The organism is Streptomyces fuscichromogenes, from assembly GCF_014645815.1.
Lineage (GTDB): Bacteria > Actinomycetota > Actinomycetes > Streptomycetales > Streptomycetaceae > Streptomyces > Streptomyces fuscichromogenes.
This window is the reverse complement of the sequence record NZ_BMML01000004.1, coordinates 230687-461372: the sequence shown is the minus strand read 5'-3', so window position 1 is coordinate 461372 and position 230686 is coordinate 230687. Positions and strand designations below refer to the sequence as shown.

188 protein-coding genes and 3 pseudogenes (3 of these 191 running past the window's edge) are annotated in these 230686 nt (G+C 72.1%); 89 read left to right on the top strand and 102 right to left on the bottom strand.

Going from position 1 to position 230686, the window contains the following annotated elements; translation table 11 throughout:
* Nucleotides 1–3, bottom strand: partial view of a non-ribosomal peptide synthetase gene (locus IEZ11_RS11445; RefSeq protein WP_189262557.1) — the start only. 4911 nt of this gene lie to the left of the window's left edge; 3 of the gene's 4914 nt are visible here — the first part of the coding sequence; it begins with the start codon at nt 1–3; its stop codon lies off the left edge, out of view.
* On the bottom strand, nt 1–5048 hold the 5' portion of the coding sequence (locus tag IEZ11_RS11440) for a non-ribosomal peptide synthetase (protein WP_189262556.1). Its footprint begins 1 nt before the window's first position; the window shows 5048 of its 5049 coding nt (coding positions 1–5048); its start codon is at nt 5046–5048; only part of the stop codon is in view: it crosses the left edge, with 2 bases visible at nt 1–2. The genes IEZ11_RS11445 and IEZ11_RS11440 overlap by 4 nt, the downstream gene beginning before the upstream one ends.
* A complete protein-coding gene (locus IEZ11_RS11435) occupies nt 5039–6049 on the bottom strand; it encodes a TauD/TfdA family dioxygenase (RefSeq protein WP_189262555.1) in 1011 nt (336 codons plus the stop codon). The genes IEZ11_RS11440 and IEZ11_RS11435 overlap by 10 nt, the downstream gene beginning before the upstream one ends.
* Nucleotides 6046–7059, bottom strand: a complete 1014-nt coding sequence (locus IEZ11_RS11430) for a TauD/TfdA family dioxygenase (protein ID WP_189262554.1) — start codon at nt 7057–7059, stop codon at nt 6046–6048. Before IEZ11_RS11430 ends, IEZ11_RS11435 begins: the two co-directional genes overlap by 4 nt.
* 1 nt (nt 7060) lies before the next feature.
* Nucleotides 7061–7867 carry a hypothetical protein gene (locus IEZ11_RS11425; RefSeq protein WP_189262553.1) on the bottom strand — a complete coding sequence of 269 codons (807 nt, stop codon included), beginning with the start codon at nt 7865–7867 and terminating at the stop codon, nt 7061–7063.
* Nucleotides 7860–10301: a condensation domain-containing protein gene (locus IEZ11_RS11420; protein WP_189262552.1), complete on the bottom strand. Its 2442-nt coding sequence runs from the start codon at nt 10299–10301 to the stop codon at nt 7860–7862. The genes IEZ11_RS11425 and IEZ11_RS11420 overlap by 8 nt, the downstream gene beginning before the upstream one ends.
* Nucleotides 10298–10567, bottom strand: coding sequence for an MbtH family protein (locus IEZ11_RS11415; protein ID WP_189262551.1), 270 nt, complete (start codon nt 10565–10567; stop codon nt 10298–10300). The genes IEZ11_RS11420 and IEZ11_RS11415 overlap by 4 nt, the downstream gene beginning before the upstream one ends.
* Before the next feature lie 650 nt (nt 10568–11217).
* Between IEZ11_RS11415 and IEZ11_RS11410 the strand changes: the two genes are divergently transcribed.
* The 7 genes from IEZ11_RS11410 (at nt 11218) to IEZ11_RS11380 (ending at nt 20930) form a co-directional block, all read left to right on the top strand.
* On the top strand, nt 11218–12477 hold the full coding sequence (locus tag IEZ11_RS11410) for an ATP-grasp domain-containing protein (RefSeq protein ID WP_189262550.1): 1260 nt from the start codon (nt 11218–11220) through the stop codon (nt 12475–12477).
* A complete protein-coding gene (locus IEZ11_RS11405) occupies nt 12474–13706 on the top strand; it encodes an MFS transporter (protein WP_189262549.1) in 1233 nt (410 codons plus the stop codon). The genes IEZ11_RS11410 and IEZ11_RS11405 overlap by 4 nt, the downstream gene beginning before the upstream one ends.
* A 5-nt stretch (nt 13707–13711) precedes the next feature.
* Nucleotides 13712–14896 carry an ATP-grasp domain-containing protein gene (locus tag IEZ11_RS11400; protein WP_189262548.1) on the top strand — a complete coding sequence of 395 codons (1185 nt, stop codon included), beginning with the start codon at nt 13712–13714 and terminating at the stop codon, nt 14894–14896.
* A 70-nt stretch (nt 14897–14966) separates the two neighbouring features.
* A complete protein-coding gene (locus IEZ11_RS11395) occupies nt 14967–16265 on the top strand; it encodes a lysine N(6)-hydroxylase/L-ornithine N(5)-oxygenase family protein (protein ID WP_189262547.1) in 1299 nt (432 codons plus the stop codon).
* 13 nt (nt 16266–16278) lie between these two features.
* Nucleotides 16279–17901, top strand: a complete 1623-nt coding sequence (locus IEZ11_RS11390; RefSeq protein WP_229712955.1) for a phosphotransferase — start codon at nt 16279–16281, stop codon at nt 17899–17901.
* The gene (locus tag IEZ11_RS11385; RefSeq protein WP_189262545.1) at nt 17898–19121 is read left to right on the top strand and encodes an ATP-binding protein; all 1224 of its coding nucleotides are present in this window, start codon (nt 17898–17900) and stop codon (nt 19119–19121) included. Before IEZ11_RS11390 ends, IEZ11_RS11385 begins: the two co-directional genes overlap by 4 nt.
* A gap of 240 nt (nt 19122–19361) precedes the next feature.
* A complete protein-coding gene (locus IEZ11_RS11380; protein WP_189262544.1) occupies nt 19362–20930 on the top strand; it encodes an amino acid adenylation domain-containing protein in 1569 nt (522 codons plus the stop codon).
* A gap of 126 nt (nt 20931–21056) precedes the next feature.
* Here IEZ11_RS11380 and msrB read toward each other — a convergent pair whose 3' ends face one another.
* The 4 genes from msrB to IEZ11_RS11360 all read right to left on the bottom strand — a co-directional run bounded on the left by msrB (nt 21057) and on the right by IEZ11_RS11360 (nt 24434).
* Nucleotides 21057–21464: a peptide-methionine (R)-S-oxide reductase MsrB gene (gene msrB, locus IEZ11_RS11375; protein WP_189262543.1), complete on the bottom strand. Its 408-nt coding sequence runs from the start codon at nt 21462–21464 to the stop codon at nt 21057–21059.
* Between the two features lie 13 nt (nt 21465–21477).
* Nucleotides 21478–22866 (bottom strand): UDP-N-acetylmuramate--L-alanine ligase, encoded by a 1389-nt coding sequence (murC, locus tag IEZ11_RS11370; protein WP_189262542.1) that lies wholly within the window; start codon nt 22864–22866, stop codon nt 21478–21480.
* 148 nt (nt 22867–23014) lie between these two features.
* Nucleotides 23015–23470 (bottom strand): indole-3-glycerol phosphate synthase, encoded by a 456-nt coding sequence (locus IEZ11_RS11365; protein WP_189262660.1) that lies wholly within the window; start codon nt 23468–23470, stop codon nt 23015–23017.
* A 172-nt stretch (nt 23471–23642) separates the two neighbouring features.
* Complete coding sequence (locus tag IEZ11_RS11360; protein WP_189262659.1) at nt 23643–24434, bottom strand: pyrimidine reductase family protein; 792 nt, start codon at nt 24432–24434, stop codon at nt 23643–23645.
* A gap of 322 nt (nt 24435–24756) precedes the next feature.
* On the opposite strand from IEZ11_RS11360, the gene zapE reads away from it, so the two are divergent.
* The 7 genes from zapE to IEZ11_RS11325 all read left to right on the top strand — a co-directional run bounded on the left by zapE (nt 24757) and on the right by IEZ11_RS11325 (nt 30787).
* On the top strand, nt 24757–25863 hold the full coding sequence (gene zapE, locus IEZ11_RS11355) for a cell division protein ZapE (protein ID WP_189262541.1): 1107 nt from the start codon (nt 24757–24759) through the stop codon (nt 25861–25863).
* Nucleotides 25864–26069: 206 nt separating this feature from the next.
* Nucleotides 26070–26474, top strand: coding sequence for a hypothetical protein (locus tag IEZ11_RS11350; RefSeq protein WP_189262540.1), 405 nt, complete (start codon nt 26070–26072; stop codon nt 26472–26474).
* Nucleotides 26475–26587: 113 nt separating this feature from the next.
* Complete coding sequence (locus tag IEZ11_RS11345) at nt 26588–27166, top strand: carbonic anhydrase (RefSeq protein ID WP_189262539.1); 579 nt, start codon at nt 26588–26590, stop codon at nt 27164–27166.
* Nucleotides 27167–27174: 8 nt separating this feature from the next.
* Nucleotides 27175–28629, top strand: coding sequence for a SulP family inorganic anion transporter (locus IEZ11_RS11340; protein WP_189262538.1), 1455 nt, complete (start codon nt 27175–27177; stop codon nt 28627–28629).
* A gap of 198 nt (nt 28630–28827) precedes the next feature.
* The gene (locus tag IEZ11_RS11335; RefSeq protein ID WP_189262537.1) at nt 28828–29664 is read left to right on the top strand and encodes a slipin family protein; all 837 of its coding nucleotides are present in this window, start codon (nt 28828–28830) and stop codon (nt 29662–29664) included.
* A 64-nt stretch (nt 29665–29728) separates the two neighbouring features.
* A complete protein-coding gene (locus tag IEZ11_RS11330) occupies nt 29729–30583 on the top strand; it encodes a polysaccharide deacetylase family protein (protein WP_189262536.1) in 855 nt (284 codons plus the stop codon).
* 18 nt (nt 30584–30601) lie between these two features.
* Complete coding sequence (locus tag IEZ11_RS11325) at nt 30602–30787, top strand: hypothetical protein (protein ID WP_189262535.1); 186 nt, start codon at nt 30602–30604, stop codon at nt 30785–30787.
* On the opposite strand, the gene IEZ11_RS50705 is transcribed toward IEZ11_RS11325, so the two are convergent.
* Nucleotides 30779–31450 carry an ABC transporter gene (locus tag IEZ11_RS50705; RefSeq protein WP_229712954.1) on the bottom strand — a complete coding sequence of 224 codons (672 nt, stop codon included), beginning with the start codon at nt 31448–31450 and terminating at the stop codon, nt 30779–30781. The genes IEZ11_RS11325 and IEZ11_RS50705 overlap by 9 nt on opposite strands.
* The gene (locus tag IEZ11_RS50700) at nt 31447–32319 is read right to left on the bottom strand and encodes an ABC transporter ATP-binding protein (RefSeq protein WP_229712953.1); all 873 of its coding nucleotides are present in this window, start codon (nt 32317–32319) and stop codon (nt 31447–31449) included. Before IEZ11_RS50700 ends, IEZ11_RS50705 begins: the two co-directional genes overlap by 4 nt.
* Before the next feature lie 108 nt (nt 32320–32427).
* Between IEZ11_RS50700 and IEZ11_RS11315 the strand changes: the two genes are divergently transcribed.
* The 6 genes from IEZ11_RS11315 (at nt 32428) to IEZ11_RS11290 (ending at nt 39170) form a co-directional block, all read left to right on the top strand.
* Nucleotides 32428–33123 (top strand): peptidyl-tRNA hydrolase, encoded by a 696-nt coding sequence (locus IEZ11_RS11315; RefSeq protein ID WP_229712952.1) that lies wholly within the window; start codon nt 32428–32430, stop codon nt 33121–33123.
* Between the two features lie 114 nt (nt 33124–33237).
* Nucleotides 33238–34029: a DUF4142 domain-containing protein gene (locus IEZ11_RS11310; RefSeq protein WP_189262534.1), complete on the top strand. Its 792-nt coding sequence runs from the start codon at nt 33238–33240 to the stop codon at nt 34027–34029.
* Between the two features lie 123 nt (nt 34030–34152).
* The gene (locus IEZ11_RS11305) at nt 34153–35448 is read left to right on the top strand and encodes an MbnB/TglH/ChrH family RiPP precursor modification enzyme (protein WP_189262533.1); all 1296 of its coding nucleotides are present in this window, start codon (nt 34153–34155) and stop codon (nt 35446–35448) included.
* Between the two features lie 259 nt (nt 35449–35707).
* The gene (locus IEZ11_RS11300) at nt 35708–36499 is read left to right on the top strand and encodes a DUF4142 domain-containing protein (RefSeq protein ID WP_189262532.1); all 792 of its coding nucleotides are present in this window, start codon (nt 35708–35710) and stop codon (nt 36497–36499) included.
* Nucleotides 36500–36595: 96 nt separating this feature from the next.
* Nucleotides 36596–37375 carry a TIGR04222 domain-containing membrane protein gene (locus tag IEZ11_RS11295; RefSeq protein ID WP_189262531.1) on the top strand — a complete coding sequence of 260 codons (780 nt, stop codon included), beginning with the start codon at nt 36596–36598 and terminating at the stop codon, nt 37373–37375.
* Nucleotides 37376–37529: 154 nt separating this feature from the next.
* Nucleotides 37530–39170: an alpha/beta hydrolase gene (locus tag IEZ11_RS11290; RefSeq protein ID WP_189262530.1), complete on the top strand. Its 1641-nt coding sequence runs from the start codon at nt 37530–37532 to the stop codon at nt 39168–39170.
* Nucleotides 39171–39177: 7 nt separating this feature from the next.
* Here the strand turns inward: IEZ11_RS11290 and hemQ are convergent, their stop codons facing one another.
* Complete coding sequence (gene hemQ, locus IEZ11_RS11285) at nt 39178–39909, bottom strand: hydrogen peroxide-dependent heme synthase (protein WP_189262529.1); 732 nt, start codon at nt 39907–39909, stop codon at nt 39178–39180.
* Nucleotides 39910–39914: 5 nt separating this feature from the next.
* The gene (hemG, locus tag IEZ11_RS11280) at nt 39915–41477 is read right to left on the bottom strand and encodes a protoporphyrinogen oxidase (RefSeq protein ID WP_189262528.1); all 1563 of its coding nucleotides are present in this window, start codon (nt 41475–41477) and stop codon (nt 39915–39917) included.
* A 155-nt stretch (nt 41478–41632) separates the two neighbouring features.
* On the opposite strand from hemG, the gene IEZ11_RS11275 reads away from it, so the two are divergent.
* Both IEZ11_RS11275 and IEZ11_RS11270 read left to right on the top strand, forming a co-directional pair.
* Nucleotides 41633–42526 carry a DUF4349 domain-containing protein gene (locus IEZ11_RS11275; protein WP_189262527.1) on the top strand — a complete coding sequence of 298 codons (894 nt, stop codon included), beginning with the start codon at nt 41633–41635 and terminating at the stop codon, nt 42524–42526.
* A gap of 37 nt (nt 42527–42563) precedes the next feature.
* A complete protein-coding gene (locus IEZ11_RS11270; protein ID WP_189262526.1) occupies nt 42564–43949 on the top strand; it encodes an FAD-dependent oxidoreductase in 1386 nt (461 codons plus the stop codon).
* 103 nt (nt 43950–44052) lie between these two features.
* On the opposite strand, the gene IEZ11_RS11265 is transcribed toward IEZ11_RS11270, so the two are convergent.
* The gene (locus IEZ11_RS11265) at nt 44053–44355 is read right to left on the bottom strand and encodes a hypothetical protein (RefSeq protein WP_189262525.1); all 303 of its coding nucleotides are present in this window, start codon (nt 44353–44355) and stop codon (nt 44053–44055) included.
* A 118-nt stretch (nt 44356–44473) separates the two neighbouring features.
* On the opposite strand from IEZ11_RS11265, the gene IEZ11_RS11260 reads away from it, so the two are divergent.
* A complete protein-coding gene (locus IEZ11_RS11260) occupies nt 44474–45298 on the top strand; it encodes a rhomboid family intramembrane serine protease (protein ID WP_189262524.1) in 825 nt (274 codons plus the stop codon).
* Between the two features lie 51 nt (nt 45299–45349).
* Here the strand turns inward: IEZ11_RS11260 and IEZ11_RS11255 are convergent, their stop codons facing one another.
* From IEZ11_RS11255 to hemE, 4 genes are all read right to left on the bottom strand, one after another.
* A complete protein-coding gene (locus tag IEZ11_RS11255; RefSeq protein WP_189262523.1) occupies nt 45350–46639 on the bottom strand; it encodes a KAP family P-loop NTPase fold protein in 1290 nt (429 codons plus the stop codon).
* Between the two features lie 38 nt (nt 46640–46677).
* A complete protein-coding gene (fxsT, locus tag IEZ11_RS51900) occupies nt 46678–49074 on the bottom strand; it encodes an FxSxx-COOH system tetratricopeptide repeat protein (RefSeq protein ID WP_189262522.1) in 2397 nt (798 codons plus the stop codon).
* Between the two features lie 5 nt (nt 49075–49079).
* Nucleotides 49080–51023, bottom strand: coding sequence for a VMAP-C domain-containing protein (locus tag IEZ11_RS11245; RefSeq protein ID WP_189262521.1), 1944 nt, complete (start codon nt 51021–51023; stop codon nt 49080–49082).
* Between the two features lie 148 nt (nt 51024–51171).
* Nucleotides 51172–52239 carry a uroporphyrinogen decarboxylase gene (gene hemE, locus IEZ11_RS11240; protein WP_189262520.1) on the bottom strand — a complete coding sequence of 356 codons (1068 nt, stop codon included), beginning with the start codon at nt 52237–52239 and terminating at the stop codon, nt 51172–51174.
* 108 nt (nt 52240–52347) lie between these two features.
* On the opposite strand from hemE, the gene IEZ11_RS11235 reads away from it, so the two are divergent.
* The 3 genes from IEZ11_RS11235 (at nt 52348) to IEZ11_RS11225 (ending at nt 55592) form a co-directional block, all read left to right on the top strand.
* Nucleotides 52348–53034 carry a DUF3000 domain-containing protein gene (locus tag IEZ11_RS11235; protein ID WP_189262519.1) on the top strand — a complete coding sequence of 229 codons (687 nt, stop codon included), beginning with the start codon at nt 52348–52350 and terminating at the stop codon, nt 53032–53034.
* Between the two features lie 308 nt (nt 53035–53342).
* Nucleotides 53343–54002 carry a helix-turn-helix transcriptional regulator gene (locus IEZ11_RS11230; RefSeq protein WP_093498522.1) on the top strand — a complete coding sequence of 220 codons (660 nt, stop codon included), beginning with the start codon at nt 53343–53345 and terminating at the stop codon, nt 54000–54002.
* 309 nt (nt 54003–54311) lie between these two features.
* The gene (locus IEZ11_RS11225) at nt 54312–55592 is read left to right on the top strand and encodes a ribonuclease D (RefSeq protein ID WP_189262518.1); all 1281 of its coding nucleotides are present in this window, start codon (nt 54312–54314) and stop codon (nt 55590–55592) included.
* Between the two features lie 75 nt (nt 55593–55667).
* Here IEZ11_RS11225 and IEZ11_RS11220 read toward each other — a convergent pair whose 3' ends face one another.
* The gene (locus IEZ11_RS11220) at nt 55668–56426 is read right to left on the bottom strand and encodes a TetR family transcriptional regulator (protein WP_189262517.1); all 759 of its coding nucleotides are present in this window, start codon (nt 56424–56426) and stop codon (nt 55668–55670) included.
* Between the two features lie 736 nt (nt 56427–57162).
* Between IEZ11_RS11220 and IEZ11_RS11215 the strand changes: the two genes are divergently transcribed.
* Both IEZ11_RS11215 and IEZ11_RS11210 read left to right on the top strand, forming a co-directional pair.
* Complete coding sequence (locus IEZ11_RS11215; RefSeq protein WP_189262667.1) at nt 57163–58155, top strand: hypothetical protein; 993 nt, start codon at nt 57163–57165, stop codon at nt 58153–58155.
* A 50-nt stretch (nt 58156–58205) separates the two neighbouring features.
* Nucleotides 58206–58403: a hypothetical protein gene (locus IEZ11_RS11210; protein ID WP_189262516.1), complete on the top strand. Its 198-nt coding sequence runs from the start codon at nt 58206–58208 to the stop codon at nt 58401–58403.
* Here IEZ11_RS11210 and IEZ11_RS11205 read toward each other — a convergent pair.
* The 3 genes from IEZ11_RS11205 to IEZ11_RS11195 are packed head-to-tail and all read right to left on the bottom strand — an operon-like array spanning nt 58370 to nt 61376.
* A complete protein-coding gene (locus IEZ11_RS11205) occupies nt 58370–59200 on the bottom strand; it encodes a carbohydrate ABC transporter permease (RefSeq protein WP_189262515.1) in 831 nt (276 codons plus the stop codon). The two genes, IEZ11_RS11210 and IEZ11_RS11205, sit on opposite strands and share 34 nt — an antisense overlap.
* Nucleotides 59197–60063 carry a carbohydrate ABC transporter permease gene (locus tag IEZ11_RS11200; protein ID WP_189262514.1) on the bottom strand — a complete coding sequence of 289 codons (867 nt, stop codon included), beginning with the start codon at nt 60061–60063 and terminating at the stop codon, nt 59197–59199. The genes IEZ11_RS11205 and IEZ11_RS11200 overlap by 4 nt, the downstream gene beginning before the upstream one ends.
* A complete protein-coding gene (locus tag IEZ11_RS11195) occupies nt 60060–61376 on the bottom strand; it encodes an ABC transporter substrate-binding protein (RefSeq protein ID WP_189262513.1) in 1317 nt (438 codons plus the stop codon). The genes IEZ11_RS11200 and IEZ11_RS11195 overlap by 4 nt, the downstream gene beginning before the upstream one ends.
* Nucleotides 61377–61531: 155 nt before the next feature.
* Between IEZ11_RS11195 and IEZ11_RS11190 the strand changes: the two genes are divergently transcribed.
* From IEZ11_RS11190 to IEZ11_RS11175, 4 genes are all read left to right on the top strand, one after another.
* On the top strand, nt 61532–63901 hold the full coding sequence (locus IEZ11_RS11190) for a glycoside hydrolase family 2 protein (RefSeq protein WP_189262512.1): 2370 nt from the start codon (nt 61532–61534) through the stop codon (nt 63899–63901).
* Nucleotides 63898–64908 (top strand): LacI family DNA-binding transcriptional regulator, encoded by a 1011-nt coding sequence (locus tag IEZ11_RS11185; RefSeq protein WP_189262511.1) that lies wholly within the window; start codon nt 63898–63900, stop codon nt 64906–64908. The genes IEZ11_RS11190 and IEZ11_RS11185 overlap by 4 nt, the downstream gene beginning before the upstream one ends.
* Nucleotides 64909–65145: 237 nt before the next feature.
* A complete protein-coding gene (locus tag IEZ11_RS11180) occupies nt 65146–66363 on the top strand; it encodes a thiolase family protein (protein ID WP_189262510.1) in 1218 nt (405 codons plus the stop codon).
* Nucleotides 66360–68489: a 3-hydroxyacyl-CoA dehydrogenase NAD-binding domain-containing protein gene (locus IEZ11_RS11175; protein WP_189262509.1), complete on the top strand. Its 2130-nt coding sequence runs from the start codon at nt 66360–66362 to the stop codon at nt 68487–68489. The genes IEZ11_RS11180 and IEZ11_RS11175 overlap by 4 nt, the downstream gene beginning before the upstream one ends.
* Before the next feature lie 75 nt (nt 68490–68564).
* Here IEZ11_RS11175 and IEZ11_RS11170 read toward each other — a convergent pair whose 3' ends face one another.
* The gene (locus IEZ11_RS11170) at nt 68565–68951 is read right to left on the bottom strand and encodes a hypothetical protein (RefSeq protein ID WP_229712951.1); all 387 of its coding nucleotides are present in this window, start codon (nt 68949–68951) and stop codon (nt 68565–68567) included.
* A 41-nt stretch (nt 68952–68992) separates the two neighbouring features.
* Complete coding sequence (locus IEZ11_RS11165) at nt 68993–70009, bottom strand: DUF8189 domain-containing protein (RefSeq protein ID WP_189262507.1); 1017 nt, start codon at nt 70007–70009, stop codon at nt 68993–68995.
* Between the two features lie 64 nt (nt 70010–70073).
* Here IEZ11_RS11165 and IEZ11_RS11160 point away from each other — a divergent pair, with 64 nt between their 5' ends.
* Nucleotides 70074–70442: a PIN domain-containing protein gene (locus tag IEZ11_RS11160; protein ID WP_189262506.1), complete on the top strand. Its 369-nt coding sequence runs from the start codon at nt 70074–70076 to the stop codon at nt 70440–70442.
* A 69-nt stretch (nt 70443–70511) separates the two neighbouring features.
* On the opposite strand, the gene IEZ11_RS11155 is transcribed toward IEZ11_RS11160, so the two are convergent.
* The 10 genes from IEZ11_RS11155 to ngcE form a co-directional block, all read right to left on the bottom strand.
* Nucleotides 70512–71963, bottom strand: coding sequence for an ArnT family glycosyltransferase (locus tag IEZ11_RS11155; protein ID WP_189262505.1), 1452 nt, complete (start codon nt 71961–71963; stop codon nt 70512–70514).
* A 72-nt stretch (nt 71964–72035) separates the two neighbouring features.
* A complete protein-coding gene (locus IEZ11_RS11150; protein WP_189262504.1) occupies nt 72036–73532 on the bottom strand; it encodes an amino acid permease in 1497 nt (498 codons plus the stop codon).
* Between the two features lie 171 nt (nt 73533–73703).
* A complete protein-coding gene (gene dxs / locus IEZ11_RS11145; RefSeq protein WP_189262503.1) occupies nt 73704–75617 on the bottom strand; it encodes a 1-deoxy-D-xylulose-5-phosphate synthase in 1914 nt (637 codons plus the stop codon).
* A 292-nt stretch (nt 75618–75909) separates the two neighbouring features.
* Nucleotides 75910–77265, bottom strand: coding sequence for a sugar ABC transporter permease (locus tag IEZ11_RS11140; RefSeq protein WP_189262502.1), 1356 nt, complete (start codon nt 77263–77265; stop codon nt 75910–75912).
* Nucleotides 77262–78053, bottom strand: a complete 792-nt coding sequence (locus IEZ11_RS11135; protein WP_189262501.1) for an ATP-binding cassette domain-containing protein — start codon at nt 78051–78053, stop codon at nt 77262–77264. Before IEZ11_RS11135 ends, IEZ11_RS11140 begins: the two co-directional genes overlap by 4 nt.
* 326 nt (nt 78054–78379) lie before the next feature.
* The gene (locus tag IEZ11_RS11130) at nt 78380–79471 is read right to left on the bottom strand and encodes a sugar ABC transporter substrate-binding protein (RefSeq protein WP_189262500.1); all 1092 of its coding nucleotides are present in this window, start codon (nt 79469–79471) and stop codon (nt 78380–78382) included.
* A gap of 133 nt (nt 79472–79604) precedes the next feature.
* Nucleotides 79605–80804 carry an ROK family transcriptional regulator gene (locus tag IEZ11_RS11125; RefSeq protein ID WP_189262499.1) on the bottom strand — a complete coding sequence of 400 codons (1200 nt, stop codon included), beginning with the start codon at nt 80802–80804 and terminating at the stop codon, nt 79605–79607.
* A 348-nt stretch (nt 80805–81152) separates the two neighbouring features.
* Nucleotides 81153–82052 (bottom strand): carbohydrate ABC transporter permease, encoded by a 900-nt coding sequence (locus IEZ11_RS11120; RefSeq protein WP_189262498.1) that lies wholly within the window; start codon nt 82050–82052, stop codon nt 81153–81155.
* Between the two features lie 4 nt (nt 82053–82056).
* Nucleotides 82057–82983 (bottom strand): carbohydrate ABC transporter permease, encoded by a 927-nt coding sequence (locus tag IEZ11_RS11115; protein ID WP_189262497.1) that lies wholly within the window; start codon nt 82981–82983, stop codon nt 82057–82059.
* A 29-nt stretch (nt 82984–83012) separates the two neighbouring features.
* The gene (ngcE, locus tag IEZ11_RS11110) at nt 83013–84464 is read right to left on the bottom strand and encodes an N-acetylglucosamine/diacetylchitobiose ABC transporter substrate-binding protein (RefSeq protein WP_189262496.1); all 1452 of its coding nucleotides are present in this window, start codon (nt 84462–84464) and stop codon (nt 83013–83015) included.
* Nucleotides 84465–84887: 423 nt separating this feature from the next.
* On the opposite strand from ngcE, the gene IEZ11_RS11105 reads away from it, so the two are divergent.
* The gene (locus IEZ11_RS11105; protein ID WP_229712966.1) at nt 84888–88631 is read left to right on the top strand and encodes a GH92 family glycosyl hydrolase; all 3744 of its coding nucleotides are present in this window, start codon (nt 84888–84890) and stop codon (nt 88629–88631) included.
* Nucleotides 88632–88973: 342 nt separating this feature from the next.
* Nucleotides 88974–89852, top strand: a pseudogene (locus IEZ11_RS11100) (IS200/IS605 family accessory protein TnpB-related protein); the annotation flags it as partial.
* Here the strand turns inward: IEZ11_RS11100 and IEZ11_RS11095 are convergent.
* Nucleotides 89846–90448, bottom strand: a pseudogene (locus IEZ11_RS11095) (glycoside hydrolase family 92 protein); the annotation flags it as partial. The pseudogenes IEZ11_RS11100 and IEZ11_RS11095 overlap by 7 nt on opposite strands.
* A gap of 362 nt (nt 90449–90810) precedes the next feature.
* Nucleotides 90811–91902 (bottom strand): lytic polysaccharide monooxygenase, encoded by a 1092-nt coding sequence (locus IEZ11_RS11090; protein ID WP_373294893.1) that lies wholly within the window; start codon nt 91900–91902, stop codon nt 90811–90813.
* Nucleotides 91903–92153: 251 nt separating this feature from the next.
* Here IEZ11_RS11090 and IEZ11_RS11085 point away from each other — a divergent pair, with 251 nt between their 5' ends.
* A complete protein-coding gene (locus IEZ11_RS11085; protein WP_229712950.1) occupies nt 92154–92768 on the top strand; it encodes a Uma2 family endonuclease in 615 nt (204 codons plus the stop codon).
* Nucleotides 92769–92837: 69 nt separating this feature from the next.
* Here the strand turns inward: IEZ11_RS11085 and IEZ11_RS11080 are convergent, their stop codons facing one another.
* Together IEZ11_RS11080 and IEZ11_RS11075 are read right to left on the bottom strand one after the other, a co-directional pair.
* Nucleotides 92838–94349, bottom strand: coding sequence for a HAMP domain-containing sensor histidine kinase (locus IEZ11_RS11080; RefSeq protein WP_189262494.1), 1512 nt, complete (start codon nt 94347–94349; stop codon nt 92838–92840).
* On the bottom strand, nt 94346–95071 hold the full coding sequence (locus IEZ11_RS11075) for a response regulator transcription factor (RefSeq protein ID WP_189262493.1): 726 nt from the start codon (nt 95069–95071) through the stop codon (nt 94346–94348). Before IEZ11_RS11075 ends, IEZ11_RS11080 begins: the two co-directional genes overlap by 4 nt.
* 278 nt (nt 95072–95349) lie before the next feature.
* Here IEZ11_RS11075 and IEZ11_RS11070 point away from each other — a divergent pair, with 278 nt between their 5' ends.
* Nucleotides 95350–99033 carry a S8 family peptidase gene (locus tag IEZ11_RS11070; protein WP_189262492.1) on the top strand — a complete coding sequence of 1228 codons (3684 nt, stop codon included), beginning with the start codon at nt 95350–95352 and terminating at the stop codon, nt 99031–99033.
* Between the two features lie 57 nt (nt 99034–99090).
* On the top strand, nt 99091–100092 hold the full coding sequence (locus IEZ11_RS11065; RefSeq protein ID WP_189262491.1) for a response regulator transcription factor: 1002 nt from the start codon (nt 99091–99093) through the stop codon (nt 100090–100092).
* Between the two features lie 64 nt (nt 100093–100156).
* Here IEZ11_RS11065 and IEZ11_RS11060 read toward each other — a convergent pair whose 3' ends face one another.
* Together IEZ11_RS11060 and IEZ11_RS11055 are read right to left on the bottom strand one after the other, a co-directional pair.
* A complete protein-coding gene (locus tag IEZ11_RS11060) occupies nt 100157–100522 on the bottom strand; it encodes a hypothetical protein (protein WP_189262490.1) in 366 nt (121 codons plus the stop codon).
* Between the two features lie 120 nt (nt 100523–100642).
* Nucleotides 100643–101581 carry a branched-chain amino acid ABC transporter permease gene (locus IEZ11_RS11055; protein WP_189262489.1) on the bottom strand — a complete coding sequence of 313 codons (939 nt, stop codon included), beginning with the start codon at nt 101579–101581 and terminating at the stop codon, nt 100643–100645.
* 158 nt (nt 101582–101739) lie between these two features.
* Between IEZ11_RS11055 and IEZ11_RS11050 the strand changes: the two genes are divergently transcribed.
* Nucleotides 101740–102486: a CocE/NonD family hydrolase gene (locus IEZ11_RS11050; RefSeq protein ID WP_189262488.1), complete on the top strand. Its 747-nt coding sequence runs from the start codon at nt 101740–101742 to the stop codon at nt 102484–102486.
* Between the two features lie 38 nt (nt 102487–102524).
* On the opposite strand, the gene IEZ11_RS11045 is transcribed toward IEZ11_RS11050, so the two are convergent.
* The 4 genes from IEZ11_RS11045 to IEZ11_RS11030 all read right to left on the bottom strand — a co-directional run bounded on the left by IEZ11_RS11045 (nt 102525) and on the right by IEZ11_RS11030 (nt 106405).
* On the bottom strand, nt 102525–103223 hold the full coding sequence (locus tag IEZ11_RS11045) for a response regulator (RefSeq protein WP_189262487.1): 699 nt from the start codon (nt 103221–103223) through the stop codon (nt 102525–102527).
* Between the two features lie 72 nt (nt 103224–103295).
* Entirely contained in the window at nt 103296–105311 is a 2016-nt protein-coding gene (locus IEZ11_RS11040) for an ABC transporter permease (RefSeq protein ID WP_189262486.1), read from the bottom strand.
* Between the two features lie 19 nt (nt 105312–105330).
* Nucleotides 105331–106014: an ABC transporter ATP-binding protein gene (locus tag IEZ11_RS11035; protein WP_189262485.1), complete on the bottom strand. Its 684-nt coding sequence runs from the start codon at nt 106012–106014 to the stop codon at nt 105331–105333.
* Between the two features lie 19 nt (nt 106015–106033).
* Nucleotides 106034–106405 carry a DUF4333 domain-containing protein gene (locus IEZ11_RS11030; RefSeq protein ID WP_189262484.1) on the bottom strand — a complete coding sequence of 124 codons (372 nt, stop codon included), beginning with the start codon at nt 106403–106405 and terminating at the stop codon, nt 106034–106036.
* 159 nt (nt 106406–106564) lie between these two features.
* On the opposite strand from IEZ11_RS11030, the gene IEZ11_RS11025 reads away from it, so the two are divergent.
* Entirely contained in the window at nt 106565–107773 is a 1209-nt protein-coding gene (locus IEZ11_RS11025) for a sensor histidine kinase (RefSeq protein WP_189262483.1), read from the top strand.
* A gap of 109 nt (nt 107774–107882) precedes the next feature.
* Nucleotides 107883–108479: an alpha/beta hydrolase gene (locus IEZ11_RS11020; RefSeq protein WP_229712949.1), complete on the top strand. Its 597-nt coding sequence runs from the start codon at nt 107883–107885 to the stop codon at nt 108477–108479.
* Here the strand turns inward: IEZ11_RS11020 and IEZ11_RS11015 are convergent.
* The 6 genes from IEZ11_RS11015 to IEZ11_RS10990 all read right to left on the bottom strand — a co-directional run bounded on the left by IEZ11_RS11015 (nt 108463) and on the right by IEZ11_RS10990 (nt 115310).
* Complete coding sequence (locus IEZ11_RS11015) at nt 108463–109884, bottom strand: HupE/UreJ family protein (protein WP_189262482.1); 1422 nt, start codon at nt 109882–109884, stop codon at nt 108463–108465. The two genes, IEZ11_RS11020 and IEZ11_RS11015, sit on opposite strands and share 17 nt — an antisense overlap.
* Nucleotides 109881–110975, bottom strand: a complete 1095-nt coding sequence (locus tag IEZ11_RS11010; RefSeq protein WP_189262481.1) for a DUF3500 domain-containing protein — start codon at nt 110973–110975, stop codon at nt 109881–109883. Before IEZ11_RS11010 ends, IEZ11_RS11015 begins: the two co-directional genes overlap by 4 nt.
* Before the next feature lie 403 nt (nt 110976–111378).
* Nucleotides 111379–112614 carry an MFS transporter gene (locus tag IEZ11_RS11005; protein WP_229712948.1) on the bottom strand — a complete coding sequence of 412 codons (1236 nt, stop codon included), beginning with the start codon at nt 112612–112614 and terminating at the stop codon, nt 111379–111381.
* A 20-nt stretch (nt 112615–112634) separates the two neighbouring features.
* Entirely contained in the window at nt 112635–113165 is a 531-nt protein-coding gene (locus IEZ11_RS11000; protein ID WP_189262480.1) for a DinB family protein, read from the bottom strand.
* A complete protein-coding gene (locus IEZ11_RS10995) occupies nt 113153–114241 on the bottom strand; it encodes a flavin monoamine oxidase family protein (protein ID WP_189262479.1) in 1089 nt (362 codons plus the stop codon). Before IEZ11_RS10995 ends, IEZ11_RS11000 begins: the two co-directional genes overlap by 13 nt.
* A 34-nt stretch (nt 114242–114275) precedes the next feature.
* Nucleotides 114276–115310, bottom strand: a complete 1035-nt coding sequence (locus IEZ11_RS10990; RefSeq protein ID WP_229712947.1) for an alcohol dehydrogenase catalytic domain-containing protein — start codon at nt 115308–115310, stop codon at nt 114276–114278.
* A gap of 163 nt (nt 115311–115473) precedes the next feature.
* Between IEZ11_RS10990 and IEZ11_RS10985 the strand changes: the two genes are divergently transcribed.
* Complete coding sequence (locus IEZ11_RS10985) at nt 115474–116364, top strand: LysR family transcriptional regulator (RefSeq protein WP_189262478.1); 891 nt, start codon at nt 115474–115476, stop codon at nt 116362–116364.
* Nucleotides 116365–116478: 114 nt separating this feature from the next.
* Nucleotides 116479–117171: a GNAT family N-acetyltransferase gene (locus IEZ11_RS10980; protein ID WP_189262477.1), complete on the top strand. Its 693-nt coding sequence runs from the start codon at nt 116479–116481 to the stop codon at nt 117169–117171.
* A gap of 584 nt (nt 117172–117755) precedes the next feature.
* On the opposite strand, the gene IEZ11_RS10975 is transcribed toward IEZ11_RS10980, so the two are convergent.
* Nucleotides 117756–118433: a TetR/AcrR family transcriptional regulator gene (locus IEZ11_RS10975; RefSeq protein WP_229712946.1), complete on the bottom strand. Its 678-nt coding sequence runs from the start codon at nt 118431–118433 to the stop codon at nt 117756–117758.
* A gap of 192 nt (nt 118434–118625) precedes the next feature.
* Between IEZ11_RS10975 and IEZ11_RS10970 the strand changes: the two genes are divergently transcribed.
* From IEZ11_RS10970 to IEZ11_RS10955, 4 genes are all read left to right on the top strand, one after another.
* Nucleotides 118626–119396 carry an SDR family NAD(P)-dependent oxidoreductase gene (locus tag IEZ11_RS10970; protein WP_189262475.1) on the top strand — a complete coding sequence of 257 codons (771 nt, stop codon included), beginning with the start codon at nt 118626–118628 and terminating at the stop codon, nt 119394–119396.
* A gap of 222 nt (nt 119397–119618) precedes the next feature.
* The gene (locus IEZ11_RS10965) at nt 119619–119888 is read left to right on the top strand and encodes an aldo/keto reductase (protein WP_189262474.1); all 270 of its coding nucleotides are present in this window, start codon (nt 119619–119621) and stop codon (nt 119886–119888) included.
* The gene (locus IEZ11_RS10960; protein ID WP_189262473.1) at nt 119885–120664 is read left to right on the top strand and encodes an SDR family oxidoreductase; all 780 of its coding nucleotides are present in this window, start codon (nt 119885–119887) and stop codon (nt 120662–120664) included. Before IEZ11_RS10965 ends, IEZ11_RS10960 begins: the two co-directional genes overlap by 4 nt.
* A gap of 50 nt (nt 120665–120714) precedes the next feature.
* Nucleotides 120715–121296, top strand: coding sequence for a hypothetical protein (locus IEZ11_RS10955; protein WP_189262472.1), 582 nt, complete (start codon nt 120715–120717; stop codon nt 121294–121296).
* Here IEZ11_RS10955 and IEZ11_RS10950 read toward each other — a convergent pair.
* From IEZ11_RS10950 to IEZ11_RS10915, 8 genes are all read right to left on the bottom strand, one after another.
* Nucleotides 121241–123457, bottom strand: a complete 2217-nt coding sequence (locus tag IEZ11_RS10950) for an alpha-galactosidase (protein WP_189262471.1) — start codon at nt 123455–123457, stop codon at nt 121241–121243. The genes IEZ11_RS10955 and IEZ11_RS10950 overlap by 56 nt on opposite strands.
* 71 nt (nt 123458–123528) lie before the next feature.
* On the bottom strand, nt 123529–126150 hold the full coding sequence (locus IEZ11_RS10945; protein WP_189262470.1) for a carbohydrate-binding protein: 2622 nt from the start codon (nt 126148–126150) through the stop codon (nt 123529–123531).
* Between the two features lie 238 nt (nt 126151–126388).
* Nucleotides 126389–127468 (bottom strand): LacI family DNA-binding transcriptional regulator, encoded by a 1080-nt coding sequence (locus IEZ11_RS10940; protein WP_189262469.1) that lies wholly within the window; start codon nt 127466–127468, stop codon nt 126389–126391.
* Between the two features lie 56 nt (nt 127469–127524).
* Nucleotides 127525–128739 (bottom strand): extracellular solute-binding protein, encoded by a 1215-nt coding sequence (locus tag IEZ11_RS10935; protein WP_189262468.1) that lies wholly within the window; start codon nt 128737–128739, stop codon nt 127525–127527.
* Between the two features lie 504 nt (nt 128740–129243).
* Nucleotides 129244–131958 carry an aconitate hydratase AcnA gene (gene acnA, locus IEZ11_RS10930; RefSeq protein WP_189262467.1) on the bottom strand — a complete coding sequence of 905 codons (2715 nt, stop codon included), beginning with the start codon at nt 131956–131958 and terminating at the stop codon, nt 129244–129246.
* 245 nt (nt 131959–132203) lie between these two features.
* Nucleotides 132204–132452, bottom strand: a complete 249-nt coding sequence (locus IEZ11_RS10925; protein WP_229712944.1) for a hypothetical protein — start codon at nt 132450–132452, stop codon at nt 132204–132206.
* Nucleotides 132453–132536: 84 nt separating this feature from the next.
* Nucleotides 132537–133427 carry a CgnE/CgnB domain-containing protein gene (locus IEZ11_RS10920; RefSeq protein ID WP_229712943.1) on the bottom strand — a complete coding sequence of 297 codons (891 nt, stop codon included), beginning with the start codon at nt 133425–133427 and terminating at the stop codon, nt 132537–132539.
* Nucleotides 133428–133728: 301 nt separating this feature from the next.
* Complete coding sequence (locus IEZ11_RS10915; protein WP_189262466.1) at nt 133729–133890, bottom strand: hypothetical protein; 162 nt, start codon at nt 133888–133890, stop codon at nt 133729–133731.
* Between the two features lie 264 nt (nt 133891–134154).
* On the opposite strand from IEZ11_RS10915, the gene IEZ11_RS10910 reads away from it, so the two are divergent.
* Nucleotides 134155–135684 (top strand): helix-turn-helix domain-containing protein, encoded by a 1530-nt coding sequence (locus IEZ11_RS10910; RefSeq protein ID WP_189262465.1) that lies wholly within the window; start codon nt 134155–134157, stop codon nt 135682–135684.
* Between the two features lie 544 nt (nt 135685–136228).
* On the opposite strand, the gene IEZ11_RS10905 is transcribed toward IEZ11_RS10910, so the two are convergent.
* The 3 genes from IEZ11_RS10905 to IEZ11_RS10895 all read right to left on the bottom strand — a co-directional run bounded on the left by IEZ11_RS10905 (nt 136229) and on the right by IEZ11_RS10895 (nt 138888).
* Nucleotides 136229–137140, bottom strand: coding sequence for an alpha/beta fold hydrolase (locus IEZ11_RS10905; protein WP_189262464.1), 912 nt, complete (start codon nt 137138–137140; stop codon nt 136229–136231).
* 124 nt (nt 137141–137264) lie between these two features.
* Nucleotides 137265–137486, bottom strand: coding sequence for an MmyB family transcriptional regulator (locus IEZ11_RS10900; protein WP_229712942.1), 222 nt, complete (start codon nt 137484–137486; stop codon nt 137265–137267).
* 349 nt (nt 137487–137835) lie between these two features.
* Complete coding sequence (locus IEZ11_RS10895) at nt 137836–138888, bottom strand: helix-turn-helix transcriptional regulator (RefSeq protein ID WP_189262463.1); 1053 nt, start codon at nt 138886–138888, stop codon at nt 137836–137838.
* A 105-nt stretch (nt 138889–138993) separates the two neighbouring features.
* Here IEZ11_RS10895 and IEZ11_RS10890 point away from each other — a divergent pair, with 105 nt between their 5' ends.
* Nucleotides 138994–139506: a cupin domain-containing protein gene (locus IEZ11_RS10890; protein ID WP_189262462.1), complete on the top strand. Its 513-nt coding sequence runs from the start codon at nt 138994–138996 to the stop codon at nt 139504–139506.
* Between the two features lie 137 nt (nt 139507–139643).
* Here IEZ11_RS10890 and IEZ11_RS10885 read toward each other — a convergent pair whose 3' ends face one another.
* On the bottom strand, nt 139644–140552 hold the full coding sequence (locus IEZ11_RS10885; protein ID WP_189262461.1) for a helix-turn-helix domain-containing protein: 909 nt from the start codon (nt 140550–140552) through the stop codon (nt 139644–139646).
* Nucleotides 140545–141459: a helix-turn-helix domain-containing protein gene (locus IEZ11_RS51895; RefSeq protein WP_189262460.1), complete on the bottom strand. Its 915-nt coding sequence runs from the start codon at nt 141457–141459 to the stop codon at nt 140545–140547. The genes IEZ11_RS10885 and IEZ11_RS51895 overlap by 8 nt, the downstream gene beginning before the upstream one ends.
* Nucleotides 141460–141718: 259 nt before the next feature.
* Between IEZ11_RS51895 and IEZ11_RS10875 the strand changes: the two genes are divergently transcribed.
* The 7 genes from IEZ11_RS10875 (at nt 141719) to IEZ11_RS10845 (ending at nt 151177) form a co-directional block, all read left to right on the top strand.
* Nucleotides 141719–142087 carry an SH3 domain-containing protein gene (locus tag IEZ11_RS10875; protein ID WP_189262459.1) on the top strand — a complete coding sequence of 123 codons (369 nt, stop codon included), beginning with the start codon at nt 141719–141721 and terminating at the stop codon, nt 142085–142087.
* Between the two features lie 214 nt (nt 142088–142301).
* Nucleotides 142302–143705, top strand: a complete 1404-nt coding sequence (locus IEZ11_RS10870; protein WP_189262458.1) for a S1 family peptidase — start codon at nt 142302–142304, stop codon at nt 143703–143705.
* A gap of 46 nt (nt 143706–143751) precedes the next feature.
* A complete protein-coding gene (locus IEZ11_RS10865; protein ID WP_189262457.1) occupies nt 143752–146088 on the top strand; it encodes a tetratricopeptide repeat protein in 2337 nt (778 codons plus the stop codon).
* 111 nt (nt 146089–146199) lie between these two features.
* Nucleotides 146200–147597 (top strand): vWA domain-containing protein, encoded by a 1398-nt coding sequence (locus IEZ11_RS10860; protein WP_189262456.1) that lies wholly within the window; start codon nt 146200–146202, stop codon nt 147595–147597.
* Entirely contained in the window at nt 147594–148619 is a 1026-nt protein-coding gene (locus IEZ11_RS10855; RefSeq protein WP_189262455.1) for a hypothetical protein, read from the top strand. The genes IEZ11_RS10860 and IEZ11_RS10855 overlap by 4 nt, the downstream gene beginning before the upstream one ends.
* Nucleotides 148616–149887, top strand: coding sequence for an extracellular solute-binding protein (locus IEZ11_RS10850; RefSeq protein WP_189262454.1), 1272 nt, complete (start codon nt 148616–148618; stop codon nt 149885–149887). The genes IEZ11_RS10855 and IEZ11_RS10850 overlap by 4 nt, the downstream gene beginning before the upstream one ends.
* A 285-nt stretch (nt 149888–150172) precedes the next feature.
* Nucleotides 150173–151177 carry a substrate-binding domain-containing protein gene (locus IEZ11_RS10845; protein WP_189262453.1) on the top strand — a complete coding sequence of 335 codons (1005 nt, stop codon included), beginning with the start codon at nt 150173–150175 and terminating at the stop codon, nt 151175–151177.
* A gap of 14 nt (nt 151178–151191) precedes the next feature.
* Here the strand turns inward: IEZ11_RS10845 and IEZ11_RS10840 are convergent, their stop codons facing one another.
* Nucleotides 151192–152205, bottom strand: coding sequence for a LacI family DNA-binding transcriptional regulator (locus tag IEZ11_RS10840; RefSeq protein ID WP_189262649.1), 1014 nt, complete (start codon nt 152203–152205; stop codon nt 151192–151194).
* Between the two features lie 218 nt (nt 152206–152423).
* Here IEZ11_RS10840 and IEZ11_RS10835 point away from each other — a divergent pair, with 218 nt between their 5' ends.
* Genes IEZ11_RS10835 through IEZ11_RS10820 form a run of 4 tightly spaced genes read left to right on the top strand, consistent with a single transcriptional unit; the run spans nt 152424 to nt 156707 of the window.
* Entirely contained in the window at nt 152424–153374 is a 951-nt protein-coding gene (locus tag IEZ11_RS10835) for a TIM barrel protein (protein WP_189262452.1), read from the top strand.
* 11 nt (nt 153375–153385) lie between these two features.
* Nucleotides 153386–154810, top strand: a complete 1425-nt coding sequence (locus tag IEZ11_RS10830) for a sugar porter family MFS transporter (RefSeq protein WP_189262451.1) — start codon at nt 153386–153388, stop codon at nt 154808–154810.
* Nucleotides 154811–154827: 17 nt separating this feature from the next.
* Complete coding sequence (locus IEZ11_RS10825; RefSeq protein ID WP_189262450.1) at nt 154828–155844, top strand: Gfo/Idh/MocA family oxidoreductase; 1017 nt, start codon at nt 154828–154830, stop codon at nt 155842–155844.
* Nucleotides 155841–156707, top strand: coding sequence for a sugar phosphate isomerase/epimerase family protein (locus IEZ11_RS10820; RefSeq protein WP_189262449.1), 867 nt, complete (start codon nt 155841–155843; stop codon nt 156705–156707). The genes IEZ11_RS10825 and IEZ11_RS10820 overlap by 4 nt, the downstream gene beginning before the upstream one ends.
* A 115-nt stretch (nt 156708–156822) precedes the next feature.
* Here IEZ11_RS10820 and IEZ11_RS10815 read toward each other — a convergent pair whose 3' ends face one another.
* On the bottom strand, nt 156823–158934 hold the full coding sequence (locus IEZ11_RS10815) for an AfsR/SARP family transcriptional regulator (RefSeq protein ID WP_189262648.1): 2112 nt from the start codon (nt 158932–158934) through the stop codon (nt 156823–156825).
* Between the two features lie 72 nt (nt 158935–159006).
* Here IEZ11_RS10815 and IEZ11_RS10810 point away from each other — a divergent pair, with 72 nt between their 5' ends.
* On the top strand, nt 159007–159882 hold the full coding sequence (locus IEZ11_RS10810) for an alpha/beta fold hydrolase (RefSeq protein ID WP_189262448.1): 876 nt from the start codon (nt 159007–159009) through the stop codon (nt 159880–159882).
* A 134-nt stretch (nt 159883–160016) separates the two neighbouring features.
* On the opposite strand, the gene IEZ11_RS10805 is transcribed toward IEZ11_RS10810, so the two are convergent.
* Nucleotides 160017–160457 carry a DUF6299 family protein gene (locus IEZ11_RS10805; RefSeq protein ID WP_189262447.1) on the bottom strand — a complete coding sequence of 147 codons (441 nt, stop codon included), beginning with the start codon at nt 160455–160457 and terminating at the stop codon, nt 160017–160019.
* Nucleotides 160458–160733: 276 nt separating this feature from the next.
* Between IEZ11_RS10805 and IEZ11_RS10800 the strand changes: the two genes are divergently transcribed.
* The 6 genes from IEZ11_RS10800 (at nt 160734) to IEZ11_RS10775 (ending at nt 165463) form a co-directional block, all read left to right on the top strand.
* On the top strand, nt 160734–160928 hold the full coding sequence (locus IEZ11_RS10800) for a DUF5999 family protein (protein WP_189262446.1): 195 nt from the start codon (nt 160734–160736) through the stop codon (nt 160926–160928).
* 132 nt (nt 160929–161060) lie between these two features.
* Entirely contained in the window at nt 161061–161873 is an 813-nt protein-coding gene (locus IEZ11_RS10795) for a PaaX family transcriptional regulator (RefSeq protein ID WP_189262445.1), read from the top strand.
* Between the two features lie 224 nt (nt 161874–162097).
* Nucleotides 162098–162649, top strand: coding sequence for an adenylyl-sulfate kinase (gene cysC, locus IEZ11_RS10790; RefSeq protein ID WP_189262444.1), 552 nt, complete (start codon nt 162098–162100; stop codon nt 162647–162649).
* Entirely contained in the window at nt 162646–163548 is a 903-nt protein-coding gene (cysD, locus tag IEZ11_RS10785; protein ID WP_189262443.1) for a sulfate adenylyltransferase subunit CysD, read from the top strand. Before cysC ends, cysD begins: the two co-directional genes overlap by 4 nt.
* Nucleotides 163549–163550: 2 nt before the next feature.
* Nucleotides 163551–164759, top strand: a complete 1209-nt coding sequence (locus tag IEZ11_RS10780) for a sulfate adenylyltransferase subunit 1 (RefSeq protein ID WP_189262442.1) — start codon at nt 163551–163553, stop codon at nt 164757–164759.
* Between the two features lie 251 nt (nt 164760–165010).
* Entirely contained in the window at nt 165011–165463 is a 453-nt protein-coding gene (locus IEZ11_RS10775) for an ATP-binding protein (protein ID WP_189262441.1), read from the top strand.
* Here IEZ11_RS10775 and IEZ11_RS10770 read toward each other — a convergent pair.
* From IEZ11_RS10770 to IEZ11_RS10760, 3 genes and pseudogenes are all read right to left on the bottom strand, one after another.
* Nucleotides 165423–165989, bottom strand: a pseudogene (locus IEZ11_RS10770) (APC family permease); the annotation flags it as partial. The gene IEZ11_RS10775 and the pseudogene IEZ11_RS10770 overlap by 41 nt on opposite strands.
* 195 nt (nt 165990–166184) lie before the next feature.
* Complete coding sequence (gene argF / locus IEZ11_RS10765; protein WP_189262440.1) at nt 166185–167192, bottom strand: ornithine carbamoyltransferase; 1008 nt, start codon at nt 167190–167192, stop codon at nt 166185–166187.
* Nucleotides 167193–167287: 95 nt separating this feature from the next.
* A complete protein-coding gene (locus tag IEZ11_RS10760; RefSeq protein ID WP_189262439.1) occupies nt 167288–168511 on the bottom strand; it encodes an arginine deiminase in 1224 nt (407 codons plus the stop codon).
* 144 nt (nt 168512–168655) lie between these two features.
* On the opposite strand from IEZ11_RS10760, the gene IEZ11_RS10755 reads away from it, so the two are divergent.
* The gene (locus IEZ11_RS10755; protein WP_189262438.1) at nt 168656–169726 is read left to right on the top strand and encodes an SPFH domain-containing protein; all 1071 of its coding nucleotides are present in this window, start codon (nt 168656–168658) and stop codon (nt 169724–169726) included.
* The gene (locus IEZ11_RS10750; RefSeq protein WP_189262437.1) at nt 169723–170628 is read left to right on the top strand and encodes an NAD(+)/NADH kinase; all 906 of its coding nucleotides are present in this window, start codon (nt 169723–169725) and stop codon (nt 170626–170628) included. The genes IEZ11_RS10755 and IEZ11_RS10750 overlap by 4 nt, the downstream gene beginning before the upstream one ends.
* A 21-nt stretch (nt 170629–170649) precedes the next feature.
* On the opposite strand, the gene IEZ11_RS10745 is transcribed toward IEZ11_RS10750, so the two are convergent.
* Nucleotides 170650–173196: a polynucleotide kinase-phosphatase gene (locus IEZ11_RS10745; RefSeq protein ID WP_189262436.1), complete on the bottom strand. Its 2547-nt coding sequence runs from the start codon at nt 173194–173196 to the stop codon at nt 170650–170652.
* Nucleotides 173193–174653 carry a 3' terminal RNA ribose 2'-O-methyltransferase Hen1 gene (locus IEZ11_RS10740; protein ID WP_189262435.1) on the bottom strand — a complete coding sequence of 487 codons (1461 nt, stop codon included), beginning with the start codon at nt 174651–174653 and terminating at the stop codon, nt 173193–173195. Before IEZ11_RS10740 ends, IEZ11_RS10745 begins: the two co-directional genes overlap by 4 nt.
* 146 nt (nt 174654–174799) lie before the next feature.
* Here IEZ11_RS10740 and IEZ11_RS10735 point away from each other — a divergent pair, with 146 nt between their 5' ends.
* Nucleotides 174800–175465, top strand: a complete 666-nt coding sequence (locus IEZ11_RS10735) for a TetR/AcrR family transcriptional regulator (protein WP_189262647.1) — start codon at nt 174800–174802, stop codon at nt 175463–175465.
* Nucleotides 175462–176835, top strand: coding sequence for an FAD-binding oxidoreductase (locus IEZ11_RS10730; protein ID WP_189262434.1), 1374 nt, complete (start codon nt 175462–175464; stop codon nt 176833–176835). The genes IEZ11_RS10735 and IEZ11_RS10730 overlap by 4 nt, the downstream gene beginning before the upstream one ends.
* A gap of 6 nt (nt 176836–176841) precedes the next feature.
* Here IEZ11_RS10730 and IEZ11_RS10725 read toward each other — a convergent pair whose 3' ends face one another.
* Nucleotides 176842–177513: an FMN-dependent NADH-azoreductase gene (locus IEZ11_RS10725; RefSeq protein WP_189262433.1), complete on the bottom strand. Its 672-nt coding sequence runs from the start codon at nt 177511–177513 to the stop codon at nt 176842–176844.
* A 119-nt stretch (nt 177514–177632) separates the two neighbouring features.
* On the opposite strand from IEZ11_RS10725, the gene IEZ11_RS10720 reads away from it, so the two are divergent.
* Nucleotides 177633–178580 carry a LysR family transcriptional regulator gene (locus IEZ11_RS10720; RefSeq protein ID WP_229712941.1) on the top strand — a complete coding sequence of 316 codons (948 nt, stop codon included), beginning with the start codon at nt 177633–177635 and terminating at the stop codon, nt 178578–178580.
* Here IEZ11_RS10720 and IEZ11_RS10715 read toward each other — a convergent pair.
* The 8 genes from IEZ11_RS10715 to IEZ11_RS10680 form a co-directional block, all read right to left on the bottom strand.
* Nucleotides 178567–178998 (bottom strand): nuclear transport factor 2 family protein, encoded by a 432-nt coding sequence (locus tag IEZ11_RS10715; RefSeq protein ID WP_189262432.1) that lies wholly within the window; start codon nt 178996–178998, stop codon nt 178567–178569. The two genes, IEZ11_RS10720 and IEZ11_RS10715, sit on opposite strands and share 14 nt — an antisense overlap.
* A gap of 7 nt (nt 178999–179005) precedes the next feature.
* Nucleotides 179006–179929 carry an NAD-dependent epimerase/dehydratase family protein gene (locus IEZ11_RS10710; protein WP_189262431.1) on the bottom strand — a complete coding sequence of 308 codons (924 nt, stop codon included), beginning with the start codon at nt 179927–179929 and terminating at the stop codon, nt 179006–179008.
* A gap of 17 nt (nt 179930–179946) precedes the next feature.
* Complete coding sequence (locus IEZ11_RS10705) at nt 179947–182715, bottom strand: non-ribosomal peptide synthetase (protein ID WP_189262430.1); 2769 nt, start codon at nt 182713–182715, stop codon at nt 179947–179949.
* Nucleotides 182716–183192: 477 nt separating this feature from the next.
* Nucleotides 183193–184116: an LLM class F420-dependent oxidoreductase gene (locus tag IEZ11_RS10700; protein WP_189262429.1), complete on the bottom strand. Its 924-nt coding sequence runs from the start codon at nt 184114–184116 to the stop codon at nt 183193–183195.
* A gap of 71 nt (nt 184117–184187) precedes the next feature.
* Entirely contained in the window at nt 184188–184646 is a 459-nt protein-coding gene (locus IEZ11_RS10695; RefSeq protein WP_189262428.1) for a DUF6099 family protein, read from the bottom strand.
* 184 nt (nt 184647–184830) lie between these two features.
* Nucleotides 184831–185160, bottom strand: a complete 330-nt coding sequence (locus IEZ11_RS10690) for a nucleotide pyrophosphohydrolase (RefSeq protein WP_229712940.1) — start codon at nt 185158–185160, stop codon at nt 184831–184833.
* Nucleotides 185157–186434 (bottom strand): AAA family ATPase, encoded by a 1278-nt coding sequence (locus IEZ11_RS10685; protein WP_229712939.1) that lies wholly within the window; start codon nt 186432–186434, stop codon nt 185157–185159. The genes IEZ11_RS10690 and IEZ11_RS10685 overlap by 4 nt, the downstream gene beginning before the upstream one ends.
* Nucleotides 186435–186751: 317 nt before the next feature.
* Entirely contained in the window at nt 186752–187141 is a 390-nt protein-coding gene (locus IEZ11_RS10680; protein WP_089104207.1) for a cell division protein SepF, read from the bottom strand.
* Nucleotides 187142–187432: 291 nt separating this feature from the next.
* Here IEZ11_RS10680 and IEZ11_RS10675 point away from each other — a divergent pair, with 291 nt between their 5' ends.
* A complete protein-coding gene (locus tag IEZ11_RS10675) occupies nt 187433–189130 on the top strand; it encodes a hypothetical protein (RefSeq protein ID WP_189262426.1) in 1698 nt (565 codons plus the stop codon).
* Nucleotides 189131–189274: 144 nt separating this feature from the next.
* Here the strand turns inward: IEZ11_RS10675 and IEZ11_RS10670 are convergent, their stop codons facing one another.
* The gene (locus IEZ11_RS10670; protein ID WP_189262425.1) at nt 189275–189790 is read right to left on the bottom strand and encodes a YceI family protein; all 516 of its coding nucleotides are present in this window, start codon (nt 189788–189790) and stop codon (nt 189275–189277) included.
* A 99-nt stretch (nt 189791–189889) separates the two neighbouring features.
* Here IEZ11_RS10670 and IEZ11_RS10665 point away from each other — a divergent pair, with 99 nt between their 5' ends.
* The 4 genes from IEZ11_RS10665 (at nt 189890) to meaB (ending at nt 195448) form a co-directional block, all read left to right on the top strand.
* Nucleotides 189890–190387: a MarR family winged helix-turn-helix transcriptional regulator gene (locus tag IEZ11_RS10665; RefSeq protein ID WP_189262424.1), complete on the top strand. Its 498-nt coding sequence runs from the start codon at nt 189890–189892 to the stop codon at nt 190385–190387.
* 113 nt (nt 190388–190500) lie between these two features.
* Nucleotides 190501–192306 (top strand): methylmalonyl-CoA mutase family protein, encoded by a 1806-nt coding sequence (locus IEZ11_RS10660; protein ID WP_189262423.1) that lies wholly within the window; start codon nt 190501–190503, stop codon nt 192304–192306.
* Nucleotides 192306–194465 (top strand): methylmalonyl-CoA mutase, encoded by a 2160-nt coding sequence (scpA, locus tag IEZ11_RS10655; protein WP_189262422.1) that lies wholly within the window; start codon nt 192306–192308, stop codon nt 194463–194465. The genes IEZ11_RS10660 and scpA overlap by 1 nt, the downstream gene beginning before the upstream one ends.
* Nucleotides 194462–195448 carry a methylmalonyl Co-A mutase-associated GTPase MeaB gene (meaB, locus tag IEZ11_RS10650; protein ID WP_189262421.1) on the top strand — a complete coding sequence of 329 codons (987 nt, stop codon included), beginning with the start codon at nt 194462–194464 and terminating at the stop codon, nt 195446–195448. Before scpA ends, meaB begins: the two co-directional genes overlap by 4 nt.
* Here meaB and IEZ11_RS10645 read toward each other — a convergent pair.
* The 4 genes from IEZ11_RS10645 to IEZ11_RS10630 all read right to left on the bottom strand — a co-directional run bounded on the left by IEZ11_RS10645 (nt 195436) and on the right by IEZ11_RS10630 (nt 198890).
* On the bottom strand, nt 195436–196011 hold the full coding sequence (locus IEZ11_RS10645; protein WP_189262420.1) for a sigma-70 family RNA polymerase sigma factor: 576 nt from the start codon (nt 196009–196011) through the stop codon (nt 195436–195438). The two genes, meaB and IEZ11_RS10645, sit on opposite strands and share 13 nt — an antisense overlap.
* A 125-nt stretch (nt 196012–196136) precedes the next feature.
* Nucleotides 196137–196799 carry a hypothetical protein gene (locus tag IEZ11_RS10640; RefSeq protein ID WP_189262419.1) on the bottom strand — a complete coding sequence of 221 codons (663 nt, stop codon included), beginning with the start codon at nt 196797–196799 and terminating at the stop codon, nt 196137–196139.
* A 261-nt stretch (nt 196800–197060) separates the two neighbouring features.
* Nucleotides 197061–197783, bottom strand: a complete 723-nt coding sequence (locus tag IEZ11_RS10635; RefSeq protein WP_189262418.1) for a hypothetical protein — start codon at nt 197781–197783, stop codon at nt 197061–197063.
* 135 nt (nt 197784–197918) lie between these two features.
* A complete protein-coding gene (locus IEZ11_RS10630; protein ID WP_189262417.1) occupies nt 197919–198890 on the bottom strand; it encodes an alpha/beta hydrolase in 972 nt (323 codons plus the stop codon).
* 147 nt (nt 198891–199037) lie between these two features.
* On the opposite strand from IEZ11_RS10630, the gene IEZ11_RS10625 reads away from it, so the two are divergent.
* Entirely contained in the window at nt 199038–200396 is a 1359-nt protein-coding gene (locus IEZ11_RS10625) for an MFS transporter (protein ID WP_189262416.1), read from the top strand.
* A 57-nt stretch (nt 200397–200453) separates the two neighbouring features.
* Nucleotides 200454–201335 carry a LysR family transcriptional regulator gene (locus IEZ11_RS10620; protein WP_189262415.1) on the top strand — a complete coding sequence of 294 codons (882 nt, stop codon included), beginning with the start codon at nt 200454–200456 and terminating at the stop codon, nt 201333–201335.
* 24 nt (nt 201336–201359) lie between these two features.
* Here IEZ11_RS10620 and IEZ11_RS10615 read toward each other — a convergent pair whose 3' ends face one another.
* The 5 genes from IEZ11_RS10615 to IEZ11_RS10595 form a co-directional block, all read right to left on the bottom strand.
* Complete coding sequence (locus IEZ11_RS10615; RefSeq protein WP_189262414.1) at nt 201360–201824, bottom strand: DUF5709 domain-containing protein; 465 nt, start codon at nt 201822–201824, stop codon at nt 201360–201362.
* 276 nt (nt 201825–202100) lie between these two features.
* Nucleotides 202101–203057 carry a helix-turn-helix domain-containing protein gene (locus IEZ11_RS10610; RefSeq protein WP_189262413.1) on the bottom strand — a complete coding sequence of 319 codons (957 nt, stop codon included), beginning with the start codon at nt 203055–203057 and terminating at the stop codon, nt 202101–202103.
* The gene (locus IEZ11_RS10605) at nt 203051–204079 is read right to left on the bottom strand and encodes an AraC-like ligand-binding domain-containing protein (RefSeq protein ID WP_189262412.1); all 1029 of its coding nucleotides are present in this window, start codon (nt 204077–204079) and stop codon (nt 203051–203053) included. Before IEZ11_RS10605 ends, IEZ11_RS10610 begins: the two co-directional genes overlap by 7 nt.
* A gap of 105 nt (nt 204080–204184) precedes the next feature.
* Complete coding sequence (locus IEZ11_RS10600) at nt 204185–205186, bottom strand: alpha/beta hydrolase (protein WP_189262411.1); 1002 nt, start codon at nt 205184–205186, stop codon at nt 204185–204187.
* Between the two features lie 31 nt (nt 205187–205217).
* Complete coding sequence (locus IEZ11_RS10595) at nt 205218–208013, bottom strand: helix-turn-helix transcriptional regulator (protein WP_229712938.1); 2796 nt, start codon at nt 208011–208013, stop codon at nt 205218–205220.
* A 199-nt stretch (nt 208014–208212) separates the two neighbouring features.
* Between IEZ11_RS10595 and IEZ11_RS10590 the strand changes: the two genes are divergently transcribed.
* Nucleotides 208213–210984, top strand: a complete 2772-nt coding sequence (locus IEZ11_RS10590) for an AAA family ATPase (RefSeq protein WP_189262410.1) — start codon at nt 208213–208215, stop codon at nt 210982–210984.
* Here IEZ11_RS10590 and IEZ11_RS10585 read toward each other — a convergent pair.
* Nucleotides 210962–212233: a serine hydrolase domain-containing protein gene (locus IEZ11_RS10585; protein ID WP_189262409.1), complete on the bottom strand. Its 1272-nt coding sequence runs from the start codon at nt 212231–212233 to the stop codon at nt 210962–210964. The genes IEZ11_RS10590 and IEZ11_RS10585 overlap by 23 nt on opposite strands.
* Nucleotides 212234–212507: 274 nt before the next feature.
* Between IEZ11_RS10585 and IEZ11_RS10580 the strand changes: the two genes are divergently transcribed.
* Nucleotides 212508–213842: a PP2C family protein-serine/threonine phosphatase gene (locus IEZ11_RS10580; RefSeq protein WP_189262643.1), complete on the top strand. Its 1335-nt coding sequence runs from the start codon at nt 212508–212510 to the stop codon at nt 213840–213842.
* 112 nt (nt 213843–213954) lie between these two features.
* Nucleotides 213955–214950 carry an MASE1 domain-containing protein gene (locus tag IEZ11_RS10575; protein ID WP_189262408.1) on the top strand — a complete coding sequence of 332 codons (996 nt, stop codon included), beginning with the start codon at nt 213955–213957 and terminating at the stop codon, nt 214948–214950.
* On the opposite strand, the gene IEZ11_RS10570 is transcribed toward IEZ11_RS10575, so the two are convergent.
* Nucleotides 214899–215450 (bottom strand): ATP-binding protein, encoded by a 552-nt coding sequence (locus IEZ11_RS10570; protein ID WP_189262407.1) that lies wholly within the window; start codon nt 215448–215450, stop codon nt 214899–214901. The two genes, IEZ11_RS10575 and IEZ11_RS10570, sit on opposite strands and share 52 nt — an antisense overlap.
* Nucleotides 215451–215665: 215 nt before the next feature.
* Here IEZ11_RS10570 and IEZ11_RS10565 point away from each other — a divergent pair, with 215 nt between their 5' ends.
* From IEZ11_RS10565 to IEZ11_RS10555, 3 genes are all read left to right on the top strand, one after another.
* Entirely contained in the window at nt 215666–216619 is a 954-nt protein-coding gene (locus tag IEZ11_RS10565; RefSeq protein ID WP_229712937.1) for an NADP-dependent oxidoreductase, read from the top strand.
* Nucleotides 216620–216827: 208 nt separating this feature from the next.
* A complete protein-coding gene (locus IEZ11_RS10560; RefSeq protein ID WP_189262406.1) occupies nt 216828–217439 on the top strand; it encodes an FMN-dependent NADH-azoreductase in 612 nt (203 codons plus the stop codon).
* A 125-nt stretch (nt 217440–217564) separates the two neighbouring features.
* Entirely contained in the window at nt 217565–218140 is a 576-nt protein-coding gene (locus IEZ11_RS10555) for a TetR/AcrR family transcriptional regulator (RefSeq protein ID WP_189262405.1), read from the top strand.
* 24 nt (nt 218141–218164) lie between these two features.
* On the opposite strand, the gene IEZ11_RS10550 is transcribed toward IEZ11_RS10555, so the two are convergent.
* Nucleotides 218165–219586 (bottom strand): carboxypeptidase regulatory-like domain-containing protein, encoded by a 1422-nt coding sequence (locus IEZ11_RS10550; protein ID WP_229712936.1) that lies wholly within the window; start codon nt 219584–219586, stop codon nt 218165–218167.
* 151 nt (nt 219587–219737) lie between these two features.
* On the opposite strand from IEZ11_RS10550, the gene IEZ11_RS10545 reads away from it, so the two are divergent.
* The 3 genes from IEZ11_RS10545 (at nt 219738) to IEZ11_RS10535 (ending at nt 222404) form a co-directional block, all read left to right on the top strand.
* Nucleotides 219738–220346 (top strand): TetR/AcrR family transcriptional regulator, encoded by a 609-nt coding sequence (locus IEZ11_RS10545; RefSeq protein WP_189262404.1) that lies wholly within the window; start codon nt 219738–219740, stop codon nt 220344–220346.
* A gap of 436 nt (nt 220347–220782) precedes the next feature.
* Entirely contained in the window at nt 220783–221400 is a 618-nt protein-coding gene (locus tag IEZ11_RS10540) for a flavin reductase family protein (RefSeq protein ID WP_189262403.1), read from the top strand.
* 38 nt (nt 221401–221438) lie between these two features.
* Nucleotides 221439–222404 carry a DUF1152 domain-containing protein gene (locus IEZ11_RS10535; RefSeq protein ID WP_189262402.1) on the top strand — a complete coding sequence of 322 codons (966 nt, stop codon included), beginning with the start codon at nt 221439–221441 and terminating at the stop codon, nt 222402–222404.
* A gap of 31 nt (nt 222405–222435) precedes the next feature.
* Here the strand turns inward: IEZ11_RS10535 and IEZ11_RS10530 are convergent, their stop codons facing one another.
* The 4 genes from IEZ11_RS10530 to IEZ11_RS10515 are packed head-to-tail and all read right to left on the bottom strand — an operon-like array spanning nt 222436 to nt 228128.
* Nucleotides 222436–224409 (bottom strand): acetoacetate--CoA ligase, encoded by a 1974-nt coding sequence (locus IEZ11_RS10530; protein WP_189262401.1) that lies wholly within the window; start codon nt 224407–224409, stop codon nt 222436–222438.
* Nucleotides 224406–225986, bottom strand: coding sequence for a bifunctional 3-(3-hydroxy-phenyl)propionate/3-hydroxycinnamic acid hydroxylase MhpA (mhpA, locus tag IEZ11_RS10525; RefSeq protein WP_189262400.1), 1581 nt, complete (start codon nt 225984–225986; stop codon nt 224406–224408). The genes IEZ11_RS10530 and mhpA overlap by 4 nt, the downstream gene beginning before the upstream one ends.
* 7 nt (nt 225987–225993) lie before the next feature.
* The gene (locus IEZ11_RS10520; RefSeq protein WP_189262399.1) at nt 225994–226944 is read right to left on the bottom strand and encodes a fumarylacetoacetate hydrolase family protein; all 951 of its coding nucleotides are present in this window, start codon (nt 226942–226944) and stop codon (nt 225994–225996) included.
* A gap of 29 nt (nt 226945–226973) precedes the next feature.
* A complete protein-coding gene (locus IEZ11_RS10515) occupies nt 226974–228128 on the bottom strand; it encodes a VOC family protein (protein WP_189262398.1) in 1155 nt (384 codons plus the stop codon).
* A gap of 134 nt (nt 228129–228262) precedes the next feature.
* Between IEZ11_RS10515 and IEZ11_RS10510 the strand changes: the two genes are divergently transcribed.
* Nucleotides 228263–228898, top strand: a complete 636-nt coding sequence (locus IEZ11_RS10510; RefSeq protein WP_189262397.1) for a TetR/AcrR family transcriptional regulator — start codon at nt 228263–228265, stop codon at nt 228896–228898.
* 68 nt (nt 228899–228966) lie between these two features.
* Here the strand turns inward: IEZ11_RS10510 and IEZ11_RS10505 are convergent, their stop codons facing one another.
* Nucleotides 228967–230226, bottom strand: a complete 1260-nt coding sequence (locus IEZ11_RS10505) for a TIGR02679 family protein (RefSeq protein ID WP_189262396.1) — start codon at nt 230224–230226, stop codon at nt 228967–228969.
* A protein-coding gene (locus tag IEZ11_RS10500; RefSeq protein WP_229712935.1) for a TIGR02680 family protein crosses the window boundary here: on the bottom strand, nt 230217–230686 show its 3' portion. The gene runs 3685 nt beyond the window's last position; the window shows 470 of its 4155 coding nt (coding positions 3686–4155); its start codon lies off the right edge, out of view — the gene reads right to left on this strand; the stop codon is at nt 230217–230219. The genes IEZ11_RS10505 and IEZ11_RS10500 overlap by 10 nt, the downstream gene beginning before the upstream one ends.

Sequence of the window (230686 nt, the reverse complement as noted above, 5' to 3'; positions counted from 1 at the left end):
CATCGGGGGCCCTCCAGGGTGTGCGTCGGCGCGATCGCCGCGTCCAGTTCGGCGCGCAGCGTGTCGGCGTAGGCGTCGAGCCGGTCCGCACCGACCAGGTCGGGGTCGTACTGGACGGTCACCCGCAGGCGGTCGTCGGCGATCTCGGCGTGGGTGGCGACCGCGAAGCCGACGTCGGTGACGTGGTCGCGTTCCGCGGTCACCCGGGCACCGTCCGGTGTGCCGGCCGGCTCGGACTGCTCGAACTGGACGAAGTTGAAGAACGTGTCGAACAGCGGCGCGCCGGTGCCGCAGTGCTGGATGTCCACCAGCGGGAGGGCGTGGTGGCCGATCAGGGACTGCTCGGTCCGCCACAGGTGGGCCGGCTCGGCGGCGGCCTCCGCCGCGACCGGCACGGTGTTCAGGAACAGGCCCAGTGTCCGGTCGCCTCCTTCCTCACCGATGCGCCCGTTCATCACCAGTCCGGTGACCACGTCCGTACGTGCGGCCGCCACCGCCAGGGCCCGCACGTGCGCGGTGAAGAGCAGCGACTTGACCGGTACCCGGGCCGCCTCGGCGGCCCGGACGAACGTCGTCGCGGGCACCTCGTCGTAGCGGAGGACCAGCGCCCTGCTCATCCGGGGGCGCTCGGTGCTGGCCAGCAGCAGGGGCCGGACGCCGGACAGGGCCTCGCGCCAGTACCGGCGGGTGTCCTCGTCGGTCTGGGCGGCGAGCTCCGCCTCGACATAGCGGCGGTAGGGCAGCGTCGGTGCCTGCTCCGCCCGCTGTCCGAGCCGGCAGCGGTCGTACTCGGCGAGCAGTTCCTCGGTCATCAGCTGCAGGCTCAACCCGTCGAGCACCCCGTGGAAATGGGTCTGCACCAGCTCGAAGGTGTCCGGGCCGGTCCGCAGCGCGGCCAGCCGCAGCATCGGCGCCCGCCAGTCGAAGCGCGCGGCCTCCTCCGCCGCGACGAGCACGGCGATCCGCTCGTCGCGCCCGGCCGCGGTGAGAGCGGTCAGGTCCTCCGTACGGCAGGGGATCTCGACGTGTTCGTGCACGAGTTGCAGCGGTGTCCGGTAGCCGGCGAGGTCGAAGGAGGTACGCAGCGCCTCGTGGCGGGCGGCGAGCCGGGCCGCGGCCGACCGCAGTGCCGCCGGGTCCCAGTCGCCGCGCACCGTGACCACCGTGACGACGTGGTAGCTGCCGCTGTCCGGCGAGGTCTCGGCGTGGTACACCATGGCGAGCTGCAGCGCGGTCATGGGGTACGCGTCCACGACGTCACCCGCCAGCCGCTCGCGGTCCGCCGGGTCGATCAGGTCGAAGGCGGTCCGCTCGGGAGCGGGCGGCTCGGCGGCGGGCTCCTGGCCGGTGATCTCGGCGGCCAGCGCCCGGATCGTCACGGCGCGGAAGACCGTGCGCAGCGAGAACCGCAGCCCGGCGCGCCCGGCCACCGCCCGCATCCGGATGGCCCGGATCGAGTCTCCGCCGAGGGCGAAGAAGTCGTCGTCGATGCCGATCCCGGTGCGGCCGAGCACCTCCTCCCAGACCGCGACGAGCGCGCGTTCGCCGGTGGTGGTCGGCTCGGTGACGACCCGGTCCTGCTGTCCCGGGGCGGGCAGCGCGTTCCGGTCGAGTTTGCCGTTCGCGGTCAGCGGCAGTTCGTCCAGGTAGACCACCTCGGCCGGGACGAAGGGCTCCGGCAGCCGCTGCGCGGCCCACTGCCGCAGCAGCGCCGCGTCGGGCACGGCCAGGGGCGGCTCGGCGACCGGCCGGGGGTCCTCGCGGTATTCCGGACGGACGGCGTAGACCGCGTACCGGTCGGTGCCGGCCAGCAGGTCGTCCTGTTCGGTGACCACCTCGAAGCCGCGGGTGCGCAGGTACTCCTCGATCTCCCTGACCCGGCCGTCCGGTGCGCCGCCGGTGTCGTCGTGCACCTCCAGGGCGACCTGCTGGACGAGCGCGAGGTGTGCGTCGTCGATGCCGTGCAGGACGTCGAGTTCGGCCCGTTGTACGTCGATCTTGAGGAGGTCGACCCGGGTCACGTCGGTCTCGGCGAGCACGTCGGAGAGACGGCGCAGGGTGACCTGCGCGGTGTCCGGGGTGAACCGGTCGGCCAGCACGTCCGAGACCTCGCCGAACAGGGCCTCCTCCCGCCGGTTGGTGAGGAACCGGCGGACCACCGAGATCTCCGCGGCCGGGTCGGCGTACGCGGCCAGGCCGGACATCATCGAGTAGCCGGGGTACACGGTGAACGACGCGGAGCCCGCCCGGTCGGAGAGACCGACGGGGAACAGCTCGACCCGGCTGCGGCGGCCCTGGAGGTTCTTCTCCAGCAGCGCGTACGGCTCGGGCAGCGGTTCGAACGCCAGGATCCGCGCGCCGGGGCAGGTGGCGTCGACGAACCGGGCGAACATGCCGATGTTCGCGCCCACGTCCAGCACCACCGCGTCCTCGCGCAGCGTGATGCCGCCCCGCAGGTACGTGCGCTGGACGAAGATCTCGTCGAAGAGGTACCGGGTCTCGTGCGGGTTCACTCCGACGATGTCGTCCAGCAGGCCGGCGGTCGCCTCCGGCCGCGGCACCACGAACGCGGTGAGCCGGTCCGGGGCCGTGGCCGCTCCGGGGGCCGTCGCCGCTCCGGGGGCCGTGGCCGCTCCGGGGGCCGTCGCCGCTCCCTGGGCCGTGGCCGCTCGCGGTGCCGTCGGCCGCCGGTCGACGACGGCGCGGGCGAGGGCCGGGTGGGCCTGGAGGACCGCCGCCACCTCACCCGGTTCCAGGCGATGCCCGTTGATCTTGATCTGGTCGTCCAGCCTGCCCAGATAGGCGATGCGGCCGTCGTCGAGGAACCGGACCCGGTCCCCCGTCCGGTAGGCACGGACTCCGTCGATCTCGGTGAAGCGTGCGGCGCCGGCCTCCTCGTCGGCCCAGTAGCCGCGGGCCACCTGGGGGCCGGCGACCATGAGTTCGCCCGCGCAGCCGGGCGGCACCGGCCGGCCCGCGGAGTCCACCACATGGACCCGGAGGCCGGGCAGCGGCCGGCCGATGGACGGGGTGTCCGCCCCGTCCACGCGGGCCCAGGTGGTGTCCACCGTGCATTCGGTGGGTCCGTACAGGTTCACCGCCCGCACCCCGTCGAGGCCGGCGAGGTCCTGCCACAGCGCCTCGTCCACGGCTTCCCCGCCGACCAGCAGCAGCTCCGGCAGGCGCCGGCCCGGCTCCCGGCTGTCCAGGATCAGCCGCAGGTGGGACGGCGTGCAGTCGAGTACCCCGGCCCGGTGCTCGGTGAGCCAGTCCAGCAGTGCCGGGACGTCCCGGCGGGTCTCCTCGCTCACCAGGCACAGGGTGCGTCCGGCGGCGAGTTGCAGCAGTTGCTTGACCGAGGCGTCGAAGCCGAGCGACGCGTTGACCGCGACCCGCAGCCCGTCCGGCGCGTCGGCGTACACGGTCTCCTGGAGGGCCGTGAACAGCGCGACCGCGTTGCGGTGCTCCACCACCACCGGGCGGGCTGCGCCGGTGGAGCCCGAGGTGAAGATGATGTACGCAGGGTCCGCCGGCTCGATCCGGACCCGCTCGCCGCTCTTCGCCGGCCCGGTACCGTCCAGTGCCAGCGTGGGCAGGTGCGCGCCGAGGGCGGTCAGTGCCGCTCCGCCCGGCGTGCCGATCACCAGTGCGGCGTCCACGGCCCGTGCCTGCGCGGCGAGCCAGGCGGTGGGGTGCACCGGGTCGAGCGGAACGTAGACCGCACCGGCGCGCAGCACGCCGACGAAGGCCGCGACCACCGACGCGGACCGCTCGCCGAGCACGACCACGCGGTCCCCGGGGCGGACGTTCCGTTCGCGCAGCCGGTCGGCTGTCGCGTCCGCGGCGCGGTCGAGCTCCGCGAAGGTGAGCGTGGCGTCGGGCGCGATCACCGCGATGTCCGTCCCCGCCGCCGCGGCGAACGCGTCGTCGAGCAGGGCCACCAGGGTCTGCTCGGCGTACGGGCCGGCCAGTCCCGCCCAGCGGGCCAGTGCCTGGGTCTCGGTGGGCCCGGCACCGCCGCCGGCCAGCTCGGCCGCCACGGATTCGAGCAGCATCCGCCCGGCCGCCGGATCGGTGTCCGGCCCGCAGAGGTGCAGCGTCAGGCGCAGCCGGCCGTCCTCCACGACACACTCCAGGTGCAGGCCGGTGGCGGGCAGCGGAGCGGTCACCGACACGGACTCGGTGCCCAGCGCGGTGAGGTGTTCGGTGCGGGGCCGCGGGTGCAGGGCGAACCCGGCGGCCGCGGGCCGGTCCAGCGGCGCCACCCGGAGGCTGCGGCCGCGGGCCGCGGCGAGCGCTGTTCCGAGCGCGCTGTCGTCGGCCCCGACGGGCAGGTCGACCGCGACGAAGCAGCCGAGCGGGCCGAACACCGCGGCCGTGCCGTCCGGGTACCGGCCCGAGTCGTACCAGGCGACGGTGACCGTCTCGGCGTCCTGGTCGAGGTAGCGGCCAAGAGCCCGCAGCCAGGCCCCGAGCACCCGCGGCTCCGGGTCGGCGTCGGACAGCGGGCACTCGATCGTCAGGTCCGCGGGCGCGGTGTCCCGGTAGGGCAGCGTTACCGAGGTGACCGCGTCGGGCTGAGCGGGCACGTCGCCGGCGGCTTCGTCGGCCTGCCACTCGGCGACGTCCAGGAACTGGATACGGTCGGGGTCCTCGGCCGGCTGCGTGCCCAGGTAGTACGCCGCGAACTCGTCGAGGAGCAGGACCAGGCTCTCCCGGTCGGCCACCAGCACCGAGGCGTCGACCGTCAGCCGGTCCGCCGCGAGCGTCACGGTCACCGGCGCCGGGCCGGCCTCCTCCTCGGGGGCGCGGACCGGCAGCACGGCGTCCTCGTCGACGACCTGGATCGGCATACCGGTACCCGTCAGGTCGCCGATGCGCAGCCGCAGCGCCTCGTGCCGCTCGACCACCGCGGCCAGCGCCCGCTCGACCCCGGCCCGGTCGAGGGACGCCGCGGTCCGCAGCTGCGCGGTGACGCGGCCGTCCGGGTCGTCGGTCCAGTGCCACCGCTGCTGGGTCGAGAGTCGGTAGCTTTCGGTTACGGGCATGGAAGGGCTCGATTCACGTAAAGGTCCGACATCGCGACAAGGGTCCGGCGCTCGCCGGTGAACGGCTCGCGGCCGTGCGTCGCCAGGAAGTTGTCCACCATCAGGACGTCACCGCGCCGCCACGGGAAGGAGACCGCCGTCTCCTGGTACAGGTTCCTGATCAGATCGACGACCTGGGGCTCGATCGGCGAGCCGTCACCGTAGTAGGCGTTGCGGGGCAGCCCTTCCAGGCCGTACTCGCCGATGAGCGTCTGCGCCACCTCCGCCGGCATGTTGGAGACGTGGAACAGGTGGGTGTGGTTGAACCACACCTGCTCGTCGGTGCGCGGGTGGCGGGCCATCGCCTGGCGCACGGCGCGGGTCCGCAGTCCGTTGCCGCCGGTCCACTGGAACTCGGTGTTCGACGCGCGGCAGTAGGCCTCGACCTCGGCGCGGTCCGAGGTCTGGAACACCTCCTGCCAGGGCAGGTCGAGCTCCTCGCCGTAGTTGCGCACGTACATCACGCCGTGCCGCAGGAACCGTTCGCGGATCTCCGCCGGCAGCCTCGGGGTGAACCGGCGTTCGCCGGCCAGCGGGGTGGCACCGCCGGTCTCCGCGGGGAGGTCGCAGTAGAAGTACAGCCGGCTGGGCCAGTTGTGCGCGTACGACATCTCGTGGTGCAGCGGGATGACCTGGTCGGAGGCGAACTCCGTGGAGGTGAAGACCTTGTCGGCGACCTCCTCTCGCGGTGCCGCCCGTTCCAGGTAGCCGAGCAGGTCGGGGCTGATCCCGCGCGCGACCGCTCCGAAGGATCCGGCGTCGGGCACCGAGAATCCGCGGAGGAGGACGGCGCAGTGCCGGTCGAGGTCGGCCAGGAGTTCCTCGCGGTGGGCCGCCACGTACGGCGCGAGCGGAGCTCCGTCGCCGCTCTGCAGCACCAGGCAGAAGTCGTCGTCGACGAACGAGCGGCTCACCGGGTCGGCGGCGGTGCGCGTGCGCCGTCGCACCGGGCCGGGGGTCATCGGACCGCTCCGCTCACCGGGGCCGACGACCAGCGGTCGGCCATCGCCGTCAGGATCCGCCGTGGGCCCTCGAACGGCTCCCGCGCGTGCGCGGCGAGCATGTTCTCGACGAGCAGGACGTCGCCGCGCTCCCAGTCGAACCCCACGGTCTCGGCCCGGTAGGCCGCCCGGATCTCGGCGATGGTCTCCGCCGGGATCACACTGCCGTCGCCGAAGTAGGTGTGGTACGGCAGGTTGTCCTCGCCGACCGCGGCGAGCAGCCCGTCGCCCACCTCACCGGCGAGCGTGGCGTTGTTGAAGAACAGCGCGTGGTTGAACCAGGTCTCCTGCCCGGTGCCCGGGTGGCGCCGGATCGCCGGCCGGACCTGCCAGGTCCGCAGCTGCTCGGCGCTGACCCAGTCGCAGGAGATGTCGTGCCGCGCGCAGTACGACTCCACCTCGGCACGGCTGTGGGTCTGGAACGCCTCCTGCCAGCTCAGGCTGATGCCCGGCAGGTAGTTGCGGACGTAGCGCACGCCGTGCTCCCGGAAGCGCTCGACCGTCGGGCCGCCGAGCCGGGCCAGTACCCGTCGGCTGTCGGCGAGCGGGGTGCGGCCGCCGGCGGTGGCGGGCTGCTGGCAGCAGAAGACGATCCGCAGCGGCCAGTCCAGCGTGTACGACTGCTCGTTGTGCAGGGCGATGTGCTGGTCCGCGGGGTGGTCGGTGGAGGTGTAGACCCCTTGGGTGATCTCGTGCCGGGGCGAGGACCGCTCGCCGTAGTCCAGGACGTCGCCGGAGAGCCCGGCCATGACACTGCGGAACGTGTCCGGTGAGTCGACGCCGAAGCCTCGGAAGAGCACGGCACCGCTGTCGTGGGCGAGCCGGGCGACGGTCTCCGGGTGGTCCGAGAGCCAGGACACGAGGTCGGCCGCGCCCGTGCCACGGACCAGGGCCGGCAGGCTGCCGCCCTGCCCTTGCGGGGTCACCGTGACCGTGGTCTTGCGGGCACTGCGGCGGGATGGCGCGCTCATTTCACTCCACAGCGGAAGAGAGGATGTGAGGACCACCGGGCGAGGTGGCGGGGGCGGGACGCCCCAGGAGGTCCGCGGCCAGCTCACGGGTACGCGGATCGGCGAGCAGGTCCGCCCGGACGCAGTCGACGACATGCACGTCGAGGGAGCGGGCGTCGATCCAGTCGTCGCTCACCGGCTGGTCGGCCGAGCGGACATGGGTGACGGAGCCCGCGCGGGGCGCCGGGGACCCGGCCCGGAACGAGGCCACGAGGAAGGCGATCCAGTCGAGGTAGAAGCCGGACACCCGGGTCGCGGCCGCCACCGCCTCGTCCTGGTCGAGACCGTCCTCCCGGAAGACCTCGGCGCCCAGCCGGATCATCCGGTCGGCCAGCAGTTCCATGGCCCGCTCCGGTCGGTCCCGGAGACCGGCGTCGGCCAGCGCCGCGGTGAGTTCGCCGTCGAGGTCGTCGGCGGGCCCGCCGGTGAGCTGGCGCACGATGACCCGTACCGTGTCGCGGACCTCCGTACCGGTGCCCGGCTCCCCGTCGAAGAACACCACCGGGAGCGGGGTGTCCACGCCGCCCAGGCGCACCGCCAGGTCGCGTGCCAGGGGGGCCGCCATGCAGTAGGCGAGGACCGCGCGGATCTCCGCGCCGGCGCAGCGCCGTGCCAGGTGCGCCACGTACTCCGACGGATCCACCGCCCGGCTGAACGGCTCGCTGATCGGGTACAGCACGTGCCAGCCCCGGTCCTGGAGGCGCAGGTCAGACAGGCGGGCCTCGGCACGCCGGCCCGGGAAGTCCAGCACCACCAGGGTGTCAGCCATGGTCGATCGCCTCCCGGAGGAGCCGGGCGAGGGTCGGCGCCAGCTCGGGTCCGCGCATGACGCCGTAGTGGTCGCCCGGCAGCGCGATGGTGCGCACCGGCCGCGTGGTCACCGCGCCCCAGCCGTGATCGGCCTGGTCCCCGGGCTCGTCGTCGGCCCGGATCAGACAGACCCGGCCCGGGTACCGGCCGGTGACGGTGAAGTCCCGCAGGGCGTGCAGGTTGATCTCGAACCGGTCGAGCAGCCGCTCCACCAGGCCGCCGTCGCCCGGGGGTTCGAGCAGCCCGCGGTCCCGGGCGCGCTGCCAGAGCTGCTCCCGGGTGGTGAGGGACGGGCCGAGGTCGGTGCCGACGGCGGCTCCCCAGTCCGCGGCGAACCAGGAGACCAGGTCGGCCTCCGTGGGCGGCTCGGTGTCCGGCTCGGGCACATGGCTGTCGATCATCAGCACCGGGAGGGCGCGGCCGGTGCGCAGTTCGAGGCGTCGGGCCATCTCGAAGGCCACCACACCGCCCATCGACCAGCCGCCGACGGCCAGCGGCGGCAGCGCGGTCGACTCGACGGCCGCCAGATACGCCTCCGCCATCTCCTCGACCGTGCCCAGGCCCACCGCCTCCAGCGCGTAGACGGGGCATCCCAGGTGTCTGGCCAGACCGGCGTAGCAGCCCACTCCGCCGCCGACCGGGTGGACCAGGAAGAACGCCGGCCCGGTGCCCTCCGCCATCGGCAGCAGCTCGGGCGCGGCCGGGGCGGTCAGCGCACGGTCGATCGCCCGGCCGAGCCGGTACAGGGTGCGGGCCTCGAAGAGCGCCGCGGCGGGCAGGTCCACGCCGTACTGCAGGCGGACCCGGTTGAGCAGCCGGATACCGAGGAACGAGTGTCCGCCCAGCAGGAAGAAGTCGTCGTTGCGGCGTACCCGCGGGACGTCCAGGAGTTGCTGCCAGAGTCCGGCGAGGTACCGCTCGGTGGGGGTGGCCGGCTCCTCGGCGGCAAACTCCGCGGCACCGGGGACAGCTGCGGCATCGGCGGCCCCGGGCGCGACCGGCGCACTCCCCACGAGTCCGGCCGAGGCGGTCAACGGGTGCTCGCTCAGGGCCGCTTCCGGGTCGGCGACCGCGGCGGCCAGCATGCCGAGGAACTCGTCGGCGAGGCGGCGTACCGTCCCGTCGTCGAACAGCTCGGTGGCGTACTCGATGCTGAGGACCATGCCGTCCGCGTCCTGCCACGTGGTGACGAGCCAGTCGAACTTGGCGCTGTCGGTGCGTTCGTCCACCTCGGTCACGTGCAGCTCCGGCGGCGTGTCCCGCTCGGTGATGTCGCCCTGGTGCACGTAGAGCATCTGGAACAGCGGTGACCAGCTGGGCGACCGGGGCGGGTTGACGGTCTCCACCACGCGGTCGAACGGCAGTTCAAGATGGTCGAAGAGGTCCAGCACCTGATCGCGGGTCCGGCTCAGGTGCGTGCGGAACGACGGATCGTCCGAGAGGTCGGCGCGGGTGGCGACGGTGTTGACGAAGCAGCCGACGACCTCCCGCAGTTCGGGCCGGACCCGGCCGGACAGCGGGGAGCCGATCACCACGTCGTCCTGCTGGGCCACCCGGGACACGAACGCCTGCAACACCGCCAGCACGACCATGTAGAAGCTGGCGCCCTCGGTCTCCGCCAGCGCGTCGACGCCACGGCGGACCGGCTCCGGCATCCTCAGCCGTAACTCGTGCCCGGCGTTGGTCGGATGGGCCGGGCGGGGCCGGTCGGCGGGCAGTGTGGTCAGTACCGGACAGCCCTTGAGCGTGTCGGCCCACCACTGGGCCTGCTGGTCGAGGACCCCGCCGGCCAGCCTCCGCTGCTGCCAGATCGCGTAGTCCGCGTACTGCACGGCGGGTTCGTCGAGGCGTTCTCCCCGATACGCCCGCCACAGTTCGCGCCAGAAGACCGGCGCCGATCCCCCGTCGTAGACCGCGTGGTGGAAGCACAGGTAGAAGAGGTGGTCGTCGGGTGCCTGCCGGTCGATCCGGGCGCGGACGAGAGGACCGGTGCCGAGGTCGAAGGGGGCCTCGGCCCGCCCGTCCCAGCTCTCGTCGAACAACTCGATCTCGTCGAGCTGCCGGACGCGCTGCCTGACGTCGCCCTCGCCCTCGCCGCCGGTCCCGCTGCCGGCATCGCTCCCGGTCCCGCTCTTGCTCCCGGTCTCGGTGAGGACGGAGCGCAGGATCCAGTGCCGGTCGACCACCTCCGCCAACGCCGTTCTCAGGGCGGGCACGTCCAACTCGCCGCGGATGCGGACCGTCGAGCCGATGTTGTAGGTGCCGGGCCGTCCGGTCCGTTCCAGGAACCACATCGCGCGCTGCTGCTCGGAGACCGGGGCCTCGACGATGGACTCGTGATGCGTGATACCCGCCGTCCGGCCGCCCGGGAGGCGTGCGGCTCGGGTGCTCATTCCGCCGCCCGATGACGAAGACTCAGCGGGCGCATGTCGGTCCACGCCTCTTCGATGTGGCTGAGGCACTCCTCCTCGGGCCGGGCCGGGCCCTCGGCGCGCCATCCGGCCGGGACTGCGGCGCCGACCGGCCAGATCGAATACTGCTCCGCGTCGTTGATGACCACCTGATAAAGGACGGAACGCGAATCGGACGACACACGAATCCCTTCCACGTAAATCAATGAACGATAAAATCCGACACCAAATACACGCACCACGCGCATGGCAAAGCAACGGCAGCACTTCGCCGCCGGGGTCGGATCAAGAAAATGCTCGCAATGGGATCGCCGGCCGCCGCCACCCCGGCACTGTTCGCATCACAGCAAACGTCCGGTGCGCAGAATCAGCGCATGAGCAGCCTTGATAGGCGCGAACGAGCAACCAAAACCGGATCGTGCGTCTAGCTCCCCCATTGTTGACACCTAGCCGAGTCCGGGCGATCAGGGCATCACTCCACGAAACCTGAATCTAGTTGACGACTTCCCGAACTTAAGGGACCGGCTCCTGCACAGTCAAGGCAATAAGGAACTCTCCATGTCACCGCCGGTCGCGACCCGGAAGTGAGATTCCCGGTTCCTGTTATGCGGCCAGAAATATCCACCTGCAAAGGGATGTAACCGGACACTGTGCGTTTGCGATCACAGCCGACCGGAACGTCACCGATGGAGCATCACACCGACTTCTTCAGTCGGACATACCGATACAATCACTGCGAAACAAGCAAACACTCTCCGGGGTTTGTGATTTTCCTTCCGCGAAAATGACTTGATCGCGAGAGCGTGCAGGAGTGAACATGAAGTGAACCCTGGACTACGCGGCGGATGCGTCGAAGGCTCCGCGGTTCGCTGCTCGTGCTTGGTTTTGACTGTCTTTCATGGGGGAGCACTACGTGGACGTCACGCATGTCCTGTGCGGGTTCAGCAAAGGACTGATCTCCGACCTCGACAGCCTGTTACCGGCCGCGTCCGTGCTCGTCGTGGAGGACGAATACGTCTCTGCCGCCCGCGATGTTCCCCGGCGGATCGTGAACCATCCATGCGTCGCAGGGGTCGTCCACGCACCGGTTCAGAACGAACAGGATCCCGCCCGGGTGGTGCGCGCGGTTTCCAGACCACGACATATCCGCGCCGTCGTTCCGGCGACCGAGTACGGCGTGGTCGCGGCAGCGGCGCTGGCCGATGCCTGGGGACTACCCGGAGCGGGCACACCGGCCGCGGCGATCCTGCGGAACAAGGCCGCGCTGCGCGCCCACGCCGATTCCGCCGGTCTGCCGCAGCCTCGTTGGCGGCCGGCCGAAAGCGTGGCGGACGTGGTCGCGTTCCGGGCCGCACACGGCGGCCGCTGTGTACTGAAACCGGCCGACCGACAGGCCAGTCTGGGTGTCCGGCTGCTCGACGCCGACGACGACGCGGCGCTGGCCTGGGTGGGCACGACGACCGCCGACGAGCCGAGGATGCGCGCTCGCGACACCGGGGCCGGCCGGTTCCTCGTCGAGGAGCGGCTGTCCGGGCCGGAGGTCAGCGTGGAATGCCTGGTCGACGGCGGTGAGCTCCTGTTCCTGAACATCACCGAGAAGCTGCTGCACCCGGGACCGTCACCGGTCGAGCTCGGCCATGTCGTCCCCGCTTCGCTCCCGCCCGCGGTCACCGGCGAACTCCACCGGCTGATGCGGCTGTTGGTCACCTCGACGGGGTTCGGGTCCGGCGTGCTGCACGCCGAGTGGATCCTGGTCGACGGGGTACGGCCGCATCTCGTCGAGTGCGCGGGGCGGCTGCCGGGCGACAGCATCGACCTGCTGATCGACCTCGCCTACGGCGGCCGGATCGTCGCCGACCTGCTCGCCGTCCTGCAGGAAGGTGCTCCGCCCACCCGTGGCCCGGCCCTCGCGGGCGCGGCGATCCGGTTCCTCTCCGCACAGCCGGGCGTGGTGCGTACGGTCACGGGACTGGCGGAGAGCCGGGCCGCGGAAGGCGTGCGCGAGGTCGATCTCGCCGCGGAACCGGGCACGGTGGTCAAGGAAGTGACCAGTTCCTGGGATCGCATCGGCCATCTGCTGGCCACCGGCAGCACCGGAACGCATGCCGGGCAGAACGCGGCGGCCGCGGCCGGGCTGATCGAGGTCCGCACTTCATGATCTCCCGACTCCTGCGGACCTATGTCCCGGAGTCGGCGGCCGGCCGGGCATTCGCCCTGGTCGCGCTGCTCGATTCCGTGGGCACCGGCTTCTACCTGGCCGGATCCACGATCTTCTTCATCCACGTGATCGGCCTGAGCGATGCCCAGGTCGGCCTCGGACTGGCCGCGACCGGGCTGACCGCGTTCCTGGCCACGGTTCCGCTCGGGGTGCTCACCGACCGCTGGGGCGCCCGGCGGATGCTGATGGCCTATCAGCTGTGGCGGGCGGTCTGGTTCGCGGCCCTCGCCTTCGTGCACGGGCCGGTCGCCTTCGTCGTGGTGTCGGCGCTCCTCGGCCTCGTCGAGCGCGCGGTCTCGCCCGCGAGCCAGTCGGTGGTGTCGGTGGCGGTGCCGGGCCGGGACCGCACCCGCACCCTGGCCACGATGCGCTCGGTGCGCAACATCGGGTTCTCCGTCGGCGCCATGCTCACCGCCCCGCTGCTGGCCGCCGGTTCGACCCTGGCCTACCGGACGATCATCCTCGCCGACGCCGCGTCGTTCGTGCTCGCCGCGCTGCTGCTGGCACGGCTGCGGGTGGAGACGGCGCCACCGCCGGTACGCCGAGGCGGGCTGAGCTTCCTGCGGGGGTTCGGCGACCGGCGCTACCTCGAACTGAGCGCGCTGAGCTGCGTACTCGCCGTACACATGTCCGTGCTGGCCGTGGCCATCCCGCTGTGGACGGTGCGGGAGACGGACGCGCCCGCCGCGCTGGTGTCGGCGCTGGTGGTGCTGAACACCGTGCTGGTGGTGCTGTTCCAGGTCCCCCTCGCCAAGGGCGCGGAACGGGCCGACGGCGGGCTGCGCGCGATGAGACTGGCCGGCCTCGCGCTGATCGCCTCCTGCGCGGTGTTCGCCGTCGCCGCGGCCCCGCTCGGCCCGGTGTTCGCCGGCGCCACGCTGGTCGTCGCGACCCTGCTGCTGACCGCCGGGGAACTCTGGCACTCGATCGGTTCCTGGGAACTGTCCTACAAATACGCGCCCGAGCACCGCAAGGCGGAGTACCTCTCGATCTTCGCGCTCGGCAACAGCGTCCAGGACGTGCTCGGCCCGCCGCTGATCACCGTCGTCGTACTCGGCTTCGGCGGGGCCGGCTGGGCCGCGCTCGGCGCCCTGCTGCTCTGCGCGGTCCTGCTGCTGCCCCTGCCGGTCGCCCGGCTCGACCACCGCCTTGTCACGGCGAAAGGGTGACGAACATGCACGTCCTGATCATGCAACGGCCCCAGTCGGCCGCGCGGTACGACCACTGGATCCGAGCGGCCGCCCCGCAGACCCGCATCACCCTGCTCACCTCGGCCGACACCGACCGCCCGGCCGACGACCTCGCCGCGGGCGTCCGCCGGGTGATCGTGGACGACTACGAGTCACCGGCCACGACCGCCGAACTGCTCCGGCTCTGCGCCGCCGACCGGCCGGACCGGATCTTCGTGAACTCGGAGGACGACGTGCTGCGGGCCGCCGAGGCGCGGACCCTCTTCGGGATCCCCGGAGTCGGCTCGACGACGGCACTGCGGTTCCGGGACAAGGTCGCCATGAAGCACCTGTTCGACGGGCTCCCGGTGCCCGCGGTGCCCTATCGCGAGGTGCGCTGCTGCGCGGACCTGTACGCGGCCCAGGAGGACCTGGGCACGATCGTGGTCAAGCCGCGGGACGGCGCCGGATCCGCCGGGGTACGGGTGCTGGCCGACGGACCGGCGGTCCGGCAGGCCTGTCTCGACGACCCCGGCCTGCTCACCGCCCTGCACGGCGGCGGCCTGATGGCCGAGCAGTACATCGAGAGCACCGTCCACCACGTGGACGTCCTCGTCGACGGCGGTACGGCGCTGCTCGTCTCGCCGTCGCGTTACCTCAGCCCGCCGCACCGGTTCCGCACCGACAACCTCGCCTCGGTCATGCTCGACGGCGGGTCACCCCGCGCGAAACTGCTCACCGACACCGCCGAACGCTTCGTGGCCGGCCTGTCCGAGGGGCACGGAGTCCATGTTCTGCACATGGAGTTCCTCGAGGACTCCTCGGGCGCCTTCTTCGCCGGCGAGGTCGCCTGCCGCACCGGCGGAGCGCTCATCAAGAACGCCGTCCGCCACACCTACGGCGTCGACCTGTCCCGGGCCGCCTGTCTGCTCTCCGTCGGGCTGTGGACGGAGCCCGCGGAGCCGGAGCGCGGTGCCGCGCCGACCGGCTGGCTGCTGTGGACCGGCGGTCCGCAGCCGAGGGTCCCGGCCCACCGCCCGGACTGGCTGGTCGAGTTCTCCGCCCCGGAGCGCCCGGAACAGCAGGACGACCCGGTCGACGCGGTGGACGGGAAGGCCCGCTTCCTGGTCGAGGGCGTCGACGAGGAAGAGCTCGAACACCGACTACGCGTCCTGTGCCGGCGCGGCTGACCGCCCGGCGCGCCCAGCCCGCTCATCCACTCAGCTCGCCCTGTCCTCCGTCACAAGGAGAGAACCTGACGTGCACGTCAACGAACGGGACATCCATGACCTCGTCGGCATCGGTTTCGGACCCTCGAACCTGGCCGTCGCGATCGCCCTGGAAGAGTCCGGCCATCCGCTGCGCTCCGTCTTCTTCGACCGCAAACCCGGCTTCGCCTGGCACCCCGGGCTGATGTTCGCCGGGGCGGAGATGCAGGTCTCCTTCACCAAGGACCTCATCACGATGCGCAACCCGCGCAGCCGCTTCTCCTTTCTGAACTACCTCGCCGAGCAGAGCCCGGACCGGCTGGCGAAGTTCATCAACCTGCGCACCTTCTATCCGACGCGCGTAGAGTTCAACGCCTACTACGCCTGGGCCGCCCAGCAGTTCGACGACCTGGTCCGCTGGGGCACCGACGTCCTGGACGTGTCCGGCGTACCGGGTGAGGACGGCATCGAGCTGCTGCGGGTGACCGTACGGGACCGGGCCGACGGGGCCACGCGGTCGGTGCTCACCCGCAATCTGCTGCTGGCGCCGGGCGGTACCCCGCACGTTCCCGAGGACACCGCACTCGGCGACCGGGTCTTCCACGCCTCCGAGACCCGGGAGCGTCTGGAGGAATCGTTCGACGACCTGTCGGCGCCGTACCACTTCAACATCGTCGGCTCCGGCCAGACCTCGGCCGATGTGTTCATGCACCTGCGCCGTTCCTATCCCAACGCGCGGATCACCACGAACATCCGGGGCTTCGCCATGCGGCCCGAGGACGACACGCACTTCGTCAACGAGCTCTTCCTGCCCGAGTTCCCGGACTGGTTCCACCGCCAGGACAGCGAGTTCCGGCAGAAGATCATCGACGACTACGGCCTGGCCGCCCACACCGGCGTGAGCTACGACCTCATTCCGCAGATCTACCGCGAGTACTACGAGGACCTCTCCTCCGGGTGCGGTGCGCTCAGCCTGCACCGGTTCACCGAACTCGTCGGGGCGTACTCGGACGCCGACCGCGCGGTGGCCACCTACTTCCACCTCGACAGCGCCGAGACCAGCAAGGTCGAGGCCGACGCCGTCATTCTGGCCACCGGTTACCGCTATCAGATGCCGGTCCCCGCACTGGCCGGGCTCGGTGCGCACCTGCGGATGGAGACCCCGGAGCGGTACGCGATCCGCCGCGACTACGCCATCGAGAGCGTCGAGGGCTTCGCGCCGCGGATCTTCCTGCAAGGCTTCGCGGAGGCCACCCACGGGTTCAGCGAAGTGCTGCTCTCGCTGATGCCCATGCGCGCCGCGGAGATCGTCCAGTCCCTCGCCGAGAACACGTCCGTCGAGTCCCGTTAGGAGTGCGGAACCCGTGAGCATCCCGGCCGCAACGGCCACTGACCTGCATGGCACCGTGCGCATCACGACCGACGAGGAGCGCGCCGCCGTGCACGCGGTCCTCGATCGGCACGGCACGCCCCTGCCCGAGGGCGCGGTGTCCGTGGTGTTCGCCTATCCCGGACACGGCGTCGGCGAACGGCACGCGCAACTCTCCGGCTGCACCAACCAGATGCTGCTGTTGTCCGCCGCGTCGGGGCAGCTGTCGCAGCTGGGCGTCACCGTCGCCGCCGCGAGCACCGAGCCGCCCGAGAAGCATGCCCATCTGGGCGCGCTCAGCCGGTCCGTCGCGAGGTTCACCGCGGACGACGCGGCGCTGGTGCCGCACACCGACGTCGACGAGGGCCGCTTCCTGCTGCGCTGGACCATGGTGCTGGGCGGGTCGCGCGACGGCCTCCTGGTCACCGGCATCACCGACAGCGTGGCGCACACCCGCGCGGTGATCGACCTGCTCACGGCCGACCGGCTGCGCGACTGGGCCGAGGCCGCCGGGACCGGCTCGGCCGTCACGTCGTCCGGTGTCACGGCCACCTACGCCAACGGCGCGGACTCACTGGGCATCGTGGCCTTCGAGGCGGGCGTCCCGCTGGTGGCCAAGGTCGGGCCGCGCGCGGTCATCGACGCGGAGACCGCGTTCGTGACAGAGGTGAACACCGGGCTCATGGCACAGGGGCATCCCCCGCTGTTCCCGGTCCTGCACGGGGTGCACCACGAGGGTGCGCAGGCGACGTCCCTGATGGAGCAGGTCGAACCGCTCACCCTGGACAATGTCGTCTTCGCCGACAAGGCGAAGTTCGTGCTCGCCGACGAGGCGCTGCCGGCGCTCGAACCGCACCTTCGACTGCTGCGGGTCCTCTACACGTCGACGGCCAGAGCACAGCGGCCGACCGTCGCGGACTACCTCTTCCGTGAGCGTTTCCACGCCGTGGTGGAGCACGAGGGGTTCGTGGCGACCTTCCGGTCCTTCTTCCCCGGCTGGGACCTGGGGACCGTACTCGGTGCCGACGTGGTCCTGCCGACCGGGAGCCGGCCGGCGGGGTACACGGCCATGACGCGCTGGCTGGACGAGGCCTCGGCCTCGCTGCTGCCGGACTCCGGATGCCTGGTGCACGGGGACGTACACCTCAAGAACATGCTGCGCCGCGGCGACGGCTCCCCGGTCTTCGTCGACCCGCGCACGGTGTGGGACGGCCGGGACCGGCCGGACATCGGATTCGGCGATCCCAGCTACGACTTCGCGACCCTGCTGCACAGCGCGCTGCCGATGAGCGGGCTGCTCCAGGCCGTCGCCGACGGCACGTCCGAGGCGCTGCTGCCCGAGTTGCCCGCGGCACCGGACGGCACGCTCGACCTCTCCGGGCTGACGGCCCCCTTCACCGTGGACGGCAACCTGGCGCGGTTCGAGGAGCGGCTGCTCGCCGGACTCGGGCCGGACACCGAACCGCGCGTCCTGCGCGCGAGGTTGTACGTCGGTGCGGCGAACGCCCTCGCGGGCTGGCTGAAGTACGAGCGTGCGCTCGCCACCCCGCAGACCTGGCTCGCCGTCTACGCCTATGTCCTGTGGTACCTCGACCGCGCGCGGACGGAACTGGCATGAGCGCTCACGTGTTGGTGGTGAACTCCGGCAAGTCCGAGGCGGTGGACCGGCTTCGCGCGGCGGCGCCCGACGCCGAGATCGACGTCATCACCGAAAGCTCGTACGCCCGGATGTACACCCCGGACGTACGGCTGCACTTCGTCGACGACATCGCCGACCTGACCGCCGTCCGCCGGGTGGCCCTGGACCTGTCGGCGCGCCGGCCGATCGACCACGTGGTGGCTCCGTCCGAGCGGAGCCTGCCCGCCGGCGGCTATCTGCGTTCGTTCCTGGGGCTGGGCGGGATCGGCTTCGAGACGGCCAACCGGTTCTCCAACAAGGCGGTGATGAAGTCGGTCCTCACCGCGGCGGGTCTGCCGGTCGCCGCGCACCGCGTGATCGGGTCGTGCGAGCAGGCCCTCGCCGCTGCCGCCGAGCTCGGCTGGCCGGTGGTGCTCAAGCCGGCCCTCGGTACCGGCTCCATGAACACCTTCCTGCTGTCCTCGGCCCAGGAGCTGACCGAGCTGCTCGCCTCGTCCGCCGCGGACGGTCTGCGCCGGGCCGCGTGCCCGCTGCTCGTCGAGCGGTTCGTCGAGATGGAGGGCGAGTACCACTGTGACGGGGTGGTCTCGGGCGGACGAGTCGAATTCGCCGCCGTGCAGCGCTACTTCATGCCGCTCCTGGGCCGGACGGACGCCTTCACCGGCTCGTATCTGCTGCCCGAGGACGACCCGGCCGTCGCGGTGATCCACGAGCTGCACCAGGCCACCGTGAGCGCCCTCGGGCTGGACAGCGGCGTGACGCACATGGAGCTGTTCGGGACGCCCGACGGGTTCGTGATCGGCGAGATCTCCTGCCGGCCGGCCGGCGGCGGCATCGTCGACGCGGTCCGGATGAAGTACGGCATCGACCTCTGGCGGGTGTTCATGGACACCTCGCTCGGTCGCCCGGCCGGGGTCAGCGGTCCGGTCGCGGCGCTGCGGGACGAGATCATCGCCAACTGCGACCTGCCGGTGCGGCCCGGACGCGTCGTGCGCATCTCCACCGCCGAGGAGTTGGCCCGGGTACCGGATGTGGTCGAGGTGCGGATGTCCACGCGGACCGGCGACACCATCGGCACCCGGCTGCACTCCGCCTCGACCACCGGTCTGGTGTTCCTCGCGACGGCCGAGGCGGCACTCGTGCCCAAACGCGTCGAGGACCTGGCCCGTACCTACGTCCTCGAGGTCGCCCCGGCGTAGCGACCGTCGTTCTTTGCCGCACGTTTAGCCGGTCGGTCCGAGCTGCGGGCGAAGACGGGGAAGGAACACCCACGTGTCAGGTGCCGACAGCGGTCTCGCGGCCGTCGTGTCCGGCCCAGGGCACCACTTCCGCCCGGCCGGGCGGGTCCGACAGGTCCCCGGCCCGGTCCCGGAAGTTCCTCGTTGACGCTGCCGTGCGGGCCGGGGCCCGCAGCCTGGCACGCCGGAAGGAGATACCGCATGACCCCGCTACCGGATCCCGACTCGTTGCCGGACCTGTTCCGCCGGTGCGTCGCCCGGGTTCCCGAGGCCGTCGCCCTGCGGGACGGCGCGCAGGTGTGGACGTACGCGGAGCTGGACACCCGCTCGGACCGGCTCGCGGGCACCCTGGCCCGGCACGGTGTGGGCCCGGGGGACCTGGTCGGTGCCCTCGTGGACCGTTCGTCGGCCTCCGTGGTGACGATTCTGGCGATCCTGAAGACCGGCGCCGCCTATGTGCCGCTCGACCCGTCCTACCCCGCCGAACGGCTGCGTCACATAGCCGAGGACGCGGACCTGCGGGTCGTCACCGGCCCCGCGGCACGCAAGGTGGAGCTGGGCAAGGACCTGACCGTCCTGGACGAGGAGTCGGCGGCGGTCGAGCCGGACGGGCCCGTCGCCTCGGCCGGGGCGCGGCCGGGATCGCGGCCCACCGCCGACGACACCGCCTACGTCATCTACACCTCCGGCTCCACCGGCCGCCCCAAGGGCTGTCTGGTGACCCACGGGAACGTGCTGGCCCTGCTGCACGCGGCCGTGCCGCTGTTCGACTTCGGTCCCGAGGAGCGGTGGACGCTGTTCCACTCGCTCAGTTTCGACTTCTCCGTCTGGGAGTTGTGGGGCGCCTTCAGCACCGGGGGCACCCTGGTCGTCGTACCCGACGAGGTGGCGCGCTCGCCGCAGGAACTGGTCGGCCTCCTGGTGGAGCAGCGGATCACCGTGCTGAACCAGGTGCCCTCGGTCTTCCGCTACACCTCGAAGGCCCACAGCGTGGCGGGCTCCCCGCCGCTGTCCGTGCGCCACCTGGTCTTCGGCGGGGAAAGCGTGGACCTCCCGGTCGTACGGGAGTTCCTGAACCGGGTTCGCGGGTCCCGCCCGAAGGCCGTCAACATGTACGGCATCACGGAGACGACGGTCCACGTCACCTACAAGGCGCTGGACGACGCGGCCCTCGCCGGGGACGTGCTCTCGCCGATCGGACGGCCGCTGCCTCATCTGTCGGTGCGGCTGCTCGACGAGGAACGGCGCCCTGTGGAACCGGGAACCGTCGGCGAGATGTGGGTGTCGGGGTCGGGGGTGTCGGCCGGCTACCTCAACCGGGCGGAGCTGACCCGGGAGCGCTTCGTCGTCCTGGAGACGGTGTCCGGGCCGCTGCCGCACTACCGGACCGGAGACCTGGCCCGGGAACTGCCGGACGGCGAGCTGGAGTACGCGGGCCGGGCCGACCAGCAGCTGAAAGTACGCGGGTTCCGCATCGAACCCGGCGAGATAGAAGCCGTCCTGCGTGATTCCGGGCTGCTGAGCGACGTCGCCGTCACCGTGGCCACCACCTCGTCCGGGAGCAGTCTCCTGCTCGCCTGCGTGGTCCCGGCACCGGGGCAGGAGGACGGTCTGCAGGCCAGGCTGCGCGCGCACGCGGGCACCGAGCTCCCGCCGCACATGATGCCCGACCGCTATCGCGTCCTGGACGCGCTGCCCCTCACGCCGTCCGGCAAGACCGACCGGCGGGCCCTGGCCGGGCTCGGCACGCGTCCCTCGCGCACCGGCTGACGGGCGGCCGGGGAGTACCCGGGCCGCGCCCGGCGGTCCGGCGGGGCGTCCCCGCGTGCGTGCCGACGCACGACCACGCGGGGACCCCCGGAGACCCACCGCCGGCGGCCGGTCACGCCGCGGGGCTCACGCCTCGTCCGGCTCCAGCCGCAGTGAGATCGAGTTGATGCAGTACCGCTGGTCGGTCGGGGTCGCATACCCCTCACCCTCGAACACGTGCCCGAGATGCGAGCCGCAGCGCGCGCACCGCACCTCGGTGCGGACCATCCCGTGCGTGCGGTCCTCGATCAGCTCGACCGCGTCGGTGTCCTTCGGGTCGTAGAAGCTCGGCCACCCGCAGTGGGACTCGAACTTCGTGCCGGAGGTGAACAGCTCGGCACCACAGGCGCGACAGGAGTACACGCCCTTGGTCTTGGTGTCGGTGTACTCACCCCTGAAGGCCGGCTCGGTCGCCGCCTGACGCAGCACGGCGTACTCGGCCGGCGACAGCTCCGCCCGCCACTGCTCGTCCGGCTTCTCGACGTCGTACGACATGACTCTCAGCCCCTCACTTCGCCAGGCGTTCCAGGATCCTCGGGCCCAGGTCGGTCACATCGCCCGCGCCCATGGTGAGAACCAGATCACCGGGCTTCGTCATTCCCGCGACCACGGCGGGGACCTCGTCCTTGTCGTGCACGGCGGTGACGTCGGCGCCCGCGGCCCGTGCCGCCTCGATGATCAGCTCGCTGGTGACCCCGGGGATCGGGTCCTCGCGGGCCGGGTAGATGTCGAGGACGACCGAGGCGTCCGCGAGGGCCAGCGCGTCGCCCATCTCCTTGCCCAGCTCCTGGGTCCGGGAGAAGAGGTGCGGCTGGAAGACGACCAGGATCCGGGCGTCCCCGGCGGCGGCGCGCATGGCCTCCAGGTCGGCGGTCATCTCGGTCGGGTGGTGGGCGTAGGAGTCGATGACCTGGACCCCGGCCGCCTCGCCCTTGAGCTGGAGGCGCCGCTTGACCCCGGTGTACGCGGCCAGGGCGGGTGCGAGTTCCGCGGCCGGGATCCCGAGCGCCACGCCCGCGGCCAGCGCGGCGACCGCGTTGTGCGCGTAGTGCCGGCCGGGTACGGAGACCCCGAAGGTCAGCTCGGTGCCGTCCAGCAGGACGGTGACCTCGCTCTTGAGACCCTGCGGTACGACGGACAGCACCCGGACGTCGGCGTCCGCGGCCTCCCCGTACGTCACCGTGTTCACCTTGCAGGCCACCCGCCGGGTCAGCTCGCGCGCCCCCTCGTGGTCGGCGTTGACCACCAGCGTGCCGCCGGGCACGATGCGGCCCGCGAAGGTCTCGAAGGACTCGTAGATCTCGTCCATCGAGGCGTAGTTGGCGTGGTGGTCGAGCTCCACGTTGAGGACGATGGCGACCTCGGGCGCGTACTTGTGGAAGCTGCGGTCCGACTCGTCCGCCTCGGCGACGAAGATCTCGCCCGCGCCGTGCAGGGCGTTGGAGCCGGGGGCGTCCAGGTCGCCGCCGATGGCGTACGAGGGGGTCCGGCCCAGCGCGGTCAGGGACACCGCGAGCATGGACGTGGTGGTGGTCTTGCCGTGGGTGCCGGCGACCGCGATCGGACGCAGACCGTCCATCAGGGCGGCGAGGGCGTCCGAGCGGTGCACCACCGGGATGCCCAGTTCGGCCGCGCGGGCCAGCTCCGGGTTGTCCTGCCGGATCGCCGAGGAGACGACGACACAGCTGGCGTCGTCGGCGAGGTGCCCGGCGGCGTGCCCGATGTGCACGGTGACGCCGAGCGCCCGCAGCGCCTCGGCGGTCTCCGACTCCTTGGCGTCGCTCCCGGCCACCTCGGCACCGCGCTGGGCGAGGATCTTGGCGATCCCCGACATCCCGGCGCCGCCGATCCCGATGAAGTGCGGTCGCTCCATGGCGGAAGGAAGGCCGGGTGCCATGTGTTTCTCCCAGAGACGGTGACGTGCCAAAGCAGCCCTAGCCTATGTGCTGCACCACGGGTCGCTTCGCAAAGGACGCACGCCATCCCCACCTGGGGGCGCGGGGAACTGCGCGACCAGCCACAACGCACCGCACCCCCTACGGCGTCTAGGCCTTGCTGTGCGAGAACAGCTTCAGCACCGGCACCCCCACCTTGTGCCGCGCCCGGGACGCCCAGTCCCGGTGGAAGAACTCCTCCACGTAGTGCGGATCGGTCAGCACGATCACCTCGTCCGCGCCGACCTCTTCCACCAGCTTGCGCAGCGCGTCCAGCGGGTGGTCCTCGACCAGCCGCCCCTCCGCCGCGCTTCCCGCCGCCCGCAGAGCCGTCAGGGACACGGCCAGCGCCTGCTCGGCGGGGCCCTTGGCCGCTTCTCCCTCCGGCGTCTCCCGCTCGCGCGCGGCCTCGTCGAGTTCGCCGAGCGCGATGTCGTCGATGGCCCGCAGCAGGCGGTCCGCCTGGTCGCCGCGCGGCTGGAGCAGCACATGGAAGGCGACCTGCTCGTCCCCGTGCAAGGTCGTGACGAACTCCACGTCGGCGGACGTCAGGGCCTTCTCGATCATCAGAACGCTTGTGAACACCAGGCGCCTCTTCTCCTTAGAGGATCACTTCGACCCTCTGTCCTTCGTGGGGCCCAGCACCCCTGCGGAAACCATCCTGCCCCGTGATCGCACGGGTACTGCCGGATTCAGTTTGCCCGCCGGAAGCTAAGCGGAACGGTATATTCCGCCGTTTTCAGGACCGGCGGTAGCGGCCGAACAGGAATCCGGCCTCCTCCAGGAGGGACACTAGTTCGAAGCGTCGGGGTACAGCGACACCGGGTCCCCCGGCGATCCGCTGCGCGTCGCCCGCCGTGAGCATCGGGGAGACCGTCAGGCACAGCTCGTCGAGGACGTCGGCGGCGACGAACTGCCCGAGCAGCCGGGGACCGCCCTCGGTGAGCAGCCGGGTGTGTCCGAGGCCGGCCAGGGCGCGGACCGCGCGGGCGGGGTCGACGCCGACGCCGTCACCGGCGATCACCACCCGGGCGCCGGCGCGCTCGGCGGCGGCGACGCGGTCGGGGGCGGCCGCCGCGCCGGTCAGGATCAGGGTGGGCACGAGGGGCGAGGTGAACAGCGGGAGCGAGAGGTCGAGGTCGAGGCTCGCGGTCACGACGGCGACCGCGGCGACCGCGGCCTGGCCGGCCGCGGTCCGGGCCGCAGCGAAATCCGCCCGCTCGCGTACCGGCCGGTACCCCTCCTGCCGTACCGTTTCCGCACCGACGACGACGACGTCCGCGAGTCCTCTCAGGGTGCCGAAGATGCGCATGTCGGCCGCACCGGAGATGGGCTGCGACCGCCCGTCGTGCTGACCGGCCCCGTCAAGCGTCGACACCATGTTGGCCCGCAGCCAGACCTCCCGCCCGGCGGACTCGGGATAGGCGTAGGCGAGCGCCAGCTCACCGAGACTCCACTCCCGGTCGACAGATCCGAACCCGGAACCGGAACCACTCCCCCCACCGGAGCCCGGCCCGGCCCCGGCACGCACCCCGCCGACCGGACCGCCGGACGCCGCCCCCTCGGCCGCCGCCCCGGAGCCACCCACACCGCCCGCAAGCCCCTCCCCCACAGCCGGCCCGCCGGAGGCCTCGGACCCTCCGCCATGCCCCGCCCCCTCGGCCAAGCCGCCGGAGGCACTCGGCCCGGCTCCGGGCCCCTCCCCGCCGACCGGCCCGCCGGAGGCCTCGGACCCGCCCCCCGGACCCGCCCCCTCGGCCGAACCGCCGAAGGCCCGTCGTGGTGTTTGTTCGGTCACAGGGAACAGGCGTCGCATGCCGTGCAGTGTGGCACGGCAACTAACATGGGTGACCGTGTCGTCTTCTCCCGCCGCATCCGAGGTCAGCCCCATAGCCGACGTGGCCCCGCTGTCGCTGTGCGCCCGTTCGCCGCACGTCCCCGCGGACCGGCTGGTCGCCGAGATGGTGCCGCCGCCCCGTTTCGACTCGGTCCGCTTCGCCACCTACCTCCCGGACCCGAACCAGCCGAGCCAGACCGAGGCCGTACGGGTCCTGGAGGAGTTCGCCGGCGGTCTCGGCGGGGCGCACGCGGCGACCGGCGGCCGGCGCGGCTTCCTCGGCCTCGGCAGGAGCAGGGCGGCCAAGGTGCCCGCCGGGCCGCGCGGGGTCTACCTCGACGGCGGGTACGGCGTCGGCAAGACCCACCTGCTCGCCTCGCTCTGGCACGCCACCCCGGCCGAGCCCGCGCTGAAGGCGTTCGGCACCTTCGTGGAGCTGACCAACCTGGTCGGCGCCCTCGGCTTCCAGCAGACCGTGCAGACCCTCTCCGGCCACCGCCTGCTGTGCATCGACGAGTTCGAGCTGGACGACCCCGGCGACACCGTCCTGGTGTCGACGCTGCTGGGCCGCCTGGTGGACGCCGGTGTCGCGCTCGCCGCCACCTCCAACACCCTGCCCGGCAAGCTCGGCGAGGGCCGGTTCGCCGCCGCCGACTTCCTGCGTGAGATCCAGGGCCTGTCGGCCCACTTCCGCGCCCTGCGCATCGACGGCGAGGACTACCGCCACCGCGGCCTGCCCGAGGCGCCGGCGCCGTTCTCCGAGGAGCAGGTGACCAAGGCGGCACACGCCACCCCGGCCGCCTCCCTGGACGCCTTCCCACAGCTCCTGGACCACCTGGCCAAGGTGCACCCCAGCCGGTACGGCGCGCTGACCGACGGCCTGAGCGCCGTCTGCCTGACGGACGTGCAGCCGGTGCCCGACCAGTCGACCGCACTGCGGCTCGTGGTCCTCGCGGACCGGCTCTACGACCGCGAGGTCCCGGTCCTCGCCGCCGGGCTGCCCTTCGACAGGCTGTTCAGCGAGGAGATGCTGAACGGCGGCTACCGCAAGAAGTACTTCCGCGCGATATCCCGGCTGACCGCCCTGGCCAGGGACGCCAAGGGGCTCGTGGCCGCCGGGTAGCCCGCACCGGCCGGCCGCCTATGTGATCAAGCCCCCTCCGGTCAAGAGCCCGATCAGGCCACGCCACCGGCATTTTCCACGCTCTCTTCGGCTCGCAACACCGATTTAACCCTGCAAACAACTTTGCAGGGTTAACGTGTTTCTTGACCAACCATTGACTTGTGCTTGGTGCACACAAGAGGTGTGAACTGCCGCGAGGGGGGCTCATGTTCCGAGGTAAGACGGCCCGGACCGTGCTCTCGCTCCTGGCCGCCGCCCTGCTCGCCGTCCAGTTCTTCGCGCCTGCGGCAACCTTCGCAGCCGCGCACACCCTCAGTCATGTCGAGGCCAAGGCCCAGTCCGGGCCGAAGTCCTCGGCGAAGGCCGGGCGCGACGGCTCGTACACGTCGTACACCCTCCGCGACCATGGCCGCTGCGGTGCGCCGACCGGCCCGCCGCAGACCGCCGACCGCCATCGCAGCGCCACCGCCGGCTGTGCGGACGAACGTCAGCACAGCGCGCGGCACACCGAGGCCATACGCACCTCGGTGCCTCCCACGGCCAGGCACCACCGCACGTCAAGAGCGTCGAGAGCGCACTCCCCGGCCACGCTTCAGGTCTTCCGCTGCTGACCGGGCGGGCGCTGCCGGGCTCCGCCCCGGCCCGCCGTGCTCTCCACATCCCCCCACCACCGTCGTGCAAGCCCGACGCGCCGCTGTAGCGCGCCAGGAGGAGTCCACACACCATGCAGCCCCTCATCGACAACGCCCGTACGTTCGGACAGCGCCCTGAGGAGTTCGCCAGACTCGCCGAAGGCCAGTCACCGCAGGTGCTCTTCATCACCTGCTCCGATTCGCGGGTCGTCCCGGCCCTGATCACCGGCGCCCGCCCGGGCGAGCTCTTCGAGCTGCGCACCGCGGGCAACATCGTCCCGCCCTACGTCTCGGTCCACCCCACCAGCGAGGCGGCCACCATCGAGTACGCCGTGGAGGTGCTCGGCGTCCGCGACATCGTAGTCTGCGGGCACTCGCACTGCGGCGCCGTCGGCGCGCTGGTACGCGGCGACGACCTGACCGCCGTACCCGCCGTACGGGACTGGCTGGCCAGCGCCGAGCCGCGCCCGAGCGGGGCGGCCGAGGACCCGGCCGTGGCCGAGGGCGTGCAGAACCACGTGCTCGCCCAGCTGCTGCGGCTGCGCTCGTACCCCTGCATCGACAAGAAGCTGACGGCGGGTGAACTGACCCTGCGCGGCTGGTACTACGAGGTCCACACCGGTGCCGTGCGCGAACACCGCGCCGGCACCGACACCTTCGAGGCCCTGTGAGCGCCGCGATGAGCAAATTCCCTTACATACGCCAGGACTTCGCCGCCTCCCTCGTCGTGTTCCTGGTCGCGCTCCCGCTCTGCGTGGGCGTGGCCGTGGCCTCCGGTGTCCCGGCCGAACTCGGCCTGGTCACCGGCATCGTGGGCGGTCTCGTCACCGGGCTGATGCGGGGCAGCAGCCTCCAGGTGTCGGGGCCGGCCGCCGGCCTGACCGTGCTCGTCTTCGAGGCGGTGCGGGAGTTCGGGCTGCCACTGCTCGGGGTGATCGTGCTGGCCACCGGCGTCCTCCAGATCACCATGGGCGTGCTGAGGCTGGGGCGCTATTTCCGGGCCATCTCGATCTCGGTCGTCGAGGGCATGCTGGCCGGAATCGGCCTGGTGCTGATCGCCGGCCAGCTGTATCCGGCGCTCGCCACCAAGGCCCCCGACTCGGGCCCCGGCAAGATCGCCGGGCTGCCCGGGGCGTTCCTGGACGCCCTCGGGGACGGCGAGGCGCTGGCCTCACTCGCCCTCGGCGCGGGCACCGTCGCGGTCCTGGTGCTGTGGAAGCACGCCCCGGCGAAGGTACGGACGGTCCCCGGACCGCTGGCCGCCGTCGGCCTCGCCACCCTGGCCGCGTTCCTCCTGAGCCTTCCGGTGGCCACCGTCGAGGTGCGGGGGCTGCTGGGTTCCGTGCAGCCGCCGCCGCTGAGCGCCTTCGGCGAGCTGGCGAGCGTCGGGCTGATCGGCACGGTCGTCGCGTTCACGCTGATCGCGTCCGCCGAGTCGCTGTTCAGCGCGGCGGCCGTGGACCGGCTGCACGACGGTCCGCGTACCGAGTACGACCGGGAACTGGTCGCCCAGGGCGCGGGCAACGCGCTCTGCGGGGTGCTGGGCGCGCTGCCGATGACCGCGGTGATCGTGCGCAGCGCGGCCAACGTCCAGGCGGGCGCCCGCACCAAGGCGTCCCGGGTGCTGCACGGCGTCTGGCTGCTGCTGTTCGCGGCGCTGCTGCCGGGCGTCCTGGGCTGGATACCGATCCCGGCGCTCGCCGGCGTCCTCGTCCACTCGGGCGCCAAGCTGATCCCGGTGCGGGCGCTGGCCGTGCTGTGGCGTGAGCACCGGGGCGAGGCGCTCATCCTCGTCGTCACGGCGGTGTCGATCGTCGCGGTGAGCATGTTCGAAGGCGTGCTGATCGGGCTCGCCCTGTCCATCGTCAAGACGGCCTGGGAGGCCTCGCACCTGAAACTGGAGATCGTCGACAAGGGCTCGGGGCCGATCGACGCCCACCTGTCCGGCAACGCGACCTTCCTGCGGCTGCCGAAGATCCTCGACAGCCTGGAGGCGCTGCCCCAGGACCGCCCGATCCGGGTGGACCTCTCCGGGCTGCACCATCTCGACCACGCCTGCCGGACCGCGCTGGAGAGCTGGGCCCAGCGGCACAGCGACGCGGGCACCGAGCCGGTGAGAGTCACGGCCGGCTGAGCCACGCGCCTCGGTCACGGCCGTCCGAACCGGAGGCCGCCCCGGGCCGGGATGCCGACGCCCCTCGGCATCCCGGCCCGGACCCGCTTCCCGCGCCTGCCGCCCGGACCCGCTTCCCGGCGATCGTGGCCCGGACCCCACCATCGGGCATATCGTTGCATCAGCAGACATATTGGACCTCTTTACCTGGAGGTCGTGATGGTTCAGGAGCTGCTGGTCGCGGTGGTGGCGGCGCTGTGCTTCGGCGCGCTGTACCTGGCCGCCGGCGCGCGGGTCGTCAAGCAGTACGAGCAAGGGGTGCTGTTCCGGCTCGGCCGGGTCACGGGTGACGTACGGACGCCCGGCTTCAACCTGGTGATCCCGTTCGTGGACCGGCTGTACAAGGTCAACCTGCAGATCGTCACGATGCCGGTCCCCGCCCAGGAGGGCATCACCCGGGACAACGTCACCGTGCGCGTGGACGCCGTCGTCTACTTCCGGGTGGTCGACGCGGTGAGCGCGCTGGTCAAGGTCGAGGACTACAAGTTCGCCGTCTCGCAGATGGCCCAGACCTCGCTGCGCTCCATCATCGGCAAGAGCGACCTGGACGACCTGCTCTCCAACCGCGAGAAGCTCAACCAGGGCCTGGAGCTGATGATCGACAGCCCGGCGGTGGGCTGGGGTGTGCAGGTGGACCGGGTCGAGATCAAGGACGTGTCCCTGCCGGACACCATGAAGCGCTCGATGGCCCGCCAGGCAGAGGCCGACCGGGAGCGCCGGGCCCGGATCATCAACGCCGACGCCGAGCTCCAGGCGTCGAGGAAGCTGGCCGAGGCGGCCCAGCAGATGGCGGACACCCCGTCGGCCCTGCAACTGAGGCTGCTGCAGACGATCGTGGCGGTGGCCGCGGAGAAGAACTCCACCCTGGTCCTGCCGTTCCCGGTGGAACTGCTGCGGTTCCTGGAGCGGTCCGGCCACCAGCCGCCGGGGCCGAACGGCGACGCCCCGGCCAAGATCACCGGGAGTACCCTGCGGACAGGGCCGCCGCCCGGGTGACCCGGGGCCGCGCCGTCCGCCGCGCCACCCCGGAGAATCGGACATACCGACCTACGTTCATACGGTGATCCGACTAGCACGCCGTCTTGCCGGTACGACCGCCGTCTGCGTCGCCCTGGGCGCCGCGCTCGCCGCCTGCGGCACCACCGAGGCGCCCCACGCCGGCCCCCCGGCCCCTTCCAGGCCCTCCTCCTCCGCCACCCCGCCGCCCACCCTCGCCCCCGGCCCCGGCGGTGCGGCACCCGTCTTCATGAACGGTCCGCGCACCCTGGGCAAGACCGTCGCCTTCACCTTCGACGCCGACATGACCGCCGACCAGGGGCCGCGCGCGGCCGCGGGCGAGCACTTCGACAACCCGGCGCTGATCGCGACCCTGCGCCGGCTGAAGGTGCCGGCCACGATCTTCATGACCGGCCGCTGGGCCGACGAGTACCCGGACCAGGCCCGCTCCCTCGGCCGTGACCCGCAGTTCGAGGTCGCCAACCACTCCTACAGCCACTACGCGTTCACCGGCGACTGCTACGGCCTGCCGACCGTCTCCGCCGCGAACATGAAGTCGGACGTGGAGCGCGCCTACGCCGCGCTGCTCCGCGCCGGAGTACCGCACCCGATGCCGTACTTCCGCTTCCCCGGCGGCTGTTACGACCGGCAGGCGCTGCGCGCGGTCGGCCCGCTCGGGGTCACCGCGGTGCAGTGGGACGTGGTGAGCGGGGACGCGTTCGCGACGGACGCCGACGCGGTGGCCAAGCAGGTGCTGGACGGGGTGAAGCCCGGTTCCGTGGTCGTCATGCACTGCACCCGCAGCGCCGCCCCGACCACCGAACAGGTGGTCCGCACCGTCGTACCGGAACTGCGCAAGCAGGGCTTCCGGTTCGTGAAGGTCTCCGAGCTGATCGGGGAGACACCCGGCCACCGGTGACCGTCCTACGCTGGAGGCATGAGCGACGAGGGCTGCTGCACCACGGGCACCGGGGCGGCACGGCCGCGGGCGGCGGACGGGCCGCCGTACGCCGAGTGTGTGCTGTGCCGGGAGCCGACCGAGTATCCGGAGTCGTACCGGGGGATCACCCTGTGCCCCCGGTGCGAGTGGCAGGAGGCGCAGCGGAGCGCCTGTTCAGGGTGAGCGGCGGCCGCTGAGGGCCGAGGCCAGGGCGAAGGCGGCGGCGGTGAGCAGGGCCGCCGCGGCCGCAGGCAGCGGGGAGACCGGGATCCGGCCGGACTCCGAGCCGGTGACCAGGCCGCTGACCGCCGCGTGCGCCGGAGAGCCCGCCACCACCATGGAGAGCAGGGCGGCCAGCAGCATCGCGGGCACCGCCCGGCCCGGCGAGCGCAGCAGCGGGCGGTTGGTGAGCGCGCCGACGGCGCTGCCGAGCAGCGCGCAGGCGAGGATCGCGAGGAGACCGGCGGCTCCGGCCCGCAGGGGTGGTACGGGGAGCCGGTGGTCGTTGGTGGCGTGCCGACTGATGACCGTCACGACCAGGGTGGCCGCCGTGCCGAGCAGCGCGGCGGCGAAGAGGGCGGTGAGCAGGGCGGCCAGGTGGGCCCTGGCCGGGCCGCGCGCCGCGGCGACGCAGGCGCGGGCGGCCGGCGGTTCACCCGTGACACAGATCCGTACCAGCCAGGCGGCCACCGGCAGCAGCGCGGCGGCCGCGTAGCCGAGCGAGTCCAGCACCGGCTGGCCGCTCTGCACGCCCACGCCCAGGAACACGGCGTACAGGATCACCGGCGGCAGCCAGCGCTGGGAGCGCAGCAGGAGGGCGGTCTGGTAGCGCAGGAGTGCGGTCATGGGCGGTCTTTCTCGTCCGGCGGGACGTCCGGGGGGCTGACGGAGACCACGTGCCAGGGCGGCTGGGCGGTGAGCAGGGCGCGCAGCACCACGTCCGAGTGGGACGCGGGAACCGTAAGACGGTAGGTGCCGGGGGTCGGTTCCGCGGCCGAGGCCGACGGGCGGGTCGCGTCGGCGGGGAGTCGTCCGCCGGCCGGGCCCCGGGCGGTCACCACGGTGAGCGGGCCGACGGGTGGGGCCGCCTGCGCGGTACGGGGTTCGAGGGTGCCGGCGACGACCTGGTGGACCGCGTCGGGCACGCCCGCGAGGCGCCGGGGATCGTGGTCGACGAACACCACGGCGCCCCCGGCGGCGGTGCGCTCGGCGACGGCCCGCTCCAGTTCGGCGCGGGCCTCGGCGTCCAGGCCGGTCCAGGCCTCGTCGAGGACGAGGAGTTCGGGGTCGGCGAGCAGGGCCTGGGCGACGGCGACCTTCTGGCTGGTGCCCTTGGAGAGCTGGGCCATGGGGGTGGCCGCGTAGGCCGCGGCGCCGAAGCGCTCCAGCCAGTCCGCCGCGCGGGCGGCGGCCGACCGGCGGGAGAGGCCGTGCACGGTGCCGAGATGAGTGAGGTAGCCGGAGGGGGTGAAGGGCAGGGCCGAGGGGAAGCGCTCGGGCACGTACGCGGTACGGGGGCGGCCGGTGATACGGCCCTCGGTGGGGGTGTCTATGCCGGCGACGAGGCGGAGCAGGGTGGACTTGCCGGTGCCGTTCGCTCCCTCCACGCGGGTGAGGGAGCCGGGGGTGAGGGTGAGGTCGACGCCTCTTAACACCCAGGGGCCGCGTATGCCGTAACGGCGGCCTACGCGGGCCAGTTCAAGATCACGATGCATGGGGGACATTGTCGTGCGGGATCGGGGTGGTGAGTTTCGGTTGTACGCGGTCTGCGGGTGTGCGGGGGCCGTTCGCGCGGTTCCCCGCGCCCCTTATAGGTTGGTGCGGTGAGCGCTCCCTTCCAGGTCTCGGCGAACAGCCGGGACGAAGCACCCCAGTTCGTACTGCCTCTCGTCGTGCGCATGGAGAAGTCTGCTCCCCCGGCCCGCACCGACGCACTCGAAACGGCCGCTCGGGCCGTCCTGACCATGCTCAGCGACCCGCGGGCCCTCGGCGACGGGGAGTGGGCCGAGGCCGTCCGGGACTGGGAGGACGCGCGGATCCGCAAGGTGGTGCGACGGGCGCGGGGCGCCGAGTGGCGGCGGGCCGGGGAGCTGCCCGGGATCACCCTCACGGGGAAGTCCGCCGAGGTACGGGTGTTCCCGCCGGTTCCCCTGGACGGGTGGCCCAGGGAGCTGGCCAAGTTGCAGGTGTCCGGGACCGAGTTGGACGATCCGGAGCCGCCGGTGGGCGCCGACCGGTCGGCGCCGGTGCTGTGGCTGAACCCGGAGTTGGAGATGTCGGCCGGCAAGGCGATGGCGCAGACCGGACACGGGGCCCAACTGGCCTGGTGGGCACTGCCGGAGGAGGAACGGGACGCCTGGCGCGACGCCGGTTTCCCGCTCACCGTGCGGACCGCCGACCCGGCCGAGTGGCCTGAACTGACGGGCAGCGGGCTGCCGTTGGTACGGGACGCCGGGTTCACCGAGATCGCCCCGGGCAGCTGCACGGTGGTCGCGGATCATCCCGCGCTCCGCGGCTAGTGCTCCGAGCTGGGGTTTTTTACCGCCCGTTGGAAACTTTGCCGTTTGTTTGAACAGCGCCGCCGCCCCGCCCGTACGTCCTGGCACAGAACCAGCGACACGGGGAGGCCTCCCTTGCGGCGTTTCAACGGTACGGCCCTGATCATGGCGGCCCTCGCCACCACGCTCGGCGCGCTCGCCTACCCCGTGTGGTCGTACGCCGACCGCTCCGGGACCGGACAGGCAAATCTCGCGGCGGGAACCGTGGCCACCCAGTGGGGCCCGCTGTCCGCCTCCGACCGCGATCTGATCGTGCGGGTCCGGCTGGCCGGGCTGTGGGAGCTGCCGGCCGGCCAGCAGGCGGTCCAGCGGGCGCCGAGCTCGGCGATCAAGGAGGCCGGCGACCATCTCATCGTCGGCCACACGGACCTCGACAAACGGGTCCGGATCGTCGCGGCGCAGCTGGGCGTCGAGCTGCCCAACGTGCCGAACGAGCAGCAGCAGGGCTGGCTCGACGAGATGTCCGCGGCGACCGGCGCGGAGTACGAGTACAAGTTCGTGAACCTGCTGCGGGCCGCGCACGGCAAGATCTTCCCGGCGGTCGGGGCGGTCCGGAACTCCACGCGCAACAGCCTCGTGCGGCAGCTCGCCTCCGACACCAACCAGACCGTGCTCGACCACATCACGATCCTGGAGAAGACCGGCAAGGTCGACTTCGAGGCCATCGCCGACGAGGTCGCCGGCGCGGCCACGGCCAGCCCGACCGGTCCGGCGATACCGGCGCCCGGCGTGGTGGTGCCCTCCGCGCCCGCCGCCCAGGCCAGCGGCAACGTCCGGACCACGTCCAGGCCCTCCCCCGGCGCTCCGGGCACGGTGAACACCGGGCGCCCGGACCCGTCGGACTCGCTCGGCGTACTCGGGGGCTGACCGAAGAGCTCCCCGGAGCGCGGCCGCGAACCTCAAATGTTGCTCTGAAGCGGCAGGCAACGAGGTTCACGGACGCGCTCCGGGGCCATACCCCCCTCACTCGGTGCAGAAGGGGGGCGGACCATGACCGTCGAGCGGCTGGGAACGGGCATCGGCTGGCGGCCGGAGATCGCGGACGCCGTGGAGCGCATGCCGGGCATCGACTGGGTCGAGGTCGTGGCCGAGAACACCTGCCCGGGTCACCTCCCCGAGTCGTTGCGGCGGCTGCGCGAGCGGGGCGTGACGGTCGTACCGCACGGCGTCTCGCTGGGGCTCGGCGGCGCGGACCGTCCGGACGAGGACCGGCTCACCGCACTCGCCGAGCGGGTCGCGGCGCTGGGCTCGCCGCTGGTCACCGAGCACATCGCGTTCGTCCGCGCGGGCGGTCCGCGGACGGCGTCGCCCGTCCTGGAGGCGGGCCATCTGCTCCCCGTCCCCCGCACCCGGGACGCCCTCGACGTGCTCTGCGAGAACGTCCGTGTCGCCCAGGCCGCGCTGCCCGTGCCGCTCGCCGTCGAGAACATCGCCGCGCTGATCGCCTGGCCGGGCGAGGAGATGACCGAGGGGCAGTTCCTGTACGACCTCGCGGACCGCACCGGGGTACGGCTGCTGATCGACGTGGCGAACCTGCACACCAACCACGTCAACCGGGGCGAGGACCCGGCCGAGGCGCTCGCCGACCTGCCCGTCGAGGCCATCGCCTACGTCCATGTCGCGGGCGGCTTCGAGCGGGACGGCGTCTGGCACGACAGCCACGCCCACCCGGTGCCCCCGGCGGTCCTCGCCGTCCTGACCGGCCTCGCGTCCCGGGTGGCGCCGCCGGGTGTGCTGCTGGAGCGGGACGAGAACTTCCCGGAACCGGCCGAGCTGGAGCGGGAGCTGGCGGCGATCCGGGCGGCCGTGGCGGCGGGGGCCGGGGGCACGGTGGCCCGTGGCGGGCGCCGGGAGCCCTCGCCCGCGGCGACCGCGCCGGAGGTCTGCGACGCCGCCCGGCAGCGGGTCGGGCTCGCGCAGGCCGCGATGCTGTCGTCGCTGGTCGCGGGGACGCCGGTGCCGGAGGGGTTCGACCGGGTGCGGATGGGGGTGCAGGCACGGTCGCTGGCCGCCAAGCGGGCGGACGTGGTGGCGAAGGTGGCACCGGAGCTGCCGGGGATCCTGGGGGACGGCTATCGGGCGGCGTTCCTGGCGTACGCGCTGGAGCGGCCGTTGACGGGGGGCTACCGGCGGGACGCGCTGGAGTTCGCGGGGGTGCTGCTGCGGGAGGGGCGGGTGCGGGACGCGGATTCCCGGCGGCGGCTGGAGAGGTGGTGGCTGGAGCGGGCGGGGGCGACGGCACCTCGGCGGTCACTGGCGCGGAGGGTGCTGCTGCGGCGCGGGTAGTGGCCGGGGGGTGGGGACGCTCACCGGCGCTTGCCGGGTGCCGCCGCGCCCACCCTACCCCACTCTCGGCTTCGCTCGAGCGGGGGGACCCCCATCGCCCTGCGGCACGCCTGCCCGCGGCTACGACGTGCCCCGTGAGGGGCGCGGGGAACTGCGCGGCCGACCCCCCACCGGGCCTCGGCCGAACAACCGTCCGGAACCGCTCGGTACTATGCCAACCCCGCACGGCGAAGCCCCACCGTGCGGTGCAGGAGGCATCATGCGCGCGCGACCCCGACACCCCGTCCAGGGACGAGGCATGTTCAGCGGTACGTCGCTGATCATCGTCTGCCTCGCGGCGACCCTCGCCGCCCTGGTGTTCCCGATCTGGTCGTACGCCGACCGTTCGGACCCGACCGGCTCGGTGAACGTGCTCAGCGCCCAGACCGTGACGACGGCGTACGGCCCGCTGTCCGCGCAGGACCGGGACTTCATCGTCAAGGTCCGGCTCGCCGGGCTCTGGGAGCTGCCGGCCGGCGAGCTGGCGGAGCAGAAGGGCACCACGGCGGCCGTACGGACGGCCGGACAGCACCTCGTCGACGGGCACACCTCGCTCGACGCCCACGTCCGCACCGTCGCCGCCCAGCTCGGCGTGCCGATCCCCAACGCGCCCAACGCCCAGCAGCAGCAGTGGCTCGCCACCCTGAACGCCGCGCAGGGGCAGGACTTCGACCGGGAGTTCGCGAACATCGTGCGGCTGGCCCACGGCCGGGTCTTCACGGTGGTCGCCCAGGTCCGCGCCGCGACCCAGAACACCCTGGTCCGCGATCTCGCCGACGACGCCAACAGCACCGTCCTGGACCACATCAAGGTCCTGGAGGCCACGGGCTACGTCGACTTCGCCACGCTCGCGCAGCAGTTGGCCGTCACGCCCTCCCCCGTGGCCTCGCCGCCGGTCGTCGCCCCCGCCGACGCGACCCCGGTCGGCGCCGCCCCGGCACCGTCGCCGTCCTCGACGTACCCGCTGCCGCCCGCCACCGCGGCCCCGGAGCCGACGTCCCAGAACCCCTGACCTGCACGGGAAACGGAACGTCACATACCCACAACACTCGGTCCGGAATGTGAACAGGGCATGGCGGTGGCCAGGCCGCAGGCATAGAAACGTGTCATGTTCTGGGTCCTTCTCCTGCTCCTGGCCTGGGCCGTCACCGGCACCGCCTGCACCCGGCTGTGCCTGGCCGCCGTACGGACGGCGGCCGTCGACGCGGACGCGGCCCGGGGGCACGATCTGACGCTGTACGAGGCCGCGTTCCTGTCCGGCGGCCCCGCCCGGGTCGCCGACCTGACGATGGTGTCCATGGCCCGGCAACGGCGGCTGCTGCTCGCCCACACCGGCTGGGCGACCGTCGTGGACCCGCGGGGGCGGGACGAGATGGAGCGGTCGGTGATAGGGGCCATCGGGCCCGGCGGACAGTCCCGGATAGCACCGGTGCGCTCGGCGGCGGCCGACACGGACGCCGTGCGCAGCCTGGGCGAGGGGCTGGTGCGGGCGGGGCTCGCGGTGCCGGACGCGGCGGCCCGGACGACGGTCGCCTCCGGTGTCCGGCAGGTCCGGGCCGCCGCGCTGGCGGTCCTCGGGCTCGGCGTCGCCGCGCTCACCCTGCCCGCCCCGACCGAGCTGCCGCGCGACCTGGTCGCCGTCTGGTTCGCGCTGCCCCTCACCCTGGCGCTGAGCTGTCTGGCGATCGCGAGGGTCGAGGCGCACCCGTACTCGCGGTGGGCCTCCCCCGCGGGCCTGCGACTGCTGGGCGCGGTGCAGCGGGGGGCGAACCGCGCGGCCGACGACCACTCGCTGCTGGCCTCCGTCGCGGTACGCGGCATCCGGGCGATCGGCGAGCCGGAGCTGCGTGCGGCCTTCGCACACCGGGACCAGCTCCCGCGGGAGTGAGCGGGGGCGCATAGGGGGATCGGGCGCCGACACCGGCCCATGGTGCTTGCGTTCGCCGACCACCGGTCGAAATATCCCTTTTATTGCTGCCGTGCAGTCGCTGCGGCGCCGTTGCCGCCACGCCACCGCAGCCGTGCACCGAAGGGATACGCCATTGAGAGCCCCCGTCCTGTACTCGGCCGCCGGGTCCCTGATCCTGACCACTCTGGCCGCCGCCCCGGCCGGGAGCGCCCCCCGCGTCCCGGACTCCGCGGCGGCCGAACTGCGCGGTACCGCCGTGGCCGCCGCGCGGGCGCGCGCGGCGGGCATCGACTTCGGCCGATGCGCCACCGACCTGGAGGCGCCGGACACCTTCCGGTGCGGCACGGTGAGCGTCCCGCTGGACTACGCGCACCCGGACGGCAAGCAGATCAGACTGACCGTCAGCCGGGTGACGGCCACCCACAAGGACCCGCACAACAGCAAGCGCAAGGTGCCCCGGCAGGGCGTCCTGGTCTACAACCCGGGCGGCCCCGGCGCCTCCGGCATGCTCTTCCCGATGATCGGCGTGCTGCCCGAGTGGAAGCGCATCGCCGCCGCCTACGACCTGGTCGGCTACGCCCCGCGCGGCGTCGACCGCTCCGCCCCGCTGTCCTGCGTGAACCCCAAGCAGTTCTTCAAGGCGCCGTCGCAGTCGCCGACGCACCCCTCCGAGTCGTACAAGAAGGCCCGGATCAAGGAGGCGAAGGCGTACGCGCAGGGCTGTCTCAAGCGCTCCGGGAGCAGGCTCCGCCACTACACCTCGCTCAACAACGCCCGTGACCTGGACGTGCTGCGCGCGGCGCTCGGCGAGGACCGGCTGACCTTCATGGGCGCCTCGTACGGCACCTACTTCGGCGCGCTGTACGCGACCCTGTTCCCCTCGCACGTGCGGCGGATGGTGCTGGACTCGGCGGTGAACCCGGACCCGGAGCGGATCTGGTACCGGGACAACCTGGAGCAGTCGGCCGCGTTCGAGGGCCGCTGGGCGGACTTCCGGGACTGGATCGCCAAGCACGACGACGTGTACGGGCTGGGCGACACGGCCGCGAAGGTGCAGGCGAGTTACGACAAGGCGGTCCGGCGGCTGACCAAGAAGGCGGCCGGCGGAAAGGTCGGGCCGGGGCAGCTGCAGGGCGCGTTCCTGTCGGCCGGGTACTACGACGACTACTGGCCCAGCCGGGCGGAGGCGCTGTCGAAGTTCCTGAAGGGGGACGCCAAGCCCCTGGTCCGGCTGGCGGCACCGGCGGCGGAGACGGCCGCCGAGGCGGAGAACGGCACCGCGGTCTACACGGCCGTCGAGTGCAACGACGCCCCCTGGCCGAGGGACTTCGCCACCTGGGACCGGGACAACACCCGGCTGGCCCGCGTGGCGCCCTTCGAGACCTGGGACAACGCCTTCATGAACCTGCCGTGCGCCTACTGGCCGGTCCCCCGGCAGAAGGCCCTCGACGTGCGCACGGGCCCCGGCGAGCTGCCGCCGACGCTCATCCTCCAGGCCGAGCGGGACGCGGCCACGCCGTACGCGGGCGCGCTGGAGATGAACCGGCGGCTGGCCGACTCGGTGCTGGTGACCGAGCGGGACGCGGGCACGCACGGCATCGGCGGCGGCCCCAACAAGTGCGTGAACGGCTACCTGGAGGCCTACCTGCTGGAGGGCCGGCTCCCGGACCGGCACGCCTCCTGCGCGGGCCACGCCGAGCCGAAGCCGACGGCCGACCATGCCCGGCGGAAGAACCTGCGCGACTCCCTGAAGGGCAAGGCCGACCACCGCTGACGACCGGTCAGGCGAGGCCCGCGACCAGCTCGGCCACCGACTTACGGCGCCCGGTGTAGAAGGGGACCTCCTCGCGGACGTGCATCCGGGCCTCGGAGGCACGCAGGTGGCGCATGAGGTCGACGATGCGGTACAGCTCGTCGGCCTCGAAGGCCAGCAGCCACTCGTAGTCGCCGAGCGAGAACGAGGCGACCGTGTTGGCCCGCACGTCCGGGTAGCCGCGGGCCATCTTGCCGTGGTCGGCGAGCATCCGGCGGCGGTCCTCGTCGGGCAGCAGGTACCAGTCGTACGACCGCACGAACGGGTACACGCTGACGTAGTTGCGCGGGGTCTCGTCGGCGAGGAAGGCCGGGATGTGCGAGCGGTTGAACTCGGCGGGGCGGTGCAGCGCCATGTTCGACCAGACCGGCGTGAGGGCGCGGCCGAGCCTGGTGCGGCGGAAGAGGTTGTACGCCTCCTGCAGCTGGTCGCTGGTCTCCGCGTGCCACCAGATCATCAGGTCGGCGTCGGCGCGCAGCCCGGAGACGTCGTAGGTGCCGCGGACGGTCACGTCCTTGGCGGCGAGCTGGTCGAACAGCTCCTGGACCTCGTCGGCGTAGCCCGCGCGGTCCTCGGGCAGCACGTCCTTCAGCCTGAAGACCGACCACAGGGTGTAGCGGATGACCTCGTTGAGGTCCTTGGCCAGCTTGCCCTTGTTCGGGACCCTGCCGGACTCGGTGGTGGGGGCGTCGTCACTCATGGTCCCTATTCTCCCGCTCCGCCGTGCAGGCTCTGCACCGGGTCGGCCGTCAGCTCCTCGACGCCGCCGAGGTCGCCCGCCAGCTGGTCCACCGCCGCGTACGCGCTCGCGATGCAGGCGGGGATGCCCACCCCGTCGTACTGCGCGCCGCAGACCGCGAGGCCCGGCAGCTTGCCGACGTGTTCGCGGACGCGGGCCACGCGCGCGTGGTGGCCGACCGGGTACTGGGGCAGGCCGTCGGTCCAGCGGGTGACGCGGGTGGCGACGGGGGCCGCGGCCAGGCCGGTGGCCGCGCGCAGGTCGTGCCGGGAGACGTCGACGAGGCCGGCGTCCTCGCGGCCGAGGACGGCGGTCTCGCCGTACCGGCCGACCGAGGTGCGCAGGACGACGACGTCCGGGTTCTCGTCGGCGATCCAGCCCCACTTCTGGGAGGCGAAGGTGGACGCCTTGATGGTGCGGCCGTCGACGGGCGGCACCAGGAAGCCGCTGCCCTCGGGCAGGGCGAGGTCGGCGCGGCGGTAGGCGAGGGTGATCAGGGCCATCGAGGCGTACTCGACGGCGGCCAGTTCGGCCGCGGCGGCGGGCACCTCGGCGCGCAGGAGGGTGGCGGCGGCGGGCGCCGGAACGGCCGCGACCACCGCGTCGGCATGCAGCACCCGGTCCCCGGCGACCACCCGCCAGACGGTGCGCGAGCCGTCCGCGGCCACGGGCCCGGAACCGACGTCGGCCGGGCCGGCGGCCGTGGTCGAGGGGCCGGGTCCGGCGGCGGGCCGGGAGCCGTCGTGGTCGGCCGCGGCCGGGACCCTGCGCAGCTCCGTCACGGGCGTGCCGGTGACGATCTCGCCGCCGCGGGCCCGCACCGACTCGGCCACCGCGAGCGGCAGGGTGCCGACGCCGCCCTCGATGCCCATGAAGACCGGCCCGGTCTGCGGGCCGGCGGCCGCCTTGGCCTGGATCTCGCGGACGGCCTCGGTCAGCGAGTCATGGGTCCGGGCTGCCTGATAGAGCTGCGGGACCGCCGAACGCAGCGAGATCCGGTACGCGTCGCCCGCGTAGACCCCGCCGAGCAGGGGTTCCACCAAGCGGTCGACGACCTCCCGGCCCAGCCGGGCGGCCACGTACTCCCCCACCGCCACGTCGTCGCCGACCTCGGTGCGGGGCAGGTCGGCGTCGCGCTCGATGCGGGCGAGGCCCTCCTCGGACAGCACCCCGGACAGCGCGGCGGCGGTGCCGGGGACGCCCATGACATGGCCCTTGGGCATCGGCCGCAGGGCACCCCGGGTCCAGATCGACGCGGTGGCGGTGGCCGGCGGCCGCAGCCGGTCGGCGAGACCCGCCTCGCGGGCCAGGGTGACCGCCTCGGGCCGGCGGGCCAGCATCGACTCGGCGCCCAGGTCGACGCGGACACCCGCGATCTCGCCGGGCAGCAGCTTGCCGCCGACTCTCTCCGAGGCCTCCAGCACGGTCACGCGCGAGCCGCGCTCCAGCAGCCGGTGCGCCGCGGCCAGCCCCGCGATCCCGGCCCCGATGACGACGACATGCCCCGTGCCCGTACCCGTTGCGCTCATGGACCCCACTCTCTCAGACCCCGCTGACGCCCCCGCCCGGACCCGGTGACCGGCACGCGTCCGGTCCGTGACCGCATCGGGACCGGCGCCGTCGAACGTCCCGTCCCGCCCCGGCGTCGAAGGAGCGTCCGTCATCACGACCCTCGGGGGGAACCATGCGACATCCCGTACGACCCGCCCTCGCCGGCATCCTGCTCGCCGCCGCGCTCGTCCTCACCGGATGCAGTGCGAGCGGCACGTCCGCCGGCAGTACCGCCGGCGACGCCAAGGCGGGCGCGAACGGCGCGGTCCGGGAGGCGGCGGGCTCGGCAGGCGCCAAGGACACCGGCAGCGGGGCCGGCCGGACGGCACCCGACCTCACGGTGAACCGGATCATCCGCACCGCCTCCCTGACCGTGCAGGTCAAGGACGTGCCCAAGGCCCTGGACGACGCCCGCACCACCGCCGAGAACGCCGGGGGCTATGTCGGCGACGAGACCACCACCCGGGACTCCCGGGGCCAGGAGCGGACCCGGGTGGTCCTGCGCGTGCCGACCGAGAAGTACGACGAGGTGCTCACCGGTCTCCAGGGCGCGGGCAGACTGCTCGACCGCACCGCGAAGGCGCAGGACGTCACCGACCAGGTGGTGGACGTGGACAGCCGGATCAAGTCGCAGCGGGCCAGCGTGGCCCGGGTCCGCGAGCTGATGGACCGGGCGGCCAAGCTCGGTGACGTGGTGACCCTGGAAGGGGAGTTGAGCAGCCGGGAGGCCGATCTGGAGGCGCTGCTCGCCCGGCAGGCGTCGTTGAAGGACCGCACCAGCCTGGCCACCATCACCCTGTCGCTCACCCGAACGCCGGTGAAGCAGGCGGCCGCGAAGGACGACTCCCCGGGGTTCGTGGACGCCCTGTCCGGCGGCTGGCACGTCTTCGTCACGATGCTGCGCTGGATCGCCCTGGCCGTGGGCGCGGCCCTGCCGTTCGCGGCACTGGCGGCCCTGGGGGCGCTGCTGTGGTGGAAGCTCGTGCGCAGGCGGCGTACCCCCGCCCGGCCCGGCGGCGAGACCTGAGCGAGCCCGAAATGCCCGCGCCCCGTAGCGTGTTCGCATGAGCATGAACGGTGGGCGGGAACGACTGGTCGTGATCGGCGGTGACGCCGCGGGCATGTCCGCGGCGTCCCAGGCGCGTCGGCTGCGGGGACCGGACGAGTTGGAGATCGTGGCCTTCGAGCGCGGCCACTTCACCTCCTACTCGGCGTGCGGCATCCCGTACTGGGTCGGCGGGGACGTCGAGGAGCGGGACCGGCTGATCGCGCGGTCGCCCGAGGAGCACCGGGCGCGCGAGATCGACCTGCGGATGCGTACCGAGGTCATGGAGATCGACGTGGCCGGGAAGCGGGTACGCGCGCGTGACGTCGATTCCGGCGCCGAGTCCTGGACGTCGTACGACAGACTCGTCATCGGGACCGGTGCCCGCCCGATCCGCCCGGACATGCCGGGCGCGGACGCGCCGGGGGTGCACGGTGTGCAGACCCTGGACGACGGCCAGGCCCTCCTCGACACGCTGGCACGCACGCGTGGCCGGCGGGCCGTGGTGGTCGGCGCCGGTTACATCGGCGTGGAGATGGCCGAGGCGATGATCAACCGAGGCTACCGGGTGACGGTCGTCAACCGCGGCAGCGAGCCGATGTCCACGCTCGACCCGGACATGGGCCGCCTGGTGCACAAGGCCATGCAGGGCCTCGGCATCACCATGGTCAACGACACCGAGGTGACCGAGGTGCGCACCGGCGAGGACGGCAGGGTGCGCGCGGTGGCCACGCCGGACGCCGAGTACCCGGCGGACGTGGTGGTCCTCGGCATCGGGGTCCGGCCCGAGACCCGCCTGGCCGCCGCCGCGGGCCTGCCGCTGGGCGGGCGCGGCGGCCTGCTGACCGACCTCGCGATGCGGGTGCGCGGCCACGAGGACATCTGGGCGGGCGGCGACTGCGTGGAGGTCCTGAACCTGGTCTCGGGCCAGGAGCAGTACATCCCGCTGGGCACCCACGCCAACAAGCACGGCCAGGTCATCGGCACCAACGTGGGCGGCGGTTACGCCACGTTCCCGGGTGTCGTCGGCACCGCGGTGAGCAAGGTCTGCGACCTGGAGATCGCGCGCACCGGTCTGCGCGAGAAGGACGCCCTGCGGGCGGGCCTCCGGTTCGAGACGGTGACCATCGAGTCCACGAGCCGCGCCGGCTACTACCCCGGCGCGAGTCCCATGACGGTCAAGATGCTCGCGGAACGCCGGACCGGCCGCCTGCTCGGCGTCCAGATCGTGGGGCGGGAGGGCGCGGGCAAGCGCGTCGACATCGCGGCGGTCGCCCTGACGGCGGAGATGACGGTGGAACAGATGACGGCCCTGGACCTGGGCTACGCCCCGCCGTTCTCACCGGTGTGGGACCCGGTACTGGTGGCGGCGAGGAAGGCGGCGACAAAGGTGCGAGCTTTCTGAGGGGCGCCGAGGTCACCAACTCAGGGGCGCGGGGCGTAGTCGATGTGCGGCTCCGCCGCGGGGCGCGACCAGACCCCCACGCACCCGCACTCCGCAACGCGCCCTAAGCCGTCCCGCTGATCCGCGGCAACGAAGTCACCCCGGCCCCACCCGGCACAGCCGCGGCAGCAGGCTGCTCGGTCCCCGGCCGCGCATGCGCCGCCCCCGGCCGGGTCGACCGCAGCCGGTTGCTCACGGCCTCGTCCAGCGTCACCGGCCGCTGCATCTGAGCCGCCAGCCGCCCGGCCTCCTGACCGAGCCGTGCCACGTCCTCCCAGGGGAGCCGCACGACGAGGGAGATCTCCGCCTCACCGTCGGGCAGGGCCTGCATGGGAGGGAACGCCTGAGGAGCAACCCGCTCGTTCATTGCCTGTCCTTACGTCGCCTGTGCCTGAAGTCGGTTTCACAGACATACGTGCGCGACCGGTACGACGTTCATATGAACGCTCCGCTTCGGGGCTCCGCTCCCTGGGCACTACTTCCCTGTGGTCATCCCTGTTCATGACGTGAACCCGGTGCGTCGCACGCCGTACGTGACGTACGCGCTGATCGCCGCGAACGTGCTCGTCTTCCTGTTCACGCCCGGCATAGCCGACTCCGTGGCCGGCGGCAGCGATCTGGCCCAGCTGTGTCATCTGCAGGCCTTCATGGACCACTACGCGGCCGTCCCCCGGGAACTGATCCACCATCAGATGCCGCAGACGGTACCGACCGGCCAGGTCGGCCTCGGCCGGAACGGCCCCGGCTGCGTGGTCGGCCCGCCCGGCTACGACAAGTCGCCGGCGCTGTCGGTCCTGACGGCGATGTTCCTGCACGGCAGCTGGCTGCACCTGCTGGGCAACATGCTGTTCCTGCTGATCTTCGGCAACAACGTCGAGGACCGGATGGGCCACATCCGGTACCTCCTCTTCTACGTGGTCTGCGGCTACGCGGCCGGCTACGGCTTCGCGCTCGTCAACGCCTCCTCGGGCGACCCGCTGATCGGCGCGTCCGGCGCGATCGCCGGCGTCCTGGGCGCGTATCTCGTCCTCTACCCGACGGCCAGGGTCTGGGTGCTGGTCCCGTTCCTGGTCTTCCTGCCGCTGCGGCTGCCGGCCTGGCTGGTGCTGGGCTTCTGGTTCGTGCTCCAGGCCGTGTACTCGTCCGGCGAGGGCGTCTCCGACGCCGGGACCGTGGCATACGCGGCGCACGTCGTCGGCTTCCTCGCGGGCATGGTGCTCGCCTGGCCGCTCAAACGGGGCACACCTCCGCCGCCGGAGCCGCGCGGCCTGCTGTTCGGCAGGCAGGCCCGGCCCCGGCACAGCTGGTGAGGGCGGCCCGGTCCGCCCGCCGGCCGGGGCGCCCGGGCCGGCCGGGGCGCCTCAGCCGTCCGTCGAGCCGAGGTCGTCGGGGCCGGCCGTGGCCCGCAGGGTGCTGATCATCGAGCGGACCGTCTCGGCGGAGGGCGCCGGCACGGCCTCGGCCCCGCCCGCGGCGAGCAGCCCCTCAAGGGCCCGGTCTCCGCGGAAGGGCGCCAGCTCGTCGGGCAGTTCGCTCCGGTAGCGGTCGCGCTCGCGGGAGTCGGCCGCGTCCCCCATGCGCCGGAAGTAGGTCGCCAGCCGTTCCCAGGACGTGGGATCCGCCGCCAGCACGTGGAAGAACTCACGGTGCCGGCTGCGGATCACCAGGAGCGCCGCCAGCTGCAGGTGGAAGACCGGGCCCGGCGCGGTACTCCCGGACTGGGCGATGCTCACCTCCAGCGCCATGTTGAAGACGTTCACGAACCGCTTCAGCCGCCGCGGGTTGGCGCCCAGGCCGCGCTGGAGCAGCCGCCAGAAGGCGGGGCCGTCGACCTGCCGGTGGACCCAGGGCGCGAAGGCCGTGCGCAGGGTGTCGAACCCGACGTCCGGGAGGAAGAACGGCAGTTGGACGATCTTGTCGAGATAGGCCAGCCCGGACACCACTTCGGCGGGCGCGTCGCGGAACGCGTCGCCGAACTTGTTGGTGGCGACGGCGGCCAGCACGTCCAGGTCCAGGGCGAGCACGAACACGCACTGGGACTCGCCGAGGAACAGCTTGAGCGACTCCAGCACGGTCATCGCCGAGTCCGGGGTGCAGCGGTCCAGGTCGTCGACGAAGACCACCAGCCGTCCCTCGGCGCCCACGAACTCCCTGACGGCGTCCCGGAAGTCGTTCTCGAACCGGTTGATCTGCCGGTACTGCTCGGCATCGCCCCTGGACAGTTCGGTGAGCAGGGAGTCCACGTCACCGCCCTTGATCACGCCGCCGGTGGCCACCGTGGCGGCCGTGCCGAGCCCGGCCCGCACCGAGAGCCAGGTGGCGGCCTTGGCGAGCCGCAGGGCCTTCTCCTTCAGCCCCTCCTCGCCCTCCATCTCGGCCAGGATCGTGTGCAGCAGCGCCGCCCACACCTCGACCTTGCGGTCGTACTTCCAGGGGTTGAACCAGATGGTGCGCACGTCCCGGTCCTTCAGCCGCCGCTCCCACAGCCGCAGGAAGCTGGACTTCCCGGTACCCCAGGAGCCGAACACGCCGACGGTGAGCGGCAGTGGCTCCGCCTGTTCGACGGCGCCGTGCAGCACGTCCACGTAGGGCTCGAAGCGGAAGGCGTCGTCGGCGAAGTCGAGGATGGGGTTGTCGGTCAGCGGACGCAAGGCGGCTCCTTCGGTCGTACGCGGTGGTTCGCGGTGGTTCAGGGATCGCTGGACGGTGGGCCGGCATGGGCGCGCAGGACGGCGACGGACGGGTCGTCGGCGCCGAAGCGACCGCTCCAGACCTTGAGCGCGGCACGGGCCAGCCCGCCCGCGGCCCTGGTGTCACCGACCGCCGCATGATGCTCGATCACCGCGGTGACCAGGCGGTACGCGGCGGCGGGCGGCACCCGCAGGGCGGCGGGCAGGTCCAGCCGACGGGCGATCTCGGTCATCCGGACGCGGCCGGAGGGGGTGGCGGGATCGGCGGGCAGCGCCGCCGCGAGCAGACGGAGCACGGCCTCCTGGGCGGTCCGGTACTCGTTGGGTGTCATCACCACACCGCGCATCACCATCTGGAGGGCGGGGTGCACCTCGACCGGTCCGCCCTGCACCTCGACGGTGGCCAGGTCCTCGTCCGAGAGCCGCAGCAGGGCCAGATGGAGGGCGTACTTGTCGTGCAGCACACCGCCGTCGCCGGTGGCCGGCGTCGGCTCGGTCGCGGCGGACAGCAGTCCGTACGAGACGGGGCCGGTACCGAGGCAGCTGAGCACCCTGAGCAGTTCGGCGGCGGCGCCGTCCGCGTCGGCGAGCTCCGCCACGGCCCGCTGCCAGACGGCGGCGAGCTTCACGTCGTAGTCGGGGAGGCCGTAGTTCAGCAGCAGACTGGCGCAGAGCCGGTCGAAGCCGTCGAGGTGCTCGGTCACGTCGAGGGGGCCCTTGGACAGGGAGCGGCCCAGGTGGATGAGGAGGGGCGGCAGACTGCCGGCCCGCTCGGCGACCGCGGACCCCTGGTCGTCGGTGAGCCAGGGCGCCCGGGCGCGCAGCAGGGCGAGGCTCTCCTCGCGGCTCAGCGGGGCGACGCGCAGCGGGTGTGCCGTCTCCTCGGTCCAGCTGACATGGCGGCTGGTGATCAGGATGTGACCGGCGCCGAGCGGAAGCAGGGAGGTGAGCCCGGCCGGCGGGTCTGCGTTGTCCAGGACGAGCAGCCAGCCGCGGTCGACGCGGCCGGAGCGCAGCCGGTCCAGGACGCCGTCCACCGGTGCGAGGCCGTCGGGTCCCGGCGGGACCGACAGTTCGTCGCCGAGCCGGGCCAGCGAGAGGGCCAGGTTCCGGGCGTCGCGGGCCTGGCTCCACCAGACGAAGTCGTACGCGCCGCGGTGGCGGTGGGCGTACTCCAGCGCGGCCTGGGTCTTGCCGACGCCGGCGATGCCGTGCAGCACGCACAGGCCGTCGCCGCCGGGGCGGCGCAGGGTCGCGCCGATGGTGTCCAGCAGTTCCCCGCGGCCGACGAAGCGGGAGTTGCGGGCGGGCAGCGCCGAGCGGACCACCCGCAGGTCGGGGCCGTCACGCCGGGTGGGCGGGGCGGGCCGGACGGGTTCCTCGCGCAGGGCGGACGACGGGGCCCGGCGCATGTTGCGGGCCCAGGCGGCCGGCGGCAGTAACTCCACGGCGAGATCCAGGGCCCGACGCATGTCGGAGCGGGTCAGTCCCTCGGCGAGCAGCTCCGCCGCCCCGTCGAGCAGGACGAAGGCGTGCTGTCCGTCGAGGTCCCGGTCACGGTCGGGCGCACGGACCAGCAGACCGCTGTGGAAGACCTCCGGGACGGCCTCGTCCGCCTCCGGCAGCAGGCCGCGCCGGACGGCGTGCAGCAGGTCGAGGGTGACGAGCGGGGCGACCGCCAGCAGAGCGGCGAGCCGGACCGCCGCGGGACCGGCGACGTCCCGCAGCGTCTGGACGAGGTCGGCCGGTTCGGTCCGCGGGACGGGCGTGGCGAACCCGTCCGAGGTGCCGGGGCCCGGCGTGGGTATCCCGTCGCCCTCGTACCAGTCGGTCGTGGGAGCGGCCACCAGGCGGGCCCAGGCCTCGACGGACCGGCTGTCCGCCGGGTCCAGCACGGGTACGGCGCCCGGCGCGTGGAGTCCGGCCGCCTCCTCCAGGCTGCCCGGCCGAAGTCCGCACTCCAGCCAGGCCGTCGGGGTGGCGGGGCGGGCCGCCCGCCACCGGAACGGGGCGATGGGCGCCCGCACGCGGTGCCGCAGCGACGGAGGCAACGGCTGGAGTACGGCGGTCGCGCTGGTCCGGCACCAGTGGTCGAGCAGGACGGCCGCGCGGCCGTCCTGCCAGGCGTCCTCCACACAGTTGCTGACCAGCAGCACGACCTGTCCCCCGGGCCGGGGCACACCGGTGTCCGCGGTCGACGGCTCGCCCGCCGCGGAGGTGTCCACGGTCCGGACCCGGAGCTCCTGGAACGGTGCCCGGCCCAGCGCCGCCCGCAGGTCGTCGACGGTCCGGGTCCACAGCTCCATCGAGGGCGCCCGGTCCAGCACGAGGTCCACGGTGAGGTGCGGAGTGTTCTCGAAGGGGCGCAGTGCGCGCACGAGCGTGCTCGGGTCCACCGGTCTCACCCGCTGTCGGGGGAGACGAGCGGGTCGTACCTCGGCAGCGGCCGCTCCGGGTCGGCGAAGAGCAGGCTCACCCGCTCGCCGGTGCCGGTCCTGCTCTGGCGGATCCGCCAGGACCGGACCGCGTCCGGGATCATGTCCAGCGGCGCCGTGCGGGCCAGTGCGGTCAGCGCCTCCTGCGTCGCGGGCGAGGCGTCGCGCGACCAGATCAGCACCGGCACCCCTTGGAGGAGGCAGGCGGCGACCACGTCCCCGGTGGGCCGGAACGTCAGTCCGACGGCGTCCAGCAGCAGGGCCCGGCCGTCGGCGCCGTCCACCCAGCGCGGCTCGCGCCGGGCGGGCGGGGTCTCCCTCAGCCGCCGCCACCGGGCGTGCCTCCGGCCGTGCAGGTCGACACGGTCCTCCAGTTCGGCGGCCCGGACGACGACGGTGCGGTGCGTGCCGAGCGGCCGCGGTACGACATTGTCACCGGTGTCCAGTTCCTCGACCGGGAGGTCCAGCAGCCGGTACGGCAGCACGAACTCGACCTGGCCGGCGGGGTCGCCGGGGGCGGCGGGGTCGCCGGGGGCGGCTCTCTCGTGTCCCTCGAAGGCGCGCAGCGCTTCCGCGAACGCGGACATCAGTCGCCCGTGCGGGACCTGGTCGTGGGTCCACAGCATCGTGGTGCCGTCCGCCGCCCGGACCGACGCCGTCACGCCGTAGGTGTCCGGCCCCCAGAGGAGGGGTTCCACCCTGATGACGAGGACCGGCGTCGCGGTCGCCGGGGCCGGCTGCCCTGCCCTGCCCAGCCGGGCCGCCACCGACCGCTGCCAGGTGTCCAGTCCCGCGCCGGCCTCCCCCGGCACCGAGTCGGCGAGCCGCGAGACGAACTCCAGCAGGTCGGGCGACCGGCCGGGCGGGGCGCCCCGGTTCTCCAGGTCCCGCACCCGCTCCAGCAGGGCGACGCCACCGGCCAGTTCCGGACGGGCTAGCAGCCCTTGCAGGGTGCGGCGCTCGTGGGCGAGGAGCAGCGACGGCGCCGCGACCTTGTCCACCAGGGTCGCGAACGTCTCCACCTCCGAGCTGCCCGGGTCGAACACCCGCAGCACCTCGACCAGCAGCCGCAGGTCCTCCGGGCGGCGGGTGAACTGTCCCACCAGGTCCAGGGCCCGGAACCGGGCGGTGGCGCCCGGCACCAAGGCGACCCCGGGGACCTCGTGCCGCAGTTCCCGGGCGAGCAGTTCGAACGCCGGCCGGTCGTGCATCACGGGGACGGCCAGCAGCGCCTCCACCAGTTCGCCCCGCTCGCGCAGGGTGAGTCCGGCATCGGGCGGGCGGTCCGGACCCGAAGGGCCCGTGCCGGGGACGAGAATCCGGTCCACGGCCGCCGACAGCGGCAGGAAGCGGCCGGCGCGGCGCGCCGTGCGGCCGTCGTCCTGGACGGCGGTCAGGAGGCCGACCACGGCGCCCTTGTCGTCGACCACGGGGCTGCCGCTGCTGCGCGGTCGCGGTGCCTGCCCCGGGAAGGTCAGCAGCCCCCAGCCGTCCGGCTCGTCCGGTCCGGGCAGGGCCTCGACGACGGCGGGCAGCACCGCGTCCGGAGTGAACAGCCGGACCCGGCCGGCGATCCGGGCCCGGTCGGCCGGCGGCGTCGGGACGGGCTGGGCGTCCAGCCCCAGCATCGCGAAGTCGCCGGAGAAGTCCCGCAGCGGCATCCAGCCACCGGGCACCACCTGGGCGGGCACCGGTTCCTCGGTACCGTGCCGCACCACCCACAACGGGCCCCGTGGGCCGTTCTCGCTGTACTTGCTGACGCCCAGGGCGGCGGTCACCACATGGGCGCAGGTCAGCACGAGACCCCGGGCGAACAGGAAACCGGCGCCGGCCGGCCGGCCGCCGTCGCCCTGGACACGGACCAGCCAGGGCTCGTGGTCCGCTGCCTCCCCCGTCGGCTCCCCCGCCACGGTGCCCCCTCCCCCGTTGGCGAAGATTATGCGGCCGGGGACGGGGCCGCGTCATCAGAACGGCGGGAACAGAACGGCGGGAAGACGACGTCAGGACCAGAACGGCGGGAAGCAGGACGTCGGGAACAGGGCGTCGGGAAGGGGTTCGCTAGCGGGCGGTCTCGGTGTGGACAAACTCGGCGAGCCGGGTCAGCGCGTCCGGGTCCGTGGACGGCATCACGCCGTGGCCCAGGTTGAAGACATGCCCTTCGAGACCGGCGGCCGCGTCGAGCACCTCGCGCGCCTTGGTCTCCACCGCTTCCTTGCCCGCGAACAGGACGGTCGGGTCGAAGTTGCCCTGGAGCGCCTTGCCGGGGCCGACGCGCCGGGCCGCCTCGTCCAGCGGGACCCGCCAGTCGACGCCGACGACGTCCGCGCCGGCCTCGCCCATGAGCCTCAGCAGCTCGCCGGTGCCGACGCCGAAGTGGATGCGCGGGACGCCGTACCCGGCGACGGCGTCGAAGACCTTCGCGGAGGCGTGCAGCACCGAGCGGCGGTAGTCGGCGGGGGCCAGCGCCCCGGCCCAGGAGTCGAAGAGCTGGACGGCGGAGGCGCCTGCCTCGATCTGCACCTTGAGGAACGCGGCCGTGATGTCGGCGAGACGGTCGAGCAGGTCGGCCCAGAGCTCCGGGTCGCCGTACATCATCGCCTTGGCGTTCTCGTAGGTGCGCGAGGGGCCGCCCTCGACGAGGTAGCTCGCGAGGGTGAACGGGGCGCCGGCGAAGCCGATCAGCGGGGTCGCGCCGAGCTCGGCGGTGAGCAGGCCGACCGCCTCGGTGACGTACCAGACGTCCTCGGGGGTGAGGTCGCGGAGCTGGGCGAGGTCGGCGCGGGTGCGGATCGGGTGCGCGACGACCGGGCCGACGCCGGGCTTGATGTCGAGGTCGACGCCGATGGCCTTGAGCGGGACGACGATGTCGCTGAAGTAGATCGCCGCGTCCACGTTGTGCCGGCGCACGGGCTGGAGGGTGATCTCGGCGACCAGTTCGGGCCGCGTGCACGACTCCAGCATGGGGATGCCCTCGCGCACCTTGTGGTACTCCGGCAGCGAGCGCCCGGCCTGGCGCATGAACCACACGGGGGTGTGCGGCACGGGTTCACGCCTGCACGCCTTGAGGAAGGCGCTGTCGTACGTCGCTGTCGGCTGCTGGCCCGCGGGGCTTCCGTTCGCACTCACGACGGCAAGTCTCGCACGCCCCCGGAGCCCTCACGGCCGCGCCCTTCGCCTCAGCCTTAGGTGGTGTCCTCCCTGCGCGAAGGCGTCGTTCCCCTTACTCTTCCCCGCATGGCTGCGGCTCAGGGACGACTGTCGGACGGCGCTGGCGGGACCGGCGAAGGGAAGGACACCGGGGAGGACGAAGGACATACCGGGAGTACTGCGCCACCGGTACCGCCGGCCTTCCGGGCCGCGGTCGACGCGCTGCGCAACGCCCGGCCGCGACCGCAGGTCGAGGTGGAGCCGACGCCCGCCCCGCAGCGTCTCGCCCCGTTCGCGTACGCCGTGGAGGCGGCGGTGGTCGAGGACGACCAGGATCTCGCCGACGGGCGCCTCGTGCTGCTGCACGACCCGGCCGGGCACGACGCCTGGCGCGGCACGTTCCGGCTGGTCACCCTGGTGCGCGCGGAGCTGGAGCCGGAGATGGCGGCCGATCCGCTGCTGCCGGAGGTCTGCTGGGCCTGGCTGACCGGCGCCCTCCAGGCCCGCGGCCTGTCGTACGGCGAGCCGAGCGGGACGGTGACCCGCGCCAGTTCGCACTACTTCGGCGGGCTGTCCGCGCGCCCCGCCGCCTCGCAGATCGAGATCCGGGCCTCCTGGACGCCCCGGGAGGGCCGCACCGGCGCCCCGGACACCGCGGCCCACCTGGCCTCCTGGTGCGACCTGCTGGCACAGGTGGCGGGCCTGCCGCCGGCCGCCGCCGGGGACGCCTCGGTGGTCACGCTGCCGCAGCGCCGCGACCCGCAGGCGCGCTGAACCCGCTCCGCCGTCGGTCGTCCCGCCGCTCGGGGACCCGTCCACCCGGGTCCCGTCGACTCACCCTTCGTTGACCATCTCTTTGTCGATACGGCCACTTTCTGTCCCGTACCGCAACGGCCCGAACCGATTCGATCTTCGGATGATCGATCGCGTGTCCGAATTGCACGTATTGTTACTCACCAGATCGTGATCATTCTCTAAAGGCGGACGGGTTTGGTGCCGAAGACGACTGTGACCTTGAAAGCACGGTTCGTCCCGGCTTCATCCCCACAAGCCGGCCCCCGTCCCCCACCCCAGGAGGCCTGGTGTCCGTTCTCCTAGAGCAGCCCGCAAGCCTGGTCGCCTACCGCCCGAACAAGCCCACCGCCATGGTGGTCGTGGCCGACCCCCGCGTCCGCTCCACCGTCACCCGCCACCTGTGGGCGCTCGGCGTGCGCGACGTCATCGAGGCCTCGTCCATCGCGGAGGCTCGTCCCCGCATCGGCAACCCCCGCGACATCTGCGTCGCCGACGTCCACCTCCCCGACGGCTCAGGCCTGACCCTCCTGTCCGAGACCCGCGCGGCGGGCTGGCCCAACGGCCTGGCCCTGTCCGCCGCCGACGACATCGGCGCCGTGCGCAACGCCCTGGCCGGCGGCGTCAAGGGCTACGTCGTCACCGGCACCCGCACCAACATCGGGCTCCCCACCCGACCCGGTGCCGCCCCCATGGGCTCCGCCGCCCGCATGCACCGCCGCCCCCCGGGTGCCCCGAGCCACCCGGGCGGCTACCGCGAGCTCTCCGGCCGTGAGGTCGAGGTGCTCCGACTGGTCGCGGAGGGCCAGTCGAACAAGGCGATCGGCGTCTCCATGGGACTCTCCGCCCTCACCGTCAAGAGCCACCTCGCCCGCATCGCCCGCAAGCTCGGCACCGGCGACCGCGCCGGAATGGTCGCCGTGGCCCTGCGCACCGGCATCATCCACTGACCCCACCGACCCACCACCCGCCACCCCCCCACAGCCATCCCCATCCCCACCGCCATCCCCCCGCCCCCGCCACCACCACCACCACCGATGGCCGATCGCCGACGGTCGAGCCCTGATCGTCGGTCACCGATCGGTCGTACGTTCACCCCCGTGACCGGACCGGGCGCTGGTCCGGCGTCATGTCGTAACCCGTTGTCCCCCGTTCGTGGACCTGATCTTTCACCGACCTGACTGGTTTACGACCCTCCAGCGCCCGTCGACGGAACGTTCCGTCGACGGGCGCCGTCCACACACAGATACCCTTGACATGTGACCGACGCCCAAGACACCGCAGCAGACAGTTCACTGCGCACCACCGGGGGCACCCCTCCGGACGACGCCGGATCTTCTGTGACGGAGGCGCCGATCCCTTTGCTGGAGCCCCGTGAGGGCATTCCGCCGGTGGTCGTGGACGAGGCCGCGCTGGCCCGCGTGATCGCCGCCTTCGCCGCCGGCTCCGGCCCCGTCGCCGTCGACGCCGAGCGGGCCTCCGGCTACCGCTACGGCCAGCGCGCCTACCTCGTCCAGCTGCGCCGCGAGGGCGCCGGCACCGCGCTGATCGACCCGGTCGCCTGCCCCGACCTCTCCGGCCTCGACGAGGCGCTCTCCGGCGTCGAGTGGGTGCTGCACGCGGCCACCCAGGACCTGCCCTGTCTGCGCGAGATAGGCATGACGCCCAGCAGCCTCTTCGACACCGAGCTGGCCGGGCGGCTCGCCGGGTTCCCCCGGGTCGGACTGGGCGCCATGGTCGAGAGCGTGCTCGGTTTCGTGCTGGAGAAGGGCCACTCCGCCGTCGACTGGTCGACCCGGCCGCTGCCCGAGCCCTGGCTGCGGTACGCGGCGCTCGACGTCGAGCTGCTCGTCGACCTGCGGGACGCCCTGGAGAAGGAGCTGGACCGGCAGGGGAAGCTGGAGTGGGCGCGGCAGGAGTTCGACGCGATCGCGGCCGCGCCGCCGGCCGAGCCGCGCAAGGACCCCTGGCGCCGGACGTCGGGGATGCACAAGGTGCGCCGGCGCCGGCAGCTCGGGGTGGTGCGGGAGCTGTGGGAGACCCGGGACCGGATCGCGCAGAAGCGGGACGTGTCACCGGGCAAGGTGCTCAGCGACGCGGCGATCGTGGAGGCGGCGCTGGCGCTGCCGCCCAACGCGCACGCCCTCGCGGGTCTGAACGGCTACGGCCACCGGATGGGCCGGCGGCAGCTGGAGCAGTGGCAGGCGGCGGTGGACCGCGCCAAGGCGCTGCCGGACACCGCGCTGCCGCAGCCGGGGCAGCCGGTGACGGGGCCGCCACCGCCCCGGGCGTGGGCCGACAAGGATCCCGTCGCGGCGGCTCGTCTGTCGGCGGCCCGGGCCGCGGTGTCGGCACTGGCGGAGCGGCTCACCATGCCGCAGGAGAACCTGATCGCGCCGGACACCGTGCGCAGGCTCTGCTGGGAGCCGCCGACGGTGATCGACACGGAGACCGTGGGGGCCGCGCTGGCGGGGTACGGGGCACGGCCCTGGCAGGTGGAGCAGGTGGCCCCGGTCCTGGTGACGGCGCTGTCCGCCTAGGCGGACGGTGCGGCCGGCGCCCCACGCACAGCCCCGCGCACGGCCCCGCGCACAGCCCCGAGCCCAGCCCCGCGCTCACTCCGGGTCCGCGTCGACCGGTTCACCTGGTTCATCCGGTTCGTCCTGCGCCGGTTCCGGCTCGACCGGACCGGTCGGGTCGAGCCGGTCGGCCGGGTCCTCCAGGAACGCGGTGTAGAGATTCCTGCCCCGGTCGACGGAGAAGTCGATCTCGGGGAGCAGGTCCGGGACCGCGATCGCGGTCACCAGATTGCGGTACATGCGCGAGACCCGCGCTTCGACATTCCTCATGTCCCGGTCGACGGTGTTCGAGACGAGCACCACTCCGGCCCAGTTCCCGGCGATCTGGTAGGCCTGCTGCTCCACATCGACGAAGGGTTTCAGTTCCCCGCGTCGCCGTGCCTCGGCGAGCTGCCCCGCATTGAAATCGATCCAGTCCGGCCACGGGGTTCCATAGGTCTCCGGCGCATTACTGTGGAACGACATTTTCAAAGCGGCCTGAAGAGCGTTCTCATGGGAGACCCGGTAGGCCAGCACCATGCCGATATCGACGACCTCCTGGAGCATGACCGGCTGTTCCCGCAGCCCGTCCATGGTCAGCGCGTCGTGCATGATGGCCGTCGCCACTTCGATCTTTCCGCCCGGGAAATGCCGGTAGAAGGCTCCCTTACTGGTCCGTGCGGCGATGATGAGATCGCCGACCGACGTCCCCTCATAGCTGTCCATCACGAAAAGAGCACCGGCGGTGTCAAGAATTCGCTGCCGCGTGTCGATGGCACGCTGTTGCTGGCGTCGCGGTCTGTGCGGGGTGCTCATTCGGTCTCGCCTTCGGGGATCCGCGTACGCATTTCGAAACGCCTCTTCATTCTCAATCCAAGGAATATCGGGCCCGATACTACCGCGCAGATCGGACCGCGCCAGGGGCTCGACCGACCGTTCGTGACGGCACGCGACACCGCCGGCCCGTCGCGACGGGCACCGCCTGCGACCGATGCTTGCTTGACGTCACCGGGTCCGAGTTCCAGACTGGGCGCCGACAGAACAGACCGAGTGGTCCCTTCTGGCATGGACGCCCTACCGACAACACGGGCATATCTCGCTTTTACGGCGAGACGCCCTGGTTGCCACGAGCGCCCGGCCGGCCGCCAGGACAGGTTCACCGTCTCCGAAGTACGGGGATGAACTCCATGGTTGAGGAACCCACGAGCTGTCCTGCCGAAGCAACAGGGGGAGCAGTACAGAAGAGACCACTTGGTCCGAACAAGGCTCGGCGGCACAGGGGGGCAGAAGCAGCACGCGGTTCTACATTCGACTCATCCACGGGGGCGCGTCGAGCGGACGTGACGGCACACGCCTGCTCGAGGAAGGTCTCGGCCAGGACCCTCAGGACAGCGACCCTGCCCTGACGGACGAGGCGCGGCAGTGCCCTTTCAGACAGTTTCACCGGCCGGGTGGCCGACCGATCCGTGACTCCGCCCGAGCCCGCACCCGCCCGCACCCGCTGACGCCCACCGGCAGCCAGCCGCTCGCACCCACCCGGGAGCCCGCCGACATGACCACCGTTCCCTCCACCTCCACCTCCGCCGCCGCGGCCGTACTACGGGCCGATTCCGCCACCGGGGCCGCGGCGGTGGTCGCGCCGTACGACGGCGGGGGCCCGTATCCGCGGGCCTTCGCGCGGCACGGCTGGCGGACCGTGGCCGTCCTCCCGGAACGCCGGCTGCGCCCGCCGGTGTACCGGAACGCGACGCTGCCCGTCGGGTTCGGCGAGGCGGTCGTGCACCGGGGGCTGCGGCAGACGGTCAAGTCCCTGCGGGCGCTGGGGGTGTCGGCCGTCGTCGCGGGCGGCGCCGAGGGCATCGAGCTGGCCGAGCGGATCGCCTGGCAGCTCGGTCTGCCCGGAGCCGATCCGGCGTCCTCGCCGCTGAGGTACGACCGCGGTGCCCAGGCGGCCCGGCTGGCCCGGGTGGGGCTCCCGGCGCTGCGGGGCATCCGCACCGCGCGTCTGTCCGATGCCGTGGCCTGGGCACGGTCGTGTCCCGCGGCCGGCTACCTGCTCGCCCCGGCGGCCACCGGAATCCCGGTCGACGCGGTGGAGTGCGCGGACGAACACCGGATCGGCGCGGCCTGGCCGGCCCTGTGGCACGCGACCGCCCGGCACTCGGGCAGTCCGCACCTGGTGCTGACCGAGCTGCCCGGCCGCCGCCGGTACACGGTCGACACCGTCACCCGCCCGGGTCCTGACGGGCGGCCCGAGCACGTCGTCACCGGGCTGCGGGCGGACATACCGGCCGGTCCGGTCGCGTCGGCACCGGACCTCACGCGCTACACGACCCAGGTGCTCGACGCGCTCGGCGTGGTGTGCGGCCCGGCCACCGTCCGGCTCGGGTACGCCGACGACGGGCCTCGGCTGATCTGCGCGCTCGCGACGCCCGTCATGGCATCGGCCGACCCGGCACCCCGGACCGCGACCGGCCACCACCGGACCGCAGGCCTGCCGGTCTCCCGGACCACGCCCGGCGGCCCCTTCTTCCCGTGCCGCTGACGACCCGCCGACCGCCCGCACCCGCACCCCGCCACCCGAGAGGAGCCCCCGTGCTCACATCCCCCGCACCCCGGCCCCGCCCCGCCCGCACCCGGCATCCGCTGACCGGGAACGCCCGCATCCTGGAGTTCGGCACCACCCGGACCGGCCCGCATCCGAGCGGCCCGCGGACGCGCGCCGCCACCCGCGAGGAGCACCCGGCGCCTGGAGAGCGTCACCTCGTGGCCCCGCGCATGAAGCCGTTGTAGATGAAGCGCTGCAGGCAGAGGAAGACGATCAGGGTCGGGAGGATGACCAGGATCGCTCCTGCCGAGATGACCTCCCAGTGCGCTCCGTAGGGGCCGCGGAAGCGGAACAGCGAGGTCGAGATCACGCCGAGGTTCTGGGACGGCATGTAGAGGAACGGGATGTAGAAGTCGTTGTAGACGGCGATCCCCTTCACGATCACCACCGTCGCGATCGCCGGTTTCAGCAGCGGCAGGATGATCCTGAAATAGATGGTGAAGGCGTTCGCGCCGTCCAGCCGGGCCGACTCGTCCAGGGAGACCGGGATCGAGCGGACGAACTGGAGGAAGATGTAGATCGAGACGATGTCGGTGCCCAGGTAGAGGGCGATCGGCGCCCAGCGGGTGTCGAAGAGACCGAAGCTGTTGACGATCTGGAAGGTGGCCACCTGGGTGGTCACCCCGGGGACCAGCGCGGCCAGCAGGAAGAGCGCGACCACGAGCCTTCTGAGGCGGAAGGTGAACCGGTCGATCGCATAGGCCGTCATCGAGCCGATCAGCACCGTGCCGCCGATCGAGAAGACCACGATGAAGAGCGTGTTGCCGAACGCCCGGAGCATGCCGCCGTCCCGGAACGCGGTCACGTAGTTGTGGAGGTTCAGCAGGTCGCGGGGCGGCGTCAGCGCGCCGCTGCCGTCCGCCATCTCGCCCGCCGACTTCAGGGACGTCAGCAGGACCACGGTCAGCGGGAGCAGCACCACGAGCACGGCCGCCCCGAGGGAGAGATAGACCAGCGCGCGGACCACCCGTCGGCGTGTCATACGAGGTCCACCCTCTCGTCGGGCACCAGGCGCCGTTGCAGCCAGGTCACCGCCAGCACGATCAGCAGCAGGACGACCGCGGCCGCCGAGGCGAGCCCCGTCTTGTTGTACTGGAAGGCCAGCTTCACGGTCTGGGTCACGAAGGTCTCCGTGCCGGTCGCGCCGCCGGTCATGATGTACGGCACCTCGAAGACCGACAGCGAGCCGGAGACCGAGAGGATCACGGTGAGGGTGACGACCGGCCGGATGCCGGGCGCGATGATGTGCCGGAACTGCTGCCAGCGGCCCGCGCCGTCCAGTTCGGCCGCCTCGTACAGCTCCCCCGGGACGGACTGGATCGCGCCCAGGAAGAGCACGAAGTTCAGGCCCAGGTAGCGCCAGACCGAGACGCCGGCCAGGGAGACGTTCGCCGACACCGGGGTGCCCAGCCAGGCGTGGTCGGTGTGCACGCCGAACAGCGCGAGGACGGAGTCGAGCGTGCCGCCGTCCTGGAAGAAGTAGAGGAAGACGAAGCCGATCGCCACCCCGTTGATCAGGGACGGGAAGAACAGCACTCCCTTGAAGAAGTTCCGGAACCGGATGTCGAAGCTCAGCACGGTCGCGAAGTAGAGGGCGAGGACGATCTGGACCGCCGAGGCCGCCAGGTAGTACGCGCTGACCAGGAAGACCTCGAAGAGGTCGGGCCGGGTGAAGATCTCCGCGTAGTTGTGGGCGCCGGTGTAGTGGAGTTCGGGGCTGACGCCGTCCCAGTCGGTGAAGCTGTACGCCAGCATGTTCACGATCGGCGCGTAGGTGAAGGTGACCAGGAGGGTGAGCGGGGCGAGCAGGAAGAGCCAGGGGGTGAGGCGCCGCGCATGCGTCATGAGGTCCCAGCCGTCTTCTCCGCCGCGGTCCACTTGCCGCCGAGGTCGTCGAGGAAGCCGTCCAGGGTGCCGCTACGGGCGCCCCGGGCGAGGTCGACGAGCTTCTGGCGGTAGTCGGGGGCGTTGATGCCGACCTCGGAGGCGGAGTCGATGAGCTTGACGCGGGCGCCGGCCGTGTCGTCCAGCTCGATCAGCTTCACCCCCGCGTCCTCGTACGGCTGGAGGACGGCCGGCAGGGAGGCGCCCTTCAGCGGGGAGATGGCCAGGTTGTCCCGGTCGTAGCCGGACTTGTCGGTGAACCAGTCGATCCAGGCGCGGGCCGCCGCCTTGTGCGCGGAGTGGATGTTGACGGCCTGGTTGTAGTCGGGGCCGACGACCGCGCAGAACTTTCCGTCGGTCTGCGCCGGGAAGGGCATGAAGCCGATGTCGTCGGGGTCGACGCCGGCCTTCTTCGCGGCGTCCTGGAACTGCACGACCGCCCAGGTGCCGAGCCACTGGGTGGCGATCTTCCCCTTGGCCAACTGTGCTTTGGAGGCTTCCCAGTTGGTGGTGGTCGGGTCGTTCTCGGCGAGGCCGTCGTGGACGATGTCGTACAACATCGTGTCCCCCACCCGCAGATCGGCGCCCGCGGCCCACGGGTCGCCCTCGGCCAGCTTCGTGGTCGCCTGCGGATCGCAGTGCACCGAGCCGTTGACGAACGTCCACGACGTCAGGGGCCACTGGGCCGCGTAGTTGGTGTAGTACGGGGTCGCGGCCGTCCTCGTCCTGATCGCCCTGAGGTCGGCGATGAACTCGGCCGGGGTGGTGGGCCATCGGGTCACCCCGGCCTGCTTCCAGACCCGCTTGTTGTAGACGAAGCCCGGCATCACACCGATCGGGCTCTGCCCGTAGACCTTGCCGCCGACCGTGGTGAAGCCGGTGAAGCGGTACTTCTTCGAGAGCTCGGTCCCGGTGCCGAGGGAGGCGAAGAACTTCGGGTAGTCGCTCTTCTTGATGACCCCGGGGATCATCAGGACGTCGCCGTAGTTCTCCGTGTTCATCCGGATCTTGACTTCGGTCTCGTAGTTGGTGAGTGCCTGGAACTCGACCTTCACCTTCGGATAGACCTTGTTGAAGGCGGCCGCGTACCTCTTCATCGTGCCGTCCTGCACCAGGTCGGTCCGCTGGGTGAGGACCGTGATGGTCCCGGTCACCTTCGAGGGGTCGTCCGGCGCCTTGGCGTCCGCGGCCTTGGTCGAGCCGCCGGTACCGGTACAGCCTGCGAGGAGCAGCGCGGTTCCGGCGGCCAGGGCGGCGAGCGTACGGCGGTTCATGTGCATCAGCTCCGTTCTGGGGACGGACGAGCACGTGCGACGGTTGGCTGATTCGGCACTCTGACAGCGCTTTCCTCAACCGGTAAAGTCCCAATCCCGCCAAGGATGCGGCCAGTACGCCCAGTCGCTGGAGTAGACCGGTTTAGGGAGTGCGCATGCTGGAGGTCACGGCGTTCGGCGAGGGATGGACCCTGGAGCACGAGGGCGGTCGGCTGCCCGCCGTCGTACCGGGCTGCGTGCACACCGACCTGCTCGCCGCCGGGGTGATCCCGGACCCCTTCCTCGGGCGGAACGAGACCGGGACGGCCTGGGTCGGCCGACGGGAGTGGACGTACACGGCCGAACTCGGCGCCGCCTCCGGGCACGAGCGGACCGATCTCGTCTTCGAGGGACTCGACACCGCCGCGGAGATCACCCTGGACGGTCAACTCCTCGGCCGGACACGGAACATGCACCGCTCGTACCGCTTCGACGTGACCGGGCTGCGCGGCCGCCTCGCGGTGCGGTTCGCCTCCGCGTACACCGAGGCGGCCGCGGTGCGCGACCGGCTGGGCGAGCGGCCCGCGGCCTACGCCGAGCCGTACCAGTACATCCGGAAGATGGCCTGTTCCTTCGGCTGGGACTGGGGACCCACGCTGGTGACGGCCGGGATCTGGCGGCCGGTGCGGCTCGAACACTGGTCGACGGCCCGGCTCGGCCGGGTCCGTCCGGTGGTGACGGTCGATCAGGCCCTGGGAGTCGTCGAGTTGCACGTCGACGTGGAGCGCACCCGCAGCGAGGCGGACCTGCACGTCGAGGTGCGGGTGGGCGGCCGGGTCGCACGGGCCACGGTCGAGGGGACGAGCGGGACGGTACGGCTGGAGGTGCCGGACGTACGGCTGTGGTGGCCGCGCGGCTACGGCGGACAGCCGCTCTACGACGTGGAGTTGACCCTGCTGCACGGGGACGAGGTGCTCGACTCCTGGCGTCGGCGGATCGGCTTCCGGACCGTGCAGCTGGACCGGCGGCCCGACCGGCACGGCACCGGCTTCACCCTCGTGGTGAACGGCGAGCGGCTGTTCGCGCGAGGCGTCAACTGGATCCCGGACGACGTGTTCCCGTCCCGGGTGACCGGGGACCGGTACCGGCGGCGGCTCGGGCGGGCCGCCGACGCCGGGGTGGATCTCGTACGGGTCTGGGGCGGGGGCGTCTACGAGAGCGAGGACTTCTACGACGCCTGCGACGAGCTGGGACTGCTGGTCTGGCAGGACTTCCCGTTCGCGTGCGCGGCCTATCCGGAGGAGCAGCCGCTGCGCGGCGAGGTGGAGGCGGAGGCCCGGGAGAACGTCGTACGGCTGATGCCGCATCCCTCGCTGGTGCTGTGGAACGGCAACAACGAGAACCTGTGGGGGTTCCGGGACTGGGGCTGGGAGGAGCGGCTGGCCGGTGAGTCCTGGGGCGAGGGGTACTACCTGGGGCTGCTGCCCCGGGTGGTGGCGGAGCTGGATCCCACGCGGCCGTACACGGCGGGCAGTCCGTGGTCCGGCTCCTGGGAGCGGCACCCGAACGATCCGGCGCACGGCACCCACCACTCCTGGGAGGTGTGGAACCGGGCGGACTACGCCGAGTACCGCTCCGAAGTGCCGCGTTTCGTCGCGGAGTTCGGCTGGCAGGCGCCGCCCGCGTACGCCACCCTGCGGCGGGCGCTGCCGGGCGAGGAACTCGCCGCGGACTCCCCCGGGATGCTGCACCACCAGAAGGCGGACGACGGGAACGGGAAGCTGCGGCGCGGCCTGGAGCACCATTTCGCCTTCCCTGAAGGGGACTTCGACCGCTGGCACTACCTCACACAGGTCAACCAGGCGCGGGCGGTGGCCGCCGGGATCGAGTACTGGCGCGCGCACTGGCCGGTGTGCGCGGGCACGGTCGTCTGGCAGCTCAACGACTGCTGGCCGGTGACCTCCTGGGCGGCGATCGACGGGGACGGAAGGGAGAAACCGCTCTGGCACGAGCTGCGCCGGCTGTACGCGGACCGGCTGCTGACCCTCCAGGTGCGCGAGCAGGGGCTGGTGCTGGCCGCCGTCAACCAGGGGGCCCGGGCGTGGCGGGGCGATCTGACGCTGCGCCGGATGACCGTCGACGGGGTGCTGGTCGAGGATGCGGGGGTGGCGCTGGAGGCCGGGGCGCGGGCGGTCACGGTCGTCGGCGTACCGGCCGAACTGCGGCCGGACGGACCGAAGGAGTTCCTGGTCGCCGACGGCGGCGGTCTGCGCGCCCTGTACTTCCCGGCCCCGGACCGCGAGATCCGCTATCCGGAGCCGGAGTTCGAGGTGACCGTGGCGCCGGGCGCGGTCACGGTGACGGCCCGCACCCTGGTCCGGGACCTGCTTCTCCAGGCCGACCGGCTGGACCCGGCCGCACGGGCCGACCGGGGGCTGGTCACCCTGCTTCCCGGGGAACGGGTCACCATCGGGGTGACCGGCTGGAAGACTCCCGGCGTGGCCGCCGCCCGGGCCGCCCTGTACTGCGTGGAGCCCTCCCGATGACAGCACCCCGCGTCACCATCAAGGACGTCGCCGCGCGCGCCGGCGTGTCCAAGGGGGCCGTGTCGCTCGCCTTCAACCACAAGCCGGGGCTCGCGGAGGCCACCCGGGACCGGATCTTCGCGGCGGCACGCGAACTGGGGTGGGCGCCGGACACCACGGCGCGCTCGCTGGCCGGGGCGCGGGTGGACGTGGTCGGTCTCGCGATCTGCCGCCCCGCCCAGATGCTCGGCCTCGAACCCTTCTACATGGAGTTCATCTCGGGGGTGGAGGGCGTGCTGACCGAGCACTCCTGCTCGCTGCTGCTGCGGCTGGTGCGGAGCGCGGAGGAGGAGGCCGGGCTGCTGGAGTCGTGGTGGCGGGGGAGGCACATCGGCGGGGCGATCCTCGTCGACTTCCGGGCGGACGACCCCCGGGTTGCGGTGGCCCGGCGGCTGGGGCTGCCGGTGGTGGCGGTGGGGCATCCCTCGCTGACGGGCGGGCTGACGTCCGTGTGGACGGAGGACGGGGACGCCGTCACGGAGGCCGTGCGGTACCTGGCGGCGCTGGGGCACCGGCGGGTCGCGCGGGTCGGCGGGGCCGCCGCGCTCGGCCACACCGCGATGCGGGGCACCGCGTTCGCCGCGGCCGCGCAGGCGCTGGAGCTGGCCGGGGCGTCGCAGGTGACGACCGACTACTCGGGGGAGGCGGGGGCGCGGGCGACGCGGTCGCTGCTGTCCGCGGCGGCGGACGACCGGCCGACGGCGATCATGTACGACAACGACATCATGGCGGTGGCGGGGCTTTCGGTGGCCGCCGAGATGGGGTTGCGGGTGCCGGAGGACGTGTCGTTGCTGGCGTGGGACGACTCGCAGTTGTGCCGGCTGACTCATCCGACGTTGTCGGCGATGAGTCACGATGTGCACGGGTTCGGGGCGGATGTGGCTCGGACGTTGTTCGGGGAGGTGGGGTCACATCCGGTGGCTACTCCGGTACTGACGCCGAGAGGGTCCACTGCGCCGCCTCGGTAGAGCACCGTAGGGGTCTGCGGGTCCGATGTGGCTGGTCGCGCCCACGCGGCGGAGCCGCACATCGATTACGCCCCGCGCCCCTGGCGGGGCGCTCACATCGACGGCGTTTCGAGTGTGACCTTCGCCGCTCCCGGCGTCGGGACTGGGCAGTCACGTTACTCATAAGTAGCATGGGCCCTGAGCGCGTGCTCAGCGCATCGCAGCAGTGCCATCCCGCACCCTGGAGGAGAGCCAATCGTGCCTCGTACCGTCAGGGATGTCGTCTTCGTCGACGGCGTCCGTACCCCGTTCGGCAAGGCGGGCCCGAAGGGCATCTACCACGAGACCCGCGCCGACGACCTCGTCGTGAAGGCGATCCGGGAGCTGCTGCGCCGCAACCCCGGGCTGGACACCAAGAAGATCGACGAGGTCGCCGTCGCCGCGACCACGCAGATCGGTGACCAGGGTCTGACCATCGGCCGTACCGCGGGCATCCTCGCGGGCCTGCCGACCTCCGTGCCCGGCTACTCCATCGACCGCATGTGCGCCGGCGCCCTGACCGCCGTCACCACGGTCGCCGGTTCCGTCGCCTTCGGCGCGTACGACGTCGCCATCGCCGGCGGTGTCGAGCACATGGGCCGGCACCCGATGGGCGAGGGCGTGGACCCGAACCCGCGGTTCGTCAGCGAGAAGCTGGTCGACGAGTCCGCGCTGTTCATGGGGATGACCGCGGAGAACCTGCACGACCGGTACCCGACGATCACCAAGCTGCGTGCGGACGAGTACGCGGTGCGCTCGCAGGAGAAGGCCGCCAAGGCGTACGCCAACGGCAAGATCCAGGCCGACCTGGTGCCGATCTCGGTGCGCCGGACCAACCCGGAGGGCGGCGAGACCGGTTGGGGTCTCGTCACCGCCGACGAGCCGATGCGCCCGGGGACCACCCTGGAGAACCTGTCGGGCCTGAAGACGCCGTTCCGGGTGCACGGGCGGGTCACCGCCGGCAACGCGGCCGGCCTGAACGACGGCGCGACCGCCTCGATCATCGCCTCCGAGGACTTCGCCCGCGAGAACAACCTGCCGGTCAAGATGCGGCTCGTGTCCTACGCCTTCGCGGGTGTCGAGCCCGAGGTCATGGGCTACGGCCCGATCCCGGCCACGGAGAAGGCCCTGGCGCAGGCGGGTCTGTCGATCTCCGACATCGGTCTGTTCGAGGTCAACGAGGCCTTCGCCGTGCAGGTGCTGGCCTTCCTGGAGCACTACGGCATCGCGGACGACGACGCGCGCGTCAACCAGTACGGCGGCGCCATCGCCTTCGGCCACCCGCTGGCCTCCTCGGGTGTGCGTCTGATGACGCAGCTGGCCCGTCAGTTCGAGGACCAGCCGGACGTCCGCTACGGCCTGACCACCATGTGCGTCGGCTTCGGCATGGGCGCGACGGTCATCTGGGAGAACCCGCACTTCGAGGGGGACAAGTGAGCACCACCGCCGAACTTCTGAAGCAGGCCTCGGACCTGTTCCCCGACGAGGTCGTGACGTCCGCGCACGTACGCCACTTCGACCTGCCGTCCGGGGCCGGCCGCTTCGCGCTGATCACCCTGGACAACGGCCTGGACCACACCAAGCCGACCACCTTCGGCCCGGCCTCGCTGGCGAACCTCAACACCGCGATCGACCAGGTGGAGAAGGAGGCCGCCGAGGGCGCGATCGTCGGTGTCGGCATCACCGGCAAGCCGTTCATCTTCGCGGTCGGCGCCGACCTCAAGGGCGTCGAGCTCCTCAAGGAGCACGAGCACGCGCTGGCCATCGGCAAGGGCGGCCACGAGGTCTTCAAGCGGCTGTCGGGCCTCGCCGTGCCGACCTTCGCCTACTACAACGGTGCCGCCATGGGCGGTGGCGTCGAGGTCGGTCTGCACTGCGCGTACCGGACCGTGTCGAAGGCCATCCCGGCGTTCTCCCTCCCCGAGGTGTTCCTGGGCCTGGTCCCGGGCTGGGGCGGCTGTGCGCTGCTGCCGAACCTGATCGGCGCCGACAAGGCCGTCTCGGTCATCATCGAGAACAGCCTCAACCAGAACAAGCAGCTCAAGGGTCAGCAGGTCTTCGACCTCGGCATCGCCGACGCCCTCTTCGAGGGTGCCGACTTCCTGGAGCAGTCGCTGATCTGGACCGCCCAGGTACTGAAGGGCGACATCGAGGTCGAGCGCCCGGTGATCGACCGCGGCGAGGCCTGGGACCAGGCCGTCGCGCGCGGCCGGTTCATCGCCGACTCCAAGGTGCACGGCGCCGCCCCGGCCGCCTACCGCGCCCTGGACATCATCGCCGCCGCCAAGAGCGGTGACCTCCAGCAGGGCTACGACGCCGAGGACCTGGCCCTTGCGGACCTGATCATGGGCGGTGAACTGCGCGCCGGCATCTACGCGTTCAACCTGGTGCAGAAGCGCGGCAAGCGCCCCGCCGGTGCCCCGGACAAGAACCTGGCGCGTCCGGTCACCAAGGTCGGTGTCGTCGGCGCCGGTCTGATGGCCTCCCAGCTCGCGCTGCTCTTCCTGCGCCGCCTGGAGGTGCCGGTCGTGCTGACCGACATCGACCAGGAGCGGGTCGACAAGGGTGTGGGCTACGTCCACGCCGAGATCGAGAAGCTGCTCGGCAAGGGCCGGATCAACCAGGACAAGGCCAACCGCCTGAAGGCCCTGGTCACCGGTGTGCTGGACAAGGCCGAGGGCTTCTCCGACGCGGACTTCATCATCGAGGCCGTGTTCGAGGAGATCGGCGTCAAGCAGACGGTCTTCGCCGAGGTCGAGGCGGTCGCCCCGGCGCACGCGATCCTCGCCACCAACACCTCCTCCCTCTCGGTGACGGAGATGGCGTCGAAGCTCAAGAACCCCGAGCGGGTCGTGGGCTTCCACTTCTTCAACCCGGTCGCGATCCTCCCGCTCCTTGAGATCGTGCGCGGCGAGCAGACCGACGACGCCTCCCTGGCCACCGCGTTCGCCGTCGCCAAGAAGCTGAAGAAGACCGCGGTGCTGGTGAAGGACGCCCCGGCGTTCGTCGTGAACCGTATCCTGACCCGCTTCATGGGCGAGATCCAGAACGTCATCGACGAGGGCACCCCGGTCGAGGTCGCGGAGAAGGCGGTGGAGCCCCTGGGCCTGCCGATGTCTCCCCTCGTCCTCCTGGAGCTGGTCGGTCCCGCCATCGGCCTGCACGTCTCGGAGACCCTCAACCGGGCCTTCCCGGACCGCTTCACGGTCTCCCCGAACCTCGCGGCCGTCGTCAAGGCGGGCAAGCGCGGCTTCTACGTGTACGACAGCGGAAAGCCGGAGCTGGACCCCGAGGTCGCCGCGCTGCTCAAGCAGGGTGACGTGGTCCTCTCCGAGGAGCAGGTCCGGGACCGCGTCCTGGACGCCGTCGCCCAGGAGATCGGGCTCATGCTCGACGAGGGTGTCGTCGCCGAGGCGCAGGACATCGACCTCTGCCTGATCACGGGCGCCGGCTGGCCCTTCCACCTGGGCGGCATCACGCCGTACCTGGACCGCGAGGGCGTCTCGGAGCGCGTGAACGGCAAGAAGTTCCTGGCCCCGGGCGTGGCGAGCGTCCCGGCGTAACCGCTCCCCCGCACGGACCCGATGCCCGGCCCACCGACTGGTGCGCCGGGCATCGGCGTACCGGCCGTAACCGCTTCAGGAGGGCGGGGCCGCCTCGGCATGGACGACGGTCAGTTCGGTGCCGTCGAGGTCGCGGCGGGAGCGGCCCAGGATGCCGACGGCCAGGTGGGAGGGGTCCTCGGGATCGTCGCGCGGCACGAAGGTGACGACGTCCGGGTGGTGGCTCGTCACCAGCCAGCCCTCGCCCTGCTGGAGTTCGAGCACCCGGAAGTCGCCCGCCGCGGTGGCGACATGCATGGGGCCGAACTCGCGGAGGATGCCGACGGCCTGCTCGGCGATGTCACCGGCGGGGTGTTCGAGCACCACGCAGGTGCCGTGCTCGAACACCACCCATGACTTGCCGGAGCCGGTGAGCAGACGCCGCCAGGCGTCGATGAGTGTCTGGTCTTCCACGGTGGTCATCATGGCGCACGCGCCCCGTTCGTGACGGCCCGGAGCCCGTCTCAGACCTCCTGCCAGGCCCGCAGGGCCAGCCCCGGCTCGTCCTTGCGGCGGGTGAGGAGCAGTTGGCCGGTGGCCGGGGACAGGCTGGCCGCGGTCACCCGGCCGTCCTCGTCGGTGGTCAGGGCGACCGTCGCGTCCGCGGGCAGCTGCGGTCCGGACTCGGTCCACCAGGCGCCCGCCCGCTCGTCCTCGGTCGGATAGGCGGCGAAGGCCACCCGGCCGCTCGCCGAGCGCTGGGCGAGCAGGGTGCAGTCGTGCCCGTCGAGTGCGCAGCGGACCGCGGCGACGGGTCCGGGCCCGGCGGAGGGCAGCAGGGTGTGCGGCCTGTCGCCCGGACGCCAGGCGCAGAGGTCGCCGGACTCGTCGGTGTAGTAGAGGGTCGTGCTCTCCGGCGAGGTGGCGAGGGCGCGCAGGGTGCCCGGCCGGACCGGGGTCTCCAGGGCCTCCAGGAGCACGGGCGGCTTGCCCGCCGCCTCCTGACGCCAGTGCACGATCCCGCCGGGCACGGCCGCGTACACCTCGACCCGTCCCGACTCCCCGGTCACCGCCGCGAGCCCGTCCTCGACCAGCCGCCCCTTCAGGTCCCGCCACGGCTCCCAGCCGCCCTTGGCCTTCTGGGCGGTCATGCTCACCCCGCGCCCCCGGTTGCGGACGAAGACATGGGCGCGGCCCTGCGCGTCCACCGCGACGGCCGGGGAACCGGTGACATCGCCCTTCCTGCCCGGGTGACCGATCGGCTTCCAGTCCAGGGCCGCCAGGTGCGGCCGGTAGTGCGTGGAGTGGACGAGGCCCGACTCGCCCTGCCCGGTGGGCCGCCAGCCGACCAGGTGGGCGTATCCGTCGCTCCCCTGTCCCACCGCGAAGCCGGGGTGCAGCGGCTGGTCGCCGCCCATTCTCCGCGGGGCGCCCCAGGAGCCGCCGGGGCCGCGCTCGGCCCGGCACAGCACGGCGTCGCCCGACGGCAGGTGGACACTGAGCCGGCCGTCACGGCCGCGGAGGAGCCAGTCGCCGTTCACCGCTTCACTCTAGGCGGGGCCGTTCGCGGCAGTGCCGGGGCCCCGGGCGTGCGAGGCTTGGGGCATGGAAGACGAAGCTCCCCTGCTGGTGATCGTCGACGGCGCGAACGTCGTCGGGTCGAAGCCGGACGGCTGGTGGCGGGACCGCAGGGGAGCCGCGGAGCGGCTGCGCGACCGGCTGGCCGAGCGGGGGCTGCCCGGCCGGCCGACGCCGGTGGAGCTGGTGCTCGTCGTCGAGGGCGCGGCCCGCGGGGTGGCGTCGGTGCCCGGGGTACGGGTGGAGTCGGCACCCGGCAGCGGTGACGACCGGATCGTGGAACTGGCCGCCGAGGAGCCCGGCCGGCCCCGGCTCGTCATCACCGCCGACCGTGAACTGCGGGGCCGGGTGACGGAGTTGGGCGCCGAGGTGATCGGGCCGAGCGCGCTGCTGTAGCACTCCGCTGGTAGGGCGGTTCGTTCGCTGCGGGCCGGTGGGGGCTGGTCGCGCAGTTCCCCGCGCCCCTTACGGGGCGCCCGGCGCCCTCACATACAGCACCGCCCCGTCCACCTCGCCCGCCTGTTCGTAGTCCGCCGCGAGCAGCCTGCGCAGGCTCGGGACGCGGGCGGGGCCGTACGGCTTGCCACGCGAGTCGTCGATCACCAGGGCCGGTGCCCGGTCGGCGAGTTCCGCGCGGAAGACCGGCCAGGTGCCGGCGACGGCGTACTTCTCGCCGACCTGCGGGCCGTCCCGGCCGCCGCTGAAGTTGGTGAGGAGGCCGGCGGTGAGGTAGCGGGTGGCGGGGGTGCGGTCGGCGAGCCAGTACGTCTCCGGGTGTATGCCCCAGACCAGGACCCGGTCGCCGGGCGCGGTACGGCGGTCGAGGGTGAGCGCCAGCCGCTGCGCGTGCGCGAGTTCGGGCCGGGGGGCCAGCACGCCCCAGGCCAGGAACAGGGCACAGGCGCAGGCCGAGGCCAGGACCGCGGCCGAGGTCCGTTCCCACGGCAGGATCTGCAGCGCGGCCGTGGCCAACAGCGCCAGGGGCGGAGTGAGTTGCAGGAAGTAGTGGCCGAAGAAGTGGAAGCCGAGGGTGACGGCGACCGCCGACGCGGCCAGCCACAGCCAGAGGTCGGCGGCGCCGGTGCGGGCGATGCGCAGGGCCCGCGCGATGGGTGGGAGCAGCCCGGCGGAGGCCGCGCCGAGGATCGCGGTGTTGGTCAACGCCCGTGCCAGAACATGGAGTTCGGAGCCGGTGAAGGAGGCGTAGGCGCCGGAGCCGGTGACCGTCCAGAAGGCGAAGCCGGCCGGGTCGGTGACCAGGGCCGCGCCCAGCACGGGCAGGACGGCACCGGCCGCCAGCCGGAGCAGGCCCGCGCGCGGACCGCCGTGCCGGTGGAGGAGGTGGAGCACCGGCAGCAGGACCGCACCGCCCGTCTGCTTGGTGAGGAAGGCGCAGGCGACGGCGGCCCCGGCCGCTCCCCAGCGGCGGCGGTCGGCGCACCACATGGCGGCGGCCGTGCAGGGCAGCATGAACACCTCGAAGGTGGCCGCCTGCGCGTCCTCGGGGTTGAGCCCGACCGAGACCAGCAGGTACAGCGCCCCGGCGGTGCGGCCGGCCCGGTCGCCCCAGCGCCGCCGGGCGATCGACGCGAGCAGCACGGCGGTGGCCAGCTGGGCCAGCACGGCGAGGACCCGGACCGGGGTGAGCGACCCGGACCCGAAGACCGCGAACGTCCCCTCGTACAGCCAGGGCAGCAGCGGCGGCTTGCGGTCCACGACGGTCTCGTACAGCTGCCCGCCGCGTGCGAGCATGCGGGCCTGTACGGCGAGATAGCCCTCGTCCGGGTTCCACAGCGGCCGGAGGAAGGAGGGTGCCCGGGTCACGCAGGCCACGACGGCGAGCAGCGGCAGCAGCCGAGTCCAGTACCCCTTCCCTGCGACTACGGACCGTGGCGGGGCGTGGGGCGCGAGCAGCATGGGGAGCACGCTATCCGGCCCCGCAGTCCCGCCCGGACGGGACATACGGGGCCGAAGTGGCGAGCCTGGCGGTCACGGAGCGTCGGCGGGGGTCCGTTCGGCCTGGGCGAGGCGGCTGTGCGAGCGGCCGTAGAGGAAGTAGACGACGAAGCCGATGACCATCCAGATGGCGAACCGCAGCCAGGTCTCGGCGGGCAGGTTGAGCATCAGCCAGAGCGACGCCAGCACGGACACGATCGGCAGCGCCGGCACCCAGGGGGTGCGGAAGGACCGCTCCAGGTCCGGCCGGGTGTTGCGCAGGATGATCACGCTGATCGCGACGACGATGAAGGCGAAGAGCGTACCGATGTTCACCAGTTCGGCGAGTTCGCTGAGACTGGTGAAGCCGGCGACGATCGCGATGACGACGCCGAGCAGGATGGTCGGCCGGTACGGGGTGCGGAACCTCGGGTGGGTGTGCGAGAAGAAGCGGGGCAGCAGGCCGTCGCGGCTCATCGCGAAGAACACCCGGGACTGGCCGAGCAGCAGGATCATGCACACGGTGGTCAGGCCGACGGCGGCGCCGAAGCTGATCAGACCGGCGAACCAGGGGTGCCCGGTGGCCTTGAACGCGTCGGCGAGGGGGGCGTCCACGGACAGCTCGCTGTACTTCTGCATGCCGGTCACCACGATGGCCACGGCCACGTACAGCGCGGTGCAGATGATCAGGGAGCCGATGATGCCGCGCGGTACGTCCCGCTGCGGGTTGCGGGTCTCCTCGGCGGCGGTGGCGACGACGTCGAAGCCGATGAAGGCGAAGAAGACGACCGACGCGGCGGTGAAGATGCCCATCACGCCGAAGTTGGAGGGGGCCCAGCCGATCATCAGCTGGATCAGCGGGGCCTTGAGGTTGCCGCCGGCCGGCACGGGCTCCTTGGGCGGCACGAAGGGGCTGTAGTTGCCGCTGTGGATGAAGAAGGCGCCGGCGATGATGACGACCAGGACGACGGCGACCTTGATGGCGACGACGACCGAGGTGACCCGGGCGGAGAGCTTCATGCCGACGACGAGGATCGCGGTGAGCACGAGGACCAGGGCGGCGGCGAGGATGTCGAAGCCGAAGCCGTGGGCGCCGTCGCGGCCGCTGAGGTACCCGGGCAGGTGCCAGCCGGCGTTGTCGAGCAGCGAGTGGATGTACCCCGACCAGCCGACGGCGACCACCGCGGTGCCCAGCGCCAGCTCCAGCACCAGGTCCCAGCCGATGATCCAGGCGGGGAACTCGCCCAGTGAGGCGTACGAGAAGGTGTACGCCGAACCGGCGACCGGGACGGTGGAGGCGAACTCGGCGTAGCAGAGCGCGGCGAGGCCGCAGACGACGCCGGCCACCACGAAGGAGAGGGCGACGGCGGGTCCCGCGTTGTTCTTGGCGGCGGTGCCGGTCAGGACGAAGATGCCGGTGCCGATGATGACACCCACGCCGAAGACCGTGAGGTCCAGGGCCGACAGCGACTTCTTGAGCGCGTGCTCCGGTTCCTCGGTGTCCTTGATGGACTGTTCGACGTTCTTGGTCCTGAAGAGCGTGCTGCCCACGTGCCTACCTCCCACGTTTGTCATCCTCGACATGATCGAGAGGGCCGGGGGTGCGTATGCCCGGCAAAGGCAGGTTCACGCAGATGGGTCGGTCTCGCCACCGGAGAGGTGAGCGGGACCGACCCATCGGGGTGGTTCGTGTTCCCCGCGCCCCTTGGGGCGCGTTGTGGCTCAGTCCCTCGCGGATTCCACCGAGTCCACTTCCTTCGTACCGTCCAGCCTTGCGACCAGACCGGTGACCTGGCGGGCGATGTCGGGGGCGGTCAGACCGATCTCCGCCATGATCTCGGCCCGCGACGCGTGGTCCAGGAAGCGGGGCGGGATGCCGAAGTCGCGCAGCGGGACGTCGACGCCCGCGTCCCGCAGTGCCTGTGCGACCGCCGAGCCCACGCCGCCGACCCGGCTGTTGTCCTCCACCGTCACGACCACCCGGTGGCGCTCGGCCAGCGGGGCCATGGCCTCGTCGACCGGCTTGACCCAGCGCGGGTCGACCACGGTCGTCGAGATGCCCTGCCTGTCGAGGAGACCGGCGATCTCCAGGCACATGGGGGCGAGGGCGCCCACCGAGACCAGGAGCACGTCCGGGGTGTCGGTGCCGGGCTCGCGCAGCACGTCCATGGCGCCGACCCTGCCGACGGCGGGTACGGCGGGGCCGACCGCACCCTTGGAGAAGCGGACGACCGTCGGGGCGTCGTCGACCTCGACGGCCTCGCGGAGCTGGGCGCGGACCTGGTCGGCGTCGCGCGGGGCGGCGAGCCTGAGGCCGGGGACGACCTGGAGGATCGACATGTCCCACATGCCGTTGTGGGAGGCGCCGTCGGTGCCGGTGACGCCGGCCCGGTCCAGGACGAAGGTCACCCCGCACCTGTGCAGGGCCACGTCCATCAGGACCTGGTCGAAGGCGCGGTTGAGGAAGGTGGCGTACACGGCGAACACGGGGTGCAGGCCGGCCGTGGCGAGGCCCGCCGCGGAGACCGCGCCGTGCTGCTCGGCGATGCCGACGTCGTAGATGCGGTCCGGGAAGGTGTCCGCGAACTTCTTCAGGCCGACCGGCTGGAGCATGGCCGCCGTGATGGCGACGATGTCCTCGCGCTCCTTGCCGAGCTCGACCATCTCGTCGCCGAAGACGGAGGTCCAGTCGGCGCCGGAGGCCTTCACGGGCAGGCCGGTGTCGGGGTGGATGGGGCCGATGCCGTGGAAGCGGTCGGCCTCGTCCTGGAGGGCGGGCTGGTAGCCGCGGCCCTTCTCGGTGAGGCAGTGCACGATCACCGGGCCGCCGAACCGTTTGGCGCGGGCGAGGGCCGACTCCAGGGCCTCCAGGTCGTGGCCGTCGATCGGGCCGACGTACTTCAGGCCCAGGTCCTCGAACATGCCCTGCGGGGCGATGAAGTCCTTCAGCCCCTTCTTGGCGCCGTGCAGGGTGTCGTAGAGCGGCCTGCCGACGACCGGGGTGCGCTCCAGCAGGTCCTTGCCCCGGGCGAGGAACCGCTCGTACCCGTCCGTCGTGCGCAGGGTCGCCAGGTGGTTGGCGAGGCCGCCGATGGTGGGGGCGTACGACCGCTCGTTGTCGTTGACGACGATGACCAGCGGGCGGTCCTTGGCGGCGGCGATGTTGTTCAGCGCCTCCCAGGCCATGCCGCCGGTGAGGGCGCCGTCACCGATCACGGCGACGACGTGGCTGTCGCGTTCGAGCAGCTGGTTGCCCTTGGCGATGCCGTCGGCCCAGCCGAGCACCGTGGAGGCGTGGCTGTTCTCGATGACGTCGTGCTCGGACTCGGCCTGCGAGGGGTAGCCGGACAGGCCGCCCTTCTGCTTGAGCTTCGCGAAGTCCTGGCGGCCGGTGAGCAGCTTGTGCACGTAGGACTGGTGGCCGGTGTCCCACAGCACCTTGTCCTTCGGCGAGTCGAAGACGCGGTGCAGGGCGATGGTGAGCTCGACCACGCCCAGGTTGGGACCGAGGTGTCCGCCGGTCTTGGAGACCGCTTCCACGAGGAAGCTCCGGATCTCCTCTGCCAGCTGGACCAGCTCCTCGGGGCTGAGCCGGTCCAGATCGCGCGGTCCCCTGATACGGGTCAGCAGCGGCACCCGTGCCTCCTTGCAGTAGAGCTGATCGAGCTGTTGCCGGGCTCGTCGAGTCTAATGTTCCGCTCGGGCGCACTGCGTCCGGGCTGTACGTCATACGTCACGCGAACGGCCGTACCCATCGAAAGGGTTCCTGAGACACAGCTGTGCCCGGTGCCTTTTCAGGCACCGGGCACAGTCACGCCCCTGAAGGGGGCGGGGGGCTGCATTCATTTGCGGCTACCGCCGCGTGGGCGCGACCAGCCACGACGGACCGGCACCCGCAGCTCCACCGCACCCCCGACGGCGCTCGGCGTCAGCCGCGCCCCGCCGCCTTCTGGCTCTTGCGGGACACGGAGTCGATGACGACCGCGCCCAGCAGAACACCACCGGTGATCATGTACTGGATCGACGTGTTCATGTTCAGCAGGTCGAGGCCGGTCTGGATGGACTGGATGACCAGCATGCCCAGGAGGGCGGACCAGACGGTGCCGCGACCGCCGAACAGCGACGTGCCACCGATGACGGCCGCCGCGATGGCGAGCATCAGGGTGTTGCCGCCACCGGCGTTGAGCGTCGCGCTCGCCGTCTGACCGGCGAAGAACATACCGCCGATGGCCGCGAAGCCACCGGAGATCGCGAACACGGTGATCCGGACCATCGGCACGCTGATACCCGCACGGCGGGCCGCCTCGATGCCGCCGCCGACCGCGAAGACCTTGCGGCCGTAAGTGGTACGGCGCAGCACGAAGTCGACGATCACCAGCGACGCGAGGAAGATCACCAGCGCGTTGGAGACGCCGGAGGCGTTGTTGAGCACCGCGGCCGCCACGAAGGACGCGACCGCGAGCAGCACGACACGGACCACGATCTCGCTGGTGGGCCGGAACGGCACGCCCGCCGCGCGGCGCCGCCGCTGCTCGTTGAACTGGCCCACGGCCGACAGCACGACACCGAGGCCGGCCAGCAGGTAGGCACCGATGATGGCCTGGTCCATGAAGAAGGAGCTCTGGCCGAGGATGTGCACCGGACCGCTGTCGGCCGGGATGTTGATCGTGCCGCTGTCGCCGAGCAGCCACAGCATCAGACCGTTCCAGCCGAGGAAGCCGGCCAGGGTGACCACGAACGCGGGTACGCCGATCTTGGCGAAGAACCAGCCGTGCAGCGCGCCGATGCCGATGCCCGTGATGATCGTGAGGATCAGGGCGAGCCACTGGTTCATCCCGTGGTTGACCACGAAGACGGCGAACACCGTGGAGGCCAGACCGCTCACCGAGCCGACGGAGAGGTCGATCTCACCGAGCAGCAGCACGAACACCAGGCCGATGGCGAGCATGCCGGTGGCCGCGAGGAAGTAGCTGATGTTGGAGAGGTTGTCCGCGCTGAGGAACAGGCTGTTCTTCACCTGGAAGATGGTCCAGATGATGATCAGACCGATGACCACGGGCAGCGAGCCCAGCTCGCCGCCGCGCACCCGGCGCTTGAACTCCGTGAGGTAGCCCTTGAAGCCCTCCTCACGGACCAGCAGCCGCGGGTCGACGACCGTGACCGGCGCGGCCGTGGGGTCGTCCGCGGGGGCCACCGTGGTGGGGGCCTCGGCCGGCTCGGTGGTGGCGACCGGTTCGGTCTTGGGCGACTCGTCGCCCTTCACGGTCTTGGACGTCTCGCTCACTTTGCCGCCTCCGGGGTGCGACGCTCCGAACGACGGGTCACGGCGTTGTCCGTGGCACCCGTGATCGCCGCGATGATCTCTTCCTGGCTGGTGCTCTTCACGGGGAAGAAACCATTGTTCTTGCCCAGCCGCAGCACGGCGACGGTGTCGGCCACCGCCTTCACATCGGCCATGTTGTGGCTGATGAGGATGACGGCGAGGTTGCGCTCGCGCAGCCGCTCCACCAGGTCGAGGACCTGCGCGGTCTGCTCGACACCGAGGGCGGCGGTGGGCTCGTCGAGGATGACGACCTTGGGGTCGCCGATCAGGGCGCGGGCGATGGCCACGACCTGGCGCTGACCGCCGGAGAGGCTGGCGATCGGGATGCGCACGCTCGGGATGCGGATGGAGAGCGTGCTCAGCAGCTCGCGGGCCTGCTTCTCCATCGTCACCTCGTCGATGACGCCCCGGTGCAGGAGCTCACGGCCGAGGAAGAGGTTGCCGACCACGTCGAGGTTGTCGCAGAGGGCGAGGTCCTGGTAGACCGTCGCGACGCCGAGACCCTGGGCGTCGTGCGGCTTGTTGATGCTGACCGGGCTGCCGTCCCATTCGATGACGCCCTCATCGATGGGATGCACACCGGCGATCGTCTTGACCAGGGTCGACTTTCCTGCGCCGTTGTCGCCCACCAGGGCGACCACTTCTCCGGCGTGGACCTCCAGTTCGACATCGGTGAGTGCCTGGACCGCACCGAATCGCTTGGAGACTCCGCGCAACGCCAGCACGGGCGTAGCGGACACGTGAACCATCTCCTTCGCCGCCTGACCGGCGGGGATGCCGCGCTTGTCGAGCAGGCGCGGAGGGTCGTGCGGTACCTCGGGGTGTCGGTGTACGCACGCGGTTTACAAGATGAACATGCGCGAGTCCGCCGCGCTTGGCAACGGGTCCGTCCGACGCCCGCTCCGGCAGCGGGGTATGAAGGCCGGAGCGGGCGTCGGAGGGGTTCTCGCGAGACCGCCGGACAGGTCCGGGCACCTTGCGGAAGGGCCGGGTCGTGTCGGGCGGCCGGGGCCCGGGTGTCGTACTGCGATCACCCGGGCGCTGGCGGCCGGAGCGCTACCGCTCCGGGGCCGGGCTACTGGAGGCCGGCAGCCTTGCAGGCCTTGGCGAACTCAGTGGTGCAGATGTCGGAGACGGTGTACAGACCGTCCTTGATCACCGTGTCCTTGATGTTGGCCTTGGTGACCGACACCGGGGTCAGCAGCTGCGAGGGCACCTTGTCGCCGGAGCCGCTGGTCTGCGTGGTGGTGGCGAGCGAGGTGATGCTCTTGCCCTCCAGCAGGTCCACGGCGATCGTGGCGGCGGCGTCGGCCTCCGGCTTGAACGCCTTGTAGACGGTGGAGGACTGGGTGCCGGCGACGATGCGCTGGATACCCGCGAGCTCCGCGTCCTGACCGGTCAGCGGGATGCCGCTGATGCCGGCGCCCTTGAGGGTGGTGGCGATACCACCGGCCATGCCGTCGTTGGCGGAGTAGACGCCCGCGATGTTCTTGGCACCGAGCTGGGTGATGGCCGCCTTCACCTTCTGCGCGGCGACCGTGTCCTTCCACAGACCGGACTGCTCGTAGGCGATGTCGACCTTGCCGTCGAGGGCTTCGTGCGCGCCCTTCTTGAACATGGCGGCGTTCGGGTCGGCGTCGTCACCGTTGATCATGACGATCTTGGACTTCTTGGTCGCCTTGGAGCCGAGGGCGTCGATCAGGGCCTGGCCCTGCAGCTCGCCGACCTTGACGTTGTCGAAGGAGACGTAGGCGGAGACCTTGCCCTGGGCGAGGCGGTCGTACGCGACGACCTTGATGCCCTTGGCCACGGCGGCGTCGATGGAGGACTTGATGGCAGCGGAGTCCTGGGCGGAGATCACGATGACCTTCACGCCCTTGGTGATCATGCTGCTGACCTGCTGGGCCTGCTTGGCAGCGTCACCGGCAGCGTTCGCGTACTCGACCTTGCAGTCGGCACACAGCGAGCTGACCTGCGCCTCGAAGTACGGCTTGTCGAACTTCTCGTAGCGCGCGGTCACGCTGTCGGGGAGCAGCAGTCCGATGGTCTTGCTACCGGAGGAGCTGCTGCTCGACGAGTCGCTCTTCTTGTCATCGCCGGCCTTGCCACAGGCGGCGAGCGACAGCGCCATGGAAACCGCGGCGGTGCCGATCACGACTCTACGCATCGTTGCGTTCATTGGGGGTGCCTCCCTGACAGGGCCGCAACGCTGCGGCCGAGGTGGCTCGAAGTCAACTCGGCCGAAAGTTCGACGTCAAGAAGTAAATACTTAACGAGATGGCAACGGCGCCATTCGTTCTCTAAGTGAAGGCAGGTGCAACAGCGGGTGACGACCCATCCAAAAGGGTCGAATCGCCCATCTCGCTGAGCGCGAGAGCGAGCGCGCCGAGTACCTCCGCACGGCCGCCGAGCGCCCCCGGGAGCACCGAGAGCTGACGCGCCGCACTGGGGATCGCATAACGGCTCACCGACTCCCTGATGGGCCCCAGGACCAGTTCTCCGGCCTCGGCGAGGTCGCCGCCGAGGACCACCCGGCTCGGGTTCAACAGGTTACAGAGATTGGCCACACCGCTGCCGATGTGACGGCCGACGTCACCGATCACCCGGCGGCAGCCCGGGTCGCCGTCCCGGGCCAGCCGCACGACGCCCTCCATGGTCAGGTCGGGGCCGTGACCGGGCTGGAGCAGGGGCAGCACGTACCGGGCCGACGCGAAAGTCTCCAGGCAGCCGCGGTTTCCGCAGCGGCAGACCGGGCCGGACTCATCGAGTGTGATATGTCCGATTTCGCCCGCGGTGCCGCCGGGACCCCGGTAGATCTTCCCGTTGATCACCAGGCCGGCGCCGACGCCGCTGGCGACCTTGATGTAAGCAAGATCACGTACGCCCTTGCCACTGCCCCAGACCAGTTCGCCGAGGGCGCCGAGGTTGGCGTCGTTGTCCACGTGCACGGGGACGCCGAGGCGCAGCCGCAGCTCCTCCGCGGGTCTCGCGCCGATCCAGCCGGGCAGGATGGCGCTGGAGCCGAGGGTGCCGGACTCCACGTCGATCGGGCCCGGGACGCCGACACCCACGCCGGCGATCTTCGAACGGTCCACGCCGGTCGCCGCGATCAGGCGGTTGACCAGCTCTTCCGCCCGGTCGAAGCCCTGGCTGGACGACGCGTCCACGTCGAGCGGCTCGGACTCCTCGGCGAGCACCTGGTGGGCGAGGTTGCCGATCGCCACGCGCAGGTGGGTGTGGCCGAAGTCGACCCCGATGACGATGCCGGCGTCACCGCTCAGGCTCACGCTGCGGGCCCTGCGGCCGCCCGCCGAGGTGGGCGTGACCTCGACGGTTCCGCCGTCCTTGAGTTCACGCACGATGTTGGAGACCGTCGCAGCCGACAGGCCGGTCGTGCGCGCGATCTCCGCCTGCGTGAGCGATCCGGCCAGACGTACGGCCCGTACGACACGTTCCAGGTTGGCTCGGTGCAGCGACGACTGCGACCCCGGAGTCTCCATCGACCCATCCACTCCCGCCATCGGAGGCGGCCACGGTGCCGCCAACGTGACCCAGATCACCTCACTGAGACCGGGCCACTTACAAGTTATGAACTCCAAGCTCTGCTGAACGGGTTACCGCCGTCAAGTCCTTGAGAGAAATCGTTGGCGGTTCGGAGGTTGCCGGAGAGACATGCGATGGACATGTCCAGGCCACTGGTCAGCAGGTGGCAGAGGGGGCGGTGGGACCGGTCGAGCGCATCCGTGCGGGTGCGTTGTGGCTGGTCGCGCAGTTCCCCGCGCCCCTTCGGGGCGCGGTCACGGGCGCCGGATTCAAGGGCGCCCTCTTTCGGGTTGCGAACGTTCGGCCTACTTCAGCGCACCGGCCGTCAAGCCCGCCACCACCTGGCGTTGGAAGATGATGTACGCCGCCAGGACCGGGAGCATCGCCATCACCAGGCCGGCGAAGAGGCCGGACCAGTCGCCCTTGTAGCCCTGGCTGACCGCGAGCTGGACCAGGCCCTGGGTGAGGACGTGTTTGTCGGGGTCCGTGTTGAGGACCGTCGGGAGCATGTACTGGTTCCACTGGCCGAGGAAGTTGAAGATCCCCACGCTGATCAGGCCGGGCTTCGCCATCGGCAGCATGATCTGGAAGAACGTGCGGGTGTGCGAGGCGCCGTCGACGAAGGCCGCCTCGGCCACCGAGGTGGGCAGGGTGCGGAAGAACGCCGTGAGGAAGAAGACCGTGAACGGCAGCGAGTACGCGATGTAGACCAGGATCAGGCCGTGCAGCGTGTTGAGCAGGCCCATGTTGTTGACGACGTAGAACAGCGGGACCAGCGCGAGCATGATCGGGAAGCTCATGCCGCCGATGAACAGGTAGTAGATGAAGCGGTTGCCCGGGAAGTCGAAGCGGGCCAGGACGTAGGCCGCCATCGAGCCGAGGACCAGGGTTCCGATGAGCGAGCCGCCGACCACGATGACGGTGTTCAGGAAGTAGTCGCTCATGTTGGCCTGGGTCCAGGCCCGCGCCCAGTTGTCGAAGTGGAGCTTGTCGGGGAGCGCCCAGGGCGAGCCGAAGATGGAGCGGTCGTCCTTGAAGGACGTCATCACGGCCCAGAGCAGTGGCGTGACCACCATGAACGCCCAGATGACCAGGACGCCGTGGGAGAAGACGTTGAGGACCCCACCCTCGCGCTGCCGCCGGGGCGGCTCGGGCGCGGGGGGCTCGGCCTTGGTGACAGTGACGTCGGTCTCGGTCGTCGTCATCGCTTCAGTACTCCAGCCGCTCGCGACGGCCCAGCCGCATCACGATCGCCGCGAAGGCGAGCGTGACGACCAGCAGGGCGACGCCGATGGTGGTGGCGTAGGCGGCCTGACCGTCCCGGAACGCCTTCTGGTACACGTACAGGACCATCACGGTCGTCGAGTAGTCCGGACCGCCCGGTCCGGTCGTCATGATCTGTACGACTGCGAACGACTCGGCGCCGAGCGCGAGGATGCCCATGTAGACCCAGCCGGACTGCACGGTGTCCCAGAGCAGCGGCAGGGTGAGGCGGAAGAAGGTGGTGGCGCGGCCGGCGCCGTCGAGCAGGGCGGCCTCGTACAGGTCGGTGGGGATGGACGCCATGCCCGCCGAGAAGAGGACCACGAAGAAACCGACCGAGGACCAGACCAGTACGGCCATCACGCACCACAGGGCGAGGCTCGGGTCGCCCAGCCAGAGTGGCTGGATATTGTCCAGACCGATTCCGCGGAGCAGTGAATTGATCGCGCCGCTGTCGGGGTTGTAGGCGAAGGCGAACAGCAGCGAGATGATCGCGATCGACAGCACCTGCGGGAAGAAGTAGACGATCTTGTAGAAAGAGGAGCCCCGGACTCCGGATATCACCGGGCCTCCCCTTCTTCTCCGGCCACCCACATTGATCATGAAGGCGAAGAACAGCGCCAGGCTGATCGTCACCAGCGGCAGCACGACCGCGAACATCAAGCTGTGCTGCAAGGACTTCCAGAAGACGTCGTCGTGCAGCATCCTCCGGTAATTGTCCAGGCCGACCATCTTGAATTCGGGGCTCAGGCCGGTCCAGTCCGTGAACGAGTAGTAGATGGACTGGATGAACGGCCACACCACGAAGAGCGCGTACAGTCCGAGGGGCAACGCCAGAAACCCCACGATGAACCGGTACTTGCCGTGCTGCATCGCCACTCCGGTGCCGAGAGGGTTGCTGGTTACTGGTGCTTGTAGTGCTTGATCGTGGTGTCCTTGGCGGTCTCGTCGGCGAAGCCCTGGATCTTCTTGATCGCCTCCGCCGGGGTGAGCCGGCCGGCCATCATCTCGCCGAGTCCGGCGACCCCGATCTTCTCCTTCTGGAGCTGCACGTACCAGTCCTGGAGCCGCGGGTTGACCACGTTCGACCCGGCCAGCTTCAGCGCGGCGACACCGGAGGTGAGGCCGGGGGTGAGGGTGATGCCGTCGGTGCCGCCGTTGTAGGCGGTCAGCGACTTCACCTTCGTCGTGAAGTTCTTCGAGGAGGCCTCGCTGAGCATGATGCGCAGCTGCTCCATGCCGCCCTGGGCGTTCGCCGCCTTGGCCGGGACGATGAACGGCTCGCCGCCGGAGGCCCAGATGGTGCCGAACGGCATCTTGTCGTTCTTGTCGATGCCGGTGGGCGCGGAGACGGCGAGGTCGAAGTCGGAGGGGATGACGTTCGCCGACTCGTTCTCGACCCAGGAGCCGTTCGGGATGAACAGCGCCTTGCCCTGCGCCCAGGCGGTCTGTGACTGGATGTGGTCGATGCCGGGGGTGCCCTTGAGGATGTAGCCCTTCTTGTAGAGCTCGTAGTAGGCCTCGAAACACGCCTTGACGGCCGGGTGCTTCCAGGCGTTCGGCTCCAGGTTGTCGATGGCGTTCAGGACCTCGACGCCGCCGACCTTGCCGATCATCGGGTAGAGCGAGAAGGGGATGTAGTAGGGGTACTTGCCGGCATAGGTCCAGCCGGCCATGCCCTTCTTCTTGGCCTTCTCGCAGACGGCGATCATCTGGTCCCAGGTCTGCGGGTACTCCGCGTCCAGCGAGTCCAGGGCCTTCTGCGAGTACCAGACGCCGTAGACCGTGTAGGCGTAGTACATGATCCAGACCGGGTCTCCGTCGAACTGGCCCATCTCGACGATGCCGGGCCGGAGCGTGTCGCGGACCTTCTTGTTCGGGTCGTCGAACGACGGGGCGTCGAGGAGCGGGGTGAGGTCGGCCAGCTGGTTCTTGCCGACGAGCACGCCCATGTCCATCTGCTCGGCGCCGGAGTTGTCGATGAGGTCCGGCGGGGTGCCCTGGTTGAAGCGCGGCTGGAGGGTGGACTGGATCTTCTGGGTGGCGGAGAACTTGACCGTGGCCTTCGGGAAGTCCTTCTCGTAGATCTTCACCGCGTCCTGGGCGTACTCCTTGCCGAAACCGCCGTCGAAGAGGACGAATTCCATCTTGGCGGTCTCGTTGACGCCCAGCGGGTTCTTGGCCGTCTTCTTGCCGGCCTTGTCCTTGGACTGGCCGCCCCCGCCGCTGCTGGCGCAGGCGGAGAGGAATCCGACGGTGGGGACCGAAATCAGGCCGAGTGCGGCAGAACGCTTGATCAGATCGCGCCGGCCGACACCCTCGGCACCGGGGTTCGCTGCGGAAGGGGATCCCATGCTCAAGTCCACGCCTTCTCCAGGACTCAGGCGGTGAACCGGATCCTCCCGGCACCGCGGTCGGGTAGTGCTGGGTCGTGCAGGAAGTCATGCGGGAAACGCCGACAGGTATAGTCCACTTCCCGTCAGCGGGGCAAGATCGAATGCAAGGTTGGCCACGGGTCTTTTCCTAGTTGAGACCTGTCGGAAATATGAGCGATCTCTGTACGCCTTGCCGGAAAAAGAGCCGACATAGCCCCCTGAATGCCGCACCCAACACCCTTGACATCACGGGTCACTTGACCACCTACTGGTTCCTGCGCCACGCAGCTGACAACGTTGTCTCATGTGGCAGGGAGGGTACCCGTTGTGATGCAGCGGAGAACGCAGCGAAGAACAGGACACCGATCTGGTACGGCGGTCGTGATCGCGGCCGCCGTAGTCATGACCCTGGGCTCCCAGGGGGCCGCGGTGGCCCTGCCAGTGAAGGCACCGGCCGCCGCGACGCAGTTCGCATCCTCGTTCGAGTCTGGCGATCCGTCACCGGACTGGACCGACACCGTGGACACCGACCCCGGTGGCGCACCGCGGGCCTCGGGCGTGGACGGCGGCTACAGCACCGGCATCCCCGGCAATGTCACCGACCATGTGACCGACGTACGGGCGAGCGGCGAGAACACCGGCGCGGGCGAGGTCAAGGAGAACCTCGTCGACGGCGAGCCGGGCACCAAGTGGCTCACCTTCGAGCCCACCGGCTGGGTCGAGTTCGACTTCGACAAGCCCATCAAGCTGGTGACCTACGCCCTCACCTCGGCGAACGACTACGACGAGCGCGACCCGAAGGACTGGACCCTCCAGGGCTCGACGGACGGCAAGGACTGGAAGACCGTCGACACCCGGACCGGCGAGTCCTTCCCGGAGCGGTTCCAGACCAACTCCTACGACCTCTCCGCGCCCGCCGAGTACCAGCACTTCCGGCTCGACGTCACGCGGAACAACGGCGCCTCCGACATCCTGCAGATCGCCGACCTGCAGTTCTCCACGGGCGGCAGCGGCGGTCCGGTGCCCCAGGACATGCTCTCGCTGGTCGACAAGGGGCCCAGCGGTTCGCCGACCGCGAAGGCGCGGGCCGGGTTCACGGGAACGCACGCACTGCGCTACGCCGGGCGGCACACCGCGAGCGGCCGGGCGTACTCGTACAACAAGGTCTTCGACGTGAACGTCGAGGTCGGCCGCGACACGCGGCTGGGCTACCGGATCTTCCCGTCCATGGCCGACGGCGACCTCGACTACGACGCCACGAACGTGGCGGTGGACCTGGCCTTCACGGACGGGACCTATCTGAGCGACCTCGGGGCCGTCGACCAGCACGGGTTCGGGCTGTCGCCGCGCGCGCAGGGCGCCTCGAAGTCGCTGTACGTCAACCAGTGGAACAACGTCTCGTCGGTGATCGGTTCGGTCGCGGCCGGCAAGACGGTGGACCGGATCCTGGTGGGCTACGACTCCCCCGCCGGGCCCGCCAAGTTCCGCGGCTGGATCGACGACGTGTCGCTGAAGCCGGTGGCCCCCGAGAAGCCGAAGGCGCATCTGGCCGACTACGCGCTCACCACCCGCGGCACCAACTCCAGCGGCAGCTTCTCGCGCGGGAACAACTTCCCGGCCACCGCCCTGCCGCACGGCTTCAACTTCTGGACGCCGGTGACCAACGCGTCCTCGGAGAGCTGGCTGTACGAATACGCCCGCGCCAACAACGGCGACAACCTGCCGACGATCCAGGCGTTCAGCGCGAGCCATGAGCCGAGCCCCTGGATGGGCGACCGGCAGACCTTCCAGCTGATGCCGTCCGTCGCCTCCGGCACCCCGGACACCGGCCGGGAGGCACGCGAGCTGGCCTTCCGGCACGCGAACGAGACCGCCCGGCCGTACTACTACGGGGTCCGGTTCGAGAACGGCCTGAAGGCCGAGATGACGCCGACCGACCACGCGGCCGCCCTGCGCTTCACCTACCCGGGCGACGACGCGAGCGTGATCTTCGACAACGTGACCGAGCAGGCGGGCCTGACCCTCGACAAGGAGCACGGGATCGTCACCGGCTACTCCGACGTCAAGTCCGGCCTGTCGACGGGCGCGACCCGCCTCTTCGTCTACGGCGTCTTCGACAAGCCGGTGACGGGCGGCGACTCCAGCGGGGTGAAGGGCTACCTGCGCTTCGACGCGGGCGCCGACCGCACCGTCACGCTCCGCCTGGCCACCTCCCTCATCAGCGTCGACCAGGCCAAGGACAACCTGCGCCAGGAGATCCCGGACGGCACCTCCTTCGACACGGTGAAGGCACAGGCGCGGAAGGTCTGGGACAGGCTGCTCGGCAAGGTGGAGGTGGAGGGCGCCACGGCCGACCAGCTCACCACCCTCTACTCCAGCATGTACCGGCTGTACCTGTACCCCAACTCCGGCTTCGAGAAGGTCGGTTCGACGTACCAGTACGCCTCCCCCTTCTCGCCGATGACCAGCCAGGACACCCCGACGCACACCGGCGCGAAGATCGTGGACGGCAAGGTGTACGTCAACAACGGCTTCTGGGACACGTACCGCACCACCTGGCCGGCCTACTCGTTCCTGACACCCACTCAGGCAGGCGAGATGGTCGACGGGTTCGTGCAGCAGTACAAGGACGGCGGCTGGACCTCGCGCTGGTCCTCCCCCGGGTACGCCGACCTGATGACCGGCACCTCCTCGGACGTGGCGTTCGCGGACGCCTACGTCAAGGGCGTGAAGTTCGACGCGAAGGCGGCGTACGAGGCGGCCCTGAAGAACGCGACCGTCGTACCGCCCTCCTCCGGCGTCGGCCGCAAGGGCATGTCCACCTCCCCCTTCCTCGGTTACACCAGCGACGACACCCGCGAGGGCCTGTCCTGGGCGATGGAGGGGTACGTCAACGACTACGGCATCGCCGAGATGGGCAGGGCGCTGTACGCGAAGACGGGCGAGAAGCGCTACCAGGAGGAGTCGGACTACTTCCTCAACCGCGCCCAGGACTACGTGGACCTCTTCGACTCCAAGGCCGGCTTCTTCCAGGGCAAGGACGCCCAGGGCGACTGGCGGATGGACTCCTCGTCGTACGACCCGCGGGTGTGGGGCTACGACTACACCGAGACCAACGGCTGGGGTTACGCCTTCACCGCCCCGCAGGACAGCCGGGGCCTGGCCAACCTGTACGGCGGCCGGGCCGGGCTCGCCGACAAGCTCGACGAGTTCTTCGCGACGCCCGAGACCGCCTCCCCCGACTTCGTCGGCTCCTACGGCGGGGTCATCCACGAGATGACCGAGGCCCGGGACGTGCGGATGGGCATGTACGGCCACTCCAACCAGGTCGCCCACCACGTCATCTACATGTACGACGCGGCCGGCGAGCCCTGGAAGGCGCAGGCCTACGTCCGTGAGGCGCTCTCCCGGCTCTACCTGGGCAGCGAGATCGGTCAGGGCTACCACGGCGACGAGGACAACGGCGAGCAGTCGGCCTGGTACCTCTTCTCGGCCCTCGGCTTCTACCCGCTGGTGATGGGCAGCGGCGACTACACGATCGGCTCCCCGCTGTTCAGGAAGGCCACCGTCCATCTGGAGAACGGCCACGACCTGGTGATCCGGGCGCCGCGGAACAGCGCGCGGAACGTCTACGTCCAGGGCGTGCGCGTCAACGGCAGCGCCTGGACGTCGACCTCGCTCCCCCACTCCCTCATCTCCAAGGGCGGTGTCATCGACTTCGCGATGGGTCCGAAGCCGTCGGCCTGGGGCACCGGCAGGAACGCCGCACCGGTCTCGATCACCAAGGACGACAAGGTCCCGACCCCGCGCGCGGACGTCCTCAAGGGCGGCGGAGCCCTGTTCGACAACACCTCGGCCACCCAGGATACGGTGACGTCGGTGGACCTGCCGGTGACCGGATCGGCCAAGGGCATCCAGTACACCCTCACCTCCCCGTCGGACCACACGAGGGCACCGACGGGCTGGACCCTCCAGGCCTCGACGGACGGCGCGAACTGGCGCACCGTGGACCACCGTTCGGGCGAGACCTTCGCCTGGGACCTCCAGACACGGGCGTTCACGATCCAGAGACCCGGGGCGTACGCGCACTACCGCCTGGTCCTGGACGGTGAATCGACGCTGGCGGAGGTGGAGTTGCTGGCCTGAGACGGCGACACGGCGAGAGGGGGCGGATCCGGTTCGGGTCCGCCCCCTCTGGAAGCCGACAGGTTCGCGGATTCTTGAAGGCCCAAGGCGGCGAACTGGTCGGCCATCTGAAGGTCGAGATGGCGATCGTCCAGCCGGTTGACGCACCAGGCGCTCGTACGCCCTGCGCTCGGAAGGGTTGTGAGTAGCTGGTGATCGGCGTCGTTTGAACGCGTTCTGGCGCGGATGAGTGAGTGTGCCGGGCGCTGGCGGGCGTGCTCCGGGCGGGGAAGGGGAGTTCTTGCGTCGAATGCGTGACCTTCACGGGTGGTGGTCGTTGGGTGGGGTGACGGATTTCGATGCCGGCTGTCCCTGCCCCTGGGCGAGAAGGGCAGCAGACACACTCCGGGCGGCTACCGCTCGCGCAAGGAGTGGCATGCCAAGTCCCGGCGTCTGCACGTCCTCGAAGACCGGCTCCAGGCGGCGCGGGCCCACTGGCAGGCCGGCACCGTGCATATGGTGCGCGGCGGGAAGCGACTGCTGGCCACCCGCCACCATCTTGATGCCGCCGGGCTCACCGAGGAGCAGTGGCGCACGCGGTGGCGGGCCGAACGGCGGTTCCTCCAGGCGGACGGTGAGTCCGGCAAGCGGTACGGCAACGAGACCCTCCGCGTCACCCCCGACGGCGAGGTCTCCCTCAGACTCCCCGCGCCGCTGGCGCATCTGGCGAACGCCCCGCACGGCCGGTACGTCCTGGCCGCGACGGTGTCGTTCGCGCACCGGGGCGAGCAGTGGGCCGACCGTGTCACCGCCAACCGGGCCGTGGCCTACCGCATCCACGAAGATGCAGGCCGGGGCCGCTGGTACCTGACCGCCTCCTGGACCCTCCCACCCGTCCGGGCGATCCCGCTGGAGGCCGCCCGCGCGAACGGCATGGTCGGTGTGGACACCAACGCCGACCACCTCGCCGCCTGGCGCCTGGACGAACACGGCAACCCGGTCGGCGCACCGCTCCGCTTCGGCTACGACCTCACCGGCACCGCCGACCACCGTGACGCCCAGGTCAGGCACGCACTGATCCGACTGCTGCACTGGGCCAGACGCCATCGCCTCGCCATCGCCGTCGAAGACCTCGACTTCACCGCCGAGACCACCCGGGAGAAACACGGCCGCAGGAAGCGGTTCCGCAAGCTGATCTCCGGCCTGCCCGTGGCCAGACTGCGGGCCCGGCTGGTGTCGATGGAGACCGTGGAATCTGCCGAGCCCACCTCGGAGCTGGCGGTCCGGATCAGCAGGGAGGCGGGCCTGTCGGCCGGGTAGGTGAAGCGGGCCGAGCCGGTGCGGGTGGTCGCGGTGAGGTCCGCGGTGACGCCGGAGGCGAGGCCCACCTCGTAGTGGCCGGGCTCGGCGGTCTCGTCGGCGTGGCTGAAGTCGGCCGCGTAGACGGTGTCCTCGGTGTCGGCAGCCGGGGACGAGGTGACCTCGCCGGCGTACGGGAAGAACGGGATGTCGCCGCTGCCGCCCGCCCAGCCGGTGCCGGACATGTGGGTCAGGCCGAAGCCGCGGATGCGGGTGGCGTCGTACTGGTAGCCACCCGGTGCGGCCGTCCTGGTCGCGTCGCCTCTGGCGTTCTCCGGGCTCCAGGAGAGCATGCCGAACGGCACGACGGCGCCCGGGAAGGTGTTGCCGCCGTTCCGGCTGCCCATCAGCGGATCGACGTACGCCGTGGGGTCCTTGACCGGTTCGGGGGGTGTGCTCGTGGTCGCCGCGAGGGCGGGGGTGGCACCGCCGGCCGCGAGTACCGAGGCCAGCAGCAGGGACATGGGTCGGAAACGCATGACGCGGCCCTTCCTCCTCCGGACGGGTCGCGCACCACAGGTCGCACAAGCCGCAGGGACAGTAACGTGCGCCACCGGTACCACGGAGGACCGCGCATGCCGCCGAGGGCACCGACCCGGTTCACCCGGTCAGGCGATCCCAAAGGCCTTGACGTCGTTGTCCGTTGAGACGGTAAAGTCATGTAAAGACCATGAGACAACGTTGTCGCCCAGCATGGCGTCGACACAGGCCGCACGGCACGACACGCACGAGGCACTTCGAGCAACTCCCCTCCGGACAGGCCTACCCACCCCCCTCGCCTGCCCGGCTCGCGGACCCGGTGCGCACCGGCACCGGGTCCGCCCAGAGCGGATCGCGGACGTCAACCGACCTGGCACGGCAGGCCGGTTGCGCTGTCCCCGCCGTCGCCCTGGACGACGTAGCCGAACGTCGTGCTCTGCCCGGGACTGAGCGAGCCGTTCCAGTCGGCGTTGTGGACCATCACACCCTGTCCGCTGTAGGTGGCGTTGCCGTTCCACAGGCTGGCCACCGACTGGCCGCCGGGGAGCGTCCAGTCGACCATCCAGCCGAGCATCGCCACATCGCCGCTGTTGGTCACGGTGACCTCGGACTGGTAGCCGCCGGGCCAGCTGTTGGTGGTGGTCCGGGTGGCGGTGCAGGTACCGGGCGGGGGCTGGGTGGGGCTGCCCGGGTCGTGGATGCCGGTGACCTCGCCGTTGCCGCCGTCGAAGACGACGTCCGAGCAGGAGTAGAAGGTCTCCGTGCTGTCCGAGCGCTGCCACACCATGTAGATGATGTGCCGACCGGTCTTGCCGGCCGGAAGCTGCCCGGTCCAGGAGTAGTTGGCCGCCACCGTGCCCGGGGTGCCGTTGAGCGGCGGGTGGTCGACGGTCAGGAAGGGCGTGTCCTCCATGTCGTCCCAGGTGAGCGGCTGGGTCGGGTCGTAGCCGTCCTTGGTGACGTAGACGTAGAACCAACCCGGGTGCGCCGCCCAGGCGTTGTAGGAGAAGTCCACGGTGGCACCGGAGGTCAGATGCGTGACCGGCCAGTCGTCGCGGGGCAGGTCGAAGCCGGTGAAGTTGGGGTTGCCGCCGCTGCACAGGGAGCCGTCCGGCACGAAGCCGCGGGTGCGGCCGGCGCCGTCCGAGCGCAGCACCGAGAACCAATTGTAGAACGGCGTGGTCCCGCTGACCTGCTGGGCCGCCTTGCAGGCCGGGTTGACGGGCTTGATCTCACCGGTGTCGGTGAGCGCGTCCTGCCAGCACAGGAAGGTCCGGCTGCCGGGCTTCATCGGGGTGCCGTGCGCCTGGGCCGGGGCACCGGCGGCCAGGATCAGGGCGAGGGCGGGGACGGTGGTGAGCAGGGCGAGGAGGGCGAGGAAGAGGGCCCGGCCCCGGGTGGGGCGGGGTAATCGGGGCAGGTGGGAGGAGAGTTGCCTTCTTGTCATAGTCATGACAGATCGACCTCTGTGTGGGGTGAACGGTCGTGCGCGGGTCATGGAGAGCGAACGCGGGGTGGAAGCGGGCCCGGCGCGTCGGCGGGTTCCGGTCCGCCGAAACATATGGGAGCGCTCCCACCCCACTCCCCTGTGAAACTAGCGCGGACGGGGGCGGCTGTAAACGGCGTGGCATGGCCTCACCGCTTCGGGTGGCGATACCTTCGTACAGAGAATCACGACGCGTAACAGCGTCCACACTCTCGCCCATGGGAGCAGTGATGACGACACGCCAGCAGGGACCGGCCAACGAGGACAACTGGATGTTCCCGCCTGCTGACGGCTGGACATTCGACCAGGTCAAGGACCTGGACCTGCCCTTCGACTGGGAACTCGTGGACGGATGGATCGTGGTCAAGGGGCGGCCCAAGTTCTGGCACAACGACGTACGGGAAGGCATCTCCGATGCCCTCAAAGCGGCGCGTACGAAGCCGTATCGGGTCCTGAGTGAGCAGTGTGTGATGGTGGACGAGCAGAACGTCGTCAAACCTGACGTGATCGTCTACGATCCCCGGAACCTTGACTACTTCGAGGTGGAGTGCATCCCGACGTCGCACCTCACCCTCGTCGTCGAGGTCGTCTCCCCAGGCTCCCGCCGCGACGACCGCGTGAGCAAGCCCGCACAGTTCGCCGCCGCCAAGGTCCCGTGCTACTGGCGGGTCGAGCTCGGCAGGGACCGGAAACTGGCGGTGCACGAGTACTGGCTCAACGCGGACACACACTCCTACTTCCCCGCCCCTCTGCACCCGGTGCACCACGGCAAGCTCGTGACCGACGTGCCGTTCCCCGTCCGGATCGACCTCGACGCCCTCGTCGGATTCTGATCACGCCCGTACGACCGGCGCACGACCGCGGCCGCCGTCACCGTCGCTCCCCGGCGGTCCCGGTGTCCGCTACACGGGTGCCGTGCGGGCGCCGATCGCCGTTTCGGTCGCGGGGAGTTCGGTGACCGGGAGTTCCAGGGTGAACTCGGTGCGGCCCGGGGCGCTCTGTACGTCGATACGGCCGCCGTGGGCCGCCATGATGGCCGAGGCGATCGCGAGGCCCAGGCCCGAGCCGCCCTCCAGGACGCCGGCGCGGGTGCGCGAGGTGTCCGCCCGGGTGAAGCGTTCGAAGACGGTCGGGAGCAGGCCGGGCGGGATGCCGGGGCCGTCGTCGCGGACCCGGATCACGCAGGTGGTGGGGGTGGCCCGGACCGCGGCGGTCACGGTGGTGCCGGCGGGGGTGTGGACCCGTGCGTTGGCCAGCAGGTTGGCCACCACCTGGTGCAGCCGGGCCTCGTCGCCCAGTACCAACGCCGGTGCGTCCAGGTCGAGGTCGAGCTGCCAGACGTGCCCGGCGCCGGCCGCCCGCGCGTCCCACACGGCCTCCGCAACCAGCGCGGCCATGTCCACCTCGGCGGACTGCAGCGGGCGGCCCTCGTCGAGGCGGGCGAGCAGCAGCAGGTCCTCGACCAGGCTGCGCATCCGGGCCGACTCGGCGTTGACCCGGCGCCAGGCCAGACCCGGCTCGATCCGGTCCGTGCCGCGGTTCATCAGTTCCGCGTACCCGGCGATGGAGGCGAGCGGGGTGCGCAGTTCATGGCTGGCGTCGGCCAGGAAGCGCCGCATGCGCTCCTCGCTCCGGCGCACCTGTTCCTCGCTGTGCTGGCGTTCCGCCAGGGACGCCTCGACGTGGTCGATCATGCGGTTGAGGGCGGCGCCGACCTGGCCGGCCTCGCTGCCGGGGTCGGTGTCCCGTTCGGGTACCCGGGTCAGGCCGGTCACCTGGCCCCGGCCGAGCGGCGCGTGGGAGACCTCGACGGCGGTGGCGGCGACCCGGCCGAGGGGGCGCAGCTGGCGTCGTATCACCACCGCGCAGACGCAGCCGGCCGCGGTGAGGCCGACGGCGGCCACCCCGGCCTCGATCTCGACCAGGCCGCTGATGGTGTCCAGCACGTCGTCCATGGGGAGACCGGCGAGGACCCGGATGCCGCTGGCGTCGATGGCGGTGACGCGGTAGGTGCCGAGGCCGGGGACGGCACGGGTGTGGGTCGAGCCGTCCGGTTCGAGGCCCTTGAGGGCGGTGGTCTGGGCGGTGGTGAGCGTGCGCGGGGGCGCGTCGTGGCCGACGACCGCCGCGCTGATGATGTTCCCCCGGGCGTCGAGGCGGGCGGCGAGCAGTCCGGCCGGCTGGCCGGTCTCGTTGAGGAAGGTCAGGTCGCGGGTGAGCCCCGGGTGCAGGGCGGCACCGCCGACGCCGCGCTCGGCCGCGTCGCTCACCCGGTCGTCCAGGTTGCCCAGCAGATAGGCGCGTTGGGCGAAGACGGTGGTCAGGGCCATCGCGGCGCAGACGCAGACGAGGACGGCGGTGATGAAGAGGAGCAGTCGCGTGCGCAGCGACCGGCTCCGCAGTCGGGCGGTCATCTGCCCTCCTCCACGGGTCGTACGACGTAGCCCATACCGCGCACGGTGTGGATCATCGGCGCCCGGCCCCGGTCGATCTTGCGGCGCAGGCTGGAGATGTAGACCTCGACGAGGTTGCCGCCGCCGTCGAAGGAGGTGCTCCACACGTGGTCGAGGATCTGGGCCTTGCTGAGCACCTGGCGCGGATGGTCCAGGAGCAGGCTGAGCAGGTCGAACTCCTTGGCGGTGAGCCTGATCTGGGCACCGGCCCGCTGCACCTCGCGGGACTCGCCGGCCAGCACCAGGTCGCCGAGCACGCGTACCGAGTCGTCGGGGGGCGGCTGTTCGGTGCCGGCCCGGCGCAGGAGTCCGCGCAGCCGCAGCACGACCTCCTCCACGGAGAAGGGCTTGGTGACGTAGTCGTCGGCCCCGGCCTCCAGTCCGTCGATCCGGTGTTCGATGGCATCGCGGGCGGTGAGCATCAGGACGGGCAGCCTCGGCATCTCGTAGCGGAGTCTGCGCAGCACCTGGAGGCCGTCGAGGTCGGGCAGCATGCCGTCGAGCACCACCGCGTGCGGAGCGCAGCCGCGGGCCAGTCGCAGGGCCGTCTGTCCGTCGAGCGCGGGGTAGGGACGCCAGCCCGCGTCCGCGACGGCGGCGGACAGCAGCTCGGTGAGACCGGGCTCGTCGTCGACGATCAGGACGCGGACGCGGCCGGTTCGGGACCCTGCGGTGGCGGACATGTCGCAAGTCTGTGCCGGTTCGCTGAGGGAACCCTGTGTTCCGGCTGAGCCGAAGCCGTGACAACACGGGCGCGGCGGCCGGAACGCGGACGCGAGGACCACGGGCGGCCGGACTCGCCGGGCTGGGGCTCCGCGCCGACTCCGGTGACCGAAGTGGGCATTGGCACGCTTTGGCCACCGTGATCCCTTGAGCCGCAGCCGACCCGGCGCCCACTCTGATCTTCGGCTTCCGCTCACCGGGCGGGAGCGTTTCCACGTTCAGGGGAGGACGTCCACCCATGCGAAGACTCCACGCCCTGTGGGCCGTGGCAGGAGCGGCCGGACTGCTCGCGGGGGCGATCACGCCCGCGACAGCCGCTTCGGGGTCCCCGGTCACCACACCCGTCACACCCCTCGCGGGTCCGAGCACCACCACCCCACCGCAGACCGTCACCCTCATCACCGGCGACACCGTGACCCTCACCGTCGGAGCGGACGGCAAGAACGCCGTCGACGTCCGGCGAGGCAAGGGCCGCGAGGCCGCCACCTTCCTGTCGAGCGAGAAGGACGGCCAGGTCAGCGTCCTGCCGTCGGACGCCATCCCGCTGATCCGGGCGGGCCGCCTGGACCCGGCTCTGTTCAACGTCTCCCAGCTGGTCGCGCAGGGGTACACGGACGCGAAGACCGGCAGCACCCCGGTCATCGCGACGTACGGCAAGGGCGCCGAGACCCCCGAGGGCGCGCGCCGGATGCTGGCGCTGCCCGGGATCGACGGCGCGGCGCTCAGCGCGAGGAAGTCGACCGCGTTCTGGTCGGACATCGCCCCGCCGCTCGGCACCGCGCCCACCGCGAAGGCCGCGAAGCGGCTCGGCGACGGCATCGACAAGATCTGGCTGGACGCCAGGGTGAAGGCGTCCCTCGACGTGAGCGTGCCCCAGATCGGCGCGCCCGAGGTGTGGAAGGCGGGCTACGACGGCACGGGCGTCAAGGTCGCGGTCCTGGACACGGGCGTGGACCTCGGGCACCCGGACCTGGCCGGGAAGATCGCCGACTCGGAGAGTTTCGTACCGGACGAGACGGTGCAGGACGGCTTCGGCCACGGCACCCATGTGGCGTCCACGATCGTCGGCTCGGGCGCGGCCTCGGGCGGCCGGTACAAGGGGGTGGCCCCGGGCGCCCAGCTGCTGGTCGGCAAGGTGCTGGACAACACGGGCAGTGGTCAGTCCTCCTGGATCATCGCGGGCATGGAGTGGGCGGCGCACTCCGGCGCGAAGATCGTCTCGATGTCCCTGGGCGGCACGGCGTCCGGCCCCTCCGACGTGCTCAGCGAGACCGTCGACGACCTGTCTGCGGCCACCGGCACACTGTTCGTGATCGCGGCGGGCAACGCGGGGCCGGGTGAGCAGACCGTGGGCACCCCGGGCATCGCCGACTCCGCGCTGACGGTGGGCGCGGTCGACAAGTCGGACCAGCTGGCCTCGTTCTCCAGCCGGGGTCCGCGCATCGGCGACTACGCGATCAAGCCGGAGATCACCGCGCCGGGCGTGAACATCACGGCGGCCCGCGCCGCGGGCACCAACATGCCCGGCAGTACGCCGGTCGACGACTACTACACGACGGCGAGCGGTACGTCGATGGCCACCCCGCATGTCGCGGGCACGGCGGCGCTGGTCGCCGAGGCGCATCCGGACTGGACGGGCGAGCAGATCAAGGAGGCCCTCGCCAGCACCGCGAAGACGAACCCCGACAACTCCGTGTTCGAGCAGGGCGACGGCCGGGTCGACGCGGTGCGCGCCGTCGAGCAGGGCGTCTTCGCGACCCCGACGCTGAGCTTCGGCGAGTTCGAGGACGGCGACACCGGGGCCGTCGAGAAGGACATCACGTACACCAACACCACCGACAAGGCGGTGGAGTTGAAGATCTCGTCGTCGCTCGCCGCCCTCACGCTGGGCGCCGACGCGCTGACCGTGCCCGCGCACGGCACCGCCGCGCTCCCGGTCACCGTCGACCCGGCGCAGGAGGCCCAGGGCCGCTACACGGGCCATGTCACGGCGAGTGCCGACGGCGTCCAGGTCACCACGGGCGTCGGCTTCCAGAGGGCGCCGAAGACGTACGACCTCAAGCTCTCGATCGTGGACCGCGAGGGCAACCCGTCCGCCGGGGCGTCGATCTACACGCTCCAGGAGCTGAACGGCGCCTACCCCGACGAGTACGGCTTCATCGGCTCCGGCTGGACCTGGCGGGTGCCGGCCGGCACCTACTCCATCGCGACCTGGATCCCGGACCGGGACGCGGGCGGTCAGGCCGTGGGCACGTCGATCGTCGGCAACCCGGAGATCAAGGTCGACGGGGACACCGCGGTGGTGCTCGACGCCCGCAAGGCGGTGGAGATCAAGCCGAAGACCAAGGAGGACTCCGAGTTCCAGGGGTTCAGCACCAACTGGTACCGCAGCGGGCCGGGCAGCGCCTGGGGGCTCACCTACAGCCAGGGCTTCTGGACCGATCACGTCTACGTGGCGCCGACCCAGCAGGTCACCGAGGGCACCCTGAGCTTCTACGCCAAGTTCCGCCTGTACGCGAAGGAGTTGACGGCGAGCGTCATCAGTCCGCAGAAGACGTCGCTTTCCTCGCTCTACTACTGCCAGACGTACGAGGACTTCCCGTTGAAGTTCAGCGGTGAGCACACGGTCGAGGCGGTGGACGCGGGCGGCGGAACCGCGGCCGACTTCGCGGGGCTCGACGTGAAGGGCAAGGTGGCGGTGGTCGCGCTCGGTGCCACGGAGCGGGCACAGTCCGCGCTGGACAACGCGACCAAGGCCGGGGCGGGTTACCTGATCGCCTATCGCAAGACCCCGGGCTTCTGGATCGAGGCGGTGGACCGGGCGACCACCGTCCCGCTGATGATCGCGACCGGCGAGCAGGGCGCCGCGCTCGGCAGCCTGCTGAAGACCGGCAAGAAGGTCAGGCTGAAGCTGGACTCCACGCCGACCAGCCCCTACGTCTACAACCTGCTCGCCGCGCAGAGCGGTGCCATCACCGCGAACCAGACCTACCGCCTGGACAAGTCCGACACGGTGAAGCGGACGGCGCGTTACTTCGGTGCCACGGCAGGCGACATGGGCGCGGACACCCTGTACACCTTCCGGCCCTGGCAGCGCTTCGGCATCGAGACCAGTGTGCCCACGCAGTTGGGCACGGAGCGCGACGAGTACTACTACGTCGACCCGGACACCCGTACCTGGCACGTCGTCTATCCGAAGTGGGACACGCTGAAGGGCGAGTGGAGCCCGCTGCGCACCTTCACCGAGCCGGGAACCGAGTCCGCCGAGGACTGGCTGCGCCAGGTGGTCCGGCCGGGCAGCAGCCAGGAGTACGGGCTCTCCGCTCGCGACGGAGACAGACTCACCTTCCGGGTGCCGGAGTTGACCGACTCCACGCCGGGCCACTACGGAGCGATCGACGGCATCGACAACACCGCGAAGGGCAAGCTCTACGCGGACGGGCAACTGGTCGGCGACTCCACGCTCGGCGGGTACGGCACCTTCGACGTGGCGGCGGACAGGACCGCGTACCGCTTCGAACTGGACGTGCAGCGCAGGGCGGAGTGGGCCAGGTACTCGACGAGCACGCACACCGAGTGGACCTTCTCCTCCGCGCACACCGACACCAAGACGGCGCTGCCGCTGCTCACGGTCGGCATCAGCCCGAAGCGCCTCGACCTGCTCAACCGGGCCGACAGCAGGCACAAGGTGAAGATCGCGCTCCCGGTCGCGAACCAGCTGGGGAGCGTGCAGGTGAGCAGTCTGCAGGCCTGGGTCTCCTACGACGACGGCACGTCCTGGACGGAGGTGAAGGTGAAGAACGGCACGGCGCGGTTCCGGCCGGCGAAGGGCGCCGAGACGGTGTCGCTGCGGGTGCGGGCCGCCGACCGGGACGGCAACGGGATCGACCAGACCGTGCTGCGGGCGTTCGGCCTGAAGTGAGCAACGCCCCAAGCCACTGTAAGGATTCTTAACAAAGAACCTCTACCGTGGCGAGCCATGGTGAACACGGCACAAGATCCTGCGGGACAGACCCCTGCCGCGAGCCCCTGGGCCGCGGTGGGGGTCTCCGCCTTCGACGAGGTGGTGTACCAGTCGATTCTGCATCAGCCCGACGCCGGCGCGGCCGGCTGGGCGCTGCTGACCGGGGCGACCCCGGCCCGACTGCGCGAGGCCTGCAACCGGCTGCTCACCCTGGGACTGCTCCAACCGCCCGACTCCATGGGCGGGTTACGGGCGGTCGACCCGCGGGTGGCGATCCGCGCGCTGATCCGGCGGCGCGAGACGGAGTCCGAACTGCTCGCCGCCACCGCCGAGGAGATGGCCACGGCGTACGAGGCCGGGCTGCTGCGCGAGGAACCGTCCCGGCTGATCGAGGTCGCCTCCGGCGAGGGCGCCATCGCGGCCCGTCTGGAGGAGATGTACGCCCGCGCCGAGCACGAGGTGTGCCTCTTCGACACTCCGCCGTACCTCGCCCCGCCCGCACCGCAGGCGAACCTCCAGGCCGATCTGCTGAAGCGCGGGATCGTCTCACGCGGCCTCTACGCGGCGAGTGACCTGGAGGATCCGAGCGCTCTGTCCCGAGTCCGGAACATGGTCGAACTCGGCGAGCAGGCACGGGTGTTGCCGTCCGTGCCGCTCAAGCTGCTGGTGGTCGACGGACGCCGGGCGATGCTCCCGCTGACCTCGTCCGCGGCGGGCGGCTACTGCGCCGTCGTCGTGTGGCACTCGGCGGTCACCGAGGCCCTGCAGAAGCTCTTCGAGCTGGCCTGGCAGCAGGCGACTCCGCTCGGCCGGCCCGTGGTGGGCGGCGAACTCTCCAAGGACGAGCAGGCGTTGACGCGGCTGCTGGCGGCCGGGATGAAGGACGAGGCGGTGGCCCGGCATCTGGGGGTGAGTCTGCGCACACTGCGGCGGCGGGTGAGCGACCTTCAGGAACGGCTCGGCGCGGCGAGCCGGTTCCAGCTGGGGCTGCGGGCCGCTCAGCGCGGCTGGCTGTAGCAAGCGGTGCGGGGCCGCACTCCCGGAGGAACGCGGCCCCGACCGCCGATCTGCTCCTTGCGGATCAGGCTGCACAGCACGTACTGAGACATGCGCCATGCTTCGGTTGCGGTACGCGCTCCACGGTCTCATCGTCGTCGGGCCGCTCCGGACCGGTGCTGCCGCTGCTGAGCCCGGCCGCGACGGCGGTGGCCGTCTCCTTCCAGGCGGTCAGCTCTGCGGTCGCGAGGTGCGGCCGGCCGGTGGAGAACGACGGCAGCGCGAACATCCAGGGGAAGGCCTTGGACATCCGCTCGGCGAGCGAGCCGCGGTCGTCGAGGGTGACGGTGATGAGCTGCGCGGCCAAGTTCAGCAAGCCGGCACGACCCTCGGCCTCGGCGAAGACCTCGGCGGAGTGCTTGCCCAGGTCCGAGGAGCGCCGAGTCGCCATGGGAGGTCTGCTGCGATGGCCGTGGATCCATGGTGTTCGGAACTCACGGCCGGTCGATCGTCGAGATGGGGAACGCACCACGAAGGCGGTGGCGTCGGGTCGGCGAAGCCGATGCCACCGTCATGCGTGCTCTGGAGTTCGGGGGATGGCGGTGGAGGCGATGTCCGCATCGGGCGTGGGTGTCCGGTGCCGGACGCACGGGAGTCGGACGGCGCGGCTGATCAAAGGCCAGGCCCCTTGCGGGGCGAAGCGCACGATCGCGATCAGCAGGACTCCTTCGATGACCATGGACAGTGTCTGCTGGTCCTGGAGCGCACGCGTCAGCCCGTAGTAGACGACGCCGACGCCGACGACGGGTCCGAGCACGGTACCCGCGCCGCCGACCACGGTCATGAGGACGGCGTTCAGACTCCAGTTGACGCTCGCCACGCCGTCCGGGGAGATGACGACGAACTGGAAGGCGATCACCGCTCCGGCCAGGCCGGTGAGCGTGCTGGTGGGGACGAGAGCGGCGAGCCGGTGTCGGTGGACGGAGACACCGAGTCCCGCGGCGGCCGGTTCGTTGTCGCGGACGGCTGTGAGCCGCAGGCCGAAGGCGCTGTGCCGGACGTAGAGGGCGAGCGCCATGGCCAGGGCCGCGACGAGGACCGCGATCTGGTACAGGTTGCCCCCGCTGGGAATCCGCTCCGTGGGGAGCGTCAGGCCGCCGGCGCCGCCGGCCCACTTCCAGTTGCTGAGCAGGGCCTGGACGGCGACGGAGACGGCCAGCGTTCCCACGGCGAAGTAGTCGCCGCGCAGCCGCAGCAGCGGTACGGCGAGCAGCAGGGCGAGGGGACCCGCGCCGACACCCGCGCCGAGCAGGGCCACCGGCCAGGGCAGACCCGTGTGGACCAGGATCAGCGCGGTGGTGTAGCCCCCGGTCGCCATGAACGCGGCGGCACCGAGGGAGACCTGGCCGCTGAAACCGGCCAGGACGTTCCATTCCTGGGCGATGGTCAGATACGTCAGAACTGGTACGACCCCGGCCTCGCGCCCCTCGGACTGCGCGACTGGAGGCACTTCCGCTCCCTGAACGGCCGACGCGAGCTGCACTTCCTCCGCGTCGGATCGGCCGACCACGCCGGCTACCAGCTCAAGGACGTCGGGGCCGGTGACGAGCGCAACCCGTATGTCAGCGAGACCGCGCTCGCCGAGAAGATCGAGACCGAGTGCGGCGAGTGGCGGACTTCTTCGACGAGCATCTCAACGCGGTACGGCCGACGGCACCCCGACCGCGTGCCCGGTGGCACGTCGGACACGTCGGCTGGCAGTCCTCGCAGGAGTACCCGCCGCCGAGCCGGCCGCTCACCTTCCACCTCGCCGCCCAGGGCACGGGGGTGCACGCCCTGAACCGCCTCCCGGACGAGGCGACGACCTCGCTGGCCTGGACGCACGACCCGGAGCACCCGGTCCCGTCCAGCACCGGCATCGAGGCCATCTGGTACCTGCTCGCGGACTACCCCGACGAGCGCGGCCTCGCCGACCGTCCCGACGTGCTCACCTTCCGGACCGAGCCGCTGTCCGAGCACCTCGACTTCGCCGGACAGCCGGTCCTGTCGGCGCAGGTCTCGTTCTCGGCGCCCTCCACGCATGTCTTCGCGAAGCTGCAGGACGTGTACCCCGACGGCACCACGCGCCCGGTCTCCTGGGGCCGCGCCGTTCTTTCCGAGCGGGGCGGTGACACCCTGACCCTGACCCTGGACGACAACGGCTACCGGCTCCGCAAGGGCCACCGCCTCCAGTTGCAGATCCAGTCGAGCGACTTCCCGCACTCCGCCGTCCATCCGGGCACGGACGGCAACCCGTGGTTCACGACGGAAGCGGTCCGGAGTACGCAGAGCCTCGTCGTCGGGGGTGCCGCCGGTGCGCGGCTCGTCCTCCCCGCCGTCACCGTCGCGGAGGTCCGGGACGAGGGTGCCTGGTAGGTCGCCCGCCCCGCCCTTCATCGCGGTACGGGATCACGTCAGGCGCCTGGCCGCACGTGCCCGTGCTGCCAGGCCCAGGCCGCGATCTCGACACGGTTGCGGGCCGCCACCTTGAGCTGGACGCTGCCGAGGTGCGTCTTGACCGTGGACAGGGAGACGTACAGCTCGGCGGCGATCTCGGCGTTCGTACGGCCGAGGGCGACCAGGCGGACGACGTCGAGTTCACGGTCGGTGAGGGGGTCCGCGGGCGGGGCGGCCCCCACCGGAGCAGTGGTGGGGGCCTCGGCGGCCATGACGTGCTTGAGCAGGCGGACCGTGACCGACGGCGAGACCAGCGAGTCGCCGACCGCGGCGGCGCGGACCGCCTCCGCGAGGAGCGTGGGCCCCGAGTCCTTGAGCAGGAACCCGCAGGCGCCCCCGCGCAGCGCCCCGTACACGTACTCGTCGAGGTCGAAGGTGGTGACCACGACCACCCTCATCGGGTCGGCCTCCTGGGGCCCCGCCAGCAGCCGGGTCGCCTCCAGACCGTCCAGCTTCGGCATCCGGATGTCCAGCAGGCACACGTCCGGCCGCAGCTGCCGGGCCAGCGCCACCGCCCGCTCGCCGTCCGCGGCCTCGGCGACCACCGTGATGTCGGGCTGGGCGTCGAGGAAGAAGCGGAACCCGGTGCGGACCATCTCCTGGTCGTCGGCGATGAGGACGCGGATGGGTGCCCCGGTCGGAGTGGGAGTGGTCATGGTCCGATCATGCCTCAGCGGGACGGGGCCTCGGGGGGACGAGCCGATCGCGGGTACGCCATCGGTCCACGGTCAGTCCGCGGTGGGTACCGGCCCGGCCGTCACCCTCCGCAGCAGCGGCCTGCTGCCGGCGATGGCGGCGAACACGGCCAGCGCGCCGACGGCCACGCAGACCACCAACTCCAGGGCGCCGCCGACGTTCATCGTGGTACCGGCCGCCTTGTTGAGCTGCATGGCGCCGAAGGCCCCCATCGCGGTGGTGCCGCCGGCCAGCACGGCCAACGGGATGACCGTCTCCCGGACCCGGGCCCCGTCCAGCACCTCCAGCGGAGTGCCGGACAACCGGAGCAGCCCGTACACCCGGCGCCGGTCGAGGACGTTCGCGGCGGCGGTGAGACCGGCCGAGGCGGCCGCGACAAGGAAGTTCAGCACCAGGGTGGCGGAACTGACGGCGGCCACCCGGGCGGTGACGGTGTCGTCCGGGGCGGACACGTACTCCTGTGTGAAGGGGTATCTGCCGGACCCGAGGGGTGTCAGGGCGGTGACGGCGGTGTCGAGGCGGTCCGGTCCGCCGGAGACCTGGGCGGTCACCCCGTCGACACCGCCGAGCAGGCTGTCGTAGGCGTCCTCGCCGGTGACGATGACAGTCGCCGTGACGCCCGCCCGGCGCAGCGCCTCGCGTGCCTCGGTGGCGGTGTGCCGGGCGTCGGCGGCGTTGGCGGTGATCACCGCGATCTGGCCGTGGTGACTCGGGCCTTCGGAGCCCAGGGCGCTGACGGAGAAGAACCCGGCCACGAACCCCGCGAGCACCAGACCGCTGACGGTGCGCCAGGCCCCGCGCGGGTCGTCGCTGAGCCGACGCGCGGCCAGCAGCGTGGCCGGGCGCTTGGCACGGCGGCCCACGACGCGCCCGAGCCGGTCCACCACCCACGGGCCGAACAGCCAGAACGCGCCGTAGAACAGGGCCAGCAGGGCGAGCAACTGGCGGGTCTTCAGCTGGCCGCCGTCACCCGTGGACATCCAGATGTAGAGCAGGACCCCCACGAACAGCACCAGGCGGACGGCGCGGGTGCGGCGCGGGTCGGCCTGCTGGGCGACGCCCAGGGGCGAGGCGGCCACCTGGCGCAGCATCGTCACCGCGCTGACGGTGATGAGCGCGGTGACGGCCGCCACCACCGCGGCGAGCCACGGCAGTCCCACCCACAGCTGTCCGGTGTACCAGGCGCCGACGCCGTACGGGATCTCGGCGAGGGCGGGCAGCGACGCGACGTAGGCGAGCGCGCCCGCCAGGGCTCCGGCCGCGCCGACCCCGGCCGCCTCGACGGCGGTGAGGGCGAGGATCTGCCGCGGGGTGGCTCCGGCCAGCCGCAGTGCGGCGAGCCGCTGTTCGCGCCGGGCCGCGCCGAGCCGTCCGGCGGCCGCGGCCAGCACGACGACCGGTACGACCAGGAGCACCACGCCCAGCAGCACGGTCCCCTGGTCGGCGGCGGTGAACACACTGGCCTTGGTGGCCGAGAACCCGGCGACCGGGGCGCGCTTCGTCAGGTCCTCGTCGTAGTAGTTCTGGTTCCCGGCGGACTTCGAGACGGCCGCGTCGCCGGGCGCCCGCCCGACCACCGCGACCAGTTCGTCGGGCGAGGCCAGACCGGCGGCGGTGATCGTGCCGTACGACGTCACCCTGGGGAAGCGGTCGGCCAGTTGTGCGGCGGGGAGCCTGTGCAGCAGCTCGGCCAGTGCCGGGGAGACGTACACCTCGCCCCGCTTCGGGAAGCCGTGCAGGCCGGGGGGCGCGGGGGTCGGGGCGCGGCCCGGCAGCTGGGCCAGGTTCACGACGGTGACCGGTTCCCGGCGGACGTACGTCGTGGTCGTGGCCTGGACGGCCGTCGCCCGCTTCGCCGGTACGGCGTCGGGGGTGCGCCACGTGGTGTGGGCGGCGCGGTCGCCGGCACCGACGGTGGCGGCGATCATCACCAGCAACAGGAAGGAGCCGACGGCGGCGGCCCCGGCCGCGAGCAGCTGGGAGTGCAGGCCGCGGCGGCCGGATGCCTTGGCGAGGTGCCAGGTCAGGGGCAGGACGGGGGAAGGCATGGTGGCTGCTCCTGCGGGCTCAGGCGATGGTGAACTGGCTGTAGCCACTGATCCGGCCGTCCCGGACCTGGAGGACCCGGCCGCAGTGGGCGGCGACGTCGGCGTCGTGGGTGACCATCACCAGGGCGGCGCCCGTCTCCCGGGTCGCGAAGGTCAGCAGCTGGACCACCTCGGTGCTGGTGCGCTGGTCCAGGGCGCCGGTGGGCTCGTCGGCGAAGACCACGTCCGGCTCGACGGCCAGGGCACGGGCGATGGCGACGCGCTGGGCCTGTCCGCCGGAGAGCTGGCCGGGGCGGCGCCGCTCCAGCCCTTCCAGGCCCAGGGGCGCGAACCAGCGTCGTCCGCGGGCGACGGCCTCGGCGCGCGGCACGCCCTCCAGCATCAGCGGCAGCGCGACGTTCTCCTCGGCGGGCAGCTCCGGCAGCAGTTGCCCGCACTGGAAGACGAACCCGAACCTCTTGCGGCGCAGCGCGCTGAGCCGGTTCTCCCCCAGGCTGTCTATCCGCTCACCGCGCAGCAGCACCTGCCCGTCGTCGGGGCGGATGATCCCCGCGAGGGTGTGCAGCAAGGTGGACTTGCCGGACCCGGACGGGCCCATGATCGCCAGCGAGTCGCGCTCACCGACCTCGACGTCCACGCCGCCCAGGGCGGTGGTGGAGCCGTACTTCTTGACGAGGCCGTGACCGGCCAGAACGGCACCCATGATGGCTCGCGGTCCCTTCTCAGCGCTCGAACGTCCAGGTGACGCTCTTCGCGCCCGCCTTGATCACCCGGACAGGGATGTCGACGCTCCCGCCGCCGCGTTTCTCCCCCGTGCAGGTGACGGTGGCCCCGGCCACCGCCTTGAGGCCCGTGGGGCAGCTGACGGCGGTGAGCTTGTCGCCGACCCACGGCAGCGGGTGGTACTTGCTCTCGGTACGGCCCTCGACGATGTTCGCCGCGAGCGCCCGATGGCCGTCCACCGACACCGTGGTGCGCTCGTCCAGCCCGGTGGTCGACTCGGTGCCCGAGAGCAGATACGTACCGAGGCCGCCGAGCGCGAAAGCGGCGGTCACGCCGCCGAGGGCGCCGATGAGGAACTTGCTGCGCTGCATCGCGTACTCCTGATGTCCGTGGTGGGGAGGCGGCTCCACCCTCGCCCGCCGGACCGGGCGCGCGCCTCGGCCGAACGGCCGGGATCACGGGGCGGACCCGCCGGGCCCTCGGCCGTTCGGCCGATCCCGCCGCCGGAGGTCTGACCTACCGTGATCGGCATGAAGTCCGTTCCCGCCCGGGGCTGTGCCCGGGGCCTCGCCGTCGGTGTCCTCGTCGCCGCCTGCGTCGTCGACGTCGTTCTCTACGCGGGCTCCGACGGGGCGAGCGTCCTGCCGACGGCCAGCCCCACCTGGCAGACCCTGGCCGTGGTGCTCGTCGGGCTGGCCGCCGTGCTGTGGCCGGCCGGGCGGCGGCCCGAGTGGCTCACCCCGCAGGTGCGCACCGCCGTGCCCGCGCTCGTCTCGGCCCTGCTCACCGCGGCGTCGCTCCTGGTCCGGGGGCCGGTCGTGTTCGGCCCCGGCGAGATCCTGCTCCTCCTGACCCTCCTCTTCATCGCGGTACGGCAATGCCCGCCCCGCTGGGCCGTCGTGTGCGGCGTCCTCGACGCGGGCGCGCTGCTCGCCCTCCCGGTACGTGGCGACGTGACGTTCAGCAGTGACCTGCTGGGCCTGGAGATGATCGGGCTGGTGCTGGTCGGACTCGTCGCCGGTCTCGCCGGCTATCTGCGTTCGCTGGACTACCGCCGCGCCGTGGCCGTCAGCGAGACCCGCCGCGACGAACGTCTGGCCATCGCCGCCGACCTGCACGACTTCGTCGCCCACCACGTCACCGGCATCCTCGTCCAGACCCAGATGGCCCGCATGATGGCGGCCGGCCGGCCGCAGGAACTCGACCCCGGCCTGTCGCAGGAACTCGACCCCGTCCTGGCCGGCATCGAACGTGCCGCCACCGAGGCGCTCGCCTCGATGCGCCGCACGGTCGGCGTACTGCGCCACACCGGTCCCGAGACGGAGCGCCACCGCCCGGTCGGCGACCTGGCCGGCATCACCGAACTGGTCGAGAACTTCACGGCTCCCGGGCAGCAGGTGACCCTGCACCACGACCCGGCCGTGTCCGACGGCCTCCCCCACGAGATCCAGGCCGCGGCCTTCCGAGTGGCCCAGGAAGCACTCACCAACATCCGCAGGCACGCCGCCGACGCCACCCACGTCGAACTCCGCCTGCACGCCGACGACGCCCGCCTGGTGGTGACCGTGGTGGACGACGGCCGCGGCGGCACCCAGCTCCCGTTGGCCGCCCACGGCGGCGGCTTCGGCCTCGTCGGCCTCAAGGAGCGGGTGACCGCGGTGGGAGGCGAACTGTGCACGGGACAGCGGGAGGGCGGGGGCTGGGAGGTACGGGCGGTGTTTCCGAGGCGGAAGTCCTGACGGCGACGCCTTCTCCACGCTGCACCTCACCGCGGAGCACGGTCCGGTGCCCGCCCGTCATGGTGCCGAACCCGGGCGGACGGCTGGAGGAGCGTGCGGTCGGCCGAGCGTGGTCGTTCGCGGCGCCGTGGATCCGGGTCACCGTCGCACCAGGGTCGGTTCACTGCGGGGGTCCTTCGGCACCGAGCCCTACCAGGCAGCCCACGACATCGTCGCCCTCCGAAAGTCCAGCGCGGGCCATCGGACCAATCGCCCGGACACCAGCCCCGCGGACGCGGTGAACGACAACGGCGGCGGCCTCGACTGGGCCACCACCTGTGGCGACAACACGGCGTCGTGGCCCCGCGACCCGGCCCGCTACCAGCGGGACGCCCGCCGCGAGAAGTCCCGCCTCCCCTTCTACGGCGACTTCGCCGCGAACATCACCCCGTGCGCCTTCTGGCCCCGCGGCGCGGAACCGGCCACCCACGTCGACAACTCGGTCGGGGCCCTGGTCGTACAGAACCAGTGGGATCCCCAGACGCCCCTGTCCAGCGGCCGCGCCATGCACCGCGCGCTGCACGGCTCGCGCCTGGTGTACGTCCGTGGCGGCCGCGGCCACGCCGTGTACGCCCTCCCCGGCGCCCCCGCCTGCGTCACCCGCACCGTCAACGCCTACCTCACGGGCGGACGCCTGCCGAGGACCGACGTCACCTGCGATTCCTGAGAGCGAAGTCGGCCCGAGGGGTCCGCTGCAGAGTCTCGGACGTGTCCGGGGCTCGGACCGGCCCTCGGCCTCGGCGACGGCTGACGGCCGTCCAGAGCGCGGCGAGCACCGCGGCACCGGTCAGGACGACGAACAGCTCGGACGTGTGTGTTCCGGCGCTGTCCGCCGCTCGGGCCACCGGGTTGGCCAGGCCGAGGCGGTCGAGGAGCCAGCCCAGGGCGGCGACGGCCGTCAGGGCGGCGCAGGCGCAGCGGACGACGGCGGTCCGTGGAAGCCGGGTCAGGAGGAGCAGACTCGGCATGGCGAGGAGGACCAGGAGGAGCTGCATCGCCTCGATACCCAGGTTGAAGCCGGCCAGGCTGAGGGCGAGCTGGGCCGTGGAGAGGTGCATCTGCGCCAGGACGAAGGAGAACGCCAGGCCGTGTCCGAGACCGAAGAAGCCGGCTACCACGGCCTCGTGTCCCGGGAACAGCGGGCGGATCGCGTGGACCGCGCCGACCAGGATGCTGAAGGCGATGAACGCCTCCACCGGTTGGGCCGGGATGTCGAGTTTTCCGAACGCGCTCAGGGCGAGCGCGAGGGAATGCCCGATGGTGAAGGCGAGAGTGGTGCGGGCCATCCGGCCCATGGCGGTCTTGGCGTCCACCGTTCCGCGCCATCGGTGCCGGCTTGCCAGCAGGGGCGTGGGCAGCAGGAGGATCAGCAGGAAGAGCAGATGGTCGGTGCCTTCGAGAATGTGGTCGGCACCGAGTCGGAACATGGCGTACGTCCCGCTCCACACACTCCCCGTCTCCAGGTTGATGGTGAGTGGTGTGACCTTCATGGTGCGGGTGTCGATACGGATGACGCCCACCTGGGTGGCCGATCCCCCGTCCCCGTCGGCCACGTGGCCGGTGGCCCAGTCCTGACGGATCGACACCAGGACGGTGTGGGTGACGACCTGGTGGACCACGGCGTCATAGCCGAGGGCGAAGTGCCGGGTGTCCCCTCCGGCGGGCGGGGTGAGCGTGGCCCGGACGGTCAGCTCGCGGTAGGGACCGGTGGAGGTCTGTTCCGCCCGGTTCAGTACGACGTCACCGAAGGCGACGGTCCAGGCCTTGCCCTTGAGGGTGGTGGGGCGCACATGGGCGGCCAGGTAGCGGCGGATCACGGCTCTCCGTGCCGCCAGTTGCCGTGCCGTGGTCCTGTCGTCCAGCTCGATGCCGCTGGCCCGGGAGAAGTCGCTGACCGGGAGCTCCAGTTCGACGGAGACCGACGTCTCGTGCACGTCGAGCAGGAGCACGGAGTGCGGCATGGGATGCGCGGCAGCGGGCGGCGCTGCCAGGAGCAGCGCCGCCGTCACCGCCGTCGCGATCCCGGCCAGCATGCGCAGCGCATGTGACAGTGAGATCGGCGGGCGGCTCATGAGAACGTGAACTCCCCTCCGTAGTCGGTGTTGTGGTCCCGGTAGACGGTGTGGTAATGGATCTGGCTGGAGAAGACCACGCCGTCCTGGCAGACGAACTCGATCCAGACGCCCGGTCCGTCGATGCGGACGTAGTCGCCCTGTGCGCTCAGGTCCGTGCTGCCGGAGTACGAGATGTAGGTTTCGTCGAGCTCCGACTTGTAGGTGCTCAGCACGGAGGCGGCGGTGTCGTCGTCGGCCACGTCGACCCACGGCTTGATGGCGGCCAGGACCAGCGCCTGCTGGTCGTCGGTGAGTTCGCTGACCTTGAGGCCCTCCTTGGTCGACGGGAAGGCGCCGTCGTCGTCCGGGCCGAGCAGCACGTCACTGAAGGACTCGGACAGCTTCGCCTCCGACAGTTCGTCGGTGGTCAGGCTGTCCACCATGGCCTTCATCCCGTCGTACATCCCGGACAGGGGTGCGTACGAGGTGCCGTCGTCGCCGGTCCAGCTGGTCGGCTCCACACCGACGAAGTACGGGGTGGAACCCTCGACCGCGCCGTCCTTGTAGGTGAGGTTCAGCGCGAGGTGGTGACCGCCGAAGTGCAGCTGCCAGGTCCCGCTGGTGCTCGGCGTGCCGAGGAACGCCAGGTAGTAGTTGCCGCTGCCGTAGCCGGTGGCGGTCTCGCCGAGGTAGTCGTCGGCGGCCAGGATCTGAGTGACCTGGTCGTCGCCGGTGTCGGTCCCGGTGCCGGTCGCCGCCTTGATCACCGCCTTGGCGGCGGTCAGTTGGGTGTCACTGAGGCTGCTGAGCTCGATGCCGACCCGGCAGGTCGAACCGCACGGGAGATTCGACCACGCGGTGGCGTTCGCCTGGGTGAAGTCCAGCAGCACGGACGACTGCTGATCACTGTCCAGGGTGGCGATGAACGCGTTGGCGGCGGTGACGACGTCCGAGACGCCGGAACCGGCCGAGTCGGAGTCCGCGGACGTGGCGGACGAGGACGAGGCGGTCACGCCGGCGACGGACGTGCCGCTCTCGCCGGTGGCGGCGTTCGCCGTGTACAGCCCGCCGAGGAGAAGCGCCGTTCCCGCGGCAAAGGACGCGACCATCTTCCTCTTACGCCGCGACGACCTGCGGTGAGCGTTGTTCGCCTGCAATGTGGTATCCCTTCTTCACAGCCGACCGAAAAGAGACCTTCAGAAATCTCTTCGGCATTTCCTTGACAAGCGACATTCGATCGCCGGGCACTGTGATGGATACCTGAGAGGACTTTGATTCCTGCGTGATTTCCTGTCAACGCATCTGAAAATAAGGCTAGTTGACGAGTATCCAGGGTGTCTGAAGAAGAGAAACCCCAGGTGGGTCGAGACTCAGGGAATGAGGCACGATTTCAGTTTCGACGTTTCGGGCGACGGGGGCCTAAATCCCCTTCTGACGCGAGAAGTTCAGGCCCACAAGATGAGCACAGGAGGCGAGAGAGCGGTCATGCCGGTGCAGTGGTGTCGCGTCGACTCACCGGCTGCTCGCGCTGACGGTGATGGCGGGGAGCACGGCGAGGGCGAGGACGCCGCCGGTGAGGGCGAGGACGGGAAAGCCGGCGGCGGCCACGACGAGTCCGGAGCTCAGGCCGCCGGTGGCGCCGGCGACGGCGATGGACACGTCGACCATGCCCTGGGTCCTGGCGCGGGTGGCCAGCGGCACGGCGTCGGTGATCATCGCGGTGCCGGAGACGAGGCCGAGGTTCCAGCCCAGGCCGAGGAGGGCGAGCGCGAGGGCGAGCACGGCAACGGAGTCGACGGGCGCGGCGGCGGCGGTGCTTCCGGCGGCGAGGAGGGTCAGGCCGGAGGCCGCGGCGACGAGGGTCGGACCGTGGCGGTCCACGAGCCAGCCGGTCAGCGGCGAGGGCAGGTACATGGCGCCGACGTGGATGGCGATGACGAGGCCGGAGGCCGCGGTGCCGTGGCCGTGGTCGTGCATGTGCACGGGGGTCATCGTCATGATCGCGACCATGACGAGCTGGGTGAGGATCATCGTCAGCGCGCCCGGGATCAGCCCCGGCCCGCGAGTCTTCGCCGCGCGGGTCTGCGTCGGCCGCTGGACGTCGAGGCTGCGGGCGAGCAGCAGGGGGTCCGGGCGCAGCCAGACGGCCAGGACGAGGGCGGCCAGCGCGTAGGCGACGCCGGCGAGGAGGAAGGGTCCGGCCAGGGCGGGGATGCCGAGGTGGTCGGCGAGGGTGCCGGTGGGTGCGGCGAGGTTGGGGCCGACGACGCCGCCGAGGGTGGTGGCGACCAGGACGGTGGAGACGGCGCGGGCACGGTGGGCGGGAGCTGCGAGGTCGGCTCCGGCGTACCGGGCCTGGAGGTTGGTGGCCGTCCCCGCGCCGTAGACGAACAAGGCGACGAACAGCAGCACCGGGCTCCGGGCGACGGCGGCGGCGATGACGCCCGCGCTGCCGACGGCACCGGTCAGGTATCCGGCGGCCAGGCCCGGTCGGCGTCCCCGGGCCTGCGATATGCGGCCGATGGTGACGGCGGCGAGGGCCGAACCGGCGGTGAACAGCGCGCTGGGCAGCCCCGCCAGGTCGGTGGAGCCGAGCATGTCCTGGGCGAGCAGGGCTCCGACGGTGATGCCCGCCGCGAGCCCCGCCCCGCTCAGGATCTGGCTGCTGACCAGGACGGCGAGGACGCGGCGCTGGGCCTCGGACCGCTGGGACATACCGGCGGCGGTGTCCGCGGCGGTGCTTGTCACGGGTGAGTCTCCCTCTGGGGCTACAGAACGTCTACGACGAGATAGCCGTCGATACGGCGCAGGTGCTCGCTGTCGGGATCGGGCGGGAGCGCGTGCCCGAGGTCGCCCGCGCGGACCTCGCTGATCCACTGGTCGTGCTGGTACTCGTGGTTGACGAGCGTGGTGAGCAAGTGGGTCGCGACCACAATCAGTTGGGCGGGGGCGCCGACCCGGCCGGCGGCGATGTCGCCGATGCGGGCGTGCACGCGGTCGGCGACGGTCTCGCGGAACTCGGTGAGCCGTTTGACCGTCGGCAGCGTGCCGCGGAACTTCTCCGGGTTCGCCGAGTCCATGAGTCCGTCGAGTTCCGGGTCGGGGCTGGGCTCCGCCGCGGTGAGGTTGCGGATCATGAAATGGGCGACATGGGCCTGGTGGCCGAGGTGCCAGCCGATGGCGCTGGAGTTCTCGTGCGGACGCCAGGTCACCTCGTCCGGCGTGAGGTCCCGCCACAGGTCGTCGGTATAGGCACGGGCACGGTCGTACTCGCGCAGCAACGCCTCTATCTGGAGCATGAGTTCGCCTCTTCTGCGGTCGCTTGCTTGGTCAGGGACGCCGTCACCGCTCGCTCGGCGGCGGTCAGCGCGCCCTCGATGTGCCCGGCGTACCGGTCGGCCGTCTCGGTCGAGGCCCAGTGCAGCCTGCCGTCCAGCGCGGATCGACGGTAGAGCGGGTGGCCGAACAGGGAGTGGTCGGCCAGGTGGTGCACGCCAGGCGGCGCGGTCCACCGCTCGCCGCTCCAGTCCTGGATGTGGAGCGTCTCGGGCTCAGCGGCGGCAGGGCCGAAGAGCTGGGCCAGCTGGGCGGTCACGGCCTGCTCGAAGTCGGGGCCGACGGCCTGCGCCGCGGCGAAGCCGAACAGCGCGGCGGGCCGTCCGCCGGGACCCGACATGTCGTGCACCTCCTGCAACGGGCCGGTTCTGCTGGCCGCCGCCCCCGCGAGCCCCGCCTCCCGCCAGAAGGCGGCCGGGTAGCGGGCAACGACCTTGGCAACGGCCCCCATCCACACGGGAGTCGCCTCGGCGAGGCGGACCAGTTCCGGTGACAGGTGCGAGCCGAAGTCGATGCGCGCGAGGGCGAGCGCGGGAGGTACGGCCACGATCACCTGCTCGGCATGCAGCACCGAGCCCGGCGTACGGACGTCGAGCCCGCCGGTGGCGCGGCGGTGGATCGCGGTGACGGGACTGTCCGGTCGTACGACGTCCGCGGGCAGTTCGGCCGCGAGCGCACGGGCGAGGGCTTCGGCCCCGGGTGCGAAGCGGCGGGCGGGGGCGTCGAGCAGGTTGCCGTGCAGCCGTCGTACGCCGGTGGCGTCCTGGACGAGAGTGTCCCCCGCCAGAGGCTGCTCGAAGGTGTCGATGCCGAGCCGCGCGGCGAGATCCGCGACCCGCCGCTCCCCCTTCCAGTACCAGGTGGCCCCCAGATCGAGGGCTCCCGGCGGGGCGGCCGCGCTGAGCAGCCGCCCGCCGACACGTTCGCGTGCCTCCAGGCACACGGTGTCGCGGCCGGCGGCGACCAGGGCGGCGGTCGCGGCGAGGCCGGCGATCCCGGCACCGACCACGACGACGTCGTGGCCGTGATGCTGGAGCATCTACGACTCCGTTTCTCCGTTGGTGTGGCGGCGGTCAGGCGCCGGGGACGAGGACCATCCGGAAGCGGGCCTTGCCCTCTTGCTGGGTGTCGAGTGCCTGCTGTGCCTCCTCCAGCGGGACGGTCTGCACCCGGGGGCGGACACCGGTGGCGATCGCGAAGCGCATGGCCTGTTCGGTGTCCGCGGGGCTGCCGGTCAGGTGGCCGGTGACGCTGCGAGCGTCCATGACGAGCTTGGCCAGGGGCAGTTGGAGGGGGGTTCCGTCGAAGCCGACGACGGTGAGCCGCCCGTGCGGGGCCAGCCCGTCCACCAGCTCCGCCAGCGGCTTGCTGCTGGCGGCCGTGGACAGGATCAGCCGCGCCCCGCCCAACTGCCGTAGCGCGGCAGCGGGTTCCTGCCGCTCGGTGTCCAGGTAGTGCCGCGCGCCCAGTTCCTCGGCGAGCTTCCGCTTCTGCTCGCCCCGGCCGATCGCCACCGTCTCGAACCCCATCGCCGCGGCGAACTGCACCGCCAGATGCCCCAGACCACCGATCCCGAGGACGGCGACCAGGTCACCCGGCCCGGCACCGGAGTGCCGCAGGGCGTTGAAGGTGGTGACGCCCGCGCAGCCGAAGGGCGCGGCCTCCGCCGCGGACAGGCCCTCGGGGATCCGGGCGAGAGCGGCGGCGGGAACCGTGAGGGTGCTCGACCAACCGCCCGGATACGACATGCCCGGGATCTTCCGCTCGGGACAGTGGACGACATCGCCGGTACGGCAGGCGGAGCAGTGCCCGCAGCTGCCGCCGAACCATCCGACGGCCACCCGCTCCCCGACGTCCCACCCCCGCACCCCGGGGCCGAGCTCAGCGATCACGCCGGCGGCCTCGTGGCCCGGAGTGACCGGGAAGCCGGCCGCCGGAGCGGGATTGCGGACCGTGCCGATATCGGCGCCGCAGATGCCGGTCGCCTCCACGTCGATACGCACCTCACCGACCGAGGGCGGCCGCGCCGCGACCGGGACGACCCGTACGGAAGCCCCGGACTCCGCCACTTGTGCGGCCCTGTGACGGTGATGAGCGTTCGGGGACACGGAAACCCCTCCTCGAAATTAAAAGACGCGCATATCCACGGAATGCCTCGCGCGCGGCTCCGTCTGCACCGTAGAACCTCCCGGACGAGTCCGGTAGAGGATCATGGTGAATGGGGGTATAAAGAGCGGCTATAGCTCAGGCTCAGGCTCAGAGGAGAACAGCATGAACATCGAGGGGCTGCGCTACGCCCGTGCCGTCTCCGCGACGAAGTCGTTCAGCGCGGCCGCCCGAGCCTACGGCGTCACCCAGCCCGCTCTGTCCAACGGCATCGCTCGGCTGGAGCAGGAGCTCGGCGTGACGCTGTTCGAGCGCTCGCCGCGCGGGGTCCGGCCGACCGCGGAAGGCACCCGGATCCTGCTCATGATCGAGCAGGCCCTCGACGCCCTGGACGCGATCGTCGCCGAGGCCCGGCGGCTGACCCAGCCGGCGTCGGACACCATCCGCATGGGCGTCTCCCCGCTGATCGGGTCCGACCTCGTCGCCCTGGCCTTCGATGCCGCCCGCAACCTGGACCGGCCGCGCGACCTGGTCCTGCGCGAGGCGGATCTCACACATCTTCGCGAGGACCTCCAGGCCGGGAGCCTGGACATCCTCCTCGTACCGGCCGTACAGGCCATGCCCACGTTCCGGCATCGCGTCATCGCCCGCGAACCGGTCGTCGTGATCGACCCGGCCGACTCCCGGACCGAGACCCCGGTCGAGCTGCGGGCGGCGGCCGACGCCGCCTACATCCTCGTACCGGACAGCTGCGGACTGACCACCTTCACCACCGAGCTCTTCCGTGACCACGACCTGCCCTTGCGCACCTATCCCGGCGAGGCCTCCAACTACCGTGTGCTGGACGAGTGGGCACGGATGGGCGTGGGCGCCGCGCTGCTGCCCCAGTCCAAGATCACACACGACCACGGCTGCTCCCGTCCCCTCGTCCGGGCCGGTGCTCCGGTGGAGATCGCCTACGAGGCCGTCTGGGACAACGGCACTCCGCTCGCGGCCGACCTGGAGGACTTCGTCGCCGCCCTCAGCCTGCTTGCCGGCGAGGGCATGGGCGATTGACAGAGGTTATGCCTCCACTACTCTGGCGCAGCCAAGCGGATTCATTCGCGGGAATTCACGTCGCCGCCCTGGCATATCCGGGTCCACGAGACCGTCCGAGAAAGGCGCAGCACAATGACGAGCGCGGAAACCGCCGTACTCGACGACCCGGTGGGCGAGTCGCTGCGCGGCCACCACGCCGGCCTCGCCCGTCAACTCGGCCGGGCCGCGACGTACTTGCCGGGTGTCGCGACCTTCTCGGCGGTGCCCCCCGACGCGGATGCGGCGGACTGGGCCGACCTCGCCCGGCTGCTCGGTCCGGGCGGGTTCGCCGACATGTTCACCTGCTCGGTGACCCCGCCGTCGGACTGGGAGCCGGTCTTCGTCCTCGAAGGCCGGCAGATGATCTGCCCCGGTGACCGACTGAACCAGGCCGGTACCGACGGCGTGGCCGAACTCGGTGCGGCCGATGTGCCCGAGATGCTCGACCTCGTCGCACGGACCCGGCCGGGACCGTTCTGGCCGCGCACCCACGAACTCGGCACCTACCTCGGCATCCGCGTGGGCGGCCACCTCGTGGCGATGGCCGGGGAACGGCTCCGGCCGCCGGGGTGGAGCGAGATCAGCGCCGTCTGCACAGCGCCGGAAGCACGCGGGCAGGGCCACGCCGCCCGCTTGGTGAGCGCGCTCGTCGCGCGCGTCCTGGCCCGGGACGGACGTCCCTTCTTGCACGTGGCGGAGACGAACGCCGCCGCGATCGCACTGTACGAACGGCTCGGCTTCGAAAGCCGCACGCACGTGACCTTTCGAGGGTTCCGGACACCGTGAACGGTGAAGCAGAGGTCCAGGATCCAGGGCGGCTGCCCCGTCGCAGGTCTCCTGACGGTGCCCAACTCCGCAAGAGGACCGCGACTGCGCCGTCCAGACCCTGCGCGATCCCCTGTCCGTGATCGTGCGGCTCACCACATGAGTGATGACGCCCCGCGACACAGCTGACGCGCTGAGCCGCGGAAGCACGCTGATTCCCAAGCCCGTTGACCGACGGGCCGTTACTCGGACCTCAGCCGGTTCGTCGGCGGAGGGGGTCCGCATACTGCCGAGCGGTGCCTGCGTCGGCAGCATGCCGCCGCCTGGGCGGTGCATGGCCGCGACCGTCGGTCGTCGCCTGCGCGCCGTTCAGCACCGTGAGCGTGAGCCGTGCCGGTGCCGTGGGTGCGGTGCGCAGGGTCTGGGCGGAGGCGGCGCGTCCGGTCGCGGTCCGCGGGTTGCTGTCGGAGGCGGTCTCTTCCCAGACGTGAAGCGCCGTTCAGCCTTCGGTACCTGCTCCGGGGCGGCGGTCGCCGTGGCCGGACGCAATGGAGGGCGGGCGTGCCTGACGGGTGCAAGGCCGCCTTGAGGGCCGGTCGCCGGAATTACGAAGTGGCCTGTGCGTCGGTTCCGGTCGCCAGAGCGAGCAGGAGTGGCTTGGTCGCGATCGTCATTTCGGTCGGCGTTCGCGGGCATCCGCGCTGCAGCCAGTCGGTGGCCACGCCGATGAGCGCGCCGGCCACGAATGCCGCGGGCACGTCGTGCGGGATCACGGACGCGTCCGCGGTGTCCGGCGCCGCGGTGTCCGGCGCCGGGGTGTCGTCCGTGGCGGGAAGCTGCCCGGAGGTGTGGGCGGCCGCCATGGTGCGCAGCCGTACGTGCTCGATGACGCGGGCGCTTCCCGTCGGTCCGAGCAGGCTGCGGTAGAGGCCGGCGTGTTCGGCGAAGTGCGTGAAGAAGGCTGTCAGCGGCGGGTCGGGGTCCTCCGGGTCCCCTGGGTTCTCCGCGGGGGCCGACGGGTTCGCGCGGGACGGGTCGATGGTGAGGACCACCCCGATCAGGTCGTCGATCATCGAGGTGCATGCGGCCTCGGCCAGTTCGTGCACGTCCTGGTAGTGGGCGTAGAACGTCGAGCGGTTCACCTCGGCCCGGTCGACGACGTCGGCGACGCTGATCTGTGAGAGGTCGCGCTCCTCGACGAGGTCGATCAGGGCGCGCTGCAGGGCCGCCCGAGTGCGCCGTACGCGTCGGTCGCCCGGCTGGGCGCTGCTGCTCTTGGTCATGGACATCCTCCGTAGCCTATCGTGCCCCACCCCTAAAAGCCAACACATGTTGGTTTTCCATCGAGTGTTGGTAAACCAACAGATGTGGTTTAGCGTGGAGCCCGGAACGTCACCGCGACGGACAACGGCCTCATCCATGCCGTGGACCGACCAGGGAGCGGTGCACAGGCCACAGAGCAGAGGGAGAGGGACATGAAGGGTCTGAAGGGCAAGCGGATCGTCATCGCCGGGGCCACCGCCGGGATCGGGGCGGCAACGGCCGAGCGGCTCTCGGAGGAGGGTGCCTCGGTCGTCATCGGTGGCAGGGACCTCGATGCCGGGCAGGTGCTGGCCAAGCGTCTGAACGAGGCCGGCGGCAAGGCGATCGCGGTGAAGTTCGACCTCGCCGACGAGGACTCGATCAAGGCGCTCATCGACACCGCCGCCACCGAGTTCGGCGGGATCGACGGGCTGTTCAACGTCGGCGCCGAGCTCTCCGCCCAGCACCTGGCCCGGGACAGGAACCTGCTGGACATGGATGTGGCCGTGTGGCGGCGCACCTTCGAGGTGAACCTGTTCGGCTACGCCATCGCCATCCGTGAGGTCATCCCCCACCTGCTGCGGCAGGGCGGCGGGGCGATCCTCAACACCTCGGCGGGCGCGGCCTGGATCGGTGAGCCCGAGCGCCCGGCCTACGGGGCGTCCAAGGCCGCCATCAACTCGCTGGCCCGGCACGTCGCCTCCGCGTGGGGCAGGCAGAACATCCGCGCCAACACCCTCGGGGTCGGCGTGACCCTGACCGAGATCGCGAAGGAGCAGATCGGCGAGGAGTGGCAGGCCCGGATCCTGTCCACGATGCGCAGTCCGCGACTGGGCAGGCCCGCGGACGTGGCCGCGGCCGCCGCCTTCCTGCTGTCCGACGACGCGGAGTGGGTCAACGGGCAGGCCTGGGCGGTCGACGGCGGCCTGACCATCCGCGACTGAGGCGCCCCACGGACTGAACACGGCCGACCCGCAGTGCCGTCGAGGCGTCGTCCGGTCCAGGGCGGCCGAGTCCCGTCACCTCTCCCACGGTCTGCTCCGTGCCGGCCGGAACCGGGCCCTTGGCCCTTGGCCCTCGGGTCCACCGATCTCCGAAGGACCAGTTCGGTCCCGCACTTGAAAGATCTGGCATTCACGCAACGCAGGTATCTCGGTGCGACCGGTATGTCGGTCAGCACCCTCGCCCTGGGCACCATGAACTTCGGCGGCTGGGGCAACACCGACCGCGCCGAAACCGTCCGGATGCTCCGCGACGCCGTCGACGCCGGGATCGACTTCATCGACACCGCCGACACCTACAACGCCACCCCGCCCTCGATCACCGACCCCCGTCAGTGCCGTCGGTGGGTCGCCCGGCACCGCCGCGTCCAGGCCACCCCACCTGCTCACCATCCCCTTTGTGTAGCCGCAGTTCGAGAAATTGGAGTGTCATGAACCTCAACCTCACCAACAAGACCGCCGTCGTCACCGGCGCCAGCCGGGGCATCGGACTGGCCACCGTCCGGACCCTGGTCGGCGAGGGTGTCCGCGTCGTGGGCGCCGCCCGTACCGTCACGCCCGAGCTCAAGGAGACCGGCGCGCACGCGGTGGCAGCCGACCTGAGCACCGCGGAAGGGGTCTCCGCTCTTATCGACGGCGCGGTGGCCGAGCTGGGCGGCATCGATCTGCTGGTGAACAACGTGGGCGGCGGGGACGGGGCGACCGTCGGCTTCCTCGATGTCGCCGAGTCAGAGTGGACCAGCGCGTTCGACATGAACGTGCTCAGCACCGTCCGTGCCACCCGGGCGGCCCTGCCCAGCCTGATCGAGCGCCGGGGCGCGATCGTCAACGTCTCGTCCATCATGGCCCTGATGTCCGGGGGCTTCCCGCCCGCCATCAGCTCGGCCAAGGCGGCGGTCACCGCGATCGGCAAGGCGCTGTCCGAGGAGTTCGGTCCCCAGGGTGTACGGGTGAACACCATCTCCCCCGGCCTGGTCAACACCTCCGTCTACTCGGACCCCAACGGTGCGGTTGCCCAGTGGGCCGCCGCGTCCGGCATGAGCCTTGCCGACTTCCGCCAGCAGATGGTGAAGGGCCAGAACGTCACGACCGGCCGCATGACCGAAGCGGAGGAAGTGGCGGCCCTGATCGCGTTCCTCCTGTCCGACGTGGCCGGAAACATCACCGGCGCCAACTACGTCATCGACGGCGGCACCGTCAAGACCGTCTGAATCCGACGGGCGAAGCTGTTCCGAGTGAAGGCGAGAAGGTAATGGAATCGGTGGACCAGCGGCCTCAGGACGACGGACACGAACGGGAGAGGGACAACTGCATCCAGTTCTTCCTGGTGGACTTCCTCGGCTGGAACAACCGCAAGTGGGACATGCACGAGCACTACCACGCGTCCGATGTCTACGTGGAAATGATGGGAGTGGCGACCACCGGCGTCGAGAAGCACATCGCCGACATGCAGAACGTGATCGAGGAATACCCCGACATGCTGATCCGGCAGCACACCCCGCCGGTGGCCGAGGGGGAATGGACCGCGTCCGTCGTCCACCAGGTCGGCTTCGGCCCCGACGCCACGTCCACGGCGGCCGTCCACCGCCACCGCGGCGGGAAGATGGTCGAGGAGTACTGGTTCGGCCGGGCGCTGACCGAGGGTGAGCCGGACCGGTACGCCGGCGAAGAGCCGTTCCTCACGATCACCAGCCCCGACAGCCACCTGCTGCAGGTGTCGGTCGACGTACGGCCCGGCTGGAGTGTCGTCGTCCGCGGCAGCGAGGTGGGCCGGCGTTCGGCCACCTTCACCCGGCGGGAGGACGGCGAGGTCGTCGAGCAGCTCCGGTTCCTCGCGGCCTGAGCGGTACCTGCTCCCCTGAAGAGCGCGTCGCGACGGCTGGTTCTCGTACCAGGTGGACCAGCAGGGAGGCGTGGTCGTCGGCGGCCAGGTCCAGCGGCAGCCCGTGGGTGTGGAGCACGGCGCCGTGGTGGACGGCTCCGGTGGCGGTGTCGCGGTAGCGGGCCGAGGGGTCGAGGGCCCGCAGCGGCAGGGCGGGATCTTCGTGGCCGAAGCGCCGTGCGCGCCGCAGTGCGACGACCGCGGTCTCGGCGCCGTCGGGGGCCAGGTACTGCACGGCGGTCAACTCACCGTCCCCGAGCGGCCGCAGCCGGTACTGCTCGCCCAGCTGCACCAGGTGCCGTACGCCCTTGTACGCGCCCACGAGTTCGGCCGCCCGGGCCAGCTCGTCGCTCCCCCACCGGTTCAGGTCGCCGCCGATGCCCAGCACGCCGGTCATGGCGACATGGAAGCGGAAGTCCAGCGGCACGCGGCGTCCGGTGTACGGGTTGGGGCTGTCGGTCGCCCAGGCACCCATGATCCGGGCCGGGTACAGCTGGGAGAAGCCGTGCTGGATATCGATACGGTCCACGGCGTCGGTGTTGTCGGAGGCCCACACCTGGTCGGTGCGGGCGAGGATGCCCAGGTCGAGGCGGCCTCCACCGCTGCTGCACGACTCGATGCGCAGGTTCGGGTGGTCGGCCCGCAGTCGGTCGAGCAGGGCGTACAGGGCATGGACGTGATCGGTCCACAGTCGGTCGGGGTCACCCTCGGCATCGGGCCAACCGGCTTCGGTGAAAGGCCGGTTCATGTCCCACTTGAGGAAGTCGACGGCGTTCTTCGACAGCAGGTCGTCGAGGGTGCCGTGCAGCCAGGCGGCGACGTCCGGGCGGGCGAGGTTGAGGACCAGCTGGTTGCGGTGCTCGGTGCGGCGGCGGTGCGGGTGGTGGAGTACCCAGTCGGGGTGGGCGCGGTAGAGGTCGCTGTCGGGGTTGACCATCTCGGGTTCGACCCACAGGCCGAACTGCATGCCGAGGTCGTGGACCCGGTCGATGAGGGGGGTGAGGCCGTCGGGGAAGCGGCCGGGGTTGGGGGTCCAGTCACCGAGCCCGGCGGCGTCGTGGGTGCGGGCGCCGAACCAGCCGTCGTCCATGACGAACAGCTCCGCGCCGAGCGCCGCGGCCTTCTCCGCGAGCTCGATCTGGGCGGTGACCTCGATGTCGAACTCGGTGGCCTCCCAGGAGTTGTACAGGACGGGCCGCACTTCGTCCGGGTGCGGCAGGACGTGATCGCGGACGTACCGGTGCCACAGACGGCTCGCCGCGCCGAAGCCGCCCTCGGTGTACGCGCCCGCGCAGACCGGCGTGACCAGTTCCGCGCCGGGCGCCAGCTCCTGCGTGACGGGGTCGTGCCCGAAGCCCGCCGACACGGTGACCCGCTCGGTGGGCAGCCGCTGTGCCGTCAGCCGCCAACTCCCGCTCCAGGCAAGGGCACAGGACCAGACGCGGCCGTGCTCCTCGCTCGCGCCGCCGTCGTCGATCATCGCCCAGGGGTTGGCCTGGTGGCTGGTCGTACCGCGACGGCTGGTGGTCACCGTCTCGCCGTACGGCAGCGTGGTGCGCGCCAGCTGGGTCTCGGCCGACCACTGGCCCCGGACCTGGCTCAGCCGGTAGTCCCGCAGCCGGGGCAGGACCCAGGTGGCCGAGTCGGCGCGGGCGACGGTGACCGGGCCGTCGGCCGCACTGCCGGTGTGGCGCAGGACGAGGTGGCGTTCGAGCACGTCCGTGCCGGCGCGCAGCCGGTAGTGCGTCTCGACGGTGAGCGGGTAGTGCCGGTCGGCGAACCGCAGCACCAGTTCCCCGCCCTGGTCTGCGGATTCGGCGGATTCGGCGAGCCGGAGTTCGAGGTCGCGCACGCCGTCCGGGAAGCGGACCTGGAGGCCCGCGTGGGCGTAGCGCATGGCGCCGGCGGGGTCGAGATCGAGGGTGCCGTCCGCCGGGTCCTCGCAGGAGCGGCGGCCGGGTGCCGGGTACCGGAGCAGGGACACGGCTTGGTCGAGGGTGAGGCGGGGGCCCCAGTGCAGGCCGCGCAGTCGGTGGTCGTCGTCGAGGTGGAGGACGTAGCTGGAGCCGGGTCCGGACAGGACCCAGAGCCGGTGCTCGGGGTCGTGAGCGATGCTCGGCATGGCGGCCTTTCGGTGCTGAGGGGGGTGGGGCGGCGGGGACGGGGGGAGCCGTCCCCGCCGCGTCGGCCGTGTCAGCCGTTCACGGGGGCGACTTCGACGTAGTCGAAGTCGGGTGCCCAGGAGGAGGAGTTGGAGAACTTCAGGGTGTTGGTACCGGAGTTGAGGGTGACGGTGATCGGCAGGGTCCAGTAGTCGGTCCAGCTGTAGGTGTTGCGGAAGGTCAGCGTGGTGGCGGTGCCCCCGTTGACCGACAGCTGGGCGGTGCGGGACTCGACGTTGGTGTTGTAACTGTCGGAACCCGCACGGTCGTTCTGGGCGTAGTGGACGACGACGGTGTACCGGCCGGCCGCGGACGCGCTCACGCTGCCGAAGGTGAGCGTGTTGGAGCTGCTGTTCCCGACGTAGCCGACGTTCTTGCCGCCCGAGGCCCAGGTGTCGGACTGGGCCTTGGCCGCGCCGGCCAGGGTGGCGCTCTCCGCCTCGTACGTGGTGACGCCGGTGGTGTCACCGGAGCCGTCCACCTTCAGGTCGCGCAGCGTCAGCGAGGTGCCGCTGTTCGGGCTGACCGCGATCCGGTTGATGCCGGCGGTCAGGTACAGCCTGGTGCTGGAGGTGGTGGCCGAACCGCCCGAGGAGGCGTAGGTGGCGACCGTGGTGCCGTTCAGGGCGAGCGCGGTGCTGCCGCCGGACGAGGTGTAGTCGGTCTTGACGGTGTAGTAGCCGTCGGTCGGGGCGTAGGCGTCGAAGGTCGCCTTGTCCCCGCTCGCCATGACCAGGGCGCCGGTACCGGTCTCTCCGACGTCGGTGTACGAGTACGACGGGCTGCCGCTGACGTCGGCGAGCGTGGCCTCGTACGCCGTCTCGGGGGTGCTCGGTACGGCGGTCAGGTCGATCTTGTCGAGGGTGACCTGCCCGGCGGAGGTGCCGAGCGTGGAGTCGGCGACGGCGAGCGAGATGCTGTGGCCGCCCGCGGTCAGGGTGACCGGGACGGTGACGGTCGAGCGGTACTGCCAGTTCAGCGTCGACGGATAGGTCACGAACTGCGGGTTCGCGCCGTCGATGCGCAGCACCTGCTGGGAGGGCGAGCCGTTCTCATTGCCGTAGAAGATGCGCAGGTTGTACGTGCCGGCGGACGGGACGCTGGTGGTGAAGACCACCTTGCTGTCGCTCGCGGTCAGGTAGCCGACGTCCTTGGTGCCGGAGGTGGCGTACTTCTGGGCGGTGGAGTAGCTGTCCCCGGTGGCCTGGGTGACGACGGTGCCGTCGGTGATCGCCGCGCTCTCCGCCTCGTAGGAGGAGTACGACGGGACGCTGGGCGCGGTGGCGGTGCCGCCGCCGTTCGGGGTGACCGTGATGCGGTAGGCGGACATGGAGTTCAGGCCGGTCAGCGGGACGGTGACGGAGCCGCTCGAAGGGGTGTAGGCGGCTCGGGACACGGTCTGCGGGGGTGCGGAGGCGCCTTCGTAACCGCTCCAGTCCAGGGCCTGGACGGTGACCTCGACCTTGCTGCCGAAGGTGGCACTGGGAATGTTGTTGATGACCACGTTGGTGTCGGCCGCGGAGCCGCCCACGATGACCTGGGCCTGCTTGCGGCCGGTGTCGAGGGAGGCGATGCCCTGGAGCGTGTCCTGGACGTTGGCCTGCGGCGGAGTGGCCTTGACGGTCTGCCCGGTCATCTGGGCGTACCAGTGCCAGAACCACCACGATCCGTTGGGGACGTTGGTGTGCACGGTGTTGCCGGACATGTTGCCGGCGATGTCCCAGTACGGCTGCTGGGCGTAGACCTTGGTGTCCTCGAACATCGCGACCCACTGGATCATCTGTCCGGGCACCGACAGGTCGCGCCGGTTGGCGTACTCGTCGATGTTGACCGTGAGGGGGCTGATGGACCGGGCGGTCTCCAGCGCGCGGTAGGCGGTGTAGTGGCCGCGGTAGTTGGCCAGCGAGGTCGGTCCCAGCTCGTGCCAGGTGAAGACGTCCGGCAGTTGGCTGTTGGCCTTGGCGTAGGTGAGGAAGTCGCCGAAGAACTTGCTGTTCCAGTTGGCCGTGTTGGGCCCGGCTATCTTGGCGTCCGGGTAGTCGCTCTTGATGCGCGCGTAGACGGTGCTCCAGTCCGACTCGAAGGACGCGAGCGCCGAGGCGTAGGTGGTGGAGTTCGAACTGCCCAGCCCCGTGTACCAGTTGCCGTCGGGTTCGTTGAACGGGACGAAGACCACCTTGCTCGCGTACGAGGTCGCCTTGACCGCGTTGACCGCGGTGTCGACCTTGGTGAGGTAGTCGCTGATGCCGTTGTTCTGGTACGGCCAGTCCGAGTACTCGTCCTGGATGTTGGTGTACATCGTGCCGCCGCCGTTGCGGAAGAACGAGGGCGCGACGGCCAGGATGTCGCCGTTGGGGTGCTGAGCGCCGCCCGGGGGCTTCTGCGAGCCGGTGGTGAGCTTGAGCGGCGCGAGCAGGTTGTCACCCGGCACGCCCTCGTCGCTCTGGCCGTAGAGGGCGCCGTTCGAGCCGTGCAGGACGGCCCCGGTGGTGGTCCCGAGGTCCACGGTGAAGTTCTGGGTGGCCGCCGCGGCTGTCTGGGGCACGGCAAGGCCGGTGCCGACGAGCGCGGCGACGGCCAGCAGCGCTCCGGTCAGGGATGTTCTCGTACGGCGGCCGGGCGGCTGCGCCGCCGGGGAGGTTCGGAGTGGCATGGAGACCTGGCTTTCCCCTCCCGCCACGCTGCGGGAGGTCGGATGGTAGGGCCGGGCGCGAGATGTTATCGCTCACATCCCCCGCGGAAGGAGCGGTGCGGCTCACTCGTACGCCCCAGGCGACGGATTCGGCGCCGTCGGGGTGAAGGCCCTGCGAGGCGGGTCGGGTCGGGTCGGAAGAGGGATTTCCTGCGGACGGGCCGGCGTGGCCGAGCGGGGAGGATCCGCCAAGCGGATCTCAGTGGGAACGGTGCGGTGCCACTCCGGTGCTCTCGCGGACGATCAGCTCGGGCTCCGCCCACAGCGGCGGCGCCGGGGCGTTCTCCGGATCGAGCAGCCGGTGCAGCATGCCGAACGCGCCGCGTCCGAGCCCCTCGAAGTCCAGCCGTACGGTGGTCAGCGCCGGGTGGGTGTACCCCGCGTAGAGAGCGTCGTCGAAGCCGACCACGCTCAGGTCGCCCGGCACGTCCCGCCCTGCTTCCCGTGCCGCGCGCAACACGCCCAGCGCCAGTTCGTCGTTGCCGCAGAGCACCGCGGTGACCTGCGGATCGGCGACCAGGGCGCGGGCGGCCAGGTACCCGGATCGCGGGCTCCAGCCGCCTTCGAGCGGTGCGGGGACGGGCCTTCCGGCAGCCACCAGGGCGTCCCGCCAGCCCTCGGTGCGCTGGCCGACCCTGGTCGTGGAGGACGGGATCGCCATGTGGTGGACGGTGCGATGACCCAGGCTGAGCAGGTACCGCGTGGCCTGTGCCGCCGCCATGCGGTCGTCCAGCCACGCCTCGGGCCGGCTGCCGGTCGGCTCCTCCTGCGGACGCTCCACCATGGCGGCCGCCGGGTACTCCGCGGGCAGGGCGCGCCAGGCGCGCTCGCCGGGCGCGTTGAAGGCGATGACCAGGACCGGCTCCCCCGGCCTGGCGAACCTGCTCGCCACGTCGTCCGGCGTCAACGGGGCGTCCTCGTCCAGGACGCTGATCGCGACCGCGAAGTCGGCCGCCCGCGCCGCCTCCTCGATGCCCCGCAGCGCCAGGGACGCCCCGTACAGGGTGGTGTCCGAGGTGAGTACCGTCACCGAGCGCACCACTCCCCCGGCCAGCGCCCGGGCGAGCCGGTTGGGCTTGTAGCCCAGTTCGTCGATGGCATCCAGCACCTTCTCCCGGGTGGCCTTGCTCACCCTCGGGCGACCGTTGACCACCCGGGAGACGGTCTGGTGGGAGACCCCGGCCGCCTTGGCCACGTCGAAGATGCTGGCCGAACGGTGCCGGTCGGCACTCTGCTCGGAGGGTTCCTGGTCGGAACGGTCCGGGGCCGGCTTCTGCATGGTGATGAACTCCTGGCGGACGGTGGGACGTGCGGGCGGCGGTCAGAGGGTGCGGGCTACTTGATCGCCGCGTTGGACTCCTCGTTCACGGAGTCGGCCGCCTTCCGGGGCGACTGCTGTCCGAGCCAGACCTGGTTGAAGGCGTCCTGGACCTTGACGTTATAGGTCGCGGACGAGGTGGTCAGCGGGTAGCCGATCGTGGTGCCCCCGGCCTCCTTCGGGTGCTTGCTGCCGGCGTACAGGGCATTGCTGAGCCCGTTGTACACCGTGCCCTTGCCGACCGGGCCACCGGGCAGCTCGGCCACTCCGAAGTCGCCCATCATCGAGGACTGGTAGGCGTTGAGGTCCCAGCTGCCGTCCCACACGACGGCCGCCTGCCTGCGGGCCATGACCTGCGGCGGGGCGGCCCCGTTGGGGGGCGTGGCCGCGTCCCACCGGTCGGTCTGGCCGTTGGGCGAGGACAGGGCGAGGCCGTACTGCTTGACGTGCTTGGCGTCGAAGCCGGCCTCGTTCGGGTGCTTGCCGTTGGCGTCGATCGTCAGCTTCTGCAGCGCCTTGACGAAGGTGCCGCCGTCGCCGGTGTTCCAGGACGTGCCGCCGAGCTGGTCCTGGGTCAGCCCGGCCGTCTTCAGCATGGTCCTGTTGTAGATCCGGGCGATGGTGTCCCAGTCCTTCGGCAGACCGTACTGCTTGCCGTCCTGCTGCCAGCCCGCCAGCAACTTGGTGTCGTAGATCGACGTGTCCAGCCTGTCGCCCTTGATGTACGGCGTCAGGTCGGTGCGCACACCCTGCTGGGCGAACTGCGGGAAGTACGCGACGTGGTCCCAGAAGACGTCGGGCGCGGCCAGCAGGAAGAGCATCGCGTAGCCGGTGTACTGCCAGATGTTCACGGAGGCCATCACCGGCATCGCCCAGGTCGTGGACGACAGCCAGGCCGGGCCGTCCACGCCGAACAGCGACAGGAACGGGTTGATCACGCCGTGCTGCGGGTCGAACGCCCAGCTCCACACGATGCCCAGGGCGACCGGCATGGCCATCCACGGCAGCACGAACAGCACGCGGAAGACCTTGCCGCCCTTGAGCCGGCGGTTCATCGCGAGGGCGAGCAGCAGGGCCGGCACGGTCTGCGCCGGGATGTTCAGCACGACGTGGTAGAGGGTGTTGCGCACCGAGCGCCACACCTCGCTGTCGCCCGTCATCTCGCGGTGGTTGGCCAGCCCGACGAAGCGCGGCGACCCCATCAGGTTCCAGTCGAAGAAGCTGATCACCACGACCCCGACGATCGGGGTGAGGAGGAGGAGCAGGAACCCGGCCAGGCTCGGCGCGAGCAGGACGTACGCCTCGACGGTCGTACGGATGCGGCTCCGCCTCCGGCGCCGCGCGCCGTCGCCGGCCGGGGAGGGAGCGGCCTCGGAGGAGCCACGGTCGGCTGCCGGTCTCGATACGACAACGGTTAGCGATCACATCTACGCTCCGGAGAAGCGGCTCAATCGAATGCACTAGAGCGAGGGCGAGGGAGTTCACATGAGCTGAAACTGGTGGAAACGGCTCAAGATGCTGCTGCGGGGTGATGCGGCGGCACGTGCGAATGAGAGTGTGAGCGCTAACATCCAGGAGGGTCAAGAGGTGACACGTACCGGCCACTACTCGATCAGCATGAAACGGCAAGCGCCCCGCCGGGCCGAAGCCTGGCGGGGCGCTTGTGCGAGACTCTGGTGTGACCGCCGGTAGCAGCGAGTCAGCGACCAGATCCTCTGGTGTCCGAGCCGATCAGCTCAAGAAGCGACAAGCTGGCGCAGCACGTACTGCATGATGCCGCCGTTGCGGTAGTAGTCGGCCTCACCGGGGGTGTCGATCCGGACGACCGCGTCGAACTCGACGCCCGTGTCGGTGGTGACCTTGACCGTGCGCGGGGTGGTGCCGTTGTTGAGCTCCTCGACGCCGGTGAAGGAGAAGGTCTCCTCGCCGGTCAGACCGAGGGACTCGGCGTTGGCGCCCTCCGGGAACTGCAGCGGCAGCACGCCCATGCCGATGAGGTTCGAGCGGTGGATGCGCTCGTACGACTCGGCGATGACGGCCTTCACGCCGAGCAGCGCGGTGCCCTTGGCGGCCCAGTCGCGGGACGAGCCGGAGCCGTACTCCTTGCCGGCCAGGACGACCAGCGGGATGCCCTGCTCGATGTAGTTGCGGGAGGCGTCGTAGATGAACGCCACCGGCGCGTCTGCCTGGGTGAAGTCCCGGGTGTAACCGCCTTCCGTCCCCGGCGCGATCTGGTTGCGCAGGCGGATGTTGGCGAACGTGCCGCGGATCATGACCTCGTGGTTGCCTCGGCGGGAGCCGTAGCTGTTGAAGTCACGACGCTCCACACCGTGCTCGGTGAGGTACGTACCGGCCGGGGTGTCGGCCTTGATGGCACCGGCGGGCGAGATGTGGTCGGTGGTGACCGAGTCGCCGAGCTTGGCGAGGACGCGGGCGCCGGCGATGTCGGTGACGGGCGACGGCTCGTGCTGCATGCCCTCGAAGTAAGGGGGCTTGCGGACGTAGGTGGACTCGGCGTCCCACTCGAAGGTGTTGCCGGTCGGGACCGGGAGGGACTGCCACTGGGCGTCACCGGCGAAGACGTCGGCGTAGGACTTGTTGAACATGTCCTCGCCGATCGCGTTGGCGACGACGTCGTTGACCTCGGCCTCGGTCGGCCAGATGTCGGCCAGGTAGACCGGCTTGCCGTCCTGGTCGGTGCCGAGGGCGTCCTTGGTGATGTCCACCTTCATGGAGCCCGCGAGCGCGTAGGCGACCACCAGCGGCGGGGAGGCCAGGTAGTTCATCTTGACGTCGGGGTTGATCCGGCCCTCGAAGTTCCGGTTGCCGGAGAGGACCGAGGTCACGGCCAGGTCGTGGTCGTTGACCGCCTTGGAGACCTCCTCCGGCAGCGGGCCGGAGTTGCCGATGCAGGTGGTGCAGCCGTAGCCGACGAGGTTGAAGCCGACCTTGTCGAGGTAGGGGGTCAGGCCCGCCTTCTCGAAGTAGTCGGTGACGACCTTGGAACCCGGGGCGAGGGTGGTCTTGACCCACGGCTTGCGGGTCAGGCCCTTCTCGACCGCCTTCTTGGCCACCAGGGCGGCGGCGACCATGACGTACGGGTTCGAGGTGTTGGTGCAGGAGGTGATGGCCGCGACGGTGACGGCGCCGTGGTCGATCTCGTACGTGGTGCCGTCGGGGGCGGTCACGGTGACCGGGTTGGTCGGCACGCCGTTGGCGGACGCCGGGGCGTCGGAGGCCGGGAAGGACTCCTTGCCCGCCTCGTCGGCGGTGTCCACGTAGTTGCGGACGTCGGTCTTGAACTGCTCGGCGGCGTTGGCGAGGACGATACGGTCCTGCGGGCGCTTCGGGCCGGCGATCGAGGGGACGACCGTGGAGAGGTCCAGCTCCAGCTTCTCGGAGAAGTCGGGCTCGGCCTTCGGGTCCAGCCAGAGGCCCTGCTCCTTGGCGTACGCCTCGACGAGCGCGACCTGCTGGGCGTCACGGCCGGTCAGACGCAGGTAGTTCAGGGTCTCGTCGTCGATCGGGAAGATCGCGGCGGTGGAGCCGAACTCCGGCGACATGTTGCCGATGGTGGCGCGGTTGGCGAGGGAGGTGGCGGCCACGCCCTCGCCGTAGAACTCGACGAACTTGCCGACGACGCCGTGCTTGCGCAGCATCTCGGTGATGGTGAGGACGAGGTCCGTGGCGGTGGTGCCCGGCTTGAGCTCACCGGTCAGCTTGAAGCCGACGACGCGCGGGATGAGCATGGAGACCGGCTGGCCGAGCATCGCGGCCTCGGCCTCGATGCCGCCGACGCCCCAGCCGAGCACGCCGAGGCCGTTGACCATGGTGGTGTGCGAGTCGGTGCCGACCAGGGTGTCCGGGTAGGCCTGGCCGTTCCGGACCATGACCGTACGGGCCAGGTGCTCGATGTTCACCTGGTGGACGATGCCGGTGCCCGGGGGGACGACCTTGAACTCGTCGAACGCGGTCTGGCCCCAGCGCAGGAACTGGTAGCGCTCCTTGTTGCGGCCGTACTCCAGCTCGACGTTCTGCTTGAAGGCGTCGTTGGTGCCGAACTTGTCGGCGATGACGGAGTGGTCGATGACCAGCTCGGCCGGGGCCAGCGGGTTGATCTTCGCCGGGTCGCCGCCGAGCTCCTTGACGGCCTCACGCATGGTGGCGAGGTCGACGACGCAGGGCACGCCGGTGAAGTCCTGCATGATCACGCGGGCCGGCGTGAACTGGATCTCCTGGCTGGGCTGGGCCTGCGAGTCCCACCCGCCGAGGGCGCGGATGTGGTCGGCGGTGATGTTCGCGCCGTCCTCCGTGCGGAGCAGGTTCTCCAGCAGCACCTTCAGGCTGTACGGAAGGCGAGCCGAGCCTTCCACCTTGTCCAGCCGGAAGATCTCGTACGACTCGTCGCCCACCTGCAGCGTGCTGCGGGCGTCGAAGCTGTTCGCCGACACGACAGTCTCCTTCATTGATGTGCGCGTACCACCGTCAATCGTGCCGCCACGCCGACTTGGCCGATCCAGTAAGGTCAGGCTAATTAGGCATGCCTTACCGGAGTGGCGGCTGCGGTGCACTTAGGCAGATATCTCGATGTCGAGATAACTCTAGTACACGGCCGCGGGTTGGTCATGCCCGGACCCGCTGTTTGTGCGCACCGGACGCCGCACGACGATGGCGGCGTCGCCCGCGGGGCGGGGATTCAGGAGCTCTCGACCCAGCCGTGGGCGGCGAGGTCGGCCAGGAGGCGGGCCACCGGGGCGGCGGCCTCCGCCGGGGAGCAGCCGGCGGCGGAGGCGAGGGGGGTCACCAGGTCCCGTTCGGCGCACGGTTCGCGCGGCGCCTCCAGGAGGATGCGGGCGGCCTGGTTCACCTGGGCGGCGGCGAAGGTGCTGTCATCGACCACCCGGGCGCCGCCGTCCGGCTCCGGACGGAGGCGCAGTGAACCCACACGGCGGATCGTCGGCGTGTCGGAAAACATGTCAGTTCGGGTCAAGCCGGGCCTCCCGCGAGACGAAGTCGAAGCGCATACCGGTCAGACCGTTGCCCACCCCAGACGGACGCCCGCGGCACCCTCGTTGAGCAGGCAGTTCAGGCTCCAGTCCACCCGGTCGGCGGACAGGACGCCGGTGCCGACGGCGACCTCGGTGACCGCGCCCCGGTACTCGGGGCCGCTCGCCGCGTGGATGCCGGCGGTGAAGGGCCCGAAACCGTCCACGAACCGGTTGCCCCGGATCCACGCATACAGCGGACAGCATTTCCGCATCTTCTCGGCCAATTCCGCGGCGGCCCCGAACCTACCGGCACGGGCACCTGTCAATTCACGGTGTCTGGCGACGAGTACGGAATCTGTCCGCAGCTTTCCGGAAACCGTGAGATCGGTGTCGACACGGCCGGCCGGATCGGTCGGCGACATGGCCACCTCGAAGTAGTTCCCGATGGTGGAGTGCTCGTCCGGGAGAAGTTCCGGACGGGTTCGGCTGGAGAGCCGGAGTTGTTCCGGGAGGCGGATGGTGAGATCCGTTCCGGGGCCGGTCATGTGCACTTCTGCGCGGGCCAGGCGAAGTTGGGAGATGATCCGGCGGTTCGCCGCCACACACCCCCGGATGTCGATCTCCGAGAACTTTTCCAGACCGTATCTGGAGACCTGTGGATCGGTGGATAAGGAGGCCAGTGGAATCCACAGCACACTGGACCTGGAAAAGATGTCGCGCAGCACCCGCCGGGACGGCAGCCGGCCATGGTCGAGCGGTACCGCGACCGCTCGCGACGGCGCGGGCTCCCGGCCGCTCAGCACGCCCTCGAACATCGACGCCGGCACCCCCTGCACCGTCAGCCAGTTCGCGAGCCCCGGCTCGTCGGTCCGGACAGTGGCCTCCTGGCCTGTGAAGACCACGCCCAGGCCGGCCAGCATCCCGTCACGCATCGGGCACCAGCGCGGCCAGGCAGGGGCAGGTCGGAATGTCGCCCGGACGGCTCTTGAGAACCGAGGGCGGCTGCCGCCGCACGCCCCCGCCGGCATCCGCACCGGGCTCCGGTCCCCCGTCCGGAATCCTCAGGGAGCGGCCGTACACGCCACCGTCGCTCGCCACGCCTTCCGCCACCCGAATCATTCGAGACATATGCGGTCCCCACTGTGTGCGGTGAGAGTGCGGGAATTCCCGGCGGCCGCCGTCGGCGCCCTTCGAACGGGCACCGGCGACAGCTCGGCCACAACGGTCCGTGAATCAGATTCCGTTGTAGATGATCGCGAGGAACGGCTTGGGGTTCCCGCCTTCCGGCATCATCTCGGGCGTTCCCTGATCGGCGTCGATGGATCCGAGCAGGGTGATCTTCGGGGCTTCCGGAGTTCCGGCGGAAGGAGTCGTCCCCATGGCCGTCCGGGGCATTTCAGGTACCTCCGACTTGAGCCTGATGACATGTGCCGAAGGAGGGCGCCGGGCACCACTCCAGCGCACGGAGGAAAGGTCTCCGGACAACGGCCGACGGAATTCCTGACCAAACGTTGGAAGCCGTTTTGACCTGCTCTCACCCCGCCCTTGCGCGAATCGGAACGGCGGTCGACGGGCCGAACGGTCAGGCCCCTTGACAGGGCATCACCCGAACGGACCCCTCACCGGGCGCCATCTCATATCTGAGATAACCTCGGCCTCATGGCAGACGACTACCTCGTACGCATCGGCAAGCTCATCCGTGATGCCCGGCAACACCGTGGCTGGACACAGACCCAGCTCGCGGAGGCGCTCGGCACCAGTCAGAGCGCTGTCAACCGCATCGAGCGCGGCAACCAAAACATCAGTCTTGAGATGATCGCTCGAATCGGTGAAGCCCTGGACAGCGAGATCGTCTCACTGGGCTACGCGGGCCCGATGCATCTGCGGGTGGTGGGCGGCCGCCGGCTGTCCGGCGCGATCGACGTGAAGACCAGCAAGAACGCGTGCGTGGCCCTGCTGTGCGCCTCGCTGCTCAACAAGGGGCGCACGGTGCTGCGCCGGGTGGCCCGGATCGAGGAGGTGTACCGCCTGCTGGAGGTGCTCAACTCCATCGGCGTGCGCACCCGCTGGATCAACGACGGGGTCGACCTGGAGCTGGTGCCGCCCGCCGACCTCGACATGGCGTCGATCGACGCCGAGGCCGCCGTACGCACCCGCTCGATCATCATGTTCTTCGGTCCGCTGCTGCACCGCATGGACCACTTCAAGCTGCCGTACGCCGGCGGCTGCGACCTGGGCACGCGGACCATCGAGCCGCACATGATCGCGCTGCGCCGGTTCGGCCTGGACATCGCGGCGACCGAGGGGCAGTACCACGCGCAGGTCGACCGCGCGATCCGCCCCGACCGCCCGATCGTGCTGACCGAGCGCGGCGACACGGTGACCGAGAACGCGCTGCTGGCCGCGGCCCGCCACGACGGCGTCACCGTCATCCGCAACGCCTCCTCCAACTACATGGTCCAGGACCTCTGCTTCTTCCTGGAGGCGCTCGGCGTCAGGGTGGAGGGCATCGGCACCACGACCCTGACCGTGCACGGCGTCCCGACCATCGACGTGGACGTGGACTACTCGCCTTCCGAGGACCCGGTGGAGGCGATGAGCCTGCTGGCCGCGGCCGTCGTCACCGAGTCGGAGCTGACGGTCCGTCGCGTCCCCATCGAGTTCCTGGAGATCGAGCTCGCGGTCCTGGAGGAGATGGGCCTCGACCACGACCGCAGCCCGGAGTACTCCGCGGACAACGGCCGTACCCGCCTGATCGACCTCACGGTCCGCCCCTCCAAACTGGAGGCGCCGATCGACAAGATCCACCCCATGCCCTTCCCCGGCCTGAACATCGACAACGTCCCCTTCTTCGCCGCGATCGCGGCCGTCGCGCAGGGCAAGACCCTGATCCACGACTGGGTCTACGACAACCGCGCGATCTACCTCACCGACCTGAACCGCCTCGGCGGCCGCCTCCAGCTCCTCGACCCGCACCGGGTCCTGGTGGAGGGCCCGACCCGCTGGCGCGCCGCCGAGATGATGTGCCCGCCGGCCCTGCGCCCCGCGGTCGTCGTCCTGCTGGCGATGATGGCGGCCGAGGGCACGTCGGTCCTGCGCAACGTGTACGTCATCAACCGCGGCTACGAGGACCTCGCCGAACGCCTCAACACGATCGGGGCGCAGATCGAGATCTTCCGCGACATCTGATGCGCGAATGCCGCCGCACCCTGTCTGACCTGCTGCGGTGAATCGGGGCGGAGAGGAGTGCGGCGGCGTCTCTGGGACTCCTCGGGGGCTACGGGCCCGCGGGCGGGGCCGCGGAGCAGGCTCCACAGGCTCTGCCCACGGGTGCGGATGCGCGTCGACGGCGGAGGGCGACCGCCACCCCGGCCGGCGTGTACGGCCGCGCTCGACCCGGCGGAGGACCGCCTCATCGCCGGGTTCCACCGAGCCGAGCTGGACACCCAGATGCCGGAGGCGCCCAGGGCGATGCCGGTCGCACCGAGGACCAGGTTGCCGGAGCACGGCGGTGCGGCGGTCCGCGAGGTCCGCAACGGGGGCGTCGTCCGCCGTTGCGGGGGCCCGCCTCGGCGGAATGAAGCCGAGCATCAGGACGTTGTCGTCGCGTTGACGTCGTCGCACAGGATTCCCGCCCGCTGGGCGCCGGCCACCAGGTCACCCAGCCCGGCGAGGAACGCGGTGCGCACGGCGGCGAGTTCGACCGGCTGCCCGGAAGATCGCGTCCTGGGGGTCAGTGCTGGGCGGCGAACATGTCTTCGATCGCCTTGAGCACGAGGTCGGGACGTTCCGTCGGCACCTCGTGGGAGGTGCCCTTGGCGATGACGAGCGTTCGGTTGGGCGCCCCCCTGACGAACGAAGCGGCGGCGTCACGCCAGCGCCGGGCGTCCTCGGGAGACCCGCCGAACGGGGTCTTCTCCGAAACCATGACCGTTGCCGGGACCGAGTCCGGCCATGCCACCTTGTGGAATGCCCGGTGCGCCGCGACGAAGCCCTCCGCAGTGGAGATGAGCTGGCGGTTCGCCGGCTTCTCGGGATCCTTCCTCGCCGCGTCGACCTCCGGCCGGGACGCGGCTACGAGACGGGGAATCTCCTCGTCCGTGAAGAACTGGGGGAGGTTGGCGTCGACCAGGACCGCACCGCGGAGCATCCTCGGATTGTCCTTGGCGAGGTAGTTCGCGATCTCGCCGGCCTGGGAGTGGGCCACCAACGTCACGTCATCGGTGACGCCCAGCTGCTTGAGCCCCGCCTTGAGGTCACTGACGGCGCTCTCGACCTTCCACGGGCCGGGCACCACGTCGCTCTTGCCGAGGCCGGCCCGGTCGTAGGTGATCACGGTGGCGCCGGTGGCCGCGTGCAGCTCGGGGACGATGTCCTTCCATTGCGAGGAGTCCTCGCCGCCGCCTGAGTCCAGGACGATGGTGGAACCGTTGCCCCGCGTGACGTAGAAGGCCAGGCGGTGACCGCCGTTGTCGACCATGTGCAGCTTCGCTTCGGCCGCCTGGCCGGCCCCCGCGGAGGCGGACGAGGCGGCGGAGGAATCGTTGTCGCCGCACGCCGTGCCGGCGCCGACGGCCAGGGTCAGCAGGGCGAGAGACGACAGAACGCGATACGCGGACCAACGCGTGCGGGGAGTACGGGACATGAGTGATCCTCCGGCGGCTGAGGGTGCTGCTCTGCCTGTCCGATCATTCGGAGTCCTGGTCGCTCACACGATCCGGCTGGCATGTCTGTTGGCTGGGATGCTGAGGCCCGTGTGTGCGGTGGGGTCAACCCCCGCAAGCGACCGCTGGGGCCGCCGGACGGAACCTGGCTTTGTCCTGGTGCGCGCCGACCAGGCCGGAGGCCCACAGCTCGGCGAAGCGCGGGCTGCACTTCGTGAGGTCCCGGATCAGGCCGGCCGGGCGTTCGCTGTTCTGGAACCGTCCCGAGGCGCGGCGCAGGTCGGACACGACGGAGACCTCGGCCTCCGGCTGGCCGAGTGATGTCACCGGCCACTGCGACAGTCAGGCGGTGGCCCCTTCGGCCGGGAAGGTGTCGCGAGCGAAGTTGCGTCACGGCGGCCGCGGAGTCGCCCAGCCGGTTCAGCAGGCGGCGCAGGCCTCAACGGCCGGTACGACCTGCCCTCGCCCGCGACGTCCGACGGGCCGGGCCCCTCCCCCGCCCGCCTCCGCAACGACCACGAGAAGTTCCTGTCCAGCGCGTTCGGGACGGACGAGGACACCTGGCCGGACGCGAGCCCGGCCCACTTCGATCCGACGTCCATCGCCGCGCGTGTCCGCGAAGGCGACGCACCCCGGCCACGGAGAGCAGGCGCTAGCCACCGCGGTCGGACCTGCGTCAAGACTCCGTGGGCGAGACATCCACAGGTGCGATGTCCAGGGCACGCGCCACCAACTGACCACGGCTGCGGACTCCGAACTTGCCGAAGACGGACTTCAGATGGTCCTGCACGGTGTAGGGGGACATGGTCAGTTCGGAGGCGATCCCGGTCGACGACCGGCCGGAGATCACGTGCTGCAGGATCTCCCGCTCCCGTGCCGTCAGCCCGTACCCGAGGGCCAGCATCTCGGTGATGCCGGAGGTCGGCGTCGGCTGGATGACGACCGAGGTCCCACCGGCCGGGGCGCCGTCGCGCGGATCGCCGTCCAGCGGCGAGCCCCACAGCGAGAGCCACCGCCCGGTACGGGACCGGACCCGCAGATACGCCTCCTCACCCCGTCCGGCCCGAGCCGCCGCCGACACCTCGTGCAGGGCCTGGGCACCGAGCTCGTCCAGCCAGTACCGGGCCGTCTCGTTGGCGATCAGCGTGCGGCCCTCGCCGTCGAGCACCAGGATGCCGGGCCCGGCCGGGCCGGCCGGCCCGGGAGGTACGGCCTGTGCGGCGTCGACGCAGGCCCGGCGCAGGGCTGCCGCGACCGGCTGGGACAGCGCGCGCACCAGGGCCGCCTCGCGCGGCGTGAAGTCCCCCCGGCCGGCCTGACGGAACATGGTCAGTGCCCCCCAGCACTCCCCGTCCGTCGTGAACACGGCACGCAACTCGTGCCGGGCACCGATGACCGGCAGAACCGTACGGAAGCGGGCACTTCGGCTCGGGTCGCCACCGGCGCTGCGGCTGAGGATCCCGACGGTACGGCCGGTGCGGGCCAGGTCCGCGAACTTGTCCACGTCCGGCACGAGGTACTCGTTGTGCGCGGCGAGTCCGCCGTTGCCGGGCGGTATGCCCTCGGAGACGTCGTCGGTGATCAGCAGGGTCCACGGATCGATGGTGCCGAAGCAGTAGGCGTCGTGGGCGACGTCCTGCCCCAGCCGGGCCATCACCCGTAACCGCAGCGTCCGCGCGTCCAGGCCGTGCCCGCATATCCGCTCGATGTCGTCCCGCAGCCGCCCCACACGGTGGAGCGTATCCGGTGGACCCCAGAATTCTGGGATACCGCGGCCAGGGGTGCTGCCCGTAGCGTTCCAGGTGACCAGCAGTCAGATCATGGAAGGAACGCGGTGAGTTCTCCGTATGTGGCCCGGGCCGGCGAACACGAGCAGCTGGAGTGGATCGGGGGCGGGATCATGGAAGTACTGCTGGACGCGCAGCGTACCGGCGGCGCCCTGAGCGTGTTCCGGTCGACCGTGCCGACTCCCACCGCGTCCCCCGTGCATGTGCACCCCGCCGAGGACGAGATCTTCGTCATGCTGAGCGGCAGCGGACTGGTCTGGATCGGGGACCGCCGGTTCGAACTCGCCCCCGGAGGCGTCGCGTTCCTGCCGCGCGGCGTCCCGCACGCGTACCGCTTCACCTCCGACGACGTGGACATGCTCGCCATCGCCACCCCCTCGGGCATGGAGGGCTTCTTCCGCGACGCCGGCTGGAACCGGTCCCGTCCGAAGCCGGCCGGCTGGGCCGTCACCCCCGAGGCGCTGGGCAGGGCCGGTGCCGCGAACGGACAGATCGTGCTCGGTCCTCCGCTCGCCCCCGACGCGATGATTCCGGCGGCCCTCCTCGACGGACATCCGTGACCACCGCCCCTGAGCCCTGAACACACCCGCACCCCACGCGCAGGGCCGTCAGGGGTCCACATCCGGTCCAGGACCGGAGCCGGTGCGGGCGGAACTCACCGCGCAGGGGCCAGGCTTCGTCGGCCGGTGCGCAGCCGTCAGTGTCCCCATCCGGTGCAGGCGGACGAGCCGTCCGGGAGTTCGACGCAGGCGCGGGCCTCCGACGGGCGGCCGATGCCGATCATCAGTGTGTAGAGGTACCGGTCGGGCACGAGCACCAGCCGCGACTGCTGCCGCCCGTCGGTGGTGTCGACCCGCAACCGGTCCCCGTCGTGCGGGTCCGTGACCCGGCCCCAGGCCGCCCGGCACGTCGGACTGAAGCGCAGTTCCACGATCCGCCCGGAGATCTCCCGTCGCGCCCGGGTGCCCGCGTCCGTCCAGCAGTCCGTGTCGTGCTGTTCGGCATCGCGGTCCGTGCAGTTCGCCCCCCGGCAGGTACCGCTGGTGGGTCCCGGCGTGGGTGCGCCGTGCCCGCCGCCGTACGTCCATGCGGCGGCGCCCACGGCGAGCGCGGTGACCAGCACGGTCCCCGCCGCCACGAGGAGCACGATGCCTCGGCGCGGTCTCCGGACCCGGGGCGCCGGCCCGTCGTGGTCTTCCCGGGTTCGCTCTACGGGGGCACCAGAAGCGGGGGCGGACTCGGCGGACCGCTCGGGGGGCATGTCCACGACCGGCGCCTCCGCCCGGCCGGCGGCCTGCGGTTCGGCGGCACGGGCGTCGCGTCCGCTCCAGGCGCGGTCGGCGAGCTGCCACAGCGCCAGCAGCCGTACGGGATCCGCGCCGCTCAGCTTCGCCAGCGTCTCCACCGCGTCCCGGGGCGGGAGCGTCTTGCCGTTGAGATAACGCTCCCAGGACGACTTGCTGTAGGCGGTCCTGGCCGCGAGCGCGGCGAAGCTCAGCCCGGTTTCCTCCCGGGCCTCCCGCAGTCGTTCCACCAGGTGGCGGACCTCGGGTGTGGTGGTCGGCCGCGCGGTACGGCCCGGGTCCGGCCGCGGGCCCTCAGTCACCCGGCTTCCTGAGCTCGCGCCAGGTCATGGGGCCCACGATGCCGTCGGCGGTGAGTCCGCGGGACCGCTGGAACCGCTCGACCGCGGCCCTGGTGTTGGGCCCGAACGAGCCGTCGATCCCCTTCGGGTCGAAGCCGTGCCGTCTGACCAGGCACTGCACCTCCGCCACCGACTCGACGGTGATGCCGACGTGGTAGGTGTCGGTGACGGTCGTGCTGTGCCCGGCGTACAACAGGCCGCGGCGCAGGGTGAAGTAGCACGGGAACGTCTGGGCGGAGTAGGTGGAGGTCGGCACCTTCGTCGTCGCGGCGGCCGAGGCCGACTCCGGTTCCGCCGACGGCGATCCGGGCCAGGTGATCGCCACTGCCACCGCCGCCAGTACGGCGAGGGCGGCCACCACCACGGCCACGCCGGCCACCGTCGCGACCGGCCGTGCCAGGCGCGGAGCACGGCCACCGTCCGGGCGGTCGGTGTCCGTGCGCTCGCCGTGCGCCGGTGGCTTCCGGGGCTCCTCCGCAGGCGGTGTCCGGAGGGGTTCCGGCCGTTCCGGCTGTCCCACTTGCTCCGCTTGCCCCACTTGCTCCGCTTGATCTGGTTGATCTGGTTGATCCGGCTCCGGTGGAGCGGGGGCCGCGGGGCTCGGCGTGGTGACGGAGGTGGCCACCTCCCACAGCACCGCCAGGCCGATGCGGTCGCCGCCGCACACGTCGGCCAAGGTCTCGACGGCGTTGCGGGGCGGCGTCACCCTGCCGTTGAGATAACGCTCCCAGGACGACTTGCTGAACCCCGTCCTGGACGCCAGCGCGGCCATGCTCAGCCCGCTGTGGTCCTTCAACCGGCGCAGTTCGACCACGAGTCGACGGATCCGGGGATCCATCGACTCGGGTAGCGCCTTCCATCGCGGCATGCCCCAACCCTTCGCGTACGCCGTCGCGTACCCGTCCAGCCCCCGTCCCGCTCACTTCCCGCCTTCACGATATCCGCACATCCCGCCACCCCTTCGTCCCGCACGACATCCCCGCAGGTCAGCACCTCGTTCATCCCCCGTTGTCCCAACTGGCTCCGGCCGATGGCCGGTTGGCCGACAGGCCGACCACGATGGGCCGCGCCCCGACCACCGCGGCGGCAGCGCCGCGTGCCACGGGCCGACAGGAGGGAACGAGAAAATGCGAGCATCATTGCGGACGAAGCTGGCGGCACTGACGATAGGGGTCCTGGCCGTCCCCGCGGCCCTGGTCGTCACCGCCGCGGGTCCGGCGGCGGCGAGCGCCGCCTGCGGCAAGTCCGGTCCGCTCAACGACGGCACCGAAGTCACGATGACCAAGGGCGTCTCCGCCAACATGCGCAGCGGCTCCAGCACCAGCTGCGGCGTCAAGGGCTGGGCCGACAACCAGGACACGCTCATGTACTACTGCTACACGTCCGGCTCCGGCGGCACCTGGACCTGGCTCTGGAACATCGACGACGGCACGGTCGGCTGGGTGAAGGACTCCCTGCTGCCCGGCAACGGCTCCGACTACTACTGCGGCTTCTGACCGCGGCATCCCCCGGACGGGCTCGCGCGGGGGCGACGGGGGTGTTCCCGCGCGAGCCTTCCCACCGGGACCCGCTCCGGCAGGCCGGGCAGGGCGATGGTCCAAGCCCTGGCCGACTCCGCGCGCACCGTGCCGCCGGCTTCCGCCGACTGACCGATCCAACCTGGTCACAAGTCTAGGGACGCACCATGCCGCGCGCGTAGTGTGAGACGGCATGGGGGAACTGCGTGCGGACTGGAGACTCCGGCTGCGACGCGGGGACGCGCACGGTCCCGTCTGCGGGGCCGGGGTTCTCGTCGACCAGCACACGGCACTGACCTGCGCACACGTGGTACGGCACCCGGACGCCGTGATGTGGGTGGAGTTCGCCGAGAACGGCGCGCTGGAGCCGGTGGCCGCGCGCGTCCCGCCGGGCGGCTGGCTGCCGGAGGGCGAACACGGCGAGGACGTCGCCGTGTTACGACTGGAGAGCCCGCGGCCCGGGGCCCGTCCCGCCCGGCTGGAACCCCGGCTCAGGGCCGGCACGGAGGTCTACGCGACCGGCTACGCGGAGGGCTTCGACGACGGCATGAGCCTGTGGGGCCGCATCGGCGGCGCCAGCGGCGAGTTGGTGCAGCTCGACGCCGTCACCAGGGCGGAGGTGGTGCGCGCCGGCTTCAGCGGGGCCGCCGTGTGCACCCGGCCGCAGGACGGCCGGCCCGCGCGGGTGGTCGGCCTCGTCGTCAGCTGGCGCGGTGACCTGGGCGAGCTGCTGCCCGAGGGCAACCGGCTCGCCTTCTCCTATCTGATCCCCGTCGACCGCATCGCGGAACTCTCGCCCCTGGTGGCCGAGTTGACCGGGCCGGATGCCTGGGACCACGACTTCGGGGAGCGCCTGGCACGGTGGTTCGGCGACCCGGACGAGGACCCGGTGAAGATCACCGTGGTGCGCCCGGACAGCGGCAGGGACCGCTCGCTGCGCCATGTGCTGCACCTCGCCGACATCGTCCACCGCGGCGGCGACAGCAGACCGCAGCTCGCCGACCACGCGCTGGGCCGGATCTCCTTCCCGGTCGGCGAATACCTGGCCCACTGGGACTGGTTGCTCGGCACCGCGCGCCGCCCCCGGGGCGCCCCCGACCCCGACCCCGTGCCCGGTCCCGGTCCCACCCTCGTTCCCGCCCCCGTTCCCGGCCCCGTTCCCGGCCTCGTTCCCGGCCCCGGACGGCCTGTTCGACCCGTCACGGTCGTCGTCGACGGGTTCGACGAGGAACCCCGGCCGGGCCCGCTTCTCGAACTCCTGGGCCGATTACGCGAGTTGGACTTCAGGCTGCTACTCGTCTTCCGGCACGAGGGCGGCCCCGGCTGGAGCGCGGCCCGCGACGACCTGCTGCGGCCCGCGCTGCTCCGCCAGGCGGACGTGCTCCTCGGCCGCCTGGAGTTCCTGGAGCTCGGCAACGCCGTCCGCCGCGACGTCGTGGGCAGCGCCTCCCTCGGCCCCGTCACCGAGACGGCCGACCTGCGCCGGGCCGAGCGCCGCCGGATCGGCGCTCTGCCGGACCCGCAGCGGCAACTCACCGGACTGCGCGCGCTGATCAGGTCCCTGCGCGCCGACCTGGACCGCCGGGGAGGCCGCTGATGCGGCGCGTCCGGACCGGTGGGCCGGGAAGGCGGGCGACGGAAGGATGACCGGCTGCCCGCACCGGAACTTCGACGGCTCCCCCTGCACCGGCACCGTCCTGCCCACCGGCTGGTGCGACCTGTGCGGCCGCGCCGAAGGACAGCCCGGTCTGCCCGCCCTGCCGGACGCCCCGCGGGACCTCGGCCCCCGCGACCTCCTCGCGCTCCCCGAGCACGCCACCCGCCCCGTCGGGGCCCGGCTGGTCCGTCCCGAGGCGCCGCTGCGGATCCGCATGGGCTGCTCGGCCGCCGACTGCGGCATCACCTTCGCCCCGCCGTACACCGAGGGCCCGGTGCCCATCAAGGGGTACTGCCCGGCCTGCGGCGCACGCTACTCGTACGAGCCGGAACTCACCGCGGGCGAGCTGCTGCGCGACCAGTACCGGATCATGGGCCCCATCGCCCACGGCGGCCAGGGCTGGGTGTACCTAGCCGAGGACACCCATCTCGGTGACGTCGTCGCGGTCAAGGGGCTGCTCAACCGGTACGAGCACGACGGTGCCCGACTGGCCGACCTCGAACGCCGCAACCTCGTCGCCATCCGGCACCCGCGCATCGTCCAGATCCGCGACTTCGTCGCCCGGCGCGACGACGCCGGCGCCACCACCGGCGGCCACATCGTCATGGACGACGTCGGCGACGGGACCCTCGCGAAGGTCGTCGAGGAGACCCGGCGGGGCGAGTCCGTCCTCGACATCGAGCACGTCGCGGCGTACGGCTGCCAGATCCTCGAAGCCCTCGCGCATCTGCACGCCGGCGGCGAACGGGTCTTCGTCTACGGGGACATGAAGCCCTCGAACGTCGTGCACCACGGGAACGGCGTCAAGGTCATCGACCTCGGCGGGATGCGCGAGGAGGGGCAGAGCCTGCCGCCCGCCCATGTCACCGCCGAGTACATGGCGCCCGAGACCGCGTTCTCGGGCCTGCCCACCGTCGCCCACGACCTGCACACCGTCGGCGTCACCCTGCGGGAACTCGCCGGCTGGGCCGTCGACCGGGTGCCCGGCCTCGGCACCGACTCCTTCCGCCGGGTCGTCGAGCGCGCCGTCCGCGACGACCCCGGGCGGCGCTTCACCGACGCCCGTGAGATGGCCGGCCAACTGCGCGGCGCGCTGCGGGAGATCCGTGCCCTGCGCGGCAAGAGCGACCCGCCCGAGCCCTCCGACTACTTCCGGCCGTCGACGCAACTGCTCGGCGCCCGGCTGGGCACGGTGCCGGCCATCGAGCACTGGCTGGCACGGCCCCGTCCCGACCGCTACCGGCCGCCCGTCGCCCCGGCCCTCGACCTCGGCGCCCCCACGCCCGCCGAGATCGCCGGGTGTCTGCCGGTGCCGAGGCGGTATCCGGGCGACCCGCAGACCGCGCGGTTCGAGGTGAGCAGCGGCTACGACCCCGGGCAGCTCCTCGACCAGGAGGACGAGATGCCGCGCTCGGTGGAGATCTGCCTGCACAACGTGCGGGTCCTCCTGGGCCGGAACACCGGGGAGGACCTGGAGCGGGCGCAGGCCGAACTGGACACCGCCGACTCCGTCCCGGGGCCGTCCGCCGTACGCCGGTGGCGGCTGGAGTGGCACCGCGCCCTGCTCGCGCTGCGCAGCGCCGGCCTCGACGACAACCCCCAGCAGATCGCCGAGGCCAGGACCCACTTCATGCGGGTCCACCTCGAACTGCCCGGCGAGTACGCCCCCAAGCTGGCCCTCGCGCACTGCGGGGAACAGCTCGGAGACGACGCGGCCGGGCCCTCCGCCCGGGAGCTGTACGAGGCGGTGTTCGCCCGCAACCCCGCGCACGGCGGCGCCGCCCTGGGCCTGGCCCGGCTCGCGCTGCGCGCGGGTGACCGCCGGGCCGCGCTCGACGTGCTGGGCCGGGTGGGGCCCGGCACCCTGGACCACACCGTCGCGCGGATCGCCGCCCTGCGCATCCGCGCGGCCCGGCTGCCCGGGGACGCCGATCCTCCCCCGGGCTTCGTCCGGGGGGACCCCCGTCTCGCTTCGCTCGCCGCGCCCGCCGAGGTCGACGCGGCGCTGGCCGAACTGCCCGGTCTGGTGGGCCGTCTGCCGGGCGCCGGCGAGCCGAGCCTGTCCGCGGACGAGGCGCTGCGGCTCCGTACCGAGCTGCACGAATGGAAACTGGACGCGCTGCACCGCCTCAACGACCGGCCCGGTCCGGCCGGCCGGCTGGACGCCCGTCGGCTGAGGCGCCTGACCGCGCCGGAGCGCGAGCTGCGCCGGCGGCTGGAGTCGCTGTACCGGCAGCTCGCGGCCCAGCACCGGGAGACGGCCGCCACCCACGAACACCTCGTGGACCTGGTGCACGCGGTACGCCCGCAGACCCTGTTCTGACCACACGGAAGGCCACACGGAAGGCCACACGGAAGGCCACACGGAAGTCCCTGTTCGGACGGCCGGAGGGAACACGGAGGAACACGGAGGGAAGGAGCGGTGAGGCAGGACATGAGCAGCCACACCCGGCCGCCGCAGCCGGGCATCCGGCTGCGGGTCGACCTCGACGGCGATCCGCGTCCGCATCACAGCGCGAAGATCGAGGCCCGCCTCCGGGTCGACGTGGCCGCCGACGGCGCCCCCACCGACCTGCCGGCGGTCGAACTCGCCGTGATCATCGCGGTGGACGTCGCCGAGCAGCACCGGGCGGCCGTCCGGCACGCGCTGCCCGCCGCGCTGCGCGCGCTGCCCGACCGGATCTCCTTCACGGTCCTCGGCGGCGGCCCCGAGCCGGTCCGGTGCTATCCCCGGGGCGACGACGAATGGGCCGTCGCCGATCAGTACCACCGGCGCCGGGCCGCCTTCGTCGCGGGCTCGCTGCCGCTGCACCGGGACGGCCCGCGTCCCGCCGGGTACGCGCGGTGGGCGGCCCGGGCCCGCGCCCTGCTGGCCGGCCGGCCGCTGTCCGTACAGCATCTGGTGCTGATCACCGACGGCAGCAGCGCGGCCGGGGAACACCGGCTGACGGAGGAACTGGAGCGCTGCGCCGGGCAGTTCACCTGCGATGTGTTCGCGATCGGCGCCGACTGGGCCCCCGACCCGCTGCTGGACCTCGCCGAACGGCTGCACGGCACCGCGCAGTTCGTGGACGACGGGCTCGGGCGGGCGATCACGGACGCCATCGCGCGGCTGCGCCGGGTGCACACGCCCCAGCTGCCGATCGAGGTGACGCTGCGGCCCTCCGTACGCCAGGTCTCGCTCAGCGAGAAGGCGCCCCGGCCGCACCGCCTCGGCGGGCTGCCCCGGCCCGGCCGGCCGCATCGCTGGAGTTTTCCGACGTACCAGTGGGAGCAGGGCAGCCGGGACTACCTGCTCACGCTGGTGGCGGACGCCGACGGCGACCCGCTGGAGACCGAGCTGCAGTTCGCCATGGTCTCCGTCGGGGACGTCCACGCGCCCGTCGTGGCCCGCTGGCACCTGCCCGACCAGTCCGCTCCGCCCGCCCCGGCCACCGGCACCGGCACCGGCAGCGTGCGCAGCCTCAATGCCACGGCCCGGATGCGCGGTGCCCTGCGGGCGGGGCTCGCCGCGCTGCGGGAGCACCGGCGGGACACGGCCGAGGAGTGTCTGGGACAGGCCGCCCGGCTGGCGACGGGGCTGGACATCGGCTGGGTGCTGGACGAGATCCGTACGGTCGCCGACGTCGAGGACGCGGCCGCGGGGCGGATCCGGCTGCGCGCCGTCGACGCCGGGGCGCTCGGCCCGATGATCCTGCGCGCCGGGTCCCGGCCCGGCGCGCCCCCGGCCGACACCGCCGGCCCCCGGCCCGGCCCGCGCTGCGGCGGCTGCGGCACTCCGGCCGGCGGCGAGGCCCGGTACTGCATCAGCTGCGGGAAGGAACTGCTGTGACGACGACCGTGCGCGCGGCCCGGCCGCGCCGGTACCGGTACTCCCCCGCGGTGTTCTGGCGCGGGCGGTTGAGGCCCTGGCGGACCCGCCGGCTGCTGGAGGCGCATCTGCTGGTGGCGTTCGTGTGCGCGGTCGTGGCGGCGACCTCGCTGTCCCTGTCCTGCCGGCAGACCCAGCGGGGCGCGGACGCGCTCGCGAGCCGGGAGGCGCCGGCCGTGCAGGGACTCGCCGCCTCGCGGCTCGCGGCGCTGCGCTCCTACCAGGAGGTCCAGTACCTGGTGGACCGGAGACTCCTGGACGTCGCGGGCTCGGGTGAGGCCTACCGGGCCCAGCTGTCCGCCGCCGACCAGGGCCTGTCCCGGATCGCCGACCGTACCGACCAGGACCTCGGCACGGTCGACGGCCTGCTCGCCACCTACGGCAACTCGCTCAGCCTGGGTACCTCCGTCTACCGCGACCAGCCCCTCATGCGGGAGCAGAAGCTCGACGAGGCGCACTCGCTGCTCACCCGGAGCACGGTCGGTCTCGTGCCCCGGCTGCACGCGCTGGAGACGGTCCAGCTGCGGCACGCCGAGGCCACGGCGGCCACGGGGCGTGGGCAGCGCGCCGGCTGGTGGCTCGGCGAACTCGCCCTGGCCGCACTGGCCCTGACCCTGTGCTCGGCGCTGTTCGTGCTGCGCGACCGCTGCGGCCGGGACTGGAATCCTTACCTGCTCGGGGCGTTGGTCCTCACCGCGCTGCTCGCGGTGGTCCCGCTGATGACGGCGTCCGCCACCGGGCACGGCGTCGACGCGGCACTCGTGGACCTGCGGTGGATCACGCGGGCGTCCGGGCGGGGCGGGCTGGCCGGTGCGCAGCAGGGCGTCACGGACACCTCGGAGCGGATCCGGCAGGAGCTGACGGACGGCACCTGGAGCGGCCGGGTGTACGAGGGCACGTTCGTCGGCGGCCTGCTGCTCGTCGTGCTGCCCGTGCTGGGGCTGGCGCTCCGGCTGGACGGCGACTACTGGAGGCGGCGGTGACCCGGCGGCTCCGCGTGCTCGTCCTCCTGGTGGTCATGGTGCTGATCGCGGCCGGAGGCCTGGTGGTGGCCTGGGCGCGGCACGACGACGAGGAGCCGGTGACCATCCTCGGCACCTGGACCGGACAGCAGGCGGAGCAGTTCGAGTCCCTGCTGCGCGGCTTCGGCATCCCCTTCCGCTACCAGGGCACCGCGGCCCAGCGTGAGGTGCTGCTCTCCAAGGTGCAGGCGGGCGAGCCCCCGGACGTCGTGATCATGCCGGGCATCGGTGAACTCGCCGAGTACGCCGGGCAGAACCGCCTCAAGCCGCTGAACGGTCTCTACGACCCGCAGGAGTACGGCGCCCCCTGGAAGCCGACGGGCACGTCGTCGGCGGACGTCTACTGGGTTCCGGTCAAGGCCGACCTGAAGAGCGTCGTCTGGTACCGCGAGGGCGAGAAGCCGGCGAACTCACCCGCTCCGATGCGGAGTTGGTGCATCGGGATGGGCGACGACGGAGCGTCCGGCTGGCCCGGCACCGACTGGATCGAGGATCTCGTGCTCCAGCGGTCGGGCCCGGACACCTACCAGGACTGGGTGCTGGGCGAGAACGGTGTGACCTGGGGCAGCGCCCCGGTGCGCACCGCCTGGGAGGCCTGGGCCGCGCTGCTGCGCCAGGACCGGGGTGCGGCCCGGCACGCCCTGCTCACCGACCACCGCGGTGTCAGCGACGGCCGGGGGCTGCTCTTCGCCCACTGGGGCGGGTGCGGTCTGGAGCACCAGGGGTCCTTCGCCCGCTCCTTCTACACCGCGGCCGACGCCCGGCGCGCCCGCCTGACGGACTCCGCGCCGCTGCTGCCCGGGGGCGGCTACCCGGTCCGGGGCCACGAGGTGAGCGGCGACTTCGCGGCCCTGTTCAGTGCCCGGCCCGAGGCGCGTGCCCTGGTCAGGCGACTGGCCTCGCGGGAGGGCCAGCAGCGGTGGGCCGAACTGGCGGACGTGTTCTCCGCGAACCGCCGGGTGGAGCCGCAGGGCGGCACGGTGGAGCGCGAGACGGCGGAGCGGCTCCGCACCGGCCCCCGCTGCCTGGACGCCTCGGACGTGATGGCGCCCGCCGTACGGGACGCCTTCTACGAGGCCGTCCTGCTGACCATCGCGCGGGTCGCCGCCGGCCAGGACCCGGGCATCCGCGGCCTTCTCCAGGACGTGCAGCGGGTGCAGGACGCCCAGTCCGCACCGGGCGGCGACGGCGGCGGAGCGGCCCTGAAGTCGGTGTGCAGCACGCGGTGAAGAGCCGCGGCCCCTTTGTTGGGACGTCATGACAAAGCGATTGACATCCCCTGGGGGCGCCCCCATAGTACGTGTCACTAGAGCGCGCTAATAAAGCGCTCTAGCACAGACCAGAAACGCCGACGGCCGTACCCCTGACCGTCGGCACGGAGCTCCGCCCCGCCCGTGCGCGGCAGCCGGTCGGCCACCGGTGCCGTAAGCCCCCGGCGCCATTCCTTCCGCGTCATTCACCGCTCGCTCCGCTCCGCAGAGCCGACCCGAACCGCACAGCGAGGTGCAAGGGACATGCACAGAAACCACCGAGCCGCCGCCATGGCCGCCACCGTTCTCGCGGCCGTCCTGCTCGCCGCAGGCTGCTCCAGCAGCTCCGGCGGCAGGAAGTCCGAGGACAGCGGCGGCGCCGCGGCCGCCGGCCAGGCGTCCACGCCCCGTATGACGGTGGCCGTGATCACCCACGCCGAGCCCGGCGACACCTTCTGGGACCTGATCCGCAAGGGCGCCGCCGCGGCCGCGGCGAAGGACGACATCAAGCTCGTCTACTCCAGCGACCCCAGCGCCCCCGGCCAGGCCAACCTGGTGCAGAACGCGATCGACCAGAAGGTCGACGGCATCGCCCTGACCGCCGCCACGCCCGACGCCCTGAAGTCCGTGGTGGCCAGGGCCAAGGCCGCGGACATCCCGGTCGTCGGCTTCAACTCCGGCGTGGACGCCTGGAAGAAGCTCGGCATGCTGGAGTACTTCGGCCAGGACGAGAACATCGCCGGCGAGGCCTTCGGCGAGCGCCTCAACCGGCTCGGCGCCAAGAAGGCCCTCTGCGTCGTGCAGTCCCAGGGCCAGGTCGCCCTCGAAGCCCGCTGCGCGGGTCTGGCCAAGGGCTTCAAGGGCAGGACGGAGAAGATCTACGTCAACGGCACCGACATGCCGTCCGTCAAGTCCACCATCACCGCCAAGCTCCAGCAGGACTCCTCGATCGACCAGGTCGTGACCCTCGGCGCCCCCTTCGCGCTGACCGCCGTCCAGTCCGTCAAGGACGCCGGCAGCAAGGCCGCGGTCGCCACCTTCGACCTCAACAAGGACCTGGTGTCCGCCGTCCAGAACGGCTCCGTCGAGTTCGCCGTCGACCAGCAGCCGTACCTCCAGGGCTACCTCGCCGTCGACGCGCTGTGGCTCTACAAGAACAACGGCAACTACAGCGGTGGCGGCGCCGAACCCGTCCTGACCGGGCCCGCGTTCGTCACCAAGGACAATGCCGGCTCGATCGCCGGGTTCGCCGCCAAGGGCACCCGCTGACGCTCAGTCCGCGGTCACCGGACGAGCGGGCCGTCCCCCGCGGGGGGCGGCCCGCTCGTGCCGCGCACCACCAGTTTCGGGTCCAGCACCGCCTCCCGCGGCTCCAGTTGGGGCTCCTCCAGCCGCTCCACGGCGAACCGCACCGCGTACTCGGCCATCAGCCGCGCGTCCTGACGGACCGTGGTGAGGCCGATCGGCATGAGGTGGGAGAGATGACTGTCGTCGAAGCCGACCACCGAGACGTCCCTCGGGACCTCGACACCGCCCCGCGTCAGCGCCATCAACACACCCATCGCACAACGGTCGTTGCCCGCCAGCACCGCCGTCGGCAGCGGCAGCCCGCGCTCGCGTTCCGCGAGCAGCAGCCGTCCGGTCTCGATGCCGGACTGCTCGGTGTGCTCCCCCGGTATCACCCGGATCTCCGCCTCCAGCCCGTGCCGGCGCATCGCGGCCCGGTAGGAGCGCCGCCGCTCGGCCGATCCGGGACCCCGGCCGCCGTCGATGTGCACGATGCCGCGGTGCCCGAGCTCGACCAGGTGGTCCATGGCCTGCCGGACGCCCTTGCTCTCCGCGCTGTGCACGAAGTCCACCCGGGCCCGTGGCACCCGGCGGCTGACCGAGACGGTCACCGCACGCCGGCCGAGCTCGTCCAGATAGGCGGGCTCCGCGTCCGGGCCGAGCAGGATCAGCGCCTCGCAGCGGTGGCCGAGCAGCGCCTCCACCGCCTTCTCCTCGCTGCGGCCCTGGGCGGCGGCGGAGAGCAGCACGTCGTAGCCGAGCCGCTCGGCCTCCGGGTAGATGCCCTCGATGAGATCGGTGTGGAAGGTCTGGTGGACGGTGAACATCACGCCCAGGGTGCGGCTGCGGCCCCGGGCCAGCAGCCGGGCCGCACTGTCGGGGCGGTAGCCGATCTCGTCGGCGACCCGCAGCACCCGCTCGCGCGTCTCCCGGCTCGCACCGGGCTGGTTGCGGAACACGATCGACACCAGCGCCCGGGAGACCCCCGCCCTGTCGGCGACGTCGGCCATCGTCGGCCGCTGCCTGCCCGCTGCATCCACCTGCGCACCCACCCTTCGACGGAGCCCACCCTACGGCCCGGCCGCGGAAGCTCCCGGAAATCCCCCCGCAACAAGGTATTGACATGACATTCGGACAGGAGTCATCGTACTCGAACTAGAGCGCGCTAGTAGAGCGCGACAAAGGCCCGCCCGACGAGACCCGGTCCCCTCTCCCCGAAGGACACTCCATGGCAACGGCGCCATCCGCCCTCCGCACCACCGCCGGCAACCTGTGCCTGGGCTCGGCACCCGACTCCTGGGGCATCTGGTTCCCCGAGGACGAGCACCAGGTGCCGTACACCCGCTTCCTCGACGAGCTGGCGCAGGCCGGCTACGAGTGGCTCGAACTCGGCCCCTACGGCTACCTCCCCACCGACCCGCGGCGGCTGACCGAGGAGCTCGACGCCCGCGGGCTCAAGGTCTCCGGCGGCACCGCGTTCGGCGCGCTGCACCGCCCCGAGGCCTGGGACGAGATGCTCGCCCACGTCCGCCAGGTCGCCGCCCTGACCCAGGCCGCGGGCGCCCACCACGTGATCCTCATCCCGCCCATGTACCGGGACGAGAGGACCGGCGCGTTCACCGAGTCGCCCGAGCTGACCGCCGCGCAGTGGGCCGGCTTCGGCAAGGCCGCCGACCGGCTGGGCCGGCTCCTCCTCGACGAGTACGACGTACGGCTCGTCGTCCACCCGCACGCCGACAGCCACATCCAGACCCAGCCGGAGATCGAGCGGCTGCTCACCGAGTCCGACGGCCGGTACACCAACCTGTGCCTGGACACCGGACACGTGGCCTACGGCGGCGGTGACAACGTCGACCTGATCCGCCGCTTCGGCGAGCGCGTCGGCTACGTCCACATCAAGCAGATGGACCCGGAGATCCTCGCCCAGGTCGCGGCGGAGGACCTCGGCTTCGGCGAGGCCGTGCAGCGGGGCGTGTGCGTCTCGCCCCCGGCCGGGGTGCCGAACCCGGCCGACGTGGTGGCCGAACTGGCCGCGCTGGACGCCGAGCTGTTCGTGATCGTCGAGCAGGACCTGTACCCGTGCGCCCCCGAGGTGCCGCTGCCCATCGCCACCAGCACCCGCGCGTACCTGAACGGCTGCGGCCTGTCCGGTACCCGGCGCCCGGCCCTCGACCGGTGAGGGGGGCGGCCATGAACGTCAGGGACGACGCGCTCCGGGCCACCGCCCCCGTCACCGGCCTCCCCTCCCCGGCGGCCTCCCGCCGGCTCCGGCTCATCACGATCATCGCCACCTTCGGCGGACTGCTCTTCGGCTACGACACCGGCGTGATCAACGGTGCCCTGCCCTACATGAGCAAGGACCTCGGGCTGAACCCGGTCACCGAGGGCATGGTCACCAGCTCGCTGCTGCTGGGCGCCGCGCTCGGCGCGGTGGCCGGCGGCAGGCTGTCGGACGCGCGGGGCCGGCGCCGTACGATCCTCGCCCTCGCGGTGGTGTTCTTCGTGGGCGCGCTGGGCGCCACCCTCGCCCCGACCACCGCGGTGATGATCGTGGCGCGGTTCGTGCTCGGCCTCGCGGTCGGCGGCGCGTCGGTGACCGTGCCGGTGTACCTCGCGGAGATCTCGCCCGCCGAGCGGCGCGGCGCGCTGGTCACCCGCAACGAGCTCATGATCGTCAGCGGGCAGCTGCTGGCCTTCACCTCCAACGCGGTCATCGCGAAGGCGGGCAGCGAGTCCGGTGGCGTGTGGCGCTGGATGCTGGTGATCGCCACCGTCCCGGCCGTGGTGCTGTGGTTCGGCATGCTGGTGATGCCGGAGAGCCCCCGCTGGCTGGCCTCCAGGACCCGGTTCGGCGAGGCGCTGGAGGTCCTGAAGCAGGTACGGTCCGCGCAGCGCGCCGAGGCCGAGCTGGCCGAGGTGTCCGCGCTCGCGGTCCGGGAGGAGCAGGAGAAGCTCGGCGGCTGGCAGGACATGCGGTCCACCCCGTGGCTGCGCAGGCTGATGTCCGTGGGCTTCGGCATCGCGATCGTGCAGCAGATCACCGGCGTCAACACGATCATGTACTACGGCACCCGGATCCTCTCGGACGCCGGCTTCGCCTCGGACACCGCGCTGACCGCGAACATCGCCAACGGCGTGATCTCGGTCCTCGCCACCTTCGTCGGCATCTGGCTCCTCGGGCGCGTCGACCGCCGCCCCATGCTGATGACCGGCCAGCTCGGCACCACCCTGGCCCTGCTGTTGATCGGCGTCTTCTCCCTGGTGCTGCCCGCCGGGGACGGCCGGGCCTGTGCCGTGCTCGCCATGACGGTCACCTTCCTCGCCTTCCAGCAGGGCGCGATCTCCCCGGTGACCTGGCTGATGCTCTCCGAGATCTTCCCGATGCGGATGCGCGGCTTCGGGATGGGCGTCGCGGCCGTGGTGCTGTGGCTGACCAACTTCGTGATCGGCCTGGTCTTCCCGTCGCTGGTGTCCGGCATCGGGATCTCCGACACCTTCTTCCTCTTCGTCGTGGCGGGGATCCTCTCGCTCACCTTCGTCAAGCTCTACGTCCCCGAGACCAGGGGCCGCACCCTCGAAACCCTCGAAGCCGAACTCCGGGCGCGCTTCTCCTGACCCCTGAAGGGACGACCATGACCGTACGTGTAGGAGTCATCGGCGCCGGCTGGATCGGCACAGAGCACATCCAGCGCCTCACCCACACCATCACCGGGGCCCGCGTCACCGCGGTCACCGACATCGACCCGGCCCGCGCCGCCGAGGCCGCGGAGCCGGTCGGCGCCCGGGTGCTGCCCGACGGCGCGGCGGTGGTCGCGGCGGACGACGTGGACGCCGTCCTCGTCACCTCCTGGGGCCCCACCCACGCCGAGCACGTGCTGAACGCGATCGCCGCCGGGAAGCCGGTGTTCTGCGAGAAGCCCCTCGCGACGACCGCCGAGGACTGCCTGCGGATCGTCGAGGCGGAGCAGGCACACGGCCGCCGCCTGGTCCAGGTCGGGTTCATGCGCCGCTACGACAGCGGCTACCGGCAGCTGAAGGAGGTCATCGAGGCGGGGACGATCGGCGAGCCGCTGCTCGTGCACTGTGCCCACCGCAACCCGACCGTCCCCGAGTCGTACACCTCCGCGATGGCCGCGCTGGACACGGCGGTCCACGAGGTCGACGTACTGCGCTGGCTCCTCGACGACGAGATCGTCTCCACCCAGGTGATCACCCCGCGCGCCACCGGCAAGCGGTTCGGACACCTCAAGGACCCGCAGATCATGCTCTTCGAGACCGCCAAGGGCGTCCGCATCGACCTGGAGGTCTTCGTCAACTGCCGGTACGGCTACGACATCCAGTGCGAGGCCGTGGGCGAGGAGGGCCTGGTCCGGCTGCCCGACCCCGCCGCGGTGGGCGTCCGTACCGCGGGGCGGCACAGCACAGCGGTCCTCACGGACTGGGTGGGCCGCTTCAGGGACGCCTTCGACACCGAGTTCCGCGAGTGGATCGCCGGTGTCGCGGCGGGCGACGAACCCACCGGCCCCTCCGCCTGGGACGGCTACGCCGCCACCGTCATCACCGCCGCGACCGTCGAGGCCCTGGAGACCGGCGCCGTCGTCGCCACCGACCTCAAGCCCCGCCCGGCCCGCTACGGAGGCACCGCGTGAAGATCGCCCTCGACCCGTACATGTTCCGCGCCCTGCCGATCGACGACATGGTGCGCACGGTGGCCGAACTCGGCTACGAGTACATCGAGTTGTCGCCGCGCGACGACTTCATGCCGTTCTTCCTGCACCCGCGCGCGGACGGCGCGCGGATCGCGGAGCTGAAGAACTCCCTGCGCACGCACGGTGTCCAGCTGTCCTCCGTCCTTCCGCTGTACAAGTGGTCGTCCCCGGACGAGACGGAGCGGCAGGCGGCCGTCCGCTACTGGAAGCGGATGATCGAGATCACGGCCGACCTCGGATGCCCGCTGATGAACAGCGAGTTCAACGGGCGCCCGGAGCGCGCGGCGGAGAGCGAGGCGGCCTTCTGGCGTTCGCTGGAGGAACTCCTCCCGCTCTTCGAACGCGAGGGCATCGCCCTCAACCTGGAGGCGCACCCGGACGACTTCTGCGAGGAGAACGCCCCCGCGGTCGACCTGGTCCGCGCCATCGACAGGCCGTGGGTGAACTACCTGTACTGCGCGCCGCACTCCTTCCACCTCGCCGGCGCCGACCCCACGGCCGACATCGCGGCGATGATGCGCTACGCCGGTGACAGGCTGAAGCACGTGCACATCGCGGACTCCTTCAACCACAAGGGCTCCAGCGGGCTGCGCTACATCCTCAACCCGCCCGGCACCACCGCCCGGATCCACCAGCACCTGGACATCGGCCAGGGCGAGGTCGACTGGGACGCCTTCTTCGGCACCCTGCGCGCGCTGGACTTCGACGGTGTCGCCACCGCGTGCGTCTTCGCCTGGGAGGAACGGGCGCGCGAGTCCTCGGCGTTCATGCTGGACCGCATCACGAAGGAGCTGGCGGCGTAGCGCTGCGCGGGGAGGGCCGGGACATGCCGTCAGTCGACCGCGGCGTGGTCGTGGCCGGTCGCGCGGTTCCCCGCGCCCCTGCGGGACGCCGCCGAGCCGCAGACGACTTCGCGGGTCACGCTTGGCCGAGGGCCTCCTCCATCGTCGTCAGCCAGCCGTCGACCGGGCCGGCCGTCAGCAAGCCGCTGCTCGCGCCCGCGAGTTGGCCGGCGGCCGGGCGGAGTGCGGCTCGGCAGCGGTGCAGGGCCGGACGGTCGCCGAGGTCCAGGGCGACGGCCGCCGCGACGCACCACAGCGCCTCCTGCACGAGGTCGGCAGGAGGCTCGGGCAGCCCGCGCAGCGCGGCGCGGGCTGCCCTTCCGTCGTCGTCGGCGAGGGCGAGCGCGGGCCGGACCCAGGGGAGGTAGGGCCCCCAGTCGGCGCCCGGGTCGACGGCGTCCCGAATGCCGTACGGCCGCCTCGCCAGGCGGAGGCAGAGCAGCGCCAGGGGAAGCAGCCCGTCGCGCACCCCGGGCATACCGGACCCGTCGAGCATCCGGCCGACCTCACGGTAGGCGGCGCCGACCTCACGGTAGGCGGCCTCGACGGCATCGGCTCCTCCTGCAGCGTGCTGTGTCCCGCCGTGCTGTGTCCCGCCGTGCTCTGTCTCGCCGTGCTCTGTCCCGCCGTGCGTTGTCCCACCGTGCCTCGTATCGCCGTACCTTGTTCCGCCGTGTCCCGTCCCGTCCGTCGCCGCCAGCCGCAGCGCTCGGTAGCCTGCCGTGAACACCCTTGCCAGCGGGAGTTCATGACGGTCCGCCAGCCGGTCGGCCGCCGCCGCGTGGTCGTCGGCCGTCGTGAAGTCGGCGAGCGCCGCGCGTGACTGTGTCCTGATCAGGTGGCCGAGCACCTCGTAGGTGACGAGACCGTGCCGGGCCGCGAGGGCGACCAGTTCGGCGCCCAGGGCGTCGCGGCGCGGGGCGAGGCCGGGCCGGGTGCAGGACCGCATGAAGACGCCGTTGAGGGCGAAGGCGAGCAGGGCGGGGTCGTCGAGACGGCGGGCCAGGCGTTCCGCCTCGGCGGCGGCCGCATCGGCACGGTCGGACCTGGTGCCGCGTGACTCCAGGGCGACGGTGGCGAGCAGCCGGCAGCGGGCCGTGTCCTGGGCCGGGGTGGCGGGGAGGCGGGCCAGCGTCCGTTCGGCGGCCTCGACAATGCGGCGGGCCCCCGCCGGGTCGTCGGACCGGGTCCAGATCGCGGGGACGTCGTAGGCGCCGATCACCCGGGCGGTGAGTTCCGGGTCGCCGGACTCCTCGGCCGCCGTGATCGCCGCGAGCCGGTGTTCGCGGGCGGCGGCCAGCCCGCCGGAGCCGGTCACCGCGAGGGTGCGCAGCAGTCCGACGGTCGATTCCAGCCGGGCCTGTGCACCGGCGGCGACGGTACGGTCGTACGCCTCGGCGACCCGGGACCAGACCCGGGCGGCCGCCCCGCGTTCGGCGTCCAGGCCCGGGTCCTGCGCGAGCACGTCGGCCTCCAGCCGGCGCAGCGCCCGGCCCGGGTCGACGCCCAGCTGTCCGGCGAGGGTCGCGCGGGCCCGGCGCAGCACCGCGAGGGCGTCGCCCTGCCGGCCGGTCCGGTAGAGGGCGAGCGCCAGCAGCCGCCAGGCCTCCTCGCGCCACGGGTGCCCGGCGAGGTGCGCGTCCAGATCGGGCACCGCCTCGGCCGCCCGGCCCGCCGCCAGCAACGCCTCGGCCCGTTGCTCCACGGCCCGCAGCCGCAGCTCGGCGAGCCGGGCCCGCTCGCCCCGGCACCACTCCTCGTCCGCGAAGTCGGCGTAGGCCGGCCCCCGCCACAGCTCCAGCGCCTCCCCCAGCAGCCGCGCGGCCTGCCCGGACTCCTGCTGCCCGGCGGCCGCCACGGCCCGTTCGAACCGCCAGGCGTCGACCGCTTCCGCGCGCAGGGCGTAGCCGGGGCCGTCGGTGACCAGCAGCCGGGCCGGGGCGCGGGGCGGCCGGTCGGGTTCGAGGGCCCGCCGCAGATCGCCCACGAAGGTGCGGACGGCGCCGACAGCGGCGGGCGGCGGCTCCTCCCAGAGGTCGGCGACCAGCCGGGCGACGGGCACCACGCGTCCACGGGCGACGATCAGCCGGGCCAGCACGGCGCGGTGCCGGGGACCCTTCAGCGCGAGCGGGAGACCTGCCCGCTCGGCCGTCACGGGTCCGAGCACCCCGAAGGCGACCTGGCCGATCCTCACCCGCCCACCGTACGTGCCGCACGCGCCGCTGATCGGCTGCTGATCCGGGCACGGGAGCCTCGGCGCATGAACATCCCCGGTTTTCAGCAGCACCGCGTCCCGGTCGCCGACGGCGTCGCCCTGCACACGTCCGTCGGCGGCACCGGCAGCCCGGTCGTCCTGCTGCACGGTTTTCCCCAGACCCACCTGATGTGGCGGCACGTGGCCGCCGGCCTCGCCGCGGACGGGCACACCGTGATCTGCCCCGACCTGCGCGGCTACGGCGCCAGCGACAAGCCGGCCGACCCGGACGGGACGTCGTACGCGAAGCGGACCATGGCCGCCGACGTCGTGGCGCTCGCGCGGGCGCTCGGTCACGAGAGCTTCGCGCTGGCCGGGCACGACCGGGGCGCGCTGGTCGCCTTCCGGGCCGGCCTCGACCACCCGGACGCGGTCACGCACCTCGCGCTGCTGGACGTCCTGCCCACCCTGGACATGTGGGAGGTGCTGCACGGGGCCACCGCCGCCGTCGCCTTCCATCTGTACCTGATGGCCCAGCCGCCGGGTCTGCCGGAGGAGTTGATCGGCGCGGCGCCGGACCTGTTCTTCGGCCACTTCCTCGACCTGTGGACCCGCGACCCCGCGGCCGTCCCGGCCGGGGTCCGTGCCGCCTATCTCGCGGCCTGCCGGGAGGCGGTGCCCTCGATCGTGGCCGACTACCGTGCCTCGGCCGGTGTCGACGCCGAGCACGACCTGACGGACCGGGCCGCCGGGAACGTCCTGCGGATGCCGGTCACCGTGCTCCAGCAGGACTGGGGTGCCGCCCTCGGCTACGACGCGGCGGCGCTGTGGCGTGCCTGGGCCCCGGACCTGGAGCACCGCACGGTGGACTGCGGGCACTTCATGGCGGAGGAGGCGCCGGACGAGGTCACCGGCGCGCTCCGGAAGCTGCTCACCCGCTGACCGGCACCGACGGCACCGGGCCCACGCCACACCGGGCCCCGGTCGCACCGGGCCCACGCCACACCGGGCCCCGGTCGCACCGGGGCCAGGCCGCACCAGGCCCGGCCGCACCAGGCCCGGTGCCCGCGTCCGGGTCAGGCCCGGGTGAGGGTGATGTCCTGTTGGTCGACGGCGTGGAAGGACGGCAGCGGCAGGCCGCCCGAGGGGCTCAGCTCGGTGATCGTGGCCTCGACGTGGGCCGCGCCGGGCGCCAGCTTCTCCGAGGTGACCTTCCCGGTGTTCTCCCAGCGGTGCTCGGCGCCGTCGCACACGGCCTGGGTGCCGCCGATGCCGTGCCGGTGGTTCGGGGAGTCCTGGCTGAGCGAGGAGCTGATGAACACCGGCCCCGTGCCTCCGGCACAGGTGTAGGTGCCGGACAGGGTGACGGTGCCGTCGGGGGCGAGCCGGCCGGTGGGGTCGACGGTGACGGACTCGCCGGGCCCGGCGGTCGCGGGCGCGGCGGTCGCCGGGGCGACGGCGGCGCACAGCAGGGCCGCGGAACACAGGGCCGCGGCGAGGAGGGGGCGTACGGGCATGGCTTCCTTCCCGGAACGTGAGGTGGGGGTATGCCCTGGATACCGGGCGGCCGGGCCCGCGGGCGTGATCGTCACCCCTTCGGTGGCGCGTCCCGCCGCGCCGGGACTGCCGCCCGGCCCCGTCCCGGAGCCGCGGCGACCGTCGTGGCCGCGTCCGGGAGTTGTCCGCGTGTTGTCACAGGTCGCGGCATGGGGTTCCCGGGCGTTCACGGGAGGAGCATGGTCTGGACATGCCGGTCGGCGACCGTGCCGGAGGCAGCCCCGTGGAGGTGCGCCATGTGTTCCCACCAGTCCCCCAGCGCGACGGCCGACCGCGGCCTGGCGCACATCGTCGCCGCCCACCCCGAGCAGGGCTGGACCCTGCTGTGCGACGGGGCGATCGTCTTCGACGACACGGGCGAGCTGCACGCCGACGGCAGCGTGGTCCCGCCGCACCGCGGCCCGGCCGACCGGCTCGCCGTCGCCGCCTGAACCGACACCGGGCCCAGGTACCGGCCACCGGTCACCGGTCACCGGCAGCGGGCCCCCGCGGCGGGCGTCGGAATCCTGACTCACGTTCAGCCGCGCACCGAAGGTGACCAGCAGCGATGCCGGGGACCTAAAATGATCAACGTGCCCGAGCAACACGCCCCGAGGTCCCTGATCGTCACGCTCTACGGCGCGTACGGCCGCTTCCTGCCCGGCCCGGTGCCCGTCGCCGAGCTGATCCGGCTGCTGGCCGCCGTGGGCGTGGACGCCCCCTCCGTACGCTCGTCGGTGTCCCGGCTGAAACGGCGCGGGCTGCTGGTGCCGGCCCGTACCGCTCAGGGCGCCGCCGGATACGAACTCTCCGCGGAGGCACGGCAGTTGCTCGATGACGGTGACCGCCGGGTGTACGCGGACGCACCGCCGGAGGACGAGGGCTGGGTGCTCGCGGTGTTCTCGGTGCCCGAGTCGGAGCGGCAGAAGCGGCACGTGCTGCGCTCCCGACTGGCCGGACTCGGCTTCGGCACCGCCGCGCCGGGCGTGTGGATCGCCCCCGCCCCGCTGTTCGAGGAGACCCGGCACACCCTCAGCCGGCTCGGCCTCGACCCGTACGTGGACTTCTTCCGGGGGGACCACCTGGGCTTCGCGCCCACCACCGAGGCGGTCGCCCGCTGGTGGGACCTGACGGCGATCGCCAAGGCGCACGAACAGTTCCTCGACGCCCACGAGCCGGTACTGCGCGGCTGGGAACACCGCGCGGACACCCCGGCCGAGGACGCCTACCGCGACTATCTGTGCGCCCTCGACTCCTGGCGCCATCTGCCGTACACCGACCCCGGGCTGCCGACGAGCCTGCTGCCCGCCGACTGGCCGGGCACCCGCTCGGCGGCCGTCTTCCGCGCACTGCACGAACGGCTGCGGGAGGCCGGGGGCACCTTCGTCGGTCTGTGAGCGGCGCCGCGGAACGGCTCCGTGAAGCGGCCCCGGGAAACGGACTGTGAACAGGCCGGCGGCCCTCTGTGAAATGTTCATTGCAGGAGTCTGTGACCTCTTGCGTACCAGGAGTCACTCAGTTAAACCTCAGGTTCCTTAACCACTCCTCTCAGACTTCTTACCTACTCTTCGACGGGTCGTTCGCGAGTTTGACGAGTAGGTAAGGAAGAGGTCTGTTGCGCATGACCACCACGCCAAGGGCTCAGGGAGCCACGGTCTGGCTGACGGGACTGCCGAGCGCGGGCAAGACGACGATCGCGCGCCTCCTCGGCGACCGGCTCAAGGCCGAGGGACATCGCGTGGAGGTTCTCGACGGCGACGAGATACGCCGTTTCCTCTCGGCCGGCCTCGGTTTCTCCCGGGCGGACCGCAACACCAACGTGCAGCGCATCGGCCTGGTCTCCGAGGTGCTCGCGCGCAACGGCGTGCTCTCCGTCGTCCCCGTCATCGCCCCCTACGCCGACAGCCGCGAGGCGGTGCGGGCACGGCACGAGAAGAGCGGGACACCGTATCTGGAAGTACACGTGGCGACCCCGGTCGAGGTGTGCAGCGAGCGGGACGTGAAGGGTCTGTACGCCAGGCAGGCCGCGGGTGAGCTGACCGGGCTGACCGGCGTCGACGACCCCTACGAGCCGCCCGCCGACCCGGCGCTGGTGCTGCCCACCCAGGAGCAGACCCCGCAGCAGTCCGCCGACGCGGTGCACGCGCTGCTGGTGGAGCGGGGGCTGGCATGAGCACCTTCACGCTGTCCCACCTGGACGCGCTGGAGTCCGAGGCGGTCCACATCTTCCGCGAGGTGGCGGGCGAGTTCGAACGACCGGTGATCCTGTTCTCCGGCGGCAAGGACTCCATCGTCATGCTGCACCTCGCGCTGAAGGCGTTCGCCCCCGCGGCGATCCCCTTCTCCCTCCTGCACGTGGACACCGGACACAACTTCCCCGAGGTCCTGGAGTACCGCGACCGTGTGGTGACCGCACATGGCCTGCGCCTCCATGTGGCCTCCGTACAGGACTACATCGACCGCGGTGTGCTGCGCGAACGCCCCGACGGCACCCGCAACCCCCTCCAGACCGTGCCGCTCACCGAGAAGATCCAGAGCGAGAAGTTCGACGCCGTCTTCGGCGGCGGCCGCCGCGACGAGGAGAAGGCCCGCGCCAAGGAGCGGGTGTTCTCGCTGCGCGACGAGTTCTCGCAGTGGGACCCGCGCCGCCAGCGCCCCGAACTGTGGAACCTCTACAACGGCCGGCACGCCCCCGGCGAGCACGTCCGCGTCTTCCCCCTGTCCAACTGGACCGAGCTGGACGTCTGGCAGTACATCGCCCGCGAGGACATCGACCTCCCGCAGATCTACTTCGCCCATCACCGCGAGGTGTTCCAGCGGGGCGGGATGTGGCTGACCGCCGGCGAGTGGGGCGGCCCCAGGGACGGCGAGAGCGTGGCGAAGCGCCAGGTGCGCTACCGGACCGTCGGCGACATGTCCTGCACCGGCGCGGTCGACTCCGACGCCGACAGCATCGAGAAGGTGATCGCCGAGATCGCCGCCTCCCGGCTCACCGAACGCGGCGCCACCCGGGCCGACGACAAGCTCTCCGAGGCCGCGATGGAAGACCGCAAGCGCGAGGGGTACTTCTAACCATGAGCACGACCATCGACACCCTGCGGTTCGCGACCGCGGGCTCCGTCGACGACGGCAAGTCCACCCTCGTCGGACGGCTCCTGCACGACTCCAAGTCGGTCCTCGCCGACCAGCTGGAGGCCGTCGAGCAGGCATCCCTCAGCCGCGGCAAGGACGCCCCCGACCTGGCCCTGCTCACCGACGGCCTGCGCGCCGAGCGCGAGCAGGGCATCACCATCGACGTGGCCTACCGCTACTTCGCCACGGCCAGGCGGCGGTTCATCCTCGCCGACACCCCGGGCCATGTGCAGTACACCCGGAACATGGTCACCGGCGCCTCCACCGCCGAACTGGCGATCATCCTGGTCGACGCCCGCAACGGGGTCGTCGAGCAGACCCGGCGGCACGCGGCGGTGGCCGCCCTGCTGCGCGTCCCGCACGTCGTCCTCGCCGTCAACAAGATGGACCTGGTCGGCTACGAGCGGGCCGGGTTCGAGCGGATCGTCGCCGACTTCACCGCCCAGACCGCCGAGCTGGGGCTCCCCGAGGTCACCGCGATCCCGGTGTCGGCGCTGGTGGGCGACAACGTCGTGGACCGTTCCACGCACATGGACTGGTACGGCGGCCCGGCGCTCCTGGAGTTCCTGGAGAGCGTCCCGGTGGCCGCGGACCCGGCCGACGCGCCGGCCCGCTTCCCGGTCCAGTACGTCATCCGGCACGGTGACATCCGGCACTACGCGGGCCAGCTGGTCTCCGGCTCGCTGCGGGTCGGCGACCGGGTCACCGTGCACCCGTCCGGGGAGACCTCCGAGATCACGGCGATCGACGTGCTCGGCACCGAGGTCCGAGCGGCGCATGCCCCGCAGTCCATCGGGGTGCGGCTGGCCGACCAGCGGGACGTCTCGCGCGGCGACATGATCACCGCGGGGCCGGAGGCGCCCGTGCTCACCCAGGACGTGACGGCGGCCGTCTGCCATCTGGCCGACCGGCCGCTCAGGGTCGGCGACCGGGTGCTGCTCAGGCACGCCACCCGGACCGTCAAGGCGATCGTCCGGGACCTGGCGGGCGCCGCCCGGCTGACCGCCAACGACCTGGGCCGGATCACCCTGCGCAGCGCCGAGCCGCTGCCGCTGGACGCCTACGCGGTCTCCCGCCGTACCGGCGCGTTCATCCTGATCGACCCGGCGGACGGCGCGACGCTGACCGCGGGGATGGTCGAGTTCGGCTGATCCCCACCCGCACCGAAGGAGCCCCCGGCACGTGCCGGGGGCTCCTTCGCGTGCCCGACGGACGGTCACAAGGTCACGGCGTGTCAATAAGGCGGTAACAGTGCGGGCGCGCGTGCGAAACGGCCCACCGACCGGGGTAAGCAGCCCGTTACCGGGACGAAGGTCCGGCCCGGGACCCGCCGACGGGTTCCGGCCCGGGACCCGTACCATTCCTACAGTTGAAAGCAGGACAAGCAGTGATCGCCTGCGCCATGAACGGAATCGCCGTGTACGAACCACCCTCCTCCGCCGCCTCCTGGCGTATCGCGCTGCCGCACACCGTCGCGGCCGTGCCGGTCGCCCGTGCCCTGGTGCGCTCGGCGATGGAGGAGACGGACCACCCGGCGGACACCGACACCGCCGAACTGCTCACGGCGGAACTGGTCGCCAACGCGGTGGAGCACACCGCGGGCAAGGGGCCGATAGAGCTGGTCGTCGAGCTGCTGCCGGGGGGCTGCAAGGTCGAGGTGCACGACCCGGATCCGGCGCCGCCCGGTCATCTCACCCGTCCGGTGATCGAGGAGCCCGACCCCATGCAGGAGGGCGGGCGGGGCCTGCTGCTGATCCGCGCCCTCAGCTCGTCCTGCGGACACCGCCCGACCGAGTCCGGCAAGGCGGTGTGGTTCAGGCTTCCTGTGGTACCGCGTCAGTGGCGCCCGGCGTAGTCACGGCAGCGGTGGCCGGCGTGGAGTTCCGGCGCCCGCAGCCGACGCAGACCAGCAGGCCCACGGCCAGGAAGACGGCGAACTGGATGCAGGTCGTCCACCCGGTCTCGTACCTGAGGTAGAGGCAGAAACCGACGCCCAGCAGGGGGACCACCGGGTAGAGCGGTACCCGGAAGGCGCGGGCGAGGGCCGGTTCGCGACGGCGCAGGGCGATCACCGCGATGTTCACCACGGCCATGATCGCGAGAGTGCCGACGGTGCACAGGTTCATCACCGCGTCCAGCGAGGCGAAGGCCGCCGGGAGCGCGAGGACAGCCGCGACGATCAGGGGGCCGGCCACCGGGGTGGCGGTCCTCGGGGAGACCTTCTCGAAGACGCGCGGGATCAGTCCGTCCCGGGACATGGACATGAGGACGACCGAGGCGATGGCGACGACCGCGCCGAAGGCGATCACGCCGCCGCCGATCGCCGACAGCGCGACCGCGCAGTACGGCAGGGTGCCGACGGCCATGCAGACGAGGATCGCGCGGCGGAGGCCGGGGCCCGCGAGGTCGGCGCCGGATTCGGCGACCAGCAGGTGCGGGGACTTGGAGCGAAGTATGCGGGTGGTGCTCGTATCTGGTGGTGCGGGTGCGATCCGGGTCCGGTCGCGGTGTCGGCCGCGGCGCGGCGTGGGGTGGGGTGGCGTGGGGTGGGGTGGTGTCGGGCCGCCGGAAGGAAATCAGGCGAGGGTGGCCACCAGGACCGCCTTGATGGTGTGCATCCTGTTCTCGGCCTCGTCGAAGACGACCGAGTGCTCGGACTCGAACACCTCGTCGGTGACCTCCAGCTCGGTCAGCCCGTGCCGCTCGTGGATCTCGCGGCCGACGACGGTGCCGAGGTCGTGGAAGGCCGGCAGGCAGTGCAGGAACTTGACGTCGGCGTTGCCGGTGGCGCGCAGCACGTCCATGGTGACGGCGTAGGGGCCGAGCAGCGCGATGCGCTCGTCCCAGACCTCCTTGGGCTCGCCCATCGACACCCAGACGTCGGTGGCGACGAAGTCGGCGCCCCGCACCCCCTCCTTCACGTCCTCGGTGAGCGTGATCCGGGCGCCGGACGCGCCGGCGAGCTGCTGGGCCAGCTCGACGATGGTGTCGTCCGGCCACAGCAGCCGGGGCGCGACGATCCGGACGTCCATGCCGAGCAGGGCGCCGGTGACCAGGTAGGAGTTGCCCATGTTGTAGCGGGCGTCGCCGAGGTAGGCGAAGGCGATGGCGTCGAGCGGCTTGTCGCTGTGCTCGGTCATGGTGAGCACGTCGGCGAGCATCTGGGTGGGGTGCCACTCGTCGGTGAGGCCGTTGTACACGGGCACCCCGGCGAACGCGGCCAGTTCCTCGACGACGCCCTGGCCGTGCCCGCGGTACTCGATCGCGTCGTACATCCGGCCGAGGACCCGGGCGGTGTCCTTCACCGACTCCTTGTGGCCGAGCTGGGAGCCGGCCGGGTCGAGGTAGGTGGTGGCGGCGCCCTGGTCCGCGGCGGCGACCTCGAAGGCGCAGCGGGTGCGGGTGGAGGTCTTCTCGAAGACCAGCGCGATGTTCCTGCCCCGCAGGTACTGCGGCTCGGCCCCGGCCTTCTTGGCCGCCTTCAGCTCGGCGGCCAGCTCGACCAGCCCGCGGAACTCCTCCTGGGTGAAGTCCAGCTCCTTGAGGAAGTGGCGGCCGGCGAGGGCGGTCGGGACAGTCGCCATGAGGGCGCTCCAGCGGTAGGGATCAGCTTCGGGGACTTTGGAAGTCTATACGATGCTCCACATTTCTATACAGCCAGATGAATCACACCCGATGATCACACCGCGTCCCGCTCCACCGGGCAGCTCATGCACCGCGGGCCGCCCCTTCCCCGCCCCAGTTCGCTGCCCGGGATCTCGATCACCTCGATGCCCTGTCGGCGCAGATGGGTGTTGGTGGTGGCGTTGCGCTCGTAGGCGACGACGACACCGGGTTCGACGGCGAGGACGTTGCAGCCGTCGTCCCACTGTTCGCGCTCGGCCGCGTGCACGTCCTGGGTGGCGGTCAGGACCCGGATCTCACTGAGGCCGAGGGCGGCGGCGATCGCCCGGTGCATGTGCTCCGGCGGATGGTCGGTGACCTTGAGCTCCTTCTCGCCGGTGCCCGGTTCGATGGTGTACGAGCGGAGCATGCCGAGCCCGGCGTACTGGGTGAAGGTGCCGCCGTCGACCATCGTCATCACGGTGTCGAGATGCATGAAGGCGCGCCGCTTCGGCATGTCCAGGGCGACGATGGTCTGCGCCGAGCCGGCCTCGAACAGCTTGTGCGCGAGCATCTCGACGGCCTGCGGGGTGGTGCGCTCGCTCATGCCGATCAGGACCGCGCCGTTGCCGATCACCAGGACGTCGCCGCCCTCGATGGTGGAGGGGTAGGCGGCCTGCCCCTCGGACCACACGTGGAACGTCTCGCCGCGGAACAGCGGGTGGTGCCGGTAGATCGCCTCGAAGTGCACGGTCTCGCGCTGCCGGGCGGGCCAGCGCATGGCGTTGATGGAGACCCCGTCGTAGACCCAGGCGGAGGTGTCACGGGTGAAGAGGTGGTTGGGGAGCGGTTCGAGGAGGAAGTCGTCGAGGTCCATGACATGGAAGCGGACCGAGGTGGGCTCCTCGTGCGCGGCCAGGAACTCCCGCTTGGTCATACCGCCGACCAGTGCCTCGGCCAGCTCGCGCGCGGGCAGCGCCTCGAAGGCGGTGCGCAGGTGGTCGGTGGCGAGCGGGCCGTACTCCTTCTCGTCGAAGACACGGTCCAGGACGAGGGTGCGGGCGGCCGGGACACCCAGCACCTCTTCGAGCAGGTCGCCGAAGAGATGGACGGCGACCCCGCGGTCGCGCAGCACGTCGGCGAACCCGTCGTGCTCGGCCCGCGCCCGGCGCACCCAGAGGACGTCGTCGAAGAGAAGGGCGTCCTTGTTGCTGGGGGTGAGCCTTTTGAGCTCCAGATCCGGCCGGTGCAGGATGACGCGGCGCAGCCGCCCGGCCTCGGAGTCGACATGGAATCCCATGCCTCCATCCTGACCATCGCGGACCGCCTTCACCCCCCGCTCGGCCGATTCTTGTTCTGACCACCTCTTCTTCTCGTCCTCTTGACGACAATCAGACTCCGGGATTATGGTCATCATGACACTAAAGACGAGGGGGCGGATTCGATGGCCGACATCACCCGGCGTCTGGGCTGGCGCCATCTGCGCGGGGCTCCGACGGCGTACGTCAGACACCACCGGGGCGGGCAGCTGCTGCACGACGGGCCGGGGCTCAGCTTCTGGTTCCGCGCGCTCACCGCGGCGATCTCCGAGGTACCGGTCGACGACCGCGAGCTGGCGATGACCTTCCATGCCCGTACGGCCGACTTCCAGGACGTGGCGGTGCAGGCGACGGTCACCTATCGCATCGGGGACCCGACGGTGGCGGCCGCCCGCCTCGACTTCTCGATCGACCCGGACACGGGTGTCTGGCGTGGCACCCCGCTGGAACAGCTGGGCACGCTGCTCACCGAGACGGCCCAGCAGCACGCGCTGGACGTGCTGGCCGGCACCCCGCTGTCGGAGGCGCTGGTCGACGGGACCGCCGCGGTCCGGGAGCGGGTCGCGGCCGGGCTCGGTGCGGAGCCCCGCCTTCCCGCGACCGGCATCGAGGTGGTGGCCGTCCGGGTGATGGCACTGCGGCCGGAGCCCGAGGTGGAGCGGGCGCTGCGCACCCCGGCCCGCGAGCAGATCCAGCAGGAGGCCGACCGGGCGACCTACGAGCGGCGTGCGGTGGCCGTCGAGCGGGAGCGCGCGATCGCCGAGAACGAACTGGCCAGCCAGATCGAACTCGCGCGCCGCGAGGAGCAGTTGGTCGACCAGCGGGGCACCAACGCGCGCCGGGAGGCCGAGGAGCACGCGGCGGCGGACGCGGTGCGCGCGGCGGCGGAGGCGGCACGCACGGTACGGCTGGCGGAGGCGGAGGCGGCCCGGTCGGTGAAGCTGGGCGAGGCGGAGGCGGCCCGGTCGGTCACGCTCGCGCGGGCCGAGGCCGCGGGAGCGCGGGAGGTCGGCGAGGCGCGGGCCGCGGCGCAGGCGGCCTGGCTGCGGGTGCACGGCGAGGTGGACGTGGCCACGCTGCACGCCCTCACCGGCACCCGGCTCGCGGAGAACCTGCCGCGCATCGACAGCGTGACCGTGTCGCCGGACGTGCTGACGGGGCTGCTCGCCAGGCTGGGTGCCGGGGAGCGGGAGTGAGTCTCGCGCCGCGGGCCGTGCTCGTGCACCGGACCACCGAGTACGAGGAGTTGGTGGCCCGGCACGGCACGCACGGCCAGGCCGCCTTCTTCCTCGCCTCCCGGGGCCGGGACATGGCCGAGGTCGCCGAGCGGCACCGGCGCGGCCGGCGGGCGCTCGCCGAGGTGACCGCGGCGGTGCCGCTGACCTGGCGCCAGGCCCGGGTGGAGCGGGCCGACCTGGACCGCTTCCTGTTCGCGCCCGAGGACGTGGTCGTGGTGGTCGGCCAGGACGGGCTGGTGGCGAACGTGGCCAAGTACCTCGACGGTCAGCCGGTGATCGGGATCGACACCGACCCGGGCCGCAACCCGGGGGTCCTGGTACGGCACCGGCCGGAGCGGGCGGCCGTACTGCTGGCGTCGGCCGCGGGCGCCGCCGCGGCCACGGGTGCCGAGGAGCTGACGATGGTCGAGGCGGTCGCCGACGACACGCAGCGGCTCGTGGCGCTCAACGAGATCTACCTGGGTACCGCCGGTCATCAGACCGCCCGATACCGCCTGGGCCTCGAGAACGACGGGGGTGTCGTCGAGGCCCAGGCCTCCTCCGGGGTGCTGGTGGGCACCGGCACCGGGGCCACCGGCTGGCTGCGCTCGGTGTGGCAGGAGCGCGGCGCCCGGCTGCCGCTGCCCGCCCCCACGGAGGACCGCCTCCTCTGGTTCGTCCGGGAGGCCTGGCCCTCGCCGGCGACCGGGACCTCCCTGGTCGCCGGCGAGCTGACGGCCTCGGCGGCACTGACCCTCACGGTCGAGTCGGACCGCCTGATCGTCTTCGGCGACGGCATCGAGACCGACGCCCTGGAACTCACCTGGGGTCAGACGGTCCGAGTGGGGGCGTGCGCGCGACGGCTGCGGCTGGTCGGCTGACCGGCCGGCCGCGGCCGCCGCTCACAGCCGCGGGTCCACCGGCTCCGACTCCAGGGCCAGGACGCCGAAGACCGCCTCGTGCACGCGCCACAGCGGTTCGCCGTCCGCGAGGCGGTCCAGGGCCTCCAGGCCGAGGGCGTACTCGCGGATCGCCAGGGACCGCTTGTGGTTGAGGAAGCGGCCGCGCAGGCGGGTGAGGTTGTCGGGGCGGGTGTACTCAGGGCCGTAGATGATCCGCAGGTACTCCCGGCCCCGGCACTTGATGCCGGGCTGGACCAGTCGGCCCTGCGGGTCGCGGACCACCGCGCCGGCCGGTTTGACGACCATGCCCTCGCCGCCCCGGCCGGTCATCTCCAGCCACCAGTCGACACCGGCCCGTACCGACTCCGGGTCGCCGGTGTCGACGTGCAGGCGGCGGGTGGTCTGCAGGAGACCCGTCGGGTCGTGCTCCACCAGCCGGTCCAGGAGCGCGAGTTGTTCGTCGTGCGGAAGCGCGGCGAGGCTGCGGCCCTGGACCGCGAGGATCTGGAACGGGGCCAGGCGCACCCCGTCCAGGCCCTCGGTGGGCCAGCAGTAGCGACGGTAGGCGTCGGTGAACGCGGCCGCGTCGGCGGCGCGTTCACGCTGCCGGGCGAACAGGTCGGTGACGTCGACGCCGCGTGCCGCCGCGCCCTCCAGGGCGGCCAGCACACCCGGGAAGACCGCGCCGGAGGCGGCGCCCACGGCCGCGTACTGGGTGCGCAGCAGGCCGGAGGCCTTGAGCGACCAGGGCAGCAGCTCGGCGTCCAGCAGGAGCCAGTCGGTGCCGAGTTCGTCCCACAGGCCGGCCGCGTCGACGGAGGCCCGGATCCGGCCGAGGATCTCCTCGGTCACCGACGCGTCGGCGAAGAACGGCCGCCCGGTGCGGGTGTAGAGGGAGCCGGTCGGGCCGGGCGGGACGCCGAAGCGCTTGTGCGCGACGTCCGTGTCCCGGCACACCAGCGCCACCGCCCGCGAGCCCATGTGCTTCTCCTCGCACACGACCCGGGCGACACCGTCCGCCGCGTACTGGGCGAAGGCCTCCGCGGGGTGCTCCAGGTAGCCCTCGACATGGCTGGTGGCCGTCGGGGCCATGGTCGGTGGCAGGTACGGCAGCAGGCGCGGGTCGATCGCGAAGCGGCTCATCACCTCCAGGGCGGCCGCCGCGTTCTCCTCACGGACCGCGACCCGGCCCTGGTACCGGGTCTCCACGACCCGGCGGCCCTGGACGTCCGCCAGGTCCAGCGGCCGCCCGTCGTGTCCGCCGGGCGCCTCCGCGCGCAGCGGACGGGCCGGCTCGTACCAGACCCGCTCGGCCGGTACGTCGACCAGCTCCCGCTCCGGCCAGCGCAGCGCGGTGAGCTTGCCGCCGAAGACGGCACCGGTGTCGAGGCAGATGGTGTTGTTGACCCAGCTGGCCTCCGGGACCGGGGTGTGGCCGTAGACGACGGCCGCGCGGCCCCGGTAGTCCTCGGCCCACGGGTAGCGCACGGGCAGGCCGAACTCGTCGGTCTCGCCGGTGGTGTCCCCGTACAGGGCGTGCGAGCGGACCCGGCCGGAGGTGCGGCCGTGGTACTTCTCGGGCAGCCCGGCGTGGCAGACGACCAGCTTCCCGCCGTCGAGGACGTAGTGGCTGACCAGCCCGTCGATGAACTCCCTTACCTGCGCCTTGAAGTCCTCGCTCTCGTCGTCCATCTGCTCGATGGTCTCGGCGAGTCCGTGGGTGTGCTGGACCTTGCGGCCCTTGAGGTAACGGCCGTACTTGTTCTCGTGGTTGCCGGGCACGCACAGGGCGTTGCCCGACCCGACCATCGACATCACCCGGCGCAGCACACCGGGGCTGTCCGGGCCGCGGTCGACGAGGTCGCCGACGAAGACCGCGGTACGGCCCTGCGGGTGGACGCCGTCCTGGTAGCCCAACCGGGACAGCAGGGACTCCAGTTCGCTCGCGCAGCCGTGGATGTCGCCGACGATGTCGAAGGGTCCGGTGAGGTGGGTCAGGTCGTTGAACCGCTTCTCGGTGACGACGGTCGCCGAGTCGATCTCCTCGACACCGCGCAGGATGTGCACCTTGCGGAAGCCCTCGCGCTCCAGGTGCCTGATGGAACGCCTCAGTTCGCGGATGTGGCGCTGGATCACCCGGCGCGGCATGTCGGCGCGGTCGCTGCGGGCCGCGTTGCGTTCGGCGCACACCTCCTCGGGCACGTCGAGGACGACGGCGATGGGCAGCACGTCGTACCGCTTGGCCAGGTCGATCAGCTGGCGCCGGGACTCCTGCTGCACGCTGGTCGCGTCCACGACCGTGCGGCGGCCGGCGGCCAGCCGCTTGCCCGCGATGTAGTGCAGGACGTCGAAGGCGTCTCTGGTCGCGCCCTGGTCGTTCTCGTCGTCGGAGACCAGCCCGCGGCAGAAGTCGGAGGAGATGATCTCGGTCGGCCTGAAGTGCCGGTGCGCGAAGGTGGACTTGCCGGAGCCGGAGGCGCCGACGAGGACGACCAGGGAGAGGTCGGTGACGGGGAGGACCCGTCCGGTGTGCCGTGTCTCGGTCATGCCGCCTCCGCCTCCTTCGCGGACAGTGTGAACGTGGCCATCTGGGTGGGTGGGCCGACCTCGGGGTCGTCCGCTCCGACAGGGGTGAACTCGACCTGGTAGCCGTGGAGTTCGGCGACCCGGTGGGCCCAGGCGCGGAACTCCTCGCGGGTCCACTCGAAGCGGTGGTCGCCGTGCCGGACGTGTCCGGCGGGCAGGCTCTCCCAGCGGACGTTGTACTCGACGTTCGGGGTGGTGACGAGGACCGTGCGCGGGCGGGCGGCACCGAACACGGCGTACTCCAGGGCGGGCAGCCGCGGGAGGTCGAGGTGCTCGATCACCTCGCTGAGCACGGCCGCGTCGTACCCCTTGAGCCGCCGGTCGGTGTAGGCCAGCGAGCCCTGGACGAGCGTGACGCGGGACGCCTGCCGCTCCCCCATCCGGTCCAGCCTGAGCCGCCGGGAGGCGATGGTGAGTGCCCGCATCGACACGTCGACGCCGACGATCTCGGTGACCGACGGGTCCTTCAGCAGCGCCTGCACCAACTGGCCCTGGCCGCAGCCGAGGTCGAGGATCCGGGCGGCACCGGCACGCCGCAGCGCGTCGAGGATCGCCTCCCGGCGCCGTACGGCGAGCGGGGTCGGCTTCTCCTCCGTCTCGGTCTCGTCCTCGACGGCGTTGTCGATCTCCTCGACCTCGCTGTCGTCGGTCTCGGCGAGCCGTACCAGCTCCAGCCGCTCCATCGCCTGCCGGGTCAGCGACCAGCGGCGGGAGAGGTAGCGGCTGGTGATGAGCTTCTGCTCGGGGTGGCCGGGCAGCCAGCCCTCGCCGGCCCGCAGCAGCTTGTCGACCTCCTCGGAGGAGACCCAGTAGTGCTTGGCGTCGTCGAGCACGGGGAGCAGGACGTAGAGGTGGCGCAGCGCCTCGGAGAGGGTCAGCGCCTCGGACTCCAGGACCAGTCCGACGTACCGCGACTCGCCCCACTCCGGGAACTCTGCGTCCAGGGCGACCGGTTCGGCCGTCACCGTCCAGCCGAGCGGCTCGAAGAGGTGGCGTACGAGGTCGGCGCCGCCGCGGGCGGGCAGCGCGGGCACCTCGATCCGCAACGGCCGTGGCCGCGCCGGGGCTTCGGGGCGGGCCCTGCAGACGCCGCGCATCGCGCTGGAGAAGACGTTGCCGATCGCCACGGCGAGCAGCGAGGAGGCCGCGTACGGGCGGTCGTTGACGTACTGCGCGAGGGCCGCGTCGGGTGCTCCGCCGCGCCCCTTGCCCTTGCCGCGCCGGACCAGCGCCACCGCGTCCACCTCCAGGAGCAGCGCCGCCGTGCAGCGCTCGGCGTCCGCCTCCGGGTAGAAGACGTGCGCGATGCCGTGCGAGGTGGTGAAGGTCTGCGCGTTGTCGGGGTGCTTGTGCAGCAGGAACCCGAGGTCGGTGGCCGGGGAGGCGGCGGTGCCGCTCGTGGAGATCGTCAGGAACACACGTCCGAGTCTTCCCGGTCCGCCCCGCTGTGACCACTGGTTTTACCGGTCGCGCAGGCGCCGGGCGCCCGGTCCGGCAGGTACCGGGGGGATCCGTGGTCCCGTGGAACACGCTAATGACCAGATGTACATTAGGGCTCGTGACCATGACGTCCAGCAGCGGTCCCCCGTCCCGCAAGCGGGTGCGGGCGCCGGAGGCGCATCGCGGAGCGATCCTCGACGCGGCCCGCGCCGCGTTCGCCGAGCGGGGATACGCACGGGCCACCATCCGGGAGATCGCCGCCCGCGCCGGAGTCACCCACGGCCTGGTGATGCGGCACTTCGGCTCCAAGGAGCAGCTGTTCCTGGCCGCCGTGCCCGGCACCCGGGACCTGCCGGAACTGGTGCCCGGACCGCCCGGGACGCTGCCGGAGAGGATCGCGCGGGCCTTCGTCGAGCGCATGGAGCGCGCCGACAGCGGCGATCCGTTCCTGGCGCTGATCCGCAGCGCCGCCTCCGACGAGAGCGCCGCGACCGCCCTGTACACGGCGATGCGGCAGAGCAGCACGGAGGCCTATCGCACGGTGCTGACCGGACCCGACGCCGACGAACGCATCGACCTGCTCGGCGCGCACCTCATCGGGGTGGCCTTCAGCCGGTACGTGCTGCGCAGCGGGCCGGTGGCGGAGATGACGCCGGAGCGGCTGGTCCGCTACCTGGCACGAAGCCTGCGGTGCGCGCTGGAGCCGCTCGGCGAAACCGGAGCCGAAGCCGAAGCCGGAGCCGGGACCGAAGCCGAAGCCGAAGCCGAGGAAGGGAACTCCCTGTCATGACGTCCATACTCCCGCCGGTCTCGCCGGTCTCGCCGGTCTCGCCGGTCCCGCCGGTCCCAGCGGTCCCGCCGGTTCCGTCGGCCCTGGCCGGGCGGATCGTGGTGCCGGGGGATGCGCGGTACGAGCGGTTACGGCACGCCTATGTGCACCGCGGCGCGCCCGCCGCCGTCCTGCTGCCCGAGGACGCCGGGCAGACCGCCGAGGCGCTGGGGTACGCGCGCTCGCTCGGCTCGACGGTGTCGGTGCGCAGCGGCGGGCACGGCATCAGCGGCCGTTCCACCAACGACGGCGGTGCCGTCGTCGACCTGTCCCGTCTGGACGAGGTGCGGGTGCTGGACCGGACCCGGCGGCGGATACGGGTCGGGGCGGGCGCCCGCTGGGGGCGGGTGGCGCAGGTCCTCGCTCCGCACGGGCTGGCCGTCAGCTCCGGGGACACCGGGGACGTGGGGGTGGGCGGCCTGGTCACGGCGGGCGGCATGGGCTGGCTGGCACGGCTGCACGGGCTGACCGTCGACCATGTGACGGCGGTCGAACTCGTCCTGGCCGACGGCAGGTTCGTACGGACGGATGCCGAGCGGGAGCCCGACCTGTTCTGGGCGGTGCGCGGGGCCGGCGGGAACTTCGGGGTCGTCACCGCCGTGGAGCTGGAGGCCTGCGAGACCGGCGACGTGGTCTTCGCCAACCTGGTCTTCGACGTGGACGACGCGGCGTCGCTGATCGAGGCGTGGGGTGCGGTGCTGGTGGCGGCGGAGCGCGAGCTGACCAGCTTCCTGACGTTCATGCCAGGCGGGCCGGGCCGGCCGCACCTGGCCCATGTCTCCGCCGTGTACGCGGGGAGCGCGGAACACGGCGCCGCCGAGCGGGCCCTGACCCCGCTGCTCGGCGTCGGCCCGCTGGTCCAGCAGCGGGCGGTGCTCGCGCCCTACTCGGCGCTGGTGCCGGTGAGCGGCGTCGCGCACCACGCGCAGCAGCAACTCGGCGCCACCCGTTCCGGCCTGCTCGACCGTCTCACCGCAGGGGCGGCGCGGGCGGTCGCGGACGCGCTGGAGTCGGGGCAGGTGCTGATGCAGCAGTTCCGTTCGGTGGGCGGGGCGGTCAACGACGTGGCGGCCACGGCCACCGCCTACGCCCACCGCACGCAGAACTTCTCGCTGATGTCCGCGACCCTCCCGGAGCTGGAGAGCGGGCTCGACACGCACTGGGCACGGCTCGCCCCGCACCTGGACGGCATGTACCTCAGCTTCGACACCCGCCGTACCCCGGACGTGCTGGCCGAGGCGTTCCCCGAGCCGGCCCTGTCCCGGCTGCGCGCCCTGAAGGACCGGTACGACCCGGAGAACGTCTTCGACCGCAACTTCCCGTTGAAGTAGCCGCGTTCAGGAAACGGCGTGGGTGCGGGCGCCCTCCAGCGCCCGCTGGTACGACGACGCCGCCGCCTCCTTGAACTGGGCGAGCCGGGGTACGTGCGCCGACTTGGTCAGTTCGGCGTGCAGGAACGTGAGGTCGTCGGCGAGGCCGACCATGCCGAGGGCGGCCCGCAGGTACGGCTCCTGGTGGTCGCAGTCATGGCGGGGCGTGCCGGGACCGTATGCACCGCCGCGCGCCGAGGCCACCACGACCTTCCTGCCGGACAGCGGGCCCTGGCCGGTGGCCGGATCGGCGATGAGCGGGGCGATCAGCACCCGGTCGAACCACGCCTTGAAGGTCGAGGGCACCGAGAAGTTGTACATCGGCACCCCGAGCAGAATGGTGTCGGCGGCCAGGAGTTCCTCTATCAGCGGCCAAGTGATCGCCCAACTCGCCTGCTCCTGAGGCGTGACGGCCGCGTCGCGGGCCGCAGCGAGATCGCGTACGCCCTCCTTCTCCAGGCGGTGCATCACCTCGATCTGGGCGTTGTCGACATGCGGAACCGGGCCGACAGCGAGGTCGCGGTAGATGTAGCTGCCCTCGGGGTTGGCCTTGCGCCAGGCCTCGGCGAACTCGCCCGAGATCTGCCGGGAGACCGAGCCCACGCGTGGGCTGGAGTCGAGGTGGAGCAGTGTGGCCATGGCGGAAAACCCCTGTCTGATCAGGTCGTTCACATCGGACTGTGATTCATTGAAAGTCCCGGTCGGGGCGATGTCCCGTAATCTGCCGTGGCAGTTCGTAACCGGAAGCGTTAGCGAGGATGACGGTGCTGGACGTACGGAAACTGGTTCTGCTGCGTGAGGTCGGCGCCCGGGGGTCCATCGCCGCGGCGGCGCAGGCCCTGAACTACACCCGCTCCGCGGTCTCCCAGCAGCTCTCCGCCCTGGAGTCGGAGACCGGTACCGCACTGCTGGACCGGGGCAGCAAGCGGGCCGAACTCACCCCGGCCGGGCGGCTGCTGGTGGCGCACACGGACCAGATCGTTAACCAACTGGAGGCTGCGGAAGCTCAGTTGCTGGCCGGAGACGGGGAGATCGGCGGCGAACTGCGGGTGGGTGTCCCGTTGCACGAGGGGCCCGCGCTGCTGGTGCCGGCGCTGAGCCGGCTGCGCGAGGAGCATCCGCGGCTGCGTATCACCCTGCACGGGGTGGCCCCGGACCAGGGGCGGCAGACGGTGCGGCTGGGCCGCCTCGACGCCGTCCTGGCCACCGGCTATCCACGGGTGCCCGAACCCGGGGTGCCCGGGTTGTACGAGGAGGAGGTGCTCAGCGACCGCGTCCGGCTGATCACCGCCCCGGGGCATCCGCTGGCCGGCAGCGAACACCCGTGCCGCCTGGAGGAGTTCGCCGAGGACCCGTGGCTGCTCGACCGGACCTCGCGACTCGGCCGGCTCGCCCTGCACGCCTGCGCCGGGGCCGGGTTCGTGCCCGACATCGTCTCCGACATCGGGGACATGCAGGCCGTGTTCGGGCTGGTCTCGCTGGGCTGGGGCGTGGCGCTGGTACCCGACCTGGTGCCGAGCCGGCCGGGACTTCCGGTCGCCCGGATCACCCCGGCCGGGCCCGAACTGACCCGCCGTATCACCCTCGTGGTGCGGGAGGGAGCCGTCCGCAGCCCGCAGGTGGCGGCGCTGCTGCCGGCCGTGCGGGAGGCCGCGGCCGAGCTGGCCCGGAACCAGGGCGCCGGCGGCTCGCTCAGCTCTCGATGACGCGGTGGAAGGCGACGGTGTCGAAGATGTCCTCCATCCGGACCGCACGCCCGTCGCGCAGCACCCAGGAGTGCACGAACGGCAGGGTCTCGGTGTGGCCGGAGAGGGAGACGACGTCCCGGTGGCCGAAGACGACCACCCGGTTCCCCTCCCGGACGAACTCCTCGGGGTGCAGCCGCATCCCGCCCAGCACGGCCGGCACCCGGGCCAGGAACTCCTTGACGCCCGTGTGCCCGTGCTTGGTGCCGCCGAGGCCGTACCGCGCCATGCCGTCGGGGTGCACCCACTCGATGTCCGGGTGGAAGGCGTCGAGCAGCGCGCCCACGTCCCGGGTGGCGAAGGCGGCGTAGGCGGCGTGGACCGGGGCGAGCGGGTCGGCGGTGCTCTCGACGGTGTTCTCGGCGGTCTTCTCGGTCATGTCCTTCTCAGTCCTTGAGGTGCTCGGGATACAGCGCGGCCACGGTCCGTCGGATGCCCTCGCGCCAGGTGACCTTGCACGGGCCGGTGAGGGAGCGGCGCAGGGTCGGGTCGAACTGGTAGGTCTCCCGGGTGACCTCGCTCGGCACGAGGTGCGCCTCGACCCCGGTCAGCTCCTCCAGGTACCGGACGCAGTCGGTGATGCCGACCGGTTCGTCGCCGCCCCAGTTGGTGAGGGTCACCGGCACGCTCGCCGCCTTCCACAGGTACGGGACCTGCTCCACGAGGTCGTCGGTGTACAGCAGGGAGCACCAGTTCTGGCCCTCGACGGGGACCGGGAGCGGCTCGCCGGCCAGCATCCGCTTGAGGTAGAGCATCGGGACACCGCCGTAACCGCCGGGCCCGTAGGCGATGTTGAGGCGGGCGATGACGGTGGGCAGGCCGAGGGTCCGCGCGAAGGCGCGGACCGTGCCCTCCGCGGCGATCTTGCCCACCGGGTAGGCGGGCAGCCAGTCGGCCCTGCCGTCCAGGGGATCGGTCTCGGTGTACTTGTGGTCGAGGGTCTGCCGGGCGTAGAGGGCGCCCGTGGACACGTACAGGAACGCCTCGGCGGTACGGCAGTGCGTCATCAGGCGCCCGGCGGCCACCGAGTTGACCTCGACGGCCGCGTTGAAGTCGCCGTCCTCGCCGCGTCGCACCGCCGAGTGGAAGACGTGGGTGAAGTCCTCGGGCAGGCCCATGAGGGTGCCGTCACCGGTGTCGTCCATGTCCCAGCGGAAGGTGCGCACGCCGTGCCGGGTGAGGTCGTCCTCGGCGCCGGGGGTGCCGAAGCGGCCGAGCGCCCAGACCTCGTTGTCCTGGGCCAGGGCCTTGGCCACCGGTCCGGCGACCTGTCCGGTGGCACCGGTGACCAGGATCTTCTTGCCGTTCACTGATTCTCTCCCTGTGGTCAGGCGTCGCCGAGGGCGCGGTCGAGTTCCTTGCGGAGGATGGACTGGAAGGCGGCCACGTGCCGCGGGCCCATCAGGGTGTAGTGCTCGCCGGGCACGTCGAGGTAGCGGTTGGCCTCGGTGGTGTGCTCGTCCCAGCGGCGCAGCTCGTTGTCGAGCCAGTCCTGCTTGGTGCCGCGCAGCGGGATGGCGTAGAAGACGCTCATCGAGCGGACCTTGCCGCCGGGGGCGTAGCTGCGGCCCAGGTCGGTGAGGCCGTCGGCGAGTTCGGCCCAGGCCTTGAACTTCTCGAAGGTCAGGTCGAGTTCGGCGAGCCGGCCCTCGGGCGCGTGGTCGACGAAGTACGCCAGCTGCTCGTCCCTGGGCAGGTCGCGCAGTTGCGCCGGGAGTTCGAGGGACTGCTTCTTGTCGATCAGTTCCAGGAAGAAGGCGAGGTTGGCGGCCGTCTCGACGAAGTCCAGTTCCTCCATGCGGTACTTGATGTGCGGGGGCAGGTTGAAGCTGCCGACGAAGTCGACGCGTTCGCCCTGGTCCTGGAGCACCTTGGCGATCTCGAAGGCGACGGCTCCGCCGTAGGAGTACCCGGCGACGGCGTAGGGACCGTGCGGCTGCCGTTCGCGGATGGCCCGGACGTATGTGTCGACCATCTCGGCGAAGCTGCCGAAAGGCGTCTCGCCGGGGTTGAAGCCGCGGGCGCGCAGGGCGTAGAAGGGGCGGTCGCCGACGAAGTACTTGGCGAGGTTGACGAAGACGAGGACCTCGCCGACGCCCGGGTGGACGCAGAACAGCGGGGTCTTGTCACCGCTCGCCTGCATGGGGACGATCGGGTCGTACTCCTGCCCGCCGTGCGCGGCGCCGTCGAGGTGGGCGGCGAGGGCGCGGACGGTCGGGGCCCGCAGGACGGTGATGATCTGGAGGTCGGCGGCGCCCAGGCGCTGGGCGACCAGGGAGCGCAGCCGCAGGATGTCCAGCGAGGTGCCGCCCAGGTCGAAGAAGTTGGCGGTGGCGCTCAGCTTCTCCGGGTCGGTGTCGAACATCTCGGCGTAGATGCCGGCGAGGACCGTCTCGGTGCCGCCCTCGGGCGCGTGGTAGCCGCCGAGCCGGCGCAGCACCAGGTCGTCGACGGCGGTACGGACCTCGTCGTAGGCGCCCGCCTCCAGGCGCTTGCGCATGAGGGAGCGCTGGATCTTGCCGAGGCTGGTCTTGGGGAACGCCGCCACGGGCAGCGGCAGGACGAGGGCGGGCCGGAAGCCCCAGTGCATGACGACGCTGCTGCGGACGGCGGTCAGCACCCGGTACAGGGCGAGTTCGTCGCCGTCGGCGCACTCCGGGTGGAAGGCGATGACGAGTTGCTCGGTGTCGCTGCCGGGGGCGCGGGTCGGGAAGGCGGCGACATAGGAGCGGGCCACGTCGTCGAGGCCTTCGAGGACCGACTCGATGTCGTGGCTGAAGTAGTTGACGCCGTTGACGATGACGCTGTCCTTGCTGCGTCCGACGAGGGTGAGCCGGCCCTCGTCGAGGCGGCCGAGGTCGCCGCTGCGGAACCAGCCGTCGGGGGTGAAGGCGTCCTGGGTGGCCTGTTCGTCGTTGTGGTAACCGGCTGTGATCATGGGGCCGTTGAGCTGGAGTTCGCCCACCTCGCCCGGACCGAGCTCGTGGTGGTCCTCCTCGTCGGCGATCCGGATCCGCAGTCCCTCGACGGGCCGGCCCAGGTTGGCGAACTCCTGGCCCTGGTCGGCGGCCGGGAACTCGGTGGAGTAGATGCTGCCGGCGCAGGTCTCGGACATGCCGAAGGCGGGCCAGAGGGCGTCGGGGCGCAGGCCGTGGCGGGCGAAGCGGGCCAGGAAGGTCTCGCCGGTGGTGCGGACCACGGCCTCGCCGCCGCTGATGATGTGCCGCAGCCGGGACAGGTCGAGGCCGTCGCCGTCCTCCTCCGCGAGCCGGTCGGCCTGCGGATTGAGCAGCCCGAGAAGGAAGTTGGGGGTGAAGGTCATGGTGACGCCGAAGCCGGATATGAGCCGCAGGAAGTTGAGCGGCTCCTGGAGGACGACGGGTGCCTCGACGTGCACCTGGGTGCTGCCGGTGGACAGCGGCAGCAGATGGCACTCCAGCAGGGCGGCGACATGGTCGAAGGAGACCCAGTTGAGGCTGGTGTCGGCGGCGGTCAGCCGGTGGTAGCCGTTCTTGCCGGACATGGCGGCGAGCAGGTTGCCGTGCGAGAGCATCACGGCCTTGGAGTTGCCGGTGGAGCCTGAGGTCAGCACTAGGACGGCGGTGTCCTTGGGGTCGGCCTCGTGGAGGACGTCGGCGGGGGCCGCGTACAGCTCCTCCAGGGGGACGACCGACAGGCCCTCGGTGCGCGGGAGTTCGGCGGCGAGGGTCGCGCTGGTGACGAGCAGCGGGTGGTCGAGGAGGGTGTCGACGTGGGCGAGCTGGGCGGACCAGCGCTCCGGGTCGCCGCCGAGCGCGGCCATCGGGCAGGGCACGAAGCCGCCCAGCTGGCAGGCCCAGAACGCGGCGAGGAATTCCTGCGGACGCTCCAGCAGCAGGACGGCCTTGTCCCCGGCGGCGAGCCCGCGTTCGCGCAGGCCGCCGAGCACGGAGCGGGCCGCGTCGAGGAGTTCGGGATAGCTCTGGAAGAGCGCGTCGGTGTCGGTCGCGGTCCGCGGGTAGCGCAGTCCGGACGCGTCGTGGTTCCGGGCGGCGTCGCACAGCAGGTCCACGATGGTGCGGGGGGTGGAAACGGCGTTGGTCATGGCGGTGGTCATGGCGGTGCCTTCTCTTCCTGTCGCGTCGATGGCCGAGGGGTGGTGGCCGAGGACGGGTGGCCGGAGAATCCGGGCAGGGAAAAATCCGGGAAATCACACCGGAATCGCGCGCGCCCAGGCTCAGAGGCTGCTGCGGGGCGTCAGAAAGGGGCGCCGGAAACAGAAATCGAGCACTCCGGGACACCCATGGTGCACGTACCTGTACATCGTCCCCCACCGACCAGGTCAGTACCGAGAGCCACGGCGCCGGGGCCCTGAATACCCGCCGAGAATAGAAACCGGCGCACCTGATTGTCAAAGGACCCAGGAAAGCAGAATGTAAAAACCGGTCGGCACGGGAAAGCGCGGCGCCGGAGACCCGCTTCCGAAATTGCACCGCAATTTTTTCTTACACTCGGTGTCAGAAATCGCGACGGCCGGGGAAACAACCGCCCCCGGCCCTTTCGGGTCGGGGGCGGGGAGTGCGCGGAGCGAAGGTCACGACAGCTGCGGCTGCACCTGGGCGGAGATCAGCTCCAGGTGGTCGAGGTCGGAGAGGTCGAGGACCTGGAGGTAGAGGCGGCGGGAGCCGATCCCGGCGTAGCGGCCGATCTTCTCGACGACCTCGGCGGGGGTGCCGGCCAGGCCGTTGGCCTTCAGCTCGTCGACCTCGCGGCCGATCACGGCGGCACGGCGGGCGACCTCCTGGTCGTCCTTGCCGACGCAGACCACGAGGGCGTTGGAGTACGTCAGCTCGTCCGCCCCGCGGCCGGCCGCCTCGGCGGCGGCGCGCACCCGGCCGAACTGCCGCTCGCTGTCCTCGACCGAGGCGAACGGCATGTTGAACTCGTCGGCGTAGCGCGCGGCCAGTTTCGGGGTGCGGGTGGCTCCGTGGCCGCCGATCAGCACCGGGATCCGGGCCTGGGCGGGCTTGGGCAGGGCCGGCGAGTCGGTGAGGTCGTAGTAGGTGCCGCGGAAGTCGAAGGTGTCGCCGAGCCGGGTCTCCCAGAGCCCGGTGACGATCGCCAGCTGCTCCTCCAGGCGGCCGAACTTCTCCTTCGGGAAGGGGATGCCGTACGCCTTGTGCTCGTCCTCGAACCAGCCCGCGCCCAGGCCCAGTTCGACCCGGCCGCCGGACATCTGGTCGACCTGGGCGACCTGGATGGCGAGCACGCCGGGCAGCCGGAAGGTTCCCGCGGTCATGAGGGTGCCGAGGCGGATCCGCCGGGTCTCGCGGGCGAGTCCGGCGAGGGTGATCCAGGCGTCGGTGGGGCCGGGCAGGCCGTCCACGTCACCCATCTTCAGATAGTGGTCGGACCGGAAGAAGGCGTCGAATCCGAGGTCCTCGGTGGCCTTGGCGACGGCGAGGAGGGTGTCGTAGCTCGCGCCCTGCTGGGGCTCGGTGAAGATACGAAGGTCCATACACCCATCCTGCACGGACTCCGCCTCGTCAACCGCATCGGCACCACCCGCCACACGTGTCCACCCACGGGCTAACCGTCGCGGACCTCCTCCCGGGCCGCCAGCTTGCGGAGCATCTCCAGCACCCTGTCCCGGGACTCGTCGGCCGCGTCGATGGCCTCCATGCACTGCCAGTACGTCGCCTCGTCGGCCGCGCCGCTGGCCATGCCGACCAGCGCGATGCCGACCTCGCCCAGGAGGCCGCCGAGGCTCAGCAGGGTCAGGCGGGCATCGTCCAGTTCGGTGAGCTGGGCGGCGCGCAGGGTGCCGGGGTCCAGGTCGGGGGTGCCCAGCACGCCACAGCCGCGGCCCGCCAGTTCGGTCAGGCCGAGGGCCTCGCCACGCAGCTCGGGCGGGCCGGAGACGGCCAGCCGGCTGCCGATCGCCTGGGCCAGGGCCTGTGCCTGCCACACCTCGGTCATCATCTCCGGAACACCCGCGCCGTGCGCCAGCGCCCGTCTGCTCGCCACGATGAGCCGCATCGCGTCCATCCGCCGCCCCGTCCCCGTCGATCCGAACTGTGTTGCCGCACTCAGTAGTTCACTACCCAGAGTGAGGGTTGCCGAGACCTGGAGCCAGAGGAAGACGGAAATCTGTGGACAACAATTCGGATTAGGGCGGGGAATCAACTACTGAGCGTTAAAACGGAGCCCGGCCCTCCTCCCTGACCATCCATCAGACGGGCGGGAACCGCTCCTCGTTGCGCTCGATCTTCGCGGCCAGTGCGGCCAGCGGGTCGATGTCCAGGACGTCGCAGAGCTGGAGGAGGTACGAGAACACGTCGGCGACCTCGTCCGTGACCCGGTGGGCGGTGCCGGGATCCGCCATCACCCGGGACGACTCCTCCGGGGTCAGCCACTGGAAGATTTCCACGAGTTCGGACGCCTCCACACTGAGGGCGGCCACCAGGTTCTTGGGGGTGTGGTACTGCTGCCAGTCGCGGGCGGCGGCGAACTCGGCCAGTCGGCGCCTGAGTCCTGCCACGTCGAGGGGTTCTTCGGTCACGCGTCCAGGTGTACCACCGTGATCGCCTCCGCTCCGCCGGCCCACGAGGGGTCGCTCACCGCGCCGACGAACCGAATGTGACCGCGCTCCCCCATCAGGACGGCCGTGCGCAGGAGTTCGGCGCGCTGGCCGGGGTCGAGGCTGCGGTCGAAGCCGTCGGCGAGGACGGTGAGGCAGCGCATGGCGTCGGGAACCTCGCCGGGCGCGTCGACGGCCAGGACACCGGGGCCGGTGAAGAGGACCAGGGCGAGGGCGAGGTAACGCAGCTCACCGTCGCCGAGCCGCTCCAGCTCGGTGCGACGGCCGCCGCCGCGGTCGAGCAGCGCGCGTACCGTGCCGTCGCCGAGCGGTTCGGCGAGCAGGTCGGCGACGGGGCCGGCGCAGCCGGTACGCACCGCTTCCACGAGCTGGGCGTGCCGACGGCCGCATTCGGCGCGGGTGCGCCACAGCACGTCGGCGAGGTTGCCGCAGCCGCGCAGCAGCCGGCCGGAGCCGGTACGGACGGCTGCGCGCATGTTCTCGGGCCGCGGATCGCAGGGGAACACCGACCGCAGGGCGACGACCATCTGCTCGGCGGCGGCGAGGACCTGCCGCTGGCCGTCCGTCTTCCCGGCGACGCGCAGCGGCAGCAGGGCGGTGCCGAGGCGGTCGTCGGGGAGCGGGGCCCGGGTCACCGGCGCGGAGCCCGCCGTGTGCCACGCGGCCTGCACGGCCGGGCGGCTCGGGTCGCGCAGCGCGGTCTCCAGGAGCACCAGCCCGCCCGCGCTCAGCCGCTCGCCGACGATGCGCAGTTCGGGCTCGGCCTGCACGGCGACGTCGAGCCGCACCGGCCCCTCGGCGCCGTCGGCCGTGCAGCCGATACGGAACCCGCGCCGCCGCTGTGCGTCGGGCCGGGCCCGCTCCGGCACCAGCGCGCCGGGGTCCGGGAACACCTCCGCGAGCACGGCCCCGCCGCCGAGCCGCGCGAGCGCCTCGTACGCCGCGAGCACCGCGCTCTTCCCGCTCCCGCTGGGCCCGGCGAGCAGGGTGACCTGTCCGACGGGAAAGCTCGCGCCCCGGTGCCGCGCGAAGGCGGAGAGCCGCAGCTCGGTGACCCGGGGGCGGGGGTCTCGGCGGGGGGTGGGGACGGGGGGTGCGGGGGCAGTTGCCGGGCGGCCGGCCGGCGCGTCGGCCGGTGGCGCTCCCCGACCGGCCGAGCGGGCGCGCGGGACCGTCTCCGACTGCCGGCCGGGCAGTTCGGCCGACGTGCCGACGGGAGCCGTCGGCACGTCCACGTCCGTCGGCACCTCCGACGGCACCGCGGCATCGGGCGACGCCGATGGCGGCGACGGCGGAGTATCACCCGGGACGGAACAGGCGGAGGGAGAGGGAGAAGGGTGGGGCGCGCACGAGGCGGAGGACACGGCCATATGCGGACCGTAGGCCTCCGGCCGCCCGGCGAACCGTTCCGTCGCCGAGACCTTCCTACGATCGAGGGACGGGCGCTCGACCGCGGCGCAGGCAGCACCGTCCACACCACGGCAGCCGAGCCATCGCGGAGCCCGCCCGCCCCTCCTTCTGTCGGGGGACGCCCGGCCGCCCCGCAGGACGCTCAGCCCCCCGAGACCCCCGCCCCCTCCATCAGCCCGCTGACCTCGGTGCCGGGCGGGGTGAGGAGGAAGACGTTGCGGTCGACCCGGTGCATTCCGCTGGCGAGGCCGAAGACCACGCCCGTACTGAAGTCGAGGACACGCTTGGCGACCTCCGTCTCCGCACTGGTCAGGTCGAGCAGGACCGGTATCCCGGCCATCAGCGTCTCGGCGACATCGCGGGCGTCGGCGAAGACATTGACCCGCAGGACGACGAAACGGCGGCGCGTCTCGGTCTCCGCGTCCGGCAGCGCACGGTGGCCCACCGCCGACGGCCACGCGTCGCGGCCCCGCAGCGGCACGACCTGGGCGAGCCCCTCCCACTGTTCATCGGTGACGTCGTAACGGCTCACCGGCTCCCCCTGACCTGACTCACGCTCGATGCCTGCACCAGCCAATTCTTACGCCAAGTCACCCGTTCGGCCCAACAGCGACACGAAGCGCGAGCGAGTCCGGCCCCTTGTGCGTTAAAAAGTGATCTTCACACCATTCAGGCGATTGCTGTGCATTAGGGGCTTCTTACTGCCCTCACACCGGACTCTTCTCCTCCAGTCACGCCCCGCTCACCACCCGCGATTACCGTCCGGTTCGTGCACTTGGCAGAAACACAACAGGTGACACCCGGCCGGCGGACACAGTCGGCGGTGTCCGCCGCTCCGGGCGATGCCGGAGCCCCCGTACCCTGGCACCGCGTACTGACCCTCCTCGCCGACATCGGTCTGTTCATCGGCACCCGGTCGGTGTGGACGCAGGCGGTGACACACCACCTGGTCCTGGCCGCGCTGATCTCCGTCTGCTACGCCTCGATCCTGGTGACCGGCGTACTGACGCTGACGGTCCGCAGCACGCGGTCGCTGGCCCGCCTCGACCTGGTGGTCCTGGTCACGGCGGTGACGCTCACGCTGTGCACCTGGGCCCTGAACCACAACGGCGGTGACGAGGGCGCCCTCACCACCCAGGCCGCCAGGGAGCTGCTCGCCGGGCACCCCGTGTACGGCCAGGCCTGGCCGTGGCTGTTCCACAAGACGGGTATCGCCCTCACGCCGACGATAGGCGGCAGCTACGACTACACGTACGGCTATCCACCGCTGGCGACGCTGCTGACCGTCCCGCTGCTGTGGCTCGGCCACCAGGGCGCCCCGGCGACCGCGGTGTGCACGGGCGCCCTGATCGTCGGCACCGTCGCGCTGTGGCGGATGCTGCCGGGGCCATGGCGGTCGACGGCGACGCTGGCCTGCCTGGGCTTCGGCTTCCTGCCGACCTACGCCCGGGTCGGCTACCCGGCGGTCATCGCCCTGGCGCTGCTGATCCCGGTGGTGGTGCGCTGGCCGCGGATCGGGCAGGGCGGCCGGCTGGGCGCGGCCGGGATCGCGCGGGCCGCGTGCCTCGGGGCCGCTTGCGCGGCGCAGCAACTGCCGTGGTTCGTCACGCCGTTCCTGCTGGCCGGGATCTACGCGGTGCGGCGCGGGGAACTCGGCGGCCGGGCCGCGGCCGGGGTGGTCCTGCGGATCGCCGGGGTGGCCGTCACGGTGTGGCTGCTGCTCAACACGTACTTCATCGTGTCCGAGCCCGCCCGCTGGCTGGGCGGGATCGCGCTGCCGCTGACCCAGGGCGCCGTGGTGCACGGCCAGGGCCTGGTGGACATCACGCTGTACTACACGAACGGCAGCGACCGCATCGACTGGTACTCGCACGCGAGCATGCTCCTCGCGGTGGCCCTGCTGGCCCTGTTCGTGCTGTTCGTGCGGCGTCTCGGCCCGGCGGCGACCGTGCTGCCGTGGCTCGCCTTCTTCCTGGCGACCCGCTCCCAGGACGGCTACTACCTGCTGATGACCCCGCTGTGGCTGGCGACGGCCGTCACCGCTCCGCTGTCGGAGTTCGAGCGCGCCTGGCAGCCGCGACCGGCCCTGCTGACCGGGCCCCGCCGCCGCCCCGCCCTGATCGCGACGGTCGCCCTGCTGCTCGCGCCGGCCCTGGCCAGCGCGGCGGTCGCGGTGTCCGGCGGACCGCCGCTGCGGATGGAGATCACCGCGCTGCGGCGTGCCGCGCACCATGCGTCGGTGGTCAGGGCGATGACGCTGAAGGTGGTCAACACCGGGAGCGCCCCGCTCACCCCGCACTACACGCTGACCACCGGCCAGGGCATGAGCATGTACTGGCTGCTGGTGCGGGGCCCGGCGACGATTCCCGGGCACGGCACGGCGAGTGTCGAACTCCGGCCGGCGGACGGCCGGTTCGCCGTCCCGGCCAAGCCGAGCACCCGGATCCGGCTGCGCGCGTTCACGGCGGACCCGCAGACGCTCTCCAGCCAGGACGTGCACATCAGCCGGACGGCCCGCTGAGCGCTCCGCCGACAGCGCCGGGATCGACCGCCTGTCGTCCGCGACTCCGTCGTGGCCGGCCGCGCAGTTCCCCGCGCCCCTTTCGGGGCGCTGCCGTACCGCCGGCTGCCGGTCGCGTGGTTGCGCGGGTCTCTTCGGGGTGGTTCAGGCCGTCGTGCGGGTGAAGCGGAGGGTGGCGGTCACGGTGGTCGGGCCGCCCATCATCCCCATCTGGTTGAACGTGATGCCGAACTCCTCGCGCACCACGGTGAACTCCACCTCCAGCGTCAGCCCGTCGGCGTCCGCCGAGACCAGCTTCGCGGTGGCCTGCTGCGGCCTGCTGATGCCCCGGACGGTCAGCTGGCCGTCGACGTGCACCGCCTCGCCCGGACCCCGCTCGGCACCGCGCACCGCGAAGGTGATCTCCGGGTGGTTGGCGGCGTCGAAGAAGTCGGCGGAGCGCAGGTGCTCGTCGCGCTTCTTGTTCCTGGTGTCCAGCGAGCTCGCGTCGATCGTCACGCTGCCGGTGGCGGCGCCGTCGGCGGTGACCTCCCCCCGGCCGGTGACGCCCGCGAAGGTGCCCTTGACGGCGACCAGGCCCCAGAAGGTCTTGTGCCGGACGGCGACGGCGGAGGCGGTGGGGTCGAGCTGCCAGAGGCCGGTTTCCACGGTGACGGTCATGGCCGTACTCCGATCCATTGATGGTTCAAATTTGGATGACTGCGAACGACTGCACGCTAGCCCACTATCCAAATTTGGACAACAGGTAGACTCGATGCCATGGCCGCCGACCACGAACACCCCGCAGAGCTGCCCGAATGCCCCTCCCTCGGGGGCGGCGGGCTGCTCCCGGCCGAGCTGCGCGCCTGGATGCTGCTGCTGGCCGCGACAGGCGCGGTGGAGCAGCGGCTGCGGTCGGTCGTGAAGGAGACGCTGGACGTCTCGCACGACGAGTTCCTGATCCTGTGCCTGCTGGCCGAACAGCCGCGCGAGGGCCTGCGGATGACCCGGATCGCCGAGCTCCTGGGCCGCCCCAAGACCCGCCTCACCTACCAGATCGCCTGCCTCCAGCACGCCGGTCTGGTCACCCGCAAGGCCGCCTGCGGCGACAAGCGGGGCATCGAGGTCGCCCTCACCGACAAGGCCCGTCGGCACATCCAGGACGCCTCCGCCACCCTCGCCGAGACGGTCGGGCAGGCGGTCGGGCACGTCATCGGCCCGGAGCAGCGCGAGGCGCTGTGCGCGCTGATCCCGGAGCTCGCCGACGACACGCCCTGACCGTACGAATCCGGCCACTTCACCCCCGGGAGGCGCAGGTCACAGCCACGGGGAGGGCAAGGTCACAGCCCTGCCATCAGCGCGGCTTAAGCGGTCTGCCCTAGCATCCGAGCATGACGGTCCTGCCTGACGACGGGCTCTCACTGGCCGCCGAGTTCCCTGTCGCGACGCAAGAGCAGTGGCAACGCCTGGTCGAGGGCGTGCTGCGCAAGTCGGGCAAGGAAGTCTCGGGCGAGGCCGCCGAGGACGCCCTGTCCACGACGCTGGAGGACGGGCTGCGCACCCGCCCCCTCTACACCGCGCGCGACACCGCGCCCGACCCCGGTCTGCCCGGCTTCGCGCCCTATGTGCGCGGCGGCCGCCCGGAGGGCGGCATCGCGGGCGGCTGGGACGTCCGGCAGCGGCACGCGGCGGCTCCCGACGGCGCGGTCCTGACCGACCTGGCGAACGGCGTCACCTCGCTCTGGCTGCTCGTGGGCCGGGGCGGCATCCCGCTGCCCGGCCTCGCCCGCGCGCTCGACGGCGTCTACCTGGACCTGGCTCCGGTGGTGCTGGACGCCGGCCGGGACACCGAGGCGGCGGCGGCCGAACTGTTCCGGCTGTACGACGAGAAGGGCATCGACCCCAAGGCCGTACGCGGCAACCTGGGCGCCGATCCGCTGGGGTACGAGGCCCGTACGGGCGAGGCCCTGGACCTCGCCCCCGTCGCCGCGCTCGCCCGGCGCGTCAGCGGGGAGTTCCCGGGCCTGCGCACCCTGACCGTGGACGCGCTGCCGTACCACGAGGCGGGCGGCTCGGCCGCGCAGGAGCTGGGTGCCTCGCTGGCCACCGGGGTGGCCTACCTGCGCGCGCTCACCGAGGCCGGTCTCGGTGTGGAACAGGCCCTCGGGCAGCTGGAGTTCCGGTACGCGGCCACCGCCGACCAGTTCCTGACCATCGCCAAGCTGCGCGCGGCCCGCCGGCTGTGGGCGCGGGTCGCCGAGGTCAGCGGGGCGGCCGACGCGGGCGCCCAGGTGCAGCACGCCGTCACCTCGCCGGTGATGATGTCCCGGCGCGACCCGTGGGTGAACATGCTCCGCACGACGGTCGCGACGCTGGCCGCCGGGGTGGGCGGTGCCGACTCGGTGACCGTGCTGCCGTTCGACCACGCGATCGGGCTGCCGGACGCGTTCGCCCGCCGGATCGCCCGCAACACCTCGACGATCCTGGTCGAGGAGTCGCATCTGGCCCGGGTGATCGATCCGGCCGGCGGTTCCTGGTACGTGGAGCAGCTGACCGACGAACTCGCCCACGCCGGTTGGGAGTTCTTCCGGACCATCGAGCGGGACGGCGGCCAGGCCGCCGTGCTTCGCTCCGGACGCCTGCGCACCGATCTCGCGACCACCTGGGCCGAGCGCTCCAAGAAGCTCGCCAAGCGCCGCGAACCCATCACCGGAGTCAGCGAGTTCCCGCTGCTCGCCGAGAAGCCGGTGGTGCGCGAGCCCGCACCCGAGCCACTCTCCGGCGGTCTCCCCCGGGTCCGCCGCGACGAGGCCTACGAGGAGCTGCGCGCCCGCTCGGACGCCCATCTCGCGGCGACGGGCAGCCGCCCCCGGATCTACCTGGCCACGCTCGGCCCGGCCGCCGCGTACACCGCCCGTGCCACCTTCGCCTCCAACCTGTTCCAGGCCGGTGGCATCGAACCCGTCACCGAGGGCGGTTTCGAGGCGAGCGGCGCCACCGAGGCGGTGCTCTGTTCCAGCGACGCGCTCTACGCCGAACAGGCCGAGCAGACCGCCGGGTCGCTGAGGGCGGCCGGTGCCCGGCACGTGGTCCTCGCGGGCCGCGGCGAGTTCGCCGGTGTCGACTCCTGCGTCTTCGCGGGCTGTGACGCCGTGGCCGTGCTGTCCGAGACCCTCGACCGCATGGGAGTGTCCTGATGGGAATCCCCGACTTCTCCGGCATCGAACTGGGCACCCCCGTCACCGAGGGCAGCCTTGAGGAATGGCGGGCGGCCGGCGGTGACCTGCCGCTGTGGGAGACCCCGGAGGGCATCGGGGTCAAGCCGCTCTACACCGGCCGTGACCTGGAGGGCCTGGACTTCCTGGGCACCTACCCGGGCATCGCGCCGTATCTGCGCGGCCCCTACCCCACGATGTACGTCAACCAGCCCTGGACCATCCGCCAGTACGCGGGCTTCTCCACCGCGGAGGAGTCCAACGCGTTCTACCGGCGCAACCTGGCGGCCGGCCAGAAGGGCCTCTCGGTCGCCTTCGACCTGCCCACGCACCGGGGTTACGACAGCGACCACCCGCGGGTGACCGGCGACGTCGGCATGGCGGGCGTCGCGATCGACTCGATTCTCGACATGCGCCAGCTCTTCGACGGCATCCCGCTGGACCGGATGACCGTGTCGATGACGATGAACGGCGCGGTGCTGCCCGTGCTGGCGCTGTACATCGTGGCGGCGGAGGAACAGGGTGTGCCGGCGGAGAAGCTGGCCGGGACCATCCAGAACGACATCCTCAAGGAGTTCATGGTCCGCAACACCTACATCTATCCGCCCAAACCGTCGATGCGGATCATCTCCGACATCTTCGCGTACACCTCGCAGCGGATGCCCCGCTACAACTCGATCTCCATCTCCGGCTACCACATCCAGGAGGCCGGAGCCACGGCCGACCTGGAGCTGGCCTACACCCTCGCGGACGGCGTCGAGTACCTGCGGGCGGGCCGCGAAGCCGGCCTGGACGTGGACGCGTTCGCGCCCCGGCTCTCCTTCTTCTGGGCGATCGGCATGAACTTCTTCATGGAGATCGCCAAGCTGCGCGCGGCCCGGCTGCTGTGGGCCAAACTGGTCGGCCAGTTCGACCCGAAGAACAGCAAGTCCCTCTCCCTGCGCACCCATTCGCAGACCTCGGGCTGGTCACTGACCGCGCAGGACGTCTTCAACAACGTCACCCGCACGGCCGTCGAGGCGATGGCCGCGACCCAGGGCCACACCCAGTCCCTGCACACCAACGCCCTCGACGAGGCCCTCGCGCTCCCGACGGACTTCTCGGCGCGCATCGCCCGCAACACCCAGCTGCTCATCCAGCAGGAGTCGGGCACCACCCGGGTCATCGACCCGTGGGGCGGCAGCGCCTACGTGGAACGGCTGACCTACGACCTCGCCCGCAAGGCCTGGCAGCACATCCAGGAGGTCGAGGCCGCCGGTGGCATGGCCAGGGCGATCGACGCCGGTATCCCGAAGCTGCGCATCGAGGAGGCCGCCGCCCGCACCCAGGCCCGGATCGACTCCGGACGCCAGCCGGTGATCGGCGTCAACAAGTACCGCGTGGAGAGCGACGAGCAGATCGAGGTCCTCAAGGTCGACAACTCCTCCGTCCGCGCCCAGCAGATCGCCAAGCTGCGGCGGCTGCGCGCGGAGCGGGACGAGACCGTGTGCCGGGACGCGCTGGACGCGCTGACCCGGGCCGCGGACGGCGACGGCAACCTGCTGGAACTGGCCGTTGACGCGGCCCGCGCCAAGGCGACCGTCGGCGAGATCTCCGACGCCCTGGAGAAGGTGTACGGCCGGCACGCGAGCCAGATCCGTACGATCTCCGGTGTGTACCGCAACGAAGCAGGCCAGTCCCCGAACGTGGACCGCACCCGGGCCCTGGTCGACGCCTTCGACAAGGCCGAGGGACGCCGCCCGCGCATCCTGGTCGCCAAGATGGGCCAGGACGGCCACGACCGCGGCCAGAAGGTGATCGCGACCGCCTTCGCCGACCTCGGCTTCGACGTCGACGTCGGCCCCCTGTTCCAGACCCCCCAGGAAGTCGCCCGCCAGGCGGTGGAGGCGGACGTCCACGTGGTCGGCGTGTCCTCGCTGGCGGCCGGCCACCTCACCCTCGTACCGGCGCTGCGCGAACAGCTCGCCGAGGAGGGCCGGGAGGACATCATGATCGTGGTCGGCGGAGTCATCCCGCCACAGGACGTCCCGACCCTCCTGGAGATGGGCGCCACCGCCGTCTTCCCGCCCGGCACGGTGATCCCCGACGCGGCCCACGACCTGGTCCAACGGCTTGCGACGGAACTCGGGCACGACCTGTGATCGATGTCGACGCCTATGTGAAGGGTGTGCTCGACGGGAGGCGCGCGGTCATCGCCCGCGCCATCACCCTCGTCGAGTCCACCCGGCCACAGCACCGGGCGCCGGCACAGGAGTTGCTCACCGAGCTGCTCCCGCGCAGCGGCCGGGCCCGGCGGATCGGCATCAGCGGGGTGCCGGGCGTGGGCAAGTCGACGTTCATCGACGCCTTCGGCACGCTGCTGACGGGCCTCGGACACCGGGTGGCCGTGCTGGCCGTGGACCCGTCGTCCACCCGCACCGGCGGCTCGATCCTGGGCGACAAGACGCGGATGGAGCGGCTGGCGGTCGACCCCGCCGCGTTCGTCCGGCCCTCCCCCAGCGCCGGCACGCTCGGCGGGGTCGCCAGGGCGACCCGTGAGTCGATGGTGGTCATGGAGGCGGCCGGGTACGACGTGGTCCTGGTCGAGACGGTCGGCGTCGGCCAGTCCGAGACCGCGGTCGCCGACATGGTCGACTCCTTCCTGCTGCTCAGCCTGGCCCGCACCGGCGACCAGCTCCAGGGCATCAAGAAGGGCGTCCTGGAACTCGCCGACGTGATCGCCGTCAACAAGGCGGACGGCCCGCACGAGCGCGACGCCCGGTCCGCGGCACGGGAGTTGGCGGGCGCGCTGCGCCTGATGCACGGCAAGGACGCCTTCTGGACTCCCCCGGTGCTCAGTTGCAGCGCCCGGGAGTCGACGGGGCTGGACGTCGTCTGGGAGCGCCTTGAACAGCACCGGACGCTGCTCGACTCCACCGGACGGCTCGCCGAGAAGCGCCGCGAGCAGCAGGTCGGCTGGACCTGGTCGATGGTGCGGGACGAACTGCTCGGCCGGCTGGCCGCCCACCCGGCGGTGCGCGCGGCCGCCCCCGACCTCGAACAGCAGGTCAGGGACGGCTCGTTGACGGCGACACTGGCCGCCGAACGCATCCTCAAGGCGTTCGAGGAGCCTCAGGCCAGCTGAACCTGGAGCGCCTCGCGGGCCCGGGCCACCCGGGAGCGGACGGTGCCGACGGGACAGTCGCTGACCTCGGCGGCCTCCGCGTACGGCAGTCCGACGAGCTGCGTGAGGACGAACGCCTCGCGCCGTTCCTCGGGCAGCGCCTCCAGCAGGTCGAGGAGCGCGACGCCGTCGTCGAACCCGGGCAGCCCGTGCGGCTGGGCCCGCTCGACGGCCTGCTGCCAGTCGGGGACGTCCGCCGGGCGGGGCCGGGCGGCGGCGTACCGGTGGCTGTCGACGACGGCCCGGCGGGCGATCGACAGCAGCCAGGACCGGGCCGAGCCATGGCCCTCGAAGCGGTGCAGGCTGCCCAGCGCGCGCAGGAACGTGTCCTGGGCGAGGTCGTCGACCGCCTGCGGGTCGGCGCAGAGATGGGCGACGTAGCGGAGCACGTCGCGGTGCAGGGCCCGTACGAACGCGTCCACGGCGGCCGGGTCCCCGGACCGGGCCGCGAGGGCCCAGGCCGTGATCGACTCGTCGCGTTTCTCGGTCGCCTCGGCGCGTGCGGGCAGGACAGAAGTGATCACTCAGTGTCCCTGTGGGAAAGGTGAGAGGGGGAGACGGCCCTCGGGCGCCGGTGGAGCTCGAGCGGGCGCGCGGCCGCCGTGTTCGTCCGGGGCGCGCGTGGGCGGCCCCGGAACACCAGCTGTCGTCAGGCGACAGCCGTCCGCACCGGCGGACCCCGGGAAGTGATCGCGTGGACGAGGAGAAGCAGCCGCGGCGCCCGGTCCGAACGGCGGCGGCGCAGCCGGGGGCGCGGGCGCTCGGGGGTGGCCGGCAGCGCCAGCAGCAGCCGGAGCGGCGCGACGAGCCGGCCGGCGACGGCCCGGACGATCCGGAACGCGGCGCGCTCGCCGTGGCCGAGCCAGAGGCCGCACAGCAGCGCGGCGACGAGGTGGGCGGCGAACATACCGGTGGAGGCGGTGCCGCCGGTGCCGAAGCCCAGGTATTCGACGGGGTCGGTAGGGGCGGGGCCCATGTGCATCGACCCCATGTTCATGGCGGCCGTGTTCCCGGCCATGTCCATATGCGCGGACCCCATGGGCGCCATGCCGCTCGTCCATGCCTGGGCGGCGGAGAAGCCGGAGTGCAGTGCCGTCTGGGCGCCGACCGCGGCGGACACGACCAGCGTCAGCCCGCGTTCGCGTCCGGACAGGGCCCAGCCCAGGGTGGCGGTGAGCGCCAGGGCGGTGACCAGTGCCCAGCCGGGCACACGGTTCCCGGACATCATGACGTGGCCCAGGGCGGCGAGCAGCACACAGACGGCCGCGAACACCGCGGACCGTATCGTGCGCGCACACCACCCTGCCGTCATGGCGCATCATCCTCGCATCCGGACCGGCCCTGTCAGGGAGTGGTACGGCGATCCACAGGCGGTGTGCTCAACTCACAGGTGAGGTGGGTTGGTTCACAGAGTCGGTCGGCTGCGGTCCGGTGGGGGTCGCTCGCGCAGTTCCCCGCGCCCCTCATGGGGCGCTTCCCCGCCGCGGGCAGGCGTGCCGCAAGGCGGCACGGGTGGGCGCGGGGGCACCCGGCAAGCGCCGGTAAGCGTCCCCGCCCCCCGGCCCCGCCCGCCTCAGCCCTTCGCCCACGGCGCCTCCGGTACCCCGGGCCGTACCCTCACTCCCGTCACGTCCACCTCGATCGTGCGGTCGTCGTCCAGGTCCTCCCTGACCCGGCGCAGCCGGCCCGCCGCGTCGATCCAGTACCTCAGGGGTGAGTCGGCGGCGGAGAAGACGTCGTAGCGCCGGCCGTCGATCCGGTCCGTCCCCAGGTGGCGTCGGCCCGAGCGGGCGATGCGCCGGGCGTCGTCGGGGCGGTCGGCGGCCAGCGCCAGCGTCAGTCGCAGCGCCGTGTCCAGTGAAGCGGGCCCGTAGCGGCGCCGGATCCACGCCGTCGGCCGCAGCCGCGCGGCGTCCCGTACCGCCTCCGCCGTCGACGCCGGTCTCGCCAGCGGGCCCGCGCTGCCGTCGGTCCTCGGACGGGCGACCGCCAGCCCGGTGCCGTCCCACGCCAGCAGCCCCCGCTCGGCCGCGTCCCCGGTGTCGAACCAGCCCACCGCCCGCTGCCGGCGCTCGTCGACCACCGCGCGGACCACGGCCGTACCGCCGGGCAGCGGTGCCCGTACCGTCACCTCGGCCGGGCTGTCCCGGTACGTGCGGAGCGGGGTGAGGGCGACACGCCGGGCCTCGGCCGCCGACAGCGGGCGGGGACCGTCGCCGCCGGCGGCGAGGAACGGCAGCGCCGCGCAGGCTCCCGTCACCGCGGCGAGGGCCGCCCAGGTCCAGGGGGATCGCATCCGTGCTCGTACCCGCGCCGGTGTCATCCGCATGGCACGTACCTACACGTGAACGGGCCGCGCCCGGTCGGCACCGGTGCGCGGCCCGCTCGGCATCACCCTTGCGGGGTGCGCCGTTTACTCCGTACCGGTTGTTCAGGCCGTGTGCAGGGCCTCGCGCAGGGTGCGGGCGGCCAGGGAGATGGCGGCCTCGGCGGCGTGGGTGCCGCGCAGCGCGTTGAGCATCACGAAGTCGTGGATGATGCCCTGGAAGCGGACGGCGGTGACGGGCACGCCGGCCTCGCGGAGCTTGTTGGCGTAGGCCTCGCCCTCGTCGCGCAGCACGTCGGCCTCGGCGACGATGACGAGGGCCGGGGGCAGGCCGGTGAGCTGCTCGGTGGTGGCGCGCAGCGGGGACGCGGTGATCTGGGCGCGCTCCGCCTCGTCGGTCGTGTACTGGTCCCAGAACCAGAACATGCCGTCGCGGCGCAGGAAGTAGCCCTCGGCGAACTGGTGGTAGGACGCCGTGTCGAAGCCGGCGTCGGTCACCGGGTAGAACAGCACCTGCTGGCGCAGCGGGAGGCCGCCGCGCTCCTTGGCCATCAGGGTGAGGGCGGCGGTCATGTTGCCGCCGACCGAGTCACCGGCCACCGCGATCCGGTCCGCGTCCAGGTCCTTGGCGGCGCCCTGCGCCACGACCCACTGCGCGACGGTCCAGTTCTGCTCGATGGCGACCGGGTAGCGGGCCTCGGGCGCGAGGTCGTACTCGGGGAAGACGACGGCCGCGCCGGCGCCCACCGCCAGTTCGCGGACCAGGCGGTCGTGGGTGTGGGCGTTGCCGAAGACCCAGCCGGCGCCGTGGATGTAGATGATCACGGGGAGCGGACCGGCCGCGCCGGCGGGGCGCACGATCCGGGCCCGGACGCTTCCGGTGGGGCCGCCCTCGACGGTCACCCACTCCTCGTCGACCTCCGGCCTGGCGATCTCGCCCGACTGCACCTCGTCGACGGCCTTGCGGCCCTCCTCGGGGGCCAGGTCGAAGAGGTAGGGCGGGTTGGCGGTGGCCTCGACGAAGGCCTGCGCGGCGGGCTCCAGCACCGGTGTGACGGGCGTGACGGCTTCGGACATGCGAGTCTCCTGGGATTGCGTGCGGCACACCGGGCGTTCCGGCACCGCCGCGGTTCACCGTAGGAGCCCGGTGCGCCGCGCAGTTGCCCCCCAGCGCACTTCCGGTGTCCCCGCAGCGCACCGGAGCCCCGGGCATCTCCGGTCGAGATGACTGACATCCGGAACCATCGCCGTGCGCAGGGAAGCATCCTGGACGGCCGGGTGCTGGTGGAGGGTGAGAGCAACGTCTCCGGTGAGGAAGGTCCCGTGTCCCAGTCGTCGTCCGAAATCCGTTCCCCGCGCCGGGAGGCGGCCGCCGAGGCCGCCCACGGGGTGCCGGGCTGGCTGATCGCGCTGTTCGCCGTCGCCTCCGGCATGACGGTCGCGAACCTGTACTACGCGCAGCCCCTGCTGTCCGAGCTGCGCGGTGTCTTCCACATCGGCGAGGCCACCGCGGGTCTGCTGATCACGCTCACCCAGGTCGGCTACGTCATCGGCATGGTCTTCCTGGTGCCGCTGGGCGACCGGCTGGAGAAGCGGAGCCTGGTCACCGCGCTGCTGGCGGTCACCACGCTCGCCCTGGTGGCGGCCGGTCTCGCCACCGGGTTCCCGATGCTGCTGGCCGCCTCGCTGGTCAGCGGTGCCACCTCGGTGGTCGCGCAGATCCTGGTGCCGTTCGCCGCGAGCCTGGCGCCCGACCACGCCCGGGGCCGGGTGGTGGGCCGGGTGATGAGCGGGCTGCTCACCGGCATCCTGCTGTCCCGCACGCTCAGCAGCCTGGTCTCCGGCGTCGCCGGCTGGCGGGTCGTCTACCTCGGCTCGGCCGTCCTGATGACCCTGCTGGCCGTGGCCCTGCGGCTGGCCCTGCCGAAGCAGGCGCCGACCACCTCGGTGCCGTACCACCACGTGCTGCGCTCCACGGCGGCGCTGGTGCGCACGCACCCCGCGCTGCTGCGCCGGGGCCTCTACCAGGCGGCGATGTTCGGTGCCTTCAGCGCCTTCTGGACCACCGTCTCCTACGTCCTGACCGGGCCCCGCTTCCACTACTCCGCCGTCGGGGTCGGGGTGTTCGCGCTGGTGGGCGCGGCCGGTGCGGCCGTCGCGCCGCTCGCCGGGCGCTGGGCCGACCGCGGCCTGACCCGGCCGGTGACCGGCGCCGCCTTCGGTGTGGCCGCGCTGGCCTTCGCGATCGCCGGTCTCGGGCAGCACAGCGTCGTCCTGATCGCGCTGGCGGCCGTCGCCCTCGACATGGCCGTCCAGACCAGCCTGATCCTGGGGCAGCACACCGTCTACCAGCTGGACCCCCTGGCCCGCGCCCGCCTCAACAGCGCCTTCATCGCGATGTTCTTCGTCGGCGGCGCCCTGGGGTCACAGCTCGGCTCGGTCGCCTTCCGGGCCGGCGGCTGGGGCGCGGTCAGCGTCCTCGGGGCCGCCCTGCCGGTGCTGGGGCTGCTGTACTGGCTGACCGAGCGCCGGTCCCGCGCGGCGCGCCCGGCACCGGGCGACGGGGCCGGGGAGGCTGCCTAGGATGCGGCGGAGATCGCCGCGCGGCCGAAGCGGGCGTTGCGCCACCGGGAGCGGATGATGGACCTGCGGCAGATGGAAGTCGTCGTCGCCGTGGCGGACGCGGGCGGGTTCACGGCGGCGGCGCGGAGACTGCACGTGGTGCAGTCCGCCGTCTCCGGCACGGTCCGTGCCCTGGAACGCGAGCTGGGCACCGCGCTGTTCACCCGGACCACGCACCGGGTCGGGCTCACCCCGGCCGGCGAGGCGTTCGTCCCGGCGGCACGGCAGGCCCTGCGCGCCGCCGAGCTCGCCCGAGAGGCGGTCGACGCGGCGAAGGGGGAGCTGCGCGGCCGGGTGACGGTCGGCACGATGCAGGGGGTCTGGGCGAACCTGCACCTCGCGCTGGCCGCGCTGCGGGCGGAACACCCGCACGTGGTCGTCCGGTTGCGGCAGGCGGCGGTCACCGACCTGCGGCAGGCGCTGCGCGAGGGCACGGTGGACCTGGCGGTGGTGGCGCTGGACCGGCAGCAGCAGCGCGGGCTGGTGAGCAGGCCGCTGTCCCGGGAGGAGATGGTCCTGGTGGCCTCGCCGCGCCGCCGGATCCCCGCCGCGGGCAGCGCGAGCGGCGCCCGCGGCACGGTCGACCTGGCGGACGTCACCGGGCTGCCGCAGGTGGAGTTCCCGCCCGGCTGGGCCATCCGGGACGCGGCCGACCGCTCGTTCCGGGCGGCCGGCGTCGAACGCGTCACGGCCTTCGAGGTCAACGACATCGTGGCCGCCTCCGAACTGGTCCGGGCCGACCTCGGGGTCTGCATCATGCCGCCGACCATCGCAGACCGTTTCCCGGACCTGACGACCTACCGGATCGCCCGGCACGCGCCGGCCTGGAAGGTGATGGTGGTACGGCCGCCGGGGGAGCCCCCGGCGGCCGTCGCGGCCCTGCTGCGCCACATCGTCTGAGGCGCGAGCGGGTGTTCCGGCCGCTCAGTAGTCGTCGGAATCCGGGATCACGTGCATCGCCGCCTCCTCCGCCGACGCCCCGGCGCCGTCCAGACCCCGGTCGGAGGCGAACAGGTCGGAGTCGGTGACCTCGTGCGTGCCCTCGTCCGGTGCCAGGAGCCGCCCGGCGCGGCCGTCGCCCACCTCGTCGTCGAGGAGTTCGCCGTCGGTGTCCCAGAGGTCGCCGAGGTCGTCGCCCTCCGGGACGGCGAGGTCCGGCACCTCCTCGGCGAGCCGCTCGTCCAGGGTCTCCCCGCGCCGTCCCTCGGCCGCCGTCACGCCGGTGTGCTCCACGGCCCAGGGCCGCTCCGGCGGCGAGTAGCCCTCGTCCAGGGCCTCCTCGCCGGCCCGGTAGTCCAGGGTGTCCGAGGCGTCCAGCAGGCCCGCGTCGTCCTGCACCTCCGAACCGTCCGGCTGGTAGACCTCGTCACCCATCGCCTCGTCGGTCATACGCGCTCCCTCGTCAGTCGGGCCATCGTCACTGGGGCCATCGGTTCGATCCGGCCGTCAGCGGAAAGGGTAGGTGCCGGGGTCCCGGCAGGGCGGGGCGATCACGAAAACACCGGCAGCCGAGGGGCAGCGCCCCGCAGGGGCGCGGGGAACTGCGCGACCAGCCACGACGGCACCGCAGCCAAGCGACGGCCGAAGCGGCATTTCCGGCAACCGGCGTCAGCCCTTGGTACCGCCGGCGCGCGGCGCACGGTGCACGGTGCACCGCGCACGGGGTCAGCCGCCCCGGCCGGTGCCCGCCGCCCGGCGCCACTGTGCCGGTGACATCCCGTACGTGTCGCGGAAGGCCCGGCTGAAGTGGGAGGGGCTGGTGAAGCCCCAGCGCGCGGCCACCGCGGCGATCGGCCGGTGGGCGGCGCCGGGCCCGGCCAGTTCCTCGTGGGCCGCCTCCAGCCGGCGCGCGCGGACCCAGGCGCCCATGGTGGTGCCCTGAAGCTGGAAGAGCCGGTGCAGGTAGCGCAGCGAGATGGCGTGCTGGTCGGCGATGTCCTGCGGGGCGAGTCCGGGTTCGCCGAGCCGGGCCCGGACGGACGCGGTGATCCGCTCCCACAGGGCCGACTCGGGCTGCCCGCCGATCCGCTCCAGGCCCACGGTGGCGAGGATCTCCACGACGGTACGGGCGAGTTGTTCGCGCCGTCCCGGGTCGGACCGGGACACCTCGTCGGCGAGTCCGTCGAGCAGCGGCAGCAGCAGACCCGCCGCTCCCCCGTCGGCGCCGTCCACCGCGGTGGCGGTGAGCGCGCTCAACTGCCGTTCCTCCAGGCGCAGCAGGGCGCGCGGCACCATGAAGACCCGGGCCCGCTGCCGCTCGGGGAGCACGATCCGGAACGGGCGCCGGGCGTCGTGGAAGGCCAGCCGGCCGGGGTGCAGTTCGGCGGTGCGGCCGTCCTGGAGCAGCAGGGCGGTGCCGGTCAGCTGCCGGCGGACCAGGATGTGGCCGCGGGGATCGGCGGCGGCCGTGCGGGCGCCGCGCAGGACGGTACCGGGGCCGAAGTCCTCGGTGGCGATCTGGAGGGCGCCGAGCCGTTCGGCGGTCAGTTCGCCGGTCCACGGGCGGTCGTGCGCCACCCGGACCTCGACGTCCACGAAGGTCCGCGACAGGGCGCGCTGCCAGGCGGCGAGGCGGTCGCCGGGTGCCAGGTCCCGGTGAGCGCAGGACACCGCGGTCAGCATGGCGGGCCCTCCGCCCGCACCCGGGCCAGCCAGTCCGTCGGCGACAGGCCGAAGGAGCCGCGGAAGGCCTTGCCGAACCCGGCCGCGCTGCCGAACCCCCAGCGCCGGGCGACCTGGCCCAGGCCCGCCTGGCCCGGCGGCCGCCCGGCGAGCTCCCGGCGGCACTCGCGCAGCCGCTGGTCTCGGATCCACCGGCACACGGTGGTGTCCTCGGCCTGGAACAGCCGGTGCAGACAGCGCACCGAGATGCCGTGCGCACGGGCGATGACGGCCGGTGTCAGCCCCGGGTCCGACAGGTGCCAGCGGATGTACGTCCTGATGCGCAGCAGCAGCACGTCGTCGGCGCCGGGCAGGTCGGCGGGGTCCGCTCCCAGCTGATCCGCCGCGGTGGCCGCCACCAGGTCGACGACGCTCCCGGCGAGCCGCTCGGCCGTCGGGGCGGTGTACGACGCGGAGGTGTCCGCGAGCCGTTCCAGCAGCGGCGCGAGCAGGGCGGGGAGCCCGCCGCCCGGGTGTACCGCACGGCCGGTGAGCTGCCGTACGTCGGCCTCCGGGAGGTCCAGCAGGCGGCGCGGTACGGCGAAGACCTTCATCCGGAAGCGGTCCGGGAAGGTGGTGCGGAAGGGGCGGAGGGTCTCGAAGAAACAGAGGTCGCCGGCCCGCAACTCGGTGCTGCGGCCGTCCTGTTGGACCAGGGCACGGCCGGTGCTCTGGACGGCCACGAAGATCTCCCGGCCGTCGCCGCGGGCGATGAACCGCGGTGCCCGGTGGACCCGGCCGGGGTCGGCCTCCACCGTGGTGATCCGCAGCTCCCCGAGGCGGTCGGTGCGCAGGGTGGCGTCGTAGGTGGAACCCTCGGCGGCGATGTCCATCCCCACCAGGGTGTCGAACACGGCGTCGTGCCAGTACTCCAGGCTCTCGGCGGGCGGGACCGAGCGCGTGGTCAGCACCCTGGTCCGCCCGCTCGCCGGGCCGGCCGGGCGCGGGCGTGTCTCCTCGTGGGAGCCGATCGCGGTTGGCATGGTGCCAGCCTCACCGGCCGACGGGCCCCCGCGCATCAGTCGGCCGACTGGTTCCTCTCGATGCCCCGCCCCGGTGCCCCTCCCCGGCCCCCCGCCCCGGACCCGTCACCGCAGCCGGGAGCGGAGGAAGGCGCAGCCGGTCAGCAGCGCCGCCCGGGTGGGTGCGCTGGCGGCGAGGGCGTGCAGGGCCACGAAGTCGTGGACGGTCCCGAGGAACCGCACGGACAGCGTCTCGACACCGGCCTCGCAGAGCCGCCGCGCGTACTGCTCGCCCTCGTCGCGGGCCACGTCGGCCTCGGCGGTGACGACCAGGGCCGGCGGCAGCCCCGCGAGTTGCTCCGGGCGCGCCCGCAGCGGTGCCGCGGTGGGCTCGCGGCGGTGGACCGGGTCGGGGACGTACCGCTCCCAGTAGGCGCGCAGCGCCCGGCGGGTGAGCAGGTGGCCGGTGGCGAACTCGCGTTGCGAGGGGGTGTCGCAGCGGGCGTCGGTGAGCGGGTAGTAGAGCAGCTGCGCACCGATCCGCGGTCCGTGCCGCGCCTTCGCCAGCATGGTCACGGCGGCCGCCAGCGTGGCCCCGGCGCAGTCGCCGGCGACCGCCAGCCGGCCGGGATCCAGCGCGAGTGCGCCGGCCCGGGAGACCGCCCAGGCCAGCAGGGCGTAGCACTCCTCCAGCGCGACCGGGTAGCGGGCCTCGGGGGCGCGGCTGTACTCGGGGACGACGGCGCACACACCGGCGCCGGTGACGAGTGCGCTGATGAGCCGGGCGTGGGTCTGGGCGTCGCCGAGCGCCCAGCGGCCACCGTGCAGATACAGCAGGGCCGGGAGCGGGCCGGCCGCACCGGCCGGGCGTACGGTCCAGAAGCCGAGCAGTCCCGCGGGGCCGACGGGTGCCGTGTGGAAGGCCGCGTCCACGTCGAAGTCCTCGAACCGGTCGGCCTGGGTCTCCCGCAACGCCTGGCGCGCCGCGTCCGGACCGAGGTCATCGAGCACGGGCGGCACGGCGGCAGCCCTGACCAGCCACTGCACAACCGAGTCCAGAACGACGGCCCGGCCCGGTATCGGGGGCGGATCCGAGGGCGGGACCGGCTGTGGGGGGCCGGGGCTCATGGGTGTGTCTCCGGTCGGGCCGCGGGGGCTCTCATCGGCCCCGCACCAGGTCGCGGAGCTGATGGCGGCTGCTGATGCCGAGCTTGGGATACACGTTGTACAGGTGCGAGCCGACGGTGCGCGGCGAGAGGAAGAGCCGTTCGCCGATCTCGCGGTTCGACAGGCCGCGCGCGACCAGCTGGACGATCTGCCGCTGCTGCGCGGTCAGTTGCTCCAGCGGACCGGCGCAGGCGGGGGCGGGGGCGGGGGCGGCGCCGCTGGCGCGCAGTTCGCCGCCGGCGGCAACCGCGAGCGCGCCGGCGCCGAGCCGTTCGGCGGTCTCCAGGACCGTGGTCAGCTGCTGGCGCGCCTCCCGGGTGCGGCGGCAACGGCGCAGCCAGATCGCGTAGTTGAGGCGGACGTGGGCGCACTCCCACGGCCAGCGGTGCGCCCCGTGGTTGACGAGCGCGAGCTGGAAGTGCTGCTCGGCCTCGCCGTCCGGGCCGGCCAGGGCGGTGGCGTGGTGCAGGAGCAGCGTCATCCTGGTGCTCGGGCGGTCCCCCTGGTCCGCCAGGACCCGGTCCAGGATCGGCAGCGCCTCGGCCGACCGGCCGGTGCGCTGGGCGGCGACGGCGAGTTCGGCGACGGCCCGCGCGGACAGGAACGGGTGCAGGGGCGCGCCGTCGGCGGTGAACAGGTCGCGCAGCCGCCGCCAGGCGTCCTCCATGTCCCCTCGCGTGAGGGAGGCGAGTCCGCGGGCGCGCAGCAGCCGGGCGTGGGTGGCCCGGTTCTCGTCCAGGCAGACGGCCCGCCAGACGGAGGGGGTGAACCAGGGTTCCGGCGGCAGCGTGCCGCGCAGCGCCCGTACGGTCAGGGCCTGCGTCTCCAGATCGGCCTGGAGGCGCGGCAGCCGCAGTACCGCGGCCTCCGTCTGGGCGTCCTCGACCACGGCCTGGGCCTCGGCGAACCGTCCGGTGGCCAGGAGGGTGTCCACGAACGGGAGCACCGACCAGCCGCGCAGCCCGAAGGCACGGGCGGCGCGCAGCCGCTCGTCGGCGGTACGCGACTGGCCGAGGTCCACGTCCGCCTCGTCCGCCTGCCGGGCGACCGCGGCGAGGACCGCCCCGGCGACGGGCGCGGCGACGGGCCCGGCGAAAGCGGCGCTGTGGGTGGCGGCGGGCGCGGCGCTGTGGGTGGCGGAGCGCGGCCGGGGCGCTGTGCCGGCCGTGGTGGCCGCGGTGACCAGTGCGGTCAGGGCCCGCCGGGTGTGCGGGGTGTCCAGGCGGGCCCGGGGTCCGGCCATGGCGGGCCGCCACCGCCCGGAGGCGTCGGCCCGCCGGGCCCGGTCGAGCAGCGCGGGCAGGGCCGCCGTGTGCTCCGGCAGTCCGGACTGGGCGGCGATGCCCGCCGCGAGGCCCGCGAGGGCGAGGGCGAGGGTCCGGTCGACGGCGGGGAAGTGCTCCGAGGCGTCGGCCAGCAGTTCGAAGGCCTCGCGCTGGGCGGACTCGTGGGAGAGGGCGGAGGCCAGCGCACCGGCCGCGGCACAGCCGAACTCCGGCTCGGTACCGTCCTGGACGAGCCGTTCGTACAGCTCGCGGACCCAGCCGGGGTCGCCCGTCGCATGGGCCGCCGTCAGGGCCTCGGCCAGCCGGCGGGCACGGTCCGGCGGCCGTGGGCTGAGCCGGGCCGCCTGTTCCAGGGCGCGGGCGGCCTCCACCGCGTCCCCGTGCCGCCAGGCGGAGGCCTCCAGGGCGGCGGCGACCGGCGCGTCGGTCCCCACGGTGGCGGCGGCCAGGTGACGGGCCCTGGCCTCGGGCGGCACGGCGGTCCTGGCGAGCTCGCGGTGGGCCTGCTGGCGCTCGCCCGCCGGGCGCCCCAGGTAGGCGGCGGAGCGTGCCAGCGGATGCCGGAAGTCGAACCGGTCCTCGGCCAGCACGACCAGCCCGGCCGCCTCCGCGGGCGCCCACACCGCCAGGTCGCCGGTGCCGAGGGCGGCCATCACGGCGGCGACGGTCTCGCCGGGGCCCGCGGCGGCCGCGTACAGCAGGGCCCGGCGGGTGGCGGCGGGCAGTGCCTCGACCCGTACGCCGAAGGTGTGCTCCACGGGTGCGTGCCGTACCGCCTTGGCGGGGCCCGGGGCGCCGCGGCCCAGTTCCACGAGGGCCAGCGGGTTGCCCGCGGCCTCGGCGAGGATCTCCAGCCGGTGCCGGCCGGTGGGCGCGGCCGGCTGCCGGTCGAGGAGCGCGGCGGCCGACGCGCCGTCGAGCGGGCCGAGGCGCAGGATCTCGGTGCCGGGCGGCGGGCCGGGCAGGGCCGTCTCGTGCCGGGCGGCGAGCAGCACGGTCAGCGGGCGGCCGGACAGCCGTCGGGCCGCGGCGAACAGCGCCTCCGGGAGGGCGCGGTCGCACAGGTCGGCGTCGTCCACGCACACCAGCACCGGCCGGGACGCGGCGAGCCGGTCCAGCAGGGCCGTGACCGCCGCGGGCAGTTCGCCGTCCGCCCGGGGTACGGCCGTCAGCGCCCGTTGCTGTGCGGCGGGCAGGGCGGCCAGCGCGTCCCGCACCGGCGGTGCCAGCAGCTGGTGCAGGCAGGCGGGCGCGTGCCGCGGGTCCTCGGCCCAGCCCTGCGCGGCCAGCACCAGCACGCCGTCGGCGGTGGCCCGTTCCCGGACGTGCCGGAGAAGTGCCGTACGCCCGATCCCCTCCTCGCCGAGGACCAACAGGGTGCGGGCGGGGCCGGGCTCACGCGTCACACACCGCAGAATCCGCTCGGTCTCGCCGTCCCGGCCCAGAACGGTGGCGGTGGCGTCGTCGCCGGTCGTGGACTGCTGGGGGGGCTGAACCGTCATGCACGTACTCCCGGGGCGGTGCTCGTTCTCCCTGGCCAGGACCATCATCACGAGGGCCGGGAGACCCCGCTTCTGTCACATGACCAGTCCCCCGGGCCCACCTGCGGCTCCCCCGTCCGGCGGTCCGCACTCGGTTCCGTTGCCGCCGGTGGACGCTGGCAGGATTGTCGTATCAATGGCTCGACGACAAGGACGGTTCATGCGTGTCGGCACCGACCACCCCTCCGATCCGGGCATCCTGGGGCGGGCCGCCGAGCTGGGGCGTCTCGACCGGCTGCTCGGGGCGGTGGACGGCGGTGCGCCGCAGGTGCTGGTGGTGACCGGCGAGCCGGGGGCGGGCAAGAGCACTCTCGTCGACTGTGCGGCCGAGCGGGGCCGGGCCCGGGGCATGGGGATCCTGCGGGTGCGCGGCAGCGAGGGCGAGACCGGCCTCGGTCTGTCGGGCGTGCACCAGCTGCTGCATCCGCTGCTGCCCGGGGAGGGCCTGCCCGCGGGGCAACGGGAGGCGCTGGACCGCGCCTTCGGGCCGGAGTCGGCGTCGTACGAGCTGAAGCTCGACCAGCTGTCCCTGTGCGTCGGCGTGCTCGGGCTCGTCACCGAGGCCGCCGCACACCGGCCGCTGCTACTGCTGGTGGACGACGCCCAGTGGCTGGACCTCGGCTCGGTGGACGTACTGGCCTTCCTCGCCCGGCGTCTTGAGGGCAGGCCCGTGGTGCTGCTGCTGGCATCCCGTGAGGACGGTGTACCGGCCCGCTTCGACCGGGCCTTCCCCCAGGTCACCGTGGGTCCGCTGAGCCGTACCGCGGCCGGGCGGCTGCTGGACGCGCAGCCGGTTCCGCCGCGCGGCCGGGCCCGGGCCGAGGTCCTCCGGCAGGCGGCCGGCAATCCACTGGCCCTGATCGAGCTGCCCCGTGCCCTGGCCCGGGGCCGGACCGGCGGGCCGGCGGGCGACGCCGCCGGGGGCGGCACGCTGCCGCTCACCGCCCGGCTGGAGAACCTGTTCGCCGCCGACCTGCCCGCTCTGCCCGCGCCGACCCGCGCGGCCCTGCTCCTGGCGGCCGCGGCCGGTCCGGCCCGGCTGACGGACCTCGTCCGGGCCGCCCCCGAGCTGGACGTCGTAGCGGCGCTGGCCCCTGCCGAGCGGGCCGGCCTGGTGCGGGTGACGGACGGCGGGGTGCTGCCGCGTCACCCGCTGGTGCGGTCGGCCGTCTACCACGCGGCCTCCTTCCACGAGCGCCGGCAGGCCCATCTCGCCCTGGCCGCCGCGCTGGCCGAGGAGCCGGACCGGCGGGCCTGGCAGCTGGCCGCCGCGGCGACCGGCCAGGACGCGGAGGTCGCCGACGCCCTGGCGGAGAGTGCCGAACGGGCCCGCGGCCGGGGCGGCCACGCGGCGGCCGCGACCGCGCTGGAACGCGCCGCCGAGCTGACCCCGGCGCCGGAACCGCGGGCCCGGCGGCTGCTGGCGGCCGCGCAGGCGGCGATGTTCGCCGGCCACCCGCAGTGGGTCGGTGAGCTGAGCGGCCGCGTCGGCGGGCTGACCGAGGATCCCCGGCTGCGTGCCGAGGCCTCGCTGCTGGGCGGCTGGGCCCTCGGCGTGACGCTCCGTCACGAGGACGCGCTGGCACTTCTGTTGGGCGTCGCCGAAGCCACCGCGGCCTCGGCTCCGGGCCTCGCCCTCAGCGCCCTGAGCACCGCCGCCACGTCCGTCTACAACTCCGGCGCACCGTACTACCGCGCGGAACTCCGGCGGATCGGCGGCCTGATCGACACGACCGGCGACCCGGCCGCGCGCGCCTGGGCCCGGGTGGTCGTCGATCCGCTTCATGAACGGCCGCTGCTGACAGAGCTGTTGACGGAGGGGCTGGCCGCCCTGGCGCGGGACGAGTCCCTCGGCAACCTCACGGCGCTGGGCGGCACGACCTGGATCCTGGACGAGACCGGACAGGCCGTACGTCTCCTCGGGCGGACCATGGACCTCCTGCGGGACGCCGGCAGCGCGGGCACGAACGCGACCGTCACCCAGGCGCTCGCCCTCGCCCTGTTCGAGAGCGGCTCGTGGACGGCGGCCGAGGACGCGGCGCGCGAGGCGTTCTGGATGGCGACGGAGGCGGGGGCGGACAACGTGACCGTGGGCGCCCGCATCCTGCGGGCCACCCTGCGCGCGCTCCAGGGCGACCCAGCGGCCGCGCGGACCCGGGCGACGCAGGCCGTACGGGGTGTGGACCTGCGCGGGTCGCTGAGTCTTCAGGTCCGTCACCGGCATGCCATGGGCATGGCCGCGTTCGTCGACGGCGACCACGAGGACGCCTACGGGCAGTTGCGCGCGGCCTTCACCCGCGACTTCCGCCCGGCCCCCGTCCACTACCACGCCTCGCTCTACCTCCTGGGCGACCTGGCGGCCGCGGCGGTCCGCGCCGGACGGGCCGACGACGCGCGCACGGTGGTCGACGCCGTGGCGCAGGAGCTGAAGCCCGACCCCTCCCCCCGCCTGGCGGCGGTACTCCGGCGGGCCACCGCCCTGCTGACCGACAGCGACGACGCCGAACACCACTTCCGCGCCGCGCTCGCCGACCCGGCCGCCGACTGCTGGCCCTTCGAAAAGGCCCTCGTCCACCTCGACCTCGGCGAGTGGCTGCGCCGGCGCCGGCGCAGCGCCGAGGCCCGCCCGTACCTGAACGCGGCCCTGGAGTGCTTCCGGCGGCTGGACGCCCGCCCCTGGACCGAGCGTGCGACGGCGGAGCTGCGGGCCGCCGGAGCGGCGACGGCCCCCGCCGCCGGCGGCGAACTCACGCCGCAGGAACGCCAGATCGCCGAACTGGCCGCCCAGGGCCTGACCAATCGCGACATCGCGGCCCGTCTCTACCTGTCCCCCCGTACGGTCGGCTACCACCTGCACAAGGTCTTCCCCAAGCTCGGCATCACGGCCAGGGCCCAGCTCCGGGACGCCCTCAGGCAGGAGAGTCCGGGCTGACGGCGGGCGCGGCCGTGGCGGGCCGGGCGCACAGGGCGTGGTCGACGAGGGTGCCGGTGGCGCGGTTGAGCGCGGCCAGGTCCGGGGGCGCGGTCGTGGTGGTGACGGAGACGGTCACCGCGCGCCTGCCGTCCGCGCTCACCGCGGGGCGGGTGTAGACGCCCGCCCCGTCGCCCTCGTGGGTGTAGTAGTGACCGCCGCAGGAGAGCGGGATCCTGCGCAGCCCGAGGCCGTAGGTGCCCTCGGGCATCTCGGCGACGTCCTGCGGGTCGTCGGTCCGCTCGACGGTCCGCCGCATCTCGCGCCACTGCCCGGCGGGGAGCAGCCGGCCGCCGGCCAGGGCGCGGAAGAAGGTGTTCAGGTCCGCGGTGGTGCTCACCACCCCGGAGTCGGCGGTGTGCTGGAAGCTGTGCTCGGTGACGTCGAGGCGCCTGCCGTCGACGGTCGTCAGGTAGGCGTTCACGTACGGGTCGGGCAGGTAGGGGTCGAGCCCGGGAACGGTGGTGTTCCGCAGTCCCAGTCGCGCGATCACCCGGTGCGCGACCAGGTCCTGCCAGCTCGCGCCGCCGGCCTTCTCGGCGATCATCCCGGCGACCAGGTAGTTGGTGTTCGAGTACGCCCATCGGGTGGCCCCGCCGGGCCGCGGCACGAACAGCGGGCGGTGCCTCATCGCCACCGCGACCAGGTCGGCCGCCGGGGTGGTGTCGTAGCGGTTCTCGTCGAAGTGGCCGATCAGCCGGTCCTGGATCTCCGGGTCGTCGACGTAGTCGTAGAGGCCGCTGGTCTGGCGGAGCAGGTCGCGGACGGTGATACGGCTGCCGTCGTTGCCGTTGCCGGCGACGACCCCCGGCAGCCAGTGCTCGACGGTGTCGTCCAGTGACAGCCGCTGTTCCGCGGCCAGTTGGAGGGCCACGGTCGCCGTGAACGTCTTGGTCGTGCTCGCCACGCGGAAGTGCGCGTGCCACGGCACCGGGGCCGGGGAGCCGGCGGTCCGGGTGCCGATGCGTGCCATGAGCGGCGCGCCGTCGGCCCGGTCGACCCTGGCGAGCACGTTCACGTCGCCTCCCCCGGCCTCTCGTACGGCCGCCAGGTCCCGCCGGAGCGTGTCCTCGCCGTAGGAGTGCCGTACGGCCGGACGGTGGCCGACCGTGGCGGCGGTGACGGCGGTCGCGGTCATGGGCGTGCCGGGCAGCAGCAGCGCTGCGGTCAGCACGGCGGCCCTGGCCTTCTTCGACGACGGCATCTGCATGTCCGGATCCCCCGTTGCCCTGGGTGTCGGTCGGTGACACCCACCAGGCAACCCGAACCGGCGGCGCGTGAGGATGGGACTCGCCTCCGGATGCGGGGTGTACGTAGCCCCCCTGCGCGTCGCCGCCGGTCCGCCTCGCGGGCGACCCGTTCTGCACGTATATGCCATTCTGAAATCCGATAAACAGTTTTTTGCGCGCTTATTTGCGCCAGGAGGCCGGAATGCACCGCTCAATCGTGTGGGCGGACCCGACGACATCGGTGCCGAGCCCGTGATGTCAGAAGCCGGGGAAGGGGCGCACGCGAGGGAGCCTCACCTCCCCGACCTGCACCTGCGCCTGCGCTCCGAGCTGGGGCGGATCGACGACCAGCTGCACGCCCTGCTGACCGCCATGGACCGGCTCCAGGGCTTGCTGAACGCGGTGGTGGCCATCAGCCGGGAGGTCGAACTGCCCGCGGTGCTGCACCGTATCGTCACCACCGCCATGGACCTGGTGGGCGCCCGCTACGGGGCACTGGGCGTACTCGACGAGTCGGGTGACCACCTGGCGCAGTTCATCTCGGCCGGTCTGTCGGAACAGGAACGCGCCGCGCTGGCCGAGATCGGCTTCCCCCGCGGAAGAGGGGTGCTCGGGCACCTGATCCGGCACCCCGAGCCACTGCGGGTGGACCGCATCCCGGCCCATCCGTCGTCCGCCGGGTTCCCGCCCGGCCACCCGCGTCTGCGCACCCTGCTCGGCGTCGCCATCAGCGTCCGCGGCGAGGTCTACGGCGACCTCTACCTCTCCGAGCGGTACGACGGGCAGCCCTTCGACGCCCACGACGAGAGCGTCGTCGTGGCCCTGGCCGGCGCCGCCGGCATCGCGATCGAGAACGTCCGCCTGTTCGAACGGGTGCGCATCGGAGCCGAGCAGTTCCAGCGTCTTCTGCTGCCCAAGCTGCCGGACCTGCGGCCTTTCACCGCCGCCGCCGTCTACCGGCCCGCCGCCGAGCCCAGCCGGCTCGGCGGCGACTGGTACGACGCGATCCCGCTGCCCGGCAACGTCGTGGCGGTCGTCATCGGCGACGTGGTCGGCCACGATCTCCGGGCCGCGGCCGCCATGGCCTCCATCCGCAACATGCTGCGCGCCCTGCTGTTCGAAGGAGGCGGCCCGCCCGGCGCGGTGCTCACCCAGCTCGACCGCACGTTGCAGGCCATCACGGACAACCCCGTCACCACCACGACCCTGGCCCGCATCGAACCGGACGGGCCGGGCTGGCGGCTCCGGTGGAGCAGCGCGGGACACGTCCCGCCCCTGCTCATCCCCCCTGGCCGCCGGGCGGAGTACCTGTTCGTCGAGCCCGGACTGCCCCTCGGGGTCGACTCCGAGCAGCCCCGTCCCGACCACTCCCGCTTCGTGCCCCCGGGCGCCACCCTGGTCTTCTTCACGGACGGGCTGATCGAGCGCCCGGACCGGCCCATCGACGCGAGCCTCGACGACCTCACCACTCTGGCCACCGCCTACGCCGATCTGCCCCTGAAGGACTTCGTCCGGGCACTGGCCGACCACCATCCGAGCGACGGCCACGACGACATGGCCGTGCTCGCCCTGCGCACCCCCTCCGTCTGACCCGACGCGCGCGGCCGGACGGCCGGCGCCGCGACGCCGTGGAGGATCGGGCGGATCCGGCGGATCCGGCGGATGATGGATCCCGGGGCGATGTCGATGCGGAGGTCGCCCGATGGCTGTCGCCCGGCGTGAACGGCTCCGGCGCGGTGGTGTGGCTGTCCTGGACATCTGCGTCGTCGCCGCGCTGTACTACGGCTCGGCGAAGATGGGACTCCTCCAGCAGCTGGTGCGCCGCCAGGTCACCCCGCTGTGGCCGCCGACGGGCATCGCCCTGGCGGGGCTGCTGCTGCGCGGCCCGTGGGTCTGGCCGGGCATCGCGCTCGGCGCGCTCCTGGTCAACATCTCCCTGGGCCCCTCGCCCTGGGCCGTCCTCCTGATCGCGGCGGGCAACACCCTCGCCCCCGTCTGCTCGTACCTCCTGCTCCGCCGTACGGGATTCCGTGTCGAACTGGACCGGCTGCGGGACGCGCTCGCGCTGATCTTCCTCGGCGCGTTCGCCGGGATGCTGGTCAGCTCGACGACGGGCAGCGGGACCCTGGCCCTCGCCGGGGTGCTGCCCGCCGACCGCTTCTGGCCGACCTGGTCGGTGTGGTGGACCGGCGATGCGATGGGCGTCCTGGTGGTGACGCCGGTCCTGCTCGTGCTGCGCTCGGCGCGCCTGCCGAGGAACGCACCGGTGTCCCGCTGGGTGGAGGCGCTGCTGCTGCTCGCCGCCACCTGCGGCGTCGGTCTGCTGGAGACCAGCAGCACCCCCCTGCTCTTCCTCGGCTTCCCCCTGCTGATCTGGGCGGCCTTCCGCTTCCAGCTGGCCGGGGCCGCACCCTGCGCGCTGGCCGTGTCGACCTTCGCGGTGATCGCCGCCGCCCGGGGCGCCGGCCCGTTCTCCGGTCACGACCTGCTCACCGACATGATCACCCTGCAGGCCTTCAACGGCTCCTCCTCACTCACCGCCCTGCTGGTCGCGGCAGCCGTCAGCGAACGCGACGAGACCCAGCGGGAGATCGCACGAGCCTGCGGCCATCTGGCCGCCCTGGTGGCCCGGATCACCGCGGGCGGCTACCCCGCGCCGCCCCCCGACGACTCCGCCGAAGGACAGCGCCCGCCCTGAAGCCGGGCGCGGAGGGAGCGGGCCAGCCGGTCCGCCCGGTCCGCCGTCACCCACTCCGGCTCCGGCCGCCGGAGCAGTTCACCCAGGGCGGCCAGGGCGACCAGGAAGGGCTGTGGAGCGGGGCCCCGGCGCAGCCCGAGGGCGGTCATGAGCGCCCGGTACTGGGCCGCGGGAAGGCGGGAGGCCCGGTCGAGCAGCCGGGCGAGCAGTCGGGCGAGCAGCCGTGCGAGCAGCCGGGCGAGCAGCCGGTGCAGGCCGTGGAACGGCACCTCCGCGGCGGACTCGGAGCCGGCCACGCGCACCACGGTGAAGCCGGCCTGCCCGGCCTGGAGCCGTGCGGCGGCCAGCAGGCTCGTCTTGCCGATCCCCGGCTCTCCGGCGACGACCAGGGAACCACCGCACTCAGCCGCCAGCAGCCTGCCGATGACCCCCAGCTCCGCCTCCCGGCCGACGAGCGCCCCCGTGTCGGCGGCGGCCGAAGCATGATCAGTACCGCCCATGCACCGGATCCTATGTGCCCGAAGCGACCACCAGCAGTCCGCGGGCCCCTCCACGGAGAAGCCTGCACGCCGCCGCCGCTTGGCCGTTCCCGCCACCGCGAGCCGTCGCGAACGGGGTGGTGGTGCGTGTCGCGGTCACCTGACGCAGGCGGCCCCGCTCGGTGGCTCCCATGCTGGAGGGGAAGGTCATGTCCGCCGCAAGGAGTGAGGGAACGATGACAGACATGCGCGCTGTTCGTGCTCGCGAGCGAGGCGGTCCGGAGCGGCTGGTGTACGAGACCGCGCCACGTCCCCGACCGGCCGACGGCGAGGTGGTGGTCGCCGTGCACGCGGCCTCCGTCACCAACGGGGAGCTCACCTGGGACGCCACCTGGACCGACAGTTTCGACGGAACCGGCGCCGACCGGACACCGATCGTGCCCTCGCACGAGGTCAGCGGTGTCGTGGCGGAGGTGGGTCCGGCGGTGACCGACCTGGCGGCGGGGGACGAGGTGTACGGCCTCACCCCCTTCACCCGGGACGGGGCCGCCGCCGAGTACCTGGCCGTGCCGGCCCGGGTGCTGGCGGCCAAACCGGCCGGCCTGGACCACACGCGGGCGGCGGCCGTACCGCTGGCCGCGCTCACCGCCTGGCAGGCGCTGGTCGGCCGGGCCGCACTCGCGCCCGGACAGCACGTCCTGGTCCACGGGGGCGCGGGCGGTGTCGGCTCCCTCGCGGTGCAGATCGGCGCGGCGCTCGGCGCACGGGTGACGGCGACCGCGTCGGCGCGGGACCGTGAGTTCGTCGCACGGCTCGGTGCGGATCAGGTCCTCGACTACGCCGTCGACCGTTTCGAGGAGCAGGTGCACGGCGCCGACGTCGTGCTGGACACGGTCGGCGGGGAGACGCAGTCGCGCTCGTGGGCCGCCCTGCGTCCGGGCGGGATCCTGGTCAGCATCGTCCAGCCGCCGGATCAGGACGCCGCCGCCGCGAAAGGCGCGCGCGGTGTCTTCTTCGTCGTCGAGCCGGACCGGGCCGGGCTGGAGGCCGTCACCGGCCTGATCGACAAGGGCAGCCTGACGCCGGTCGTGGACCGTGTCGTACCGCTGTCCCAGACGCGCGCCGCGTACGAGGCGCTGCAGACGGAGCATCCCCGGGGGAAGATCGTGATCCGGGTGAGCGGTGACTGAGCCGTCCTCCTCGCGGCGGCCCGCCATCGGCCGCGTCCGCCCGGCTGTGTCTGCCGTCACCACGGGCAGATAGTTGATTGTTGAACTTTCCTGGGCACAGTGAAGGCACGGAAACTCGGCCGGCGAACAACCGGCCGGGCCTGAATGCCCCCACATGCCCACACTCCAATTGTGGAATGTTCAATCCTGAACCCTTGGGAAGAAACCCATGTCTCACCTGCTCCACATCGACTCCAGCGCACGCGGGACCGACTCCCTCACCCGGCAGATCGGCGCCCGTTACGTCGCCGCCTGGCACCGGCAGAACCCGGAGGGCACCGCCGCCTACCGGGACGTCGCCCTGGACGTGCCGGACCTCGTCTCAGCGGACTGGATCACCGGGGTCTTCGCTCCGGCCGAGCACCACACCTCGCGGACCCGGGCCGCGGTGGACGCGTCCGCCGCGCTCATCGGCGAGGTGGAGGCGGCCGACGTCCTGGTGCTGGGCGTACCGGTGTACAACTTCAGCGTGCCCGCCGCCTTCAAGGCCTGGATAGACCAGATCTGCATGGCCGGACGCACCTTCGCGTACGACGAGAACGGCCCGCGCGGCCTGCTCGCCGCCAAGAAGGCCGTCGTCGTGCGCGCGTCCGGCAGCGACTTCGGCGATCCCGCGTTCGCCGCCATGGACTTCCACGCCCCCTACCTGCGCGGCGTCCTCGGCTTCATCGGCATCACCGACGTCGAGTTCATCTCCGTCAGCGGGCAGACCCCCGAGCAGGTCGAGGCCGGTCTCGCCGAGGCCGACCGGGCCATCGCCGCGTCCCTCAAGGCCCTCTGACACCACCGGCGGGATCTTTTCGGCGCGGCAGCCGTTCCGTCGCCCCGGGCCGGGCACCACGACCTCCAGCCCCTGAACCCCGCGCATTCTTGATGCTTCAGTCCATAACTACTAACTTGGCACCCATGGCACGTCCCCGGGAATTCGACACAGACCAGGCGATCGACCGCGCGATGGCCCTGTTCTGGGCGCGGGGATACTCGGCCACCTCCCTCCAGGACCTCACCGCCGCACTCGGTATCGGCAGCGGCAGCCTGTACGCGGCCTTCGGCTCGAAGGAGAACCTCTACGCACGGGCGCTGGAGCGTTACTGCTCCCACAACGCCGGAGCGCTGGTCGAGGCGCTGGACTCGGCCACGGATGTGCGGTCCGCGCTGCGCACGGCGCTCCAGGCCCTGGCGGAGGCGGACCTGGACGACCCGGAACGGGGCTGTTTCCTGGTCAACGCCGCCACCGAACGCTCGGCCGACTCCACGACCGTGGACCGCGTGAGCGGAACGCTGCGCCTGGTGGAGAGCACCATCGCCGGCGCCCTGGAGCGGGCACGGGCACGCGGCGAGCTGTCCGCCGACAAGGACCCCGCGGCCCTGGCCCGGTTCCTCACCACGTTCATCCAGGGGATGCGTGTCATGGGCCAGGCCCGTGCCGACCGGGCGTTCCTGGAGAGCGCCCTGTCGAGCGCCCTGTCCGTGCTGGACTGAGCGTCCCGCGGCGGCGCGCCGCCGTCACACGGCCGAGCCGGTGGCGTGCACCGGCTTGGCGTGACGTCCTTGCGGCAGGCCGTGCAGCGCGAAGTCGGCCCGCGCCGTCATCCCGGTCTGCATCAGCGTCTGGTGCACCATCGGATGCAGGCCGGGCGCCGAGACCACGATGCTCAGGTACCCCTCGGGAAGCCCGGTCGCGGCGTACTCACCGGCCTCGTCGGTCACGCTGCGCACGAGCTGGCGCCCCCGCGCGTCGATGACGGTCACCGCGGCGCCGCGGACCGGGCGGGCCTCGCGGTCCTGGACCCGGCCGGTGAGCACCGGCACCTGCTCCCCGAAGTGGTGCGCGTGCACCGGGACCGCTGTCGGCCTGGGCGTCTCCAGCGACGGGTCCTCGACCGGGGGTTCCCCGACGAACTCGCTCTCCCCGTCACCGTCGTCCGCCCCCTCGACCCGCAGGGCGGCCGCGGCCCTGGCCCTGCGCCCGTGCAGCCAGAGGTCGAGCCCCAGCAGGGCGACCCCGCCCACGAACCAGGCGCACAGCACCAGGACCGGCTTGAGCACTCCGGCGCCGTCGAAGTAGAGGACGCCCCGCAGCGCGTCGATGCCGTTGGCCAGGGGCATCACCTCACGGACGTACTGGAAGAACATCGGCAGCATCGGCGCGGGCACGGCGCCGCCGCTGGTCGGGATGCTCATCACGATGAACAGCCCCATGGCCACGGCCGGGAAGAACTGCCGGACGAACGGGGCGAGCCCCGAGGCGGCTGTCGCCACCGCCGTGGTGAGCAGGAAGGACACCGCCATGGCCGCGGGCCGGTCGGGCAGGTAGCCCAGCCACAGGCCGACGTAGAAGCCGATGGCGCTGTACCCGGCGGCCACCCCGGCGACGGTGAGGAGCTTCCTGCGCCGGCTGAAGGTCACCGCCCGCAGCAGCGTGGTCGCCAGCACGTAGGCCGGGATGCTCCAGGCCAGCGCGAAGTACAGCAGGGTGGTGCCCAGCTCGTCCTGCTGTTCGGTGGGCGCCACGTCGGTGACGGTCAGGTGCCGGTGGGTCTTGGCGGCGACCTGGGTGAACACCTGGGTCAGGGTCTGTTCGAGGGAGGCGCCGTTGGCCTTCGCGACGTACAGCACCGCATGCCCCTGGTCCTCGCGGAATCCCCCCGCCGCGTCCCGGTCGAGGACCGACCGCCGGGCCGCCGGGCCGTCGGCGACCGCGCTGACGTCGAACCCGCCGGGAACCCTGGCGCTCAGCGCGCTGTCGACCCGCCGGGCCACCGCCGGATCGGCCACCGCGACCTTCACATGGTGCGGCTGCGGTGCGTGCAGGGCGGGCGCGAAGAAGAACAGCATGCCCAGGAACAGGGAGACCGGGAACCACAGGGCTTCGGCCAGGGTCAGGGCCACGGACTGGCCCTTGGATCGTTCTGTCCGTTCCGCCACGGGAACTCCACTTCGCCGGGGACGACCGGAGCGGGTCCCGTCCGGCGCATGACTGAGACCAGCCATCGTAATAGATAATTGCAGTACTGCATTTTTGCAGTACTGTAGCAATTATTCGGCCGTCCACGGTTCACGGGAGTGCGACCAGCACATGGAGAGCGACCGCCCCGAAGGGCTGCGCGAACGCAAGAAGCGAGCGACGCACCGAGCGCTGCAGAGCGCCGCGGTGGATCTCTTCCGCCGTCATGGCCCGGATGCCGTCACGGTGGAGAGCATCTGCGCCGAGGCCGGGGTCTCGCCACGCACCTTCTTCAACTACTTCGCCACCAAGGACGAGGCCGCGTTCATGCTGGAGGAGGGGACGCCGGCGCTGATCGAGCGGCGGATCACCGCCCGCCCTGCGGAGGAGACCCCGCTGGAGGCGATCCGGGCCGTGTTCGTGGCGCGGCTCAGCGAGCTCGCCACCGGCAGGCTCTGGCTGGAGCGGATGCTGCTGCTGCGCGAGCGTCCGGAGCTGCTGCCCCGGATCGTGCTGACCAATCGCACCGTGGAGGACGCGGTGACCAGGGCGGTGGCGGCGCGCACGGGCCTGCCGGAGCACCACCTCTATGTACGGACGACCGGTGCCACGGTCTTCGCGGCGCTGCAGGCCGCCATCAGCTGCTGGCAGCCGGACTCCGGCCCGAAGGTGGTCACCCTGGTCCGCGAGGCCGTGGACCTGGTGGGCCGGGGGCTGCCGGTCCCGCCGCGGACCGGCTGAACCGGCTGAACCGGCTGGCACGAGAATTACCAGGTCCGGGCGGCCTGCCGCGCTGTGCAGTCAGGTGACGCAGGCGCGGACGCCGCGCCGCCGGGCAGCATGGATCAGCGCAGCAAGGAGTGACGCCATGACCCACAGGCGAGTACTCATCACAGGCGAACGTGCGGACGGCTCTCCGGATCGTCCAGGCTGTGCTGCCCGGCATGCGCGTGAGATCCTGGGGACGGGTGGTGAACGTCACCAGCCTCGTCACCCTCGGCCTGCCGGAACGGACGGGTGCTCGCCTCACAGGGGATCACGGTCAACGCCGTCGCCCCGGGGCCCACCGAGACCGAGCTGTTCCGGCAGAACAGCCCGCCCGGGTCGGCCGGTGCCGCGCGCTACCCGCGTCGACGGCGGTGCGAGCCTCGGCCGCAACAGTGCCTGAGAGGCCGACATGCGTGTGGAATACGACCCCGAGACGATGAGCAGCGCGGATTTCTACCGGTTCCTGACGTCGGTCGTCATTCCACGGCCGATCGCCTGGGTCTCCACGATCACGCCCGACGGACGCACCGAGAACCTGGCCCCGCACTCGTTCTTCAGCATCGCCAGCACCGATCCCCCGATCGTCCAGTTCACCTCGATCGGCCGGAAGGACTCGCTGCGCAACGTCGAGGACACCGGGGAGTTCGTCGTCAACTTCTCCTCCGAACCGCTCCTCGGGCTGGTCAACGCGACGGCCACCGACTTCCCGCGTTCGGTCAGCGAGTTCGAGTACGCGGGCATCGAGCGGGAGGCCAGCAAGTGCGTGCGTCCGTGCAGGGTCGCCGCCTCCCATGTGGTTCTGGAGTGCCGTTCGCACACCACGCTGCGCATGGGCAACTCCACCCTGGTCTTCGGGCGGGTTCTGCATGCCGCCGTCGACGAGGACTACCTGGTCGACGGCCGGCCCGACAGCGAACTGCTGCGCCCGCTCACCAAACTCGGCGCCGACGAATGGGGCGCCCTGGGCGGGGTCGTGCACCTGAACCGCATCCCCTACGAGGAGCCCGGACGCCAGGACTTCCGTTGACTGCGCGGGCCGGCCCGCCCTCCTGCTAGCGTCCTGCGGTGATCTCTCTGGGGGAACCCGCGTTCTTCACCCGCCTGCGCGACGCGCGCCGGGTGCTCGTCGCCGGTGCGGGCGGCGGCTTCGACGTGTACGCCGGGCTCCCGCTCGCACTCGCGTTGCGGTCGGCGGGCAAGGAGGTGCACCTCGCCAACCTGTCCTTCGCCGACCTGTACGGCCTGGACCTCGATGTGTGGGTGGACCAGGACGTCGCGGCCGTCGGGCCGGACACCCCCCTGCGCGGCGACTACTTCCCCGAACGGACGCTCGCCCAGTGGCTCGCGACGCAGGACCTGCCGTCGACCGTGTACGCGTTCCCGAGCATCGGGGTCGGCCCGCTGCGGGCGGCCTACCGGACGCTGATCACGCATCTCGGCGGTGTCGACGCGGTCGTCCTGGTGGACGGCGGGACCGACATCCTGATGCGCGGCGACGAACACGGTCTCGGCACCCCGGAGGAGGACATGGCGAGCCTGGCCGCCGTGAACGGGCTCGACGAGGTCCCGGACCGGCTGGTGGCCTGCCTCGGCTTCGGGGTGGACGCGTATCACGGCGTGAACCACTCGCTCGTACTGGAGAACCTGGCCGCCCTGGACCGGGACGGCGCCTATCTCGGGGCGTTCTCGCTGCTCGGGGCGGCCCGGGAGGGCGCGCTCTATCTCGACGCGGTGGCGCACGCCCAGCGCCACACCGCGAGCCACCCGAGCATCGTGAACGGATCCGTCGCCGCAGCGGTGCGCGGCGACTTCGGCGACGTCCGGTTCACGGAACGGACCAGGGACGGCGAGCTGTTCGTGAACCCGCTGATGGCGCTGTACTTCTGTGTGGACCTGCCCGGACTGGCCCGCCGCAATCTCTACCTCGGTCTGCTGGAACGGACCTCGCTGATGCGGCAGGTGAGTTCCGTGATCGAGGAGTTCCGCACCACGCTGCCCCGCCAGCGTCCGCCGCGGGTCTTCCCGCACTGAGCCCGGTCCTCGTGCGGTCCGCACGCGGTCCTCACGCCGACCGGGCCCGGCGTTCGGCGCCCAGCCGGACGAAGTGGTCGATGAGGCCGGGCGCGTCCACCGCGGCCGGGTTGACCACCTGCTCGACGGGAGCGCCCTGGAGCAGGCGTTTGACCGGGACCTCCAGTTTCTTGCCGGTGCGGGTGTGCGGGATGCCCGGCACCTCGATGATCTCGTCGGGCACATGGCGGGGTGAGACGCCGGTGCGGACGGCGGCACGGATGCGGTCACGCAGCGCGTCGTCCAGGGCCGTACCGGCGGCCGGGACCACGAACAGCGGCATCCAGTAGCCGCCGTCCGGCTCCTCCGCGCCGATGACCAGGGCCTCGGCGATCTCCGGGAGGCGTTCGACGGCGTCGTGGATGTCGGCGCTGCCCAGCCGTACGCCGTTGCGGTTCAGCGTGGAGTCGGAGCGGCCGTGCACGATCACGGATCCGTGGCCGGTGAGCGTGATCCAGTCCCCGTGCCGCCACACACCGGGAAAAGTGGCGAAGTAGGCGTCGTGGTACCGGGTGCCTTCGGGGTCGTTCCAGAAGTACAGCGGCATCGACGGCATGGGGCGGGTGACGACCAGCTCACCGACCTGGTCCACCACCGGCCTGCCCGCGGCGTCGTACGCGGCCAGCGCCACGCCCAGCTGCGGGGCCGACAACTCCCCTGCCCAGACCGGGGTGTTGGGTGCACTGCCGGCGAAGCCGGACACCACGTCCGTGCCGCCGCTGATGGAGGCCAGCAGCACGCGGCCGCCGACGTGGTCCCGCACCCAGGGATACGCGAAGGCCGGCAGGGGGGAGCCGGTGCAGCCGACCACCCGGATCGACGACAGGTCGTGCGCGGACGGGTCGATGCCGGACCTGGCCATGCCCAGCAGGTACTGGGGACTGGTCCCGAAGACGGTCACCCGGTGCCGGGCGGCCAGCTCCCACAGCACGTCGAGCCTGGCGAAGGGGGCCGGGCTGCCGTCGTAGGTGCAGGTCGTGGCGCCTGTGAGGAGGGTGGAGACGACGAGATTCCACATCATCCAGTGGGTGGTGGTGTACCACAGGAGGCGGTCGCCGGGGCCGAGGTCGGAGTGCAGGGCCAGGGTCTTGAGGTGCTCCAGCAGGACTCCGCCATGGCCGTGCACGATGCCCTTGGGCAGGCCGGTGGTGCCGGAGGAGAACACCACCCACAGCGGATGGTCGAACGGTACGGCGGTGCAGGCGAGTTCCTCGGTGCGGGTGGCGGCGTCCTCCCACGGGATCACCAGGGACGGGTAGTTGCCCTCGGGCCAGGGCAGGCCGACATGTCCGACCAGCAGCGTCGCCTTCAACGTGGCGAGGGATCCGGCGAGTTCGAGGACGGCCGCACGACGGTCGTGGACGGCGCCGTTGAACAGGTAGCCGTCGGCCGCGACCAGCACGGTGGGTTCGAGCTGGGCGAACCGGTCGGCGGCCGCTCCGGGCGCGTGGTCCTGACCGCACACCGACCACACGGCTCCCAGACTCGCCGCGGCGAGGAACGCGACGACGGCGTGCGGGGTGTTGGGGAGGTAGCCGACGACCCGGTCGCCCCGGCCGACTCCCAGGTCGCGCAAGGTCGCGGCGACGGAGGCGACCGAGGCACGCAGCCGCTCCCCCGTGACCTCGTACCCCGAACCGGTCTCGTCCAGGGCGATGATCGCCGGCCGGTCGGCGGCGAGGTTGCGCAGGGCGTGGTGGGCGTAGTTGAGGGTGGCGCCCGGGAACCAGCGGGCTCCTGGCATCCGTTCCTCGGCCAGCACCCGCTCGTACGAGGTGTCCGACTCGATGCCGAAGTACTCCCACACGGCGCCCCAGAAGCCCTCCAGGTCGGTGACCGACCAGCGGTGCAGGGCGGCGTAGTCGGTGGCGTCCGTCCCGGCATGACGGGCGAAGTCCATGATGCGACTGCCGGAGACGGTCCGCGGATCGGGCGTCGTGAAGGGGTCCGGATACGGCCTGGTCATGGTGCGGTGCTCCTCAGCAGGCTCTGTTCGACGGTGCGTGGGGGAGGTTGGGGGCCGCGCGTGGTGTGCAGAAGGGGCGCCCAGGCCGCGGTGTCCGTGAAGTCGTGGCCACCGGTCGGGACGACGTCCAGGACGACGCGGTCGGGGCGCAGCAGGACGGCGTCCGCCCGGCCGGCGCGCAGCCAGCCGGCCAGGGTGCCGCCGTCGCCGAGGCCCGCCACGGGGACGGTCCGTACGCCGAGCCCGCGGGCGAGGGCGCTCAGTGCGGGCGAGGGCTCGGCCCCGGTCAGGATCGTGAAGGAGTCGCCGAGCAGTTCGTCGAGACGGCTGCGCCGTCCGTCGACGCTCACCCAGGGCTGCGGACACATGGCGCCCGCCAGGCTCCGCCGGAGGCCGCGCCGCACGAGCGGTCCGGCGGTCAGCGGCCGCCCGAGGTCGCGGCCGGCCAGTTCGGTCAGGCCGGGTACCCGGCACAGCGCGGCCAGCACCCTGCGGCGGGTCGCGGCGGCGCCGTCCTGGCCGCCGGTCATGGCCCAGCCCATGACGACCGCGAGCCGGACCACGTGCCGGGCGTGCGGTCTGCGTTCGCTCTCGTAGGTGTCCAACAGCCGTTCGTCCGCGCCCTGTCGGAGCACGCGGGCGAGCTTCCACGTGAGGTTGCGGGCGTCCCGCAGCCCCGAGCACAGCCCCTGTCCGACGAACGGCGGGGTGAGGTGAGCGGCGTCCCCGAGCAGGAAGACCCGTCCGCCGCGCCAACGGTCGGCGACGCACGCCCGGAAGGTGTACTGCGTCTCGCGGACGACCTCGAAGTCCCCGTCGTACGAGGGCGGCAGCCACGGGGCGATCAGCTCGCGGACCGTCTGCCGCCCGTCCCGGAGCCGGAACTCCCAGCGGTAGCGGGTGTCGTTCACCCGCATGAAGGTCCCCGGCCGCTCCGGGTCGCAGACCTGGTCGACGCCCTCCCAGCAACGGACGGGGCCCGTCGTCTCGGCGTCGATGACGGTCCAGCGCTCCTCGAAGCGCAGGTCCTCCCAGAGGCCGCCGATCGCCTCGCGGGTGAGGCTGCCCGCGCCGTCGCAGCCGAGGACCGCCTCGGCCCACAGCTCGTGGTCGCCGGTGTCGTCACGGTAGGTCACCCGGACGGGGCCCGCGGTGTCCGGGCCGACGCCGGTGACCTCCACGCCACCACGCAGCTCGCACCCGGGGCGCCGGGCCAGCTCGGCGCGCAGCAGGCCTTCCAGCTCGGGCTGGTCGAACATGCTGGACTGCGGATAGCCGTGACGGCCCTGCCGGGAGCGCCGGAACTCGGCCATCACCCGGTGCCGGGCGTCCAGCAGCCGCAGCCCGCCTGCCGGACGGGAGATCGCGGTGAACTCCTCGCCTACGCCCGCGGCCTGGAGGATCCGGTGGATCTCGTCGTCGCCCGCGACGGCGCGCGGGAGCGGGTAGACGTCCCGGTGGCGTTCGAGGACGACACTGCGGACCCCGTGCCGGGCCAGGAGAAGGGCGGCGGTCACGCCCACCGGCCCGGCTCCGACGATCACGACGGGCACCCGTGCGGCTTCGTCGACGGTCATGTGCGGCTCACCCCGGGTGTCGGTTCGCGGCCGCGACGGGCGTGCGCTGCTCGCCGAGGTCGATCCGGCCGTCCGGGGTCGCGATCGTCGCCGTGATCACGTCCCCGGTGCGCAGGTAGCGCGGGTTCCTCGCCTGGCTTCTGAAGAACGCCTTCCACTTCACCGCGGGCGGCAGCAGCGCGCCGATCTTCTCGACGGCCTTCGGCGGGGCCTTCAGCGCCGTGCCACCGGGGGTGCCGGTGAGCAGCAGGTCGCCGGCCCGAAGGGTCTGGAAGCGGGCCAGCAGGGTCAGCGCCCGCGCCGGGCGGACGATCATGTCGGCCAGGGTGCGGTCCTGCCGCGCCTCACCGTTGACGCTCAACTTCAGCCGCAGGTCGAGAAGATGGCCGAAGTCCTCCGGCTCCAGGAGCGCGAGGTGGGGGCCGGTCGGCGTGAACGTGGGGTAGGACTTGCTCTCGTAGAACTGCGTCCTGGTCAGCTGGATCTCGCGCGCGCTGACGTCGTTGGTGATGACGAGCCCGGCGACGTACGAGGGCAGGTCCCGGTCCTCGACGACGGCGCCGATGGGAAGGGACCCGGCCATGACGAGCCCGAGTTCGATCTCGTAGTCGAGGAACCTGACGTGCGCCGGGCGGACGATGGCCTCGCCCGGACCGCTGACCGAGCCGGACGCCTTGCGGAAGAAGGCGGGCGGGACATCGCCGGTGAAGCCCGAATCCCGGGCGTGGCTGCGGTAGTTGACCATCTGGGCGACGACCCGGCAGGGGGTGGTGACCGGTGAGAGGGCCACCAGGCCGGCGACGGGTGTACCCGCCGCACCCGAAAGAGCCGCCTCTCTTACGGCGGCACGGTCGGCGAGCAGCTCGGCGGTGGTGGCAGCCCTGGTGTCGACGGGGACGGCCCGGTCGCCGCGGAGGACCCACCAGCCGTCGGCGGTACGCAGGACATTGGTACTCATCGCATTGCCTTTGTGAGGGGGTCGGGGGTTCAGGAGTTGGCGGCCCTGAGCAGGCCGAGCAGGCGCGCGGCATCCATCTCGTTGTCGCCGCGCAGGGCCTGTACGACATCGCGGACGCGCTGCGGGGTGGGGCTCGTGCCCAGGAAGTCGCGGGTGGCGGGCGGGCCCCACTGGGCGAGGCCGCTCGTCGACATCGGCGCCCAGCCGGGTTCGAGGTCGCGGGAGAACAGGTCGCCGTCGGCGAAGTGCTCCAGCATGAAGTGGTCGGGGTCGCGCCAGTAGTCGAAGAGCTGGCTGCCCTGGATGTGCCGACCGATCCCCCAACTGCGCTTGTATCCACGCTCCTTGAGGTATTCGCCGCCGGTCGCGATCGAGTCCAGGTCGGTGACCTGGTAGGCGGAGTGGACATAGCCGGTGCCCGGCCCCAGATGCATCGCCAGCGCGTGGTGATCGACCGGCACGCTGCCCAGGTCGCAGCGGATGAACGCCATCGTCGGACCCCGGTCGCGCTGCCCGTCCAGGAACAGGAAGTCGGACACGATCATGCCGAGCGTGTCCAGGTACCAGTCCAGCGCCCGGCCGAACACCCGCGTCTCCAGCACCACATGCCCCAGGCGCTGGATCCGGGACGGCTCGCGGGGCGGGCGCTGCGTGGCGTTCGTACGGCGGTGGCCGGTGCCGAAGTTCAGCGGCAGCGGCCGCTGCTCCGGGAGCGCGGACAGCCGCTCGCCGCAGTGCACCACGCGCACGGGGAAGCCCGAGGGGTCGAGCAGGTCGACCGCCTTGCCGCCGCCCGGCACGGCGGCGCCGTCGACGTCGCGCACGTCGGAGCCGGTGGCGCGCCCGAGGCGGTCCAGGTCGGCCCGCTCGGCGGCCCGGAAGGCCGGGCCGATGAAACGGGAGGTGCGGCCGCGCCGGATCACCACACAGGGTGAGCCCGCGAAGGTGCCGCGCAGCCACAGCTCCCGCTCCGTGCGGGCGGCGACCTGGAAGCCGAAGTCCCGGGCGAAGACCTCGGCCCGCCGCAGATCGGGCTTCTCGAACTCCAGCCAGGCCAGGTCGGCGACCTTGATGACCGGGTTCCGGGACCGGCCGGGGTGTTCGCCCCGCAGGGCGCCCTGCTCGCTGTGCAGGTCCTGGTGGGCCGTCCTGACGTCGGCCGCCTGGACGCGGGTTTCAGACATGGTGCCCTCCGAGCGACATTGCCACAATGAGGAAATCATCAACTTTGAGAATCTCTTCGTCAAGGCACTCGCGGCAGGAAATGATGAATTCATCAGGACTGCGACCACGATCGTCACGCGGTTACACTCTGCGCATGCCTACGTCAGCCCCGCCCAGCAACCGGTTCGAGCGGCGCCGCGCCGAGACCCGTCGCGCGCTCATCCGTGCGGCGCGGCAGATACTGGCCGAGACCGGGGACACCAGCGCCAGCATCCAGATGATCGCCGAGCGCGCGGATGTCGGCTTCGGCTCCTTCTACAACCACTTCGAGTCGAAGGCGGAGCTGTTCGACGCGGCCGTGGTGGACGCCCTGGAGGAGTTCGGCCAGAACTCCGACGACCGCCTGACGGGGATCGACGACCCGGCGGAACTGGTCGCGGCGGGCTTTCGGCTGAGCGCCCGCATGGCCGACTCCCACCCGGAACTGATGCAGGTCCTGCGCCGTCGCGGCCTCGGCCACATCCACGCGGACAACGGCCTGGCCCGGCGGGCCCTGCGTGACCTGGAGGCCGGCATGGCGTCCGGCCGCTTCACCACCGTCGACCCCACGGTCGCCCTCTCGGCACTGGGCGGAACCCTGCTGTCCCTGGTGGAGCTGAGATTCGCCCGCCCCGACCTGGACGGCGACGAGGCCGCCGTGAATCTCGCCGAAATGGTCCTGCGCATGCTGGGCGTGCCGCCGGCCGACGCTCACGAGGTCGCCCGCCGCCCCCTCCCCGATTTCACCTGACCGCCGGCCCACCGACCGGCCGCCGAAGCGGCCGCCGGTAGAGCAGCCGGGGCACCGTCCCCCGTGGCTCAGTGCGCCGCGGCCCGCAGATCCGAGAGCAGAGCGTCGAGGATCGACTCCTCCTCGACGCGCACCCCGTGCTCGGCCATCACGGTGGCCAGGCGCGGATCCCATGGCGTCGCGGCGGCCGTGCCCGTCAGGTGCTGCGGCTCGCTCACCCCGGTCACGGCCTCCTGGTAGTCGGTGGCTTCGTACCGCCAGGGGCGCCACCGGGCGACCCGGCCGAGGGCGGTGGCGATCCGCACCCCACCCCAGTCGAAGTCCGCGTGGTGCAGGAGTACCGCTCCGGACGCGGAGAGGCCGCGCAGCAGGGTGAGCGCGGCCGCCGAAGGCTGCCCCTGGAGGCACACCATGGGCGGGCATGCCGGGCCGAGGGCGTCTGCGGCGGCGGACAGGACGGCCGGGTTCTCGCACACGTGGACGTGTCCGGTCGCCGTCGTGATCCCGTTCGTGGTCCGGCGGTTGAGGGAACGCAGCGTCAGGACCGCGGGTTCGCCCTCGTCGGCCGTCCAGTCGAGGGCGGGTGTGCCGCGCAGGTTGAGGGTGAGCACGGTGGACGACACGTCGTCCTTGAGCAGCCCGGCCGAGGCCCAGGCCTCGCGCCGCCACTCGGCGCCGGTGCCGTCGGGGAAGCCGGTCAGCGTACGGATCCCCGAGAGCACCAGCGTGGCGAGCGGGGTTCCCTCGTCCAGGGCGTGGGCTCCGGTCAGATGGAGTGCCGCGAACGCCGCCCGTGACGTCGGAGGGTCGACGGGCAGCGCGTGCAGTGTCCGAACCGCGGCCGAGATCAGGGGGCCGGCGGCCTCGGGGGTGCGGGCGAGTCGCCGTACGAGACCGTCCTCACGGATCCGCGCGGCCCAGTCCGCCAGTTCGACCGTCACGGTGGTGAGCGGGGCCAGTGCCTCCTGCCATGCCTCGGCCTGCCTGTCCCTCGTCTCCGCGCGCGGTGTGACGGGCCCGGTGAGGGCGACGACGGCGGTCTCCAGGCCGTCCGGGCTGACGCCGGAGCGACGCAGGATCTCGTCCACCGTGTCGAGGCGGAGGGTCAGGGACCGGCCGGTACTCGGAGAACGTCCCAGCAGCCTTTCGGCGGCCTGGCGTTGGAGGTCGTCCGGGCGGGCCAGGGTGACCGTCCCGGTGAGCGGCCGCCCCGCCGCGATCCGTTGCCGGACGCGTTCCACAAGCCAGGCGAGTCCCGGGTCCCCGAGCAGCCGCCCGAGCCGTTCGCCGTCGACCTTCGTTTCGGCCACCGGGGGGTTCACGTCCATGGGGTCCCCGGTTCCACCATGGCGGCGGGGGTGTGCACCTGGGCGGGAACCGATACCGGCCCCACGGTGGCGCCGGGCTCGGGACCGCGTCGCCGTTCGCCGCCGTCCCACTCCCATCTGGTCACCAGGACGGCGTCGATGTCGTCGACCCGGGACAGCTGGGCGATGGCGATGCCGGGCACCTGCGGGTAGCAGGCCCACTCGCGTTCGCTGGTCATGACGACGTCGAGGTCGAAGGCACGGAGCAGGCCCAGACACTTGGCACGGGAGTCGTCGTCGACTCCGGCGAACGCCTCGTCGAGGGTGACCAGGCGCGGGGCGTGGGCGCCACCCGCGCTCGCGTAGTGGGAGGAGGCGGCGGCGAAGAGCGGGACGGACGCGGCCAGCACCCGCTCGCCGCCGGAGGCGGGGCCGGTGGCCGGTACCCATTTGCCGTGCTGGTGGCGTTCGACGCCGAACT

Excerpts from the sequence above, each read along its gene's own strand:
- IEZ11_RS11435 (WP_189262555.1), bottom strand. The coding sequence starts at position 6,049 with ATGACCCCCGGCCCGGTGCGACGGCGCACGCGCACCGCCGCCGACCCG.
- IEZ11_RS11430 (WP_189262554.1), bottom strand. The coding sequence starts at position 7,059 with ATGAGCGCGCCATCCCGCCGCAGTGCCCGCAAGACCACGGTCACGGTG.
- IEZ11_RS11425 (WP_189262553.1), bottom strand. The coding sequence starts at position 7,867 with ATGGCTGACACCCTGGTGGTGCTGGACTTCCCGGGCCGGCGTGCCGAG.
- IEZ11_RS11420 (WP_189262552.1), bottom strand. The coding sequence starts at position 10,301 with ATGAGCACCCGAGCCGCACGCCTCCCGGGCGGCCGGACGGCGGGTATC.
- IEZ11_RS11415 (WP_189262551.1), bottom strand. The coding sequence starts at position 10,567 with ATGCGCGTGGTGCGTGTATTTGGTGTCGGATTTTATCGTTCATTGATT.
- IEZ11_RS11410 (WP_189262550.1), top strand. The coding sequence starts at position 11,218 with ATGGGGGAGCACTACGTGGACGTCACGCATGTCCTGTGCGGGTTCAGC.
- IEZ11_RS11405 (WP_189262549.1), top strand. The coding sequence starts at position 12,474 with ATGATCTCCCGACTCCTGCGGACCTATGTCCCGGAGTCGGCGGCCGGC.
- IEZ11_RS11400 (WP_189262548.1), top strand. The coding sequence starts at position 13,712 with ATGCACGTCCTGATCATGCAACGGCCCCAGTCGGCCGCGCGGTACGAC.
- IEZ11_RS11385 (WP_189262545.1), top strand. The coding sequence starts at position 17,898 with ATGAGCGCTCACGTGTTGGTGGTGAACTCCGGCAAGTCCGAGGCGGTG.
- IEZ11_RS11380 (WP_189262544.1), top strand. The coding sequence starts at position 19,362 with ATGACCCCGCTACCGGATCCCGACTCGTTGCCGGACCTGTTCCGCCGG.
- msrB (WP_189262543.1), bottom strand. The coding sequence starts at position 21,464 with ATGTCGTACGACGTCGAGAAGCCGGACGAGCAGTGGCGGGCGGAGCTG.
- murC (WP_189262542.1), bottom strand. The coding sequence starts at position 22,866 with ATGGCACCCGGCCTTCCTTCCGCCATGGAGCGACCGCACTTCATCGGG.
- IEZ11_RS11365 (WP_189262660.1), bottom strand. The coding sequence starts at position 23,470 with ATGATCGAGAAGGCCCTGACGTCCGCCGACGTGGAGTTCGTCACGACC.
- IEZ11_RS11350 (WP_189262540.1), top strand. The coding sequence starts at position 26,070 with ATGTTCCGAGGTAAGACGGCCCGGACCGTGCTCTCGCTCCTGGCCGCC.
- IEZ11_RS11345 (WP_189262539.1), top strand. The coding sequence starts at position 26,588 with ATGCAGCCCCTCATCGACAACGCCCGTACGTTCGGACAGCGCCCTGAG.
- IEZ11_RS11340 (WP_189262538.1), top strand. The coding sequence starts at position 27,175 with ATGAGCAAATTCCCTTACATACGCCAGGACTTCGCCGCCTCCCTCGTC.
- IEZ11_RS11335 (WP_189262537.1), top strand. The coding sequence starts at position 28,828 with ATGGTTCAGGAGCTGCTGGTCGCGGTGGTGGCGGCGCTGTGCTTCGGC.
- IEZ11_RS11325 (WP_189262535.1), top strand. The coding sequence starts at position 30,602 with ATGAGCGACGAGGGCTGCTGCACCACGGGCACCGGGGCGGCACGGCCG.
- IEZ11_RS50705 (WP_229712954.1), bottom strand. The coding sequence starts at position 31,450 with ATGACCGCACTCCTGCGCTACCAGACCGCCCTCCTGCTGCGCTCCCAG.
- IEZ11_RS50700 (WP_229712953.1), bottom strand. The coding sequence starts at position 32,319 with ATGCATCGTGATCTTGAACTGGCCCGCGTAGGCCGCCGTTACGGCATA.
- IEZ11_RS11305 (WP_189262533.1), top strand. The coding sequence starts at position 34,153 with ATGACCGTCGAGCGGCTGGGAACGGGCATCGGCTGGCGGCCGGAGATC.
- IEZ11_RS11300 (WP_189262532.1), top strand. The coding sequence starts at position 35,708 with ATGCGCGCGCGACCCCGACACCCCGTCCAGGGACGAGGCATGTTCAGC.
- IEZ11_RS11295 (WP_189262531.1), top strand. The coding sequence starts at position 36,596 with ATGTTCTGGGTCCTTCTCCTGCTCCTGGCCTGGGCCGTCACCGGCACC.
- hemQ (WP_189262529.1), bottom strand. The coding sequence starts at position 39,909 with ATGAGTGACGACGCCCCCACCACCGAGTCCGGCAGGGTCCCGAACAAG.
- hemG (WP_189262528.1), bottom strand. The coding sequence starts at position 41,477 with ATGAGCGCAACGGGTACGGGCACGGGGCATGTCGTCGTCATCGGGGCC.
- IEZ11_RS11275 (WP_189262527.1), top strand. The coding sequence starts at position 41,633 with ATGCGACATCCCGTACGACCCGCCCTCGCCGGCATCCTGCTCGCCGCC.
- IEZ11_RS11270 (WP_189262526.1), top strand. The coding sequence starts at position 42,564 with ATGAGCATGAACGGTGGGCGGGAACGACTGGTCGTGATCGGCGGTGAC.
- IEZ11_RS11265 (WP_189262525.1), bottom strand. The coding sequence starts at position 44,355 with ATGAACGAGCGGGTTGCTCCTCAGGCGTTCCCTCCCATGCAGGCCCTG.
- IEZ11_RS11235 (WP_189262519.1), top strand. The coding sequence starts at position 52,348 with ATGGCTGCGGCTCAGGGACGACTGTCGGACGGCGCTGGCGGGACCGGC.
- IEZ11_RS11220 (WP_189262517.1), bottom strand. The coding sequence starts at position 56,426 with ATGAGCACCCCGCACAGACCGCGACGCCAGCAACAGCGTGCCATCGAC.
- IEZ11_RS11215 (WP_189262667.1), top strand. The coding sequence starts at position 57,163 with ATGACCACCGTTCCCTCCACCTCCACCTCCGCCGCCGCGGCCGTACTA.
- IEZ11_RS11205 (WP_189262515.1), bottom strand. The coding sequence starts at position 59,200 with ATGACACGCCGACGGGTGGTCCGCGCGCTGGTCTATCTCTCCCTCGGG.
- IEZ11_RS11200 (WP_189262514.1), bottom strand. The coding sequence starts at position 60,063 with ATGACGCATGCGCGGCGCCTCACCCCCTGGCTCTTCCTGCTCGCCCCG.
- IEZ11_RS11195 (WP_189262513.1), bottom strand. The coding sequence starts at position 61,376 with ATGAACCGCCGTACGCTCGCCGCCCTGGCCGCCGGAACCGCGCTGCTC.
- IEZ11_RS11190 (WP_189262512.1), top strand. The coding sequence starts at position 61,532 with ATGCTGGAGGTCACGGCGTTCGGCGAGGGATGGACCCTGGAGCACGAG.
- IEZ11_RS11185 (WP_189262511.1), top strand. The coding sequence starts at position 63,898 with ATGACAGCACCCCGCGTCACCATCAAGGACGTCGCCGCGCGCGCCGGC.
- IEZ11_RS11170 (WP_229712951.1), bottom strand. The coding sequence starts at position 68,951 with ATGACCACCGTGGAAGACCAGACACTCATCGACGCCTGGCGGCGTCTG.
- IEZ11_RS11160 (WP_189262506.1), top strand. The coding sequence starts at position 70,074 with ATGGAAGACGAAGCTCCCCTGCTGGTGATCGTCGACGGCGCGAACGTC.
- IEZ11_RS11155 (WP_189262505.1), bottom strand. The coding sequence starts at position 71,963 with ATGCTGCTCGCGCCCCACGCCCCGCCACGGTCCGTAGTCGCAGGGAAG.
- IEZ11_RS11135 (WP_189262501.1), bottom strand. The coding sequence starts at position 78,053 with ATGGTTCACGTGTCCGCTACGCCCGTGCTGGCGTTGCGCGGAGTCTCC.
- IEZ11_RS11130 (WP_189262500.1), bottom strand. The coding sequence starts at position 79,471 with ATGCGTAGAGTCGTGATCGGCACCGCCGCGGTTTCCATGGCGCTGTCG.
- IEZ11_RS11125 (WP_189262499.1), bottom strand. The coding sequence starts at position 80,804 with ATGGAGACTCCGGGGTCGCAGTCGTCGCTGCACCGAGCCAACCTGGAA.
- IEZ11_RS11120 (WP_189262498.1), bottom strand. The coding sequence starts at position 82,052 with ATGACGACGACCGAGACCGACGTCACTGTCACCAAGGCCGAGCCCCCC.
- IEZ11_RS11115 (WP_189262497.1), bottom strand. The coding sequence starts at position 82,983 with ATGCAGCACGGCAAGTACCGGTTCATCGTGGGGTTTCTGGCGTTGCCC.
- ngcE (WP_189262496.1), bottom strand. The coding sequence starts at position 84,464 with ATGGGATCCCCTTCCGCAGCGAACCCCGGTGCCGAGGGTGTCGGCCGG.
- IEZ11_RS11105 (WP_229712966.1), top strand. The coding sequence starts at position 84,888 with ATGACCCTGGGCTCCCAGGGGGCCGCGGTGGCCCTGCCAGTGAAGGCA.
- IEZ11_RS11090 (WP_373294893.1), bottom strand. The coding sequence starts at position 91,902 with ATGACTATGACAAGAAGGCAACTCTCCTCCCACCTGCCCCGATTACCC.
- IEZ11_RS11085 (WP_229712950.1), top strand. The coding sequence starts at position 92,154 with ATGGGAGCAGTGATGACGACACGCCAGCAGGGACCGGCCAACGAGGAC.
- IEZ11_RS11080 (WP_189262494.1), bottom strand. The coding sequence starts at position 94,349 with ATGACCGCCCGACTGCGGAGCCGGTCGCTGCGCACGCGACTGCTCCTC.
- IEZ11_RS11075 (WP_189262493.1), bottom strand. The coding sequence starts at position 95,071 with ATGTCCGCCACCGCAGGGTCCCGAACCGGCCGCGTCCGCGTCCTGATC.
- IEZ11_RS11070 (WP_189262492.1), top strand. The coding sequence starts at position 95,350 with ATGCGAAGACTCCACGCCCTGTGGGCCGTGGCAGGAGCGGCCGGACTG.
- IEZ11_RS11065 (WP_189262491.1), top strand. The coding sequence starts at position 99,091 with ATGGTGAACACGGCACAAGATCCTGCGGGACAGACCCCTGCCGCGAGC.
- IEZ11_RS11060 (WP_189262490.1), bottom strand. The coding sequence starts at position 100,522 with ATGGCGACTCGGCGCTCCTCGGACCTGGGCAAGCACTCCGCCGAGGTC.
- IEZ11_RS11045 (WP_189262487.1), bottom strand. The coding sequence starts at position 103,223 with ATGACCACTCCCACTCCGACCGGGGCACCCATCCGCGTCCTCATCGCC.
- IEZ11_RS11040 (WP_189262486.1), bottom strand. The coding sequence starts at position 105,311 with ATGCCTTCCCCCGTCCTGCCCCTGACCTGGCACCTCGCCAAGGCATCC.
- IEZ11_RS11035 (WP_189262485.1), bottom strand. The coding sequence starts at position 106,014 with ATGGGTGCCGTTCTGGCCGGTCACGGCCTCGTCAAGAAGTACGGCTCC.
- IEZ11_RS11030 (WP_189262484.1), bottom strand. The coding sequence starts at position 106,405 with ATGCAGCGCAGCAAGTTCCTCATCGGCGCCCTCGGCGGCGTGACCGCC.
- IEZ11_RS11025 (WP_189262483.1), top strand. The coding sequence starts at position 106,565 with ATGAAGTCCGTTCCCGCCCGGGGCTGTGCCCGGGGCCTCGCCGTCGGT.
- IEZ11_RS11015 (WP_189262482.1), bottom strand. The coding sequence starts at position 109,884 with ATGAGCCGCCCGCCGATCTCACTGTCACATGCGCTGCGCATGCTGGCC.
- IEZ11_RS11010 (WP_189262481.1), bottom strand. The coding sequence starts at position 110,975 with ATGGTCGCGTCCTTTGCCGCGGGAACGGCGCTTCTCCTCGGCGGGCTG.
- IEZ11_RS11000 (WP_189262480.1), bottom strand. The coding sequence starts at position 113,165 with ATGCTCCAGATAGAGGCGTTGCTGCGCGAGTACGACCGTGCCCGTGCC.
- IEZ11_RS10995 (WP_189262479.1), bottom strand. The coding sequence starts at position 114,241 with ATGCTCCAGCATCACGGCCACGACGTCGTCGTGGTCGGTGCCGGGATC.
- IEZ11_RS10985 (WP_189262478.1), top strand. The coding sequence starts at position 115,474 with ATGAACATCGAGGGGCTGCGCTACGCCCGTGCCGTCTCCGCGACGAAG.
- IEZ11_RS10980 (WP_189262477.1), top strand. The coding sequence starts at position 116,479 with ATGACGAGCGCGGAAACCGCCGTACTCGACGACCCGGTGGGCGAGTCG.
- IEZ11_RS10975 (WP_229712946.1), bottom strand. The coding sequence starts at position 118,433 with ATGACCAAGAGCAGCAGCGCCCAGCCGGGCGACCGACGCGTACGGCGC.
- IEZ11_RS10970 (WP_189262475.1), top strand. The coding sequence starts at position 118,626 with ATGAAGGGTCTGAAGGGCAAGCGGATCGTCATCGCCGGGGCCACCGCC.
- IEZ11_RS10965 (WP_189262474.1), top strand. The coding sequence starts at position 119,619 with ATGTCGGTCAGCACCCTCGCCCTGGGCACCATGAACTTCGGCGGCTGG.
- IEZ11_RS10960 (WP_189262473.1), top strand. The coding sequence starts at position 119,885 with ATGAACCTCAACCTCACCAACAAGACCGCCGTCGTCACCGGCGCCAGC.
- IEZ11_RS10950 (WP_189262471.1), bottom strand. The coding sequence starts at position 123,457 with ATGCCGAGCATCGCTCACGACCCCGAGCACCGGCTCTGGGTCCTGTCC.
- IEZ11_RS10945 (WP_189262470.1), bottom strand. The coding sequence starts at position 126,150 with ATGCCACTCCGAACCTCCCCGGCGGCGCAGCCGCCCGGCCGCCGTACG.
- IEZ11_RS10940 (WP_189262469.1), bottom strand. The coding sequence starts at position 127,468 with ATGCAGAAGCCGGCCCCGGACCGTTCCGACCAGGAACCCTCCGAGCAG.
- IEZ11_RS10920 (WP_229712943.1), bottom strand. The coding sequence starts at position 133,427 with ATGCGTGACGGGATGCTGGCCGGCCTGGGCGTGGTCTTCACAGGCCAG.
- IEZ11_RS10915 (WP_189262466.1), bottom strand. The coding sequence starts at position 133,890 with ATGCCCCGGACGGCCATGGGGACGACTCCTTCCGCCGGAACTCCGGAA.
- IEZ11_RS10910 (WP_189262465.1), top strand. The coding sequence starts at position 134,155 with ATGGCAGACGACTACCTCGTACGCATCGGCAAGCTCATCCGTGATGCC.
- IEZ11_RS10905 (WP_189262464.1), bottom strand. The coding sequence starts at position 137,140 with ATGTCCCGTACTCCCCGCACGCGTTGGTCCGCGTATCGCGTTCTGTCG.
- IEZ11_RS51895 (WP_189262460.1), bottom strand. The coding sequence starts at position 141,459 with ATGCCGCGATGGAAGGCGCTACCCGAGTCGATGGATCCCCGGATCCGT.
- IEZ11_RS10875 (WP_189262459.1), top strand. The coding sequence starts at position 141,719 with ATGCGAGCATCATTGCGGACGAAGCTGGCGGCACTGACGATAGGGGTC.
- IEZ11_RS10870 (WP_189262458.1), top strand. The coding sequence starts at position 142,302 with ATGGGGGAACTGCGTGCGGACTGGAGACTCCGGCTGCGACGCGGGGAC.
- IEZ11_RS10865 (WP_189262457.1), top strand. The coding sequence starts at position 143,752 with ATGACCGGCTGCCCGCACCGGAACTTCGACGGCTCCCCCTGCACCGGC.
- IEZ11_RS10860 (WP_189262456.1), top strand. The coding sequence starts at position 146,200 with ATGAGCAGCCACACCCGGCCGCCGCAGCCGGGCATCCGGCTGCGGGTC.
- IEZ11_RS10845 (WP_189262453.1), top strand. The coding sequence starts at position 150,173 with ATGCACAGAAACCACCGAGCCGCCGCCATGGCCGCCACCGTTCTCGCG.
- IEZ11_RS10840 (WP_189262649.1), bottom strand. The coding sequence starts at position 152,205 with ATGGCCGACGTCGCCGACAGGGCGGGGGTCTCCCGGGCGCTGGTGTCG.
- IEZ11_RS10835 (WP_189262452.1), top strand. The coding sequence starts at position 152,424 with ATGGCAACGGCGCCATCCGCCCTCCGCACCACCGCCGGCAACCTGTGC.
- IEZ11_RS10830 (WP_189262451.1), top strand. The coding sequence starts at position 153,386 with ATGAACGTCAGGGACGACGCGCTCCGGGCCACCGCCCCCGTCACCGGC.
- IEZ11_RS10825 (WP_189262450.1), top strand. The coding sequence starts at position 154,828 with ATGACCGTACGTGTAGGAGTCATCGGCGCCGGCTGGATCGGCACAGAG.
- IEZ11_RS10810 (WP_189262448.1), top strand. The coding sequence starts at position 159,007 with ATGAACATCCCCGGTTTTCAGCAGCACCGCGTCCCGGTCGCCGACGGC.
- IEZ11_RS10805 (WP_189262447.1), bottom strand. The coding sequence starts at position 160,457 with ATGCCCGTACGCCCCCTCCTCGCCGCGGCCCTGTGTTCCGCGGCCCTG.
- IEZ11_RS10800 (WP_189262446.1), top strand. The coding sequence starts at position 160,734 with ATGTGTTCCCACCAGTCCCCCAGCGCGACGGCCGACCGCGGCCTGGCG.
- IEZ11_RS10795 (WP_189262445.1), top strand. The coding sequence starts at position 161,061 with ATGATCAACGTGCCCGAGCAACACGCCCCGAGGTCCCTGATCGTCACG.
- cysC (WP_189262444.1), top strand. The coding sequence starts at position 162,098 with ATGACCACCACGCCAAGGGCTCAGGGAGCCACGGTCTGGCTGACGGGA.
- cysD (WP_189262443.1), top strand. The coding sequence starts at position 162,646 with ATGAGCACCTTCACGCTGTCCCACCTGGACGCGCTGGAGTCCGAGGCG.
- IEZ11_RS10780 (WP_189262442.1), top strand. The coding sequence starts at position 163,551 with ATGAGCACGACCATCGACACCCTGCGGTTCGCGACCGCGGGCTCCGTC.
- IEZ11_RS10775 (WP_189262441.1), top strand. The coding sequence starts at position 165,011 with ATGAACGGAATCGCCGTGTACGAACCACCCTCCTCCGCCGCCTCCTGG.
- argF (WP_189262440.1), bottom strand. The coding sequence starts at position 167,192 with ATGGCGACTGTCCCGACCGCCCTCGCCGGCCGCCACTTCCTCAAGGAG.
- IEZ11_RS10760 (WP_189262439.1), bottom strand. The coding sequence starts at position 168,511 with ATGGGATTCCATGTCGACTCCGAGGCCGGGCGGCTGCGCCGCGTCATC.
- IEZ11_RS10755 (WP_189262438.1), top strand. The coding sequence starts at position 168,656 with ATGGCCGACATCACCCGGCGTCTGGGCTGGCGCCATCTGCGCGGGGCT.
- IEZ11_RS10745 (WP_189262436.1), bottom strand. The coding sequence starts at position 173,196 with ATGACCGAGACACGGCACACCGGACGGGTCCTCCCCGTCACCGACCTC.
- IEZ11_RS10735 (WP_189262647.1), top strand. The coding sequence starts at position 174,800 with ATGACGTCCAGCAGCGGTCCCCCGTCCCGCAAGCGGGTGCGGGCGCCG.
- IEZ11_RS10730 (WP_189262434.1), top strand. The coding sequence starts at position 175,462 with ATGACGTCCATACTCCCGCCGGTCTCGCCGGTCTCGCCGGTCTCGCCG.
- IEZ11_RS10725 (WP_189262433.1), bottom strand. The coding sequence starts at position 177,513 with ATGGCCACACTGCTCCACCTCGACTCCAGCCCACGCGTGGGCTCGGTC.
- IEZ11_RS10720 (WP_229712941.1), top strand. The coding sequence starts at position 177,633 with ATGACGGTGCTGGACGTACGGAAACTGGTTCTGCTGCGTGAGGTCGGC.
- IEZ11_RS10715 (WP_189262432.1), bottom strand. The coding sequence starts at position 178,998 with ATGACCGAGAAGACCGCCGAGAACACCGTCGAGAGCACCGCCGACCCG.
- IEZ11_RS10705 (WP_189262430.1), bottom strand. The coding sequence starts at position 182,715 with ATGACCACCGCCATGACCAACGCCGTTTCCACCCCCCGCACCATCGTG.
- IEZ11_RS10700 (WP_189262429.1), bottom strand. The coding sequence starts at position 184,116 with ATGGACCTTCGTATCTTCACCGAGCCCCAGCAGGGCGCGAGCTACGAC.
- IEZ11_RS10695 (WP_189262428.1), bottom strand. The coding sequence starts at position 184,646 with ATGGACGCGATGCGGCTCATCGTGGCGAGCAGACGGGCGCTGGCGCAC.
- IEZ11_RS10670 (WP_189262425.1), bottom strand. The coding sequence starts at position 189,790 with ATGACCGTCACCGTGGAAACCGGCCTCTGGCAGCTCGACCCCACCGCC.
- IEZ11_RS10665 (WP_189262424.1), top strand. The coding sequence starts at position 189,890 with ATGGCCGCCGACCACGAACACCCCGCAGAGCTGCCCGAATGCCCCTCC.
- IEZ11_RS10660 (WP_189262423.1), top strand. The coding sequence starts at position 190,501 with ATGACGGTCCTGCCTGACGACGGGCTCTCACTGGCCGCCGAGTTCCCT.
- scpA (WP_189262422.1), top strand. The coding sequence starts at position 192,306 with ATGGGAATCCCCGACTTCTCCGGCATCGAACTGGGCACCCCCGTCACC.
- IEZ11_RS10640 (WP_189262419.1), bottom strand. The coding sequence starts at position 196,799 with ATGACGGCAGGGTGGTGTGCGCGCACGATACGGTCCGCGGTGTTCGCG.
- IEZ11_RS10635 (WP_189262418.1), bottom strand. The coding sequence starts at position 197,783 with ATGCGATCCCCCTGGACCTGGGCGGCCCTCGCCGCGGTGACGGGAGCC.
- IEZ11_RS10630 (WP_189262417.1), bottom strand. The coding sequence starts at position 198,890 with ATGTCCGAAGCCGTCACGCCCGTCACACCGGTGCTGGAGCCCGCCGCG.
- IEZ11_RS10625 (WP_189262416.1), top strand. The coding sequence starts at position 199,038 with ATGACTGACATCCGGAACCATCGCCGTGCGCAGGGAAGCATCCTGGAC.
- IEZ11_RS10620 (WP_189262415.1), top strand. The coding sequence starts at position 200,454 with ATGGACCTGCGGCAGATGGAAGTCGTCGTCGCCGTGGCGGACGCGGGC.
- IEZ11_RS10615 (WP_189262414.1), bottom strand. The coding sequence starts at position 201,824 with ATGACCGACGAGGCGATGGGTGACGAGGTCTACCAGCCGGACGGTTCG.
- IEZ11_RS10610 (WP_189262413.1), bottom strand. The coding sequence starts at position 203,057 with ATGCTGACCGCGGTGTCCTGCGCTCACCGGGACCTGGCACCCGGCGAC.
- IEZ11_RS10605 (WP_189262412.1), bottom strand. The coding sequence starts at position 204,079 with ATGCCAACCGCGATCGGCTCCCACGAGGAGACACGCCCGCGCCCGGCC.
- IEZ11_RS10600 (WP_189262411.1), bottom strand. The coding sequence starts at position 205,186 with ATGAGCCCCGGCCCCCCACAGCCGGTCCCGCCCTCGGATCCGCCCCCG.
- IEZ11_RS10595 (WP_229712938.1), bottom strand. The coding sequence starts at position 208,013 with ATGACGGTTCAGCCCCCCCAGCAGTCCACGACCGGCGACGACGCCACC.
- IEZ11_RS10590 (WP_189262410.1), top strand. The coding sequence starts at position 208,213 with ATGCGTGTCGGCACCGACCACCCCTCCGATCCGGGCATCCTGGGGCGG.
- IEZ11_RS10585 (WP_189262409.1), bottom strand. The coding sequence starts at position 212,233 with ATGCAGATGCCGTCGTCGAAGAAGGCCAGGGCCGCCGTGCTGACCGCA.
- IEZ11_RS10580 (WP_189262643.1), top strand. The coding sequence starts at position 212,508 with ATGTCAGAAGCCGGGGAAGGGGCGCACGCGAGGGAGCCTCACCTCCCC.
- IEZ11_RS10575 (WP_189262408.1), top strand. The coding sequence starts at position 213,955 with ATGGCTGTCGCCCGGCGTGAACGGCTCCGGCGCGGTGGTGTGGCTGTC.
- IEZ11_RS10570 (WP_189262407.1), bottom strand. The coding sequence starts at position 215,450 with ATGGGCGGTACTGATCATGCTTCGGCCGCCGCCGACACGGGGGCGCTC.
- IEZ11_RS10565 (WP_229712937.1), top strand. The coding sequence starts at position 215,666 with ATGACAGACATGCGCGCTGTTCGTGCTCGCGAGCGAGGCGGTCCGGAG.
- IEZ11_RS10560 (WP_189262406.1), top strand. The coding sequence starts at position 216,828 with ATGTCTCACCTGCTCCACATCGACTCCAGCGCACGCGGGACCGACTCC.
- IEZ11_RS10555 (WP_189262405.1), top strand. The coding sequence starts at position 217,565 with ATGGCACGTCCCCGGGAATTCGACACAGACCAGGCGATCGACCGCGCG.
- IEZ11_RS10545 (WP_189262404.1), top strand. The coding sequence starts at position 219,738 with ATGGAGAGCGACCGCCCCGAAGGGCTGCGCGAACGCAAGAAGCGAGCG.
- IEZ11_RS10540 (WP_189262403.1), top strand. The coding sequence starts at position 220,783 with ATGCGTGTGGAATACGACCCCGAGACGATGAGCAGCGCGGATTTCTAC.
- IEZ11_RS10530 (WP_189262401.1), bottom strand. The coding sequence starts at position 224,409 with ATGACCAGGCCGTATCCGGACCCCTTCACGACGCCCGATCCGCGGACC.
- mhpA (WP_189262400.1), bottom strand. The coding sequence starts at position 225,986 with ATGACCGTCGACGAAGCCGCACGGGTGCCCGTCGTGATCGTCGGAGCC.
- IEZ11_RS10520 (WP_189262399.1), bottom strand. The coding sequence starts at position 226,944 with ATGAGTACCAATGTCCTGCGTACCGCCGACGGCTGGTGGGTCCTCCGC.
- IEZ11_RS10515 (WP_189262398.1), bottom strand. The coding sequence starts at position 228,128 with ATGTCTGAAACCCGCGTCCAGGCGGCCGACGTCAGGACGGCCCACCAG.
- IEZ11_RS10510 (WP_189262397.1), top strand. The coding sequence starts at position 228,263 with ATGCCTACGTCAGCCCCGCCCAGCAACCGGTTCGAGCGGCGCCGCGCC.
- IEZ11_RS10505 (WP_189262396.1), bottom strand. The coding sequence starts at position 230,226 with ATGGACGTGAACCCCCCGGTGGCCGAAACGAAGGTCGACGGCGAACGG.